Consider the following 230,686-nt stretch of genomic DNA (forward strand, 5'->3'; position numbering starts at 1 on the left):
CGTCCCCACAAAAACAGGCGAGGAAGCGGACTGGGCTCGTACTCGAGTTTACGAGTTGTAATGAGCATTCCGACTGGGCTCGCATCCGAGCCTGTTTTTAACGCGGCATAACCGAGCGCAGTAGTTTTCACACCATCTGACTGTGCGGCCCTTCGCATTCCTACGGCCAACACGAGACCACCATGACCGTCACCGAGCAGTTGAGCACGCTGGATAACATCCTCGCTCACGGCGACATCACCAGCCTTTTCCAGCCTATCGTTTCACTTTCCGAACGGCATATTCTGGGTTACGAAGCGCTGACGCGCGGCCCGTCCAATACCGCTCTGCACTCCCCCATCAATCTGCTCGCGGCCGCACGCCATGCCGGTCGACTCAACGAGCTCGAAATGACATGCCGGGAAAATGCTTGCCGCCGCTATAGCCAGCAGAATCTACGAGGCAAGCTGTTTCTCAACGTATCGCCGGAAACACTGCTGGAGACTGCCCACAAACCGGGCCGAACCTTAGAGCTGCTGCAGAAATATCGCATCCCGGCGGACAGGGTCGTGATCGAGCTTACGGAACAGACCCCCACGGACGACTTCGAACTGCTCGATGCCGCACTGCATCACTACCGTGACATGGGTTTCTCGATCGCGCTCGATGATCTCGGCGCCGGCTATTCCGGGCTGCGCATGTGGTCGGAACTGCGCCCCGATTACGTCAAGATCGACCGTTATTTCATTGATGGCATTCACCGGGACGCCATCAAACGCGAGTTTGTCGAATCCATCATGAAGATCGCCAGAGCCTCACGCGCCCAGGTGATCGCCGAAGGCATCGAGCTAAGCGAGGAGCTCCGGATTCTTTCGGACATGGGGGTCGATCTGGTTCAGGGCTACTTGTTGGGCCGACCGGAAGAGGTACCGGCCACCGATGCAGCGGTGCTGTTGCCAAATATGGGGAATCGTGACGATACGCTGGACGAGAACCAGCCGGACCTGTCTCCACTGGTACTGAAACAAGCCGCGGTTACCATCTCCTGCCCGATAGGGGACGTGCTGGAACTGTTCCGCCTGCAAGCGAATCTGAATTCGGTCGCCGTCCTCGACGCGATGGACACGCCAGCAGGTGTCGTACATCGAAGCCTGCTCTCTGACGCCTTGCTCAAGCCCTTTGCAACCGACCTGCTGGCGCGCAAACCCATCAGTAGATTGATGAGCGATGACTTTCTCGCCGTAGAGCTTGGCCAGTCCCTGCAGCAGGTCAGCCGGCTGTTGACCTGCCGAGCGCGACAGCGCATCGACGAAGATTTCGTCATCACCCTCAACGGTCGCTATCACGGCCTTGGCAGGGTCATCGATGTGCTGAGGCTGATCACCGAGATGAAGGTTCAGCAAGCGCGCCATGCCAACCCGCTGACGCTGCTACCCGGTAATGTACCGATTCAGCAATGCCTGACGCGACTGCTGCGGCAAAATCGAGAGGCGGTGATCTGCTACGTCGATATCGACCATTTCAAACCCTTCAACGACCTGTACGGGTACGCCAAGGGTGACGAGGTCCTGCTATGTCTTGCTCACTGCCTGGATGAACAGATCGATTCGAGTCGTGACTTCGTCGGTCACATCGGTGGGGATGACTTCATGTTGGTGATGAAGTCTGAAGATTGGTCAGCGAGAATCAGCCGACTGTTCGACACATTCGAGCGACGCTGCCGGTCCTTCTACCGCGACGATCATCTGGCCGAGGGTTGCTTCATTGCCGAAGGGCGGCAAGGCGGCCAGCAACGCTACCCCCTACTCTCCCTTTCGATCGGCGCGGTCCTTCTCAAGTCCGGGCCAACCCCCGAAATCGACGCCGCATCTCTCGCCGTCCTGGCCTCCGAAGCCAAGCGTCAGGCCAAGCAGGTGGCGGGTTACAGCCTGTACACGATCGATACGGAACGGCGGTCACTAGGCGTTCAGAGGCCGTGTTTGGCGGCGCTGGCTCTGTAACGTTCAGCCTCTTGCCGATCAGGCGCCAACCCATGTCCGCCCGCCTTGTACAACTGAGCCAGACGGGCCGTGGCCAATGGATGTCCGGCCTCGACGGCGAGCTTCCACCAATGCGCCGCCTGGGCTCCGTCCGGGCCGTGTTCGGCATCCTCACTTAGGGCGATCACGCCCATCTGGTATGCAGCCTTGGCATCGCCTCCTTCGGCGGCCAGGCGCAACAAACGAATGCCTTCCCGTCTTGCACCATAACCCTGCCCTCTGAAAAGCAGGATGTGCCCGTAAAAACTCTGCGCCTTCGGATCACCTATCGCGGCCATACGCGAAAACTGGCCCTCCATCCAGCGCCACAACTTAGGCTGCTCGACAGCCCAACGCATGCTCAACAGCTTGCGTGCGGTCAGATAACCGGCGCGCGCCCGAACCTTGTGCAGCATTTATGGCGCCTCCGGATAATCGAATTCGAACACGCGCGCGACTTCGCCCGCATGCCAGGAAGCAGCAGCTGCGCCATCGGTAGGACCTGCAAACCGCCCAAGACGAGCGGCGCATTCGAAGAAACCCGTTCTGGGTAAACGGCTGGCACCTTGGCTGATCACCAGTGCGCTGCGCAACGGTCGGCCAGCGCGTGCGTCCAGCGTCGCCAAGTACTCCAGTGCAACCGTCAATGTCTGCATCGCCGGCGTGGGTAACTGGAGGCGTTCGACCAGCGCACGATAGGTCACCAGATGACGCTGCCGTCGAGCGGCGGTCAACTCATCCAGCAACGCCTGCCAGTGCGGGCGGCTGATGCGAATCGACGGCGCGGCGTCTTTCAAGCTTCCGGCCCCCATCCTTCGATCTCCATCGCACGGGCCAGAGAGCGGCGTATGGGGTCACCGGGATCACGCTCGCCGCTTTCGATAAGGCCAAGGTAAACGGGGCTGATGCCTACGGAACGCGCCAGCGTCTCCTGACTCATGCCCTTGGCTTCGCGCATCGCCGACAATTCGCTGAATTTCGGTAAAGCAATCGGAGCCTCGGCGACCGCCTGGGCAGTGCGCCCATTACGTTCACTCAGCAGCGCCTGATATTCATCCCAAGGCAGCACGGCGTACTCTGGCACACCGTCACGCATGATGACCTGAACACTCATCCGCTACCCCGCTCGTTTGTCCATGAATGAAGGCGGATCTTAACAGCCTGAGGACGGATTTTTAGCCTACGGGCGCGCACTAAAGAGTGAAAGCGTGGCCGCCCATAGCAGCACGAAAGGATTAATCCCTTGGTATATCGTCTCGGAATCGGGCACTACGCGCATGGCTAACGTCGTCCGCCATCGGCTCATCGACCGAAGGGAGACGATCAATGTCAGCTTGCACATCAACCGGCTGGCTGTCTCTCCAATCGCGGAATGCCTGCAGCTCGCCGGACCATTTGCGCATGACCCATCCCAGCACCGCGAGATCGTCGATGAAGCCAAGCCCGGGGATCCAGTCCGGTATGGCATCCATAGGCGAGAGGAAGTACAACAGCCCAGCCACTGCAGCGATCAGCGCAGGTCTGCTGATAGCCCTGTACTCGCCCCGCCACCAAGCCACACATAACGCCTGCAGCAAACCCAGGTCTTCACGCAGACCTTTCATAAGCCCGCCACGTGCCGAGCGCTTGCGAGCGACGGCAAGCAGCACCATGGGTAACCGTCCACGGGCGAGTACGCGTTGCGCTATGGGCAAATAGCGGAAGAATTTCCAAGGGAGCTTCATCGAATACCTCCTGCAAAACCGCGCCATAGAAGCATTCGGCAATTATCCACAATTCCTGTGGATAACCTTGTGAACAGTTCCTGGATGACTTCCCCAAACGCCCGTCTGACGCGGCCTTCAAACAGATCGATGGGTTTTTGCTCAGCGAACATAAAGCCTTTAAAATCAGCAACTTAAGAATGTCCAGAAATTTCTTGAGCGGTGACGGCGAAGCCGGTGGGTTACGTTTCCCAGAATGTGCATAACCGTAACATGTCAACGCTTTTTTAAGGCAATTTCGGCTTCTTAGGAGTAGACAAACTCGCCCGATCGTTCTAACAGAGACAGCCCAACGATCCTCTATGTTCAAGCCGAGCAGCTGTCTTTCCGGATTGAATCACGCGCGCCACAAACGAAAACCCCGCCGAAGCGGCGGGGTTCTCCATCAGTCAACGAGCCGCAATGCGACCCTTTGCGGGTTACGCCTCGTTCAGAGCCAGGCGCTCACCGTTAATCGGTATGCGCTTGGGCTTGGCCTCTTCCGGAACCACGCGCTCGAGCTGGATGCTCAGCAGGCCGTTGTTGAGTGCTGCGCCTCTGACCTCGATATGATCGGCGAGACGGAACGAGAGCTTGAAGGCACGCTGGGCAATTCCCTGGTGCAGATAGGTGACGTTCTCACCACTGCTCTCTCGTTTCCCGCCGCTAATGGTCAGCACGCCACGCTCGACCTGCAGATCCAGATCGGACTCCTGGAAACCGGCGGCTGCTACGATGATGCGGTACTGGTCATCGCCGTGCTTTTCAACGTTATACGGTGGGAACGAGCTGCCCGCGTCGTTACGCAGGGCCGACTCGAACAGATCATTGAAACGATCGAAGCCAATGGATTGGCGGAACAGCGGAGCCATGGAAAAACTAGTCATTTTGTATCTCCTGATATTCAGCGAGTGGTTACTACAGGACCCGAATTCGGCATCCTGTGTAGCCCTAAATAGGAACTGCCCCGCCCATTTCAAGACCATTCGTCGGAGTTTTCATGTCCAGAGTCATGCTGATTACAGGCAGCAGCCGAGGCATCGGTGCGGCCACCGCCAGGCTCGCCGCAGCCGAAGGCTACGCGCTGTGCCTCAACTTTCATCAGCGTCAAGATATCGCGCAGCAGTTGCTCGAGGAGCTTCGAGGTGCCGGCGCTCACGCCATCGCGGTAAGAGCCGATATCGCAGACGAGGCACAGGTCGCCAGGCTGTTCGCCACGATCGACAAGGAATTCGGCAGGCTCGACGTGCTGGTCAATAACGCCGGCATGCTGGAACGGCAAATGCGTCTGGACGAGATGGATGCGGCGCGGCTGGTGCGGGTTTTCGCGACCAATGTGACCGGCAGTTTCCTTTGCGCGCGCGAGGCGGTGAAACGCATGTCCACCCGCTATGGCGGCAGCGGCGGCGCCATCGTCAATGTCTCCTCGATTGCCGCAAAGCTCGGCGCACCTAACGAATACATCGATTACGCGGCCGCCAAGGGCGCGATCGACAGCATGACGCTTGGCCTGGCGAAAGAAGTTGCCGCAGAAGGCATTCGGGTCAACGCGGTGCGGCCGGGCGTGATTCGTACAGAGATTCATGCCAGCGGTGGTGAGCCGGGCCGCGTTGAGCGCGTCAAGGCCAGCGTGCCCATGGGGCGCGGCGGTGACGCTGAGGAAGTGGCTGAGGCGATTCTATGGCTGGCCAGTGAAAAAGCCAGCTATACCAGTGGCGCCCTACTGGACGTCAGCGGCGGGCGCTAGATAACCGCCTCGAACTCCGATGCCTTGTAGGTGATGCCCAACAAGGCATCGAGTCGCTCGCAATCGTCCATTCGCCGCAGCTGGGCAAACAGCGTAACGGCTTGCGGGTAAGTTCGAGTTAGCATGGAAAGCCATTGTTTGAGACGCCCGGGTGCGTAGCGCGGAGATATCTTGCGGCGCGCCTGCAACCAGAAGTCAGCGAGCAGCGGCTGCAGATCTTCCCAGCTCATCGGCTCAACCTCTGCGTCATGCTTTGCTGCATTGATCTGGCGCGCCAGGTCCGGCCGACAAACCAATCCACGCCCTAGCATGATGTCTTCGACGCCGCTGATTTCGCGGCAACGACGCCAGTCGTCCAGCGACCAGATATCGCCATTAGCGAACACAGGGATATTCACTACATCCTGAACCTTGGCGACCCACTCCCAATGCGCAGGCGGCTTGTAACCCTGCAACTTGGTCCGGGCATGCACGACCAGTTGCTCCGCACCACCATCCACCAGGGCTCTGGCGCAATCTAGCGCCCCGTCCGGACTGTCGAAACCCAGCCGCATCTTGGCCGTGACCGGGACATGTGCAGGCACCGCCTTGCGTACCTCGCGCAGTATCGAATGAAGCAGTTCGGGCTCCTTGAGCAGAACAGCGCCGCCACGAGATTTGTTTACCGTTTTAGCCGGACAGCCGAAGTTAAGATCGATGGCAGGCGCACCGAGGGTGCAGGCAAAGGCCGCATTGTCGGCCAGGCAAGACGGATCCGAACCCAGCAATTGCACACGCAACTGGGTGCCGGCGCGAGTCCGGGCGCCGTTATCGAGCTCGGGTGCAAGCTTGCGGAAGCTGGACGGCGGCAACAGGCGATCCGACACTCGAATGAACTCGGTCACGCACCAATCGATACCGCCGACACCCGTCAGCACATCGCGAAGAATCTCATCGACCAGCCCTTCCATGGGGGCCAAGGCAATTTGCATCAGAAACAGCCCAATCGAAAAAGGAGCGCATTGTACGTAGGCCGACCGCGCTTAGAAACGCCCTGGGCGTGCCGCCTGGCGACTACTGGTCTGTATCTTCGCGGTCTCCAATGGTATCGGTTCCGGTCGTTGCGCCCATGCCACCCGTGGTGCCGGTGGCTCCCGTGCCCATGGTGCCTAACCCAGGCTCATCATCCACCCCTTCGCCATCATCCGTTGTAGCGTCCCGCTCATCCCGCGTTGCGCCCCCAATATCGGATGATGGCTGCTCTATCGCTTGGTTACCGGTAGTAGACGGATTGGACAGTTCAGTGTCAGCCAAAGCAGCGCCGGAGGCGAATATCAGGCCAGCGATCATCAAGACAAGTGTGTTCGACATCGTTGCTCTCCCGTTTCATCGATCAGCCAGTCAGTCGTCATCGCGGTCACGATCGCCCAGGGTTCGGCGCGGGCGATGTTCCATATCGGTGTCGTTATCACCGTGACCCGCTTCGTCGTAGATCTTTTTTCGCCGCTCCTCGCTCTCGACGCGATCCGCCCCGGGCTGCTCGGGTAGCCGCTGGATTCCTTCACCGACGCCCATCGAGCCGTTACCCAAAGAACGGTCGACCGCACCCGTGTTTTGTGCCAACTCGATATCAACGGAATCGGCCGATGCGGCAGCGACGCCGGTCGCGGCAAGCCCAGCCACGAAGCCAAGCGTGATTACCAGACAGGTCTTCATATCTCCTCCTTCAAGAGTCGTGGCAATCGTTAGGCAACCCTCAGTGCGAGCCGTGCGCCGCCGAGCAGCATCACTGACCAGCGGCAGCGGAACCGTCCATCCAAACCCAGGTCCCAGCTACAGAGGCTGATGTCAGGTTAGAAAGGAATCCAACAATGATCACTCCCGCACTGGTAATTCTTTTGATGATCTTCGGCTGGAGCGCTGCCGCACTGGCGATGCTTTGGGGAATGCTGCGAATCACTCGTTACCATCAAAAGCCTAGCCCGAGCGCCACACCGGCCCGGCACTTCCCGGCCGCTACTGCGAAACCAGGTATCAGCGTTTCGCTAAGCGCTTGAAGAAATAGGCGCTCTCCTAAATTAGGCCGTGACATGGCGAGCCAAAGCTGTAGAATGCCGCCCCACAGACGCGGGATGGAGCAGTCTGGTAGCTCGTCGGGCTCATAACCCGAAGGTCGTCGGTTCAAATCCGGCTCCCGCAACCAAATACGAAAAGGCCACTCTCTGAGTGGCCTTTTCGTTTCTATGTCCTGTCACTTGCGCAAAGCAACGTCGCTTGCTGAGCGCGCCGCTAAATAACTGAATAGAAACGCTTTCTTTTCGGCTTTTAGGTTGACAGCCTCATGTCAGCCTGTAGAATGCCGCCCCACAGACGCGGGATGGAGCAGTCTGGTAGCTCGTCGGGCTCATAACCCGAAGGTCGTCGGTTCAAATCCGGCTCCCGCAACCAAATACGAAAAGGCCACTCTCATGAGTGGCCTTTTTCGTTCCGCCTCGCAGAACCACCCTCCTCTCGCACGTTAAACCTCGCGGCCTTCGCTTGCTTAGGTTGATTTCAGCCTCACGCCCCTCCCTTTCCCTTTAAATCTCTTCACGCGAAAGTTTATAGGCCGTTCGGCTTAGTTCTGAAGATGGATGACTTTAAAATAAAGTTATCGACTCGGTAACCCACAGCTCTTTTATCCTTTTGCCTATCAATGGATTACGACAGGCAGGCCGAAAATCCCAAAAAAAAATTTAGTTTCCCATCTTGACTGCCGTCAGGTTCTGAATGATAACTAGGTCACACAAACGAGGCAGGATGTTTCCTCGAGTGGCAAGCCAGACAGAACCCGGTATTGCTATTAAGTCCGCAGGGATAGCATCTCCGTAACAGCTAATTTTTGCTGTTCTGCGTTAACAGTACTCTCTCTTTATTGCTTCTCTCGAAACCCAGCCGAGTGCGGTAGCTTTGCCTGAAAGCCGCGCTATACGGGCCGCCCCAGGAGAAGAGGCCTACGAGAGATGGCAAGCCAAATGGCGGCAAAAGCCTGCAATGGCGGTAGCGTGCCTAATAAGAACAGGCAGCAAAAACCTCATATCTGGCGATTAATGGCGTAATTGAAGATTACGTGTACCGATCAATAATAACTTTAGTCGTCGTACTCATATGTTCATCCAAACCGGAGCTGATCGTGAATACCCTGTTCCGTAGCATCGATATCGAAGCGCATCAATTGATTGCCAAAGAAATGAGCGACAAGGGAAGCTCCTGCATTACCAACTTCCTTACTTCTGAACAATTAACCTCATTACAAGATCACATCCGTAATGATGCCGAAAGACATAAAGGCCAATACTTCGCGCACCATGGTGGCGTTGAAATAGAGAGTTCTCTATTGGGCGTTCTAGGCGCTGCGCCGGAGTTCCGGCAGATGCTTGGAAGCATTTATCAGGCGGGCATCGGGAAAACCGCGTACAGCGATGAGATTCTTAAGGTGTTGCGCTGCGTGCAGGGGAATTCAGGGCGCCGTGAGTCCAATTGCTTTCATTACGATGCCAGCCTTGTAACCGTACTGTTGCCCATCGAAATCCCTCAAAACGGGAACGATCGGGGTGATTTGATCATGTTCCCCAATCTCCGCCGAGTACGCTCGAATGTTCTGTTCAACGTGCTGGAAAAAATGCTGTTGCAGAACGCGCTGACCCGAAAGCTGATGACCGCAGCCATTCGCCGTCATCTTCTGAAGCCCGAAAAGCTGCAGCTGGTTCCGGGCAATCTGTATTTGTTCTGGGGCTACCGGACGCTGCATGCAAACGAGCCCTGCGACCCCGCCAGCCGCCGGGCAACCGCCATATTCCATTATGGCGACCCGCACGCAGGCAGCTTTGCGACCCGGCTGATTCTCAAGCTCAACCAGCGTCGCGCACGACGCGCAACCGCACTCGGCACGCAGCCTACCGCGTGACCGAACCCGGCCTCGGCCAGAGGTTTTCACCTATCGATCTCGACGTGACTACCGATAAGGACATCGCGATGATCAATGTCACCAAATCCTATCTAGGCAACAAAGCCAAGTTTCTGGGCTACGTCGACAGCATCTATGCGTCCGGTTGGCTGACCAATCACGGGCCGCTGGTCACCGAACTGGAAGATCGCCTACGCGATTACCTGGGTGTCCGAAACATCATCCTCACCAATAACGGCACCTTGGCGTTGCAGATCGCCTATCGGGCATTGAACCTGTCCGGCAGCGCCATCACGACCCCGTTCAGTTTCGTTGCGACCACCAGCTCGCTGCAGTGGGAAGGTATCCGGCCGATCTTCGCCGACATCGACAAGGCCAGCTGGAACATGGACCCGCAGGCTATAGAGGCGCGGATCGACAGCGACACCCGCGCAATCGTCGCCACGCATGTCTTCGGTAATGCCTGCGATGTGGAAGGCATCGCGCGCGTCGCCGAGCGGCATCGGCTGAAGGTCGTCTACGACGGTGCCCATGCATTCAGCGTGCGCTACAAGGACCGCTCGGTTTTCCACTGGGGTGATGTCAGCACGCTCAGCTTCCATGCAACCAAGCTGTTCCACACCATCGAAGGAGGGGCCATCGTCACCAATGACGATGCATTGGCGGCAAGGGTTCGTTTGCTGTGCAACTTCGGCATCGTCGACACAGACACCATCGACGGTATCGGCATCAACGCCAAACTCAACGAGTTCGCTGCGGCCATGGGCCTGTGCATCCTGGATGACATGGCATTGATTCTGGAGCAACGGGAGGTGATCGCCAGGCGCTACGAAGACCAGCTGGGTGATTACTTCGACCTGCAGCACCAGCAGCCGTACTCCCAGCGCAACCATAGTTATTTCCCGATTGCCCTGGCAAACGAAGACCAGTTGCTGCGCTGTCGAAGAGCGCTGAACGCCAAGGGCATCAACCCCAGACGCTACTTCTACCCTTCGCTGGACACTCTCGGCTATCTGCAGCCGCAGCCGCCGCAAATACAGTCGAGAACCCTGAGCCGTCGGGTGCTGTGCCTGCCGATCTATCCAGGCCTGCCGCGGCATATCCAAGACACGGTTATTCAGACGCTGGTGCACGAATCTTCGCGACGCAGCCAGCGGCAAACCGAGCGCTTCTGGCCACAGACCAACGCTACCGATTTGATGGAACAGCGTTTCAGCCTGCCCGATTCTGGGTTCAAGAATATCTACTGATTCATTAGCGGCGGCCCGACTACATGTCTGATCGAAAGCTATCGATGTTTCGCAACACCGGCCTGAGTTACGCTGGTCAAGCGTACGCCCTGCTCATCGGCATCCTCGTTCTACCCTTCTATCTCGGGCATCTTGGTGCTGAAGCCTACGGCCTGATCGGTTTTTTCGCGGTGCTGCAGGCCTGGTTACAGCTGCTGGACGCCGGGCTGTCACCGTCGCTGGTCCATCGGATTGCGCACTATCGCGGGCGGCTCGCCAGTGGCGCGCAGTGCTACGAGCCCGGACAGCTGCTGCGCTCGTTTGAAATCATCTTCTTGCCATTGGCATCGCTGACGGTTCTGAGCGTTTATTTCTCCAGTGGCTGGATCGCTCACCAATGGTTGCAAGCGCAGGAGCTGAGCACAGACACCATCATTCAGTGCATCAGCCTGATGGGTCTGATGGTCGGCCTGAAGCTGTACGCCACTCTTTATAAGAGCGGCCTGCAAGGCCTCGAACTGCACGCATGGCTGAACGGCGCCAACATTCTGATAGCGACGCTGCGCTATTTCGGCGGCCTGTTTCTAGTGGCCAATGTCAGTCAGAACCCTCTGGATTTCTTCCTGTTCCAGACGGCGGTCGCTCTGTTCGAGACGCTGGTGTTTGCCGTCAAGGCCTATGCGCTGATGCCTAACCCAACGATCCTGACCGGATTCGACTGGGCCGTGGTCAAGCCGGTATTGCCGTTCGCCGCCGGCATGTCGCTCACCTCGGTGCTGTGGATCATCCTGACGCAGCTGGACAAGGTGTTGCTATCCAACGTGTTGATGCTCAAGGAGTACGGTTATTTCTCGCTGGTGGCGCTGATGTCGACCGGCATCATGACCCTCACCAATCCGCTGGTGCAGACGCTACTTCCACGCATGACCATGCTCGTGGCCGAGAACCGGATCGCCGACATGCAGGCGCTCTACCTGAACGCCACACGATTCGTCTGCAGCCTTTTGTTCCCGCTCTCGGGGGTCATCGCCTTTCACTCCGCCGAGCTGGTCTTCGCCTGGACTGGCGATGCAGAAGCGGCGCAATGGAGCCGGCTAGTGTTGCCTTGGTATGTGGTCGGTAGCGCGATCATGGCCGTCACCGCCTTCCAGTTCTATCTGCAATACGCCTACGGGCAGCTGCGCCTGCACGTGTGGTTCAGCCTGGTCTCAGCAGCACTCAGCATTCCGCTGGTGGTTTATGCGGCACTCGAGCATGGCGTCTATGGCGCAGCGCTGGCCTGGTTCGGGCTGCGCATGCTGACGTTTCTGATCTGGCCGTCGATGGTGCACAAGCGCTTCGCCCCCGGCCTGCATCGGCAATGGCTAGAGGATTTGTTGCGCATTACCGCCATGACAGGCCTGGGTCTGTTGATCGGAGAACCCGTGTTCGTGTCGATCGCGAGCGACAACCGCTTCGACATTCTTCTGGGACTGGCAGTCAGCGGTCTGATCTGCCTGGCACTGGTTACCTTCACATCCAAGCCCGTCGTAATGCGGCTTTACGTACTGATGACCAAATCGAGCGTCTGAATGGACATGGAACTGAAAAACGAGCAGGACTTGATGGCGGCCTGGGGCGACAGCCGGGAACCGCTGTTGAGCATCGTCTGCCTGGCCTACAACCACGCAGCTTTCATCAGGGAAACGCTGGAGGGGTTCCTCCGGCAGGAAACGGACTTCCCTTTCGAGGTGATCGTTCATGACGACGCCTCGACCGACACCACCGCGGCGATCATCCGTGAATACGCCGCGCGCTTCCCGAGCGTGATCAAGCCGATCTATCAGTGCGAAAACCAGTACCGCCAAGGTGTGCCGTTCAGCACGCGATTGTTCGCACAAGCGCGCGGCAAGTACATCGCCTATTGCGAAGGGGACGATTACTGGATCGACCCGCGCAAGCTGCAAATCCAGGTCGACTTTCTCGAACAACACCGCGACTACGTGATGACGTACCACGATGCGTTCATGTTCAACAGCCAAGGCGTGGTGCGCAGCCCGCACTTGCAGGGCAAATATCGAAGGGACGCAACCGCCCGCCAACTGATGCAGGCGCGCCCAGTCTCAACCTTGACGGTGTGCTTTCGTAATCTGGTACAGGAACTGCCGCCTGAGCTGCACGGCGTCGAAGTGTTGGATATCTGCTGGTGGTCGTTGCTCGGAGCCCACGGCAAGGGCAAGTTCATCGAAGAGATAAAACCCGCCGCCTACCGAGTGCATGAGGGCGGGATCTTCTCCATGCGCAGCAGCAAGCAACGCATCCAGATGTCCATGCACGCCTATTACAGCCTCGCCCGCTATTACCAGCGGATCGGCAACCAGTCGCTCTACGAGTACTTCATGATCCAGGTCTTCGCCCAGGCGCTGGCATCGATTTCGCCGCTCAGCAAGCTTCAGGCGCTGAGCCAGGTATTCCAGAACGCCAGCCTCAACCTATTACGCAGGCTGATTCCAGGCGCCTGACAGCGCATGACCGACACCTGCCGCACCGATGGCGAATACTCAAGGAAGGATCCGCAATGACTGCCATGGCCCGCTCTTCGCTGGAATACGACGGAGACAATCGCATCGACCTGGCGCGTATTCTGCGCGTGGCGTTCGATCATAAGGCGCTGATTTTCACCATTACCGCCCTCTTCGCCCTGCTCGGCGTCGCCTATGCCGTCGTGGCTACGCCGGTCTACCGAGCGAGCGCGATGATCCAGATCGAGCCTAAGAAGGCCGGCATAACCGGCGTGCCAGAAGCCATACCTCGGCCGAACTCGGTTTCCCAGGCGGTGACCGAGATCGAACTGATCAAGTCGCGCTCGGTACTAGGGCGCACGGTCGATGCGCTGAAGCTCTACATCACCACTCGCCCCAAATACCTCCCACTTCTCGGCAGCTATATGGCGCGTCAGCATGATCCAGAGACGGACGGCGAACTCGCCGCGCCTCTGCTGGGTATGAGCAGCTATGCCTGGGGCGGCGAAAAACTGGACATATTCCAGTTGGATGTGCCCGAAGCCTATCTGGGTGAAAAGCTGATCCTACGTGCCGGTAGTGCGGGTGCTTTCAGCCTGTATGACGCGGACGAGAAATTGCTACTGAGCGGCAAGACCAACGAAGCCGTGCAGCACGAGGGCTTTCGCGTACAGATCGCCGAACTCAAAGCCCGCCCGGGTACGGAATTCGCCGTCGTGCGCAGCCGTCCGCAAACCACAGCACTGGATTACCAGAAGCGCCTCAAGGTGGGTGAAGCCGGCAAGGACTCGGGAATCATCTACCTCACCCTCGAGGATCCGGACGCAGACAAGGCCAATCACGTGCTCGATCAGATCAGCCGTCTGTATGTGCGCCAGAACATCGAGCGAAGCTCCGCCGAAGCAGCACAGCGCCTGGAGTTTCTACGCTCGCAGGTACCGCTGGTACGCAAGGAGCTGGAGAAGGCAGAAGCGGCGCTCAACGACTACCAGACCAGCGCGCAATCGGTCGACATCAGCATCGAAACCAAAGGTGTGCTGGATCAGGTCGTCGCGCTGGAAGCACAGATTTCCGAGCACGAACTCAAGCGCACCGAATACAACCAGCTGTACACGCCGGAGCACCCTACCTACCAGACGCTGATGAAAAAGATCGGTCAGCTGCAGGCACAAAAAGCTGCGCTGATGGGCAAGATCGACACACTGCCGATGACTCAACAGGAATTGTTGCGCCTCAATCGAGACATGCAGGTCACGACCCGCACCTACACCCTGCTATTGGACAAGGCCCAGGAGCAGGACATCTTGCGCGCAGGCACCATCGGCAACGTGCGCATCATCGACAACGCCTACTCGGTGGTGGAGAAGCCGGCCAAACCGATCAAGCCCCTGGTCGTACTGGTCGCCATATTCGTCGGTCTGCTGGTGTCGGCGATGGTGATCCTGCTACGCCAGGTGTTCTATCGCGGCGTAGAGAGCCCCGAGACCATCGAACATCTGGGTATTCCGGTGTACGCCGCTCTGCCTTTTTCACCAAAACAGGAACACCTTTACCGGCTCAGGAAAATTCGCGACGGAAGAAGCAAGCTGCTGGGCACGGCCGATCCGGCCGATCTGGCCATCGAGTCACTGCGCAGCCTGCGTACCAGCCTCAAATTCGCCATGCTCGAGGCACGTAATCAAGTGCTGGTGGTCACCAGCCCGACCCCCTCGGTGGGCAAGTCCTTCGTTTCCAGCAATCTGGCATCGGTGATCGCCCAGGCGGGTCAGCGCGTGCTGCTCATCGATGCCGACATGCGTCGCGGTTATCTGGCTGGCGTGTTCGGCATGGCGCCGCGCAGCGGTCTGTCCGATGCACTGGTTAGCGGGCTGCGTCTCGCCGCGGTCATCAACAAGACCGACCAGGCCAACCTGCATTTCGTTGCCAGCGGTTGCAGCGCGCCAAATCCGTCCGAGCTGCTGATGCACGACAATTTCGCGAAGTTGCTCAAAGAGGCGGAGCGCGAATACGACTTCGTCATCATCGATACACCACCGGTATTGGCCGTGACGGATGCCGTGCTGGTCGCGCAACAGGCTGGCACCTGCCTACTGGTCGCGCGCTATGGGTTAAGCACCGCCAGCCAGATCGAAGCATCCAAGCGGCGGCTGGCGCAGAACGGCGTATTGCTCAAGGGCGCCATTCTCAACGGCGTCAAGCGTAAGGCCTCGAGCACCGCCTATGAAACCGGCGCTTACGGCTATTACAGCTACTCTCAGAAAGCCTGATACGTGCGAGGGACCTGCCGTGCTCAGAACCGCAGCGATGATGCAACCCTACCTGTTTCCTTACCTGGGCTACTTCCAGCTGATCGCTCACAGCGATGCCTTCGTGCTGGGTGACGACCTTCAGTACGTCAAGGCTTCGTGGATCAATCGCAACAGGGTACTGGTGAACGGGCAGCCTAAATTGATCACCTTTCCCCTGCGCAAGGGTGGCCAATTCGACCCGATCAACCAGCGCTGGCTATGCGAGGACTTCCCGCAGGAAGCCCAGAAGCTGCTGAGGACGCTGGAATTCGCCTACGCCCGCGCCCCTCATCACGATGAAGTGTTCGCGCTGATTCACCGGATCCTGACGCATCCGGAGCGCAATCTGGCCCGGTTCATCGAACATTCCATCCGCTGCATCTGCGCGCACCTGCAGATCACAACACCTATCCATATCGGGTCGGAGATGGGATTGCCGACCCGCATGGACAAGCAGGAGCGCGTCATTGGCCTCACGAAAATGCTAGGTGCAGAGCGCTATATCAACCCCATCGGAGGCATGGCGCTGTACTGCCCCGCGCTTTTCCGAGCTTACGGCCTGTCACTGCGCTTTCTGCGCATGGACGACCTGAGTTACCCCCAGTTCAGCCAACCTTTCGTGCCTGCGCTATCGATCATCGACGTGCTGATGTTCAACAGCCAGAACGATGTGCAGGGCCTGCTCAAGCGTTTCTCTCTCGTTGAAGGGATCGAGCAGCAAGCCGCATTGCAGGCATGAACGACATCGACAAAACGGACTTCAGCAACCTCATCTCTATGGAAGGCAGCTTCACATGTCAGCGCTCGGCAACAATCCACACTGGTACCTGATACAAACCAAACCCCGTCAGGAAATCCGCGCCGAAGAGAATCTTCAACGCCAGCACTTCGAGTGTTACAGGCCACACAAGCCAAGCACTTCCGGTGATGGCAAAGCAGACGAAGCGTTGTTTCCCGGTTATTTGTTCATCCGCCTCGATCGGCACATGGACAACTGGTATCCCATCCGTTCGACCCGAGGCGTCGCCCGAGTGGTGTCTTTTGGCAGCGAACCCACACCGGTTCGGGACGAACTCATCGAGCAGCTGCGCCAGCGACTCGCGGCCCCGGCAAAGAAGCCGAAGTTCCAACCTGGCGAGCGTGTGCATCTGCAGGGTGGCGGCTTCAACGAACTCGAGGCGATCTTCGTCAGCGACGACGGAGACGAACGTTCGGTGATCCTTCTGAAGCTGTTGCAGCGTGAACAAAAAGTCCGCGTGCCAACCCGCTATCTCAGTGGTTGCGTCGCGCAGCCCTGACTCACGCTGTTGCACCGATGAATTCGGGGTTCCGATCATGAAGATTCTGTTTCTGCACAGCCTGTACGCACCCCACGTCGGTGGTGGCGCGGAAATCGTCGTGCGCCAGTTGGCTGAAGGCCTTCAGGGCCGAGGCTGCGACGTAACGGTGCTGGCCACCGGCCCGGAGGCCGGGTTGCGTGAGGAAACGCTAGGAGGCGTGCGAATCTATCGCGCCGGCCTGTACAACCTTTACTGGCACTTCACCCAGAGCCGGCCCAACCTGCTGCTGCGCCTCGGCTGGCATTACCGCGATCGCTACAACCGCCGCATGCGCCTGTACGTTCGCGAGGTGATCGCACGCGAGCAGCCGGACGTGGTGATTTGCCACAACCTGACCGGATGGTCGATCTCCGCGTGGGACGAGATCAGCGCGGCCGGCGTGCCGATCGTTCAGGTGCTGCATGATCTCTATTTGCTGTGCCCCAAGGACACCATGTTCAGCAAAGGCCGCAGTTGCGAGCGCCAGTGCGGTATGTGTTCGGCTTTCCGTCAGCAACACGCGGGAGCCTCGGCACAGGTCGCCGCGGTAATCGGTGTCAGTCGCTTCATTCTGGACCGGGTGTCCGGGCACGGGTATTTCAGCCGGGCCAGCCACCACGTGGTGCATAACAGCACCACGCCGAGCGAAAGCGCACCGCGCACGCCGCGTCATAACCACAGCGGCCTGTTGCGTTTCGGCTATATCGGCACGCTGTCGGAAAACAAGGGCGTGGGGTGGTTGATCGAACAGTTCCAAGAACTGTCAATCAACGCCACCCTGGAAATCGCCGGCCGCGGCAAGCTGGACGATGAAGCACAACTGAAGGCAAAGGCCGACCCGGCCAAAGTCCGCTTCGTCGGCTATCAGAAGGCCGCCTCCTTCATGAGCAACATCGACGTGCTGGTGATGCCTTCGATATGGGCCGAGCCCTTCGGGCTGGTAGCCGTCGAAGCCTGTGCCCAGCACCTGCCCGTCATCGCAACGAACATGGGTGGCCTGCCGGAAATCATCCAGAACAATCTCAACGGGCTGCTCTGCTCACCGGCCGATCCCGACTCGCTTGGCAGAGCGATGCTCAAGCTCTATCTGGACAGCGGCCTGCGCCAGCGGTTATCGCAGCAGGCGCATGGCAGCGTTGCGCCATTTCTAGACATGGAACGCATGCTTGATCAGTACCAATCAATCCTGCATGCCGCGCTACACGGCCGGAGAGCCCACGATGACGCCGTTTTCACTGACTACACCGCATCCCAGATCGAGCCCGCTGGCGATTGACAAGCCGACCCTGCTGACCTTGATCGCGGCCTCACTGCTGATCAGCGAAACCTTTGCCGGGGCGCTGCGCTATTACCTCGATATCGCCGGTATCTCCGCCCTGCTCTACCTACCAAAGCTGGCTTGTTTGGCAGCAGTGGCGCTCGAGTTGCCACGCGCGCGAAGCAGGCCCGGCGTATGGCTGGTGCTATTTGCATTGGTGGTTTCAAGCTCGTTCGCGCTGCTTCACGGGGCTTCGCTGAGAAACGTCGGCTTCAGCCTGTTCATCTATATTCCGCTGCTGTTCGGGCTGTTCTGCGGCACCTATCTGGAACGCAGAACCGTCCTGTTGGGCTGGGTGATCGGGCTATGTCTGATGGCCTCTCTGCTAGGCATTGCACTGGATATGTTCACCCAGGTGCCATGGAAGGGGTACAGCTACATGATGGGCGATGTCGAGGTGACCGCGAACAAATCCTGGGCCTTTGGCAGTACCGACCGTCTCGCCGGCTTCGCCCGCATGTCGACCAATCTGGCGGTGATGATCGCGCTGTACAGCCTGTTTCTGGCAGCGTTCCTGCGCACCCGACTGCTGCGGATGATGCTCTACCCGCTGGCATTCGGCGCGATCTTTCTCACCACCAACAAGTCCACCGCCGCGGCTTATCTGCTGACGCTGATGATGCTGTTCCTCGCCGGATATCGCATGCCCAGCGCCACGGCGTTTTTCATTGCGGTGCTGACGGGAATGGCATTGCCGATCGCTAGCCTGCTGCTGAACATTCCGCAGGCCGAGGCCTACAGCGGCAGCATGCTTGCGTCCTTCAACGACCGTCTGATCCATAGCTGGCCGAATTTCATTGAGGTGATTACCAACGAAGGTTGGGGTTGGTGGGGTGCAGGTTTCGGTGCGGTAGGCAGTAGCGCAGCGGTCTTTCCACTGGCTTGGCTGGAACTGCTGAGCATCGCTGACAACACGGCGCTGTATCTCTGGGGAATGCTCGGTGTGTTCGGCGTGCTGCTGTATCTGCTGTTGTTCCCCTTGCTGCTGCGCCTGCACGACCGTGGCCCGCGCATTCGTGACGCCCTGCTAGGCATCGTCTTCTGCACCTGCCTGATCGGCTGGGCGACCGATGTATTGGAAGTCACCACCTCCACCCTGTTCCTCGGTATGGCCATCGCCCACGTCCTGACGCCTCGGGACGTGCTTCATCGAGGGACGTACAGCCAGATCACCACAGCACAACCGCATGGCGGCCTTGAACCGCATGCCTCTAGACACAGGGACGAGCGACCATGAGTACCCGCCTCAATTTTTGCCGTCTGGCACTTGTCGCGGCCATATCCGGCCTGGCGCTGCAGTCACCGGCGCAGCAGCCGGAAGACCCGTTCATCCTCGGCGTCTGCTCGCATGACCTGCATTTACGTGACAGCCGCAGCCAAGGCAATCAACTGTTGCGCGATGCCGGTATCGAGTCGGTACGAACCGACGCGCACTGGGCGTTTCTCGAACGTAACCGCGATCGGCTCAAGGTGGAGCCGCACTGGTACCGCTATCTCGCCGGCACCGAAGCGCAGGGGCTCGATAGCCTGTTCATTCTTGGTTACGGCAACATCTTTCATGGCGACGGGGAAAAGCCACGCAGCGAACCGGTACGCGCCGCATTCAATCGCTACGTCGCATTCGTCGCACAGCAGTTCCGCGGCCGCGTCAAACACTACGAAGTCTGGAACGAGTGGGACGTCGAGAACCCGACCGATCCGCAATTCACGCAGGACTACGCCCGGTTGATCGCCGACGCAGCGGGCGTCATTCGCCAGCATGATCCGGACGCCAAAGTGTTGGCCGGCGCGGTGACCACCAAAGGCATCGAATCCGGTTTCGCCCTGCGCCTGATCGAAGCCGGCGTGATGCAATCGATCGACGGCCTCTCGCTGCACCCATACGTACATTGCCGTGGCCGGGGGAAGAACACCCCCGAGGCCTGGATCGAATGGCTTGCAGACGTTGACATGGAATTGTCAGCCGCCGCCGGCCAGCCGGTGCCGCTGTATCTGACGGAGATGAGCTGGCCGGCCTATCAGGGTTCCTGTGGCATCGACGAAAGCCTGCAGGCCGCTTATCTGGCGCGCAGCTTTCTGCTCGTCAAGACGCTGCCCAACGTGCGGGGCTACTGGTGGTACGACTTGCGAAACGACGGCACCGACAAGCGTGAGCGGGAGCACAACTTCGGCCTGCTTCGGCAGAACTACACCCTGAAGCCCGCGTATCGGGTGCTCAAGGTGGTCAGCCCGATCATCCAGAACTACCAGTTTCTTGGACATGTCGACGGACCCAGAAAAGACACCGTTCTGATGCGCTTCGGTAACGCTGAAGAACAGCTTCTCGTCGCCTGGAGCACCGACCAGGCACGCTCGGTCAGCATTGAATCCGCGGGCAAGGCAACCGGCGCGCTGGAGCTGATCGATACCGAGCATCCTGAAAACGGCCGAACCCAAAGCGACGCGGCATGGAATTGCCCGGCCGACGCGAACAACTGCACCGCCAATATCGAACTCGATGGATTTCCGAAAATCATCAGCCTCGGCAAGTCCGCTGCGGCTCGCTCCGGCTCCTAGCAGAAGCTCTCGACTCGTGAACAGTTTTTTGAAAAGGGGAATTTCAGATGATTGTGATCAATGCCCGCTTTCTGACCCAGGAAATGCGGGGTGTACAGCGCTTCGCGGAACAGATCAGCCTGCAGCTCGGATGCCTGCGCGATGACCTGGTCTTCGTTGCGCCAAACGACATACGCCTACACGACAGTGCCGAACAGCTGCAGGTACGCCGCATCGGGCGCCACCGAGGCCATCTCTGGGAACAACTGGACCTCCCGCTGTGGCTCGCACGCAATGGCAGCCCACCGCTGGTCTCGCTCTGCAATACCGCCCCGCTCGCCTATGGCAACCAGATCGCGACCCATCATGACATTACCTATGTCAGGCATCCGGAAAGCTATTCGAGAGCGTTCCGGGCCATCTATCGCAATCTGACACCGCTGTTACTCAAACGAATCAAGGCGCTGATTACCGTGAGCGAATTTTCCCGGGAAGAGATAGCTCGCTTCTATGGCTATCCGGCACGCCACATTTGCGTGGTGCCCAACGCCGTGGACGCGCGCTTTCAACCCTTCTGCGCCGAGCAATGTCCGCGTGGCTCGGCGCCTTATCTGCTGGCGGTGTCATCGCCCAGCGCGCACAAGAATTTCGCCAGGATGGTCGCGGCATTTCTGAAACTAGAAGGGTTCGATGAAGTCGAGCTGCGCATCATTGGCGACTCGAACCGAATCTTCTCCGGCAGCGTCCATGACGTGGCCGGCAGCCGACGCATCCGCATGCTTGGCAGGCTCACCGATCAGGAGCTGGTGGAGGCCTACCAGGGCGCAACGGCCTTCGTGTTTCCGTCGATTTACGAAGGCTTTGGCATCCCCCCGCTCGAGGCGCAGGCCTGCGGCTGCCCCGTCATCGCGGCACGTGCCGCCTCCATTCCAGAAGTCCTGGGCGACAGCGCGCTGTACTTCGACCCGTTGAAGGTCCAGGACATCGCAGATTGCATGCAGCGGGTCCTGCGCGACGAGGCCTTACGCCAGGATCTGCGGCGGCGTGGCAAAGCGAACGTAGCGCGGTACTGCTGGAATGCGTCCGCCCGGCAGGTATCCCGGCTGATCGACCAGGCGTTCACCGGGGTGAGTGATGGTAGGAAAGCAGACCTACAGCTCCCGCTCAGCCAGCCCAAGCACTAACCGAGCGAACGCCGACAGAAGCCCGGCCATGCCGAGTGCGTCCACAACCACCTGCCGCATCGCCGCGGCACTCCCAAACTTCAGTCGCCGACCGATCGCCGATTGATCCCGCTGCCACTCTTTATCCATGAAGGCTAACGTATGAAAATCGCCATTGTTCATGACTGGCTGGTGACCTACGCAGGCGCCGAACGGGTGCTTGCCGGGCTGCTTGAGACCTGGCCGGAAGCAGACCTGTTTGCCGTCATCGACTTCCTCTCCGACGAAGATCGGGCCAGTCTCGGCGGCAAACGCGCCACAACCACTTTCATCCAACAACTGCCCAAGGCGAAGACGCACTACCAGAAGTATCTGCCCCTGATGCCCCTGGCTATCGAGCAGCTCGACATGTCGCCCTATGACCTGGTGATATCCAGCAGCCATGCCGTGGCAAAGGGCGTACTCACCGGGCCGAACCAACTGCACATCAGCTACGTGCACTCGCCGATCCGCTACGCCTGGGACCTTCAGCACCAGTATCTCCACGAGGCCAGTCTGGACCACGGTCTCAAGGCCAAACTGGCGCGCATGCTGCTGCACTACATGCGCATGTGGGACCAGCGCACCGCGAGCGGCGTGGACGAGTTCATCGCCAACTCTCACTTCATCGGCCGGCGCATCAACAAGAGCTATCGCCGTGAGTCGACCGTGATATATCCGCCCGTCGACACCCGCCAGTTCACGTTACATGCCGATAAAGAGGATTTTTATCTCACGGCATCTCGGATGGTGCCCTACAAACGCATTCCGATGATCGTCGAAGCCTTTTCGCGCATGCCAGACAAGAAGCTGATCGTGATTGGCGCCGGGCCCGAAATGGAAAAGGCAAAGGAGCTCGCAACACCGAACGTGACGCTGATGGGCTATCAGAATTTCGCCGTGCTGCTGCATCACATGCAACGCGCCCGCGCCTTCGTGTTCGCTGCGGAGGAAGATTTCGGCATCGCGCCCATCGAGGCTCAAGCCTGTGGCACACCCGTCATCGCCTATGGGAAAGGTGGCGTGCTCGAAACCGTGCGGGGGATCGATCACCCCGAGCCGACAGGGATCTTCTACGCCGAGCAGACGCCTGAATCCCTGATTGCAGCGGTCGCGGAGTTCGAATCGGAAGCGCATCACATATTGCCCGACACTTGCCGTGCAAGCGCGGAGCGTTTTTCAACCGAACGATTCAGGCAAGAGATTAAGACCTTCGTCGATACTAGGGTTCGCGAGGTTTCCTTGCTTCAGGGACAGGATGCGCTATTGCCCCGACCGACCGTTGCACCGGTGAGCGTCGCACCGGTTTACCCAACGGCGGTTCCAATGAAGCCCGCCTGATAAGGACCCCATTTCAATTGCGAGGTTTCAAGGATGAACACAGCAACCGCAACTCAACGAGTCCAGACCACCTGCGTATTAGGCCTCGCCCTGCTGATCAGCGGGACGACAGGCGCCGTCCATATCGCCCAGCACACCGACGGTGAACTGTATCGACAAGGGCACGAAAGCTTCGCACGGGACGTGCCCAGCTGTGCCAACAACTCGGTGGGCCGGGCGATTATCTTCGATCATGGGGCTCGCCGGATCGCACCATCGTGCGGTGCCACCAATGGGTCCGTGACGGTCACGCCCCCGCCAGTACGCCTGGCGAGACCGCTCTCCGATAGCCAGTACATCCGCTCTGGCGACAGCATCCGCTACTCGTTTTAACCCTGCGACCTTTTGGAGGTGCCATGGACAGTGCAGACCAAAATAGGCAATCGCTGGTTTACGCCGACGGTTATTCCTATACCGAAATATTCCAGGCGCCCGAGCTGCCAGGAATGCCCAGTGGAAGCCGATTGATCAGCGTCTTCCATGCATTCTTTATCGCAGACCGGGACACCGACATTATCGGTGCCGATCTGGCCACAGTACCGCCCGATACCGAGATGACCGAAACCGCCAGCGACCTCTGAAACTCCGGTCCACAGACTTTCACTGCAGCGCTTCAAGCGCCTCACCGACGGCGTTGCGCCGTTGACGCGACAGTCGTTCCGCGATTCATGCCGAGACACCCCATGACTCTCAAAACCACAGTGGTGACCGTGACCTATGGCGATCGGCTGGCTTACCTGCAACAGCTGATCGAGCGCGCGCTGGCATTCGTCGAAATCAACGAAGTGATCGTCGTGAGCAATGCCGCGCTCGCACCGCTGGAACAACTGCCAGAGCGCTGGCCTGGAAAGGTCCGACTGATCCCGCTGCCGCACAATACGGGCTCGGCGAATGGCTATGCGGTAGCGCTCGAAGCTGCTCTGGCAGGCGGGGCTGATTACATCTGGATGATGGATGATGACAACGCTCCGACCACCGCAGCGGTGACGATCCTGCATCGCGAACTGGCGCGCCTGGGTGGCCTGCTAGGCCCGGAACGAGTCGCGGTGCTGGGCTATCGCGCAACGCAGCAGGCGGACGTTGCCCAAGGCGTACCGCCGCGCTACATCCTTCAGCCGCGCTCCAGCTATTTCGGTTTTCACATCGCGCAGCTTCCCTACAAGCTGTGGCGCCGCCTGCCATGGGCCAAGCGGCCCGGCAAACGGCCAGCGAGCATCAGCCTGCCATTCGCCCCCTACGGCGGTATGCTGGCGCATCGCAGCCTGTACCAACGCATCGGTTTGCCGCTGAAGGAACTGGTGCTTTATGTCGACGACACCGAATACACGCGACGCATCACAGCTGGCGGCGGTCGTCTGTTCCTCTTTACCGATGCCGTGATCGACGAGCTCGAAGAGTCCTGGAACATCAAGGCGCGCACCCGCAACATCTACGAAACCTTCCTGCTCGGCGACTCGGATTTCCGCGCCTACTACGCCGCGCGCAATCAAGCCTGGTTCGACAAGAACGTCTGGGCCGCTTCTCCCCGGCTGCATCGCCTCAATCGTGCGATCTTTCTCACCCTGCTACGTTTGATCGCCCGGCTGCGTAATACCCGTAAGCGCCTGAAGCTTATCGAGCAAGCCATCCATGACGGCGAAAACGGTGCCCTGGGTATGAGCAAGATCTTTCCATTGCGTTGACCAATCGCCGGCGGCTCCCCGCTGCCCAGCTCATCGAGGGATGGTTCATGGACGTCACATCAGTACAACGTGACGCAAACAACTTCGACTTCCTGCGATTCTTCGCCGCTTCGGCAGTTGTCATCGGCCATTGCTATTGGCTGTCGGGAGCCGGCGATATCGAACCGGTACGGCTGTTCACCGGATCGATGGATACCGCCGACATTGCCGTGAACCTGTTCTTCGTAATGAGCGGCTTTTTGATCGCCGCCTCATGGATGAACAGTCGCAGCGTTCTGGACTTCGCCGCCAAACGCACCCTGCGAATTTTTCCGGCGTTGTGCGTATCGGTCTTACTCACTGCGTTCGTCGTCGGGCCACTAGCGACCGGGCTATCGCTGAAGGCATACCTTCTCAATAGCCAGACCCTGGGCTACCTCGGCAACATGGCCCTGATCACGCAATTTCATCTGCCGGCCGTCTTCACCGACAACCCCTTTCCCGGCACCGTCAATGGATCGGTCTGGACGTTGCCCTACGAAGTGCTGATGTACGCCTCATTGCTGGCGATGGGGCTGCTCAAGTTATTCGGGCGAATCGCCGTGCTGACCGTGCCGGCGATGTTGATGTTGATCCATTTCCAGTTGGCACCTGGCCTGGGGCTGGACAGCGACATTCTGCGTAAGTCCACCCGGCTGGGGATGTTCTTCTTCCTCGGTTCGGCGCTGTACCTATATCGCAGAAATCTGCCCTGGAACTGGAAGGTCGCCCTGAGCCTGCTCGCGCTTTCGCTGCTCAGTGCCAAAACTGAGCTATGGCTGTACATCCACGTTCTGACATTGCCTTACTTGACCATCTATCTGGCACACCTGCGGATTCCACGATTGTCCGGATTCGGCAGGTATGGCGATTTCTCCTACGGCATCTACATTTTCAGCTTCCCGATCCAGCAGTTGCTGATGCACTGGTTCAGCCCGCAGTTGCCGCTGGGCGCATTCATGGTGATCAGCCTCTTTGCAAGCATTGCCATCGCAGCGTTGTCCTGGCATTGGATCGAGTCCCCGGCATTACGGCTGAAACGCTATCTGCCTGGGGCTCGCGAGCGTGCCGCCCGTATAGACCTCAGCCCTGCCCCCTGATTTCTACCTACCCGATAGAACCGTCCGTTCGATTTGCCGCAGAAAATTGCGACGGGCCTGGAGGCCCATAGCTAAACCCCCTACCATGCATCGCGATTCCCTTCTGCTTATCGACAATCAGATTTCATGTCTTTTGCCCTACTGTTTCGCGTAGACCTGCGGCGGCTGATTGTGACGCTGGCGATTCTCAGCGGGCTGATTACGCTGAGCATCAGCTTCTATGCGAGTTATCAGGTGCAGCGCGAATCGCTCATCGACAGCACCCTCGAGGCCAATCGGGCCTACGCGGCCAAACTGGCCGTCGGCACCGAAACCTTCTTCGATTCGGTGCAGCAGCAGCTCCGATACAGCGCAGACATCCTGGCAGAGCAGTTCGATGATGAGACGCTGCGCAGGGAGGTCGAACGACTGCAGTTGCAGACGAACAGCTTCAACACCGTCGTCGTCACCGACGTCCGAAGTGTGGTGCGGGCGATTTCGCCCAACAGCGAGCCGCTGATCGGGTACCAACTGGGTTCACCCGGCGCGCAAGAAGCACTTCGAGAGCGACGACCGCTGATCAGCAGCCCCTACATTTCAGCGCTCGGGACGCTCGTGATCTCGATATCCCAACCGATCCTCGATGACGACGGCACGTACCTTGGCTACATCGGCGGTGTCATCAGCCTCAAGGAGCCGAACATTCTCAACAGCATGCTCGGTGAGCATTTTTACCAGGACGGTTCCTACCTGTACGCGATAGACCAGAATCGGCGGTTGCTCTACCACCCGGACCCCAAACGCCTCGGCACTGTCGTCGGGGAAAATGCGGTCATCGACCGGGTTGTCAGCGGCGAGTCGGGTAGCCAGCGGGTCATCAACAGCCAGGGACAAGACATGCTGGCCGGTTTTGCCGCGGTGCCGACCGCGCGCTGGGGCATCATCGCGCAACGCCCGACCGCGGTGACGCTACACCCGCTCGACGATTTGATGCTTGAAGTTTTGCGCCAAACGGCCCCCCTCGCACTGCTGACCTTCGTTGGCGTCTGGTGGTTATCCGGGCTGATTTCGCGTCCGCTCTGGCAACTGGCCAAGAGCGCAGGCGGGATGGATGCTCCCACCAGCGCGGAACGTATCCAGCGCATCCGTTCCTGGTATTTCGAGGCCGCACAACTCAAGCGGGCGATGCAGTTGGGCATCAGCCTAATGCATCAACGCATTGGCAAACTCAACCTCGATGCCCAGACCGATCCCTTGACCGGTCTGCACAACCGCCGCGGACTGACCCTTGCCTTGGAGGCTCTAAGTTCGGAAGGCCATTCATTCGCGGTTGTAGCCCTGGACATCGACCACTTCAAACGCATCAACGACAGTTACGGTCATGACGCTGGCGATCAGGTCATTCGTCAGCTAGCGCAATTGATGACCGCGTGCTCGCGGGAAGCCGATACCCTTTGCCGAAGTGGTGGCGAAGAATTTCTGATGTTGTTGCCGAACACCAATGTCGAATCGGCGTTGCGGGTTGCCGAACGCTTGCGCCGTTGCGTCGAGCAAAAGCAGATCCCACCGCTGGGTCATATCAGCATTTCCCTCGGAATCGCCGTCTGGCCCATACACGCCGATAACATCGAGCGCGTCCTCAAGCTGGCCGACGGCGCGCTGTACCGGGCCAAGCAGCACGGCCGCAATCGCTCGGAAGTCGCCGAACTGGATCGGGATCAAGCTTTGGATTTCAACCGGGACGGTTGAAACGATTCAGGCTCGATCATGCTAATGCCACCTGGCGCCTGAGCCTCAGATGAGCAACGAAAGCCGCAGAAATAGCTGTATACTCGCGCGCTTTTTTACGCTTGGTGTCCTGAGGGTTACTCGATGAGCAAAGCGCCTACCGTTGGATTTGTTTCACTTGGCTGCCCTAAAGCCACTGTGGACTCCGAACGCATCCTGACCCAGCTGCGTATGGAGGGGTACCAGATCGTACCCACCTATCAGGACGCCGACGTGGTGGTGGTCAACACCTGCGGCTTCATCGATAGCGCCAAGGCCGAATCGCTGGATGCAATCGGTGAAGCCATCGCCGAGAACGGCAAGGTGATCGTTACCGGCTGCATGGGCGTGGCTGAAGACAACATCCGCAATGTGCACCCCAGCGTGCTGGCTGTCACCGGTCCGCAGCAATACGAGCAAGTCGTCAATGCCGTGCACGAAGTGGTGCCGCCCAACATTGATCATGACCCCTTCGTCGATCTGGTTCCGCCGCAGGGCATCAAGCTGACGCCGCGTCACTACGCCTATCTGAAGATATCCGAAGGCTGCAACCACACCTGCAGCTTCTGCATCATCCCCTCCATGCGAGGCAAGCTGGTCAGCCGTCAGGTGGGCGATGTGCTCAGCGAAGCCGAGCGCCTGGTCAAGGCTGGCGTCAAGGAGATCCTAGTGATCTCTCAGGACACCAGCGCTTATGGCGTCGACGTAAAGTATAAAACCGATTTCTGGAACGGCCAGCCGGTCAAGACGCGCATGCTGGAGCTCTGCCAGGCGCTGTCGAGCATGGGGGTGTGGGTACGTCTGCATTACGTCTACCCCTACCCGAATGTCGATGACGTGATTCCCCTGATGGCCGAAGGCAAGCTGCTTCCCTACCTGGATATCCCGTTCCAGCACGCCAGCCCAAAGGTGCTCAAGGCCATGAAACGCCCGGCCTTCGAGGACAAGACCCTGGCGCGCATCAAGAAGTGGCGCGAGATCTGCCCGCAACTGACCATTCGCTCGACCTTCATTGTTGGCTTCCCAGGCGAGACCGAGGAGGACTTCCAGTACCTGCTCGACTGGCTGACCGAAGCGCAGCTGGACCGCGTCGGTTGCTTCCAGTATTCCCCGGTCGAGGGCGCACCGGCCGAGGAACTGGACCTCGAGCGGGTACCGGATGAGGTCAAGCAGGATCGCTGGGACCGCTTCATGGCCCATCAGCAAGCCATCAGCGCCGCTCGTCTGGAGCGCAAGATCGGCCAGGAAATCGAAGTACTGATCGACGAGGTCGATGAAGACGGCGCTATCGGTCGCTCCTACGCCGATGCTCCGGAAATCGATGGCATGGTTTACGTCGACAGCGAGCATCCACTGCAGCCTGGCGACAAGGTCTGGGTCCGCGTGACCAATGCCGACGAGTACGATCTATGGGCTGAGACGATCTAAGCGAGTAAACGGCGCCTTAGCAGGCATCTGCCAGAGGTGCCCGCCAACCAGAGCGAACTGCCACGATTGAGCCGAGCCGGCTAAAGGAAAACGCCCCGACTGCTTAACTGCATCGGGGCGTTTGTTTTTATGTCTTGGGAGCTACGTGTAGGCTCCCTCGCCAGATGTACCCATAAACGAAAAGCCCGTATCGAGTGATACGGGCATCGTTCTGCTTGCCTCTAGTCCGCCAGGATTACAACCTGACGGACAGGGCTTCGATACAGCGAAAGCCTTACTGTGCAGCGGCCTCTTCGGCAGCCTCGGGCTCGACTTCGGCGGCAGGGGCCTCTTCAGTTTCGTCGCCTTTGATGCCTAGCAGCTCAAGATCGAAGACCAGCACCGAGTTGGCCGGGATCAGCGGGCTCGGGCTTTGCTCGCCGTACGCCAGCTCGCTCGGGATGTACAGCTTGTACTTCTCGCCTACATGCATCAGTTGCAGCCCTTCGACCCAACCCGGAATCACACCACCAACGGGCAGGTCGATCGGAGAACCACGCTTGATCGAGCTATCGAAAACGGTGCCGTCGGTCAGGCTGCCTTCGTAATGAACGGTGACGACGTCATTCGGACCAGGCTGAGGGCCATCGGCTTCCTTGATCACCTCATATTGCAGGCCGGATTCGGTGGTCTTCACGCCTTCACGCTTGGCGTTCTCTTCAAGGAATTTTTTCCCGGCTGCAACCGCCTCTTCGTTCATTTTGACCATGCGCTCTTCGGCACGTGTCTGCAGATAGGCAAAGGCCTCCATCAGCTCCTCGTCGGTCAGCTTCTGCTCCTGCTTGGTCAGGGCATCGTCGATGCCCTGCGCAACAGCGACCGAGTCGAGATCATCCATCCCTTCCTGCGCCAGGCTCTTGCCCATGTTCAGGCCAATGCCGTAGGACGCCTTCTGCGCCGGAGTTTCCAGCTTGGCGCTGGTTTCCGAATCACAGCCCGTCAGGACCAGGCCAACCAGGGCTATCGCAGACGCCAAACGATGATGTCTCATTCTGTTTCCTTAAATGCGCTTGAAAGGGTGAGGCGAAATCAATTGCCGGAGCTTAACAGTCGCCCCCGACAGTGGCTACCGAGCGTACCGATGTAAAGAGTAAAGACAGCGCAAAGAAAGGAAGTGCCGCACGAAACGCGCGAACAGAGCGTGGAGCTCTCTTTTTACCGCGCTCCGCTGGTGGGCTGAAGCGGAACGCCGCCGGCCCACCCTACAAACGCCTGGGCTTGGCGAATGTCGGTCGACAGGTGGTTTCGCGAATCGAAGGCAAAAAAAAAGCGACCCTAAGGTCGCTTTTTCTCGTGCTATCAAGGCGTTCAGTGGTCCCTGATAACGAATATGGCGCAGCGGACGGGACTCGAACCCGCGACCCCCGGCGTGACAGGCCGGTATTCTAACCGACTGAACTACCGCTGCGCTAAACCTCGAGTGGTGGGTGATGACGGGATCGAACCGCCGACCCTCTGCTTGTAAGGCAGATGCTCTCCCAGCTGAGCTAATCACCCTTTCAGTGCACTCGCTTGTTTGCGTTTGCTCTCGAAGTGGGGCGCATTCTAGAGAGGGTTCCGAACCTTGGCAAGCCCCTTTTGCAAAAAAAATTGATGAACTTACAAAGACTTAGCAAAGCCTCTGTTTATTGCCACTTTTTGTGGTTTCCATCGGCAATGCCGTGCGGCAGGGTTGGCCTGCGTTCCCGGGAGGGGAATAATGCGCGCTTTGCTTTTACCGGAGTTCCAAATCGCCATGTGGTTTCGCAACCTACTCGTCTACCGTCTCACCCAAAACGTCCCTTTCGATGTCGAGACACTTGAAGCTGCATTGGCCGCCAAGCCCGCCCGCCCCTGTGCCAGCCAGGAGCTGAGCACCTATGGTTTCGTCGCGCCCCTCGGTAAGGGCGAAGATGCGCCTCTGGTGCACGCCAGCCAGGGCTTTTTGCTGATCTCCACACGCAAGGAAGAGCGCATCCTGCCTGGCAGCGTGGTCAAGGACGCACTGAAGGAAAAGGTCGACGAGATCGAAAACGAGCAGATGCGCAAGGTCTACAAGAAAGAACGCGATCAGCTCAAAGACGACATCATCCAGTCCTTTCTGCCGCGCGCCTTCATCCGCAAGTCCGGTACCTTCGCCGCCATCGCCCCGCAGCAGGGCCTGATTCTGGTCGATTCATCCAGTCCCAAGCGCGCCGAGGACTTGCTCTCTACCCTACGCGAAGCCATCGGCTCGCTGCCGGTGCGTCCGTTGACCGTCAAGATCGCTCCTTCGGCGACCATGACCGAATGGGTGAAAACCCAGAAAGCTGCCGATGACTTTTTCGTGCTCGACGAATGCGAGCTGCGCGATACGCACGAGGATGGTGGCGTGGTGCGCTGCAAACGCCAGGATCTGACCAGCGACGAAATCCAGCAGCATCTGGAAGTCGGCAAGCAGGTCACTCAGCTTTCGCTGGGCTGGCAGGACAAGCTGTCCTTCGTGCTCGACGACAAGCTGGTGATCAAGCGTCTACGCTTCGAAGAGCTGCTGCAGGATCAGGCCGAACAGGACGGCGGTGACGACGATCTCGGCCAACAGGACGCCAGCTTCCTGCTGATGATGCTGACCTTCGGCGAATTCCTACCCGCGCTGTTCGAGGCCCTGGGTGGTGAGGAGATCCCGCAGGGCATCTAAACTGCCCTAGGGTCTGTTGCCATTTCGCCGCGGCCGCGACGGATCCGGTTTTAGCGCGAGACAAGGCACGAGTCGCGCAGTTTGGTCATTCCAAATAAGCGACGAGAAACGCCGTATCGCGCTAAAACCGGCCCGTCCCTCCGGGTTGCGCGGCAAATGATGCCATGCGGCGTTGCGGGACTTGGCAAGGGAACGACCATTACCTGCGTCCCGCGTCTTGCCTGGCGTCATTTGGCGCAGCAACGCGGCTTGCAGCGAAACGGCAACAGACCCTAGCGCCGTCGGCCTGACTGACGGCGTACTCTCAATAATTACAAGATAAGCCCAATGCGTGCCCTCGCCGCCCTCGCCGCCCTCAGCCGCTTTGTCGGCAATACCTTCGCCCTCTGGGTCCTGCTGTTCGCCGTTCTCGCCTTCTTCCTGCCCAGCTGGTTTCTACCCGCCACCGCTTGGATCGTCCCGTTGCTGGGACTGGTCATGTTCGGCATGGGCCTTACGTTGAAAGCGACCGATTTCGCGGAAGTCGCGCGCCGCCCGCTTTGGGTGGCGTTGGGTGTCGGGGCGCAGTTTCTGATCATGCCGGCCTTGGCCTGGCTGCTCTGCAAGTTGCTGGGGTTGCCGGCCGAGATCGCCGTCGGGGTGATTCTGGTGGGCTGCTGCCCGGGCGGTACCGCGTCCAACGTGATCGCCTGGTTCTCTCGCGGTGATGTGGCGCTATCGGTGGCGATCACCGCTGTCACCACGCTGCTCGCCCCGCTGGTAACGCCCGCGTTGATCTGGCTGCTCGCCTCAGCTTGGCTGCCGGTCAACTTCGGCGCTCTGTTCATGTCCATCGTCCAGATCGTGCTGCTACCAATCGCTCTTGGCCTGATCGCACGCCGCCTGCTGGGTAACCGTGTACACCATGTGATCGAAGTACTGCCGCTGGTTTCGGTGGTCAGCATCGTGATCATCGTCGCCGCCGTGGTTGCGGCGAGCCAGGCCAAGATTGCGGAGTCGGGCTTGCTGATCATGGCGGTGGTGATGCTGCACAACGGTCTGGGGCTTAGCCTCGGCTACTTTGTCGGACGCCTCTTCGGCCTGCCGCTGGCGCAGCGCAAAACACTTTCGATCGAAGTCGGCATGCAGAACTCTGGCCTCGGTGCGGCCTTGGCCAGCGCGCACTTTTCGCCCCTGGCGGCGGTACCCAGCGCGCTGTTCAGCGTCTGGCATAACCTCTCCGGCGCGCTGCTCGCAACTGTCTACCGCCGGATGAAGGATCAGGAGCAGCAAGCCAGCTAATCGCACGCCCCATTGGTCCGGGCCGCTTGCCCGGGCCATTTCCTTGTGCACAATAGCGCCTGCTGAGGACGACCTCAGGCTGCACAGACGCATCGGGGACGGCCCCACCCACATCACCGTCCCGTAGAGGTGCACATGTCCTGGATCATTCTGTTTCTCGCCGGTCTGTTCGAGATTGGCTGGGCCGTTGGCCTGAAGTACACCGATGGGTTTACCCGTCCGCTTCCCACCGTGCTTACGGTCGCCGCGATGCTGATCAGCCTTGGATTGCTGGGTCTGGCGATGAAGGAATTGCCGCTTGGTACGGCCTACGCCATCTGGACCGGCGTAGGCGCGGTTGGCACCGTAATTGCCGGCATCATCCTGTTCGGCGAGTCGATGAGTTTGGTTCGCCTGGGCAGCGTACTGCTGATCTGTACCGGCTTGCTGGGCTTGAAACTCAGCCATTAACAGACCTTTTTTCACGCCCGTTAGACACCGAGGCAGCCGGCCGAACGCCTGCTGCCTCGCTCGTCAGCCGTGCAGCGCTGGCTCGCGGTAGTGCCTCGCGCAGGCCGCACCATCGGCGCGGAATAGGTGACATTTGTTAGCCAATAGCCCAGTGGCATAAGGCTGGCCGACGGCAACGCGACGATTGCCATCGCTGGCTACCGCAACCATGTCATCCACGCCTTCGAAGTTCAGGTGCAGCAGGTTGTGATCGCCGAGTCGCTCGGCCACTGCAATCTCGCCGTTGAAGACAAAATCCGCTTGTTCGGCATCGACGAAATGCTCGGGCCGAACGCCGAGCGTCAACGCATCGCCTGGGTTGATCAGCGTGCCATCCACCGGCACCCGCAAGGCGCTGCCACCCGGCATCGTCACCTCTACCGACTCGGCGTCCGCACGCAATACGCGCACGGGCAGGAAATTCATCTGTGGCGAGCCGATGAAGCCGGCGACGAACTGGTTTTTCGGATAGTGATACAGCTCCAGCGGTGGCCCGACCTGAGCGATACGCCCGGCGTTGAGCACGACGATCTTGTCGGCCAACGTCATGGCTTCGACCTGATCGTGGGTCACGTAGATCATCGTCGCCTTGAGACGCTGATGCAGGCGCGAGATTTCGATGCGCATCTGCACGCGGAGGAAGGCATCGAGATTCGACAGCGGCTCGTCGAACAAAAACACCTTGGGTTCGCGGACCATGGTGCGCCCGATGGCAACCCGTTGGCGCTGCCCACCGGACAGATCTTTTGGCTTGCGGTCGAGCAGTTTGTCGAGTTGCAGAATCTTTGCCACCGAATCCACGCGTTGTTTTATCTCGGCTTTGTCGATCTTCGCCAGTTTCAAGCCGAATGCCATGTTTTCGGCGACATTCATATGCGGATAGAGCGCATAGGACTGAAATACCATCCCCACGGAGCGATCCATCGGCGGCAGTTCGTTGACCCGCTCGCCGTCGATCTGCAGCTCGCCGTCGGTGATGTCCTCGAGGCCGGCGATCAGCCGCAGCAGCGTCGACTTGCCACAGCCGGACGGGCCGACGAACACCACGAATTCGCCATCGGCGATATCCAGATCGATACCGCAGGTGATGGGGACGTCTTCATAGCTCTTGCAGATATTGCGCAGGGTTACGCTGGCCATTCTTGTTGTTCTCCTTCAAACAGCCGCCGCGACGAATCGCGGCGAGCGGCAGGCCGGTCGAAACGAAGCAAGCGCCTCGTCCCTACCGGTCGACTCATCCGAGCCGGCGCGCGAATCCGAATCCATGCGCTGGCAAGTGTACGCAGTGGCTTTCGAAAACGGCCGTCGCCGAGGGCACATCCAGCCCTTCGACCGGTGCCGACAGATCGAAGTGCCGCGCACTGTCGCCCATGTTGAACAGGCAGACCCAGACTTCTTCATCCAGACGGCGCTCGTAGACCAGCAGCGCATCGTCGTGGTGGATGGTGCGCATACTGCCTTCGATCAGCAAGCGCTGATCCTGGCGCCAGGCGAGGAAGCGACGGTAGATGTTGAGCATGGAGTTCGAGTCAGGTTCCTGGGCGGCCACCGACAGCGGCAGGTGTTTGTCGGCCAGCGGCAACCAGGGCTGCTCGCGGCTGAAGCCACCGTGCTGGTCCTGATCGTGCCAGGGCATCGGCGTGCGGCAACCGTCGCGTCCCTTGAATTCGGGCCAGAAGCGGATGCCATAAGGATCGACCAACTGCTCGAATTGCAGCTCGGCTTCGTCCAGGCCCAGCTCCTCGCCCTGATACAGGCACACGCTGCCACGCATCGACAGCAGCATCGCCATGAACATCCGCCCGCGCGCATGATCCGGCTGGCTCGCCAGTGCCCAGCGGCTCATCACCCGCACCACATCGTGGTTGCCGATCGACCAGCACGGCCAGCCGTCGACCAGCTCGCGCTCGACACAATCGATGGTGTGCCGCAGAAAACCCGGACTGCACTGTTCGGTGAGCAGATCGAAAGAATAAGCCATGTGCAGGGCGTCGCCTCCGCCGGTATAGGCCGCCATGGTGCTCAGGGAATGATCGCAACCGATTTCGGCCACGGTGGCGCTGCCTGGATAACGATCGAGCAATTGCCGAATGCGGCGCAGGAAGCCCAGGTTTTCCGGCTGAGTCTTGTCGTACACATGCTTTTGGAACGCGTAGGGATTATCGAGCCGCACGCCGATGCTGCCCTCGCGAATGTCATGGTTCGGCGGGTTGTCGCGCAACTCGCGGTCATGGAAATAGAAATTCGCCGCGTCCAGACGGAAGCCGTCGACGCCTAGCTTCAGCCAGAACTCCATATCATCGAGCAGCTGCTGCTGGACTTCTTCGCAGTGGAAGTTGAGATCCGGCTGGCTGGAGAGGAAGTTGTGCAAGTAGTACTGCTTGCGCCGGCTGTCCCAGGTCCAAGCCGGACCGCCGAACACCGACAGCCAGTTGTTGGGCACCGTGCCGTCGTCCTTCGCGTCGGCCCAGACGTACCAGTCGGCCTTGGGATTGTCGCGGCTGGAGCGGCTTTCCTTGAACCAGGCGTGCTGGTCCGAGGAATGATTGAGCACCTGATCGATCAGGATACGAATGCCGCGCGAATGGGCGACGTCAATGACCTGCTTGAAGTCTTCCAACGTACCGAACAGCGGATCCACGCCGCGGTAGTCGGACACGTCATAGCCAAAATCCTTCATGGGCGAAGTGAAGAATGGAGAGAGCCAGATAGCATCGACGTTGAGGCTGGCGATGTAGTCGATCTTCTCGACCACACCCAGCAGATCGCCGACCCCATCGCCATTGCTGTCGAAAAAGCTGCGCGGGTAAACCTGATAAATGACGCCGCCGCGCCACCAGTCATTGCGATTCATACAACCAACCTTGGATGCTTGGGGAACACGCCGCCACTCTAGGTGCGTCAAACCACCGCAACATCCTCCCGCGCGTCGATTGTCGAGGCGTATGAACCCGGCGTAGAGAGGCTCCGTAAAGGGGGCGTAGTGCCGGTCACGACCATCGAATCAGCGACCCGAATATTTCGTCATAAAACCGTCGACAAACAAGCGAATCGACACTTATCTGTCACGAGCGGCTTATAGGATCAGTGCAGTTCCAGGACTGACCCCGTAGTAGCTGCCGCGCCCAGCACTCCCCTGCGCCGCCGCACCAGCCAGGAGCGACACGCATCCCCAACCCCATGGAGAGACGAAATGTTCAAGTGCAAGCCCCTCGCAGCCGCCATCATCGCAATCCTCGCCACCCAGGCTTATGCCGACGAAAACAGCGCAGAGCAAAACCAGTCGGGTGCCGACAACATCGCGGAAGTGGCCCAGACTGGCGGCCAGGACAACCTGTCCTATCAATCGCAGATCGGCGCGAACAATGACGGAACGGTCACCCAGGACCAGGCGATGATGTCGGATGCCGTCCAGACCCAGACGGGCGATCTGAACTCCGCCGACATCGTGCAGAACTCGACGGAGCAGAGCGAAGCGGTTCAGTTGCAGAACGGCGACAACCACGACGCGAGCATCGTCCAGACCGACACCTTTGGTGCCAGCGCGCGTCAGTACCAGGAAGGCAGCTTTAACACCGCAATCACTGAGCAGACCTCCGCCAACCTGAGCACTGCCGTGACCGAGCAGGACGGTAACGACAACTTCGCCGAAACCATCCAGAGCAACACCGAATCGAGCCTGTCCGAGCAGCTGCAGATCGGTAACGACAACGTTTCGCTGGTATGGCAGGAAGGCGGCGCACGCAACGACGGCTTCGTCGAGCAGCAAGGCGACGGCAACGACGCGACCGTCTATCAGGTGAATGCCTTCGACTCCAGCGCTGAGGTCGTCCAACAAGGCGATCTGCAGACCGCATCGGTGATGCAGGAAGGCTCGGAACATAGCGCCAGCGTTCAATCGCAAGGGCTGATGAACGAGGCTTACATCGACCAGAGCGGCTCGCTGCAAACTGCCTCGATCTACCAGGACGGTACATCGAACAGCGCCGACATTTTCCAGGCAGGCGAAAGCAACAACGCCAGCACCGAGCAGACCGGCGAAAACAACTACGTCACCATCGACCAGCTCGACGGCAACTTCCAGACCGCTTCGCTGCAGCAAACCGGCCAGTACAACGAGGCCTACCTCACTCAGCAAGGCTCGGATCACCTGATCGACTTCGCTCAGGACGGTTCAGACAACCTGCTCACCGCTGAGCAACGCGGCAATGGCAACGAGCTGACCGGTTCGAGCTATGGCGATAACAACCGCGTGGACGTGCTGCAGGACGGCGATCTCAATGTGGCCGATATCCAGCAGATCTACGGCTCCGACAACGAGGTCAGCCTGATGCAGACCGGCGAAGGTCATCTGGCTCAGGTGTTGCAAGGCGGCACCGCCAACCAGGCGATTCTCGATCAGAGCGGCATGGGTAACAGCGCAATGGTGTCGCAAATGGGCTCGGGCAACATGGCCATCGTGACCCAGCAGTAAGCGATATCGGCAGCCGGCCCATGTGGCCGGTTGCCCTCCCCTTAGCGACTGCGTGCTGGGTTACCGACCACCGTCGCTCCTACCGCTACATCTCGAGTCACCACACTTCCTGCGCCGATCAAGGCACCATCGCCGATGGTCACGCCCGGCAGGATGATCGCGCCGCCGCCGATCCACACGTTTTCACCGATGATCACCGGACGCCCATATTCCAAGCCGCTTCGGCGCTCCTCGGCACCGCGCGGATGGTCCGCAGCGTAGATTTGTACGGCCGGCCCGATCTGCGTGCCGGCACCGACTCGCACCTCGACCACATCGAGAATCACGCAGTTGAAATTCAGGAATACGCCTTCGCCCAGGCGGATGTTGTAGCCGTAATCGCAGTGAAACGGCGGCCGTATCACCGTGCCTTCGCCGACGCTGCCAAACAACTCGCCCAGCATGGCCCGACGCACTGCGGCGGTTTCGCCGAGCGCGGCGTTGTAACGCACCATCCAAGCCTTGGCCGCGGCCTGGTCGGCCTGCAGCTCGGCGTCGCCCGGCTGATACAGCTCGCCGGCCAGCATCTTCTGTTTTTCGCTCATGGACATGGTCTGGCTCCAGGGATGGGAAAACCGCACCCGCCCTTGGACCGGACGGATGCGTGATCGCTCGCAACGATGCCGGCGCTACTCGCCCTGGATCTTGCTCAACAGGCTGCGCGCCAGCTGCACGGCCTCGTTGCGATGGTTGATGTTGAGCTTCTGGTAAAGGCTGCGGATATGCGTCTTGATGGTGGTCGGCGCCACGTTGAGATGTTCGGCGATCTGCTCGTTGGACTGGCCGGCGTGGATCAGGCTGAGCACTTGCCATTCGCGGCGGGTCAGCGGCGAATGGCGGATCAGCTCGGGCACGTCCGGGCGGTTGATGATGTCCTGAATCACCGCCTCGTCGAGGGTGATGCGGATCGCCCGGCTGAAATCACGCTGCTGTTGCGCCAGCTGGATCAGCCGGTCGGCGCGCTGGGCTTCCAGTTCGTCCAGCGCGCGCTCATGTTGCAACGCCTTGAGCATGGCGATGATCAGCTTGCCGATGCGCAGGAAGCTACCAATAGCGCCGGTGCTGCTGGCCAGCGTCAACGCCTGCTGCAGATGATCCAGCGCCTGCTGGCGTTCCTCGCGCAGCCAGTGCAGCTGGGCCAGCAGGATGTGATTACGGTTCAGATCCATGATCAGGCCGTGCTGTTCGGCATCGATCTGCAACTGGCGCAGGATCGGCAGCGCCTTGTCCGGCTGTTTCAGCGACAGATGGGCGCGCGCATGGTTACGGCCGTTGTACTGGGCGAAGTGATTGAGCCCACGCTGCAACGCCGGCGCGGTGAGCAGCCATTGCTGGATGGCGGTCTTGTCCTGGGTCGAATCCCAGTAGCTGAGCATCACCGCGTGCGCGTTGGCCAGCCAGTCGACGTGGTAGTTGTCGTTGGCGAGCATGCTCTGGATCTTGCTGATGTAATCGGCGCACGCGCTCTGCTGGCCGCGTGCATGAGCGACGCCGGCCAGCAGCGCATAACACTGCATGAGCCAACGATCGCCGACGTCCTCAAGAATCTGAATACCCTGCAGCGCACACTGCTCCGCCGCGTCCAGGTGATGCCATTCGAGCAGCACCTGACCGCGCACGCGGTAGATGAATTCCATAATCGGCGTGGCTTGCAGCTCGGCCTGCTCGACGTACTGGATCGCCCGCTCCTGCAGCGAATAGGCCTTCTGCAGATAGCCTTGGGCGATGGCGATTTCCGAGAGCTGACCGAGATTCCACACCACCAGATGCGAGGCACGAATCTCCCGCGCGCGGCGCTCGGCCTCTTCGTACTGCTTCTGCGCCTGGGGCAGCAGGCCCTGGACGAAATGTGCCTCGGCCAGGCCCGACAGCGCCGCCACCTTGGACGTGCGCATGATCAACGGCTCGCACGCCAGCGCTTCGCGGGCCAGGGCGATGGCCTGTTGTTCGTCGCCACGGTTCATCGCCACCTGCGCGCGCACGGCATTGAACTCACCAACGATGCGCGCCCAGTCCTCGTCCGAGCAGCTGTGTTGCAACGCCTGCTCGCTGGCCTTGAACCAGCGCTCGACCTGATCGAACTGATAGGAATTCTGCGACACCCAGGCTTGCAGCAACGTGAACAGCGGCGAGCCGGCGATGACCTGCTCCGGCAGGGTTTCCAGGCACTGCTGAAGCAGCTCCAAGCGTCCCAGGCGATAGAACTGTCGGCCATGGCGCTCCAGCACCTCGCCGACCCGCACGGGGCAACCGGCCTGCACCGCATGGCGCGCCGCCTCTTCCGGCAAGCTTTCGGCCATCAAGGCTTCGGCGGCACGCAAATGCAGCTCCGACAGGCGCTGCGGCTGATGGGTGCGCAGCTCGCCCTGGAGGAAGGTCGCGAACAGCGGATGGTAGGCATACCACTGGCGCAGGCCGTCCTGCGGCAACAGGAACAGGCCACCGCGATCCAGCTGTTCGAGCATGTCGCGGGCGTTGCTGTTCTGGGTCAGGTGATTGGCCAGGGAGGCGTTGAAGCGGTCTAGCAGGCAGGTGGCCTGGAGAAAATCCAGCGTCGATGCGCTCAGCCGGTCCATTACCTGCTCGCGCATGTAGTCACGAATGTAGGGATGCCCGAGCTGCAGGTTCTCCAGAAACAGGTCCATGCCGCGCCCGGTCTGCACTTCCTGCAAGGCCAGCTGCAGCGCACAAGGCCAGCCGCCGATACGCCGATTGAGGCGCTCGACCTGCTCGCGATTGACCGTCACCGGCAAGCCCAACCCGAGGAGCGCTTGCACCTCGTCGGTCTCGAACGCGAGATGCTGGGTATCCACCGTGAGCAGCTGATGCTTGACGCGCAAGTCCGCCACCCCCAGTTCGGGCAGGCCGCGACTGCACACCAGCAGCGTTATCCACGCCGGCATGTTGCGTAGGAAAAATCGCAGGGCCGCGATGACTTCAGCGTTGTGCAGCACCTCAAAGTCATCCAGTACCAGCAGCAGCGGTTCATGCTCGCCAGGGAGTTCCGCCAGTAGGTGCGTGAGCAGGGTGTCGAAGACTTCCCTGCCCTGCTCGGCCAACAGCAGGCTGCGCGGGCAGCCGTGTTCCAGCTGCGCATCGAACACGTGCAGCAGATAACGGCCGAGCTGCAGCGGATCGTTGTCGCCGGGGTGCAGCTGCAGCCAGGCGACGCGTCCATCGAAGCTGCCCGCCCACTGACAGGCCAGGGTGGTTTTGCCGAACCCGCTGGGCGCCTGCAACACCGCCAGACGCACCTCGCCCAGGCGCTGCAACCATTCGTCCAATCTTGGCCGCGCCAGCAGCCCGCGCGGCATCGGCGGCATCTTCATTTTCGCAGGTATCAGCGGCAGCGGTGCAGGCGTTGCGGCATTCATATCGTCTCCCTCGATTCCGTTCACTGTTGCGCGCTTAAACGGAACGGATCCTAACCCTTCACTCCGCCTGCCGTCAGCCCACCAACGATCCACTTCTGGCAATAAAGGAATACTGCAGTGATCGGCAGCCCGGACAGCACGGCCGCTGCGGCGAAGTCGCCCCATAGGTAGTTCTGCGGATACAGATACTGCTGCGCACCAACGGCCAGGGTCAGCTTGTCCACATCCATCAGCAGCACCGAGGCGATCGGGTATTCGGTCACGCTGGTGATGAACGAGAGGATGAACACCACCGCGAGAATCGGCACGCTCATAGGCAGAAGGATATGGAAGAACGCCTGCCAGGTCGTCGCGCCATCCACGATGGCCGCCTCTTCCAGCGAGCCATCGATGCTTTCGAAGTAACCCTTGATGGTCCAGATGTGCAGCGCCATGCCGCCCAGCGAAGCGACGATCACCGCGCCGTGGCTATTCACCCCGAGCCAGCTGACGTGCTGGCCGAGCTGATCGAACAACGCATAAATGGCCACCAGCGACAGCACCGGCGGGAACATCTGGAAAATCAGCATACCCTTGAGGATCGGCGCCTTGCCGCCGAAGCGCATGCGCGCAAAGGCGTAGGCGCTGGTGGTCGAGAGCATGAGGATCAGCACCGAGCTGATCAGCGCGATCTTCACCGAATTCCACAGCCACAACAGCACCGGGAACGGCGGGTTGGTCACCGAGCCGTCCGCGTGGGTATAAGGGATGCCGAGAGCCAGCGACCAATGTTCGAGCGTCGGATTGTCCGGGAACAGGCTGCCGGTGGCGAAGTTACCTTCACGGAAGGAGATCGACACCACCATCAGCAGCGGGAACACGATCAGCGCGATGAAGCCGAGCAGCGCGGCGTGCGTCAGCCAGAGGCGGTACTTGACGGATTTCGGTTGAACCATGGCCATGTCCGGTCTCCTTAAAGTTTGCGAAAACTGCGAGCGCCGTCGCGAGGTTGTCTCAACGAGTTCGCGGCAAGGCGCGTTACGCAAAAAACGGGGGAGTTTGGCGATTCCAAATGACGCCGTTTTTTGCGTGGCGCAACGTCAGCAGCGGACACATGGAGGCAGCCGCAGTAGGCGAGAGTGTTTTTACGAACGTTCATACTTTCACTTTCGAGAGTTTCAGGTTCAGCCAGGCCATGGCGCCGACCACGATGAAGATCAGCGTGGCGATGGCGGCGGCCAGGGCGAAGTTCTGTCCGGAATCCTGGAAGGCGATGCGGTAGGTGTAGCTGACCAGCAGATCGGTGGTCCCGGCCGGCGTGGTCGCGCCGAGGATGTCCGGCCCGCCGCGGGTGAGCAGCGTGATCAGCACGAAGTTGTTGAAGTTGAAGGCGAAGCTGGCGATCAGCAGCGGTGCCAGCGGCTTGATCAACAGCGGCAGCGTAATCTTCAGCAAGTTGTCCAGCGGCGTCGCGCCGTCCATCGCCGAGGCTTCGTAAAGGTCGCGCGGGATCGCCTGCAACAGGCCCATGCACAGCAGCAGCATGTAGGGATAACCGAGCCAGGTGTTGACGATCAGAATCATGCTGCGCGCCAGGGTCGGGTCGCTGAACCAGTCCGGACGCATGCCGAACAGGCTGTCGAGCAGCAGGTTGATCTCACCGAAGTTCTGATTGAACAGCCCGCGGAACACCAGGATCGAGATGAATGCCGGCACCGCGTACGGCAGGATCAGCATGACCCGGTAGAACGGCTTGCCACGCACCAGATCCCACTGCAGCAGGTTCGCCAGCACCAGCCCGACAGCCAGCGTGAAGACCACCGTCAGCGCGGCGAAGCACACCGTCCAGACGAAGATCTGCAGGAACGGCTGGCGGATGCTCGGGTCGGTCAGCACTTTGGCGAAGTTGTCGAAGCCGGCAAACACGGTGAAGCCCGGCGCCAGCGCCTTGCCGGCGCTGTCGACGTAAAAGCCGATGTCCAGGTCCGGCGTCAGGCGCTCGCCGCTCTTGTTGTTGATCAGCACGCCGTCTTCGCCCTCGCGGTAGAGCGGCTCCACCGCCGCCACTTCACGTAGGCCATAAAGGCGCAGCAGATGGCCGTCCGGGCCGCGCATCACCCACTGCTGCAACTCGTCACGGCGCTGGATGACGTCACGCAGGGGTAGTGCCTGACCAAGGTCGGCGACATCCTCGGCCCGCCGCATGGCCAGCGGTTCTTCGGCGTTCGGCTCGCCCGTCAGCGGCTCGCTGACGAACACACCCTGCTCACCCTTGTCGACGCGCAGACGCTCACCGTCCGGGCTCGCGTGCAGGCTGAACCGGTAGCGCTCGCCAGCGAGGTAGGTCTGGCTCAGATGGTACTGCTGCACCTGTTTCTGGCTCAGCAGGTTGCTGCCGCTGTAGTTGGTGAAGCCGATGCCCACCGTGTACAGCAACGGAAAGATGACAAACACCAGCATGCCCGCCACCGCCGGGTAGATGTAGCGGTGGGCGTAGGCACGCCGATTGATGAACACATAGCTGGCCAGCCCGGTAACAACCAGGCCGAGCATCGCGAATGCCAATTGCTGCTGGGCATAGAGCGCCACGACCAGATACAGCGCGAAGGCATTGAAGGTGAGCCAGACCAGCCAGCGCACCCCGGCCCGCAGCGTGGGATGAAGCGTCTTGGAACGGATATTCATGGCAGGGCCAGGCAACTCAGCGAGGGCATTCACAGCGGGGAACCTTTCTAACCTGAGAATAGATCACCGGCCGCGACAGGGCGGCCGGTGACGGTTTCATCGGGTGATGCGCTTGGCGGCATCGTCCAGGGCGGCGTCGACAGTCTGCCGGCCCGAAGTGATGTTGGTCAGCGCGGCCGCCATGGACGACCAGAAGATGCCCATTTCCGGAACGTTCGGCATGGGCTCGCCCATTTGCGCATTCTCGAAGGTGGCCTTGATGTGCGGATTGGACGACAGTTCCTGCATGTACGCCTGGTTCGCCACCGCGCCCAGCGGCACGTCGGCGTTGACGGTCTTCAGGCCTTCGACATCGAGCAGGTAGTTCTCTAGGAACTCGACCGCCAGATCCTTGTTCGGGCTGGCCGCATTGAGCGTCGCGGCAGTGACGCCGACGAAGGGCTTGCCGGGCTCGCCATTGATCGCCGGGATCGGCGCCACACCGAAGTCGATGCCGCTCTTCTCGATGTTGCTCCAGGCCCAGGGGCCGCTGATCATCATTGCCGAGTCGCCCTTGTTGAAGGCCGCTTCGGCGACGCTATAGTCAGCGCCCTTGGGCATCACACCCTTCTCGACCAGATCGCTGAGTACCTGGGCGCCCTGCTTGGCGCCGGCACTGTTGACGCCGGTGGATTTGACATTGACGCCGCCGTCGGTCTTCTCGAACACGTAGCCGCCGTTGGCAGCCAGCAGCGGCCAGGTGAAGTAGGTGTTGTTGTAGTCCCAGAGGATGGCGCGCTTGCCGTCGGCAGCGAGCTTTTCGTTGAGCGCGAAGACTTCGTCGAAGCTCTTCGGCGCGGTAGCGACCATCGCCTTGTTGTAGATCAGGCCGATGGTTTCCACCGAGATCGGATAGCCCCACAGCGCGCTGTCGTAGCTCACCGCATTCCAGGCGAAATCGGCGATCTCGCCCTTGGTCTCTTCGCTCGGCGTGATCTTGGTGATCAAGCCGCTCTTGGCCCACTCACCGATGCGGTCGTGCGCCCAGATGAAGATGTCAGGGCCGTTGCCGGTCGCGGCGGCCTGCTGAAACTTGTCGGTGGCGCTGTCCGGATGCGCTACTTCGACCGGAATGCCGGTTTCGGCGGTGAACTTCTCGCCGACTTTCTCCAGCCCTTTGTAGCCTTTGTCACCGTTGATCCAGATGACCAGCTTGCCTTCTTCGATCGCCGCCATGGCCGGCAATGGGAGACTGAAGGTTGCCGCCAGGCCGATTGCGGCCATACCCCACAGCGTCTTGCTCATACTTTGTTCCTCGTGGCTTCTTATTGTTGATCCCACATCTGCAGCCCTTGGGCATTTGCAGTCCCTGAATACTCGACCAGCCTCCTCGGCCGCACATCCTCCCCAGCGTAGTCAGCGAGGGCGTAGAGACGGGGCGTAGATGAGTGGGTGATATGGCAAAAAAATCCGCCTGCAAAAGCTCGCGTTACGCCTGCACTTTGCTGACAGCAGGGTGTTAAATGCTTCGAAAACAACAAAACGGATCGATACCATGCACCGCCGGACGTCTGTTTGTCATCTAGCCTTTGGCCTCGCCCTACCCGTTCAGCTTGTGCTGGCCGAGCCGACCCTCACCGCCCGCATCGACGACGAACCGCTTCACCTGCGTTGGAGCGAAATGCAGCCGGAACGCTACAGCGCCGAGCTGGCATTACCCGCCGGCGAGCTTGAGCTGGGCACACCCGGCGCCGGCAAGACACTGCCATTGGCGCTCTTCCGCAAACAGGCGCTGGGCAAAGACAGCGCGTTTCGCTTCAACGTTCCAGCAGCCGGCCGTTATCGCCTGATCGCCGAGCTTGGCGAAGATGCCAGCCTGCGCCTGCTGCCAATCAAAGAGGCCGAACCGTCGGAGCCTGCCATTACCTGTCCGGTCTGGAGCGGCGGGCCGATAACGGTCAGCGTCGGTGAAGTCTTTGCAGAAGGCGAGCACGTGCGCGACGCCTACAGCGGTCAGACGGCCCAGGTTCGAGACGGGCGCGTTACGCTGACGCCCGCAGCCGGCAGCGACGGCCTGCTCTTGTTGGAAGCCGTCAACGCCCCGGCAAACGCCGCCCATGACTGGCGCAACGCGACCGTCTATTTCGTCGTCACCGACCGCTTCGCCAATGGTGACCCGTCCAACGACAACAGCTACGGGCGCCAGCCCGACGGCAAAGAAGAGATCGGCACCTTCCATGGTGGCGACCTGAAAGGCTTGACCGGCAAGCTGGACTATCTCGCGGAGCTGGGCGTCAGTGCCGTCTGGATCACCGCGCCCTACGAACAGATCCACGGCTGGGTCGGCGGCGGCGACAAGGGCGACTTCCGCCACTACGGCTACCACGGTTACTACGCGCTCGATTTCACCGAACTGGACGCCAACATGGGCAGCGAGGCCGACCTGCGCGAGCTGATGGCCGAGGCCCACGCGCGCGGCATCCGCATCCTGTTCGACGTGGTGATGAACCACCCCGGCTATTCGACTTTGGCGGACATGCAAACCTTCGGCTTCGGCGGGCTGCGTGACGGCATGGCGCAGTACCTGCCCGAACGCTGGACTGACTGGCAGCCCGAGCCTTACGAGAACCTGCACGCCTACCACAACCTGGTCGACTACCAGCACCCGGACTGGGTCCGTTGGTGGGGAAAGGATTGGGTGCGTGCAGGCCTTAGCGATTACGACCAGCCGCCGAGCGCCGTGGTCGATGCGGTCAAGGGCTCGCTGAGCTTTTTGCCCGACTTCAAGACCGAGAGCGATCAGCCCGTCGACTTGCCAGTCTTCATGCAGCACAAGCAGCCGACCGGCGCAGTGGCCCGCGAAGACTACCGAGTGCGCGACTACCTGATCGAATGGCTCACGGACTGGGTGCGTGAATATGGTATCGACGGCTTTCGTGCCGACACGGTGAAGCATGTCGAGCCCGGCGCTTGGGCCGAGCTGCGCAAAGCCGCCGATCGTGCCCGCGCCGACTGGTCAGTCGCGAACCCGGACGACCCCTTCGCCGGCACGCCGTTCTGGATGGTCGGCGAGGTGTTCGGCCACGGGCCGCAGACCAGCCTGTACCGCGACAACGGCTTCGATGCGCTGATCAACTTCGCCTTCCAAACCGAAGCGGCACCGGCGGCCAGCGAATGCCTGGCCAAGGCCGAGCCGACCTACGCCGATTACGCCCGGCTGTTGGCCGAGCATCCCGAGCACAACTTCATGAGCTACGCCTCGTCGCACGACACGGCCCTATTTTTCCAGCAAACCGGTGAGAGCCTGGGCAAGCAGCGCGGTTTGGCCAACGCCTTGTTGCTGGCACCCGGCGCGGTGCAGATCTTCTATGGCGACGAGACGGCCAGGCCGTTTGGCCCGACTGGCTCCGACCCCTTCCAGGGTACGCGCTCGTCGATGAACTGGGTGCAGCAATCGCAGCCGGAGATCAACGAACTGCTTAGCCATTGGCGCGTGCTCGGCCAGTTCCGCGCACGGCATCCGGCTATCGGCGCCGGGCGGCACGAGCGGCTGTCCACCGAGCCTTATGCGTTTTCGCGGACGCTGGGTGAAGACCGCGTAGTCGTGGTGCAGGCCGGGGCCTCGGTCGGCCGCTGACCTGGTTCGCCGTCTCCCTATATCGATACGACGCGTCACACCCGGAAGCGCTCAAATGAATGCAACCTTGAACACCCGGCAGCAGGCGCAGCTGGCCTTCGTCGCGAGCGGTGCCGAGCTGGAAATCGGGAGGCCCGAAGATTGCCCGCTGCCACCGTCGATTCTGGCGGTTACCGACGGCAGAGAAGCCTATGTCAGCCGCGAACTGTCTGGCGGCCTCACCGCGCATGTCTACCGGATCGAGGCGCAGGGCCAGAGCTGGACGCTCAAACGCGCCCGCGAGCGTTGCCTGGTACAGAACGCCGACGGCCAGACCTCCTTTCTCAACGAGGTGCAGCGACGGGCCGACCTTCAGGCGCTGAAGGCACGTCCCGAGCTGGCCGAACGCCTGGGCGGAATCGTCGACACCTGTTATGCGAGCTTCCGCCGTGGCGTGCTGTTATCTCCCTGGATCGAGGGCGAGCAGGTCGCCGAGTGGGACGAAACGCGTCTGGGCGACCTGTTCGATACCGTCATCACCCTCGCCTCGCACGGCCTGTTCGAATGGGATTTGTGTCCAGGCAATGTGCTGGACGATGGCCGGATCCGCCTGTTCGACTTCGGCTATATGTACCGCTTCGATCCGCTGCGCGAATTCAACAGCGACGGCCTCGCCGCGCCGGGGTTCCACCCGGTCGAACGGTTCGAAACACGCCAGTTCTTCGCCTGGCTTCTGGAACAGGAACAGGCCGGCGGCAACCGCGCACTGGCTGCCTTCCGCCTGGAGAAATCGATCGCGCTCGACCGCTATCTACGCTGGCACGCCGAATTGAAGAGGCAAGGCGCGGATACCGTCGTGCTGGATCGGATCGGCGAAATCATCCGCACCTGGCAGACGGCACTCGTCGGCTCGGCCGAGGCGCTTTATCTGCGTGAAGCCTGGCGCTCGCACCGTCTCGATCTCGCCGATGACCTCGACGGCCAGACCTGCACACCGCTCACGCTGCAGCGGCTCGCCTGGCTCAGGGATACCGCCGCCGCCCGTTACTTCGATCTTGTCGCCTGTGGAGCGTTGGCGATCGAGCGGGCCGAAGGACGCAACGAACTGCTGGATCAGCTTGACCGCGCCGAAGCGCAAGCCATCGGCTGGCAGGTACCACGCGCTTAGAGGACGCAGACATCGAAAGCGCGCACGGGCGGGATCAATTCCCGTAAGGGTAAATATATTCGCCCGATGGCGTGGCTGATGGCCGAATAAATTCGGCCCTACGATGTGTTGCATCGCTTGGCAGCCCTTACGCAGCGCTGACCCTGTAGGGGCGAACTTGTTCGCCCGATGGATCGACGTTCGGATGACCCTCACGTGTAATAACGCGCGCAAAGCGCCTGCTGTTCGGCGGACATGCGTGCCTGGCGGTCGCTGCTTTCACTAATCGCTACGACGCTTCCCATATTCTGCTCAGCCGCCGAGTCGATCGCATGCATGCCGCGCGAAACCTCCTCAGCCGCAAGGCGCTGCTGGCCGGTGGCTGAATCGATCTCACGCGACATTACTGCGATGCGCTCGACCTGCCGGCGGATGTCCTGCATCAAATGATCGGCCTCGCCGACCTGGTCAAGATTGCCCTGCATCTGCGCGCGGCTCTTCTCCACCGACTGCACCGCCGATGCGATGCCTTGCGTCAGGCTCTCGATGCGCTGCTGGATTTCACCAGTGGATTGCGCCGTGCGTTGGGCCAGGCCACGCACCTCATCGGCGACCACGGCGAAACCACGCCCCTGCTCACCGGCACGCGCCGCCTCGATGGCCGCGTTGAGCGCCAGCAGATTGGTCTGGTCGGCGATCCCGCGGATGACATCAAGGATTTGCCCGATCTGCTCGCTCAGGGCCTCGACATTGGAGATCTCGGCGACGCTCGCCTCGAGTTGCTGCGCTAATGCCCCGGTGTTCTCGCGGGTTTCGGCCATCAGCTGGCTGCCCTGTCGGGTCAGTCCCTCGACGCTGCCGACCCGTGCCGCCGTCTCACCGGCGTGCTGGGCAACCTCGCCGAAGCTGGTTTCCAGTTCGGTCAGGCTGGCGACCAGCGTTCCGATACTGCTGCGCTGTTGCTCCAGCCCGGCGCGTGCCTGGCCGCACGCTGTGGCATTACGCCGGGCAATCTCGTCCTGCTCGTCGGCGTTGCGCCCGAGCTGCGCCAGCGCGTCGCGCATGTTGCCGGCGACCCGGTTGACGTGTTCGCTGACACGCCCGAATTCATCAGGTCGACGGTAGTCGCACTGGCCGCGCAGGTCTCCGGCAGCCAGATGCTGCAGGGTGCCAGTGACGGCACCGAGCGCAGCGCGCATGGTACGGCTCAGCCACAGTCCCATGAACAGTGCGAGCCCGATTGACAGCCCCGCCATCAGTAACAGGCGGGTGACGCCATGCTGGTAGGTCTCGGCGGCCAGAGCTAACTGCTCGTTGCTGGCCTCTTGAGCACTGGCGATAAGCGTCCCGATGTCGTCCCGCGCCTGGCGCTGCAAGGCGTTGAGCTGGGCCTTCTGCTGCCGGTTGGCCTGCTTGTCGCGGAGCCAGGCGTAATACTGACCTACCGCGCCCGAACCAGCGGTATCCACCTGTCGCTGAATATCCTCGAATGGCGGGCGGAAGCTGTGCGCGTAGTCGGTTCGGCTGTCCTGATGCGGGGCGAGGTCCATCAGCACGTTGTCGAGCTTCTTCTGCAGGTCGGGCAGGCGTTCGGCGATCTTCGCTCGGGCTTCGTCGAGCTTTTGTGTAGAGGCCGCGCCGATCGCGTCGAATAACAGGGCCTCGATCTGCTCAAACGGGATGATGAACTGCTTGATCGAATAGGCCGCCAGGTCGTCGCCAGTGACGAACTGAGCCTGCAACAGATCCTGCTTGAGTCGCGAGAACTGCAATTGCAGATCACGCAGCGCCACGGCATTGCGGTCGACACGCTCGAGCAGGCCGCGATGCGCGTCGATCAGTGCCAGGCTACGGCGATTGAGCTCCGGCAGCATGTCGCTCAATCGCTGTTTGGCGTCGGTATGCCCCGGCGTCAGGCCGTCGAGCTGCTCCAACAGCTCCACTGTCCTTTCGTGTAGCTTCTGGTGCCGCGTGACGAAGGCGTCCAGCTGCTCCGGCCGGTCTTCGGCGAGAGCATCGGAGAGGTTCTGGGTCAGGCTCTGCAGCGTACTGAAGAAGCTCTCACTGACCAGCAAGCGAGAAGCGGTGGTCGAGATCTGTTCGGCATTGCCCTGCAGGCGGGTGACGGCGACCAGACTGGTCCCGGCCACGAGCATCAGCAACGCCACGAGCGCAGCGATCAGCAAATACAGCCGTGGCAGAAAACCGAGCCGAAGGACGGAAAAGCGGGGATGGGCGGACATGTGAGCTCCTGACGCGACAGCGAAACGCGATGGCTTTTTGTTGTCGCGTCAGGATTATCCGGGCTGCCTGTTCGAACATCCTCCCCGAGCGTTATCGACGGGGAGGAGTGGGTGGGCGTAATTACCTCGGTGGGCTGAAGCGGAGCGCCGCCCGGCCCAGCCTACCCGTGCGGTCGAGCCTGAATCGGTGGGCTAAAGCCCACCCTACAGTGCGATCCCATCCCGTAGGGTGGGCTTCAGCCCACCATGATGTCCGACTCAGAACGAGCCGCTAGTGCTCGCCCCGGCGGCAACCTGGACGCTGTTGTTGCCGCCCGATTCCCACTGACGTACCACGGTGCCGTCAGCCTCGTTGCGTACGATGCATTTCCATTCCACCGTCTGCCCGGCCGGCAAGGCGATGGTGCCTTTCCAGGTAGGGTAGGCGCTGGTATCGGTCAGGCGCACCGCGTTGGCCGGGCTCCAGTTGCCGAGCTGGCTGACATTACCCACGGCATAAACGCTGTCGCCCATCTGGGTCACGCCGTTATCGCAGCGGAAGTTAACGCTGACCACGCTGCCATCGTCGCCACCGCCGTTGTCGTCATCCCCGCCCGTACTGCCAGTCGTCCAGATGCGCAGCTGACCGTTGTCCTGATTCAGCGCCTGGTTGAAGCTGCCACTGCTGACCTGAGCGGGATTGTCCAGATTCGATCCGAGGGCGATCACCAACGTCTGAGCGGTACCACTGACGGTCGCCACCAGGCCGGAATAACTACTGTGGAACTGAATCGCGGAATCGGCGCGCACACCCGCAGCGCGGCGAGTCTGGATCAGCTGGCGGATCAAATCGCCGTGGCCCCAATCGTACATATGCGACCAGTACACCACCGGTGTGCCGGGGCTGGAGAGGATATAGGCGTAGGCCTGGCGGACCAGATCGTCACGCAGCGCCCAATGGTGCTGACCGCCGTTCTGCCCCGGCGAGTAACCGGTGTCATGGTTGTCGACGAAGGTCACCGCCACCTCGCGCCAGCGCGCGTCCGGGTTGCCGTTGAGCCCGTTCTTCCAGTCGGCGATCGAGCCGTTCTGCATGCGTTCTTTCAGGGCGAAATCGAACACCGGGCACTTGGCGCGATCGGACCAGTCCTTGATCACCTGCTGCCAGCTGGCGGTATTGCGCCAATCCCAGCTCGGGTATTCGGCCGGCGCCTTCCAGAGTTCACCGACGCAGAAAGCGTTGTCATGCGCCGCGCTCATCCAGCTGTCGACCCGCTCGCCGGCGTAGCCACGGACGAAGTCGAAGCGGAAGCCGCCGGCGCCGTAGTTATTGCGCAGGTTGGCGAACTCGTCGCGGAACATGCCGTAGACCTGCGGGTGCGCCGTACTGAGGTCCGAGTCGCCGGCCATGAAGCGGTCGCCGTCGTCGCAATCGTTGGCGTAGTTGCCCGGATCGCTACAGTCGTGGCGCCAGAAGCCCTGGCCGGCCGGTAAGTTGATTTCCTTGTTCGGGTAGCCGCGATTCATGTGGTTGGGCACCGCGTCGTAAAGCACCTTCACCTGGGCATTGTTCAGCGCGGCGGCGGCCTGCTTGAGCTGGGCGTCGGTGCCGTAACGGCCGTTCTTGTTGAAATCGTGCCAGAAATAGCCTTCGCCGCCGCCGGACTTGGCGCCATCGCTCCAGCTGGAGAAGTCGCGCCAGGGCACCGGCATCCAGATCGCGCTGAATCCGTCAGCGGCAATCGTCGGTGCCATGCTGCGCAGGGTGTTGTACCAGTCATTGGGCGACTCGCGGACGACGTTCCAGTGAAAGCCCTGAAGGATGATTTCGTCGCCGCCATGATAACGGACCCCAGCAGGGCTCTTGCCGGCCAGATCGGCTGCCTGAGCGGTGCCCAGGGTCAGCAGCAGAGAAGAAACCGCCAGGGCCAGGCGGGCAGGATATAAAGAATGTTTCATCGAAGTAGCTCCACTTTTTGTAATTGTCGTGAGCACCCGACTACGGGAACCAGCTCCCCGGATGACAGGGCGCAGACGGCGTTGCCAACACCACCTGCCAGGCCAGACTGCCGCGCCAGACGGCATCGCCATACCTCCCCCCGCGCTTTTTTCCAGGCTTAGTGGCCAGGCGTAATGCGCACCGATGTGCCCACCGCCGCCCCTCATCCCCCGCTACGCCCCGCCGCTCCGCCTCTAAAAAAAACCACCGGGAGGATGTTGCGAACGTCGCCGATCCGCAGGCTTTCGTCACCGCCAGCCCGATCCGGATACGACCGGGGCGATGTTGGCGCCACGGCTGGCAGTACTTGGCCGCCGCACTGCCCAACAACAAGAACAAAGGACTTTCGCGATGAACCCGCAACAATCCAAACGTCTTCTGCAACCCACCCTGCTCTGCGCCGCCATATTGGCGGCCATGCCGAGCCATGCGGTGGATTTTCATGGCTACCTGCGCTCCGGTGTCGGCGCCACCGCAGGCGGTGGCGATCAGGCGTGCTTCCAGGCTGCCGGCGCGCCGGCCAAATATCGCCTCGGCAATGAGTGCGAAACCTATGCCGAAATCGGGCTGGGCCAGGAAGTCTGGAAGGAAGGCGAGCAGAGCTTCTACGTCGACAGCATGATCGCCTACAACTCGCGCCAGGCTAACGACTGGGAAGCGACCCGCACGGACACCAATGGCGGTGCCAACAACCCCTTCGATGAAGGCGGTGATGTCGCCATTCGCCAGTTCAACGTGGTCGGCCACAACCTGATCGCGAGCCTGCCCGGCGCCGATATCTGGGCCGGCAAGCGCTACTACAAGCGCCACGACGTACACATCAACGATTACTACTACTGGGACGTATCCGGTCCCGGCGCCGGTATCGAAGACATCGACCTGGGCTTCGCCAAGGCCAGCATCGCCTGGATCCGCAACACCGACGGCGACTGGACCTACCAGGGTTCGGGCACCGGCACCAACATCGCCAACGACACACTCGACTTCCGTCTGGCCGAGATCGATGTCAACCCCAACGGCAAGCTCGAAATCGGCTATGACTACGGCAAGGCCAACCTCACCGACGAGCAGGAGAGCGACCCGGGCTACACCGACCAGAAAGGTCACTTGGTCACCCTCGAACACACCCAGGCCAGCTGGTTTGGCGGCTACAACAAGTTGGCGGTTCAGTACGGCACCGACGGCATCATCGGCAGCAGCGGTCGAAACAGCACCGGCAACAGTGATGGCGACATGCTGCGCCTGGTCAACCAGGGCGTAGTCGGCATCACCGACAACATCGAAATGATGTACGTGCAGATCTATGAAGACCGCGACTTCGACAACGATTCCGGCCAGAAATGGCTCTCCTTCGGCGTGCGTCCGGTCTACAAGTGGAACGACACCATGAGCACCGCGCTGGAATTCGGCTATGACCGCGTCGACCCGCAGGCCGATGGCGAGCGCAGCCGCGATCTCAAGAAGCTCACCCTCGCCCAGCAGTGGTCAGCAGGCCGCAGCTTCTGGGCACGTCCGCAGATCCGCGTGTTCGCCACCTACGCCCAGTGGGACGGCGGTCGCTATCAGGCCGCCAGCGAATCCATCGACGCGGGCGACGACGATGGCCTGACCTTCGGGGTCCAGGCCGAAGCTTGGTGGTAATTGGTCTGGTGGTAATCGCCTAAGTGTCGGCGGCGTGCGGCGGTCTCTCTCCTCCCGCTGCGCTCGCCGGCTCTGGGCAACGCTTCTCACTTTCCGCTCCCACCGTTTTTCGACGGTGTGTTTACCCCGACCATGGCTGGTCGGGGTCTTTTTTGATTGGCGACTGGAGTATCACCATGAGCAATCTGCGATTTCCCCTGCTTGGCCTTGCCGTCGTTCTGGTCACTGGTTGCGGCAGCGATCCCATGCGCCGCGTGGATGCCCTGGCGCACACGCCCGCCCCGCTGGAGCTATCCATGACCGACGCCCGCCAGGCGCTGGCGAGCGCGCCGATCTGCTGCGACGCGATCGAAGACCTGCCCTTTCAACCGATCCCCGTGAATTTTTCCGGTGACGTGACGCTGGACGCCACGGCCCCGGCCTACCGCTTCGACAGCGGCAAGAGCTTCTTCCGTGCCTTCGCCCTGCCCAAGGACAGCAAGTCCTTCGAGATTCGCCTCTACAGTCAGGCCGGCAAAACCGTACTGGCCCCCAGCGTCATGCTGCTCGATAGCCGCTTGCGCCCCACGCGCCTGCTCGACGCCGACGACTTCACCTACGCTCCCGCATCCGGCCTGAAAGGCGACAGCCTGGATGCCCGCCTGCGCATCGACCGCACGTACCTGAACAACCCCGGCAACGAGTACTACCTGGTGCTCTTCACCGGCGAGCAGCAGACACAAGGCCAAACCACTCTTGAACACCCGGCCAAGGCCTACGCCAAGGCGCTGGGCAACGAGCCGCCCAGCCTTCCCGATCCAGTGGCGCAGCATGCGCCCACCGGGGTGATCAAGATGGTGCTGATCGAAGACAAGGTCGCTGGCCAACAGGCCAACACCTATGTGCCGGCTTACAGCATCGGTCGCGAGATGGGCAACGATTTGCCATCAGTACCCGCGCCCGCGGTACTGCCCGAAACCCAGGCCTATTACCGCCAGGGCATCGATGCGGCATTGGCGGCGAAGGACCTGGAACGCGCGCTGCGCCTGGCCGACGAGGCCGCACGAATCGGCGATCCAGAGGCCAAGGCTTATCTGCTCGAGCGCATCGAGATCAAGTGAATCGGTCGCCAGGCTGTCGCCGGTATCGCGCCGCGTCTGCCTGGGCCTATCCCTCGTCACCCTTTTCGTCGCAACAAGGACGTCGCGGACCGGCCTGCCGTCCGGCATGGACCGGTGCGGATTGGCGATGCGCAACTGCGCACGGCCCGCCGCGTGCCGTCATGCAAGGAGGCATCCATGATCGCTTTGTTCAATGCCACGACGCTTTCGCTTCTTCTGCTCTGCCTGTCTGGGAACGCGCTTGCGTTCGAACGCAACAAGCTGCTGGTCTGGGTAAATCAGGACAAGGGCTTCAACGGCGTCGCCGAGGTCGGCGAGCGTTTCCAGGCCGACACCGGCATCAGGGTCGAAGTCGCCACGCCGGACGACCTGGCCGCTCGCTTCGACCGTCAGGCCAATACGGCTAAAGGACCGGACATCGTCATCTTCGCTCATGACCGCTTCGGCTCCTGGCTCGATGCCGGGCATCTGGCCGCGTTGTCCCCGAGCCCCGCCGCACTGCAGCGCACACCGGCCTTCGCCTGGGAAGCCGTCAGCGTCGCCAAGCGCATCTACGCTTACCCGCTGTCCACCGAGGTGGTCAGCCTGATCTACAACCGTGACCTGGTGCCAACGCCGCCGCGCACCTGGGGCGAGGTGATCGAACTGGACCGACAGTTGCGCGCCCAGGGCAAGCGCGCAATCGAATGGGACTACGCCAACCTCTACTTTTCCTGGCCGATCATCGCCGGCAGCGGCGGCTACAGTTTGCGCAAGCGCAACGGTCTGTATGACTTCGACGATCCGGGCATCGCCACGGCCGGGGCGATTGCGGGCTTCAGGCAGATTCAGCAATTGCTCGAACTCGGCGTGCTGTCACCGGAAGCCAGTTATGGCCGGATGATGGATGCGTTCAAGGCAGGCGAACTGGGGATGATGATCAATGGCCCTTGGGTGTGGAATGAGTTGCGCGCCGCGGGGCTCCGCTTCGGTGCCGCCGACGTGCCGGGCATCGATGCCAACCATCCCGGCAAACCCTTCGTGGGTGTCATCGCCGCCGCGGTCAATGCGCACAGCCCGAACCAGAAGCAGGCACAGCGATTTCTCGACGATTACCTGACCACCGCAGATGGGCTTCGTAGCATCGATGCCGACAAGCCGCTGGGCGCGGTAGCCAATCTGGAGCTGCTGGAAACGCTGCAGCATGATCCCTTGATCGCGCACACCTACCGTTCGGCCGCGGCCGGAGAAATCATGCCCGACGTACCGGAAATGAAGCGCTTCTGGGCATTGTTCGAAAGCCGCCTGAAGCCAATGCTGCTCGGCGAGCGGCCAATCCCGGCAACGCTCGAAGAAATCAGCGGACGCCTGAGCCAACACGCGCAGATGCAGAGCGTGCGCCGTCGCTTCTACCCCATCGCCGAAACGAGCGACTCAGCGCCCTGAGTTCAGGGCGCTGGATTGCGCTCACCCAGCAGCCAGAGCCGAAAGCGCACGGCAAATTCCGGTACCGAGCTGAAGATCCACCCGGCGACCAGCACGTTGAGCAGCGCCACGGCAAGAAACAGCTGCGGTATCGACAGCCCGGCCACGGTCAGAATCAGGATCGAGAAGATCGCTGAAATCACCATGAACAGCGCATTGAGGATGTTGTTTGCCGCCACCACGCGTGAGCGCTCCTCCAGCGCGGTGCGCGACTGGATCAAGGCATACAGCGGCACGATATAGAACCCGCCGAAAGTGCCGAGGCCGAGGATATCGATCAACACCCACCAGGCCCGCGGCTCGGCCAGAAGCGTCGCCCAATCCCTGATTTCACTGGCTGCCGGCACGCCCGTCGCGTGCCACCAGAGCAGCACGCCGAACAGCGTCAGGCCGATCGAACCCAGCGGCACCAGCCCCAGCTCCACTCGATGCCGGGACAGCCGTTCACAGAGCATCGAGCCCAGCGCGATGCCAATTGAGAACACCGCCAGGATCAACGTCACCACGCCCTCGTCGCCCTGCAACAGGTCGCGGGAGAACGCAGGAATCTGCGTCAGGTAGACCGCACCGAGGAACCAGAACCAGGAATTTCCCACCATCGCGCGCGACACCGAACGCTGCTGACCCAGCCCCAGGCGCATGATCCGCAGCGACTGGCGCAAGAGGTTCCAGTCCAGGCGCAGGCTTGGCAGCGCCGCCAGCGAAAACGGAATCTTCCGACTGGCCAGATAACCGATCACGGCAAGCACCACCACGGCAACCGACACCCGCATGGCGTAATCGCCACCGGACATCAGCACGCCAGCGGTGATGGTGCCGCCGAGAATCGCCAGAAAGGTGCCCATTTCAACCAGGGCATTGCCACCGACCAACTCATCGCTATGCAGTTGTTGCGGCAGGATCGAATACTTAACCGGCCCGAACAGCGCCGACTGCGTGCCCATGCAGAACAGCACTACGAGCAATAACGGCAGATTGCCCAGCAACATCCCCACGGCGCCGACCAGCATGATCAGAATTTCGGCGAACTTGATTCGGCGTATCAGCCAGGCCTTCTCATACTTCTCACCGAACTGGCCGCCGAGCGCGGAGAACAGGAAGAACGGCAGGATGAACAGCAGCGCACAAAGATTCACCAACAAGCTGACGTCGGCCGTGGTGCCGAGCTTGTAGAGAATGGCGAGCACCAGCGCCTGCTTGAACAGATTGTCGTTGAACGCGCCAAGCAGCTGCGTCACGAAGAACGGCAGGAAGCGCCGTGTGCCGAGCAGGCGGAACTGGGAATGCTGGCTCATCGGAAACCTCCGCGGTTACGCTCGCCCGGCACGAGATCCACCCCAACGCTCACAGCGGCAGCTGCCCGAACGCCCAACGCAGAAGGAAGAAACTCAACAGCCCGCCGCCGATGGTGGCCAGCAGGTTGCGGCTGATCGCGGCGATGAGAATCGCCAGCAAGCCGGCCAGCAGATAGGCGTTGTCCCACTCCAGCGCCCATTCGCCCTCCGGCATCAGCATCGCCGGCACCACGATGGCGGTCAGCACGGCCACCGGCACGTAATGCAAGCCCTGCTCTACCAGGCGCGGGAAGCGCAGGTCGGGCCAAGCGAAGAAGCTGTATCGAATCACGAAGGTGATCGCCAGCATGCCCAGAATCAGCAACCAGATTTGCATGGGTTCGCCTCCTTTCGTGCATGACGTTCGGCTCGCCGTTCGGCTCGCTGCTCCAGCCAGACGCCAACGACGATGCCGGCCAGCGCCGCGGCGATCAGGCCCAGCTTGTAGGGCAGCTCCCAGGTCAGCAGTGCCACGGCGGCGGCCACCAGCGCCGACGCCACCTGCGGGCGGGTGCGCATCATCGGTACAGCGATGCCGACGAAGGTCGCGATCATGGCGAAATCCAGCCCCCAGCTGGCCACGTTCGGCACTGCCTGGCCAAAGGCGATGCCCGCCAGCGTCGCCAGTTGCCAGCTCAGGTACATGGTCAAGGCCGCGCCGAGGAAGAACCAGTGCTTGTGCGGCGACGCGTCGTCGCTGGCATAGCGGTGCTGAATGACCGCAAAAGCTTCGTCCGTCAGCCAGAAGGCCAGCGGCACTCGCCAGCGGCTCGACAGGTGTCGCACGAACGGCTGCAGTGCCGCGCTGTAAAGGGCATGGCGCAGGTTGACCACGAATGTCGTCAGCAACACCACGGCCGCACCGACGCCGCCAGTGATCAAGGTGATCGCAATGAACTGCGCGGAGCCGGCGAACACCAGCGCTGACATGCCGATGGTCTGCCAGGTCGAAAGTCCGGCACCGATGGAGAGCGTGCCGAAGATGATGCCAAACGGGATCGCACCGACGATCAACGGAAGAATATCGCGGCAACCGTGCCAGAACTCTTGCGAGCGGGACATCGAGGCTCCTTAGGTGTGCACCGCAAACGATAACGAGCTACGCGCCGCCATCGCGGTCGCAGCGTAGTGGATTTTGAAGACGGGCTGATGACCGCGAGACGAACCGCCTGCGGAAACGGCAGACATTACCTTATGTCGGCGCCTGACGGCGACGCGCGTGCTTCTCGCGAGGCTAATGAGCTGGCCGGAGCCGCTTTCCCTCACCCCAGCCCTCTCCCCGGAGGGGAGAGGGAGCTAAAAGCGGGTCCAGGAGTTGCCCTGAGCTACTGGGTTGATCCGTGGCACCGACCTCTTCACGCACCAGCAGAATAAGTTGTGATCTATGGCCCAACCAGCAAACAACGCTTATAGAGCACTGTGGAGCGCATCAGCCGAAGCATGTTTTCGGCTGATCAGCCAGTCGCCCGCGCTTCCAGGGCACTTCTGACTGCCGGCCATTCTCGATCAGTGATGCTGTAGAGCACCGTGTCGTCCAGGCGGCCATCGGCGAGGCGGCGATGGTTGCGCAGCACGCCTTCACGCTGGGCGCCGAGCTTCTCGATGGCGCGTTGGGAGCGCAGGTTGCTGGCGGCGGTCTTCAGCTGCAGACGTACCAGTTGCCACTCTTCGAAGGCGTGCTTGAGCAGCAGGTATTTGATCGAGGTGTTCAGGCCGGTGTCGTGCTCGGCCTTGTCCAGCCAGGTCCAGCCGAGTTCGCCAGCCGGCAGCGACGGATTGAAATCGGCAAAGCGAGTCGTCCCAATGATGCGCTCAGCCATGCGCAGGGTGAACGCCACCGCGCGACCGTCACGCTGTTCGTTGAGCGCGAAGCGATACCAGTCCGGGCGTAGCGGCCCGTTGAGGTAGATCAGCTCGTCGCGGTTACGCTCGGCGAGCTCCACCAGGGCCGGGATGTCGGCCTCTGCGAGCGGGTCCAGGCGCAAGGCGCCTCGCTGCAAAGTGACCGGACGCGGCGTGAACATCGAGATTCTCCTATATGGGCGACGCTTGTTGTGATCACGGCGCAGGCGGTAAGTGCCCAGCGGCCATCCACGTCAGCTGACAACGGGGACAAGCCAGCCCGGACGCGCGTGCCGACACACCGAATCAGCCACCACAGCAGTAAGCCGCAGTCAAGCCAGCATTTGTCTAGTCCGGTACTTTCGCCCGTTGCGCCCGCGACGACCAGCCTCATGCGACGATGGTCGCAGCCGCCACACGCCGATCGCTTTTACTGCGAAACTTTACACATTCATCTATCACCAAGCGGCAGCCTTCGGTTATCCAAGACTTGCCGAGCATGAGCTGTCACCCGAGCGGTAATTCCGGTCCTGAAACAGTCACATCGCACCGGCTGACCTTGGTCAGCCGGTGCGAATGTACTGCTATACCGGCTATCGTCTAAGCGCAGCCCGGCTCGGCATGACGACCGGCCGGGCTGGAGCCTGCTACTTATTTGCTGTCTGGAGTTTGCATGTCATTGTCCGGTGGGTTGATCGCGCTGGTCGCCTTTACCTATATGGCCGTGCTGTTTGCTATCGCGTTCTATGGCGATCGAAACCGCGCGCATATGTCACCGCGTGTACGCGCCTGGGTCTATAGCCTGTCGCTGGCCGTCTACTGCACCAGTTGGACCTTCTTCGGCGCCGTTGGCCAGGCAGCCGAGCAGCTCTGGTCATTCCTGCCGATCTACCTCGGACCCATCTTGCTGATGCTGCTGGCGCCCCAGGTGATCCAGAAGATGATCATGATCAGCAAGCAGGAGAACATCACCTCCATCGCCGACTTCATCGCCGCGCGTTACGGCAAATCGCAGACATTGGCGGTGGTGGTGACGCTGATTTGCCTGGTGGGAGTGCTGCCCTACATCGCCCTGCAGCTCAAAGGCATCGTGCTCGGTGTGAACCTGCTGATCGGCAAGCACAGCGAGGCCGTCGCTGGCTCCGGCACGCAGGACACGGCATTGATCGTATCCGTGGTGCTGGCGCTGTTCACGGTGCTGTTCGGCACGCGCAACCTGGATGTCACCGAGCACCATCGCGGCATGGTACTGGCGATCGCTTTCGAGTCCCTGGTCAAGCTGCTCGCGTTCATGGCCGTAGGCGCCTTCGTCACCTTCGGTCTGTATGACGGTTTCGGCGACCTATTCAATCAGGCTTACGCTTCCAAAGAACTGACCGGCTTCTGGGAAGAAACTGTCAACTGGCCGGCCATGCTGGTACAGACCACCGTGGCGCTGATGGCCATCGTCTGCCTGCCGCGACAATTCCACGTGACGGTGGTGGAGAACATCGAGCCGCGCGACTTCCGCCTGGCGCGCTGGGTCTTTCCGCTGTATCTGGTGCTGGCCGCCCTGTTCGTCATTCCAATCGCACTGGCCGGACAACTTCTTCTGCCGAGCGGAATCAGCCCCGACTCCTTCGTGATCAGCCTGCCGTTGGCCGAAGCTCACCCAGCGCTGGCGATGCTGGCCTTTATCGGTGGCGCCTCGGCCGCGACCGGCATGGTCATCGTCGCCAGCGTGGCGTTGTCGACCATGGTGTCCAACGACATGCTGCTGCCGTGGCTGTTGCGCCGTAAGGAAGCCGAGCAGCCCTTCGAGGTGTTCCGGCACTGGATGCTGTCGGTGCGCCGCATCAGCATCGTTGCCATCCTGCTGCTGGCCTATGTCAGCTACCGCCTGCTCGGCTCCAGCGCCAGTCTGGCGACCATCGGCCAGATCGCCTTTGCCGCGCTGACCCAATTGGCGCCGGCGATGGTCGGTGCGCTGTACTGGAAGCAGGCCAACCGGCGCGGCGTGTTTGCCGGCCTCACTGCAGGCGCGGTGATCTGGGTCTACACGCTGATTCTGCCGCTGCTCGGCTGGCCGCTGGAGATGTTTCCCGGCCTGCAATGGATGTACACCGCCGAGCTGCCGTTCGGCGCCAGCGCGCTGACGCTCGGCGTGACGCTGTCTTTGGTGGGCAATGCGACGCTGTTTTTCTGGGTCTCGATCCTGTCACAAACCCGTGTGGCCGAGCACTGGCAGGCCAGCCGCTTCATCGGCCAGGAGATCCACCCGACCGCCAGCACGCGCCGACTGCTGGCCGTGCAGGTTGAAGACCTGCTCTCGCTGGCTTCGCGCTTCGTCGGTGCCGAACGCGCGGAGCTCAGCTTCCAGCGCTTCGCCCGCCGTCATGGCCATGATTTTTCACCCAGGCAACAGGCCGACGGCCAGTGGATCGCCCACACCGAGCGGCTGCTCGCCGGTGTCCTCGGTGCGTCCTCGACCCGCGCGGTGGTCAAGGCCGCGCTGGAGGGCCGTGACATGCAGGTCGATGACGTGGTGCGCATCGTCGGCGAGGCCTCGGAGGTGCTGCAGTTCAACCGCGCGCTGCTGCAGGGCGCGATCGAAAACATCACCCAAGGGATCAGCGTGGTCGACCAGTCGCTGCGACTGGTGGCCTGGAATCATCGCTACCTGGAGATTTTCGAATACCCGGACGGGCTGGTTTACATTGGCCGACCGATCGCTGACATCATCCGCTACAACGCCGAGCGCGGCCTCTGCGGCCCTGGCGACGCGGACACCCACGTGGCCAAGCGGCTGTACTGGATGCGCCAGGGTCGCGCGCACACCTCCGAACGGATGTTCCCCAACGGCCGAGTGGTCGAGCTGATCGGCAACCCGATGCCCGGCGGCGGCTTCGTCATGAGCTTCAGTGACATCACCGCCTTCCGCGAAGCCGAACGCGGCTTGAAGGACGCCAACGAAGGCCTGGAGCAACGGGTCATCGAGCGAACCCAGGAACTGTCGAAGCTGAACAAGGCGCTGACCGCAGCCAAGAGCACGGCCGAAGCGGCCAATCAGTCGAAGACACGCTTTCTCGCCGCGGTCAGCCATGACCTGATGCAACCGCTGAATGCCGCGCGGCTGTTCTCCGCCGCCTTGTCACACCAGCACGACGCCCTGCCCCGCGAAGCGCAGGATCTGGTGCGCCATCTGGACAGCTCGCTGCGCTCGGCTGAAGACCTGATCTCGGATCTACTGGATATTTCGCGCCTGGAAAACGGACGCATCACGCCCGATCGCCACCCATTCCCGCTGGCCACGCTGTTCGACACGCTGGGTACCGAGTTCACCATGCTGGCCGCCGAACAGGCGGTCGATTTCAAGGTGTATGGCAGCCGGCTACGGGTCGACAGCGACATACGCCTGTTGCGCCGTGTGCTGCAGAACTTCCTAACCAATGCCTTCCGCTACGCCAAGGGTCGCGTAGTGCTGGGCGTGCGGCGGCAGGGCGAGTCCCTGCGCCTGGAAGTCTGGGACCGCGGGCCGGGAATTTCCGAGGACAAACTGCAAGTGATCTTCGAGGAATTCAAACGCCTGGATAGTCATCAGACCCGCGCCGAAAAAGGCCTGGGGCTGGGCCTGGCGATTGCGGACGGTTTCTGCCAGGTCCTGAACCATCCGCTGTCGGTACGCTCCTGGCCAGGCAAGGGCAGCGTGTTCAGCGTGACGGTTCCGATCGCCAATAACGTAGTCCGCCAGACCAAGGTCAACGGCAAGTCCGAAGTACAGCAGACCGCACTGACCGGCATCCAGGTGCTGTGCATCGATAACGAAGACAGCATCCTGGTTGGCATGCAAAGCCTGCTTTCACGCTGGGGGTGCCAGGTATGGACCGCCAGCAACCGAACCGAGTCCGAGGCGTTGCTGAAGGACGATATCCGGCCTCAGCTGGTGCTGGTGGATTATCACCTTGACCACGGCGAAACCGGCCTGGACGTCATGGCCTGGCTGCGTGCCCGCCTCGGCGAGCCAGTGCCCGGTGTGGTGATCAGTGCCGACGGACGCCCAGAGCTGATCGCGGCGGTTCACGCGGCAGGGCTGGACTTCCTTGCCAAGCCGGTCAAGCCGGCCGCACTGCGAGCACTGATGAGCCGACACGTGCCTTTGCATTGAGGCCAGAATAAAGCGTGACGGCTGGACTTGAGCGATTGCGATAACTCATGCAGGAAGTCACCGGGGCCAAGCCTGCTGTGTCCGGCCTGAGGTGGCGAGCTCCGCTATTCCTCAGCTTCCAGTGGTGTTTCGGCCCCGGCACGTTCGAGCCAATCGGCCGGTAGTCGCTTGCTCGCACGCGCACCCAGAAGTTTCAGCTGTTCGGCACGGCCAACCAGATTGCCACGCCCATCGGTGAGCTTGTTGCGCGCGCCGATAAAAGCCTTGTCCAATTGCTGCAGACGCGTGCCGATCTCGTCCAGGTCCTGAATGAAGGCTGCGAACTTGTCGTAAAGCGCACCGGCCCGCTCGGCGATCTCACGGGCGTTCTGGCTTTGCCGCTCCTGCCGCCAGAGGCTGTCGATCACCCGCAATGTGGCAAGCAGAGTAGTCGGGCTGACGATCACGATGTGCTTGCTGTAAGCCTCTTGGAACAGCTCGGGATCGCCCTGCAACGCCGCGGCGAATGCCGCCTCGATCGGAACGAAGAGCAGCACGAAATCCAGACTCTGCAGCCCTTCGAGCCGCTGGTAATCCTTCAACGACAACCCTTTCAGGTGACTGCGCAGCGACAGTACGTGCTGCTTGAGCGCCAGCGCGCGGCTGCCTTCGTCCTCGGCACAGGTCAGCGCCTGATAAGCGGTGAGGCTGACCTTGGCATCCACGACCACCTTCTTGTCGCCCGGCAACTGAATCAGCACGTCGGGCTGGAAGCGCTCGCCGTCGGCGCTCTTCAGGCTGACCTGCGTGTGGTATTCACGCCCCTTCTCCAGCCCGGCGTGTTCCAGCACGCGCTCGAGAATCAGCTCGCCCCAGTTGCCTTGAGTCTTCTGCCCCTGCAGCGCGCGGGTCAGGTTGGTCGCCTCGTCGCCCAGACGTTGATTGAGCTGCTGCAACCGCTCCAGCTCCTTGGCCAGGGAGAAGCGTTCGCGCGCCTCGCTCTGGTAGCTTTCCTCGACACGTTTCTCGAATGATTGAATGCGTTCCTTCAAAGGGTCGAGTAATTGCCCGAGCCGCTCGTGGCTGGCCTCGGCAAAGCGCTGCTCGCGTTCCTCGAAGATTTTCCCGGCCAGCTCGGCGAACTGCGCGCGCAACTCGTCGCGAGCACTCTGCAGATCGATCAGGCGCTGCTCGTGGGTCTTCTGCTGTTCGTTGAGTTCCGCGGTGACGGCGGCATGAGCGGCGCTCAGGGCTCGCAGCTCGGATTGCTGCGCATCGCGCTCGTCTTCCAGATCATTGAGCGCATCGCGGGATTCCAGGCGCTGTGTCTGTAGCCACTCGGTTTCGCGGCGCAGCGCCGCGAGTTCGGCCTGCAGCGCGGCGCGCGACTCGCTGAGGTCGGCATGTGCCAGACGGCTGGTTTCGAGCTGCGCACTCAGACCTTCCTGCGCCATGGTGGCCTGGGCCAGCCGCTCGTCGAACAAGGCGAGTTCGGCCTGACGCTGAGAAAGACGAAGCTGCAACGCGACGGCCACGGATGCCAACAGCACACAAAGAGAACCAAGCCCGACGAACAGATAAGTGGGATCAAGAGGCATGAACGGCTCCGGCTGAATTGCCGGGCAGTATAGCCAGCCGTCGTATGCCGGTCGCCTGTGTCAGCGCTTCGCGGGGAAGCGCTGCAGAGCGCTCGAAGCCTCAGCCGAACCTTGCGCAGCAGCTTGCTCGAGCCAGTGCCGGGCCTTGCTCAGCTCGCGGTACTGCGGCTGGCAATACAGTTGCCCCAGCTCCAGCTGCGCCTGGCAATCACCGGCACGGGCGGCCTGGCGCAGCATTTCGAAACCGATGCGCCGATCGCGCTGGCTGTTGCAGTCGGTGCAGAGCAGCCGCCCGAGCCGACTCTGCGCTTCGACCACGCCCTCACGCGCGGGCTGCTTGAGCATTCGACCGGCGATTCGTTTGACACTCTTGGTTTGTCCTAGATGCTGGTTGTCCAGCAGCCATAGCGCCATGCGCAACGGCAAGCGCGGGGACGTTGATAGGCTATCGACGGACGTCGAAGCGGTGGAGCGCGTTCTCATGGGTACCGAAGGGGTTCGAGGACAGGGCGCGCACTCTACTCCTTTTTTCCTAGAGTTAAAGCCTTGCAAAATTTGCAGAAAGGCGATCCGGATCACATAAAAATTTCATCCACAAAAGCTGTGGATAACTCTGTGAGCAAACGGGTTACAAATTCCGCCAGCGCTTATGTTTAGCGGGCTGCAGTTAAACTGGCGTTTTTTTCACCAGTAGAAAATCTCCTTATTTTTCAGCAAGTTATTAATGATCTATGCGCCCGTACGATTTGCGACAGTTTGTCATAAGCGCTTGACAAGCCCGCTCGCGGAATGTGCACAAGTTTGTGGCAGCAACCGCCGAGAGCCCGTCCCAAGCGGCTTTTGCGCAAGTTCGAGCGGCTAACGGGGAACTTTGTACTGCCTGACCGGTCGTCGGGTGTCGCCAGTTGGAGCACATCGCAATACCCGCAATGACCGGCTTATGCTTGGGCATCGATCACAACGGGATAAGTCATGACGAAGGGGCGCAAGGTCCTGGGCTGGATGGTCGCGGGAGTGGTTCTGCTGGTTCTTGGCATCGCCGTCTACGGAGGCTTTCGCTGGCAAGAACTCAAGCGCGAGTTCGATATCGTCACGCTCGACATCGACGGGTTGCGCCTGTCGACCGATCAGCTACGCGTGCGGCAAATTGTCTTGGTTAGGCAGACCGCATCCGACGAACGGTTCGCGGTAACGGTCGATAACTTGCGCCTCGGCATCGCGAACTGGTGGCGACTACTGCCGCTCCGGTCGCTACGCATCGATCACCTCGACGTACAGTGGCAGCCGGTGCCCAGCGCGAGTGATGAGCGCGAACCCACCGCCCTGCCCAACCGCCAGCAACTGGAACGCTGGGCGGCCTGGTTGCCCCGTAGCGGCCATATCGCTTCGCTCGTCACCACCCTGCCCTGCGCCAGCGGTACCTGTCAGGAGCACGGCGAGCTGAGCTGGCAGCACGCCGGTGACGAGATGCTACCCGCCACACTGAACCTGCAGCTGCATCACGACACGCATCAGCTGGCACTGACGCTGGACATCCACGAACAGGGCACCGACACCCATGCCGATCTGCAATTGCAGCTGGACGGCCAACAGCGTCTGTCCATGCAAAACCGGCTGACGCCAGAGGCCGACTCGACACAATGGCGCGGCACGCTGGCCATGAGCGAGCTGCCGGAAGCGCCTTGGCTGCGGGAGTGGTTGGGCGAATGGCTGGCCCACGCACCGCCAGCTTTGCCCGAATTGCCGGAGCAGATGCGCATTGGCGCGGGCTGGTCGCTGCGGATCGATACCGACGACCTTACGGGCGAATGGCGTGTGCTCGATGGCGAGCTGCGCCTGTCGAGCCATCTGCCCGCACCCTGGCCGGTGCCCGGCATCGGTCAACTGCAGGGACGATTGGATGCAACCGCCGAAGCCAACCGTGGCATCTGGCTACCTACCGAACTGACCGCCGATCTGCAACTGCGCCCGGCGACCACACTGGTCGAAGCCCTTCCGGCACCGCTGCGACCCGACGCGATCAGTCTGCAGATCACGCCAGCGCCGGCCACCGAATCGGCCTCTGCGTTGCCGCTGCGTATGCACCTGAGCGCGAGCGGGGCCATGCCGCTCACATTCGATAGCCTGATCGCGCTCGAAACCGCCGCGCCCTATGCGCTGTCCTTCGAGCAAACCAGACTGACGCTTGAAGGCCGAGCGCTTTCATTGGGGGAAATGACCTTGACCGGCCTTGAAGCCGATCTGCGATTACGTGGCCGCGCCACCCTGGAAGCCGCCAACATCCAGTTCGAAAAAGGGTCGCAGATCTCGCTGGCTCGTCTGAGCAGTGGCACCGATCTGGTAGCGAACAGGGTGCAGTTCGATCCATCCGGTCTCGCTATCGCCGTCAGTTCCAACAACCAACAGTGGAACGAACTGTCGATCAACGGCCAGACCGCCCTGAAGATCGCCGAGCTCCAGCAGCCGGCGCTGCGTCCCATGGGCTGGCAATGGAGCGGCAAACTCGTTGCCGGAAGCGAACAGCTTTCGCTCGAAGGCCCGCTGCAAAACGACGCCGGGCTCACGCTCCCTCTGACGCTCAACCACAACTGGACCAGCGGCGCGACGCGGCTGAATGCGAGCCTTCCCGAGCTGTTCCTGCGCGCGGGCAACCCACTGGCTGCCACGCTCGCCGACTGGCCGCAGGTTCTGGAACTGGGCACTGGAAGGCTGCAGGGGCAGGGTCAACTCGACCTGCCTGCCAAGGGTCTTCCTGAGGCGAGCGCAACGCTCAGCGTCAAAGGGCTAGGCGGCATTTACGACCGCACCGAATTGAGCGGGTTGGACGCGAATCTTTCGCTCGCGTTGCGGCGAAACCAGCTGCGCCTGGATATTCCCGAACTAGTCCTGCGGGAAGTCAATCCCGGCTTCACCTTCGGCCCGCTGCGGTTCGGCGGCGAATATACGGGCGACATCGATCACCTCGATCGGGGCCGCCTTGCCTGGAGCACCGCCGAAGTGCAATTGCTGGGCGGCCGGCTCTGGCTCGACCCCGGCGAGGCGGACCTGAACGCCGGCACGCAACAGCTGAACGCACATCTGCGTGGTCTACAACTGCCGTTATTGCTCGAGGCCTACCCCGCCGAAGGCCTGTCCGGCACCGGCGTAATCGATGGCGAATTGCAACTGCAGCGCAGCGAGGCTGGCGTGAGCATCGAACGCGGCTCGCTACAGGCGCGGGAGCCCGGCGGCGTCCTGCGGTTCCGTTCCGCGAAAATCCAGGCGCTGGGCCAGTCCAACCCAGCGATGCGTCTGGTGACCGAGGCCCTGGATGACTTTCACTACGACCTGCTCGCCAGCGACGTGCACTACGCCGCCGACGGTACGCTCGACCTGGGGCTCAAGCTGCACGGTCGCAATCCGGCGTTGGAAGGCGGTCGCCCCATCAACCTTTCGATCAACCTCGAAGAGAACATTCCAGCCCTGCTGACCAGCCTGCAACTGTCCGATCGCGTCAGCGAGACCATTCAAAAACGGGTGCAGGAGAGCCTCAGAAAAGACCGTTAAGGAAACGCAGGTGGTTTTTTAATGACCTGTTAGGCACTGTATCGGCACCATGTACAGGAGAAGACCGTCATGCGGTTGCGCTATCCGATCAGCATTCTGGCGCTGGCCCTGCTCGCCAGCGCCTGCACCCCGAGAGTTGAATTAGCCGTGCCCAACGAGCCGATCAACATCAACCTCAACGTGAAAATCGAGCACGAGATCTACATCAAGGTCGACAAGCAGCTCGACTCGATCATCAACGAAGACAGCGGCCTGTTCTAAGGAGCCTTATGAAAAGCTATCTGAAACTCGGCACCCTGCTCCTGGCGCTGTGCCTGGCCCTGCCCGCCGCCGCCATGACCCTCAATGAAGCCATGGCCGCTCTCGGCCAGGCCAAGGCCAGCGGCCAGCTCGGTGAGAAGCCCGACGGCTATCTGGGTGTAGTGCAGTCCGGTGGCCAGGCGGAAGATATCGCCAGCCAGATCAACCAGGCACGGCGCGCCGAATATCACCGTCTGGCGCAGAAGAACGGCATTGCCGTCAGCGATGTCGAGGCGATTGCCGGCAAGAAGGCCATCGAGAAAACGCCGTCAGGACAGATCATTCAGCTCAACGGCAGTTGGGTGAAGAAATAACCGGTCTACCCCGTTCGTAGGGCCGAACTTGTTCGGCCATGGCCAGGCAGGGCGCCCGCTGGGCGAATAAATTCGGCCCTACGTTGCAACGTCCGCATTGACCACCGAAACATGACCGTAAGGCCGAACTTGTTCGGCCTTGGCCAGGCAGGCCGCGCATTGGCCGAATGAATTCGGCCGTACAGCAACGCGCTCCGCTTCACTTCAGAACCAGGCAGAAAGCGTCAGTGAACCGAACTGATCGTGCTCGTCCTGGCCATTGAACTCACGGGTCCGCCATACACTGGCGAATGCCAGTTGCCAGCTGTTCCAGGTCAGCGCCACGCCGGCCTTGGCATCACCGACCCACTCGCGGTTGTCGACCGAATGGCTGCTCTTGAAGGTGTTGCCCTCCAGCAGCATGTTGTGGGCCATGTAGCGTCCTTCGAGGTTGGCGAAAAGACTCCAGGCGAACCCGCCGCCCTGATCGAAGAACATGCTGCCACTCTGCGCGGGCGCCACCGCCGGGATACTGAAACTGCGCGCCAGGCCCTGACCGATACGAACGCCCAGGCCGGCGGAACCGTAGGTGTAGAGATTGCCGAGCGCGACGCCGGCGCTCGGCCCGTATTCCATTTCCAGCCCGGCGAAACGCTGCTGCAGCCACCAGCGCTTCTGGTAGCCGAGGTTGACGAAGGGCTCGTTGCGCAACTGATTGTCCCAACCCCTGGGCTCGTCGCTGTCGGTCGCATCATGCACCCAGCGCTGAATCCGCTTGCCGCCCGCAGCCGGCCCGACCACACCGACATCGAGGTGCAAGCCACTGGCTTCACGCCAGCCCTCGTGCTGTGTATCGGCAAAGAGCGACATTCCGGCGAACAACAGGCCGGCATAGGGCCGATCGTCCTCGATCAGCGCGGCTTGCTCGATCTCGTTGGGCGTGTAGATCTGATGCCCAAAGCGATAGGCCACGTTATCGACCTCCTCCGCCGCCCAACCCGGCATGGACCCAGCGAACCCGCGCGTCCAGTGATCGGCCTCGGGCTTGAACGAGCGCATCAGCTCGAAGCCGTTGGTGTAATGACCGTCACTACCGGTGGCGATGATGTCGTTCTCGATCTTCAGCGAATACAGATCCGCCTGGCTGACGAGAGGAACACAAGCGACAAGTACGGCGAGGGAAATACGAGTACGCAAATGCGGGTTTGCCATGGCCCAGCTCCTTGGTTACATGCAACAGGAAATGTATCTGCATGTTTTAGAGCCGGGCGTTTACCGAAACGTTCACCGACGCGTTTAGCGCGCATCTGCAGCGGGTGAGCCGGCTCCGAGGCTAGGGTCTGTTCCCGTTTCGTCGCGGCCGCGACGGAGCCAGTTTTGCGCGAGACAAGGCCGCGCCCGTTCCCGGCAGGATTGCGGCATTCATCCCATCCATGGGGATCGCACGAGTCGCGCAGTTTGGTCGTTCCAAATAAGCGACGAGTAACGCCGTATCGCGCAAAAACCGGCCCGTCCCTTCGGGTGGGGCCGCCTAGGTTGCGCGCCAAATGCCGCCATGCGGCGTTGCGGGACTTGGCTGGGGAGCGACGCGGCCGGCACGGCCTCGACGCCCCGGTACATGCGGCGCGCATATAGCCTGCGGATGAATCTCCACAGACCTAGCCCATGGTTCGAAAGCTTCACTGTCAGGTGCCGATAACGCCTCCGTCATCCTTGGTGATGAGCACCGTCGAGGAGCGCGGGCGAGTCTTGCCGTCGCTGGCCGGAAAGCTCAGCTCCGGGTGCTGCACGTTGATCCACATGGCGCGGTAGTCCGGGCTCCAGGTGATGCCGGTGATCTCGCAGCCGCGCGGGCCGACCAGAAAACGCCGCACCTCACGAGTCCGTGGGTCGGCGCACAGCAGCTGGTTGGTGCCCATCGCCTGCATCGCTGACTCCCCGTCGCCATAGTCCGTCTCGATCCACAACCGGCCGGCATGATCGAACGCCAATCCATCCGGCGAGGAAAAGATGGCGCCGTTGATGGTGCCGGTGAGGTTGGCCGGTACGGGCTGACCGTTCGCGTACTTGGCGCCGGGACGTTCGCCAGCCAGCAGGAAGATCTCCCAGGTGAACGCCGTCGCGGTCGGGTCTCCGCCCTCCTCGTTCCAACGCAGGATCTGCCCGTGCAGGTTGTTCGGGCGCGGGTTGGCCTTGTCGGTCGGTTGCTTCACGCCCCGGCCATCGTTGTTGGTCAGCGTCACGTAGACCTCCCGGCTGTGAGGATGCACCGCCACCCACTCCGGACGGTCCATGGGCGTCGCTCCGACGTGATCGGCAGCGGCGCGTGCGTTGAGTAGCACCTCGGCCTGATCGGCGAAACCATTCTCGACGCTCAAGCCGTTTTGCCCGTGCACCAGCGCCAGCCACTCGCCTCTGCCGTCGTCATTGAAACGCGCCACATAGAGCGTGCCGCTGTCCAGCAGCTCGCGGTTGGCCTGATCGGCACCCGCCACGTAGCGCCCGCTGGGCACGAACTTGTAGACGTACTCGCCCTTGGTGTCGTCGCCCGAATAGAAGGCCATGCGGCCATCCTCCCCCAACGACAACACCGAGCATTCGCGGCAATAACGACCAAACGCGGTGCGCTTGACCGGCGTGCTCTGCGGATCGAACGGATCGACCTCGACCACCCAGCCGAAGCGGTTCGGCTCGTTCACGTGGCCGTTGTGGGGTTGTGAAGGATCTGGCGTGGCGTTGAAGCGCGAGTCGGCGGTCTCCCAACCGTAGAGCTTGCTCAGACCCTCGCCGGCAACGCCGTAGCGCTTGTGCGAGACGCGCGTGGCCAGGTCCGCGGTGTCGTGGTTGACGAAGTAGTTGTGCCAGTTTTCCTCGCACACCAGATAGGTGCCCCACGGCGTGAAGCCGCTGGAGCAGTTGTTCAGCGTGCCGATGATCTCCCGCCCGCTCGGGTCAGAAGCCGTCTTCAGCGCGTCGTTACCCGCCAGCGGTCCGCTGACTGCCATGGGCGTCAGCGCCGAGATACGCCGGTTGTAGCGCGACGGCATGACCCGCTGCCACTGACCCTGCGCATCCTTCTTCACTTCGATGACGCTGACGCCGTGGGCCGCCTGTTCCTTGCGCACTTCCTCCAGCGGACGCTTACCGGCGGTGAGCGTCATGCCGTTGGGGTGCAGCGGCGGGTTGACGTACTCGTGGTTGATCACCAGCAAACCGTGGTTGTTCGGGTTTTCCGGAAAGGGGAAGAAATGCATGCCGTCGTGGTTGTCGCCAGCCTGCTTGAGCTGGGCCTGCCAATCGTCGCTGGCGTCCGGGTTCCACTCGGGTGCGTCGGCCATGACCGCGTCACCCCAGGAGAAGAAGGTCCGCGCGCTGTAGCCGGGGGCCACCTGCACGCTGTCGAATGCCGGGTCGAGTTGCGTGGGAATCCCGCTGAAGCCGATCAGCGAATCAGACTGTCCGGCGCTGCGGCAGGCGCTCAGGCTCCCGCCGAGAAAGCCGAGCGCGGCCAGGCCAAGGCTGCCCTTGAGCATGTTCCGACGGCTGCGATCGACCAGTTGCCCCAGCGAGGTGTTGGCACTGGGATTGATGGCCTGATCGTCGAAGGCGGAAAGGTTGGCGTGAAAACTATGAAAATCCTGTTTCATCAATGACTCGTTCGGCAAATGGATCTGCTGCGCATCATTGGATGCGGTAGTGGAAGGTGTTCTTCACTTCGGGGACGGACACTGAACGCCCGTCGATGACACGGGGCTGATAGCGAAAGCTCTTGGCGGCGGTGAGCGAAGGCCGGATGAACAGCGGATGGCAGTCATCCAGCGCCTTCGGATTCTCGATCCGCCCCTGTGGGTTGACCGAATAACTCACGGTGCAGGTGCCTTCGATACCCTTGTCCAGCGCACGTTGCGGGTAGGCTGGCGCGTCCTTGGCGATCGGCAGGTACTGGCGATTGGCAGCTGCGGCAGCTTCGGCTTGGCGTGCCCGTTCAGCGGCGGCAGCCGCTTCAGCCTGCGCTGCCTGCTCGCGCTGTCGCGCCTCGCGGGCCAACTGTTCACGACGCTGGGCTTCGTGCTGCTGACGCTCGGCCTCGAGCCGCTCTTGCCGCTCGCGCTCCAATTGCTGCTTGCGTTGCCGTTCTTTAACGCGCTGCTCTTCTGCCAGTCGTTCCAGTTCGGCGCGCTTGTAGGCGAGCTCGGCCTGTTCGAGCCGATGCTGTTCGATTCGCGGATCGGCTTGCGGTTCCTCGACCACGTCTCGAACCACGGTCTCGACCGGCTCCGGCTCCGGCAACGGCGTCGGCTCGGGTTCGACAGGCGGCGCGACCACGGGTTGCGGAGCCGGCAAGCTGACCAGCTGGGTCTTGAGTACCTGTGTCGAGCTGGGTGCCGTCAGCTCCGGCGTCCAACCGTGCAACAGCAGGCCGAATACCGCCACGTGCAGCGCGACGGTCACCACCGCTGCGCTGGCATGGCTGAGCCACTGCGGCCGGGGTGCTGGATAGCTGTTGGGCAATGTCATGACCAGGCTGCTCATGGCGCGGGCTGTCCGGGCGGCGCCTCGGTGATCAGGCCGAGACTCACCACGCCGCCGCGCTGCAACTCGGCGATCCCGGCCACCACGCGGCCATAATCGGCAGCGTCATCGGCGCGCACATACACCTGGGTGTCGCCGCGCTCGGCGATGATCGCCGCGACTTTCTCACGCATTTCCTCAAGGTCGATCGCGCTGTCGGTCTGGTCCTCGGCGTTCAGCTCGTTGCCCAGGTTCCAGTAGAAACCACCGTCGGCCTTCACCGAGAGCGTGAGGATCTGGCGCTCGTTCTCCGTGGGCATCGCCTCGGCCGCAACCTTAGGCAGTTCGATCTTCACGCCCTGCACCAGCATCGGCGCGGTGACCATGAAGATCACCAGCAGCACCAGCATCACGTCGATGTAAGGGACCACATTCATTTCGGCCTTGGGGCCGTGTTTACGCTGTGGTTTGACCAGCATGGCGAGGCTCCTTTCAGGCGGCTGCGGCGACGCTGGGCGATGCGGCATGCAGGCGACGATGCAACCGCGCCTGCAATTCGTTGGCGAAGCTGTAATAGCGACTGCTCAGGGTCTGGCCACGCGCGGAGAAGCGGTTGTAAGCCATCACCGCCGGGATCGCCGCAAACAGGCCAATGGCCGTGGCGATCAGTGCTTCAGCAATGCCCGGAGCGACGGTCGAAAGTGTCGCCTGCTGCACCATGGACAGGCCGAGAAATGAATTCATGATGCCCCACACGGTGCCGAACAGGCCGATGTAGGGACTCACCGAGCCGACGGTAGCGAGAAACTGAAGACCGCTTTCGAGCCGCTCCTCCTGTTCCGCGATGGCCACGTAGAGGGTGCGCTCGACGCCTTCGATCACCGCATCCGGTGCGATACCAGGCTGGCGTTGCAGTTGGCTGAACGCCTGATAACCGGCCAGAAAGATGCGTTGCAATGCCGCCTCGTTTGGGAGCGCCTGTTCGCTGCCGTCCCGGTACAGCTGGGCAAGTTCGCCGCCGCTACGAAAGCGTTGCAGGAAGGTATTCAGCAATCGTTCGCTGCGCCGCAACGCGGCTCCTCGTTGGATGATCAGATACCAGCTGGCGACCGAAGCCAGCACCAGCGTGATCATCACCAGCTGCACCATCAGGCTGGCCTCGCTGACCAGCCCCCAGACCGACATGTGTTCGAGTGTGCTTTGCATAGTTTCCTCCAGGCCGTCCGACGCGACGGCCTCGTATTTGATTGCACCGGCATGACCATGCGATGACAGTCACGCCAGATATGCGGAACGACCGCTCAGTCCAGACCCAATGCCTCGGCAACGGCCGCCCAGGGCAGGTACTTGTAGTTCTGTGGCCCCTCGGGCATGCGCTTGCGGCCGTCCTGCACCACCAGCATTCCGCGGCTCCAGACACCTCCGAGATTGGCCGAGGTGACCTCAAGACCGTCGGTTTCCGAAGCGCCATCGATGCCCAGCTGGGCGTTCAAGCCCACACGGAAGGCGCCGCGCACGGCGTAGGGCGCGCGGGCATCGAGCACCACATAGCTGTCGTTGCCCTGGCTGGAAATCACAAGGTAGTCAGCCTTTTCGCCCTGGTAGATCGCCAGACCTTCGATGTCGTCGTGCACCGGGCCGCCCACCCCAATGACCTTCTCCAGTACGGTCGGCGCGTCAGCACGGGCATCGAGCGTCCACACCGCGACATCTTCCTCACCGACATACAAACGCTGGTTACGGTCGTCGGCCACGCAGCCTTCCGGCTGGGTCTCGACTTTGAAGCGACGGACCAGTTCACCGCGCGGCTCACCCGTAACGCCATCCAAGCGGTATTGCAGGAATCGGCCGTCCTTGTCGTTGGCGATGGCGTGGATGGCGCCCTGCTCGTCCTTGAACATGCACAGGCCGTAGATATCACCGAGCGGCGTCTCGATCTGGCCGATGTCGCTCAGCCAGCCGCTGCGTTGGTCGATGGCAAACAGATGCAGACTGTTGTGATCGCGGTTGCTGGCGACGGCCAGATCGACCGGCTTGCCGCCCAGCGAAAAGCCCGAACGCACATCGACGTTGTTTAGCCGTCCCACCGACAGGTACTGCAACTGCTTGCCAGCCATGTCGTAGACACCCAGCCCGCCCTTCTTGTCGGTACCGAGCACTCGGCTGTTGGAGGGGTCGTTCGGATTGACCCAGATCGCCGGATCATCAGCCGCATCGCCCAGACTCGGCACCGGATCGGTCTGGACCTGCGCTGGCAATACCGGGATGACGGGCATCGTGGCGGACTCTTCGGGTTGCCAGTCCAGACGGGCCCTGTGCGCACCGCGCTCGTCGACCAACAACAGCTCGAGGCCGCGCTGGGTCAGCCGAGCGCTTATCTGCTCCGGTTCATCGAGCGCGTCCAACGGCAACACCGATTGGCTGAGCCAAGCGCCGCCGTCTCGCCGATACAGATGCAACGCGCCCGTTTCCGGGTCCAGCACCAGCAGCCCGCCCGGCACCAGAGCGATACCGGCTGCGGCTTGCGCGATGCTCCCGAAGGGCTGGCGGATATCCACCGGCTGGCGGAGCAGAGGCGCCTCCGCATCTGCGGCATAGCTCCAAACGCCAACACCCTCCTCATTCACCAACAGCTCACCAGATTGATCGTCGACCTGGCAGTACCCGCTTTCCGGCGGCAGGCTCAGTCCGCGAACCCGTTGCGGTGCGCTCAGCGGCTGCTCGTCCACGGCAATCAGCCATTGTTCGCCGATGCCTTCTTCACCCAGCAGAAAGACAAATTCGTTGCGCGCCGCGTCCCGATACAGGCAGAGCCCCTCGATAGCGAAATCGGTCTTCGGGATATACAGCGGCTGGCTCCAGCGATGCGCTCGATCCAATCCGAGCAGTACAGCCTGCTGACGCTTCTGATCGATGGTGGCGACCAGCAAGCCGTGCTCGCCTGCGCGGTGATCGAGCCCTTCGAATCGGCCCTTCAACTGGCTTAGCAGCTGGCCTTGGGCATCGAACAACTGCAGCCCGCGGGCGTCGGGGCGAATCATCAGCTGATCGGCGCCCGGCCAGAAACGATCATCGTGCACGAGCTGGGCGTTTTCCGCTTCCACTACGGCTGCCCCATCGGCAAACGCAAGGTTCGGTACCGTCGAAGGCTGCTCGTCGCGCCCGGCCGTCTGGCAGGCTGCCAGCGCAATGCAGAGGCTCAACAGCAGAGGTTTATGCAAGGTTACGTTCATGGTTATTCCATTCAGCAGCCGCTGGCCGACGCCGCCCTGTCAGAAACAGGTCGGTATCGGGGCGGCGAAAGGGATCAGAAGTGGGTAAGGGTCAGGCCGAGCTTGTAGGTCGGGCCGTATTCCTCGTATTGGGCGTTGTAATTGCGGCGCCCGCTGTAGACGAAGTAGGACTCGTCGGTGAGGTTCAGCGCCTCGACCGTCAATTGCAGGTTCGGCGTGATGAAGTAGCCGGCCTTGAAGTCGAGAAACAGCTGCTCGTCGGCGTAGAGGTCGTGCGCCTCGTCATCGACACCTGATACTTCGGCCAGGTATTCGGATTTGTAGTTGGCCGCCAGACGCATATTGAAGACATCGTTTTCCCAGCCGACCATCAGGTTGCCGACCGTATCGGAGTGGTTCGGCAGATCGATGCTGCGCTGCCCGCCCTGCCCTTCGATATCGGCGTCGGACTTGCTGAAGGTGGCGTTGGCACCCAGCAGCACGCCGTTCCACGGCGCTGGCAGCCAGTCGAGCTTCTGCGAATAGGACAGCTCGATACCATAGAGCTTGGCGCTGCTGCCGTTCTCGAAGCTCAGCGCCTCGTCGAAGCCGGCCCACTCGCCCGTACCGGCCAGATCGGTGTTGTAGATGAAGTTGTCGATGTCCTTGTAGAACAGATAAGCCGACACGGCGCCCGCGCGGCCCATGTAGTGCTCGATGCCGAGGTCGTAGTTTATCGACTCCAGTGGCTTGAGGTCGGGGTTGCCGAACGCGGCATCTTCACCATCGATAACGAAGCCTGGCGCCAGTTGTTCGAAGGTCGGGCGCACCACGGTATTGGTCCAGGCTGCGCGCAATTGAGTATCGGGGGTCAGTTGATAGCGGGCATGCAGGCCCGGCAGCCAATGGTCGTAACGGTTATCACTGGAGACGGCCTCGAAGTTGCCGTCGCGCAGGCCCGTTCCCTTGGCGCTGAACTCGGTGCCCTCGTAGCGCAGGCCGGCAATGATGCGCCATTGGTCCAGGTCCAGGGTGTTCATGAAATAGGCAGCGTTGATGTCCTCGCTCATGTCGAAGTCACCGATGCGCGACTCTTCTTCGTCGTAAAACTCACTGGCGTCCAGGCCACCGATCAGGCCTTCCAACGCGCCAGCATCGATACCCGGACCAAAGCGGCCAAGGGCGTAGTCGACGTTGCCGGTTTGGAAGTCAGCCAGGGTCAGGTCAGGGAAATCATCGTAGGCCCAGATATCGATGTCGTTGGTCTTGTCGCGCCGGCTGAGCTTACCGCCGACCTTAAACTGGGAGGCGTAGCCCCGAATGTCGTAATCACGGGCGAGATCCAGGCGAATGTTCTTTTCTCGGTCACGCGCGTCGCTCTTTTCCCACTCCACCTCGTCCAGCTCGAAACTCGCCGGATCGTAGAAGGACGAGTCGATCGTCAGGCCCGGCTTGCGGGTGCTGGAGAAACCCGCATCGCTGAAGTCGCCTACGAAGGTGGCGCCGGCGATGCCGCCCGGATTGCGCTCGCGCGCCTCGCTGTAGCCGAGCTGACCACTGATCGTCCAGAACCCCATCATGCGCTCGCCGCCGAACACGTAGGACTGGATGGTCTGGGTATCCTCGCGCGACTTCACCTCGCGCCAACCCTCGGCGTCGCCGAGCTCTCCTGCCAGTTGCGGTTCGGCAAACTTGACACCTGCGGCGTTGCGCGTCTCGGTGTCCTTGAAGCGGCTATAAAGAGTGCGCAGGTAATAACTACTGAGGTCGTCTGGCTTGTAATCGAAGTTGATGCCCACACCGGCACGTTCGCGGGTGATTTCATAATCGCGCTGCTCCAGCTCGCCAAGTCGCGCGCCATCCTCGAAATCCCAGGCGCCGCCGGTTTCGACGTTATCCGAGCCGAAATCGCGCTCCTGCCAGCTCAGCGCAGCAGCGACGCCGAAATTGTCGACGCCATCACCCAGGCTGAAACGGTTGCTGAAGGCGCCGGAAAACTTAGGGCTGGTCTTGCTGACGTTATCGTCGTAGCTGCCCTCGCCGCTGACGCTATAGAACAGGCCGTCGTGATCGAAGGCGGACAGGCTTTCTACCTCGATGGTGCCGCCCAAGGAGTTGGCATCCATGTCAGGTGTTAGGGTTTTGACCACCGACAGCGACTGCACCAGCTCCGACGGCAACACGTCCAGCGCCACCGCCCGGCGATCACTTTCCGGCGAGGGGACCAGCGTGCCGTTGATGGTCACGCTGTTAAGGTCCGGTGCAATACCGCGCACGCTGACGAAGCGCCCCTCGCCCTGGTCGCGCTCGACCGACAGACCAGGGATACGCTGCAACGCTTCGGCGGCGTTGTCGTCCGGCAGCTGGCCGATGCCGTCGGCGTGCACCACGCTCTTGACGCTGTCGGCGCTGCGCTGCTCCCTGAGCGCCTTGTCGATGCTGACGGCTTGGCCGATCACTTCGACGTGTTCCATGACAAGCGGGTCCTCCGCCCAGGCCGAACCGGCGCTGACGGCCAGGGCCAGCAGGCTGATGCGGAACCCTGCATGACGGATGCCGCTGCGGTATGTGCTCATGAACAATCCCCCGAACGCTGTTTACCGGGTCCATCCCGGAACTGAGGCGGACGGTAGGGTGGGGATATGGCGGTTCTGTTACAGGGGTTGGGAATGGGGCGGCAGACTGGGCTTATCGCGGTGGTTTCGGGTGGTGAATGAGCCGATATGACCTGTTCTGGTGGGTCGCGGGGTAAGGCATGTGGAGTAGCGGTTCGTGCCGCTGCCCGTTACAGCACAATCCGGGACGCCGGTTTCGCCCTGCTGGGCGAGTCACTTTTTCTTGAGTGGCCAAGAAAAAGTAACCAAAAAGAAGGCCACCCCTACATCCGGGTTTTGCTTCGCAAAACTTCCCTCCCTCCGTCACCGCTCCGGGGGCCGTCGCGAAGGGCCATCCCTGGCCCATCGCTCCTCGCTCGGCATCCATGCCTCGCGCGCCCCTGCGCAGCGCCTACGCTCGGCCTCCTGAAGGGGACTCAGGACCGAGTCGTCTGGAAGTTTTTGAACAGTGACAGCAGCAAAGCACCTTATTTGATGACGAAAGAACCATCAGACGCCGCCGAACGCCCCGTTCAGAAGGCCGAATGGAATCCGCGCGGAGGGGAGCGAGCGGCATGGATGCCGCGAGAGGCGTAAAGGGCCATGGATGGCCCTTGTACGCCGGCCCCGGAGCGTGGATGGAATGAGGGAAGTCGAGCGCAGCGAACCGGGGACGCCTAGTCCGGATGCAGGGGCAAGCGTTTTTGCTTACTTTTTTCGTGTTTGAAAAAAGTGAGTCGCCCAGCAGGGCGAAACCAAGCCATCAAGCAACTCTCCAATCCGCCTCACACCCATAAAACGAACAGCAGCTTAAAAAGCTTTGAGCCAATTCAACCCCCTCCCCCTTCATCCAAACGTCACATTCATCTGTTTCCGTGCCCCTCACGCACTGGCGCGCCTTCGCCACGGGGACCCGATGAAATCCTTTTTAAAGCTGCATGCTCTTACGCTGCTCGGCCTAGCATTCGCGGCCAACTTCGGCCTGCAGGTCTACCTCGCCACCGGCCAGCTCAAGCCCTGGGCCGAGATCGACTGGATGGACGTGGCCGGCGAAGGCGGCTCGGCGATCTTGGCGCTGGTTTGGCTGATCATGCTGCTGCACAGTCGTCCCGCCGGCCGGGTTACGCGGCTGCTCGCGCTCGGCCTTGCCTGCGTATTCCTGTCCTGGTGGATGGATGCATTGGATGAGTTCATCCAACTGCCGGAATTGGCGACCTGGGATAACTGGTTGGAAACCGCGCCGATGCCCGTCGGCCTGGTGTTGCTGACATTGGGCATTTATCACCTGAATCAGGAACAGCGCGCCATCAGTCAGCAGATGAGCAAACGCGAAAAGGGATTCCGCGAGCACCGGCTGTTCGACAAACTGACTCCGCTAGGCGCCGCCGAATATTTGCGCCAGCACGTGCAACTGGCACTCGTGCAGGCCCAGGCGGAGCAGCAACCCTTATCGTTGGTGGTCGTGGATCTGGACGATTTCAACGCGCTCAACCTGCGTTACGGTCAGGCCGAGGGCGACGCCGTGCTGCAGGCGATGGCTCACCTGCTGCTGCTCAATCTTCGCCGCCAGGACTTGCTCTGCCGGTTGGCGGGGGATCGCTTCGTCGCCGTGTTGCCGAACACCGGCGAGGCCCAGGCCCGTTCAATTGCCGACGAACTGCGCCAGGCCGTAGCCAGCCTGGCGCACAAGACCGCGCAGCACGGAGAGCGGGTGCAGCTGCGCGCCAGCACCGCGACGGTGATGGCCTTCGATGAGGATGCCGAGCAACTCCTCAAATGCCTCAACCTGAACCTGGCCAAGACCAAACAGCAACTGCCGCGCTGCGCCTGAGAACAGACCATGCCCCTCGGTTACGAATGTGACACGCGCTTCATCGCGGCTCATCACCAACCAGCCGTACTGATCGATCTGGCGTTGTCGCGCGGGATCGGCAGCCATCAGTTGCTGCGCGGCACCGGGCTGTTTTACGAGGACATCACCAGCGGCCTAGCCCGCATCAGTCCGACGCAGTTGCTCACGCTGATCAGCAATGCGCAACGCTTGCTGGACGCCGATGACAGCAGTTTTCTGCTTGGGCAACGACTGCTGCCAGGCCATTACGGCGAAACCAGCCACGCACTGAACCACGCCTGCACGCTGCTCCAGGCACTGGAACACCTGCAGCAATTCCGCGTGTTGCTCAGCCCGCTGCTGACACCGAGGCTGCTGCTCGACGACAAGCAGGCTCATCTGTACTGGGTGGAAAGTTGGGGCACGGAAGACCAGCAGCGTTTTCTGGTTGAGGCCAGCCTGACTGCGGTGGTCGCCATGACCCGGCGCCTATCGGGGGTGCGACTACCGTGGCGCTTTTATTTCAGCTATTCGCAGCCACGCCACGTCGAACAGTACTGGGTCCATCTGAGCGAGAACCTGACGTTCGACAACCAGTGGACGATGATGAGCCTACCCCGAGAGTACCTGCACACACCTTGGCCAAATGCCTCGACCACTGCGGGCCAGGTTGCCCAGCAGGCCAGCCATGCACAACTGGCGAGCCTAGGTTGGCAGTGCAGCTTTATCGATCAGCTGTATGACTACCTCCATACCAATATCCGCGCACCGCTGAACCTCGAACGGGTCGCTCAGGCGTTCGGGATGAGCCCTGCCTCTTTAAAGCGCAAGCTGCAAAAACAGGGTACTCATTTTCAGGAACAGCTCGATTTGGTGCGCAAGCACGTAGCGCTCTATCTGTATCAGATGAAGGGTTATAGCAACGAGGAAGTTGCGAGTTACCTGTGCTTTAACGACACCACCAACTTCCGGCGATCGTTCAAACGCTGGACCGGCCTTGCGCCGAGCAGCCTGAGCCAACTCTTCGATAGGTAGAGCCAAGGCCGACAGTATCGCTTTGGGCTTGGCCTAAATGGCCCACCGAAGGGGCGCAGGTTTGGCGACTATCGTGCAGAACGGGGTTCTACCTGGCTGTCATCCTGCCCGTCGCGATTGGCCGATATCTGTACCGACCCCGCGTCGTTCTGCTGACGATCCAATACTTTGAATGCTCGACGCAGCAAAAACGCCGCAATACCAGCCACAGTCAGAAATGCGATCAACACCGGTACGGCATGCTCGTTCATTGCGCTTTGTCTCATCCGTTTGAAAGCTTCGCGGCCGAGATAGCGAATTGATACTACGGGCTATCCATCTTTATACCAACGGTGCGGCTGTGTTGCTCGCCAATATCAGACGAGTGATGGCAAGGAAAATCTCTAGTTGTGTGCGACGAATCGGTCTGTCGTTGGTCCTAGACCATGGACCCGAACACACCAGAGCTACGGGGGCAAGATGAACCGGGACTACACCAGGCAATATCACCAGTTGCGTACCCACATCGATCACATGCTCGGCAGCGGTGCGGTGATCGCCGAGCGAGCGCCGCTCACGATCAGACGTGGCGATCAGCTTTTCCGGGTCTCGTGCGGGATGCTGATCAGCGAGCTGGCACTCGCTGATCGCTAAGGAGAAGCCGCTCGGGACAGCAGCAGCGAAAGCGGCCATCGGCGACACAATGATCACGCAGCAAGGCTGGCCGAAAACAGACCCGCTTTCTTCACACCAGCTGGTCGGCCGCTATCCGATGCAGGGTTCCGTTACCCCGTTCGAACGCGCTGATATTGGCCAGGGTGGTCTCAGTGATGTTGGTCAGCGCCTCGGTCGTGAAAAAGGCTTGATGGCCGGTGATCAGCACGTTGGGAAACGTCGTGAGGCGCATGAAAGTGTCATCGCTGATGACGCCTTGGGACAGGTCCTGAAAGAACAGCTGCTCTTCCTCTTCGTACACGTCCAGGCCCAACCGGCCGATCTTTCCGCTCTTGAGCGCGTCGATGACGGCCTTGGTATCGACCACGCGCCCACGACCGGTATTGATCAGCACGACACCATCCTTCATTCGCGCAATGGCCTGGGCGTCGATCAGGTGATCGGTTTGCGGCGTCAGCGGGCAATGCAGGGAGATGATATCGGCGCCGGCCAGCAGCGTTTCCAGCGGCACGTATTGCACCAACGCCTCGGCATCGGCTTTCGGGAAGGGATCGCTGGCCAGCACCTTGCAACCGAACCCGCGCATGATCCGGGAAAAAATTAGCCCGATTTCGCCCGTTCCAACCACTCCGACGGTCTTGCCGCAGAGATCGAAGCCCAACAGGCCATCGAGCGAGAAATTGCCTTCGCGCACGCGGTTGTAGGCACGGAAGGTCATGCGGTTGAGGCTCAGCAACAACGCGACCGCGTGTTCCGCCACGGCGTGAGGCGAATACGCCGGCACGCGCACCACCGTCATACCGAGCCGACGCGCCTCGGGCAGGTCGACGTGATTGAAGCCCGCCGAGCGCAGCGCGATCAGCTCGGTGCCGTTCGCCTGCAACAGCTGCAGGACCTCGCGGTCGAGGCGGTCGTTGACGAAGGCGCAAACACACCTGAAGCCTGCGGCCAACGCCGCTGTTTCGGCGGTCAAGCGAGGGTCGAGATAGACCAGCTCATGGCCGTGCGCCTGGTTGGCCTGTTCGAGGAAGCGGCGGTCGTATGGTTTCGTGCTGAATACCGCGATGCGCATGGATGGCTCCTTGATATCTACGACGCCGGTCTGCCGCGTGCTCCTCGCGAGATACGTGAGTCAGCCCGACGAGCGATAGGTCAAGCCAGCCCGTCGAATCGCGCATAGGGATTACTACAAGGTAGACGATAGCCAAGGAAGGCTACCATTGGATTGGCTTCGTGCTGGCGGCGCAGGTAATCGGTCGAGACCATGAAGTCCGTCAGCAGTCTACGTTCGAAGTTGTCCACCCGAAGATCGGTATAGGCGCTGCCGACACCGGTTTGTTGGCGGATCTTGTACAGCCCCATCAGTGCCGTGAGCTTCTCCGAACCATAGTGCCCGGCCATCGCATCGACAAACTTTCGCTGATCCTCGTCCGACATCTGAAAGTCGCCGACAAGCTGGTGCAACAGTTCGGGAATGAATACCTGGCGGTCTTCGTACACCCAGGCTGCCGGGCCGACAGCAGCAACGCCTAGCGCGGCGGCGGATGAGAGCAATAATGTGCGGCGCTTCATGGGCATTCCTTAGCTATAGAGCAGATCGGCGGCACGGATGGACAGAGCGGCGGCGGTCAGGCTCGGATTGGCCGGCGAGCAGCTTGGGTAGGTTGCGGTGCCCACAACGACGAGATTTCTCATGCGGTGGTGCAGCATCTGGCCGTCGACCACCGAGCCGTCGTCGACCTGCCCCATGCGCAGCGTGCCCTGGACGTGGGACTCGGTCAGACGCCATTCACGGAAATTGATCGATTCGACCGGCAACGGCGCTAGCAGCTTTTCCAGACTGTCCAGACCGTACTGGACGCCTTTCATGCCGTAATCGGACTCGCCTCGGTAATCGATGATCGCCTGGCCGTTCTTTGGATCGATGAGGACTCGGTTTTCCACGTTGGGCAGGTCTTCGCTGACCAGCATCAACGGCAGCGTCTGGTTCCAGCGACCGCGCTCCGGACGTAGGCCATACGGCCAACGGTTTTCGAAATAGACCAGACAGGCCGAATGCTCTTTGCGGAATGCTCCGTCGTAGAGCGAATAATTCAGGCCGGTTGTGATGGTACTGCCATCGAAATTGCCTAGGCCGTCGAGATAGACCTCGACGTTCGCACCCACCTGTTCATGCAGGCCCATGCCGGTTTCGCCATGAACGATATCCGAACGCAACAGGATCGCAGGACTCTGAATGGCATTGGCGCCAAGCACGAACAGATCGCCGAAAACCTTGAATTCGCGACCCTCGGAACGGATCGTGGCGCCCTTGACGGTGTTGCCTTCGTATTCGAGCGTGCGCACCTCTGTCTTCAGGCAGACGTCGACTTTGGGATGGTTGAACAGGTCGGCCAGACCGTTCTGCGCTGTGAATTTCGCGTTGACCGGGCATCGATTGCAGGTCGCGTTCGCGCAACAGACACCGCGAGTACCGGTCGCGACCCGAGCCCGACCGGTCGGCATGATGAAGTGATGGTCAGGCATTGCCTGCTTCATGATCATGTCGATCGACGAGCCCTTGTGCGGCGGCTGCGGGAACGGCTGGCTGCGAGGCAGCACCTTGGCCATGTCCTCATCGCCTGCGATCGACATGATCTGTTCGGCCTGGCAGTAATAAGGCTCCAGGTCCTCGTAGCTCAGCGGCCAGTCATTACCGACGCCATAGCGGCTGCGCGTGGCGAAATCGCTGGGGTGCAACCGAGGCGTCTGCGAGAACCAGCAATTCATGCCGCCGCCGAGCGCAATGGTGGTATTCCAAGGCTTCTCGCCGCGATTGTCGTACGTGGATTCAGGCGCGATTGCCGAACTGCTCTGGGTCTGGATCTGCCAGTCCCAGGGATGGAAATCACCCCATTCGATGATCAGCGCACGCCCGGTAAGGTGCTTTAACGCTTCGGTCAGAAAGAAACTGGAGCCGAAACCAGATCCTATGACGACCAACTCATAATGTGCCTTGTCGACATCCCTTGCGCTTACTCGGTTGATATCCACCCAACTACCCTTTCCATATCGCAGCGTCGTTCTCGGACGGCCGCCTCCAACAGTTCGCGCAGCTCCTGCTGCGCGCCGTAAGCGTTCCTTCCGCATCGGCCCCGCCGATCCGCAGTGTTGCCAGGTTAACTCGACCGGCGGTAGAGGCTTAAGTTCCCCCCGAGCCAGAGCGAGCTGGACCATTCACCCGGATCCGACTCGGTCAAACCATGGATTGGCCTCAAGCGTCGCGGCGCGACGCAAGCGGATGGATGGAGCCAACGATCGCCACGGTACCGGGTCGAAGCAGAACCCCCGACTCAACTATCGAGGCCCATCATGATTGTCCCAAACATCGCCACCGCGGCTCTCGCCCTGCTGGTCGCAACCAGCGCAGCAGCCAATCAGGAAACCCTCGATGACCGCCAGAATGCGAATCCGAGCCAGAGCGGTGAAGAGTCGGCACATGGCTACGAAAACCCGACTGGCGTCGATCCGGATCCGCGCATGACCGAGCAAGAAGCGGAAAACGCATACGAGCGAGCCGATGAGCAGGCAGAGCCTGAGGAAGAAAAGACAGGGCAACGCTAGCGCGTCTGGTCGTGGCCCTGTCTCTCATACGGCGCAGGGCTGCTATAGCGCTGCTCGCGCCTAGTTTCGGTCGTGATGAGTCCACCCAGTCGCCGCGTCGAGGCCCCGTCAGCCATCCGGACGGACCACTGCAGCGATATCACTCATGACGTCCGTCCACTCCTCCTCGCCTATTTCCATCAGGCGGAAGAAGCGCAGCGTGAAAATGCCTTCAGCGGCGAAAAAGGCGACACGGGCGCGGCGTCCTTCTTCGGTCGAGGTGTCGAGTCCGGCAAGGCGCTCCCGGTACCACGCCTGGGTCGACTGCAGGTGCTCGGGAGTTTGTAGCAGCGCCGCCAACAGACTCGCCGCCTTGGCGTGAGAACCGGAGTCCGAGCCGCGAGTGGCCTCGACATGCGCGCGCACCGCTGTCAGCGGATCGGGGTTGTCTCCGGCGATGCGCTGGAACTGCTCCGTATAACCCTTGCCCCAACGCTCGAACATCGCGTTGATCAGCTCATCCTTGGTGCCGAAGCTGTACTGCACGCCACCTTTGGTAATGCCCGCAGCTTTGGCGACGGCGTCTATCGTCAGTGCTGCGGCACCTTGTCGATTGACGATTCCTTCGGCCACATCCAGCAGTACCTCGCGATCGATGGTTCTCTTTCTGCCCACATTCATCCCTTTAAATTAAATACGTATGTATTTATATTCTGCCGTAACGTTTTCCCCCAGCCAATTGCTGGGATACAGGAACCGAGGACGACCCGTTGAAATCACCTCTTCGCTGGCTCGTGCTGGGCATATTGTCCAGTGCACTGCTGCTGATCGTCATCGACATGACGGTAATCTACCTGGCGTTGCCCAGCCTGACCTACGAACTGCGCGCCTCGGCCACCGAGAAGCTGTGGATCGTGAACGCCTATGCGCTCACGGTCGCGGGTTTGCTGCCCGGCATGGGCGCGCTGGGAGATCGCTTCGGCCACAAGCGAATGTTCATCGCCGGACTGGTGGTATTCGGCGGGGCCTCGCTGGGCGCTGCCTTTTCGCCTAGTGCCGAGGCGCTGATCGCCGCCAGGGTGGTATTGGCGGTAGGTGCGGCGATGATGATGCCGGCCACGCTGGCGATCATCCGTCACGTCTTCGAGGACGTCCGCGAGCGCGCCTTGGCGTTCGGTATCTGGGCCGCTATCGCTTCGGGCGGTGCCGCGTTCGGCCCGGTCGTCGGCGGTGTGCTGCTGGAACATTTCTGGTGGGGCTCGGTGTTCATCATCAACGTGCCGATCGTAATCTTAGCGTTAGTGCTCGCCGTGATCTGGGTGCCCGCCCGGCCCGGCAACCCTGAACGGCCCTTCGACTTGCTCGCCTCGCTGTGGATCATGGGTGCGCTGGTCGGACTGACGCTGGCCATCAAGGAAGCCGGCAAGCCAGACCCGTCAATGCTGCAAGCCAGCGCGGCGGCAATCACGGCGTTTGTATGCGGCTTGGCTTTCCTGCGGCGCCAGCGCCAGACGACTGTACCGATGATCGAATTCGCGCTGTTTCGCGACCGCAGCTTCTCGGCAGGCGTAGCGACGGCGTTGATCGCCTCGGCAGCATTGATGGGCATGGAGTTGGTGGTCAGCCAGCGACTGCAGTTGGTGGTCGGCTTATCGCCATTGCAGGCCGGTCTGGCCATTCTGCCAATTCCACTCGGCGCCTTCGTCGCCGGTCCGCTTGCCGGACTGGCGTTGCCGCGCTTCGGGGCCGAACGCATCCTGAGCACATCCCTCGCCCTGTCGGCAGCCGGGGCGCTGCTGTATCTGCTGGGTTATGGCGCCGCGCTATGGGTTCAGATTCTGTCGTTCAGCCTGCTCGGTTTCGGCATCGGCGCGGCAATGACTGCCGCCTCCAGCGCCATGCTGTTGCATGCGCCGCCAGACCGCGCCGGAATGGCGGCGTCGATCGAAGAGGTGTCATACGAGCTGGGCGGTGCACTGGGCATTGCCATATTGGGTAGTTTGATGTCCGCGGTGTATTCCGCAGCCTTAGCCGCACCGGCAGGCAGCGCGACGCCAGCGCTGGCCCGAGACAGCCTCGACGGCGCGCTGATCGCCGCCGAATCCCTGCCAGATGCCCTCGCCGCCCCGCTCGTCAGCCTGGCGCAAAGCGCTTTCGACAGCGCCTTCGTGACGGTAATGATCGGGGTCGTCGCCCTGCTCGGCGCGGCATCGGTCGGCATCGCCCTGTCCACCCGCCGCTCTCATTAGTGGAACGCGCAAGCAGCAGGACGAAGCCTCACGCCAACTGGAGATGCCAGCAAACCCGCCTGCATCGAAATGACCGCTCTGGACATCAAGGCAACACCTGGCTCGTTGCGCTGCATCAAAGCGGCATTGATCGATATGGCTCATAGCTGCGTTCGGCCGACAGCCTTTTCCCTTGCGCGAACGAAGCCTTTAATGGGTCGTTTTCGAGGTTATGCGGTCTATCCACTCAGGCGCAGTCGTAGCTGCTTGTTTTTCTCTGGCATGACCAACCTCGATGACATCCCTCTTGCAGCTGAATTCCCCAACCGACGTTATGGTTCTGGTGCTTGCGGCAGGCCGCGGCGAACGCTTTTCCGTATCCGGCGGCGCAGGCCATAAGCTCGACGCGGTGCTCGCCGGCCAGTCGGTGCTTTCGCATGTCCTGAACGCCGTAGAGGCCGCCGGACTGAAGTCTTTTCTGGTTCGCCCCGAAGGCGGTACGGATGGCATGGGCGAGTCGATCGCCATGGGCGTCAGGGCGACCGCCAATGCGCCGGCCTGGATGATCCTTCCCGGCGATTTGCCCCTGATCAAGGCGAGCACCATTCGACAGGTTGCACAGGCCTTGGTCGAAAACCTCATCGTCGTGCCGAACTGGCGCTCGCGGCGCGGGCATCCCGTCGGCTTCCAGCGGCAGTATTTCGCCGAGCTGGCCGCCTTGCAGGGAGATACCGGTGCGTCCGCGATCGTGCGGGCCAACAAGTTGCTAGGGCGGGTCCTGGAGCTTTCGGTGGAGGACCCGGGCGCCATCATCGACGTGGATACCAGTGATGATCTGACATTGGCGCGGCACCTGCTGCAGATCCGGCAGACATCTGATTTCGAGGGGGAACCCAATGGAAAGTATTGACCTCATCGTTCTGCGCACCGCCAGCACCTGGCTCGCGCAGGGCCGCCGCGTGATGCTCGCCACCGTGGTGAGGACCTGGGGATCTTCGCCGCGCCCGACCGGCTCGATGATGGCCTTGCGTGACGATGGCCGGGCGGTGGGAAGCGTTTCCGGCGGTTGCATCGAGGATGATCTGATCCATCGTTACACCACGGCATTCGGCGCTGCGGGACTTCCACAAGGCACGCCCGAGGTGGTGCGCTACGGCGTAAGCGCCGACGAGGCCCATCGTTTCGGCCTGCCCTGCGGCGGAACGCTTGAGCTCGTGCTGGAGTTCGACCCGGCGCTGGAGTCATTGGAGAAACTGCTGTTCGATCTCGACCGTGGCAACCTCGTACGCCGATCCTTAGACATCGCCAGCGGTGAGGTGGCACTGACGAGCACGCCAACCCCCGAGGCGCTGCAGTTCGATGGCACGCGGCTGATCAATACCCTCGGTCCTGGTTATCGCATGCTGCTGATCGGCGCTGGTGCACTCGCGGAGTATGTCGCCACCATGGCGCTGTTCAACGGCTTCAAGGTGACGGTGTGCGACCCGCGCATCGAGTACATGGACACCTGGTCGGTGGCCGAAGTGGAACTGGTCAGCGGCATGCCGGACGACGAGGTCGTCGCCTTCCGACCCGACCCGCGCAGCTGCGTCATCGCCTTGAGCCACGACCCCAAGCTGGATGACCTCGCCCTGCTGGCGGCTCTGCAGAGTCCGGCGTTCTATGTCGGCGCCATCGGCTCGCGGCGCAACAACCAGAGCCGGCGAGAACGGCTGATCGCTCACTTCGGCGAGACTGAGCAATCCCTGCAACGCCTCCGCGGTCCGATCGGCATCTACATTGGCAGCAAGACGCCGGCAGAAATCGCGGTGAGCGTCATGGCCGAGGTCCTGGCGGTGAAGAACGCTGTGCCGCTCGCCCGCGACCAGTTGGTGGCCGAGGCCAAGAAGCAGCAGGAAGCCATGAGCCCAGCATGGGCCTGATCGCTTGTTACACGCGACCGATTAGCTGAGCGCCTTTGAGCGCAGCTCCTTACAGAAGGTCCGCCGGTAATCCGAGGGGGTAGTGCCCAATTGCGCAGCGAATTGCTGACGCAGTGAAAGCGACGTGCCGAAGCCTACCTCCGATGCGATGCAGTCAATCGGCATCTCGGTGGTCTCCAGGAGCTGTTGTGCCCTCGCGACACGTTCGGCGTTAAGCCATTTGATGAAAGTCGTGCCTGTGGTTTCGCGAAAACGGCGGGTGAAGGTGCGACGGCTCATGCTGGCCACATCAGCCAGCGTATCGAGCGACAAGGGTTCGGCCAGATGTTCCCGCGCCCACTCCAGCACGCCGGGCAGCCGGCTTTCGCTCGCCAATTGCGGGACAGGCTGTTCGATGTACTGCGCCTGCCCGCCTTGCCGGTGCGGCGGTGTAACCAGCAGCCTAGCCATCCGATTCGCTACGTCGGCACCATGACGCTGACGCAGCAAGTGCAGGCAACAGTCGATGGCGGCGACCGTACCGGCCGAGGTGACGATGTTGTCGTCAGAAATGTAGAGCACATCCGGGCGGAAGTGGCTGCTGGGGAAGCGCCGAGCGAACAGCTCGCGCGCCACCCAATGCGTAGTGGCTTCGCGGTAATCCAGCAGGCCGGCGTCGCCCAACACGAAAGCGCCCAGGCACAAGCCGACGATCAATGCGCCCTGTGCATGGCACCGGCGCAAGGCGTCGGTCAGCTCGGCCGGCGCGTGCAGGCTGGGATCGCTCCATGCCGGCACGATGACGATATCGGCACGCGCCATCGCCTCCAGCCCATCGGGCACGTCGATCATCACGCCTTGATCGCTACGGACCTGGCCTGGCTTTGCAGCGCAATATCGAACTTCGTAATGCGGCAGGTCCGGTGCATCCTTGGCGGCGCCAAAGACCATTCCGGGCACGGAGAGGTGGAACAGGCTCACGCCATCGAACGCCAGGACGGCAACGCGAAGTATGGACATGACAGGTGATCCGTTTGGGGAAAGATGGCCTGAAAATATTCAAGAGCGTCATTCAGGTCAAACATCGAGTGCTGAGCGGTATCGCTGGCAGGTGCTTCCCCGACCTGTGGATCGTGCACGGATCGGGAAATGCAACGGACGGCTCAGGCCGTCAGATAGGCTTGCGTCGAAATCACATTGGCGTAGCCGAACTTCAGGGCAGCCATCATGGCCGCATGCACTTGAGCGGCCGGAACCTGTACACCCTCGAACTCCAGATCCAGCGTCGCGCAGGCATCGTGCAGCACGGTTACCGAATAGCCCAGATCGGCTGCGGCACGAACGCCGGCATCGACACACATATGACTCATCGCGCCGACGATCACGACCTCTTCTACACCCTGCTCGTCGAGCAAACGCTTGAGCTCCGTTTCACGGAACGAGTTGGGGTAGTTCTTGACGATGACAGGCTCGTCATTCTGCGGGGCGACAGCGGGTTGGATCTCGACGTTTTGCGTCCCCGGAACGAAAGCCGGGACTTCCCCGTGGACGAATTCATGACGGATGTGAATAACCGGGACATCCTTGGCGCGGGAGTCGGCAATCACTTTTACTGCGTTATCGACGGCCGCCTCGATACCGGTCAGCGGTAGATTGCCCGTCGGCAAGTATTCGTTCTGCAGATCGATTACGACCAATGCACGCTTGCTCATTATTGGCTCCTTGACGATGGTGTAAGGGGAAGCGTGACCATCATCAGCCATCGGGGCGCTTGTTGCGAAGTGGCGAGATCGACATCTTCAAGGGCTGGATCGACACATGCCGGATAGAGACGTTATAGAAATCGGGATGCTGCTGTATCCCGGTGCGCAGCTGGCGACGGTTCTGGGCCTGACCGACCTGTTCGCGTTTGCACAACGAATCGCCGACGAGCGAGGGGTGCCGGATACGCCGGTTTTGCGCATCAGCCAGTGGCAAAAACAAAGCCCCAGCGAAGCCCCGGTGCGCGTCCAGGATTCGCTTCCTGGCACGAACACGACGCCCGCCGTGCTGATACTGCCTCCCAGTCTGGAAGAACCGATTGCTGCCCGCGCAGCGGCGCCTTACAGAGAGTGGCTGCAAGCGCAGCACCGGGACGGAGTCACGCTCGCATCCGTGTGTGCCGGCGCCTTCCTGCTCGGCGAAACAGGTTTGCTGTCCGGCCGCACTATCACGACGCATTGGCTCTACGTGGAGAAATTCGCAGAACGCTTCCCCAGCGTGCAGCTCGATATCGACCAGCTCATCATCGACGCCGACGACATCATCACCGCCGGCGGTGTCATGGCCTGGACCGATCTCGGATTGCGATTGGTGGACCGCTACCTCGGCGCTTCGGTGATGATCGACACCGCCCAGATGCTTCTCGTTGATCCGCCCGGCCGCCAGCAACGTTACTACAGCGCCTTCGCCCCGCGGCTGGCTCATGGCGATCAGGCCGTGCTGGCCGTGCAGCACTGGCTCCAAGAAACAGGCGCCCGGCAGATCGTCCTGGCTGATCTGGCGCAACGTGCCGGCATGGAAGTTCGCACCTTTCTGCGCCGCTTTCAAAAAGCGACCGGCATGACCACCACCGAATACTGCCAGCGCCTGCGCGTGGGCCGCGCTAGGGAGATGCTACAGGCAAGCCAGCTGCCCATCGAACGGATCGCCTGGGAGGTCGGCTATGGAGACCCCGGCGCGTTCCGCAAGGTATTTATAGGCATCGTCGGGCTCACGCCTAGCGAGTACCGACGACGTTTCAGCTCGGTTCCCTAGACAGGGTTGGCGCAAATACGCTGCCCCGTCAAAGAATGGCCCGTTTTTATCCATGATTGTCTTTCGGGCCGCTATTGCTTCTTTCCCTCTGCTCCCACAATGCACTCCTTCGAAACGAAACTCAGGAGACACTCCATGCACTTTGCAAAAATCAGCAGTTCACTGGCTTTGGCCGTCAGCCTCGCCTTCACCAGCGCATTCGCCTCGGCACAAACAGCAGACACATCGGCCACACCTGCCGAGCAGGTGCAGCTGCAGCAGATTCGCAGCGCTACGCTGAAAATCACCTACGCCGATACGACCTTTCTGATTGATCCAATGCTCGCGAAGAAGGGCACTTACCCAGGCTTCGAGGGCACTTACCGCAGCGAACTCCGCAACCCGCTGGTCGAGCTGCCGATGCCGGCCGAAGAGGTCCTCGCTGGCGTCGATGCGGTGATCGTCACGCATACGCACCTGGACCATTGGGATGACGTCGCGCAGCAGATGTTGCCCAAGAATCTCCCGCTGTTCGTACAGAACGAATCCGATGCCGAGATCATCCGTGGGCAGGGCTTTCGCGATGTCCGGATCTTGAAGGACCAGGCGGAGTTCGGTGGCGTCACGCTAAGCAGGACCGGCGGCCAGCACGGTACCGACACGATGTTCGCTACACCTGAGCTCGCGGAGTCCCTCGGCGTTGCGATTGGTGTCGTCTTCGAAGCGCCAGAGCACAAAACGCTCTATCTGGCAGGCGATACCATCTGGCGCGACGAGGTCGACCAGGCGCTAACCCAATACGAGCCGGAAGTCATAGTGCTGAACGCGGGTTATGCGCAGGTGACTGGCTATAACGGCGCCATCATCATGGGCAAGGAAGATGTGCTGCGGGCCGCCCAGGCGGTGCCGGACGCAACCGTGGTGGCGACGCACATGGATGCCATCAACCATATGAGGCTGAGCCGTAAAGAGTTGAAAGGCTACGTTCAGGAGAAAGGCATTCAGGAACGCGTCGAGATTCCCGAGGATGGGGCAACACTGAAGTTCTAAGCTGGCTTGGGGCCGCCTTATCAGGGCGGCCCACCTGCCCTAGCCAGGGCTTCTAACGCCGTTGCAGTCGAGCGGGCGGCTGGCGGATGATCCAGTGAAACGGGGCTTTGCACCGACTCCATCATGCTCAAGAATGTAGCTCAGGTCTGAAACGATCAATGATTGTATACAATTTCTGGAGATTTATTTGTCAGCATGTGTACAATTGAGCACATAGCTCCGCACCCAGCCTGCGGCCATCTCGACCGCAGGCATCACCAACAAGAGGGAGTCATATGGCAAACACAAGGTACTACGCCCCCACTGGCGGGCACCCAGCTCAGACTGAGTTGCTGACCGATCGCGCGATGTTCACGGAGGCCTACGCTGTCATTCCGAAGGGCGTGATGCGCGACATCGTCACCAGCCATTTGCCCTTCTGGGACAACATGCGCATGTGGGTGCTCGCCCGCCCGCTGTCCGGCTTCGCCGAGACCTTCTCCCAGTACATCGTTGAACTGGCCGACGGCGGTGGCAGCGAAAAGCCCGAGCAGGATCCGAACGCCGAAGGCGTACTCTTTGTGGTCGATGGCGAGTTCACCCTGACCCTCGAAGGCACCCAGCACGTCATGCGTCCGGGCGGCTACGCCTTTATCCCGCCGGCGGCTAAATGGAGCCTGCGCAACAACAGCGGCGCCCCTGCGCGCTTCCACTGGGTACGCAAGTACTACCAGGCCGTCGAAGGGCTGCCATATCCGGAAGCGTTCGTCACCAACGAGCAGGACGTCGAGCCGATCGCGATGCCGGGCACCGATGGCAAGTGGGTCACTACTCGCTTCGTCGACATGAGCGATATGCGCCATGACATGCACGTGAACATCGTGACCTTCGAGCCGGGCGCGGTGATCCCGTTCGCCGAAACCCACGTGATGGAGCACGGCCTGTACGTACTGGAAGGCAAGGCCGTCTATCGCCTGAACCAGGACTGGGTCGAAGTGGAAGCCGGCGACTACATGTGGCTACGCGCCTTCTGCCCGCAGGCCTGCTACTCCGGCGGCCCCGGCAAGTTCCGCTACCTGCTGTACAAGGATGTGAACCGTCACATGGACCTGGGCAAATACAACCACCGGGCCTGATTCTCACATCGAACGCCCTCCTCGCCTCTCGGCCAGGAGGGCGTTTTCATTTCTGCGGTTCGTTCACTTGGGCATGCGCTACGACTGGACAATGGGCTGCGCTCGCGACTGTCCGATAATCGCCCAACCCAGAGCCAACGGAACGGATGCCGTTCGATAATCGCACACTAAGCGGATTGTCCAATTGAATAGCCGGACGGGAGCTATCAGGATTCAACCGCGACACGATCTACGGACCCGCTGGGCGAAACCGTCCCTGCCGTGAGTCGCGCAGATCGCACATAACAACAATGAATAAAAGGACTACGCGATGCTCAAGCTCCCCAAGGCGCTGCTCTCCTTGTTTGCGCTCGGCTCCCTCGCCTTGCACGCTCCTGCTCAGGCCGACGAGCCGGTGGTCACTCTCAAGCTGGCTCACTTTCTTCCGGCCCACTCGGTAACGCAGGCGGACTTCCTCAAGCCCTGGACCGAGAAGATCACCCAGGAATCCAACGGCCGCATCCAGTTTCAGTTCTATCCTTCGATGCAGCTCGGCGGCACGCCTCCGCAATTGGTCGATCAGGTCCGTGACGGCGTCGCCGATATCGTTTGGACGCTGCCCGGCTACACCAGCGGTCGCTTTCCACTGACCGCGGCTTTCGAATTGCCCTTCATGAGCCGTTCCTCCGAGGCCAGCAGCCAGGCCATGTGGGACTTTCTCGAGAAGCATGGGCAGAAGGAATTCGCCGATATGCATTTGCTGGCGACCCATCTGACCGATGGCGCGCTGGTGCATACCACCGACAAGCCGATCAAGAAAATGGCGGACTTCCGCGGCCTCAAGCTGCGCGCGGCCAACCGTACCGCGACCAAAACCATTTCCCTGCTCGGCGCCACGCCGGTGGCAATGCCGGTGCCGCAGGTGCCCGAAGCTCTCTCCAAAGGCGTGGTCGATGGTGCCGTGCTGCCTTGGGACGTAGTCCCGGCGCTCAAGCTGCATGAGTTGGTGAAGTACCACACCGAAACCGCCCCCGGCATGCCGGCGCTGATGCACACCGCATTGGTGGTGGCGATGAACAAGAACACCTATGAAAACCTGCCGGACGACCTGAAGAAGGTCATCGACGATAACAGCGGCCGCGCGCTTTCTCGCGAGGCGGGCCGCATCTGGGATAACCAGGTCGTCGAGACCGGCCACAATCTCGCCGAGTCCCGCGGCAACGAGATCTACGTACTGACTCCCGAGGAGCAGGCAAAGTGGATGAAGGCCACCAGCCGCGTCAGTGAGGGCTGGATTGAGGAAGTCGAGGACAAAGGTTACGAGAACGGCGAAGCGCTGCTCGAAGACGCCCGCCAATTGATCGAGCACTACAACGCTCAGCTGCCCCGCTGAACGAAGCAGGCGGTACTGCCAGTGACGGTACCGCCCCGGAGAATCAAATGAGTGAACCTGTAGTTCAGGTTGCCGTCGCGCCTGTAGATGCGGTCGGCCGCCTGCTCAATGCCCTTTCGCGTCTGCTCGCCTTCATCGGCGGCCTGCTGCTGGTGGCGATGACGCTGATGGCGACATACAGCATCGCCATGCGCGCCGTGTTCGACGAGCCGCTGCTTGGCGACGTCGAGCTGGTGCAGATGGGCTGCGGCATCGCCATCGTTTTCTTTCTGCCGCTGTGCCAGCTGCATCGGGGCAACGTCATTGTCGACGTCTTCACTCTGCATGCTTCCGAACGGGTACGTCGCACACTGGACACCCTCGGCGGGGTGCTGATGGCAATGGCCGCCGCCCTGCTGGCATGGCGTTCGGTCATCGGCACTGTCGATGCCTACGGCACCGGCGAGGAGTCGATCATCATGGGATTGCCGATCTGGTGGTCGATGACCGCCTTCGCTCCTGGTTTCGCATTGCTGGCGCTGGTGTCGCTGTATACCGCCTGGCAGGATTTTCGTGGTGAGGGTAAACCCGCATGAGCAGTGTTGAAATCGGCGGATTATTCCTCGCCATCCTTCTGGTATTGCTGGTGGTGCGTATCCCGATCGCCATCGCCATGCTGCTGACCGGCATCGGCGGCTACGTGTCCATCAGTGGCTGGTCGCCATTACTGAGCTACATCAAGACCGTCGCCTATGCACGGTTCACTGTCTATGACCTTTCGGTGATTCCCCTCTTTCTACTGATGGGTCAGTTTGCCTCTCGCGGCGGCTTGGCGGCGGGCCTGTTCCGCTCCGCGGCGGCGATGATCGGCCACTGGCGCGGCGGCCTGGCGATGTCAGCGATAGGCTCTTGCGCCGCCTTCGGCGCGGTCTGCGGATCATCCATCGCCACCGCAGCTACCATGGGCCAGGTCGCCCTGCCCGAACTCAAGAAGTACAACTACTCCGGCTCGCTCGCGGTCGGCAGCCTGGCCGCTGGCGGCACCCTGGGCATTCTCATTCCGCCTTCAGTGGTGCTGGTGATCTACGCCATCCTGGCCCAGGAAAACATCTCGTCGTTGTTCATGGCCGCGTTCATTCCCGGCGTGCTGGCGGCAGTCGGCTACATGATCGCGATCGCCATCTACGTACGCATGAACCCCGACGCAGGCCCGGCGCAGCCGCGCATGAGCTGGCGTCAGCGGCTGGCCGCGCAGAAAGGCGTATGGCCGGTGCTGCTTATATTCCTGCTGGTTCTCGGTGGCATCTATAGCGGCTGGTTCACACCAACCGAGGCCGCAGCAATCGGCACCGTGGGCACCGGATTCTTCGCCGTGGTGCTGGGCGGCATGCGTTGGGCAGGGTTCAAGGAAGTGCTCTACGGCACGGCGGTGACGACAGGAATGATCTTCATGATCCTGCTCGGCGCCGACGTCATGAACTCCTTTCTCGCTGTCTCTCAGCTGCCGGTGGCATTGGCCGAGGCCATCACCAACAGCGGTGTCGGCCCCTTCGTGGTGCTCGCCGGGATCCTGATCCTGTACCTGATCCTCGGCTGTGTGATGGACACCATGTCGATGATCCTGCTGACCATTCCGATCTTCTTCCCGCTGATCATGGGCCTGGACTTCTACGGCCTGGACCAGACCGAGAAGGCCATCTGGTTCGGCATTCTCGCGCTGATGGTGGTGGAAATCGGCATGATCACCCCGCCGGTGGGGATGAACGTCTATGTGATCAGCAGCATGGCCCGCGACGTGACCCTGCGCGACGCCTTTCGCGGCGTGGTGCCCTTCCTCATTTCCGACATAGTTCGCGTGGTGATTCTGGTGCTGTTCCCCTCCATCACCCTCTGCCTGGTGCGGTGGCTGACATGACCCCGACCGGCTAATCGAATTGCCGCCGGCGGCGGCTGCTTCACTCCCCCTCGCTTTCGAACATCCGCAACGGCGGAGGGGAGCCCTCAACCTTGAAAAAGGAAAACAACAACAATGAAACACCACACCACCCAAGCAAGCCGCATCCTCGCACCCACCCTGCTCGCCGCGACCATCGCCGCCCTTGCTCCACTGAGCGCCAGCGCCGAAGGATTCGTCGAAGACACCACGATCACGGTGAACGCGCGCAACTTCTACATCGGTCGTGAGTTCCGCGATGACAGCGTCGACCGCACCAAGGCCGAGGAATGGACCCAGAGCTTCATCCTCAACATCCAGTCTGGCTACACGCCTGGCCCGGTCGGTTTTGGCGTCGATGTGCTCGCCGGTCTGGCGGTCAAGCTCGACGGCGGCCGCGGCACCTACGGCACCGCATTGCTGCCGCGCCACAGCGATGGCCGCCCGGCCGACGACTACGGCCGCTTTGGCGTCGCCGCCAAAGCGAAAATCTCCAACACCGAACTGAAGGTCGGCGAGATGATGCCGGTGCTGCCGATCCTGCGATCGGACGATGGCCGCTCGCTGCCCCAGACCTTCGAGGGTGGCATGATCACTGCCAAGGAAATCGACGGCCTGACGCTCTACGGCGGCCAGTTCCGCCAGAACAGCCCGCGTGACGACGCCAGCATGGAAGACATGAGCTTCGCCGGTGGCGTCTCCGATCGTTTCAACTTCATCGGCGGCGAATACACCTTTAACGACAAGCGCACCACCGTCGGCTTGTGGACGGCCGAGTTGAAGGACGTATATGAACAGCAGTACGTGCAACTGCTGCACACCCAGCCACTGGGCGACGACCTAGCTTTGACGGCCAACCTCGGCTATTTCCAGGGCGAGGAAGACGGCAGCGCCCGCGCCGGCGAGCTGGACAACAAGACCTACTCCGGCCTGTTCGGCCTGAAGACTGGCGGCAACACCTTCTACGTCGGTCTGCAGAAGGTCAGCGGCGATACCTGGATGCGCGTCAACGGTACCAGCGGCGGCACACTGGCAAACGACAGCTTCAACAACAGCTATGACAATGCCGACGAACGCTCCTGGCAGCTGCGCCACGACTACAACTTCGCCGCCATGGGCATTCCCGGCCTGACCCTGATGAACCGATACATCAGCGGCGACAACATTGACGTAGCCGGCAGTGACGACGGAAAGGAATGGGGTCGCGAAACCGAGCTGGCCTACACCATCCAGAGCGGTCCGGCGAAAAGTCTCAACATCAAGTGGCGCAACTCGAGCTTCCGCTCCGAGGCCAACACTCGCGACCTCGACGAGAACCGCCTGATCTTCAACTACCCGCTGTCGATCCTGTAATCGCCGTACCCGTTTTGCTCCCGTAGTACGCGCCTCTCCTGCGCGTGATTGCTTCGGCCCGTCATCGACGGGCCTTTTTTCGTCGGGTGTTAGGCACGCCGGTTACGTTGGCTGATGACCACGTGCAAATGGACACACTACCCACAATGCGATCCGGGCCGAGGGCGCGCCGAGTGCAGCCTTGGAGCGTACCGTCAAGGATGGAAGGCGGGCAGCGGAGCGCCACGCAGAACAGCGACGAACGATTAGCCCTCTCACGGAAGGAGAGAACTGAGAAAAAGCGGTCAGAGAGCGCCTTGCGGCTGCTCCAGCGACTCCACCCCCATCTCGTCAAACACCTCTTCGGCGAGGTGAAAGGTGGCATTGGCGGCGGGGATGCCGCAGTAGATTGCGCTCTGCAGCAACACTTCCTTGATCTCGTCGCGCGTCACGCCGTTGTTCTTCGCAGCGCGCAGATGCAGCTTCAGCTCACCCTCGCGGTTCATGCCGATTAGCATCGCGATGGTGATCAGGCTACGCGTATGCCGTGGCAGACCGGGGCGGGTCCAGATGTCACCCCAGGCATGCCGAGTGATCATCTCCTGAAACTCTTCGTTGAACGGTGTTATGTGCTGCAGGCTGCGGTCTACGTGTGCATCGCCCAGTACCGCGCGGCGTACCTGCATGCCCGCTTCGTATCGTTCTTTCTCGTCCACTGCGTTGACCCCGATCGGTAAGGTTCATGTTCGGCCGACTGCACGTTGTCGTGACGCACAGCAGGCCACTGCGTTAAAGGCTTCGATGCTCAGCCACCGCACGCTCGACCCAGCGTCGTGCCTGGCCCAGGTAGAACGACGGATCGAGCAGGCGATCCAGCTCGGCATCGTTCAGCTGTTGGCGCACCTCCGCGGTTTCGCCGAGCACGCCGCGCAGGTGTCGTCCGTCGGCAACGGCCCGTTTGCAGCACCCCTCGACCAAATGATGGGCCGATTCACGCCCGATCCGTTGCGCAAGGGCGATGCTCACCGCCTCCGCCAATACGAGACCGCGCGTCTGTTCGAGATTGCTGGCCATGCGCTCGGCATCGACCTCCAATCCCGCGATAGCGAGCAGCGCCTGCTGTAGCGAACCGGAAACCAGGCAGCAGAGCTCGGGCAGGGTTTCCCATTCCGCGTGCCACAGCCCGAGGCTGCGCTCATGCTCATGCGGCATGGCGCTCAGCAGCGTGGCGACCAGTCCGGGCGCGCGAACGGCCGCGCTGATCATCACGGCGCTGCCGACGGGGTTGCGCTTGTGCGGCATGGTGGATGATCCGCCCTTGCCTGGTGCCGAGGGTTCGAAGACTTCGCCGACATCGGTCTGCATCAGCAGCGACAGGTCGCGCCCGAGCTTGCCCAGGCTGCCAGCGATCATTCCCAGCAGGCCAGCGAACTCCACCAGGCGGTCACGCTGGGTGTGCCAGGGTTGATCGGGCAGGCTTAGCTTCAATTCCTCAGCCAGTGCCTGGCTGACCGGCCAGGCCTGCTCACCGAGCGCCGCTAGGGAACCGGAAGCGCCGCCAAACTGCAGGCAGAGCAGACGCGATTTGATCTCCTGCAGCCGTTGGCGGTGACGATTGATCGCACCGAGCCAGCCGGCGATCTTCATGCCCAGCGTCACTGGCGTCGCATGCTGCAGCCAGGTGCGCCCGGCCATGGGCGTATCGACATGACGCTCGGCCTGCAGGGCTAGGCTGTCACCGAGGCTTGCAAGATCGCCCTCCAGCAAAGCGATGGCCTGGCGCAGCTGCAGCACCAGACCGGTGTCCATGGCGTCCTGGCTGGTCGCGCCCAGATGCACATACTTTTCCGCCTCGGCATCCTGCTCAACGACGCGTTTGCCTAACGCCTTAGCCAGCGGAATGGCGGAGTTGCCCGCCGTGACGATGGCCTGCGCCAGCGCTACCGGGTCATAGAACTCGGCGTTGCATGCGGCTTCGATAGGCGCGACCGCTGACGGCGGAATCACACCACACCGTGCTTCTGCACGGGCCAGCGCCGCTTCGAAATCCAGCATGCCCTGTAGCCGGCCGTCGTCGGAAAACACTTGGCGCATCTTCCCACTCGTGAAGTAGGCGTCGAAGAGTTGGTGGGTGCCCCGGTTCAATACATGTGCTCCTGTGCTAACCAACAAAATGAGGCGTTTCTGCGCTGTGTCCCGCTGTGATAGTGGTACGCCAATTCACCTGATAGAGAGCCCCGCCATCAGCCCACCGCCCAGATAAAGACGCTTACGCTAAGGAACGACAGCACGGTCGCCACCACCAGCGCAGCCGAGCAGCGCCCTTCGAACCCATAACGGGCGCCAAGGATGGGGTAGATACTCATCATCGGCGCTGCGGCCATCAGCACTCCAGCCGATGCCAATACCGGATCGGAAATCGGCAGCAGGGTGAAACACAGCAGCACCATGAGCGGATGCAGGATCAGCTTGCCGATCGCCAACTGGCCCACATCCATCACCAACCCGCCCGCCTTCATCCCGCTTAGGCTGGCACCAATGACGAACAGCGCCACTGGGGCGGAAGCGGTGGCCAGCATGTCGATGACCCGCATGGCCACGGGCGGCGGTTGAATATCCAGAACCGCCATCAGCAATGCCACGGTGATTGCGATCAGCACTGGATGTCGGACGAGATTGCGCACGGTGCCGCGGAGCGCTTTCCAGACCCCGCCTCCGCTCTGCCGTCCAAGTTCGGCAAGGGTCAGCGCCAGTGGAATCATCACTAGATTCTCGATGATCATTCCCAGTGCCAGCGCCACACCAGCCGGGGCGCCAACAGCCATTACGACGATGGGGTAACCGACGAAGCCGCTGTTGGAAACCGACATTCCCATACCCACCAACGCGCTGCCGCTCAGGCTGTCCTTGCGTACCAGACGTGCAAAGCCGTAGCCCAGACCGAACACCAGCAGGGATCCCAGGCCATAGGCAAGCATGTAACTCCAGTCCATCACCTCGGCCAACGGGCTCTCCAGTAACGCACGGATCACCAGCGCTGGAAGCGCAAAGGTAATGACGAAGCGCCCCATGCCAGCGGCCTGATCCCGACTGATCATCCCAGCGCGGCAGGCAACGAAGCCGATGGCGATCAGAATGAAGATGGGGGCGGTGATACCCAGAATCGCCAGCATCTAGCAATGCACCCCGCCTGAGCCTTCTGTTTCGATTACCCGAAGCTGCTGCAGCCGGCTGCGCGTACGGGCGAAGTCGACGTGGGCGCCAGCGCTTAGCAACGCCTGCGGGTTCGCCTCGGCGGCCAGCAACAATTCGACACCGCTGTCATAGAGGATGTCGATCAGGTTGAGAAAGCGCTGCTGGACATCGATGCCCTGCTCATCAAGTAGCGGCACACCGGTGACCGCCAGCCGTTCGAACGTGCGGCTCAGCCAGACAAAATCGGCACTGGAGCGTGGCAGCCGGCACAGCTCGTCAAATGCCAGCCAGGCGGTTGCCTGATGCCGAGCTTGCAGACACAACGGCCGATGATTCAGTTCGCCCCGTACATCACGCTCGGCTGACGCAGGCAGTTGTAATCGACGCTCAACCCAGCCAGCTTGGGCCTCTGCCGCGACCCGGGCAAACTCGCCCCATACGTAGCCGCTCTCGGCGCGTTGCCGGTAATCCTGGCCACCGTCCAGGTTGTAGATCTCGAAGCGGTGCTCGATCAGTTCGATTGCCGGCTTGAAGCGGTCCCGGTAAAGCGGATTCGGACACAGCGCCCGAGGCGGGTAGTTCGACGTGGCAACAATCCCGATCCCTTGCTCGACCAGATGCTGCAGTAGCCGCCCCAGCAGCATCGCGTCGCCGATGTCATGCACGTGAAATTCGTCGAAGCACAGCAGCCGGGTGTCCGCTGCGATTTCCCTGGCAATCAGCGCCAGCGGATCCGGCCGCCCTGTGATCTGCTTTAGGCGCTCCAGGATGTATTGGAGGAAGGCGTGGAAATGCACGCGGCGCTTGGCCTCGACCGGCGCCGCAGCATAGAAGGCATCCATTACGAAACTCTTGCCGCGCCCGACGCCACCCCACAGATAGACGCCGGATTTTGACGCACGCAACCAACCTCGCCGGCCACGCAGCCAACCATCCAGCCACCGGGCAAGAAGCTCGATGGCGGCTTTTTGCGCAGGATCGGCGCGATATCCACGCGAGGCAAGCAGCGCCTCGAAGGCCTGCTCAACCTGTCGCGCGACAGGTTCACCGGGCTGCTTACGCGCCCCCTGAAGCACGTCAGAAGTCAAAGAATACGGTCTCCCCCTCCCCCTGCAGACGGATGTCGAAGCGATACGCCGATTGGCCGTCCACTTCGCAGCGCCGGGCGATCAGGGTTTCGCGACGCTGTGCCCATTCGATGGAGTTCAACACCGGATCGTTGCCGTTGGCTTCGGCTTCGTCGTCGAAATAGATACGCGTGTGCAGATGGATATTGATACCCCGTGCGAACAGCGACACGTTGACGTGCGGCGCCATGAGTTCGCCCGTGCGGTTCTTTACGGCCCCTGGCTTGACGGTTTTCAGCGTCCAGTCACCCGCATCGAAGGTCGTGGCGGTACGGCCAAAACTGTTGAAGGACTGCTCCGGATCGAATCGGCAGTGATACATGCCGGCATGATCGGCCTGCCAGAACTCAAGGAACGAGTCGCGCACCAAGTGGCCCATGCCGTCGAAAACCTGGCCGATCAGCAGGATATGCTCGCCCGGCGCCTCCGGCTTTGCCAGCTCGTTCCAGATTTCCAGCTCGCGAGCCGGGTTGCCAGCCGCGGCAAGCGCCAGCCCGATGTGCACGTAGGGCCCGGCGGTTTGAGAAGGGGTTTCCGGCAGAAGTGTTACAGGCATCGTCGTCTCCTTCTCAGTGGTTCGGGAAATGGGTCTTGCGCTGACCGCGCAGCACGATATCGAAACGGTAGGCCAGACAATCCATGGGATTGGCCATGCCCATGTCCAGCTTGGCGATCAGGCTCTGCACGGCCTCGTTACTGATGGTTTTGGCAATCGGGCACAACGGGATCAACGGATCACCTTCGAAGTACAGCTGCGTAATCAGGCGAGTCGCGATCGACGGGCCGCTGATGGACACGTGGATATGCGCCGGGCGCCACTCATTGGGACCGTTGCGCCATGGATAGGGTCCGGGCTTGATGGTACGGAACACATAGTTGCCTTCGCTATCGGTCAGGGCGCGGCCAACACCACCGAAGTTCGGGTCCAGCGGCGCGATGTAGCGGTCGTTCTTGTGACGGTAGCGCCCACCGGCATTGGCTTGCCAGATTTCCACCAGCGTATGCGGGATCGGCTTGCCGTACTGGTCCATGACCCGGCCGGAGACAACGATGCGCTCGCCGATGGGCAGGCCACCGTTGTTGAAGTTCAGCAGCAGATCGTTGTCATGCGGGCCGAATTTCAGGTGTGAGAAGTCCGGGCCGGTGGTTTCGGAAATGGAAGGCGCAAGGGTGATCAACGCCTGCTGCGGAGACCGAGCAACCGAGGTTTTATAGTCAGGCGTCAGCGCTTTAGGGTGCCGGGTACGGTCGCGCGCGACGAACAGGCTGGTGTCCAGTTCGGACATGGCGAGCTCCTTTATTGGAATTGGAATGGCGCCTGATCAGGCAGCCCGAGTATGCGACAAAGCGCCACAGGGCAGAATTGAAAAGTCCGGCCATATCCATAACCGTACGGTTATGAATCAGCGATACTTCGCTGCCGATTCTCGCAGTGCTTCGCAACACCACTGCATGGCCAGGCTCGCCGGCAAGGTTGGATTGGTGCAGATGCCGACCGAGCCGCCCGGCTCCTTGTTTTCCAAAACCACTTCGCTCAACTCGCCAGTGGCGAGATCCTCACGCACAGCATCCAGCGGCGCGACCCAGACCGCATCACTGACCCGGACATAATGCCGGCTCAGCGCCACCGATAGCGTCTCCAGGCGCCGAGGCGGCGGGCTGATGCCTAGCTGAATGAACAAGCTGTCGGCATGGCGGCGAATGGTCGTACCGCTTTGCGGCAGCACCAGCGGAAACTCCCGCAAGCGATTAGGACCACCCTCCAGCAATGCATGGCCGGGACGAACTACCAGGGTCATGGATTCGCTATACAGGTGTTCGAAACTCAGCCCTTCGATCTGGGGGGCGTCGGTCATGCGCCCCACCACCAGATCCAGCTCGCCACCGCGCAGCTGACCCAGCAGATAGGCACTGGGGCCCGAGACCACGCTAACCACCAGTGCCGCATGCTGGGCATGTAGCCGACGCACCACGTCCGGCAACAGCGAACTTTCCACCGTCGACAGCGCCCCCAGACGCACCACGCCAGCCTCGTGCTCACCGGCACGCAGGCTGCGAACGCCTTCGCGTAGCGCCTGCACGCTCGGGCCTGCGTAGCGCAGAAACGCCTGCCCTGCGGCGGTCAGGGTCACGCCCTGCTTGCCTCGATCGAACAAGCTGGCGTCCAGCAATTCCTCGAGCTCCTTGAGCGTCTTGGAGATCGCCGGCTGGCTGACCGACATCGCCTCAGCCGCACGCACCAGGCTGCCTTGGCGAGCAACTTCGATGAAGCACAGCAGGTGACGGTACTTGATACGACTGTCGAGATTCACGCGAGCGACCCTGGGTTGCGTTGTCGGAGACGAGCCAATGCATTGTCCATGAAGTCGCCGTCAGCACCATAACCAAATCAGGAGAGGATTTCGCGCCAGCAGGAACCTGGCCGATTACCGCACGCAGTTTATAAAAGTCCAAGTTAAATCCGGGTAGCGCCATTAACTTGGCCGCCTGGGGCGACAAGAATGTCGGTCATCTCGAACCAACACGCGCAACACGTCGCGAACAACAAACGAGAGGCCCACAATGAAAACCAGCGTTGCCATCATCGGCGCAGGCCCGTCCGGCCTGCTACTTGGCCAGCTTCTGCACAAGGCCGGGATCCCCAACGTGATCATCGAACGCCAGAGCGCGGCTTATGTGCTGGGCCGCATCCGTGCCGGCGTGCTCGAGCAGGGACTGGTCGATCTGATGCGTGAGGCCGGAGTAGCCGAGCGCATGGACCGCGAGGGCATCGTCCACGACGGCGTCGAGCTGGCCTTCGCCGGACGCCGCGAACGGATCGACCTGAAAGCCCTGACGGGCGGTGACACGGTCATGGTTTATGGCCAGACCGAAGTCACCCGTGATCTGATGCAAGCGCGGCGCGACAGCGGTGCGCCGGCGTTCTACGAATCGAGCGACGTGCAGCTGCATGAGCTGAAGTCCGAGGCGCCCTACGTCACCTTTATTCATGAAGGCGAGCAGTTGCGCCTGGATTGCGACTACATTGCCGGATGCGACGGGTTTCACGGCGTGTCGCGCAAGACCATTCCCGAGCAGTCCCTGGAGATTTTCGAGCGGGTCTACCCCTTCGGCTGGTTGGGGCTGCTGAGCGATACGCCACCGGTCCATGGCGAGCTGATCTATGCGAATCACGAGCGAGGCTTTGCGCTGTGCAGCATGCGCTCCAATACCCGCTCGCGCTATTACGTTCAGGTAGGTCTGGATGAAAAGGTAGAAGACTGGTCGGACGAGCGTTTTTGGGACGAACTCAAACGCCGTCTGCCGGAAGACGTCGCCACGCAGCTGGTGACTGGTCCGTCGCTGGAGAAGAGCATCGCCCCACTGCGAAGTTTCGTGACCGAACCCATGCAATACGGTCGGCTGTTTCTGGTCGGTGACGCCGCCCACATCGTCCCGCCCACTGGCGCCAAAGGGTTGAATCTGGCGGCTAGCGATGTCAGCACGCTGTACCGCATCCTCAGCAAGGTGTTCAAGGAAGACCGGCGCGACCTTGTCGACCGTTACTCACCAATCTGCCTGCGACGCGTGTGGAAAGCCGAGCGTTTTTCCTGGTGGATGACTTCTCTCCTGCATCGTTTCCCCGACACCGACGGCTTCAGCCGACGCGTCCAACAGAGCGAGCTGGACTACTACACCAGCACCATTGCCGGGCGGACCACTATTGCGGAAAACTACGTAGGGTTGCCTTATGAGCCGATTGAGTAGCGCAACCTATTCGGTTGCCGGCTCGCTGGGCAGTGTCCGCACGCGGTGTTAGCGTTACCGCTTTTGCGCAGAGGCCATGCGATGGCAGCCCGCCCCGCGAACGTTCCGGTGTTCAAGCTCTACGGTGATCGACTGGAGTGGACCACGCCGGATCTACTGCATTGCGAATCCATTCCCGAGCGCAGTCGCCTGCATGACTGGGAAATCAAACCCCACCGGCATGGCGACCTGGTGCAACTGTTGTATGTACGTAGCGGCTGGGCGGTGATCGAGATCGAAGGCGTGCAAACACGCCTGGAGCAGGCGGCGATTCAGGTAGTGCCGCCGCTATGCATCCATGGCTTCCACTTTTCGGAACAGGTCACGGGGTACGTCATTACGTTGGCTGCACCGCTGGCCAGCCAGCTAGAAGCGCAGCTCGGTGCACCGCAGCCGATTCTTGGTGCCGCAGGCCTCTACCCCATCGGGAACGATCTGCACTATCTCGATGCGCTCTTCGAAGCGATCAATCACGACTACCTTCATCCAGCACCCGCTCGCGAGCTGCAACTGCACTCGCTGATCGGCCTGATCAGCGCCTGGCTACGACGGCAGGCACATGATCGTCAGCAACAGGAGCGGCCTTTGCCCGGGCAAGACCATTTGCTGGCATTTTCCGCACTGGTCGAATCCCACTTTCGTGAGCAGCTATCCATCGAGCAGTATGCCCACCGTGTCGGTATCACGCCGGCGCACCTCAACAACCTGACACGTCGATTCACCGGCTGCACCGCGCAGGAAGCGGTGCATCAGCGCCTGCTGCTCGAAGCCAAGCGGCAACTGATCTATACCGCCCTCAGCGCCAAACAGATCGCCGAAGGGCTCGGCTTCTCCGAGCCAGCCTATTTTTCTCGATTCTTCAAGCGCCTAACGGGCGTGTCACCTACAGCGTTTCGATCCGACACTGGCAAAGCAAACTCTGATCGATATTGACGGCGGTCGTCGTCGCGCTGCAGCCATTGGCTCTCGCATGATCAAGGCCGCATCTCTTAGCAACCGCTGTTAAAGCCAGCGTCCTACCCACCCACTCCGCTTCAATATCCTTAGCCGATAATCGCCCGGTGTTTTCAATTTTCGAAGAATTCGACCTACGTCGCGGTGGACGAGCGCGCTTTTCTACGTATTAACTAGATAGTACATTTTGAGGGTGACTCCAATGACAACAATCATTCTCGTCCTGAACGGACCCAATCTGAACCTGCTTGGCACACGCGAACCGGCGACCTATGGTCATGAAACGCTCGATGATATCGCTCAGCTCTGCCACGAAACGGCTGCAAGTCATGGCCTGGAAGTTGACTTCTTTCAGACCAACCATGAAGGCGAATTGATCGAGCGCATCCATCAGGCTCGAGAGACGTGCGCTGGCATCCTGATCAACCCAGCCGCCTGGACCCACACCTCGGTGGCGATCCGTGATGCGCTTGCCGCCGTCGAGCTGCCCGTCATCGAAGTGCATCTGTCCAACGTCCACAAGCGTGAAGCCTTTCGCCATCACTCATACGTTTCACCCATCGCGGTCGGCGTCATCTGTGGTCTGGGCAGCAATGGTTATCGACTTGGTCTCGAACACTTCGCTCAGCTGCTAAGGGCGGAACCATGAGCAGTGCCGCTGCAAACAGCATACTGGCCGGGCTGATCGGCTCGGGCATTCAGGCCTCTCGCTCCCCTGCCCTGCACGAGCATGAAGGCGACGCTCAGGGCCTTCGTTACCTGTACCGTCTCATTGACCTCGATGTGCTGGGACTCGATCTCTCCGCGTTGCCAAACCTGCTCGACGCAGCCCAACGCTTGGGTTACACGGGATTGAACATTACTTATCCGTGCAAGCAGGCAATCATCCCGCTGCTCGATGAACTCTCAGAGGAAGCGGCAAGCATTGGCGCGGTGAACACGGTGGTGCTTCATGGCGGCCAGCGGGTCGGCCACAACACCGACGCACTTGGCTTCGGTGAAGGGTTCCGCCGTGGCTTGCCAGACGCCGCTCGCCAACGTGTGGTGCAAATGGGTGCAGGCGGCGCCGGAGCTGCCGTGGCGCATGCCTTGCTAACCCAAGGGGTCGAGCAACTGACACTGTTCGAAGTCGACCCGGCGCGTGCTCAGGCGTTGGTGGATAATCTTTCGCGCCACTTCGGCAGGGGCCGCGCCATTGTCGGCGAGGATCTGCCGTCAGCGATGGCGCATGCGGATGGACTGGTCAATACCACACCCATGGGCATGACCAAGCTGCCCGGCACGCCGGTACCTGCCGAGTTGTTGAGGCCGTCGCTCTGGGTTTCGGAAATCGTTTACTTCCCGCTCGAAACCCAGCTCCTACGCGATGCCCGTGCGCTCGGTTGCAGGACGCTGGATGGCAGCGTCATGGCCGTATTCCAAGCGGTAAAAGCCTTTGAACTCTTCAGCGGTAGACAGGCGAATGCCGACCGCATGCTGGAGCACTTCGCGAGCTTTGTTTGAACCCCCTGAGGGGCAACCAGCCGGCGGCCACGACGCTGCCGGCATTACAAAAACAAGAGGTGCGTACGAGATGAAAATCCTCGTCGAATGGTACTTCCGGCTCCTGAAACTGCTGGTAGTCGGGTGCATGGCAGTGATGGTCGTAATGGTGTTTGGCAACGTCGTGCTGCGCTATGCGTTCAATTCAGGCATCAGCGTCAGCGAAGAGCTGTCGCGCTGGTGCTTCGTCTGGATGGTGTTCCTGGGTGCGTTGATCGCACTGCGCGAGCACGCCCATCTGGGCCTCGACAGTGTCGTAAAGCGACTACCGGTGATTGGCCAGCGGATATGCCTGGTCATCGGTCACCTGCTCATGCTGTTTGTCTGCTGGTTGATTACCAAAGGCAGCTGGGCGCAGGCGGTCATCAATCTCGACGTGACCGCCCCAGCGTCTGGCCTGTCGATGGCCTGGTTCTACTCCGCCGGCGTCGTATTCGGGGTCAGCGCCAGCGTGATTTTGCTGGTCGAGCTGATTCAGGCACTGCGCGGCCGACTCAACGGTGACGGTCACAGCGACGCACCCGACGCGACCGAGCATTTGGTGCCTGCCACCGACGCGAGGACTCAACCATGACCCTGCTTGTTTTCCTCGGATCATTGCTGGGCGGCATGGCATTAGGCATCCCGATTGCCTTCGCGCTGTTGCTGGTTGGCGTCGCGTTGATGTTGTACCTCGGGCTGTTCGATGCACAGATCATCGCCCAGAACCTGCTCAACGGCGCCGACAGCTTCCCACTGATGGCCGTCCCCTTCTTCATGCTTGCTGGCGAAATCATGAACGCCGGCGGCCTCTCGCGCCGCATCGTCAACATTGCCTTGGCGCTGGTCGGGCACAAACGGGGCGGGCTCGGCTATGTCGCGATCATCGCATCCTGCCTGCTGGCGTCGCTCTCCGGTTCGGCAGTAGCAGACGCCGCCGCGCTTGCGGCGCTACTGGTGCCGATGATGGTGTCGGCTGGTCATAGCCGGCACCGTTCGGCTGGATTGATTGCTGCCGGAGGCATCATCGCGCCGGTCATTCCTCCGAGCATTGGCTTCATCGTATTCGGTGTCGCGTCGGGCGTGTCCATCTCCAAGTTGTTCCTTGCCGGTATCGTTCCGGGGCTGATGCTCGGTGCGGCGCTGGCAATCGCCTGGTGGTTCGTCTCCCGCCGCGAAGTTGTCGAGACACCCCCAAAGCGCAGCCGCAAGGAGGTATTGCAAGCCATAGTTGAGGGCAGTTGGGCGATGGGGTTGCCGGTGATCATCATCGTTGGCCTCAAGTTCGGCATCTTCACTCCGACTGAAGCGGCCGTCGTCGCGGCCGTCTATGCCCTGTTCGTTTCGGTCGTGGTTTACCGCGAGCTGAAACTGACCGACCTTTACAAGGTGACGCTGTCTGCGGCTAGAACCACATCGGTGGTGATGTTGCTGGTTGCAGCGGCGATGGTCTCTTCCTGGCTCGTGACCATCGCCGACCTGCCTGGCCAGCTGTCGGATCTGCTGGAGCCACTGATGGACAACCCCACCCTGCTGTTGATCGCTGTGATGCTAGTCATCATCGCGGTGGGTACGGTGATGGACATGACGCCGACCATCCTGATCCTGACGCCCGTACTGATGCCTGCTATCAAGCAAGCCGGTATCGATCCGGTGTATTTCGGTGTGTTGTTCCTGATCAACACCTCTATTGGCCTGATCACGCCACCGGTGGGCACCGTACTGAATGTGGTCTGCGGCGTCTCGAAACTCAAAATCGAAGAAATCGTGCGCGGCGTCTGGCCGTTCCTTCTCGCCCAGCTTTTTGTGCTTCTGCTGCTCGTGCTGTTTCCGATCCTGGTCATCGGTCCGATGAAGTTTCTCGCCGGATAGCCGGCATCCCTGTGCTTCGCCCAACAACAACAATGGAGAGTCACATGAACAACTGGTTGAAAACCCTCACCGCCGCGGTCTGCGCCACTGGCCTTGCTGTAGGTAGCCTGCAGGCCCAGGCGGCAGACTACCGTGACCAAACGCTGCGCTTTGCCTTCCAGAACGTGAAGGACCATCCGCAAGGCCTCGGTGCGCAGAAGTTCGCCGATCTGGTGAGCGAAAAGTCGGGCGGCAAGATGAAGGTCCGCCTCTTCCCAGGCGGCACCCTCGGCGGTGACCTGCAAACCGTCTCCGCGCTGCAAGGCGGTACGCTCGACGTGACCGTGCTCAATTCGGGAATCCTTGCCGCTCAGGTCCCTGATTTCGCGCTGTTCGACTTTCCGTTCCTGTTCGAAAACAGTGAGCAGGCCTACACCGTCATGGACGGCCCGGTTGGTCAGGAGCTGGGCAAGCGCCTGGAAAGCAAAGGCCTGATCGGCCTCGGCTATTGGGATCTTGGCTTCCGTCAGGTGACCAACAACAGCCGTCCGATCACAGGCCCGCAGGATTTGGAAGGGCTGAAAATCCGCGTCATCCAATCGCCGATCTATCTGGAAACCTTCAAGGCGCTGGGTGCCAATCCGGTACCAATGCCCTTCCCCGAGGTCTACACGGGCCTTGAGCAGCGCACCGTCGACGGTCAAGAAAACCCGTTCACGGTGATCGAGGGCAGCAAATTCAATGAGGTGCAGAAGTACCTCTCGGCAACCAACCACATCTACAACCCGCAGTCGCTGATCATCGGCCAGAAGACCTGGGACCGCCTGAACGCCGATGAACAAGCGGTGATTCGAGAAGCCGCTAAAGAAGCGACTCAGTACCAACGCGAGATAACTCAGGAACGCCAAGGTCAGGCGCTGAACACCCTGAAGGAGACGATGGAGTTCAACGAAGTGGACACATCGGCACTGGCTGCTTTCCGCGAGAAGGTCAAACCGGTGATCGAGCAGTTCTCCAAGGACATTGATCCGAACCTATTGAAGTCGCTGAACGAGGCGGTTGGTCAGTAATAGCCAGCTGCACAAAAAAGACGGGCCAATGGCCCGTCTTTTTTTGCCCGCACAATGGTGATTACGCTTACTGCCTGCCCTTTCAACGGCTCATCAAGCCAGCACGTAGCGAATCACTGCATCGCCAATCATCCGCTTGTGGCGCTCAAAAATAGCCGACTCCGACAGGTCGATTTCATAGATCGTCGAGAAGGTATGCCGGTTGGACACACGAAAAAAGCAGAACGAGCTGATCAGCATGTGTAGATCAAGCGGATCGATATCGCGACGGAACAACCCTTTCGCTACTCCTCGGTCAAGGATCGACGAAATCGAGGTCAGCACGGACTTGTTCAGTGCGGCAATCACTTGCGACTTGGCGATATGAGCGCCCTTGTGAATGTTCTCGATGCTCACGACTCGGATGAAATCCACGTTGCGGCTGTGATGCTCGAAGGTGAATTCGACGAGCCGGCGAATCGCTTCGTCAGGCTCCAGCTCGTCGAGCTTCAGGTCTTCTTCGGTAGCGCGAATGTCGCCGTAGAGCTTCTCAAGTACCGCCAGATAGAGCTGCTCTTTACTACCGAAGTAGTAGTAGATCATCCGCTTCGACGTACGGGTGCGCTCGGCAATGGCATCCACGCGCGCGCCGCTCAGGCCCTGCTCGGCGAACTCGGTAACGGCGGCGAGGAGGATTTCCTGCCGCGTCTTTTCAGGATTGTTCTTGCGCGGCTGACGTGTGGTCAGCGTAGTTTCGGTAGACGTGTCCGACATGTAAGGCTCGGTGGTTCGGCGAATGCCGGAATTATTACTGTCGGCCGGTGAAAATGTCACCGGCCGCCCAGATTGTTCAGGGGCGTAAGGCACGCCCAGCGCGGGCTTGAGCCATCGCGGCCAGTCGCACTGCAACGTTGGCGGCGCCGTACCCCACATAGTCCTTGCGCTGCAGAATTTCGAAGAAGAAACGGTCCTCGAATGGCTCGGTATAAACGTGAAAGAACTCGCCGCCTTGCGCGTCGCGATCGTACAGCACGTTGTAATACGCGAGCTGGCTGAGGAAGTCGTCGTCGAAATCGAACCGTGCCGCCAGATCGTCGTAGTAGTTCATGGGAATTTCCAGCAGCGGGACACCAGCATCCTTGACCCGGCTGACCGCAGCGAAGATGTCATCACAAGCAAAAGCGATGTGGTGCACGCCCGAACCGCGGTAGTGCGACAGGGCATGCGAAATTGCGGTGTTACGGTTCTCCGAGATGTTCAGCGGTAGACGCACGGTTCCACAGCGGCTGCGGATGGCGCGGCTTTTAACCAGGCCGTAAGGGTCAGGCAGCACCACTTCATCGTCCGCTTCGAAATCCAGCACGGTTTTGTAGAACAGCACCCAGCTGTCTAGGCTTTCGGCCGGCAATGCCATCGCCAGGTGGTCGATACGCAGCAGCGGGCCATCCTCGGATACGGGGCTCAACTCGAAATCGGTTTCGTAGATGCTGCCTGTCTCTGGCCCATCATCGACCAGATACAGCAGGCTTCCGTCCGGCGCCCGTACTGCCGGAATTTCACGCTCGTTTGGCCCAACCAGGCCCCGGTATGGCTGGCCGCCATACTGACGCGCGCGCTCGAGCGCCTCGCCGCTGTCGCGCACCTTGAACGCGGTCGCGCAGAGCGATGGACCGTGAGCTTCCAGAAAACCATGGGCGAACGAGTACGGCTCGCTGTTGAGCACCAGGTTGATGTCGCCTTGGCGGAACAGGCTGACGGACTTGCTGCGGTGTCGTCCTGCCTGAGAAAACCCTAACTTCCCGAGCAGCAATGACAAGCGCGCGCCTAGCGGCTCGTCGACGGCGAACTCAAGGAACTCGACACCCTGCATCGGCCCAACGGCGGGCGGATGAAATAAAGGCTGCGTGACGTCCTGGTGTTGGTGATGCAGCAAGTCCGCTGTCTTCTCTTCGAGATAGCGCAACGAGCGCAGCCCGTCGACGGCATTCTGGCGAGGGGGCGCCGCCCGGAAGCCATCATTGAAGACCTCCAGCGAAATCGGGCCCTGATACCCCGCGCGCAGGATCGGCGCGAGAAATCCCGGTAGGTCGAACTCGCCCTGACCCGGAAAGCAGCGAAAATGCCGGCTCCACTCGAGCACGTCCATCGCCAGTAGCGGCGCGTCCGCGAGCTGTACGAAGAAGATCTTTTCGCCTGGAATGTCAGCGATGCCGCTCGGATCATCCTTCAGCGAAAGTGTGTGGAAGCTGTCGAGAAGCACACCTAGATTCGGATGATCCGCCTCGCGCACGATATCCCAGACTTGCCGCCAAGTTTTTACATGGCGGCCCCAGGCGAGCGCCTCATAACCGATCCGTAGATTACGTGCCGCCGCGCGCTCAGCAAGCTGGCGCAAGTCATCGACGAGGATGTCCGTATCGCCGATCGAATCGACGGCGACATTGCTGCACACCAGCACCAGGTCGGTACCCAGCTCCTGCATCAGATCGAATTTGCGCTCAGCCCGGTCAAGATTGCGCCCAAGCCGATCGCGACGGCAGCCCTCGAAGTCACGGAACGGCTGAAACAGCGAGACCTCAAGGCCCAGATCGCGCGTCATACGGCCAACCTCGCGCGGGCTCGCACCGTGGTACAACAGGTCGTTTTCGAAGATCTCAACGCTATCGAATCCCGCCGCCGCTATGGCCTCGAGCTTCTCGGGTAACGTGCCGCTGAGCGAGACGGTGGCAATAGAACGCTTCATGAGGACCTCCTGCTGGCCAGGCCGCCACTGCGACCCGATGGGTTCGGACGTTCGCATGATTATTAGAGCCGCTAAGGGCACAGGCAAGAAAATGTACTAACCAGTTACTTTAATCGGGCGATTATCGGTCAGTTCCATTTCGGGCCAGACGGCTGTCTGTTGATACCAGCGCATCGCCGTTGCCGCCGACATCGACCAGCCGCACCGATTATCTCACCACATCGATCAGCGCTCGGCCGATCACGTCAGCCGATGGCGGCTTAGGAGGCTCTAGCCAACTGGTGCCCCTGCCTCCGAGGCTTTCGTCTGTACTATCCCAGATAGGTGTCAGGCCTCGCTGTTTGTTGATGCGCTCAGGTATTGAGGACTGATACTCCGAGGGATTGGGTAAGAGCCTGCGGCGGTTACCTCTCGCCGGCTAGCTACCATCAAGCGACAGCCTCGTGCCAGGGGCCGAAGGGGTCGGGAAGCCGTTCCCAGGCCTGCACGCCCACGGCCATCTCCTGTTCATCGAGCAGGCAGGCATCCAGTTCGACGCTCAGTCGTTCGAAGTCGATGTTCTGCCCGATGAACACCAGTTCCTGCCGGCAATCGCCGGTCTGGACGTCCCAATGCTTGAGAATTTCCTGCAGACCCTCGTCATCGGTTGGCCATTGTGTCTTGGGGACGAAGCGCCACCAACTTCCGGCCAGGCCATGGCGCATCAGACCGCCGGCCTGGGACCAGCTACCGGCCTCGCGATACTTGCTGGCAAGCCAGAAAAAGCCCTTGGAGCGCAGCAGCTTGCCGTTGCTCCAGTCACGGGTCAGAAATTCGTAGAAACGCTGCGGATGGAATGGCCGACGCGCGCGATACGCGGTCGAAGCGATACCGTATTCCTCGCTTTCCGGCACATGCTCGCCGCGCAGCTTCTTGAGCCAGCCCGGCGCCTGAGCGGCACGCTCGAAATCGAAGCGGCCGGTATCCAGGATCCTGCCCAGCGGCACTTGGCCCATGCTCATCGGCAGGATTTCCGCATGGGTGTTGAGGCCGCGCAGGATAGCGGTCAGCTCTTCACGCTCGGCGCTGGAGATCAGGTCGATCTTGCTGATCAGGATGACGTCGGCGAACTCTACTTGTTCGATCAGCAGGTCGGTAATGGAGCGCTCGTCCTCTTCGCCCAGCGTCTCGCCGCGGCTGGCCAGGCTCTCCGCTTCGTGAAAATCCAGGAGAAAATTGACCCCGTCGACCACCGTGACCATGGTATCCAGGCGCGCCAGGTCGGACAGGCTGCGCCCCTGATCGTCGCGGAAGGTAAAGGTCTCGGCCACCGGCAAGGGTTCGGCGATGCCGGTGGATTCGATCAGCAGGTAGTCGAAACGGCCGTCGCGAGCCAGGCGACTGACTTCCTCCAGCAAATCTTCGCGCAAGGTGCAGCAGATGCAGCCATTGCTCATCTCTACCAGCTTCTCTTCGGCACGGTTGAGGCTTACATCGCGTTGCACTTCGCTGCCGTCGATGTTGATTTCGCTCATGTCGTTGACGATCACCGCGACACGACGGTTCTCGCGATTCTTCAGCACATGGTTGAGGAGTGTGCTCTTGCCGGCACCAAGAAAGCCGGACAGTACGGTGACGGGAAGTCGATCAGTCATGGGGGAAGCCTCAGGTCTCACGTAAATGTTTCTCTTTCTTTTCCTGCCGCTCCTTGGCCTCGATGCACAGCGTCGCAGTAGGTCGCAGCAATAGGCGGCGCAGACCGATCGGCTCGCTGGTTTCCTCACACCAGCCGTATTCGCCGTGGGCCAGGCGCTCGAGCGCCCGGTCAATCTTGTCGAGCAGCTTCTTCTCACGTTCGAGCAGGCGCAGCTGCCACTGACGCTGCTCCTCCGCACTACCGATATCCGCGGGATCGCTGCTCGGCTCGTGATCGCGTAGTTCATCGAACTCGCTCGTGATTCGCTCCTGCAGCTCACGACGCTCGGTCAGCAGCAGTTCGCGAAAGAACGCCTGCTGCTGTTCGCTCATGTATGCGCTGGAGGGTTGCTGAAGTAGTTCCTGCTCAGTCATGGGTGGCACCAATGATCGATTGAGACGACAACATCCATAAATCAAACCGCTCTCTGAAGTTCTTCTTGATAAAGGCGTTTGGCATACCTGCTGGGCTACGGTGGGATCCCATCAGGGGTGTCGCTCAGCCAGATATAGTTATGATATAACATTTAAAGTCATATCAATCACACCCTATTCGAAATGAAGGAGCGGCTTATGAAACCAGGCATCCATCCCGACTATCGTCCCGTCCTGTTCCACGACACGGCGGCGGACGTCTACTTCCTGATTGGCTCGACGGTCGAATCCAGCCGTACGCACCAGCACACCGATGGCAATACCTACCCGTACGTGGCGCTCGACGTGTCCAGCGCATCGCATCCGGTCTACACCGGCCAGCAACGCAAAACGACGTCCGAAGGCCGTATCGCGGGCTTCAACAAGCGCTTCGCAGGATTTACCACGAAGAAGTGATCGCACTTTTCACAACGCCGAGACGATCCGCTCGAATACCCGAGCGGATCGCGCCCTCGCCCCTGATCACAATCATCCAAGCCACGGAAGACGCTTCAATGTCCCGCAAGACCCGCCTCTTTACCGTCCGCACACCCTCCCGACTCGTTACTGCCCTCGCCCTGCTACCCCTGACCGCATTGGGTGCTGAAAAGACGTTGGACCTCGAGCCCACGGTCATCACGGCCACCTCCACGGTGCGCCAGCTGAGCGATGCACCCGCAAGCGTTACAGTCATTACCCGCGAGGAACTGAGCATGCGGCCCGTTCAGGATCTCGAAGATGCCCTGCGTGGCACGCCGGGGCTCCAGTTCACCGGCATTGGCATGACGCGCCGTGGCGTCAGTATTCGAGGGATGGGAAGCGAGCACACCTTGGTGCTGGTGAATGGACAGCGCATCAACACCGCCGCTGGCGCCGTGGCGCATGCTGATTTCGACCTGGGCTGGATGCCGGTGGAGGCGATCGAGCGCATCGAGGTGATACGCGGCCCGATGTCCTCGCTCTACGGTTCCGAGGCGCTCGGGGGTGTGATCAATGTCATTACGCGGCGCGCGACGGACGCATGGCAGGGCGCGGCGCAGATCAACGGCGGCGTACGCGAGGACGGGCGCGGCGGCCAGACACATCAACTTGGGGTCTATGCCGGCGGCCCGCTTGTGCCTGGACTGCTCGGCCTATCCTTGAGCGGCGAGACGCGGCGCCGCCAGGAAACGCCCTTTCACGAGGACGCCTCGCTGTCGGAGATCGAAGGCCGTGACGCACACAGCGGCGACATCACCCTGAGCTGGACGCCAGACACCGCGCAACGCATCGACTTCAGCTATGCAAGCGGCCTTGAGGATCGCTGGCGCAACACTCGCAGTGCTGGACGCGCACCGGTGGAGTACGAGTCCAGCGATCGCATCGAACGTGAGCGATTCTCCCTCGCCCATAGCGGCGATTGGGCGTGGGGCAGCAGCTCGCTGCGCGCCTACCGCAACACACTGGAGCGCACCAACCGCTATACCAACGGCGTGGTCCCCTCCTCGCCACGTCAGGAACTCACCGACGACATCGTCGATGGCAGCCTGACCCTGCCATTTGCCGACATGCACCTGATCACGCTCGGCGGCGAGTGGCGCAAGGAGCAGCTGGAGGACGGCGGTTTTACGACAGGCGATGCCCGAATCATTCACCGTGCGCTGTTTCTGCAAGATGAAGTCGAGTTCAACCCGGCCTGGTCGCTGGTCCTGGGCAATCGCTTCGATCAGCACGAGGAATACGGCTGGCACAACAGCCCGCGTGCCTACCTGGTTCACCATGTCAATGATGCCCTGACGATCAAGGGCGGCGGTGGCCGCGGGTTCAAGGCGCCCTCGCTCAAGCAGCTATCGCCGGGCTATTCGGCCATCGGCGGCGGCGGGATGTTCAGGATCTACGGCAATCCGGATCTCGAACCCGAGATCAACACCATGTACGAAATCAGCGCGGACTATCGGGCAGACGGCTGGTCGCTGAACGCGGGTGTCTTTCAGAACAACGTGCGCGGTCTGATCCAGACGGTCTGCGTATCGAGCTGTGGCGTTCGCGGCCAAGAAGTTCGCAACTACGACAATGTCGACGAGGCGCGCATCAGCGGGCTCGAGCTGGGCGGCGGTGTGGATTTGCCTGCCGACCTGCGCTGGGACCTGAATTACACCTACCTCGACGCCATCGACCGCAGCGCCGACCGGCGCCTGGGTGATCGCGCCCGCCATCTGGCCAATACCCGATTGCAATGGACGCCAAACGCCACGTTTACCGGGCAGCTGCGTGGCGAGTACGTCGGCAGCCAGCTGACCTATTCCAGCAACACGGCCTATGCGGTGCCGGCCTACAGCCTGTGGCATCTGGAGCTGACGCAGCGGATTACCGACGCCCTAAGTATTCGCGGCGGCATCGAAAACCTGACCGACGAAGACTTCAGCGATGCGTCTGACAACTTCACCTTCGCCGAACCGGGCCGTACTTATCACGTCGGCTTGAGCCTGAGTTTCTGACATGCCCAGTTGGATCAGAATCGGCGCGGCGCTAATTGCGCTGGCCGGCTGGGGAGCGGCTGCGTTCGCCAACCCGGTACGGCAAGACATCCAGGTACAGGTGCTGACGACCGACTTCGTCCTGCAAGGCAAGTTCGACCGGCTGGCGGACTGGGCGGACCAATACGGTGTCACGCTCGGCACCTTTCGCGTGTCCTCGGTAGCCGCGCCGCAACACGGCACTGACGCGGACCTGCTGATACTGGACACGCCGCGCCCTGGGGATCTTGCAACAGTCCAGCAGCAGTTCGACGCGCTAATCGCGAAGGGCACGCCTTGGATACGCGTCGGCGGTGGTTCGCCTGCCTTTGGCAACCTGCCCACGCCGGTCGCCAGGCGGTTGATCGGTTATTACGCCAACGGCGGCGAGCATAACTTCAGGGATTTGTTCGCCTACCTTCGAGCCTGGCACGACGACCTTCCCACCGACTCGATTCCTGCCCCTACGGAGCTGGGCAAGGTCGGCTTTTATCACCCCGACGCACCCGCGCCCTTTACAGAACTCGACGAATACCTCTCCTGGGGCGCCGATCGCTGGGCGAAAGATGCGCCGCGTGTCGCCTTCGCCATTCACCGCGGTGCCATCGTCGATAGCCAGTTGCGGTTGATCGACGCGTTGATGAAAAGCAGCGAGTCGCGTGGCCAGGCTCCAATCGCATTCTGGATGGACGACAGGGACCCACAAGCGCTGAGCAAGGTGCTGGTACCCGCACGCAGCGATGTGCTGGTCAACCTTCAGCACATGCAGAACGGTCTGGCACGTCAGGCAGAGTTTCTAGCACTTGGCATCCCGGTGCTGTCCACCCTGACCTGGCGTGAAGGTGATCCTGCGCATTGGCAAGCGTCAGACAGCGGTATCACGGCGCGAACCGCCGCGGCCATGCTGACCATTCCGGAAAGCTGGGGCATGACCGATCCGCTGGTGATCGCCGCCGTCGAAAACGGCGAGCCGACCCCGATCCCCGAGCAAGTCGAGGCACTGCTCGGCAAGGTCGACAGCCTGACCCGGCTGCGTCGGCTTGCACCCGAGGAAAAGTATCTGGCGTTGATGTTCTGGAACCACCCCGACGGCGAAAAGAACGTGGCCGCCTCGAACCTCAACGTGCCACGCAGTCTCGCGCACCTCTCCTCGGCGCTGCAGGAGGCCGGTTATGACGTGCCCGCTACGGATGAGGAAAGGTTGATCGAAACGGCGCAGCGCCTGCTTAGCGGCTACTACCGGCCGCAGACGCTCGATGCTTTGCTAGCAGAGGGCCTTGCCGTGACGTTACAGCTATCGGATTACCAGCGTTGGCTCGCGGATCAGCCGGCATTCAGACGCAAGGCATTACTCGAGCGATGGGGCGATCCGGCTGACCATTGGGCGCTACGTGAAGTAGACGGCAAGCCTCATTTCATCATTCCTGCCGCGCGCCTCGGCAAGCTGTTGCTGCTGCCGCAACCGCCGCGCGCCGGCCGCCCCGGCGAGGCCTATCACGACAGCAAGGTCGCGCCGGATCATCTCTACCTGGCCGCCTATCAAGCGCTGCGAGAGGACTTTAAAGCCGATGCGCTGATTCACTTCGGCACGCACGGCACGCAGGAATGGCTACCCGGTAAAGATCGCGGTCTGGCCGCGAGCGACTACCCCTTCCTTGCGCTGGGCGATATGCCGGTGTTCTACCCCTACATTCAGGACAACATCGGCGAAGCCATACAGGCGCGCCGTCGCGGTCGCGCGGTCATCGTCAGTCACCAGACACCGCCCTTCGCGCCCGCCGGGCTCTATGACGAGCTGCGCGACGTGCATGCGCTGATCCACGAATACCAGCAGCTCGACGAAGGCGCGGTGCGTGAAAACACGGCCGAACGTATTCGTCGGTTGGCCTTGCAAAGCAAGCTGCTGGAAGACCTTGGCTGGGACGAAGCGCGCATGCGCGCCAATACCGGAGACTTCCTGCTGGCGTTGCATGATTACCTGCACGAGATGGCCCAGGCGAACCTGCCGCTCGGCCTGCACACCTTCGGCGAGCCTGCATCCGCCGAACACCGTCTGGCCACCGTGCTGCAACAGCTGGGCGAGCCCTACCTGCGTGCGCTGGAGCTGACCGACGACGAGCCGATGGCCGAGGATTTCGCCGGGCTACAGGCCAGCCTTCCCTACCGCACGCTGCAGCGTTATTTGCGCGACGGTGAAAGCCTTGACTCGATTACCGATACCGAACTGCGCGAGCAGATCGAACGCGCACGCGTGTTGGACGCCCGGCTGACCGACACGGGGGAAATGGAAGCGCTGCTGACCGGTCTTGCCGGCGGCTTCGTCGCACCCGGCCCCGGCGGCGACCCGGTGCGCAATCCGGACGTGCCAAGCGGTCGCAACCTCTACGCCTTCGAGGCCGACAAGTTGCCGACCCGAGCGGCCTATGAGGCAGGCGGCAAGGCGCTGGAGCAACTGCTCGCGAGCTACCGTGATGAGCACGAAGGCGCATTGCCGACGAAGCTCGCCTTCAGCCTATGGTCATCCGAAGCCATGCGCCACCTTGGCATCCTCGAAAGCCAGGTCCTGCACGCACTGGGCGTGCGCCCGGTATGGGATGAGGGAGGACGGATTCGTACCCTGGAAATCATCCCGGCAGCAGAACTTGGCAGAGCACGCATCGATGTCGTGGTCCAGGTCACCAGCGTCTACCGCGATCAGTTCGACGGCTTCATGCGGCAATTGGCCGATGTGATGGAGCGGCTCGCCGTGCTGGATGAGCCGGGCAATACGTTGGCCAGCAACAGCCGACGGCTGGCCCAGCGGCTACAGGATCAAGGAGTCGATGCCGATCGCGCCGAGCGCTTGTCGCACTTGCGTCTGTTCGGTAACGAGCCCGGCGATTATGGCACCGGTGTTTCCCAGCTGACGATGGACTCGACACGCTGGGAGAACGATTCGGCCCTCGCCGAGCAGTTCCTCTCGCGGTTGCAATATGGCTACGGCACCGGCAGCTGGGGAGAAAAGATCGAAGGCCAGAACCTGTTCGCCGAGCAGCTCAAGGGCGTTCAGGCTGCGATCATGGCCCGCTCCAGCGAGCTCAACGGCGTGCTGTCGACCGACCATCCATTCGAGTTTCTGGGGGGGCTTTCCCTGGCGGTCCGCCATCTCGACGGTGCCAGTCCATCACTCTACATATCGGACCTACGCAAGGCCGAGCCCCGCACGACGGGCGCGGCGAGCTATCTTGCCAGGGAACTGCGCAGCCGCTACCTGAACCCGCAATGGATCAGCGCGATGCAGCAGGAAGGCTACGCCGGCACGCTAGAGGTGTTGAACGTCGCCAACAACCTCTGGGGCTGGCAAGCCGCCGATCGCAGCATGGTTCGCGCCGACCAATGGCAGGCCCTGCATGACACCTTCGTAATGGATCAGCGCGAGCTCGGCCTCGATCAATGGTTCGAGGCGCACAACCCCACGGCCCAGGCCCAGCTGATCGAACGCCTGGCCGAAGCGATCCGCAAGGGCTACTGGGATGCCTCCGATCAAACCCGCCGCGAACTGGCCGAACGTTGGCAGGCGCTCACTACCGAACATGGCGCCGATGCCGGCGAGCCGATCACCCGAGACTTCATCGAACCGATGGCCGCCGGCTACGGCCTCGCGCCAGAAGCCGCCCCAACTGCCGCAACGCCCGCTTCTTCAAGCAACGCGGGCGCGGGCGAGACGGTGCGCGGCCAGGTGATGCAGGAAGTGGCTGGGCAACCGAACGAAGCGCCGAGCCCATGGCGGCTTCTGCTCGGCATCGCCGCGTTGGCGTCGTGCCTGGTACTTGGCGCCCTACTCCAAGCGCTCGCCAACCATCGCGTCGAGCCGGTTTTAAACCCTCAATGAACCGAAATCCATGAACGCACTTGAAACCAGTCTCTACGAACTGACACGTATTTTTCTCGTACCCGTCCTGCTATTGATCCTGGCCGCGCTGGCCTATGCCTTTCTGGCATTGGGCAGCTTCGCCATGGAGGCCTGGCAACGCCGTAACGGCCGTTACCGCTCCGTCCTCGCGGCGCACCAAGCGGCAAACGGTGGCACTAGCGATGACCTCGAACTCTGGATCATGCAACGCCTGGAATGGCTGCGCGTGACCTCGCGGAGCGCGCCGATGCTTGGGCTGGTCGCGACCATGATCCCTATGGGCCCAGCCCTGCTGGCATTGACCCAGAGCGATGCAAAAGGCATCGGCGAGAACCTGGTGGTCGCCTTCTCCTCGGTGATCCTTGCGCTCATCGCAGCGAGCATCACCTTCTTCGTTCTCACCGTTCGGCGCCGCTGGCTGTTGCAGGAGCTGCGGGTAATCGAACGCGCCGGGGTACAGCACCGATGAGATTTCTCGACCATGACGAGGACGATGACCCGCTGCTCTCGGTCGTCAACCTGATCGACCTGTTCCTGGTGGTGATCGGCATTCTGCTCATCGTCATCGTGCAGAACCCGCTCAATCCATTCAGCCAGGAGAAGATTGTGGTTATCGAAAATCCGGGCGACGCGAACATGCGCATGCTGATCAAGGACGGCCAGGAGCTGAAGCAATATGAGTCGAATGGGGAAATCGGCGAGGGCCAGGGCGCCAAGGCTGGAATCACCTATCGCCTGAACGACGGAAGGATGATTTATGTGCCCGAGGAGAATGCATTGGTTAAGTGATTTCTAACCGTGATTTAGGCAAAAGAAGACAGCCAAATCCTTTTGAGTCACATCGGTATCGTGCCGACAGCCTACCGGGTAGTCGAACCTTACGCGGGGCCAGGTCGAAAATTTGGCGAACAGCCATTCCAAACGACCTTGTTATATTATAACTTTTGCGCCCCGCTTTATATCCAGGACGCGCTTACATGACTAACGCCGCCGCCACGATGCCCGCAGCCGGCACGCTTTCATCCCTTCATGCCAAGACGCAGGTACGCACGCGGATGCTTGCGATCGATGCATTGCGCGGGCTGGTCATGCTGTTCATGCTCGTCGACCACGTGCGGGAGACCTTTTTCCTGCACGTTCAGGTAGGCGACCCCATGGATCCGGTCAACACGCCACCTGAGCTGTTCTTCACGCGTATCAGCAGCATGGTCTGCGCACCGGTCTTTGTATTCCTGACCGGTCTTTCCGCATGGTTGTACGGGCAATCCCACAGCCGCAGCGAAGTGTCGACGTTCCTGCTCAAGCGGGGCGTATTTCTCGTGTTCCTCGAACTGACCCTGGTGAACTTCGCCTGGAACGCGACCTTCGTACCGCCGACCCTGTGGTTGCAGGTCATCTGGGCAATCGGCTTGAGCATGATCGTACTGTCCGCACTTATCCACATGCCGCGTGCGGCGCTGGCGGTGCTGGGCCTGGTGATCGTAGCCGGCCACAACCTGCTCGATGGCATCGTGCTCACAGCGGATTCGCCATTTTTCGAGATCTGGTCGATCCTGCACCAGCGTTCCTTTATCGAAATCACCGAGCACACGCGTGCACGGACCACTTACCCCATCCTGCCCTGGATCGGTCTCATCGCGCTTGGCTACTGCGCCGGTCCCTGGTTTGCCCGCGATGCCGATCCGGCGCAGCGTGCCCGCCGCCTGTTGATGTGGGGTATCGGTTTGCTCGCGGGTTTCGTCCTGATCCGCTACCTGAACGTTTATGGCGACAAGCCCTGGAGCGCCATGGAAAACGGCGTGCGCACCTTCATGAGCTTCATGTCGCTTACCAAATACCCGCCTTCCCTGATGTTCCTGATGCCAACCATCGGCGTCGGCTTTCTGCTGCTCGCCTGGTTTCAGCAACTCGAAGGGCGTCCCGTGCTGAAGGTGCTTTCGCTGTATGGCGGCGCGCCGATGTTCTTCTACGTCCTGCACCTGCTGGTACTCAAGGCGCTTTACCTGATCGCTGTGCAGATCTGGGGCCTGAATCAAGGCAACTACTACGGCTTCGATAGCCTCGCCGGTATCTGGCTATGGGCTGTGATGCTGTCGGCAGCACTTTATTTTCCGACCCGCTGGTTCGCGCAACTCAAGCAGCGCCGTCGCGATATCGCCTGGCTGAAGTACTTCTAAGACCTCGATGATGAACAGACAATTCGGCTGTTGGATGCAAGGACTGTCGGTCGCCTGCCTGCCACTGATGGCGTGTGCAGGAGCACAGGAACAGGCAACGGGCTTCGTTGAGGACAGCTCATGGAACCTGCTAAACCGTACCGTCTACGACCGGCGTGATTACCGCCACGGTGGGCTCAACGGGGCCGCGCGCAATGCAGCTAAACCGCGCGGCGAGCGCAGTGACCTGGCGGAGGAATGGGGCTACGGGCTGATGGGCAGCTACGCCTCTGGGTTCACCCAAGGCACGGTCGGCTTCGGCCTCGATGCCCACGCCTATCTGGGGGTAAAGCTGGACAGCGGTGGGGGTCGCGCTGGAAAAGCTCGCCTGCTTTCGGTGGATGACGAGGGGCATCCCAAGGATGACTATGGGCGCGCTGGTGCAGCGGCGAAGCTGCGTCTGTCATCCACAGTGCTGAAATACGGCGAGCAGCGGGTGAAGACGCCCGTCTTCGGTTCGTCCGACAGCCGCCTATTGCCCGAAACCGCAACAGGCTGGTCGGTGACCAGCCAGGAATGGAGTGACCTGACCTTCAACGGCGGTCATTTCACCGAAAGTGCCGACCGCAATGCCAGCAGCCACGAGCGTGGGTTCGTCGTGAACTACTCCAACGGGAGACAGGGCGACTCGTTCGACTTCCTGGGCGGCAGCTATGACGGCATGGAGCGCCTCGACCTGGTCCTTTACAGCGCACAATACGACGAAACCTGGCGGCAGCATTACCTGGGCGGTGTGTACGCATGGCCGATCGATGACGAACAGGCGTTGTCCTTTAACCTGAATCTCTACCGCACACAGGACACCGGCGAAGCACGCTCGGGCGCTATCGACAACACGACCTGGAGCCTGATGAGTACTTACTTGCACGGTGCCCATCGCTTTTCGTTGGGCTACCAGAAGGTGCATGGAGATACGCCGTTCGATTACGTCACCCGCGGTGCCATCTACCTCACTAACGCGGTGGCGCTGTCTGACTTCAACGGGCCGAATGAAGCCTCATGGCAACTACGCTATGACCTGGCGATGGCCGCATACGGCATCCCCGGCTTGAGTTTCAGCGCAGCATATATTCGCGGCAGTGGCATCGACGGTAGCGATGTGGACCCCAGCGGTGGCTATGCCTATTTGGGCTATGGCCGTAACGGACGGCACTGGGAGCGTGACCTGGAAGCCCGTTACGTCGTACAAAACGGGGCCGCTCAAGGGATGACCTTCAGCGCCCGTTATGCAGTGCATCGGGGCAACACCGATCAGGCGGAATTGGACGCCGACCAGATTCGCTTGGCGGTCGAGTATCCAATCCAAGGAACGTTCTAGTCCGCAGCGCGGTGAGAGGCTACCGGTCTATCCGAATGCAGACCGCACGGCGGCTCGGCACCGTGAAGAAGCACTATGGCCGGATGCCAACCGACACGAAAAGTATGGATGCGATCGTCTCTTAGATGATGGAGTCAGATCGATATAGGCGGCTTCGGCGGTCTGGAATCTGCTTTTTGTCCAAAACCAGACTCAGAAAAAGAAGAAGCCCCGCTACACGCTAAGCGCGGCGGGGCTTTCAGGTCTTTCAATAATGGCGGAGAGATAGGGATTTGAACCCTAGGAACAGTTGCCTGTTCAACGGATTTCGAATCCGTCCCGTTCGGCCACTCCGGCATCTCTCCAGCGGCGCGCATCATAGCAGTTCGCAAGCGATTGTCGAACCCCAGGTAGGTGTTTTTTCGCTCGATATTCAGGGTGTTGCGCTAAACCCCCAACGCTTTTGTCATGGCTGAAGCCGCCATTCCGCGCCAGTCAAAAGCTGTAATCAGGTCGTCAACCGAGTCAGGGCTTCGCGATATTTGTCTGCAGTCTTCTGGGCGACATCAGCCGGCACCGGAGGCGCTGGCGGCTCCTTGTTCCAGCCGGTGGACTCCAGCCAGTCGCGAACGAACTGCTTGTCGAAGCTTGGCGGATTGCTGCCTTCCCGGTAGCTATCGGCAGGCCAGAAGCGGCTGGAGTCGGGCGTCAGCACTTCGTCCATGAGCGTCAGACTGCCGTTTTCATCGAGACCGAACTCGAACTTGGTATCGGCGATGATGATTCCACGGGTTGCGGCGTATTCGACGGCTGCCGAGTACAGCGCAATGGAGATATCCCGCACTTGGGCCGCCAACTCCTTGCCAATGATGGCCTCACACTGCTCGAAGGAAATGTTCTCGTCGTGATCGCCGACGGCGGCTTTGGTCGATGGCGTGAAGATCGGCTGCGGCAGTTTGGCTGCTTCCTTCAAGCCGGCCGGCAACTGGATGCCGCAAACGGTTCCGTTTTTCTGGTATTCCTTCCAGCCGGAACCGACGATATAGCCACGCACAATGGCTTCTACCGCAACCGGCTTCAAGCGCTTGGCGACCACCGCCCGCCCCTCTACCAACGGCAGCTCTTGCGCCAAGACCACGTCCTCGACCTTGTCACCAGTGAAGTGATTGGGTACAAGAGCGGAAAGCTTCTCGAACCAGAAATTCGAAATCGCCGTGAGGATCTTGCCCTTCTCAGGTATTGGCTCGGCGAGAATCACATCGAATGCTGAGAGCCGGTCCGTAGCGACCATGAGCATGCGCTTGTCGTCGATTTCGTACAGATCACGAACCTTCCCGGAATAGATTTTCTTCAGGCTGAGGGCATTGGGAGTAGGCATTTCGATTCTCGCGGTTCCGAACCTTCGTTACGTTGCGCGGGACGGCAGTGTAACGGCAGGCCTGTCATCAAACGAAACAGGCGAAACCGAGAGGGTTTCGCCTGGCTTGGCTGGAGTGGGCTGAGCGATATCTCAGTCCAGGCTGTCCTTGAGCATGTTCAGCACGCGCCGTGCGACGTCGGCTGGCGCGACGGTGTCGAGGTTCTTGTCGAGCGTCACCTGAATGTTGCCGGCCACATCGCTCACACGGACCTGATAACGCTCCGCACGCGCCTCGATCTCTTCACGGTCGGGCGCCCCGCCGAACAAGCGGGAGAAGAAGCCTGGCTCGTCGTCCGGATTTTCCGCGCCTTCCGACAGGTTGATGTAGTAGACACCGAGGCTCCGATCCAAATCCTCGACGAGGATGTCACTTGCGGCCAGTGCTCGGCCCACACTTGACCAGGCACGGTTGAAGTCAGTATCAAGTTGTAGCACCGGAGTGCCGCTGCCCGCTTCGATGAGCGTCACTCGGCTGGGCGCGTCGAATTCGCGCTCTGCAAGCAGAGAGGCTGAACCGCCCTGCGCTGCGCTGCTGTTTAGACCGACCTGCAGTTCGTCGAGCAGTACCCGATCGAGTTCGGCATTGACTGGGGCATCAGGCCAGGCCACGTCAGCATTGCTGTCTGCGGGACGCTGAACGCTGAGCAGCTGGATCTCGCTCGTGTTGCGTTGCACACCCGGTTCGATACGAACCCGGATGCGGGTTTCTCCGTCGCCCAGCCCAAGGTTGCGCACCAGCGCTGGGGCCAGCTGATCACGCGTCTGCCAGGCCGTAATGAGCTCTCCCGTTTGCGGGCGCTCTTCGGCAATCTGAAAGCCATTGTCTGTGAAGAACTGTCGCGTCGCAGTCCAGACTTGCGACGGCTCACGCATCGCGACTAGCCAGCGCGCATCTTCTGACGTCTGCAGGCTGAACTCGCTGGCTTCTTCGGCGACCAGCAACCGTTGCGGGCGCGGCACCTCGTATTCGCCTGTCGCACGGGTATCGGGGACCTGCTGGGGGATTGGTAGCAAGGGCTCGATCGGGCGCAACTCACTATCGGCTGGGACCTGCATCGGCGGAACCTGATGGGCCTGGAGATAGTCGCTACCACGGTCACGGAAATATCCGTCTTCTCCCCACAGCCAGCCACAACCGCTGGTTCCAGAGATGATCAGGGCTAGGGTCGAGAGGCCGGCCAGTCGCTTCATGCATGTTCCTTCATTATTAGATCAGTACACCGGATACCGTTCAGGCCAGTACACCGGACTGACGCATGGCGTCGCGAAGCGGCTCCTGGCAACGCTGGCTGAGCCAGGTCAGCGGCAGGCGAATACCGTCCGACATCAGGCCCATTTCGTGCAGCGCCCATTTCACCGGAATTGGATTGGCCTCGATGAACAGCGTCTGATGCAGGGGCATCAGCAATGCGTTGATGGCACGCGCCTTCTCCGCATCACCGGCAATGGCGGCAGCGCATAGCTCGCTCATGGCGCGGGGCGCGACGTTCGCCGTGACGGAAATATTGCCTTTGCCACCCATCAGCATCAGCTCAACGGCGGTGGCATCGTCTCCGGAGTAGACAAGAAAGTCCTTGCCGACCCGATCGAGCACTTCCTGGCCACGCTTGAGGTCGCCCGTCGCCTCTTTGATGCCGATGATGTTCGGCACCTTGGATAAACGCTCGACGGTTTCCGGCAGCATGTCGCAAGCGGTACGCCCGGGCACGTTGTAGAGAATCTGTGGGATCGCCACGGCTTCGGCGATATGGCGGAAGTGCAAGTACATGCCTTCCTGGGTCGGCTTGTTGTAGTAGGGCGTGACCAGCAGGCAGGCATCCGCTCCGGCTGCCTTGGCATTTTCAGTCAGTTCGACGGCTTCGCGAGTGGAGTTGGCACCGGTGCCAGCAATCACCGGAATGCGACCGTTGACTTGATCCACCACCCGGCGGATTACCTCGATATGCTCGGGCACTTCGAGCGTCGCCGACTCGCCAGTGGTACCCACCGCAACGATCGCATTGGTGCCTTCCTGAAGATGGAAGTCCACCAGTTTGCTCAGGCTGTCCCAATCAAGACCGCCCTGCGCGTCCATGGGAGTGACGAGCGCCACCATACTGCCTGAGATCATGCAACCACTCCTGCCGGAAAAAGAGAGGCGTAATGGTACAAGGCTCCTGAGCGCTTTGCGAGTACGCTGGTTACATCCCACCGTCGGAACGACCGAGCGCCAGCGTTGCGCTTTTCGGACTTACACCGCACACGCATTCCCTCGGGCGGTGCTTTTCGCTAACCTTAGCCATTTTCGGCTTGGCTGGCCGTCCGATTCATCTTCGCCAGGAACCTGCATGTCCACCCCCTCAGTACCTCGAGAACAGTTTCTCGTCATCAGCGCCATGGGCCGCAACCCTATGGCGCTCACCAACGTACTTTGCAGAGCGAGCAACGAGAATCGCTGCGCCGTAGTCAGTACGCGCCTGACCCGACATGGCGAATGCTGTGCGCTGGTCCTAGAGATCACCGGGACCTGGGACGCCCTCGCTCGCATGGAGACGGCGCTACCGAGCCTGGCCAAGAAGCACGACTTCACCACCAACGTGGTGCGCAGCGAACCATCGGAAACCCGCCCGCAGGCACTCCCTTACGTAGCCTATGTCAGTTCGGTGTACCGTCCGGACATACTCAATGAGCTGTGCCAGTTCTTCATCGACCACCGCGTCGAGCTGGAAAACCTCACTTGCGACACCTACCAGGCGCCCCAGACCGGCGGCACCATGCTCAACGCGACGCTGACCGTCACGCTACCGGCAGGTACGCAAATCAGCTGGCTGCGTGATCAATTTCTGGATTTTGCCGACGCACTGAATCTGGACGCGCTGATAGAGCCCTGGCGCCCGCAAAATCCCTGATAAGGAAACAAGTGATGGCCGTAGCAATCGACCAGCCCGTTCCGCCCTTCCAGGCCCAAGCCACTGGCGACACCCAAATCAGCCTCGACACGCTGAAGGGCAAGCAGGTGGTGCTCTACTTTTATCCCAAGGACAACACGCCAGGCTGCACCACTCAGGGCCAGGGCTTCCGCGATTTGCACCCGGAGTTCAACGAAGCCAACACGCTGATCTTCGGCGTTTCGCGAGATAGCCTGCGGACACACGAGAACTTCAAGGCTAAGCAGGCGTTTCCTTTCGAGCTCATTAGCGACAAGACCGAAGAGCTTTGCCAGCTGTTCGATGTGATAAAGCTGAAGAAGCTGTATGGCAAGGAATACATGGGCGTGGACCGCAGCACCTTCCTCATCGACCGCGACGGCGTGCTTCGCCAGGAGTGGCGAGGCGTGAAGGTTCCCGGACATGTCGAAGCCGTTTTGCAGGCCGCTCAAGCACTGCATCGACAATAAGCGAAGGCCGGTAGTACCGGCCTTTCTCGTTCTAGCCGACGTCCACCTCCGGGACCGTGGGTGGCCTGCGCGGCCAAGCGTATAGCACCGCCTTGAACAAGGTAGCCAGGGGGATCGCGAAAAACACCCCCCAGAATCCCCAGAGGCCGCCGAATAACAGCACCGAGCAGATAATGGCCACCGGGTGCAGGTTCACCGCTTCGGAGAACAGCAAAGGCACGAGGACATTGCCATCCAAGGCCTGAATGATCGCGTAGGCCACCATCAAGTAGATGAACTGGTCACCCAGCCCCCACTGGAACAAGCCAATCAGGGCGATGGGAATGGTCACCACGGTCGCACCGATATAAGGCACCACAACCGAGACTCCCACCAGCAGCGCCAGCAGCGCGGCATAGTTGAGTTCCAGCGCAGCGAACACCGCATACGACACTACGCCGCAGATCAGGATCTCGATCGCCTTGCCCCGAATGTAATTGGCGATCTGCACGTTCATTTCCTGAGACACCTGAGTAATCAACGCACGCTCACGCGGCAGGTAGCCGCTCAACCAGTCGCTTATCTGCTGGCGATCCTTGAGAAAGAAGAACACAAGAATCGGTACCAGGATCAGATAGATCATCAGGCTTAACAGCAATGGCAGGCTGGACAACGACGACGTCAGCACCACCTGACCGTAGCGGCCTACCTCGCCGCGCATGAAATCGATGCCACGCAGCACCTGCTCTTCGGTAAGCAGCTGCGGGTAGCGCTCGGGCAGAAGCAGCAACAAGGACTGCCATTCCACAAGCATCCGTGGCAGCTCGTTGAACAGGGTCAGCACCTGCTGCCAGACCAAGGGCGCAAGAAACAGCATGCAAACCGTGAGCGCACCGACGAACAGCAAAAATACCAGCCAGACCGCCACGAGATGGGGAATCCTGATGCGCTCCAGCGCGCCGACCAATCCCTGCATCAGGTAGGCGAGCACTAGGCCGGCAATGACCGGCGCAAGCATGTCGCCCAGCGTCAGAACCGCAGCAAAGGCAACCACCAACAGGACAGCCAGGACCACCGCTTCCTCATCGGAGAAATAGCGATGGGCCCAGCTGCGCAATACCTTGAGCATATGCTTCCTTAGAGGCTTTCAGCCTTACGCAGCCAGTAGCGATAGAGACCTTCATCCGCCTCTTCGCGTAACAGAGCATGGCCGGACAATCTGGCGAAACTACGAAAATCTCGCTGCGAGCCCGGATCGGTCGCGGTAACCTTCAGTACCTGCCCGCTGGCTAGTCGGTTGAGTTCAAGTTTAGCCTTGAGCAGCGGCATCGGGCATTCCAGTCCGACCGCATCCAGCTCGGCATCGCAGGTGACAGGCACGGTCTGTTGGGTCATGTTCATCTCCTCGAAAGGAGCGCAGGATACCGACCCGCGCCCGCCCCTGGCCAGCCACCCTGGCACAAGGCTACAGTAACGCTCCTGCCTTTATGAGCCAGTCTGGATGAAATTGCTGCGCCCCACCCTGCTGACACTGGCGTGCCTGATTGCGCAGCCGGTTATGGCCAATGACCTGCCCTCTCTCGGTGACTCCAGCTCAGGCATCGTCTCGCCAGAGCAGGAGTATCAACTGGGCCGGGCGTGGCTCAGCCTGCTTCGCGGACAGGTTCCGCAGTTGTCCGACCCGCTGCTGAAAGACTACCTGGAACGCAGCGTCTATCGCCTGGCCGAGACCAGTCAGCTGCAAGACCGCCGCCTGGAGTTTGTGTTGCTCGAAAGCCCGCAGTTGAACGCGTTTGCCGCGCCAGGCGGGATCATCGGCGTCAACGGCGGCCTGTTTCTTCACGCACAGACCGAAGCCGAATACGCCTCGGTACTCGCACACGAACTAGCGCACCTGTCCCAACGCCATTTCGCGCGCGGCCTGGAGGCGCAAAAGCGTATGCAGCTACCGCTGATGGCAGCGATGCTCGCGGGCGTCGTAGCGGCCGCAGCCGGCGCGGGCGATGCAGGCATTGCCGCGATCGTTTCGACCCAGGCTGCGGCGATCCAGGCACAACGACGCTTCTCCCGACAGAACGAACAGGAAGCTGATCGCATCGGCATCGTCAATCTCGAGCGAGCAGGCTACGACCCTCGCGCCATGCCGCAGATGTTCGGTCGTCTGATGCGCCAGTATCGCTATGACCAGAAACCGCCCGAATTCCTCCTGACCCACCCGGTTACGGAATCGCGCATCGCCGATACCAAAAACCGCGCCGAACAGTATCCGGCTGGCGGCGTGCAAGACAGCCTGCGGTATCAGCTGATGCGTGCACGAGTCGACCTTAAATTCGAAAGCACGCCCGGTCTCAGCGCCAAGCGCTTCCGAGCCATGCTCAATGAAGACGAAAGCCTGGATGCTGCTCGCTACGGCCTGGCGCTCGCTCAGATCAAAAGTGGCCAACTCTCGGACGCCGCCGCCAGCCTGCAACCGCTACTGGCGGAGTCGCCGGATGAGGTCAGCTACAACCTGGCGCAGATCGAGTTGGATATTACCGCTAACCGACTGGCAGCAGCACGCGAGCGAACCCAGACCCTGCTCAATCTCTACCCCAGCAGTTACCCGGTACGCCAGACGCATATCGATCTGCTGATAAAGGAAGACAAGCTGCAAGAGGCCGAGCAAGAGCTGGACAAGCTGGTCGAAGCACGCCCCAAGGACCCGGACATTTGGTATCAGGTTTCGGAGATCCGGGGACTTACCGGAAACATACTGGGGCTACACCAGGGCCGAGCTGAATTCTTCGCCCTGGTCGGGGATTACGATCAGGCGATCGAGCAACTGGATCTCGCCAAACGCCGATCGAGCAATTTTCAGACAGCCGCACGTATCGACGCCCGGCAGAAACAGCTGATCGAAGAGAAGCGAATGATCGAGGAGATGCTGCGCTGAGCGTGCAGCAGCTCCCTCGACGACAATGATGTCAGGCGTTGCCAGCCTGCTTGATACGCGCAGCCTGAGTGAAATCCAGCATGCGCTTGAGCGGCTTGACCGCCCGCGGAACCAAGGCTGGATCGACGAATATCTCGTTGCTGCCGGTGCGCAGGCAATGCAGCGTACGCTCGAGCGTGTTCATCGCCATCCATGGGCAATGTGCGCAGCTACGGCAGGCGGCTCCGCTACCTGCCGTCGGCGCCTCGATAAACGCCTTATCAGGACAAAGCTGCTGCATCTTGTAAAAGATGCCGCGGTCGGTGGCAACGATGAAAGTTGGATTCGTCAGCGTCTGGGCCGCCTTGATCAGCTGGCTGGTGGACCCAACGGCATCCGCCAGAGCGATCACCGATTCAGGTGACTCAGGATGAACCAGAACGGCAGCATCCGGATATAACGCCTTCATATCTTCGAGCTGCTTCGCCTTGAATTCTTCATGGACGATGCAGGCGCCATCCCAGAGCAGCATGTCGGCTCCGGTTTCACGCTGCACATAGCTGCCGAGATGCTTGTCTGGAGCCCAGATAATCTTCTCGCCGTTGTCCATCAGGCTTTCGACGATTTCCAGCGCACAACTCGAGGTAACTACCCAGTCAGCCCGGGCCTTCACAGCCGCCGAAGTATTGGCATATACCACGACGGTGCGCTCTGGATGCTGATCACAAAAAGCCGAAAACTCTTCCACCGGGCAACCGAGATCCAGCGAGCAAGTGGCCTCCAATGTCGGCATCAGCACCCGCTTTTCAGGATTGAGGATCTTCGCCGTCTCACCCATGAACTTGACGCCCGCGACCACCACAGTCTGCGCCGAGTGTTCGTTGCCGAAGCGGGCCATCTCCAGCGAATCGGAAACACAGCCTCCGGTTTCCTCGGCGAGCGACTGGATCACCGGGTCGGTGTAGTAATGCGCCACGAGCACCGCATTCTGGCGCTTCAACTCGACAGCGATATCGTCGCGCAATTGGGCTTCCTGCTCGGGCGACAGCGGCTGGGGTTGTTTGGCTGCCAGGTGAGCCTGCACAAGAATGCGTTCGGGTATCTGCGTCATATTCGCGGTCCTGCAAAAGCACGTTATTGCATGAAGCGCCGAGTATACCCGGCCAGCCTGTTCAAATCGGACGAGGCGAAAGAGGGAGACAGTGCGAGGTGCAGTCCGCCGCCCCCTGCCCGCTCAAGGGGCAGGAATACTAGCTGAAGCGTCTGCAAAAGTGAAAGCGAGGGGACAAACGAAGGTGTTAAGGCTCACCCAAATGAAAACCGCCGGCATTTGCCGGCGGTTATCGATCACTTGTCTTTGAGCATATGACCGCGTTCTTCCAAATTGATGTGCCAGCTCATGGCTTCGCGCAACATATGTGGAGTCTGGCCGCCCTTGTCGCATGCGCCTTCGAAGTACTGGTTCAGCGCATCACGGTACGAAGGATGAACGCAGTTATCGATGATCACGCGGGCCCGCTCGCGCGGCGCCAGGCCACGCAGATCCGCCAGGCCTTGCTCGGTGACGAGAATTTCCACGTCATGTTCGGTGTGGTCGACATGCGCAACCATCGGTACAACACTGGAAATGTTGCCGCCCTTGGCGATCGACTTGGTCACGAAGATGGCCATGTGCGCGTTACGCGCGAAGTCACCGGAACCACCGATGCCATTCATCATCTTGGTACCGCCGACATGCGTCGAGTTGACGTTGCCGTAGATGTCGAACTCCAGAGCGGTGTTGATCCCAACGATACCCAGACGACGCACCAGTTCTGGATGGTTGGAGATTTCCTGCGGACGCAGCACCAGCTTATCCTTGTACTTCTCCAGGTTGCCGAATACGCGATCGTTGCAGCGCTCGGACAGGGTGATGGAGCAACCGGAAGCGAACTTCATCTTGCCAGCATCGATCAATTCGAAGGTGCAGTCCTGCAGCACTTCGGAGTACATCACCAGATCTTCGAACGGCGAGTCGATCAGACCACATACCACGGCATTGGCGATGTTGCCGATACCCACCTGCATCGGACCAAGGTTCTTCGCCATGCGACCTTCATCGACTTCCTTCTTGAAGAATTCGATCAGGTGATTGGCGATGGCCTGGGTTTCTTCGTCTGCTGGCGTGACGGTGGAATAAGAATCCGGCTGCTCGGTAATGACGATAGCGGCGATCTTGGCCGGGTCGACCGGAATGGCGGCGGTGCCGATACGATCGTCGACCTTGGTCAGCGGGATCGGACCACGGTTCGGACGCTCACCCGGGAAATAGATGTCGTGCAGACCTTCCAGGTTAAGGTTATGCGCAAGGTTCAGCTCGACAATGATCTTGTCGGCGAACACCGCTAGATTGGCGGAGTTACCGACTGAGGTAGTCGGGACGATGTGACCCTGCTCGGTGATGCTCACGGCCTCGATGATGGTCACGTCCGGGCGCTTGATTTGGTTGTTGCGCATCTGCTCGACGGTGTGGGAGAGATGCTGGTCGATGAACATGACCTCGCCCTGGTTGATCGCCTTGCGCAGAACGGCATCCGCCTGGAACGGTCCACGGCGAGCCAACAAACCGGCTGCGGCCATTTTCCCATCCAGGTCGTTACCGAGGCTGGCACCAGTGATGAGACTGATCTTCAGCTTTTCGTCCTTGGCGCGATCGATCAACGCCAAAGGCACTGCTTTAGCCTCACCCGCACGGGTAAAGCCGCTCATGCCGACGGTCATGCCGTCTTGAATAAGAGTAGCGGCCTCTTCGGCGCTCATGACCTTGCTCTGCAGGGAGGACAAGCGGATGCGATCAGAATACATTTGAGCCTCAAACCAACGGACAATCGGGAGGTCGCAGTCTATTACGTTTAATCTCGGCTGAGTCACAGACGAAGGTCGTAGTGAAAACACCTTTTATAACTGACGGAAATAACCCGTTTTTCTTGCCGTGAATTGCGAACATAAAAAAACCGGATGACCTAGCGGCCTCCGGCTTTCTGCTCCCCAAGGGGAATATGGTGGGTCGTGTAGGATTCGAACCTACGACCAATTGGTTAAAAGCCAACTGCTCTACCAACTGAGCTAACGACCCAATGCGGGGCGCATGATACTGATTTGATTGATTAAATCAAAGTTTTTTTGGAAAAAATTAACGGTAGCGAGTCGGATCCGAAAGGCCGGCCTGCTCAAAACCTGCGGCTCGCAAACGGCAGCTGTCGCACTTTCCACAAGCACGCCCATCGTCGTCGGCCTGATAGCATGAGACGGTCATCGCATAATCAACACCCAGACGGGCACCAGCCTGGACGATCTCCGCCTTGCTCAAGTTCTGCAAGGGTGCACGAATGGCAAACCCCTGCCCCTCCACGCCAGCCTTGGTCGCAAGATTGGCCATGCGCTCGAAGGCATCGATAAATTCTGGACGGCAATCGGGGTAACCGGAGTAGTCGACGGCATTGACTCCAATGAAAATATCCTGAGCGCCGAGCACCTCCGCCCAGCCCAACGCCAACGAGAGAAACACGGTGTTGCGTGCCGGCACGTAGGTTACCGGTATGCCTTCCTCCGGCGCCTCCGGCACCTCGATGCTACAGTCGGTGAGCGCCGAGCCCCCTATCCCATCGAGATTCATGCCGATGACCTTGTGTTCCACCACGCCCAATTGGCGAGCAACCCGCTCGGCAGCCTGCAGCTCCGCACGGTGACGCTGACCATAATCGAAGCTCATGGTGTAGCAAGCGTAACCTTGCGCTTTGGCCATCGCGACAACGGTCGCAGAATCGAGTCCGCCCGAAAGGAGGATTACGGCTTTCTTGTCAGTCATTAGGTTTACCTGTGAAAACTTCGGCTCCAGGACTAAAGCCGCTCCGGCGGACATTAATGGCCGGGCGCATCGTTCCAGAGAATTTTGTGCAGTTGAAGCTGCAAACGAACCGGAAGATTGTCGCTGACGATCCAGTCAGCCAACGCTCTGGCATCGACTTGCCGATGGCTAGGCGAAAACAGCACCTCGCCAGCACGAGCATCCAGCCGGTACTCGATAAGCTTGGATACAGCCCAGTCGTAATCTTCGCGTGAACAAATTACGAACTTGACCTGATCGTTCCGTGTTAGCTGACCGATGTTCTCGTAGAGATTGCGACCCATCTCGCCCGAGGCCGGGGTCTTCAGATCGACAACCCGGCTTACTCGAGTGTCGGTATCGGAAATATCCAGCGCACCACTTGTCTCCAGCGAAACTTCATAGCCCGCGTCGCAGAGTTCGCGCAGCAGCGGCAGACAGTTCGGTTGAGCCAGCGGTTCGCCCCCCGTGACGCAGACGTAGCGAGGCTTATAGGACGCGACCCGCTCGAGAATTGCTTCGAGCGGCATGATCTCGCCACCACTGAAAGCGTAGGCGGTATCGCAGTAATGACAGCGCAGGGGGCAGCCGGTCAGGCGGACGAACACAGTAGGCAGGCCACTGGTACGGGTCTCCCCCTGCAGCGAGTAGAAAATCTCGGAAATTCGCAGGGTATTTTGCATATCAGCCACGGGCGTGACGGCTAAACAGGCCATCCGCCTCCGTTGCGGGAAAAGGGCAGCGATTCTAACGAAAAAACCCGCTCAATGGGCGGGTTTTTGTTAACTGGCGCCGACGGATCGGCTTATCGATTCAGTTGGCGCTGAGCCAACTGCGCAGCCGAGCTGTTCGGGTAGTCGGCAATAACCTGACGAAGGATCCCGTCAGCCTTGTCACGATTGCCCAGCCGCACCTCGACATCCGCAAGCTTGTACAGCGAGTCAGGAACCTTGCTGTGCTGAGGATACGTCTGACTGACCTTCGCGAATGCCTGGCCGGCCCCCTGCAAATCTCCCTTGGCGAGATTGACCTCGCCCAGCCAGTACTGTGCATTACCGGCATAGGGGCTTTGGGGATATTTACGCAAGAAGGCGGAAAAAGCCTGGCTGGCTTTGTCGAAATCCTTCGCCTTGATCAGATCGAAAGCGGCGTCGTAGTAAAGCTTTTCCCTTTCGGGATCCACCGACTGACTGTTTGCCTGATCTTGCCCGGACGCATTCGCGGGCGCTTGCACCGAGCCACCGGCGTTACTGCTGCCCGTGGCTGACGAATTCTGGCTGGCCAAACCGCCTGATGCGGCGTTCGCCAAGCGACTATCCAAATCCTGATAACGCTCCAGGCCCTCCTGTTTCAGGCGCTGGATCTCATTCTGTTGCACTTCCAGCATACCGCGCAGTTGCGCGATTTCTTCCTGCATCTGCTGCAACTGAACGAAGAGCATGCTCTGCGCCGAAGACGGAGCCGACGCTCCGCCCCCGACATAGGCACCGCCAGTATCTGCTCCAGAGGAATAGCCCGACTCAGGCACACCGCTTTGGGTTTGCGAGTCATATTCGACCACTGGGACTTGAGCCGCCGCGAAAAGCGGAAGACCAAGCGCGATAAGCGTCAGAACGTAACGGTGCTTGAGCATGACTTATTACTTACGCAGCTCAACGCGGCGGTTCTGAGCCCAGGACTGCTCGTCGTTGCCCATGGCAACCGGACGCTCTTCGCCGTAGGAAACCAGCTCCAGCTGAGCAGGAGAAACGCCCTGCAGAACCAGGTAGCGCTGAACAGCCTTGGAGCGACGCTCGCCCAGAGCCATGTTGTACTCACGAGTACCGCGCTCGTCGGTGTGGCCTTCCAGAACGACACGGTTGCCAGCGGACTTCAGGTCCTTGGCATGAACGTCCAGCGCGCGCATGGCTTCCGGCTTCAAGTCCGAGCTGTCGTATTCGAAGTAGAAAGTAGTGATAGCGCGCAGAGCGGCTTCTTCGCCACCCATGCTGCCGTCGACAGCACCGCTGTCAGCGCCGTAGCCAGCGTTCGGATCAATGGCGGAGGAACCTTCGCCAGAGTCGTCGCCACCCTTGGACGAACAACCAACAGCTACGGCCATAGCCAGAGTCAGCGCAGCGAACTTACCGAATTTCAGCATTTCCATGTGTAACAACCCCAGTTGTGTTTTTGGTTAGTAAAGCGTTGATACCGCATCAGTTCAGGTAAGGGGACCACGATGGCTCACGGACTTCGCCTTGAGCAGTAGGAAGCGGGAGCCTAACTCGACCATTGATTGATACGAGCATCAAGACTCCCCGGCCCTGCTGGCGGGTCGCGTAGATTAGCATGGTGCCATTAGGCGCAACAGTGGGCGACTCATCTAAACTCGTATCTGAGAGTAGCCGTAAATTGCCGCGCTGCAGGTCCTGTGCTGCCACCTTGAAATTGGTATAGCCCTCCTGGCGATGAATCATCACCAGCGTCTTTTCATCTGCCGATAGTTTCGGGTTTGCGTTGTAGTTACCAACGAAAGTGACTCGTTCGGCATTATTGCTACCCAGACGCTGCTTGTAGATCTGTGGCTTGCCCGCACGATCCGAGGTGAAGTAGATAGTCTGACCGTCGGCGCCCCAGAAAGGCTCCGTGTCAATTGCGTAATGATTGGTGAGTCGCTGCAACTGACGCGATCCAAGATCCATCACGTAAATCTCCGGATTGCCATCCTTCGACAGCACGAACGCCAGGCGATTGCCGTCCGGCGAGAACGCCGGCGCACCGTTGAGCCCTTCGAAGTTGGTGATTTGCTCGCGACGCCCCGTGTCAATGTGCTGCATAAAGATGCGTGGACGCTTCTGTTCGAACGAAACATAGGCGATTCGACGGCCATCCGGAGAATAGCGCGGCGACAGAATCGGTTCACGCGATTGCAGCAGAGTCACGGCGCGCGCACCGTCGTAGTCGGAGCGCTGCAGTGTGTAACGCGTATTGGTTCCGCCGAGACGTTCAGCGGTAACGTAGAGCAAGCGCGTGGAGAAAGCCCCCTTGATGCCCGTCAGCTTTTCGAACGCCTGATCAGCCGCGAAATGCGCCATATCCCGCAGCTGATCCTGACCGCCACCCACGGTACCCGTCATGACCTGCTGTTCGGTGGTCACATTGAACACCTCGTAGCGGATCTGCAGCTTGCCGGCCGAAGGCTCGATGTTGCCGACCATGACGTACTGGGCGCCCAATGCCTTCCAGTCACGAAAAATGATTTCGCTGCCACGAGTCGGCAGGCTGATCATGTTCTGCTTGGGAATCGGCTGGAAAATACCGGTATTGCGCATGTCATTGCCGATGATTTCTGCCATGTCTTCCGGCAGCACAGTGCCGCCCTGCCAACCGAACGGCACAACCGCGATCGGAATCGCACGATCGGTACCGCTGGTGACGACAATGTTCTTCTCCTGCGCCACGGCACTGCCCATCACGAACAGGAAAAAGACGAAAAAACCTCGAAGGTAATTGATCACAACGCTAGATCCTCAGGCGTAAATGTCATCGTGAACGAGCGATACGGCTGAAACTCCTGGGCAGAGAGCCCCTGCATTTCGGTCAGCCGACCAATATTTTTTACCGCCGCGACAGCAGAGTTGTCGAAAGGCGCATCACCACTCGAGCGCGAAACGGTTGCAGCAGTGATGGTGCCATCCGGCAGCATGTTGACCCTGAGCGTTACCGACATGTTGTTCCGGGCCGATGGCGGTCGGGTCCAGCCCTCTGCCGCACGCATACGAATCAGGTCATCGAAGTTACCAGCCACCTGATCACCTTGGGTGTCAGCCAGGGCCTGCTGCCGCTCCGTGTCTTCAGACAACAGCTCGGCAAGTGCTTGTGCCTTCTTGTCCTCAGCAGCCTTGCGGGCAGCCTCGGCTGCTTTCTTCTTGGCTTCTTCGGCGGCCTTTTTCTTCGCAGCCTCAGCTGCCGCCTTTTTCTTGTCCTCTGCCGCTTTCTTTTTCGCGGCCTCGGCAGCAGCTTTCTTCTTGGCTTCTTCGGCAGCCTTTTTCTTGGCCGCCTCGTCAGCCGCTTTCTTCTTGGCGATATCCGCCTGTTTTTTCTGTTCGGCTAGTTTCTTGGCTTCTTCGGCTTTTTTCGCCTCCGCGGACTTCTTTGCCGCGTCAGCCTTCGCTGCTTCGGCCTTTCGAGCCTCGTCCGCCTTCTTTTGTTCCGCTGCCTTGGCGGCGGCCTGTTTCTGCTGCTCGGCCTTGCGCTGTTCCAGCTGCTCAGCTTCGTACTGCTTGGCCGCCGTTTTCTGAGCCTCACCCGCAATCTTCTGATTCGTCTGAGTCGTAGCTTGGCTCTGAGATTTGAGCTGGTACAAGGTCGCCTGAACGATGGGCTTGGATGGCGGCAGCTCCGGCGTCATGGCGAAGCTGACGAAGAGCATTCCGAAAATAACGATGTGCAGACCGACCGCCAGAATGGTGGGCCAGTAGTAGCTCTCCGAGCGTGAACGTTCCAGCTGTTGCATCAAGGCGCCTCGGTGATCAAGCCGACGTTACCGACACCCGCTTCCTGCAGCCCGCCCATGGCAGACATCACCGAACCGTAGTCCACCGCCTTGTCGCCGCGCACGAACACCTGAACCTGCTTACCCTGGCTACGGTTCTGGTTCATGATCGCGGTGACCGCCTTGGTCATCTCATCCAGTGTCAGGGCCTGATCCTGAACGGTTTCGGTGTCCACTTCGCTCCCGATGTTCCAGAAGTAAGTCTTGTCCGCCTTGATCGAAATGGTCAGTACTTGAGCATCGTTATCCTGAGGCAGGACTTCGCTGCTGACCTTGGGCAGATCGACCTTTACGCCCTGATTGAGCATCGGCGCGGTCACCATGAAGATGACCAGCAGCACCAGCATCACATCGATGTAGGGCACCACGTTCATCTCGGCGACAGGTTTGCGTCTGTTGCGAATTCTGGCCATGGCCTGGGGGCCTCAATCTTCGGTGGTGTGAACTTTGCGATGGAGAATCGCCTGGAACTCATCGGCGAAGGTGTAGTAACGACCGATGAGCATCTCGCCACGCGCGGAGAAACGGTTGTAGGCGATGACCGCGGGAATTGCGGCGAACAGACCGATCGCAGTGGCGATCAATGCCTCGGCGATGCCGGGCGCGACAGTGGCGAGAGTCGCCTGTTGCACCTGCGCCAGCCCGCGGAACGAATTCATGATGCCCCAGACGGTACCGAACAGACCGATGTAAGGACTGGTAGAGCCGACGGTCGCGAGGAACGGCAAACTCTGATCGAGCTTTTCTTCTTCGCGGGAAATAGCGACACGCATAGCTCGGTTCACTGCATCCATTACGGCATCGGGATCGACGCCCTGCTGTTGGCGCAGACGGGAAAACTCCTTGAAGCCGGCGCGGAAGATCTGCTCGACGCCGGAATCCGGATCGGGATTACTGCCGGCCTGGCGATACAGCTTGGACAGGTCGATGCCCGACCAAAAACGTTCCTCGAAGGTGTCCAGCGAACGCTTGGCGGCACGCAGCATATTGCCGCGCTGGAAGATGATGATCCACGACATCACCGAGGCCGCCACCAGGATCAACATGACCAGCTGAACCACAAAGCTGGCGTTGCTGATCAGGCTCCACATGGACATATGGTCGACGTTGGGTTCCACGCTTAGTCTCCTACAGGGGGTAGACCCGACTCGATGAAGGCTGTGCGCAGCGCTTCGGGAATAGGTCGGGGTTTCAAACTCTCGGTGCGTACACAGGCCACCAGAAACTGCCCTTCACAGAGCAGCAAATTGTCCTTGGCGCGTCGTACCTGCTGCCTGAAATGCAGGCTGGCGCGCTTTATTTTTACAACCTCGGCAGTTACCAGTAACTCGTCGTCCAGCCGCGCCGGCGCGTGGTAACGCGCTTCGCTCGAATGCACGACGAAAAGCAGGTCTTCGCCAACCAGTTGCGACTGGGCGAAACCCAGACTGCGCAACCGCTCGGTGCGGGCCCGCTCCATGAACTTGAGGTAATTGACGTAATAAACGATGCCGCCGGCATCGGTATCTTCGTAGTACACCCGACACCGATGAGTGAAGGGTTGAGCATCCGATTCCGCGCGCATACTAGAGCCAGGCCCCGTAAATTCCAATCGGGTGGGACAAGAATATTTTCTTCACTTTGTGTCGCCGTCGAACAGGTCCGCTACTGGCGAATCGCCCAGGCGTTTCGGCAGGTTCAGGCCGAAATGCAGATAGGCATGCCGGGTAACCACGCGCCCACGCGGCGTACGCATGATGTAGCCCTGCTGGATCAGATAGGGCTCGAGCACATCTTCGATGGTGTGGCGCTCTTCGCTGATGGCGGCGGCCAAATTGTCGATGCCCACTGGCCCGCCATCGAACTTCTCGATCAATGTCAGCAGCAACCGTCGGTCCTGATGATCCAAGCCGCGCTCGTCTACATCGAGCATGTTCAGCGCGAGATCCGCTGTACGGCGAGTAATCTCACCATTTCCACGAACTTCCGCAAAATCCCGCACCCGGCGCAGCAGGCGGTTGGCGATACGGGGCGTGCCGCGAGCACGACGGGCAATTTCGAAAGCGCCTTCGGCCTCGATAGCTAGGCCAAGAATGCCGGCCGAACGGCTGACGATGGTCGCCAGATCGGTCGTGGAATAGAACTCCAACCGTTGCACGATACCGAAGCGATCACGCAGCGGATTAGTGAGCATGCCCGCACGAGTGGTGGCGCCAACCAACGTAAAGGGCGGCAGGTCGAGCTTGATCGAGCGCGCCGCAGGGCCTTCGCCGATCATGATGTCCAACTGAAAATCTTCCATCGCCGGATACAGCACTTCTTCAACGATGGGAGACAACCGATGGATCTCGTCGACGAAGAGCACGTCACCCCGCTCCAGATTGGTCAGCAGCGCGGCCAGATCACCGGGCCGCTCCAGCACGGGGCCGGAAGTACTCTTGATCGAGACACCCATTTCCTGAGCAATGATATTGGCCAGCGTTGTCTTGCCGAGGCCCGGCGGGCCGAAGATCAAGGTGTGATCGAGGGCCTCGCTGCGCCCGCGAGCCGCACGGATGAACAGATCCATCTGCTCGCGTACGACCGGCTGGCCGATGTATTCGGCCAGACTCAGCGGGCGGATGGCACGGTCGAATTGTTCTTCGCGGTCGCGACCAGTGGCGGTAATCAGACGATCGGCTTCGATCATGTGCTTACACCATTCCCTTCAGGGCACGGCGGATCAGATCTTCACTACTCAAATCGTCTCCCTGTACGGCGGATACGGCACGGCTGGCCTCTTGTGGCTTGAACCCAAGGGAAATCAGCGCGCTGACCGCATCATTCTCGGCGCTTGAGACTGCCATATTCGAGCGGGGTTCCACCACCAGAGGTGCGATGGACGGCATGCTCTCCCAGGCTTTGAAGCGATCCTTCAACTCCACCAGCAGCCGCTCGGCCGTCTTCTTGCCGACGCCCGGAATCTTCACCAGCACGGAGGTATCCTGAGCCTGAACGCAGCGCACCAGTTCGTCCACTTCAAGGCCCGACATCAATGCCAGCGCCAGCTTGGGGCCGACGCCATTGAGCCGGATCAGTTCGCGAAACAGCTCTCGGTCGCGCTTCTCGGCAAAGCCATACAACAGCTGCGCATCCTCACGCACCACCATATGGGTGTGCAGCGTCACCGGCTCACCGACAGCAGGCAGGCGGTAGAGCGTGGTCATCGGCACCTCGACTTCATAGCCAACGCCATTCACATCCAGTACCAGATGCGGCGGCTGTTTCTCCGCCAGAGTCCCGCGCAAACGTCCAATCACAGTATCCATTCCTCTCTCGGCTGCATGAGCGCTGTCAGCCATTGTCTTTGTTACCCAGCTAGCTACTACAAACGCAAGCGCCCTGCCCTGCGCTTGGCACCGGCCAGCCCGTGCGGGATAAGGCTCTGCCGATGATGCGCATGGCACAAGGCGATCGCTAGCGCGTCTGAGGCATCGATCTGTGGTTTTTTCACCAATTTCAGCAGGTGCATCACCATCATCTGCACCTGCTCTTTGTCAGCACCACCGGTTCCGGCAATCGCCTGCTTGACCTGGGTGGCGGTGTACTCGGCTATCTCCAAACCCTGCTCGGCAGCAGCCACTATCGCGGCGCCTCGGGCCTGTCCGAGCTTGAGCGCCGAATCGGCGTTGCGCGCCATGAAGACCTGCTCGATACCCATGGTCACGGGGCCATGAAGGCGGATCACCTCGCTGACGCCAGCGAATACTGCCTGCAGCCGGGCGGACAGCTCACCACTGCCGGTGCGGATGCAACCGGATGCCACATACTCGCAACTGCGGCCGGTATCGCGCACCACGCCGTAGCCAGTGATGCGAGAGCCGGGATCGATCCCGAGAATGAGGGTCATGCGGTCGCCATACTGTCTATTTATCCAGCCGCGAGTATAAAGGTACAGTCGCTGCGAGAGCTACCGGAACAATGCCGACGACCGCACGCATCAAGGCGCACAAAAGAGAAGCCGGAAACACCCCAACGGTGCCCGGCTTTCATCTTCGACTTCTAGCTTCTGGCTAGCGCCCGATCACTCTAGCTGTTCCATAATTTCATCGGAGATTTCGGCGTTGTGGTAGACGTTCTGCACGTCGTCCAGATCTTCCAGCGCATCGATCAGGCGCAGCACCTTCTGCGCGGTTTCCAGATCGGCGAGCGGCGCGGCAATCGAGGGGATCATGGCGATTTCCGCCTCCTCGCCCTTGAAACCGGCCGTACTCAGCGCCTCGTTGACGGCATGGAACTCAGCGAAGCTGGTGGATACCACCGCCGAGCCATCCTCGCCCATTTCCACATCATCGGCACCGGCTTCCAGCGCGGCTTCCATCAGCGCATCTTCGTCCACGCCCGCAGCAAAGCTGATCTGCCCTTTGCGATCGAACATGTAGGCGACCGAGCCATCGGTGCCCAGGTTACCGCCGTGCTTGCTGAAGGCATGACGCACTTCGGCCGCGGTGCGATTGCGGTTGTCGGTCATGGCTTCGACGATGATGGCCACGCCACTGGGCGCGTAACCTTCGTAGCTCAGTTCGACGACATTGTCAGCCTCGTTATTACCGGCGCCGCGGGCGATGGCGCGGTCGATCACGTCTCGCGACATGTTGGCGACCAGCGCCTTGTCCACCGCCAGGCGCAGGCGCGGGTTATCCGCCGGAATTGCGCCACTTTTGGCGGCAACTGTCAGCTCACGAATGAGCTTGGTAAAAATCTTGCCGCGCTTGGCGTCCTGGCGGCCCTTGCGATGCTTGATGTTGGCCCATTTGGAATGACCAGCCATAACTGCCTCCCTCTTCGATCAACTTTTCTCTTGCTGTAACGCAGAAGCCCAGGTTTCCCTGGGCTCCGGCTCTGCGGTTATTCGGCTTTAGGCTGCTCGCGCAGGCGAATGTGCAACTCGCGCAGCGCCTTGGCATCCACCGCACCCGGCGCCTGGGTCATGACATCCGCCGCGCTCTGGGTTTTCGGGAAGGCGATCACTTCGCGAATCGATTGCGCGCCGGTCATCAGCATCACTAGACGGTCCAGGCCGAAGGCCAGGCCACCGTGCGGCGGGGCGCCGTACTTCAGTGCATCGAGCAGGAAGCCAAACTTCTCGTTCTGCTCCGCCTCATCGATGCCAAGGATGCGGAATACGGTCTGCTGCATGTCCTTGCGGTGGATACGGATGGAACCGCCACCCAGCTCGGTGCCGTTGAGCACCATGTCATAGGCGCGCGATAGCGCCACGCCCGGATTGGCTTCCAGCTCTTCGGGGCTGCACTTGGGCGCAGTGAAGGGATGGTGCAGTGCCGACAGCGATCCGTCGTCGTTTTCCTCGAACATCGGGAAGTCGACGACCCACATCGGCGCCCATTCGCAGGTCAGCAGGTTCAGGTCGTGACCCAGCTTGATGCGCAGCGCGCCCAGCGCCTCGGAGACGATCTTGGCCTTGTCGGCACCGAAGAAGACGATATCGCCATCGACCGCACCCACGCGATCGAGGATCGCGTTGAGGTTGGCTTCGGGAATGTTCTTGACGATGGGCGACTGCAGGCCTTCGACACCTTTGGCACGCTCGTTGACCTTGATATAAGCCAGGCCCTTGGCGCCGTAGATGCCGACGAACTTGGTGTAGTCGTCGATCTGCTTGCGCGGCATGCTCGCCCCGCCCGGCACGCGCAGCGCGGCAACACGGCACTTGGGATCGTTGGCCGGGCCGGCGAATACCTTGAATTCGACATCCTTGAGCTGATCTTCTACATCGACCAGTTCCAGCGGAATGCGCAGGTCCGGCTTGTCCGAGCCATAGCGACGCATGGCTTCTTCGAACGGCATGTGCGGGAACTCGCCGAACTCGACGCCCAGCACTTCCTTGAACAGCTTGCGCACCATGCCTTCAGTGATGCCGATAATGTCGGATTCATCAAGGAAGCTGGTCTCGATGTCGATCTGGGTGAATTCCGGCTGGCGGTCGGCCCGCAGATCTTCGTCGCGGAAGCACTTGGCGATCTGATAGTAACGGTCGAAGCCGGCCACCATCAGCAGCTGCTTGAACAGCTGGGGCGACTGTGGCAGTGCGAAGAAACTGCCGGGATGGGTACGACTGGGCACCAGATAGTCGCGGGCGCCTTCAGGAGTAGCGCGGGTCAGAATTGGGGTTTCCACATCGAGGAAGCCGTTTTCATCCAAGTAGCGACGAATGCTGGTGGTGATGCTCGAACGCAGCTTGAGCTTCTCGGCCATTTCCGGGCGGCGCAGGTCGATGAAGCGATAACGCAGGCGGGTTTCCTCGCCTACGTCGCTATATTCGTTGAGCGGGAACGGCGGGGTTTCCGCCTCGTTCAGCACTTCCAACTCGTAACCCAGCACTTCGATGGCGCCGGACGCCATGTTCGGATTGCGTGCGCCTTCAGGGCGCAGGCGGACCTTGCCGGTGATCTTCACGACGTACTCGCTGCGCACCCGGTCGGCGGCTGAAAACGTCTCGGCGCGGTCAGGATCGAACACCACCTGGGCCATGCCTTCGCGGTCACGCACGTCGAGGAAGATAACCCCGCCGTGGTCGCGGCGGCGATGGACCCAACCGCAAAGAGTGATTTCCTGGCCGTCCAGGCTTTCGTTCAACTGGCCGCAATAGTGGCTGCGCATCATGGTGGGGTTCGCTTCTCGTATCTTGGAAATTCGTTGGGTCGCTCGATTCGCGACTGGCAGACGGAGCCCATACAGCGCTCCACCTGAAATCGATCGCTCATCGGCGCAGAGCCAGAGCTACCGGCAGGCATCAGTACGCGGCTACCCTTACGGCAGACGGGCCGCCCGACACAAGCGCGGGATTATATCCGCATAATCGCCGCAACGCAGCCGGTGCGACAGCAGCTCTTACCGCAATAGCCAATCTGCATTGAACCCAACACCCACCTGCGCCTTCCAACGAACAGACCGCTACCGGCGACAGTGCGCCACTCACTGTTCACCGTCGTTTTCTGGCATAACTGTCAGTCAATTCATCCAAAGGGAGAGAACCATGGAAATTAATATTGGTATTGCCGAGCAGGACCGCGCCGCCATCGCAGACGGTCTATCCCGCCTGCTGGCCGACACCTATACGCTTTATCTCAAGACACACAATTTCCACTGGAACGTGACAGGTCCGATGTTCAATACCCTGCACACCATGTTCGAGACGCAGTACACCGAACTGGCTACCGCTGTGGATGACATCGCCGAGCGTATCCGTGCCCTGGGTTTCCCGGCGCCAGGCACCTACGCCGCCTACGCGAAGCTGTCCTCGATCAAGGAGCAGGAGGGCATTCCAACCGCAGAGGACATGATCAAGTTGCTGGTTGAAGGACAAGAAGCGGTCGTCCGGACCGCACGTGGCATTTTCCCGCTGCTGGAGAAAGTCAGTGACGAGCCCACCGCCGACCTTCTGACTCAGCGCATGCAGATTCATGAAAAGACTGCCTGGATGCTGCGCAGCCTGCTTGCCGCCTGATACGAGGCGCCAATCTCCGCTACAAGCGGGATGGCCGAAGCACGGCCATTCCTCTTGGCATGACACGAAGCTCGCCGCTAACGGCGTGACACCTGCCCTAACTTCCTTCCCGATGCCTCGATGGGCAAGCCATTTGAGCACCGCCTTCCTTTACTGTTAAATACGCGCGCGTCGCAGCTTGGGCATTCAATTAAGGCGATCGCATCCCACTCAATTTCCTCCGCCCAAGCCTGCCGCTTTCTGTCGTGCTATTTAACTGTGAGTCAAAAGAATGCTTAAGATCATCCATGTATTAACGGGCGTTGTTGCCCTGGCGCTGTCATTCGCACCCAGTCTTACCGGGGCAATGCCCTTGCTGGTACAACCCGAGGCATTGAGCCTGCTGTTTCTAGGTCTGCTGAACGTACAGTTTGCATCCGCTCAGGCGAACAGCCACGGGCGTAGCCGCCCTGTTCTCCTCGGCGCTTCGGTGCTGCTGATTATTGCGGTTGTGATCCAGACTGCGATCCTGTTGCTTCCCGTCGCTGCCATTGCGGGACAACCAGCAACCTTGGCCAGCCTAGTTCTCGCCTTCATCGCCGTACTGCTGCAACTGGCTGCGACGCAAACAGTAAATGCACGTACCACCAACCGCAGCCCATCCTCGCATCGCAGAAGCCAGCATAAGAACGTCACGGCGCCGGCTGTTAGTACCGCCGGGCGTGAAGCAGGCACAGTCAAATGGTTCAACACCTCGAAAGGTTTCGGCTTTATATCCCGCGATAGCGGTGATGATGTGTTCGTCCACTTCAGAGCCATCCGAGGCGAAGGCCACCGGGTACTGGTAGAAGGTCAACGCGTCGAATTCGCCGTCATGATGCGCGACAAAGGTCTCCAGGCCGAAGACGTGGTCGCAATCTAGTCAGACCACCGACTTCGAACGCCAGAACCAAACAGTGCTGGCGTTCGTCATCCTGCGCCGCAGCCTTCAATAGTGCGGCGGAGGCGCTTCATCCTCCTCGCCCCCCATCCTGCTCTGCATGTCTTCCTGCCGCCTGGCCAGCACACCCAGCTGCGCCTGTAGCCGCTCAACGGTACGCTGCTGCGCAAACAGCACATCATTCAAGGTTTGGATCGTATCGTCCTGAAAAGCCAGGCGCGCCTCGAGATCGGTGATGCGTTGTTCTAACTCCATTACGTCACTCCGCAAAACGAAAATTGTCAGTGAGCACCAGCTTCAGCTTCTGCCTTATCGCATCGACCTGCACCTCACTATAGGGAGTGGCCGGCTTATGCCCCCAGACGGGCGCTGGCCAGGCAGCATCACCCCGACGCCGGGCGATCACGTGCATATGGAGCTGATTCACCACGTTGCCCAAGGTGGCGACATTCATCTTGTCTGCGCCGAAGGTATCCTTCAGCGTTTCAGCCAGCGCCGTTGCCTCTCGCCATAGCGCCTGCTGATCCGCCGCGTCCAGTTGAAACAACTCACTGACCTCCTCACGGCGCGGCACAAGAATGAACCAGGGGTAATTGGCATCGTTCATTAGCAGCAAGCGACACAGCGGAAAATCACCCAGACTCAGCGTGTCCTGCTCCAGGCGTGAATCGAGAACGAACATAACGGCACTCCTGTTCATATGGGGAACCGGCAGCAGCGAAGCCGCGCCGGATCGTCAGATAAGAATACTCCAACGCTCCAGTGCCAGCAGCCGACCAAAGCGCACCAATACGGGACTGCCACCGATGACAAAGCCCCGCTATAGAGCGGGCCGAGGCGCGCAGCAGTCCGTTTTCCTGCAGCGGGACAGATTTTCATTCTGTGCACGGTTATTGCTTTGCGGTAAAAAGCCCCACGCGAGGGGGCAGAAAAACGCAAAAAGCTGGAGTAAGCTTGCTGTCGCTAGTTTCCCCAGCTACACAATAGTTCTCGGAAATACATTTCCCAGAGTTGTTGCAGGTTTCGACCAGCTAGGTAAACAAGGACTGCAATTGAGCTTGTATACCGAAAATAAGATGCCTCTTTCCCGCCACAAGCAGGAAAGCAAGCACCAATTTGAACCAAAGGAGCAATCACTCATGCAAGTGATGAAGTGGAGCGTTATCGCCCTGGCCGTAGCCGCGGGCACATCCCAAATGGCATTCGCCAGTCAGCAATCTGAATCTAACGGTTTCGTCGAAGACGCGAAGCTGGATCTTCTGCTGCGTAATACCTATTGGAGCCGGGACTTCCGTGAAGGCGGCATCAATGACGCTAAGCCATGGGGCCAGGCTTTCATTACAACCTTCGAATCTGGTTTCACTCAGGGCACTATTGGCGTCGGTGTAGATGCCTTCGGCTTGCTAGGCGTGCGACTGGACGGCGGCCGCGGACACAATTTCACTCAGATGTTCGAGCTCGAATCTGACGGCCATCCAGACCGTGATGTCGGTCAGGTCGGTGCTGCGATCAAAGCACAGTTCTCCAACACCGTAGTGAAGTATGGCGACCAGATGCCGATGATGCCGGTCCTTGCGAACGACGACTCGCGCCTGTTACCGCAATCCTTTACCGGTACACTCATTACCAGCAATGAAATCAACGGACTAGAGCTCAACGCCGGCCGTTTCACTGCGGAAAGCTCTATGGCATCGTCCAGCCGTGACGACTCCGAACTGAAGAGCATCGATGTATTTGGTGGCAGCTATCAATTCACAGACGAGCTAAGTGCTTCGCTCTATTTCTCCGATGTCGAAGACACATACGACAAGAAATACGCGAACGTTAATTACGTGATGCCGCTGTCTGAAAGCCAAGCTCTGACGTTTGATTTCAACTACTACAAAACTGACGACATCGACCAGCGCTTCCAGGGCGCAGACGGGGCTGCTGTCGACGACAACACTATTTGGAGCCTGTCGGCAAAGTACAGCGTCGGTGCGCATGCTTTCATTCTGGCCCACCAGCGAGTATCCGGCGATACAGGATACCTATATGACTACGGCGACGGCGGTAGCGCCATCTGGGTTGCGAACTCCTATCTGTCCGACTTTAACGGAAAAGATGAACGCTCTTGGCAGGCCAGTTATGAGCTGGACTTCAGCGGCTACGGTGTTCCAGGACTCGCATGGAAAACCGCTTACATCCGCGGCGATAATATTGACGCCGAGTTCTATGGCGGCACTGGCGAAGGCACCGAACGCGAAATCTTCAACCAAGTTTCCTATACCGTCCAAAGCGGCCCAGCCAAGGACCTGAAGTTGCGCGCACGCAACTCTATCCTGCGCACCAGCACTGAAATCAACGGCTATGTGCCGGATATCGATGAGTGGCGCCTGTTCGTCGAGTACCCGCTGAGCATTCTGTAAAACCAGAAATCCAGCTTGTAACTCGATTACAAAAAAAGAAGCCCGGCACCCGCCGGGCTTCTGGTTTTAACACCTGTAGTCGTCCGAACGATTCTGTACGCCACCCCGCAGTCGCCGTACAATGCCGAGCCAAATTTCCCGCTCTGCAAGGACACAACGGCCCTCATGCGCACCAGTCAGTTCCTGCTCTCGACCCTTAAAGAAACGCCTTCCGATGCAGTGGTCATCAGCCATCAACTGATGCTGCGTGCAGGCATGATTCGCAAGCTGGCGTCCGGCCTCTACACCTGGATGCCGATGGGGCTGCGTGCGCTGCGCAAGGCCGAGGCCATCGTTCGCGACGAGATGAACAAGGCCGGCGCACTGGAAGTCCTGATGCCTGCAATCCAGCCCGCCGAGCTTTGGCAGGAATCGGGCCGTTGGGAGCAATATGGCGCCGAGCTGCTGCGCCTGAAGGACCGCCATGACCGTGAGTTCTGTGTCGGCCCGACTCATGAAGAAGTCATCACCGATCTGGCCCGTAACGAGCTGAACAGCTACAAGCAGTTGCCGATCAACTTCTACCAGATCCAGACCAAGTTCCGCGACGAGATCCGTCCACGCTTCGGCCTGATGCGCGGGCGCGAGTTCATCATGAAGGACGCTTATTCCTTCCATGCGGACCAGCAATCGCTGCAAGAAACCTATGACCGCATGCACCAAGCGTACTGCAATATCTTCACTCGCCTGGGGCTGAATTTCCGTCCCGTGCAGGCTGATACCGGATCGATTGGCGGCACCGGCTCGCATGAATTCCACGTACTGGCTGAATCCGGCGAAGACGACATCGCGTTCAGCGACAGTTCCGATTACGCAGCAAACATCGAGAAGGCCGAAGCCATTCCACGCGAAACGGAGCGCCGCGCCGCTACCGAAGAGCTGCGCCTGGTCGATACACCGAACTGCAAAACGATTGCTGCGCTGGTCGAGCAGTTTCAGCTACCCATCGAGAAAACCATCAAAACGCTAGTCGTACAGGGTGTCGAGAAAGGACAGCTGGTTGCACTGGTCGTGCGTGGTGACCATGAACTCAACGAGATCAAGGCGGCGAACCTGGCTCAGGTTGCCAGTCCGCTGGTGTTCGCTTCCGATGCGGAGATCCGTACCGCCATTGGCGCAGGTCCCGGTTCGTTGGGCCCGCTGAATCTACCGATCAGCTGCGTCATCGATCGATCGGTCGCACTGATGAGCGACTTCGCAGCCGGCGCCAACCAGGAAGACAAGCACTATTTCGGCGTGAACTGGGAGCGCGACCTGCCCGTGCCGGAGGTAGCCGACCTGCGCAACGTGGTAGCAGGCGACCCAAGCCCGGATGGCGTTGGCACACTGATCATCAAGCGCGGCATCGAGGTCGGGCATATTTTCCAGCTCGGCACCAAGTACAGCGAAGCGATGAACTGCAGTGTCATGGGTGAGAACGGCAAGCCGGTCACCCTGACCATGGGTTGCTACGGCATCGGCGTATCCCGTGTGGTTGCCGCCGCCATTGAGCAGAACTACGACGATCGCGGCATTCTTTGGCCTGAGGCGCTGGCACCCTTCCAGATCGCCCTGGTGCCGATGAAGTGTGAAAATCAGGCCGTTCGCGAAGCGACTGACAAGCTCTATGCGGAGCTCACCGCCGCTGGCTACGACGTACTGCTCGATGACCGTGACAAAAAGACCAGTCCCGGCGTCAAATTCGCCGATATGGAGTTGGTGGGCATCCCGCATCGCATCGTCATCGGCGATCGCGGATTGGCCGACGGCACACTGGAATACAAGCATCGCCGCGATGCGGAAAGCCAGGCCGTTGCCGCCGCCGACATCCTCGATTTCATCAATTCACGCGCCAGTCGCTGACGGACATCATGCACAACCGAAGTGCTTCACTCTGCGCCACGCTTTGCGTGGCGCTTTTTATGGGTGGCTGCGCCAACCAGCTGCCGCAACGCAGCGAACACGAAGCCCGTACCGAACGCAAACTGCTCGACCACAGCCTTCGCATCGAAGTGGGAGAACCGCTGCTGGAGCTGCCGCAGCGGCGGATCCGCGTGCTCGACCAGAAGACCTTCGAAGTCACCGATTTCGAAGTGACCCGCCGTTATGATCGCTACACGCCTTATCAGGCGTGGCGCGAGCTGTACGAGATTCCGCTGGGGGCTGTCGCTGTAGTCGCCGGGGTCGGCGCCAATGTTCTCAACGTGGCGTTGCTCGGCAACCTGCCGGAAGGCGTCACCCGCGGTTGGATCAGCTACGGCTTTGCCGGTCTCAACCCATTCGTCAACGTCGAGTCCAACGGACGTTCGCAGCAGAACCTCGCCAGCCTCGACGAACAGCGCCGCGATACTCGCCTTGAATACTCCAGCCTGCCTTGGGCCGAGCGCCCCGTGCTGGTCGTTGCCGGCCCCGAAACCCACGAGCTGAGCACTGATCGCAACGGAGTGTTGCGGCTCAACCTGCTCGATGGCTCGTTCGCCGACCAGGACATCAGCCAGATCGGTAAGCTCCACCTGCAGGTCGAGGATCCACAGGACGCGACCCGTGCCGACGCGATGCTGCTGGTCAGCCGCAGTCTGCGCGGCAAGCTGCTCGAAGCCCATGACCTGATTTTCAACGACCTGGAAGGCGATGACGTCAGCCAGTGGGTCCATCGTGTCAAGCGGCTCTCGGAGCTTGGCCTCGAGGAAGAAGCCAGCGAACTCGAACAGAGCCTGATCGAGCTGACCCGCAACGACCCTGATTTGCAGCAGGAATTTCTTCGCAGCCTGGTGCAGGACGCTGGCCGCTACGCCAGCGATCCAGGCGAAGACGGCTGATTCATCGTGACGCCGCTGCGCTACGTATTGCTACTTATGCTGGTCGTCGCCGGGCCAGTGTCCGCCAACGTTCGCCAGGCACCCGAGCCGGAATTGCGCGAACTGATGCAACGCACCGTAGCGGAAGCCGAGAGTTTCCAGGATCGCTTCGAAGCGGAAGTCTGGCTGATGGATATGTCGACCCGCCTCAAGCGCTACGTTCCCGATCCGCAAGAACGGTTGACGCTACTGCGACTGGTGCACCAGGAAGCCAGCAAGGCGGGATTGAAACCTGACCTGGTGCTTGCGCTCATCCACGCCGAAAGTCATTTCGACCGATTCGCCATTTCCAGCGTCGGCGCGCAAGGCATGATGCAGGTGATGCCGTTCTGGAAGGCCGAATTGGGGCGCCCGCAAGACAATCTCACCGACAACGCCACCAACCTGCGCTACGGCTGCACCATCCTCAGCTACTACCTGAAAAAGGAAAAAGGCGACATCAATCGCGCCCTGGCGCGCTACAACGGTAGCCTTGGCAAGAATCACTACCCGGCAAAGGTAATCGGGTTCTGGCAGGACTTCTGGTACGTGAAGCCCTGAGGGCAGCTTCAAGCGGCAAGCTTCAGGCTGCAATCGGCAGATAGCGCCACCGGCACTACGCTGTCTGGCTTAGCTCTAAGCTTGAAGCTTGAAGCCTACCTCCCCAACCGTGCGAGATGTTCCTGCAGCCCTTCTGCGGTTTGTTCGCCGACCAATTGTTCACGCACCTTGCCGGACGCATCAATGATGTAGGTCACCGGTAGCACGGCGCTACGCGGCAGATCCAGGCGTTCGGCCGGGTCGATGCTGAGGACCCGGAATCTAACGTCCAGGTCTTTGGATGCCGCAGCCAGCTCCTCTCCCTGCAAACCGTCGAAATTGATGCCCAGCACGGTGATGTCCTCATACGCTTCATCCAACGCATTCAACTCGGGAATCTCGACCCGGCATGGGCCGCACCACTCAGCCCAGTAGTTGATCAACAGCCATTGACCGTCGAGTTGCTGTGCCGTGACGTCGGTGCCGTGCTGGTCGGGGCCCCAGTCTTCTGCACACCCAGCCAGCGCCAGGCAGGCGAGCAAACCGAATACACCAACGGAGCGCTTGTTCATCTTCGTTTCCTTGCAATACTGAATTGTCTCGTTCAAACCCGTCGCGCCTGCAGCCAGTCGGCGACACTGCCACCGAATAGGTTCGCCTGCTCCTTCTGTAGCAGCTCCAGCGACTGTTTCAGCGTCGGGTACCAGGGTTCGTCCAGCTGCTCCGGCAACGCATGGTTACCCGAGAGCGGCCAGGGATTGGAGCGCAACAGCTGATCGAAGCTGTAATGATTGAGATCGCGACACAGGACCCATCCGGACGACCCGGTCCGACAGACGAGTTGTTCCCGCTCGAAGAACTCGAAAATTTCATCCCACTCATCCTCGGGTAGTTGCCAACCGCTTCGATGCGCATCACGCAAGCGTACCTCGCGCCCAGCCTTTTGGTTTTCGTACAGCACACGCAGCAACCCGAGCATGACCAGAAGACGCGGCACCGAGCGACGCCGCCATTGCTGCGACGAAGACATACCGCAAACCAACTCCGCGCCGAATAGCACGATCATCCAGGACAGATAAACCCACAGCAGAAACAGCGGCACCGCGGCGAAAGCCCCGTAGATCAGCTGGTAGCTGGGAAAATAGCTCACATACAAACCGAATAATTGCTTGGCCGCTTCGAACAGAACCGCCGTGAAAGTGCCACCGACAACCGCATGCCGCAACGGCACCCGGGTGTTCGGCACCGCTGCGTAAATCAGCGTGAAGGCGGCGACGCTGAGCACCAGCGGCATCGCCTTGAGTACGGTACGGGCGCCAATCAATGCATGAGGGCCGGAGATCAGCGACAAGGATGTGATGTAGGTGCTCATGGCGAACCCCGCTCCGAGCAGCAGCGGACCGAGGCTGAGGATGGCCCAGTACAGGAGGAAGCTCGAGATACCACGACGTGGCTGTCGCACCCGCCAGATCACGTTGAACGCCTTTTCGATGGTCAACAGCATCATCAGCGCGGTCGCCATCAGAAACCCCACGCCAAACCAGGTGAGTTGTCTTGCCTGGTTCGTGAAGGCGACCAGATATTCCTGAATGGTTGCGCCCGTGGAGGGGATGAAGTTGCGGAAGATGTACAGCTGAATCTGTTCGCCGACACCCTGAAATGCGGGGATAGCCGAAAGCATGGCGAAGGTGACCGTCATCATCGGCACCACGGCGAACAGCGTGGTGTAGGTCAGCGCGGCGGCACTGTGCGGGCCACGGTCCGCCAGGAAGCGTTGCACCAGGAAACGGCCGAACTCGACGAAATCACTGATCCGTTGCTGCATTCCATCCCCTTGTTGGCCGTCGCCGGTCGTCCAAACCGCCTGTCCGCCTGCGTGAGACAACCAGCAGCCTACCTTTGCTCACCGTTGCTGGCGACCCACGTTTCAGGCCTCGCTGCATTGAAGGTTAGAATGGCCACCTACCCTGGCGTGAAGCAACCACAAATGACCGAACTGACCCTTTATCACAATCCACGCTGCTCGAAATCGCGCGGCGCGCTGGAATTGCTCGAACAACGCGGCCTGAACCCCACGGTCGTCCGCTATCTGGAAACGCCCCCCACCGCCGACGAACTCAAGCTGATACTTGCACGCCTGAGCGTCGGGCCGAGACAACTGCTGCGCAGCGGCGAAGAGGAATACAAGACCCTCGACCTGGCCAACCCTGCTCTCAGCGATGCCGAAATTATCGATGCGATGGTCGCTCATCCAAAACTGATCGAACGACCGATCCTGGTTGTCGGCGATGTGGCGGTGATCGGCCGTCCGCCCGAGAAGGTGCTGGAGATCCTGCCATGAGCGCACCCTACGTTCTGGTGCTGTATTACAGCCGCCACGGTGCCACCGCCGAGATGGCGCGACAGATCGCACGTGGCGTCGAACAGGCCGGGCTCGAAGCCCGGCTACGCACCGTGCCGGCCGTTTCCGCCGAATGCGAGGCGGTAGCGCCAGCGATCCCGGTAGAGGGCGCGGTCTACGCGACGCTCGACGACTTGAAGAACTGTTCCGGCCTGGCGCTCGGCAGTCCGACCCGCTTCGGCAATATGGCCGCCCCGCTGAAGTACTTTCTCGACGGCACCAGCGGGCTCTGGCTGACCGGCGAACTCGTGGGCAAACCCGCCGGCGTCTTCACCTCGACCTCCAGCCTCCATGGCGGTCAGGAATCGACCCTGCTATCCATGCTGTTGCCCTTGTTGCACCACGGAATGCTGGTACTCGGCCTGCCATACAGCGAAAACGCGTTGCTCGAGACGCAGGGCGGCGGCACGCCCTATGGGGCCAGCCATCATGCTGGCGCAGACGGCAAGCGCCTGCTGGACAAGCATGAAATCAGCCTCTGCCGCGCATTGGGCCTACGCCTCGCGCAGACCGCCAAGCGTTTGGAGAATGACCGTGGCTAGAAAGCCCAAACCTCTGCCGTCGCTCGAGTGGCTGACCCCACGGGTGAAACTCAGCCGAGCGCTAAGCCTGGCCAGTTTCATTGGCCTTGCAGCGCTGCTGATCATCTGGAATCTGGCCTTCGCCGACCTCCACGGTGCGCGGACCTGGGTGGTACTCAGCATCCAGCTGATTCCATTACTGCTGGTCGCCCCAGGCATGATTTCCGGCAGCCCACGCGCTCACGCCTGGACGTGCTTCATCGTCAACCTTTACTTCATCCAAGGCGTTCTTGCCGCCATCAACCCCGCGCGGATGGTTTATGGCTGGCTGGAAGCGATCATCAGCCTGACGCTGTTCATCAGCGCCCTGCTCTATACCCGCTGGGCTTATCAGTACGAGCGAAAAGCGTCTGGTGAAAGCTGAGCTGAGGCGGCATGGGAACGCGGAAGGGAATCGCTGCGCAGTATCGGTGGGCTGAAGCCCACCCTACAACTGGTACTTTCATCTCACACACGGGCTTTTGGGTGGCTGACGCGGAACGCCGTCCGGCCCACCCTACAACAGGCCCCTCGTCACTCCTCCGTAGGGTGGGCTTCAGCCCACCAGTAGCACTGGCAACCGAATCACTACCAGCCGAGGGTTTGCTTGAGAAACGGAATGGTCAGCTTGCGCTGCGCCTGCAGCGAGGCCTGGTCGAGTTGATCGAGCAATTCGAACAGCGCACTCATGTTGCGCGCGCCACGGGTGAGGATAAAGCGGCCGACGTCATCCGGCAGGTTCAGGCCGCGGCGCGAGGCACGCAGTTGCAGCGCGCGCAGCTTGTCCTCGTCGGACAGTTCCTGCAGCTGGAATACCAGCGAGAGGCTCAAGCGCGATTTGAGATCCGGCAGCTGCACGGCGATTTCCCGCGGTGAGGCACTGGCCGCAAGCAGCAGCCGCCGACCGCTGTCACGCAGCCGATTAAACAGGTGGAACAGCGCCTCTTCCCATACGGGATCGCCGGCTATGGCATCCACATCATCCAGGCAGACCAGCTCGCTCTGCTCCAGATTGTCCAGCAATGCCGGCCCGTACTCGGCCACGTCGGCGAGCGGCAAGTACACCGCCAGCTCGCCGCGCTGCTCAACACGCAAACAAGCGGCCTGCAGCAGATGGCTACGCCCAACACCTGTATTGCCCCAGAGATAAATCAACTCATCGGACCAGCCGGCCTCGGGCGAACAGACCCGCTCGACATAGCCCAACGCGGCAGCATTGGCGCCCGGATAGAAGTTGGCGAAGGTGGCGTCGTCACGAAGACGAATGCCAAGGGGAAGCTGGATGGGTTTCATGTCTGGCTAGGTGGGTCGACCGATACGACCGGCGGCTCTGCGTAAAGGTCGGAGAGTTTATAGAGATCATGCACGTGGCGCAGCAGAACCATGATCACCGCCGCCACCGGCAAGGCCAGCAACACGCCGGTAAAACCGAACAGCTGACCACCCGCCAGCACCGCGAAAATCACCGCGACCGGATGCAGACCGATGCGATCGCCCACCAGCAACGGCGTCAACAGCATGCCTTCGAGCATCTGTCCGACCGTGAACACCGCAGCGACACCCAGCAATGGGTAAGGCTCCAGGCCGAACTGGAACAGCACAGCGATGACTGCCGCGCCGATCCCGACCACGAAGCCCATATAGGGCACAATGCTGGCGAGACCGGCCAGCACACCAATCAACAGCCCCAGCTCGACGCCGACCAGCATGAGGCCGGCGGAATAGACCACCGCCAGCGCCAGCATTACCAGCAGCTGCCCGCGCAGGAACGCGCCTATCACCTCATGGCACTCACGCAACAACGCCATGACCGTCTCTTCCCGGCGCCGCGGTAACAAGGCCCGCAGCTTGGCCATGATCAGATCCCAATCCCGCAGGAGGTAAAAGCACACCACCGGCACCAGCAACAGATTCGCCAGCCACGCCAGCAGCGCGATGCTGGAAGCCGTCGCCTGACTGAGAATGACCGCCACCACATCTTTGGTACTGCCGAGATTGGCGGTGAATGCGCTCTTGATCTGGTCGAAGCGCCAGAAGTCTTCGTCAAGACCAAACTGCATCTGTACCCAGGGCAGCGCCGTCATCTGCAGCCAATCGAGCCCCACAGGCGCCAATTGATAAAGGTGCATCAGCTGCTTGCCAAGCATCGGAACCAACACCAGTAGCAGCAACATGCACAGCAAGGTGAAAAGCGCGAACACCAGAATCACGCCCCAGGTGCGGGAAAGCTTCCAGCGCTCCAGGCGATCGACCAGCGGATCGCCCAGGTAGGCCAGCAGGATGCCGACCAGAAACGGCGAAAGAATGGGTGATAGCTGATAGACCAGCCAGCCAAGCAGCAACAGTGCCGCCAGCCATAGCCAGCGGTTGGTATGAGTAATCGTCATGGGCTGGACGCCTTGCTCCGTTATTCGAGCCGCAATGCAATTGCTGGCGAAAGGTAAGAATTCATGAACCAGCGAGCGTCACATGCAGCGCCCGCCTTGTCAGCATTGATAAAAGCGGCGCATCACCAGCGGTAGCGCAATACCTCGCCCTGATCCGGCTGCAACGGTTGCTCAGCGGCAGGCTGGTCCGGCTCCTCGAGCGGGGCCTGGGCATCGATCGGTGGTGCTTCGCTCCCCGAAACCGGCGCGGTCGCATCAATTGGCGGTGCGTCGGCATCGTTCGTCGGCAACCCGGTATCGACCGGCTGCGCAACGATCTCGTCAGCCGGCACTTCCTGCAAACGTGCCAGGGCCAACTGTGACCGCAGCTGATCCGGGCTGGCGTTGAGGCGGTACACCAGTCGATCGCTTTCGACCCGTATCAGGCGAGCGCCGAATGGCTCGAGCAGGCGATCCAGTTCGGCGAAGCGCTCGACATCGGCACCCAGCACTTCAAGCGTGATTTCTTCGGTCTCGCCCGGCGCCACGCGGTATTGCGGTGCGAGAAACTTGCTGACCGCCAGCATCACCGCATCGGCCACCGCGGCCCGGCTGTCGCCGCTCGCCTTACCTTGCGTCTGCTTGTCACCAACCCAGAGGCGCCAACTGGCCTCCCAGGTTTCGCCGGACTGTTTCGCAAGTACCGTCAGCAGGCCATCCGCATCGTAACGTTCCGACACGTCGCGAAGCACCTCAGGCTCTTTCGCCGCGACCGTCTCGGCAGTGGCCGCGAGCTGCTCGCTCAGATCGGCCAGAGGCAGGCGCAGCGGCAAGCCGCGATGCTGGGCGGCTGCTTGTAGATCGGACGAGCCTTCCTGAGCGTCACCGACCAGATGCGTGCCGTTGACCGACTCGCCCAGCCACCAGATCAGGATGCTCGGGCGGTCAGCTCCCCACAACGACAGCCCCGCGGACCGCAGCGCGCGCTCGGTTGTGACCGGATCGAAGCTCACCACAACGGCATCGCCCTCATAGGCGTAGCGGCTGACCAGCTGCTGCGGATCACTGCGCAGTTGCGCAACAGCTGCCGTTTCTGGCTCACCCGTAAGACGTAGCACGAGGGTATCGAACGCCTTGCGCAGTGCTTCCTCGCGCTCGTCCGGCTGCTGGCTGGCAACCGGTTCACGCACCTTGTATAGATCGCTGAGAGGTGCCGCCATGCCGTGGGCGGAGACGACCACGCAGCAAAGGGCCAAAAGATGGGGAATGAGGCGCATGGAAATACTCGCTGGCTGGCCAGTCATGGGGAGCCTGCCGGTCATAGGACGACAACCGGGTTCGGCCACGGGGAATCAAGCGCTATACCTTAAACAGGCGTCTGAACCGCGGCAACCGCCGCGCTCCGGAGTTGCGCGTCGGGCATCACTACTCTGCAGCGCATCCTGACCGATCCACCCCACGTAACCGCAGGCGGGATGGCCGCTGTGCGGCAAGCCTGATAAAATCGCGCGCTTTCCGCAGACCGGTCCGGCGCCCTCGCCGCATCGAGACAACAGCCTTGTCCCACCGGTCGCCCCGCACTCTCCTTCACAGGTCCGGATTATGAGCAAGCAACCCTCCATCAGCTACAAGGACGCCGGTGTCGACATCGATGCAGGCGAAGCGCTGGTCGAACGCATCAAGGGCGTGGCCAAGCGTACCGCGCGTCCTGAAGTCATGGGCGGTCTGGGCGGCTTTGGCGCGCTCTGCGAAATCCCAGCCGGTTACAAGCAGCCAGTATTGGTCTCCGGAACCGATGGCGTCGGCACAAAGCTGCGCCTGGCACTGAATCTGAACAAGCACGACAGCATCGGCCAGGATCTGGTGGCCATGTGCGTCAACGATCTGGTGGTCTGCGGAGCCGAGCCGCTGTTCTTCCTCGACTACTACGCTACCGGCAAACTCAACGTCGATATCGCAGCGACCGTGGTTACCGGCATCGGTGCCGGCTGCGAACTGGCCGGCTGCTCGCTGGTTGGCGGCGAGACCGCCGAAATGCCTGGCATGTACGAAGGCGAAGATTACGACCTGGCCGGCTTCTGCGTTGGCGTGGTCGAGAAGAGCGAAATCATCGACGGCTCGAAGGTTACCGCAGGCGATGCGCTGATCGCCCTGCCCTCCTCCGGTCCGCACTCCAATGGCTATTCGCTGATCCGCAAGATCATCGAAGTGGCCGGCGCCGATATCGAGAACATTCAGCTCGAAGGCAAACCGCTCACCGAACTGCTGATGGCGCCGACCCGCATCTACGTCAAGCCGCTGCTCAAGCTGATCAATGACACCGGCGCGGTCAAAGCCATGGCGCACATCACCGGTGGCGGCCTGCTGGACAACATTCCGCGCGTACTGCCTGAAGGCAGTCAGGCCGTCCTCGATATCGCCAGCTGGAATCGTCCGGCGGTGTTCGACTGGCTCCAGGAGAAAGGCAACGTCGACGAGCATGAAATGCACCGCGTGCTCAACTGCGGCGTCGGCATGGTCATTTGCGTGGCGCAGGATCAGGTCGAAACCGTTCTCGGCAACCTGCGTGACTCCGGCGAAAGCCCATGGGTGATCGGCAAGATCGCCTCGGCTGGCGCAGATGCCGAGCGTGTCGTGCTGAACAATCTGAAACAACGCTGATGAGCCTCGGCGCGCCCTGCAACGTCGCGGTGCTGATTTCAGGGTCCGGCAGCAATTTGCAGGCCCTGATCGACAGCCTCGGTGAAGATAATCCGGTGCGTATCCGCGCGGTCGTGTCGAATCGCGCCGACGCATTCGGTCTGCAGCGCGCGCAAGCAGCCGGCATTGCCACTCACGTGGTGCAACACAAGGACTTCGCCGATCGCGAAGCCTTCGACGCCGCGCTGATCGAGATCATCGATACGCACAAGCCGCAGCTGGTCGTACTAGCCGGTTTCATGCGCATCCTTACATCAAGCTTCGTCCGCCATTACCAGGGCCGTCTGCTCAATATCCACCCGTCTCTGCTGCCGAAATACAAGGGCCTGGACACCCACCGCCGCGCCCTTGAAGCTGGAGACCATGAGCACGGCTGCAGCGTGCATTTCGTCACCGAAGAGCTCGATGGTGGCCCCGTGGCAATACAGGCCAGCCTCAATATCGAGCCCGGCGAAAGCATCGGCGAACTGACCGATCGGGTGCACGCAGCCGAGCACATCATCTATCCGCTGGCCGTCCGCTGGTTTGCCGAAGGCCGCTTGCGCCTTGCCGAGCAAGGCGCGATGCTTGACGACATTCAGTTGCCGGTTTCCGGCCATCCGATACGAATCTAGGAGATCTTATGCGTCGCGCTTTGCTGCTCGCTCTTGCCGTACTGGCCTTGCCGGCCCAGGCCCTGGAGCTCAAGCCCTTCTCCGCCAGCTACACCGCGGACTGGAAACAAGTGCCTGTCAGCGGTACCGCCCATCGCAGTCTGGAAAAACTCGAAGGCAACACCTGGCAGCTGGATTTCGAAGCCTCCATGCTGGTGGCCAGCTTCAATGAACGCAGCACCTTTAGCGTCGAGGGCGAAACCCTCATCCCCCAGAAATATCGCCTCAAGCGCAGCGGCCTGGGTAAAGGCAAAACCATCAAGCACGATTTCGATTGGCAGGCCAAGCAGGTCGTTGGCGAAGACCGTGGCGATCCGGTCAAGCTGCCCCTCAACCGCGGCCTGCTGGACAAGTCCACCTATCAAATCGCACTTCAGGAGGCTGTAGCGGCGGGCGAAAAAAGCATGAGCTACCAAGTCGTCGATGGCGATGAAATCGAAACCTACGACTTCCGTGTGCTCGGCGACGAGCAGGTCAGCACCAAGGCAGGCCGGATCGATGCCATCAAGGTCGAGCGCGTGCGTGATCCGACGCAGAGCAAACGCCAGACCATCCTCTGGTTCGCCAAGGACTGGGATTACATGCTGGTCCGCCTGCATCAGGTGGAAAAAGACGGCAAGGAATACCAGATCATGCTCGAAGAAGGCACCGTCGACGGCAAAGCCGTGAAAGGTGACTGACTGCCACCGCGCCGGGCAGCCGGCGCGTTATCACCTGCCGTTTCAGCGAATCTCACCATGACCTTTCCCCGCGTCTTGCTGCTTGCCCTGCTGCCGGTTTTTGCTGGCTGTCAATCGTTACCCTGGAGCGACGGGCCTCGCAAACAGCCGACCGAACGGCTTCAGGGTGAGGTCACACATCGTGATGGGTTGCTGTCGTTGCGCACCTGCCAGGGTGAGCGCCACGTTGCATTGCTCGATGCCGGCGCGACCGGGCTACCCGAAGACGCCCAGGCGCTAATGTCCGACAGCGGACAACCGCTGTTTGCCGATGTACGTGGCATGCTGATTTCGCGAGATGGCGATAGGCAACTGCAATTGACACAGGTCTATCGCCTGCAGGCCGAAGGTCCTGGCTGCAACGCAGACGAATTCAAGCAATTGACGCTGCGCGCCAGTGGCAACGAGCCAGGCTGGAGCGTAAGGATCACCACGCACGGCATGCTGCTCGAACGTCCCGGCGAGACGCCGCTGGCCGTGCCGTATCTGGAAGAACAGCTGCCGGGCGGACAGACCAGTTTCAGCAGCGAGGCCAATGACCAGCGCCTCAATCTCTGGGTAGCGCCACAGCGCTGCGTCGACAGTGCCAGCGGCGCAATCAGCCACCTGACCGCCGAACTGCGTATCGACGACCAAACCCTGCGCGGCTGTGCCTACTACGGCGGCGCGCGCAACGAATGAATCTATCGAAGCGCGTACTGGCGCGCTTCCCGACGTTTCGAAGACCGACAATGAATAACGACCTGTCCCTGCTGCAGCCTTATCCGTTCGAGAAACTCCGCGCCCTGCTCGCCGGCGTGCAACCGCCGAGCGAAAAGCGCGCTATCGCTTTATCGATCGGCGAACCGAAACATCCATCGCCCGATTTCGTTGCCCAGGCGCTGACTACCAGCCTCGATCAGTTGGCCGTATATCCGTCCACCCTCGGCATCCCCGAGCTGCGCGAGTCCATCGCACGCTGGTGCGAACGTCGCTTCGGCGTGGCAGCCGACAGCCTCGATCCGGCGCGCCATGTGCTACCGGTCAATGGCACCCGCGAAGCCTTGTTTGCGTTCACCCAGGCCGTCGTCAACCGCAGCGCGGACGCGCTGGTGCTCAGCCCCAATCCGTTCTATCAGATCTATGAAGGCGCGGCGCTTCTGGCCGGCGCCACACCGCATTACCTGCCCTGTACCGCCGAGAATGGGTTCAATCCGGATTTCGACGCCGTTCCGGCCGATATCTGGCAGCGCACGCAAATCCTGTTTCTCTGCTCGCCGGGCAACCCCACCGGCGCGCTGGTGCCGCTGGACACGCTGAAGAAGCTGATCGCGCTGGCCGACGAGCATGATTTCGTCATCGCCGCCGACGAGTGCTATAGCGAGCTTTACTTCAATGAGGAACATCCGCCTGCCGGATTGCTGACCGCATGCGCCGCGCTGGGCCGTAACGATTTCAAACGCTGCGTGGTGTTCCACAGCCTGTCCAAGCGCTCGAATCTACCGGGGCTGCGCTCCGGATTTGTTGCCGGGGATGCGGACATTCTCAAGGCCTTTCTGCTCTACCGCACCTATCATGGCTGCGCCATGCCGGTGCAGACCCAACTCGCAAGCATCGCCGCCTGGAACGACGAGGCGCATGTCCAGGCCAATCGCCAGATGTACCGCGAGAAGTTCGATGCGGTTCTGGACATCCTCACGCCGGTGATGGATGTACAGCGCCCCGATGGCGGGTTCTACCTGTGGCCGAAAACGCCCATCGACGGCCAGCAATTCACTCGCGAGCTGTTTGCCCACGAACATGTGACGGTGGTGCCAGGGTCCTATCTGTCACGAGAAGTCGACGGCGTCAGCCCTGGCAAGGATCGGGTTCGCATGGCGCTGGTGGCGCCGCTCGCTGATTGCGTCGAAGCAGCCGAGCGCATCCGCGCGTTTATCGCCACGCTTTGAAGGCAGAGCCGGAGCCGGACGCGGCGGCGTCCGGCCTCTTTCAGGCGACACCTGGCGGAATCATGTCCTTGCCGTAGTCGCGCAGTTTCTCAAGATTTTCCGGCTTCATGTGCTCCGGAATGTCCGCCGTGATGGGTTCTTCGCGCTCATCATGCTCCCCCACATCGGGCTTTTCGGGCTCGTTCATGGCGCTCTCCTCAGATTGCGTTCTCTTCCCATATCAGCTCACCGTCGTTGCTGACCTCCCTGACCTTGGTCAGCGCCGCCTCGGCTGCTACTTCAGCCTCGGACGCGAGGTCGTAATGCCGGCCGTTGGCGACTTTGAATATTCGGGCAGTGTCGTCGGTATCACGAAGCTTCACCGCAATCACCGCCTCGAATCCATCATCGGCAGGAACGGCGGACGAAATGGCCTCATGGTTTTCGAAATGCTTGCGTGCCATACATGACCTCATCGTTGCGATTGTGAACAATGGACAACGCACGGCCTGAAAAAGGTCGAATCGCTTTGCGATCTAGCGGCTGAACCGATGACCGCCGCGGCGACTCCCACTCTTAACAGTGACGCTCAGGAGGCCGGCCATGCCCATGAATGAAACCTACACAGCCAGCGCACCTTCGCGAGACGAAGTCGACGATCTAGAAGGTTTCACCCTGCTCGAATTCGGTACCGACTGGTGTGGTCATTGCCGTGCGGCGCAACCGCCGCTGGCTACCGCCATGGCCGGACGTTCACTGCGCCATTTGAAGATCGAGGACGGTCCGGGCCGCCCGCTGGGAAGGTCGTTTCGCGTCAAGCTATGGCCCACGCTGATTCTCATGCGCCAAGGCGAAGAACTCGGCCGCGTGGTGCGGCCAACCAGCACCCAGGCCATCGAGGACCTGCTGTGCCAGGCGGACAACTCCGCAAGCTGAAGCGTCCAGGCGGCTCAAAGCGGCAGGTTCATGTTCATCGTGGCATAATCCGCGGTCCAGTTTGGCCGGAGAATGCGGAGCTGTTATGCCCGATCAACACAAAGGACTCTGTCTGTACGGCATCAAGGCGTGCGACACCATGAAAAAGGCCCGTACCTGGCTCGACCAGCAGGGCTTGAGCTATGAGTTCCATGACTACAAGAGCGCCGGCATCGACCGCGCCCACCTGGAAGCTTGGTGCAATGAACATGGCTGGCAGACCGTACTCAACCGTGCTGGCACCACCTTCCGCAAGCTGGACGATGTGCAGAAAGCTGATCTTGACCAAGCCAAGGCCATTGAGCTGATGCTGGCCCAGCCATCGATGATCAAGCGCCCCGTCTTCGATTTGGGCGACAAGACGCTGATTGGCTTCAAGCCGGATATTTACGCTGCCGAGCTGGCAGCCAAGAACTGAGACCCGCTCGCAGGACGAGCGTGATTGATAAAAGGATTCCCTATGAGCAAAAACCTATTCAGCCTGGCGTTCGGCGTCGGCACACAGAACCGTCAGGGCAGCTGGCTGGAAGTCTTCTACGCGCAGCCGTTGCTGCAACCGGCCGGCGAATTGGTTGCCGCCATCGCCCCGCTGCTCGGCTACGAAGGTGGCAACCAAGCCATCACCATAACCACCAGCCAGGCCGCGCAACTGGCGGATGCGATCAAATCGATCGACAGCACCCAGCACGCACTGCTTACCCGCCTGGCCGAAAGCCAGCGCCCGCTGGTGGTCACACTGCTTGCCGAAGACGCCGCGCTGGCCTCGACCCCTGAGGCCTACCTCAAGCTGCATCTGATCTCCCATCGCCTGGTCAAGCCTCACGACCTGAACCTCGCCGGCATCTTCCCGCTGCTGCCCAACGTCGCCTGGACCAACCAGGGCGCGGTGGATCTGGCCGAACTGGCCGAGCGTCAACTGGAAGCACGCCTGAAGGGCTACCTGCTGGAAGTCGTCTCCGTCGACAAATTCCCGAAGATGACCGATTACGTGGTCCCGGCTGGCGTGCGCATCGCCGACACCGCACGCGTCCGTCTTGGCGCCTACGTGGGCGAAGGCACGACCGTAATGCATGAGGGCTTCATCAACTTCAACGCCGGCACCGAAGGCCCAGGCATGATCGAAGGCCGCGTCTCGGCCGGCGTGTTCGTCGGCAAGGGCTCGGACCTCGGCGGCGGCTGTTCGACCATGGGCACCCTGTCCGGCGGCGGCAACATCGTCATTTCCGTAGGTGAAGGCTGCCTGATCGGTGCTAATGCCGGTATCGGCATCCCGCTGGGCGACCGCAACACCGTGGAAGCCGGCCTGTACATCACCGCTGGCACCAAGGTGAACCTACTCGACGAGCAAGGCGAGCTGGTCAAGGTGGTAAAAGGGCGGGACCTGGCGAACCAGACCGACCTCCTGTTCCGCCGCAACTCGCTGACCGGCGCGGTCGAATGCAAGACTCACAAGTCCGCGATCGAGCTGAACGAAGCGCTGCACGCGCATAACTGACCGCTTAGCTGGAAGCCATAAGCCGGACGCTGGAAGCAACCGCGCATCGCTTGGGCTTCCAGCTTCCAGCTTCAGGCTTAACGCTATGCTTTTGTCTCCCTGGCGTTCCGATTTCCCCGCCCTGGCTGTTCTCGAAGCCCAGGGCCAGACGTACCTCGATAGCGCCGCCACGGCGCAGAAGCCGCAGGCATTGATCGATGCGCTGACCGGTTATTACACCTGCGGCACTGCCAACGTTCACCGCGCTCAGCATCAACCGGCCGAACGTGCCACCCGCGCTTTCGAGGATTCACGGATCAAAGTCGCGCGATGGCTTAACGCAGCCTGCCCTACCGAAATCGTGTTTACCCGTGGTGCTACCGAAGCGCTCAACCTGCTCGCCTATGGCCTCGAACCGTTGATCGAAGCGGATGACGAGATCGTCGTCAGCGCGCTGGAGCATCACGCCAACTTGTTGCCCTGGCAGCAGCTGGCAAAACGGCGCAATGCCAGGCTGGTGGTGCTACCGCTGGATCATCGCGGCGTGATCGACCTGCACGCTGCTGCCAGCCTTATCGGACCAAGAACTCGTCTGCTTGCCGTCAGCCAGCTGTCCAATGTACTTGGGGCCTGGCAACCGCTCGCCGAGTTGTTGCCACTGGCCAAGGCTCACGGCGCGCTAACGATCGTCGACGGCGCCCAAGGCGTGGTCCACGGCCGGCACGACATGCAGACGCTGGCCTGCGACTTCTATGTACTCTCCAGCCACAAGCTCTACGGGCCGGAAGGCGTCGGCGCGCTTTACGGGCGCGGCGAGTCATTGCTCAAGCTCAGGCACTGGCAATACGGCGGCGAGATGGTCCGCGTCGCCGATTTCCAGCACGCCGAATTCCATGCCGCACCACTGGGTTTCGAGGCCGGTACGCCGCCCATCGGGGCGGTCATCGGGCTCGGTGCGACGCTGGATTATCTGTCCAGACTGGACGCAACGGCAGTTGCTGACCATGAACAAGCACTGCATAAACATTTACTGGCGGGTCTCGCGATCCGTGAAGGCGTGCGACTGCTGGGCGAACCGCAGTTGGCGCTGGCCAGCTTCACCGTGGACGACATTCATCACGGTGATCTGGCGCACCTGCTCACCGAACAAGGCATCGCCATACGCAGCGGGACCCATTGCGCACAGCCGCTGTTGAAAGCCCTGGGAATCGATGGCGCCATCCGCGTATCGCTCGGGCTGTACAACGACGGCACCGATCTGGAGCGCTTCTTCGCAGCACTGGATCAGGCGCTGGAAATCCTGCGATGAGCGAACTGCCTCCCTCTGCTAGCGAAGCCCTGCTCGGCTTTCAACAGGCTGCCGGCTGGGAACAGCGCGCGCGGTTGCTGATGCAGTGGGGCGATCGGCTCGAGCCGCTCAGCGAACTCGAACGCAACGAGACCAACCAAGTGGCAGGCTGCGAGAGCAAGTTGTGGTTGATCGGCGAGCGGCAGGGAAATCTCTTATATTTCCGCGGCACCAGCGAGGCGCGCCTGCTACGCGGGCTACTGGCCGTTCTCCTAGTGCGCGTCAACGGACTCGACGCTGCTCAGCTGCGGCAGCTCGACATCGCAGAGTGGTTCGATCAGCTCGGCCTGTCGCGGCAGCTATCGCCTTCGCGCAGCAACGGCATGAACGCAGTATTGGCGCGCATGCGCGAGTTGAGCCGGCAAAGCTAGGTGTATCGTTCTTGCGCTCTTGTAAGAGCGAGCTTGCTCACGATCATGCCGGTTCGACGTAGCAGCGAATCGCCAGCAAGCTGGCTCCTACAGGGCGATCGACGCGCACGATGCTGAGCCCGGACACTGAACTGTAGGAGCGAGCTTGCTCGCGAACATAGTCGCTCGGTGTGGCAACTGCCATGCAGTACGCCGACCTCTACGGAGGGAGCCGCGTCGCGGGAAGACACCGTTCTTTCGAGCCGAAATGCAGTACTTACCCAGACTCCCGTGCCGCTGAGCGCCAGGGAAACCAACGCGGCGTTCGTCGGCAGTAATCGCGATACTGCTCACCGAACACCGATTCCAGGTAGGGCTCTTCATAACGCGCGATATACACCGCGGCGAAGCGGCTCCAGATCGCCAGCCACACCGCCAGCAGCGGCGAACTGTAGATCAACATCAGGCCGATCAGCACGAAAGTGCCTGACCACATCATCGGATGCCTGACCAATCCGTACGGGCCGCCTCGCAACAGGGCCTTCGGTCCGGAGAGCGGGCTGACCGTTCCCTTGCCATGCCGGTACATCATCAGCGCGCAGATAATCGCCAGCAGCCCTCCCAGATTCATCAGCGTGACGCCGGCGTATTTCAGAACTGCCAGGCGCGGCAGCTCGATACCCAGTTGCTGTTCCAGTTGTAGAAAGAAACGCGGGAATACATAGAGCACGCCGAACGGGCCAACGATCAGGTAGATCAGGGTATCGATTTTGCCGAGCAGCTTTTTCACTTGTATGGCGTCCGATCCGTCTCAGTCTAGGGACAACAAGCGCAGCGCTCCGGTTCGCCTTCGACGAGGGCAACAGCTTCAGGACTAGCCTATCGGCGCACGCTCCGCCGGCCGCCGTGCTCCCGCCACCAACTTGTCGACGGCGCGCGCCGCCGCCACCAGACCGAAGCTGGCGGTGACCATCATCGCCGCGCCGAAACCGCCAGCGCAGTCGAGCTTCACCCCCTCGCCCACAAAACTCTTGCTCTGGCAGACCCCGCCATCCGGCTTGGGATAGCGCAGCTGCTCGGTGGAGAACACGCAGGGCACACTGTAGGTGCGGCCCGGCGTGCGGGAAAAATTGTATTCGCGCCGCAGCAGGGAACGCACCTTGGCTGCCAGCGGATCGTTGAAGGTCTTGTTCAGATCGGCAACCTGGATCTGCGTCGGATCCACCTGCCCGCCCGCGCCGCCCGTGGCGATGATCTGAATCTTGCGTCGCTTGCACCAGGCGATCAACGCGGCCTTGGCCGGCACGCTGTCGATGCAGTCGATGACGCAATCCATCTGCTCGGTGATGTATTCGGCCATGGTGTCGCGCGTGACGAAGTCGGCAACGGCATGCACTACGCAGGCCGGGTTAATCGCCCTGATCCGCGCCGCCATCTCATCGACTTTGGGTTTGCCCACGGCACCTTCCAACGCGTGCACCTGCCGGTTGGTGTTGGTAATGCAGACATCATCCAGATCGAACAGACTGATCTCGCCGACCCCGCTACGCGCCAGCGCCTCGGCCGCCCAGGAACCAACCCCGCCGATCCCGACAACAGCGACATGCGCCGCCGCCAAGCGCTCTAGCCCGGCGGCGCCGTAAAGGCGTGCGATGCCGCCAAACCGCTGATCGTCGATAGCCATGTCGATACCCCAGAAGAACATTGCGCGATTATAGGGCTGGTATTCACCTCGATCCCAGCCCGTAACGTCAGCTGTGACAGCCCTACTGAAAGCTTCGCCCGAGGGCGGGCCTTGTATGTCAAATCTAAGCCTGCGCCACTCTTGCAACAACGACGCCCGCCACTAACGCCAAAACCTGCACAAATCCTCTAGGAGGCGCGCGCTCGCGGCGAATGGGCTCAAGATCGTCGCGCGCCTGATTACCATTCGAAAACCGGTGGCGTTCGATAGCTCACCGGCAGAGTAGAAACACCTCGCCCCGTGGGCGGGCCTCCTATGCAAACCGAGGCCTGGATCGCTTCCCGCGATAACCACACCCGTCCGAACCGAGGCCTGCACTACCCCTGCGGTAGACCGCCCCGTTTTAAAAGACATCAACCGATAGCCTGGGCACTCTGCGAAACCATGCTTGGTAATTGTCCCGGTGGCGGCTCTCGGTCATCCTCCCCACATGAATCGACCCGGCACAGGTGTTGTGATGAACGAAAAGAAAGAAAACAGCTTGCCGCTGCAAGGCCTCAAGGTCATCGAGATGGGCCAGCTGATCGCTGGCCCCTTCGCCAGCAAAATGCTCGGCGAGTTCGGTGCCGATGTGATCAAAATCGAGCCGCCAGGTGTCGGTGATCCATTGCGCAAATGGCGCAAGCTCAAGGATGGCACCTCGCTCTGGTGGCATGTGCAGTCACGCAACAAGCGATCGATAACCCTCGATTTGAAAGCCGCCGAAGGTCAGCAGATTGTCCGCCAGCTGGTATCCGAGGCCGACGTGCTAGTGGAAAACTTCCGCCCCGGCACCCTCGAAGGCTGGGGCCTTGGCTGGGACGAACTGGCCAAACTCAACCCGCGTCTCATCATGCTGCGCATCTCCGGCTACGGCCAAACCGGCCCGTACCGCGACCTGCTCGGCTTTGGCGTAATCGGCGAGGCCATGGGCGGCCTACGGCATCTGTCCGGCTATCCGGGCCAACCGCCGGTGCGTGTAGGTGTGAGCATTGGTGATTCGCTGTCCTCGCTCTATGGTGTGATCGGTGTGCTGCTCGCCCTGCAGGAACGCCACCGCAGCGGCAAGGGTCAGGAAATCGATGTTGCGTTGTACGAATCGGTATTCGCCATGATGGAAAGTCTGGTGCCCGAGTACGACGCCTTCGGCTATATCCGCGAGCCAGCCGGCAGCGCCCTGCCCGGTATCACGCCGTCAAACTCCTACCTGTGCAATGACGGCGCCTACGTGCTGATCGCCGGCAATGGCGACAGCATTTACAAGCGGTTGATGACGTTGATGGGGCGCCAGGACCTGGCCGACGACTCGCGTTTCGCCCACAACGACGGTCGCGCCCAGCATGCCGAACTGATCGATGCCGCCATCGGTGAGTGGACCGCGCGGCACAGTCGCGACGAGGTGATCGAAGCGCTCAAAGAGGCACGCGTCCCGGCCGGCTATCCGTATACCGCCGCCGATATCGTCAAGGACCCGCACTACCTGACGCGGCAGATGATCGAGCAAGTACAAACCTTCGCCGGCCCGCTCAAGGTGCCAGGCGTGCTGCCCAAACTCAGCCGCACCCCGGGCCGCATCGGCACCGGAGGCCCTCAGCTGGGTGAACACACCGAAGACGTACTGGCCGGGCTTGGCCTGACAGACGAGCAAGTCCGCGGGCTGCGCGAGCGCGGGATCGTTTGATGCGACTGTTCGCGAGCAAGCTCGCCCCTACGGGATGCGGCCGTCCGCCGCTCTTGTAGGAGCGAGCTTGCTCGCGAACCCTACTACCAGACACATGCAAATTCGGAGGGCCAATGACCAAACGCCTCTACATCTAGGACGTCGCCACTCGCGATGGCTTTCAGATCGAACCGAACTTCATCCCCACCGAAGACAAGATCGCGTTGATCGATCGCCTCTCCGAAACCGGGTTGGCGAAGATCGAGGTCACCTCTTTTACCTCGCCCAAAGCCATCCCCAATTTGCGCGATGCCGAAGAAGTCATGAGCGGTATCCGCCGAACGCCAGCAATCGTAGGGTGGGCTTTAGCCCACCAGCGACTCGCTACCCAACGGGCATCTTATGGCTCCCACGCTCTGCGTAGGAATGCCAATGGGGCGCATCTGCCGTAAAAACTTGAGCAACTGGCCGGAAGCAGCGTTCACCGCGCACTTCCACAACACACGCGGCATGGGCCTGGCCAACGCCCTGGCTGCGATGCGCGCAGGTATTGACCGCTTCGACGCCTCGCTCGGCGGCCTCGGTGGCTGCCCCTACGCACCCGGCGCCAGCGGCAATATCAGCACCGAGGAAATGGTGCACATGTTCCAGCGCATGAGCATGGATACCGGCGTCGATCTGGACAAACTGCTGCCGTGCACCGCTGGCCTGCCGGAACTGGTCGGCCATGACATACCGGGAGCCGCCCTCAAAGCTGGGAAATCGGGACCGTCGTTATCCGAAGCCGAAGTGGATGCAGGAGGAAGCTGTTCAGTAAACCCAATAGCGGACGCAACGGTTGCTTAGAATGCCGCCTCCCACTGCCTACCTCGGGTCCCAGCGCTTTGATGCGAGAGACCCGCTTCAAGGCCAGCTGTCTTCGGCCCTGAAAGCCACAGCCAAGCCCGGCTCCACCCAACAGAGCCATCCCTTACTCAGACGGCTATCTTCGCTGCTCGCTACCTCACGCAGCAGTACCAAACCAGTGATATGCCCCCTTTCGCGGCCTTGAGCCGCTGTGCCAGCACGTCCAGCATCCATCGCCGAATCAAGCCGCGGTGATAGCACAAAGCTATTAATGCCATCATAATGGCGCTGCTTTCATGGCGGCGCATACGCTGATGCATGGAAGCAGAACGAAAAATCAGAAAGGAATTCATCGTGAACGCTGTTGCTTTTCGTAAGACTCTACTGGCGATCGCCGTCGCTGGTGCCGCGCTTCCCATCTACGCGCAAACACTGACTTTGGATAATGCTGGCCTTGTGAAGGAAAACACGACCTTCCAAGACACAGTAGAGGTTCGAGGATCTTTCACCAGCGCCAATAGTGACGTTGACGCTATCGAATTCAACAGCGTCATCTTCAAAAAAGACCTGCTGCTGGAGGCCGCTGTCAACGCCAAGGGCGACAACGCTGACGGTGTCGATCTGAGCATGTCCGGTGACGATGAAGACTGGGCTTCCATGGGACCGGCCACTCAGATCTACGGCGATCTGGTCAACAAGGGCACCATTCAGGTGGCCGGTGCGGGCGCCTCAGGAATCCTCGTCGATCCCGCCATCGTACACGGCAGCCTGATCAACGAAGGAACTGTGCATGTTTCCGGTAACGTGCTGGAAGGCGACGGCGTTCGCGCAATCGAAATTTCAGGTGATTCGGAAATTCACAAAGATGTGGTGAATACAGCGGACGGTAAAATCATCGCTGAGGGCGCCAATGCAACCGCGATTCAACTCATGGGCAGCGAAATCGATGGACGCTTGATCAACAACGGCTTGATTCAAGTGACTGGGATTGGCGCAGACGCCATCGATGTCACCACTAACGAGCAACCAGAGTGGAACTGGAGCAAGCGGGCATCTGTTTCCGCTATCGAGAACCATGGCTCTATCATCGCCAATGGTGTTGATGCCGACGGTATCCAAATCGATGGCGGCGTTATCGACAGCATCGTGAACACCGGCACCATCGAGGCCGATTCCACCGCGATTGTGATTGGTGACTTCGAAGTATCTGACGCTCGCAAACAGGAGCAAGAGTACTACCTCAAGATTTACCATGAAGGCGGCCTGATTAGCGGGCAAGACGCCGCTATCAATGCTGAGGGTAACAAGGTCGATCTGGAATGGAGCGGCGGCAAAATCCAAGGCGATATCCTTGGCCTGGATGGCTATGTCCAGATTACCGACTCCGTAATTTTTGACGGTTCGCGTATTGAAGTTGGCGACGATGAGACCGTACGCGTAGGTGTGAATGCCAATCCCGATGAAGGCCACGAAGCGGCGCTAGGTCACATCGAACTGCTCGGCACCCATACTTCGATCGATGGCGATCTGGTCGTTGCGAAAGATTCGTCTATCGGCCTGAACCTGAGCAATGCGACCGAGGCGACGAAACCGGTGCTCAATGTCACCAAAACCGCCGAGTTTGGACAGGGCTCCAAGCTGATCCTTCAGGCCAACGGTGCAGATTTCGCTGCTAACGGCTCGTCTTACCGCTTAGTAACGGCACAAGAAATTATCGATAAAGGCTTGCAGGTCGTCAGCAGCAACCAGTTGCTTAAAGTCAGCGACCTGAAGATCACATCGACCGAGATAGGTGGGGGATTGATTCCCGCCGATGATGACTCAAGCACCCCTCCGGTCGATGGCGGTGACGATACGCAAAACCCGCCGACCGATGGCGGAGGAGAGCCGACTACGCCCCCTGCCGATGGAGGGGAAACCGGTATGATTGACGTGATCATCAAGACGCCAGAGGAATTCAAGGAAACCATCGCGACCGGCGGCGGTTCGCAGAATGCCCAGGCTGCCGGCGTTGCTTTCAGCAAGATCGCCAGCAAGCTGCCTACCCAAGTGCTGAATGCCTTCGATGGCATTACCGAAACCCAGGCTGCCCGTCTGATTGAACAGACCACCCCGGAAGCCAACGGCGGTGCAACCCAGGCCGCGACGTCCGGCCAGACACTGGTTAGCAACGTCACCGGCAACCGGACGAGCAGCATTCGCGGTATGTCTTCCGGTGATGCTCTCCAGGAAACCGGTGTTTGGGTTCAGGCACTGTACAGCGATGCCAACCAGGATCTGCGTGATGGCGTAGCCGGTTACAACGCCTACAGCCGCGGCATTGCCATCGGCGCCGACGGCAAGCTGAACGATCAGCTGACCCTTGGTGTGGCGTACAGCTTCCTCAGCACCGATGTAAACAGCGAGAACGGCAACGAAACCGAAGTAGACGGCCATGCCTTCACGCTCTATAGCGGTTACGAGCTGGGACGTTACTTCGTAGATTCAAGCCTGACGTACGGCGTCAATAGCAATGAAGGCTCGCGCTATGTCCTAGGCGAAAAGGCAAAGTCCGACTATGACAGTTCGGTGCTCGGGTTGAACATCACTGGTGGCTACAGCTACTCCATCAGCGACAATCTCGTCCTGGAACCGCGCCTGGCTGCCCGCTACAGCCGGATCGATATCGATAGCTACCGCGAGAAAAACGCCACTCTGGCATTGGCGATCGAAGATCAACGCTACGAAGTGATCGAGCTTGGCGCGGGCCTGCGTGTCGCTGCGCAATATCCGCTGGGTCGTGGAACGTTGGAGCCTCAAGCTAAGCTGATGGCCTATCATGACTTCGCAGCCGATCAAGCCAGCAGCACGTCGGCCTTCGTTCTTGGCGGAACCCCATTCGTGACCAGCGGTGCCAAACCAGCCCGCAATAGCTACGAGGCGGGTATCGGAGCCGATTACCGACTGGGCCAGTTCACCATCGGACTGGGCTACGACTATGTCGGTAAGTCAGACTTCAATGCCGATACCTTCACCGCGAAGGTACGTTACGACTTCTGATGAAAACGAAAAACCTCGGCTCGCATTCGCGAGCCGCCGGTTGGAAACAGGGCCTGGCGCTGCTTATCGGCGCCATGCTCGGTGGTTGCCAGTCTTCGCAGGAGGCCCTGCGTAGCCTGGCGGCTCACCATAACCATCGGTTGGAAATCATTTCCACCCGGCCCTTTCCCCTGGCATTGAGCACCCCGCTCAAGCCAATCGCCACATCCCGAATCCGCTTGTACATCGAAGGCGATGGTCACGCTTGGGCGACGCGCTCACAACCGAGCCTGGATCCTACGCCGCGTAACCTGCTGGTTGCAGGTCTTGCTTTCGATGACCCAACCCCGAGTTTTTACCTTGCGCGGCCATGCCAGTTTGTAATGGCAGCCGGCTGCCGTCCGGACCTATGGACCAACCGCCGCTTTTCCGATGAGGTCGTTATCAGCCTTGAGCACGCACTCGACCAAATCAAGTTGCGCTATGGCAATCGTGACTACGAGCTGATTGGCTATTCGGGAGGCGCTGCCCTTGCCATGCTGCTTGCGGCTCGACGCGACGATATCGCACAAATCCAGACCCTCGCAGGTAATCTCAGCCCTAACCGATGGGTGCAACTGCATCAACTCAGCCCTCTGTCGGGCTCCCTTAATCCGGATGATCACCGCGCAGCATTGGCACGAATTCCTCAGAGACATCTGGCAGGTGGCAAGGACAAAGTAGTCCCGCCCTTATTGTTGCGCAGCTATGTCAGAAGCCTGGAACAGCCTGTTTGCATCGAAAGCGAAGTCATCGCTGACGCTTCTCATGCAGACGGCTGGGCTCAAGCCTGGCGTGTGTACAGGAATCGCCCGTTACGCTGCGAAAGACGGCAAGTCGATTAGCCCGCGGCGGGGTTGGCAAAAGCATGCCAGCAAAACCAAAGCTTCGCGCCGAGGGCCGCCCTTCTACAACAAAATCAAAAACCTACGTCCACCGCTTCTGATCTTGTAGGAGGCGCACCCTCGCGGCGAGTGCAGGCGATAGCCTGCCCAAACCACCCTACTCCGTCGGCCCCACTTTCCGCTGCTGATAAATCAAATCAACGATTTCACCTTCGGGCACATAACCGCTCACCACTTCACGCAGCAATACCCGAACCTGCGGATAGTCATCCTGCTCTACAGCTTTAAGCAGTTTCGCCAGCGCACTACGCAGCGCATCCCAGGTGAAGTACTCCTCATCGGCACGCATGATCATCGGGTGCTCGGTAGGGCTCACGTTGTCGCCGATCAGCAGCTCTTCATACAGCTTCTCACCCGGCCGTAACCCGGTGAATTCGATAGCGATATCCCCGTGCGGGCTTTTCTCCGAACGCACACTCAGGCCGGACAAGTGGATCAGTTTCTCGGCCAGTTCGGCAATCCGCACTGGCTGGCCCATGTCCAGCACGAACACATCGCCGCCCTTCCCCATCGCCCCCGCCTGAATGACCAACTGAGCGGCCTCGGGAATGGTCATGAAATAACGGGTAATCTTCGGGTGCGTCACCGTCACCGGCCCGCCACTGCGAATCTGCTGGTAGAAGCGCGGAATAACCGAACCCGACGATCCCAGCACATTGCCGAAACGCACCATGGTAAAGCGCGTTTTGTTGACGTGATGCACCGAGTCGCCAGCACCAAAGAGCACCGGTGCTGTTTCTCGGCTCAACGCCTGCAGAATCATTTCAGCGACACGCTTGGTGCTGCCCATCACATTGGTCGGGCGCACCGCCTTGTCTGTGGAGATCAGCACGAAGTTGGCCACACCCGCCTGCACTGCCGCCTGGGCCGTGTTCATGGTGCCAAGCACATTATTCAGCACGCCTTCAGCGACGTTGTGCTCCACCATGGGTACATGCTTGTACGCCGCTGCGTGGTAGATCGTCTCCACCTGCCAGGTGCGCATAACATCCAGTAGGCGGTCGGGATTACGGATAGAACCCATGATCGGCACCAACCGGACCGGCAGCGAAGCCCGCTCGATCGCCCGCTCCAGTTCGATGTGAATGCTGTAGAGATTGAACTCGCTGTGCTCGAACAGCAGCAGCGTTTGAGGCTTGTTCGACAGGATCTGTCGGCACAGCTCCGAACCAATCGAGCCGCCCGCTCCCGTCACCATCACCACCTTGCCGCGAATGCACTTCTCGAACAGCGCCTGCTGCGGCGGCACGGCGTCGCGCCCAAGCAAGTCAGCGATGTCGACTTCCTGAATATCCTCGACCTTGACCTTTCCGCTGGCCAGATCCATAAAACCAGGAACGCTGCGTACATGCAGGGGGAAATGCTCCAATGTCTCCAGCACCTCACGCCGCCTGCCTCGTGACGCCGACGGAATCGCCAGCAGAATTTCATCCGCTCCCGTCTCGTCGATCATCTGCTGGATATGCTTGGGCGAATAGACCCGGAGCCCTGCAATCGTGCGGTTGAAGAGATTCGGATCATCATCGATAAACGCAACCGGACGCATCGCGCGTCCCAGACGCAGCGCTGCAATCAACTGATTGCCCGCCGCACCGGCGCCATAAACCGCAACCTTCGGCAAACCCGCGTCGCGGCCTTTGAACTTAGTGAGCGAGTCCGGGGAAAACCAATCACCCATGAAGTACTGGCGCATCACTAAGCGCAAGCCGCCAATCAGGAGCAGGCTCAGCCACCAGTAGTTAAACACCATCGAGCGCGGAATGACCTTGGGCACATCCGTACGCCAATATACCGCCAGAGACAAAAGCAACGCCGAGAGCGTAACCGCCTTGACGATGGCCATCAGCGCATCGTTGCCGAAATAGCGCATCACGGCGCGATACATGCCGAAGCGGATGAAGAAAGGGATTGCGATCAGCGGGGCAATACCGAACAACCAAGCATGGCCGCTGAACGGCTCGATATTCTTGGCGTCACCCAACCGGACTACGAACGCCAACCAAAGCGCAGCCCAGACCAACACCATGTCTGTCGTCACCTGGATTAGCCGCTTGTAGCGCCGCGGTAAGCGCACCAAACGGGCACGCAGATTCTCAGCCAAGCTCAACACAACATTATCCTTCCTTTAGACCTGCCAGGCCGCTCAGCCCGTCAACAGACTGAAAGCCAAACAAACATGACTAGGGCTCGTCTACGCCCAGAGAATACAGGCCTCCAGCGAACTAGGCCGTCAGACTTTTCGGACAATCCGATCCCCGGCACCTTTACCCGCCACCGTCATGAAGATGTACTTGAAGTAATTCACTAAGGTGAGGGTCCGGATCATTTTCTGGTCCGTTTCCGCCAGCAATTCCGGCGTGGACATATCAATCTCGTTCACCTGCGCCAGCCCGGTAATTCCCGGACGAACCTCAAACACCCCGCGCTTGGCACGCTCTTCAGTCAGTTCCTGCTGATTGAACAGCCCCGGACGCGGCCCCACCAGGCTCATCTCGCCCTTCAGCACGTTCCACAGCTGAGGCAGCTCATCCAGTTTGGTCTTGCGCAGAAAATGACCAAAACGAGTAATGGACGCATTGCTGGCCAGATGTGTGGCAACCGAGGCCGTATCCACCCTCATGGTGCGGAACTTGACCAGGGTAAAGGGCTTCTGGTGACGCCCGACGCGCACCTGCCGAAAGACTGGAGAGCCGGTATCGAACAGGCCGATGATCGTCAGCATCAATAGTATTGGCAAGCCGACTACCAAGCCCAACAGCGAAAAAACAAAATCGAAAACTCGAATCACGGTTTCATCCGGTAATAGTTCATGCGGAGCGCTCGAAGCAGCGTTTGAGCCCTTCTTCCACCGTGTAGGGTGGCTTCCAATCCAGCAGCTCGCAGGTCTTGCTGATATCCACTTGCAACGAACCGAGCAGCCGTTGTGCCATCGCTTTTTTGCCGAGCAATGTAGCACCAAACTGGAGCATGCAAGCAGGTACTGGAATCAACCGCGCGGGCTTACCCATTGCCGCTCCCAAGCCACGAAGCAACTCGGTAGTAGAAAGGTCCACGCCGTCGCTAGCCAGCAGCACCTGATTGGCGGCAGCTGGATGATCGATACATCGGATAATTAGATCAACCAAATTGTCGATACTAACCAAGGAACGCTTATTGTGTATGGCACCTAATGGGAGCGGAATACCTTGCTTGACCAGATTGATCATACTAGCGAAGTTGCCTTTTACATTTGGCCCGTAAACGAGCGGAGGGCGTATGATCACTACCTCCATTCCCGTAGAAAGAGCGAGAGAGCTCAGAGCTCGCTCCGCTTTGCTCTTAGAAACCCCATATGGATCGGTAGGGGCTGGGCTATCACCCGCAGTATAGCGTTCGCCAGGTTTGGTCCGTTCGCCATTAACCTTAATTGAGCTAAGAAAGATGAACCGTCGAGCTCCTGCCTCGGCAGCCTGTCGAGCCAAATTTAAGGTGCCCTCCAAGTTGACCGTTTCGAAATCGGGTAATGCTCCAGAGCCATGAGCGCCCAGCATAGGCGTTTGTGCGGCACAATGTACTACAACAGATACATTAGCAAGTGATTCATAACGCTGCGAGTACCTCAAATCGCCAATATATATAGGGACAACCCCAGCTGGCAGATTATTGCTGACATCCCGAACGCCAGCTAGAACCTGAACGCCGGACGTTTCTAACAACTTACATAAGATCGCGTATCCTACAAAACCCGTTGCGCCAGTTACCAAAACTTTATATGTCAAGCTCCGCTCCTAGCGTTCGATAAATATTCAAATGTTGCTGGACCACATTTTCGACAGTGAATTCACGCTCAGCAAGCTCGCGCGCGGCTCTTCCCATACGCTGGCGCAACTGAGGATTTTCGACTAACTTCTGAATCGCGTCCGCCAACGCTTCAATATTATATACGGGCACAAGAAGGCCAGTTACACCAGCCTCGATAGCATCACGGCAACCGGGAACATCGGTTGTAACCACAGCGCGACCACAAGCAGCAGCTTCCATTAAGACTTTTGGCAGGCCTTCACGATAAGAAGGCAGTACTACAATGTGCGAATCTGCAAATATCTCTGCAATATCTGTACGGTAACCCAGACACTCGACTATACCTTCCTCCCGCCATTTTTCCAATTCACCGCCTTGAATACTGCTAGGATTACCAAGATCTATACTGCCCAAAAGCCTAAATCTCGCATTTACACCGCGAGCATGTAGCATACGCACAGCCGATACAAATTCGACCACACCTTTATCACGCAACAATCGGCCCGCAAATACGACGGCAGGCTGACCATAACTCTCGGATTTGAAGCTATATTCAGCGAGATTGACACCTGAACCTTTTATTAGTATCGCTTGCTTAAGAAAGACAACCCTAGATTTAACGAACTCAGCTAGATCGTCCGGATTCTGAAAAATAACACGCACATTTGGCTGACTTAAAGCTACTCGATAAAGTAGCTTGACCAATTCTCTTAATATAGAATATTTAGCCTCTCTCGCAGTAAAAACGAAGCCCAGCCCTGAGACTGCGGCAACTACGCCTTTTATCGAACACACTCGAGCTACGATTCCTCCATACAATACGGGCTTTATAGTCACGAGATGCAAAATTGTGGGCTTTAGTTTTAGGCAAAGACGAAGTAAAGCTATCAACGCAACCAGTTCACCAATGGGATGCACGCCACTTCTGGTGAATGGGAGCTTATGATGAGTAAACCCATAACGCTCTATTTTATCGGCAGAAGCTCCAGGCATAGTTGCGACATGTACGCTGTAACCCTCAGCGAGCGCCGCCTTTGCCAATGGCAGCCTGTGCGATAAAAAAAATAAAGGATCGTTAACGACCATCAAAAGGATCTGAGAACCATCTTTTGACACTATAACCTCTCCATATTTACGCGCAGCTGCGTGAATAAAACCGATACGGTACGCTCAAACAAAAAAACAGTAAAAATAGCAAGGCCGCCTATTTTGAACATCTGAGACAACAAGTTTGCCACATCCGCTCGAATCACATATATGGAAACAGAAAAAGCAAACAGGTAAAAAACTAAAAAATATTCAGACCTTAGCCGCAAACGATAACAAATTGAAATCATAAAAGCCGTGAGAGACATAACAGCGATCACGCCGCCAACACCTCCGACTACATATCCTTCCGGGACTAGACCAAAGCCCCATCCGGTACGACCGCTAAACCCGTTCAATAATAAAAATTCTTTATTAAACCAAGTATTAGCACTAGAAAACCAATCCTCCCCAAAAAACATCGATGGAATTACTGCTCTACCAATATCGGAGATTAATAGATACGGATTTCGCTCGGCTTCAAAATACAACACTGAATAAATATTTCTAGATGCAGAAATGAACTCATTCGAAAAAATCTTATTCAAATCAAAATCAATACCGACAAACCCAGAAACCATAACAGCTTTAAAAGATTGAGAAACAGGCACCAAAAGAGCGATGCCAACAGCAAAGACTAATAATTTCAGTTTAGAAAAATTTCTCATTTTAAAATAATAAATTAACATCAGACACAACATCAGCCTGAAAAAAATATCTCTTTCGCCAGTTAATGCCAAATAGAATATGCATACGAATATTACCAACAGGATTAGGGGGTCGCACTTAAGTCGATCCATGCTAAGCCGAACAGCCCTCAATAGAGCCACTATAGTCAACGTAAGCATTGAGAATTCACTTATGAATTTTTCAACGCCAGCACCATCGTTAATTTCTCGCTTCGATGTAAATCCAGAATTGAAAATTACAATACTGCAAATTAGCACTACCACAAGCAGAGCAGCGATCAGCAGCAATTCGCCAGATGAGCCAGGCCTTGTCGCCCTTCTAATCATCAACGAACTTTTCCCACTATTCTTTTGAACAAATAAGCCACAAACAAATATATAGGCAACCAATCCGATAAATGAATAAACCAGACTAGAACTCAAAGCTAGACCGTCAATAGTCTTAAAAACGTTGTCCGCACCAACAAATACAGACAACGGGAACCACGTTTGATACATACAATAAAAAACTGGAAACACCACCCTTGGGTCTAATACATCCTCCCTGTTAAAGAAAAACAAAATGGCTATTACAAAATTGGCCCAAATGCTAACAACATAAAAAACCGCATCAACCAAACAATACATTAACAATAGCTGAACAAGGGAAACTGCTAGATAAAGTATATTTTTTGATGCATCGCTCAGAGCGGGCACGCTTAATCTAATCATAACTATATCTTGCCTTAACTATCTTATTGCATTTACAACACCTAGTGCTATTAGGTAGATTTTCGAAGGTATTAGGCTGCGCATTAAATATAAAAAACTGGACCGTGATAGAGTGGAATAAAATTCCATCAACTTTGAAGCACCAACGTCTACATCGAATTTTTTCGAAAAGCTATCTAACGCAAATTTCTGGAGGCTGTGCAAAGAATCAGAACTTCGGAGATAAGTTAGTAAATAGCTCGGATCCCGGTATGCGTCTAGCTCATGTGGAATAAGAACTCTGCTGGAAAAATTCTCTATCTCGGCATAACTAGACGTAAATTCATTGTAAAGACATGGGAATTTTTCGCCTTTGATAGAAAAAAGTACAATTTTACCTAGAGATAAGGCCTCCATTGCTCCTCTGCCAGAGCCTAAAACAACATCAAAGTAACCCAGGAGACGAGATGCGTTTTTTGTGGCTGCAGCCGTAATATAAAAATCTACATTTGGGGGTGCATTGTTTATAAGATGCTCATATATTTCCGCATCTTCTACGAAACCGATAACCTTTAGCTGGCAATCAAGTCCATTATCATTAAGAAAAGTTGTCAAATTCATCGCTTGAATTATACTTTCCTTATAGGCTTTTCCAATGCGACATATCCTTACAAATGAAAGTTTTTTCTTTTCGCCAAACAACCCATTCGCTCGGGCCTCATCGTAACAAACCCTTGACACACGATTAGCGATCAGTTTTATCTCCGACCTTGGGAATTTCCTATTAAAATATGCATAATCGGCCTCATGAAAAACGACCAAACTCGAGGTTCGAGGATAAAAAAACCTGGGCTTCCCTCCCCCACATTTTGTTAATACAAACGGGCACTTTAAAAAATAAGCGAGAATTTCACCCACATATGCAACATTACTATCATAAGCATGGACGACTGTAACAGCCTCTTCAAAGCTATTAAGCAAAAATAATATTTTCTTAATAGCTGAAAATTGAAATATCAGACCTGTTTCAATATGCACGTGACCAGCCACACCATCTAAGGCAGGAGGGGAATTTTGCCCGAGCGAGAAAATAGCGGATGCCTCGCTTCGATTGATCGCCTGAAACATTTCTCTTAACGAGTAGTAGTGCCCGCCATGACCAGTATTTGAACCTTTAAAGTTACCGATCAAATAAACAATCATTCAGAAAGCCATTTGAAAGCTTCATGAAGGGGCACAAACACCCCAAATTCGGTGCAATACTTGATTTCGGATTCCATTTTGTATTCAACTTCGGCTTCTACTTTATTTTTTATAAAACTTGCAAGCCTAATGACGTCTACAGCAGTAGCTTTATCTTTATTAATGATAAAATTAGCGTGCGTAGACGAAACAGTGGCCCCTCCGCATACAGTATCCTTAAGGCCTAAATTCTCAATAACTCGACCTGGCGCACCATATTTACTGTATTGTGTTTTGTCAGCTTTAAAAACTGATCCGCAATTTGGAAGCTTAATAGGGAATTTTCGTCTTCTTTCGGCCAAAGTTGAAAGCATTCTCGCTCGAATTTTTCTTTTGGTATCAGTATTTATAGGCCTAAAAAAGGCACGGAGGACAATAAACTCTCCAGATTGAAAACAAGAATGCCGGTAATCAAATTCGCAATCGGAAGGTTCAAGCCGATGTAACTTATTATCAGAGCCTAATGCAATTACATGGTCTAGAGTTTCGCTTATAGACTGCTGTTTACTACCTGCATTCATAACTACCCCACCTCCAACTGTACCAGGGATCCCAACAAGGTGTTCAAAGTCCGAACACCCTAAAGACAATCCCATCCTGGCAAGCCTGGGCATCCAACAACCGGCATCACAGCTGATAATTTTTTTTTCACTATCGTAATTTATACTAGATAAATTCTTGCCAAACTTAATTATTGCAGCGTTGATTTCCTTATCGGAAAATAGGATGTTCGACGTTGAGCCAACGATAGCGTACGGAATAGCTTCGGAGCGTAATAAATCAACTACCCTTATTACTTCTTGCAGAGAGCTAGGTTCTATCACCAAGTCCGCTGAACCACCTATTTTCCATCTGGAAATTGTGGAAAGAGGGACATGCTCAGACACCGTTCCTTCAATCAGCTGCCGCAGCCGCATTACAGTAGTCATCACTCATACCTTACGGTGGCGTTAAGCCGAAGTAGCTTTTCCACAAACCTGTCATATCCGCGCTCAATTTGCCAAGCATCGCTGATTTCCGTGACACCACTAGCGGTGAGGCCGCATAAACTTAAGGCTGCTCCTGCTCTTAAATCTGTAGCCTTTACTTTTGCGCCAGAGAGTTGATCACCACTTCCATGAATTTTTAAAGCATTGCCAACAATTTCATATGCGAGACCCATCTTTGCCATTTCGACCACATAACCGTATCTACCCGCAAAACGTAAGTCTACGATCGTAGATTGACCTTTAGCGCAAGCAGCAAAAGCAGCGAAAATTGGCTGGACGTCGGAATTGATGCCTGGATGAGGCCCGGTACTAATTTCTAAGGGATAAGGGCATCCACCCCTCACAATTACGCTATTAGACTCAACGTATAGCTTTACTCCGCTTTCCTTTAAATGAATAAGAGCCACTTCGAGATCCTTTGCTGGAAAATTTCTGATCTCAACATCCCCACGAGTTATGACTGCACCTACCAACCAAGTAATAGCCTCCATATTGTCAGGCATTACAGTATGCGTCACTCCTCGCAGCCTCTCGACTCCTACAACCTCTATACGCTCTTGGCCGTACACCCTTATCAGTGCTCCCATCTTATTGAGCACATTAACCATATCAATAATTTCGGGACGAATGTGTGGGTTCCAGATGGTGGTTTTCCCAGACGCAAGTGTTCCTGCTATGATGGCATTTTCCGTTGCCCCGGTAGACCTTATAACTAAATGTATATCTGCCCCTATCAAACCTTTTTTTGGCGCTTGGGCATATAGGTAGTCATCGTCCTCCCAAACTGTCGCGCCAAGTTCTTGCAGAACATGCACATGGAGGTCGTAAGCTCTGTCACCTAACTTGCAGCCGCCGGGCAATGGAACTTTACCGTAACCGAAGCGCGCAACTAGCGCGCCAAGAATCAGCAGTGTGTTTCTAATAGAGCGGTCCGTCCATATAAGCTCATTCGCTAAAATAGAGTTTTCCTTAATCCGTACAGTATCTTCTACCACCACACATTCTTTGCCTAGGATACGCAGCATTTGTAGATGAATTTCTGCGTCCGACAAAGTTCCTGGAAAATTCTCTAACTCAACCAAATCCTCGGTTAATATTGAACAAGTAAGGAGTTTCAATACACTATTCTTTGCGCCACTAACATTCACCACACCTTCTAACTTCGATGTCTCAATAAATAGTTTTTCCACGACGCCCACCTTTAGCTATAAAGTTTAATTTTTCGTTTCATAAAAACAATTACAAAAACTAGAAACATGCCATAGTGAATGGATATCCCAACGGCATACAAGATTATAGCCCCATACATATCAAGGCCCGCAAGATACGCAGTTAATAAACTTGCACATACCATTAGAAATCTAGTCAAATTGATTTTGAGAAACCTTGATTGCTCTTCATAAACATTATAAATATGGACCAGCGGATTTACCACCAATTGCAAACCCATATAAACAGATAATATTGAGGCTATTCCGCCCGCTTGCTTCCACTGAGAGCCGAAAATCAAGCCAAATATATCCGGACCAAAATTAAATAAAATAATCATCGGAAAAACAGACAGCAAAGAGAGCTTCATAACCATGTCTTTGCTTAAATCATATATTTCTTGACTTCTGCTAGATCCCAATCGAGCTATTTCAGAATAAAAGGCTTGCGATAACGATTGAGAAACCAACGCAATTGGGGTACCTAAAGCTAGCATGGTCAAAGAAAACTGGCCGGCATCAGATATGCCGTATAGTGATCCTATAAAAACAATAGGGGCTTGTGACGATAGTATAAGTAAAACCTGAGCAGGCATTCGATAACATGGATAGCTTGAGTTGCTTTTTGCCGCGCGAATCGCATTCGAAACTCTGACCTTTTCGAAAAACCCTTTCTCTTTCCATTTATAGAATAAATATAATAGAGCACTTAAGTAACCGACCAGCACCCCTACCACGAGCCCAAATACTTTAGCTCCCGCAATCAACGCTATCAATAATTTTGACGTTTCTCCAAATAGCGCACCGATGAAAGATGATACCGACACAGCCCTGAAAGCTCTATTTCTAACGCCCCAAGAACTTAATACTTCTATATAGCTGGCGCCCACTATAAACAAATATACTAACAACAATATCGGTAAAGCATTTAAATCATACTCATCTAACTTACCAGATATTTTTGCTGCGACCAGTAATCCGGCGCTAGCGAATAAACCAAGAAACAATGTCGAGCACACCGAAAACATTAAAAGATTTTTCGCTTCATTGTCGTCTTGTAAAACAGGAAACGCGGCAGGATAGCGCAAGTTACAGAAAGGGGCTGCAATTAACGCTGCCGAAGATATTAATGATAAAAAACCGAAATCTAAGGGATTGTAGATTCTTGTAAGAACCGGAATAAAAAAAAGCATTACAATCTTTGCCGATCCAACACCAGCAGAGAGTAAAAGCATATTCTTTAGCATTCTCTTCTTAGGATTGCTCATTCTCTTATGCCCACTCGACGTAAGGATCATATCAACTAAGAAGGCGTATATACCATTGCATCGCGCTTTCAACACCACTATAGATATCAAATTTTGGCTCATACCCTAATAAACACCGAGCCTTATTGATATCAGCTTGTGAATGACGTACGTCGCCAGCGCGAAACTCACGATAGACTGGTTCCTTGGCGTAACCAACTCCATTCCGAATCAGATTTTTTTTCAGAACGGCAAATAACTGATTAAGATTAGTACGCCCATTAACTGCAACATTATAAACTTGATTGCGGGCGGCTTCGTTCGTCTCGGTTGCGGCCAGTAAATTAGCTTGTACGGTGTTTTCAATGAAGCAAAAGTCGCGACTGGTTTCACCGTCTCCGTTGATAAAGACATCACTGCCCTCTATCATCGCAGCAATCCACTTTGGGATCACTGCTGCGTAGGCCCCATTCGGATCTTGCCGCTTTCCAAAGACATTAAAATAACGCAGCCCAATGGTGTTAAATTCGTAGGTCCTAGCGAATACTTCAGCGTAGAGTTCGTTGACGTATTTGGTCACAGCATAGGGAGACAGTGGCTTCCCGATCACGTCTTCAACTTTGGGCAATCCCGGATGATCACCATAGGTAGAGCTACTCGCGGCGTAGGTGAAGCTTTTCACCTGAGCGTCGCGAGCGGCCACCAACATATTAAGGAAGCCATCAATATTGGTGCTGTTGGTAGTAATTGGGTCATTGATCGATCGCGGTACGGAACCAAGGGCAGCTTGATGCAGAACATAGTCCACGCCTGCGCACCCCCTATGGCAATCGTCTAGGTTCCGGATATCACCCTCATTGAATCTAAATCGCGCCCATTGCTCCGCACTCACCAAACTTTTAACTTCATCCAGATTGCGCTGGTGGCCTGTGGCGAAATTATCCAGCCCAACTACGTGTTGATTTAGCCGGAGCAACGTTTCTAATAAGTTGGAGCCGATAAACCCTGCCACGCCGGTTATTAACCAAGTTTTAGGCTTTAGAGGCAGTTCTTGCAGCAAGAATTCGTAGCGAGTCATGAAGTTTCACTTATTCTAAAGGGAGCAGTGGAGGGAACCGTAAATTGAATTCCCTCCTCTCGAATTTTTTTCCCTGATCGGGCCACCTACACGGGCCATTTATAAGCGCAGGTCGGACTCTTCAGCGCTCAGCAAATACTTTAGATCGTATAGTACGTGTTCAGCCTTGCCGTACCGACGTATATTGTCAGCGCCCAAATCTCGGAATTCATTATGTGCTACAGCGAGCACGACACCGTCGTACGCGTCGATTGCCGGTTCAGCTATTGGCGTGATTCCGTATTCATACTTGGCTTCCGTGCCACTGACCCAAGGGTCATATACGTCAACCGCAATGTTGTATTCACCCAATTCGCTGATGATGTCCACTACCCGCGTGTTACGTAGGTCTGGACAATTTTCTTTGAACGCCAGCCCTAGTACGAGCACTCGTGCGCCGTCGACGTGGATTCGACGTTTCAGCATAGCTTTGACCAGCTGCGACACAACGTACGCGCCCATGCCATCGTTAAGGCGGCGACCAGCAAGAATAATTTCCGGATGGTAACCGATACTTTGGGCTTTATGAGTCAAATAGTAAGGGTCTACCCCGATGCAGTGACCGCCGACCAAGCCTGGGCGAAACGGCAGGAAGTTCCATTTGGTTCCTGCAGCCTGGAGTACTGCCTCGGTATCAATACCCATCCTATTGAAGATAATTGCAAGCTCATTGATCAAGGCGATATTTAGATCGCGCTGGGTATTCTCAATGACCTTAGCGGCCTCAGCGACCTTGATACTAGTAGCCTTGTGGGTCCCGGCCGTGATGATCTGGTTGTACAGATCATCGACCAGATCGGCGACTTCGGGAGTAGAGCCAGAGGTAACCTTCTTGATGGTGGTGACCCGGTGCTCTTTGTCGCCTGGGTTGATGCGCTCTGGACTGTAGCCGGCAAAGAAGTCAACGTTGAACTGCAGGCCAGACACTTTTTCCAAGACTGGTACGCAGTCTTCCTCGGTAGCTCCTGGATATACCGTGGATTCGTAGATGACAATATCGCCCTTCTTCAATACTTTGCCGATACTCTCGGAAGCCTTGATTAACGGGGTGAGATCGGGCTGCTTATGCTCGTCAATAGGCGTCGGAACAGTGACAACAAATACGTTGCAATCTTTTAGATCGTCGAGTTTAGCTGTGTAGGTGAGGCTCTCAGCTTGCCTGAGTTCAACATCGCTGACTTCGAGGGTGGCATCGTGGCCTGCCTGTAAAGCCTCGATACGCGTGTTATTGATATCGAACCCGACTACGGCACGATGCTTTCCAAATTCAACGGCAAGCGGCAATCCGACATAGCCCAAGCCGATAATGGCGAGTTTTACTTCATGCAAGCTAATCATATTACATCCATCTGAACGTTATAATTTTGAATCAGCGACCTCTGCCTATGACTTAGCCCGCTGTTGCTCCGTAAATTAATATGATCAGGCAGTGATGTGCACTGCCTCACCCTTATATGCATATTGAGTGGACAGCTGAGCAGACAGCTCTCGCTTCGCGCCCTCCTCCCCATGCACCATTCTTATCTCTGTCGGCCACTGCTGCATGCCGGTCACAAATTCCACCAACCCTTTCTGATCCGCATGAGCAGAGTAGCCACCGATACTGGTGATACCAGCACGGATATCGATGCGCTCGCCGTCGAGGTCAACGTAGCCGCCCTTCGGACCATAGGTTTGGATCGCGTGCCCTGGTGTGCCCTTGGCCTGATAGCCGACGAACAATGCGTTGTGTCTTTTATCGCCCAGCATGGCCTTGAGGTAATTGACGATACGGCCGCCGCTGCACATGCCGCCACCGGCTATCACGATAGCTGGGCGTGCGGTCTGAGTCAGGTGGTTGACGATGCGTTGGTGGTCGCTGTGGCTGTCTATCGTGATCAATTGTTCGAAGGCCAGCGGGCGGCGGCCGGACTGGATACGGTCGCGGGCTTCCTGATTCCAGAAGGGTTTTAGGCTTCGATAGGTCTCGGTGAAGCGGCTCGCGAGTGGCGAATCGAGGATGACCGGGAGTTCGGGCCAGTTGGGTTCGGTGTTGGGCCTGGCATCGGTGTTGTTCGCCGCCCCCCTCACCCCAGCCCTCTCCCCAGGGGGGAGAGGGGGTTGTGCGGTGTTGGGGCGGGCCGTGTTGATGATCTCTTCAAGCTCATAGAGCAATTCTTGGGTGCGGCCGATGCTGAATGCGGGAATGAGAACGGTGCCTTGGTCTTCGAGGGCTTGCTCGATGACGGCTTCGAGCCGCTTACGGCGGTTGGCTCGGTCTTCGTGGAGGCGGTCGCCGTAGGTGCTTTCCAGCACTAGGATGTCGGCGCGCTCCGGTGATTCGGGTGGCATCAGGAAAGGTGCGTGCGGCGCGCCGAGGTCGCCGGAGAAGACTACGCGCTTGCTCTGCCCGGTTTGCGGGTAAGTCAGGTCGATTTCAACGTAGGCCGATCCGAGGATATGCCCAGCACGCTGCAGCCGTATGCGGGCTTGCAGCTCGTCGGTGTTAGCCAGGGTGAACCACTGCTGGTACGGCAGTGCAATGATCCGCTGCCCGACGAGCCGGATGTATTTTTCGATCTGAGCCTGGTCACGGCTGAAGCCCAGTTTGAAGGCATCTTCCAGGACGATGGGCAGAAGCTTTGCCGACGGCTCGCTGCACAAGATGGGGCCGTCGAAGCCTGCCGCGAGAAGATAGGGGATGCGCCCAACATGGTCGATGTGCACATGAGTGGCGACCAGCGCTTTTATGGTGTCCAGTGGGAATTCGATGGCGAGCCGATCCGCGCCGGGCTCGCTCGGGATCGATGCGTCGTTGCCCTGGAACAGCCCGCAGTCAACCAACAGGCTGCTGGTGGCATTCATATGCAGTTGGTGACAGGAGCCGGTAACGCCGTCCTTGGCGCCGTGATGTTCTATTTTTGGATAGCTCATGGTTATTCCTTTAACGATGTCACCCAAGATGCCCGCGACAAACTAGTCACGGGCCCGCTGAAAAAATAAGCGGGGATTCTACCGAGTTTCAGAACTGCTGAGTTGCCAGCAGCATTCCGACGGACGGATGGTCAGATCGCAACGACCGGACGGCGCAGGTTTCGCACCAATGCGATGAACAACCCGAGCATGCCGCCAAGCACCAAAGCGAGCGCGACGATCAACGCCTTCTTGGGCTTGATCGGGCGGCTTGGCTCAACTGCGCTCTGGTCGACGGAGACCAGCTTGAGCGATTCGGTATCGAATTGCAGGGCACGCAGGCGTGCGGCCTCCTCGCGCCAGGCGGCGAGGTTTTTCAGGAACAGGTCCTCGTTTTCACGGCTGTTGAGCACTTCGATTTGGCGGTTGTGCTCGAGCAGCTTGAGCTCACGGGCAATCTGCGCAATGCGCGGCTCGGTGAAGTCATCCGAGCGACGAGCCAACAGTGCTTTACGCTCAGCCTCCAGCGCATCGCTGCCCATGAAGTAGAGCGGTATTTGCTGGTTGTTAACTTCAGTGCGGATTACGCTGCCCTGCCCCGTGATTTCTGCGGCGCCAAGCGATGAAGGTGTTGTGGGCTTGCTGATACCCAGCGAGGTTGCGATGCGGATCGCTTCGTTAAGTTGGTTGATGCGGTTGTCGCGGCGGGTTTTCAGCTGCTGACGCAACGCAGAAAGTTCGTCGTTCAGTTCTGCACGCTTGAGGGCGTCCGCTTCGCTCAGTTTGGCGATTTTGATTTCTTTAGTGGCCTCGTAGTTCTCACGAGCAGCTGCCATGTTCTTCTCTAGCTGGCTGAGCCGGTTGCTGATAAGCGTGTCTAGATCAGCTGCGATTTGCTGACGTACATTATTCAGTGAGTACTGCACGAGCCCGTTAACGATCTGAACGCCGTTGAGGTCTTGCGGGTAGGTCAGCTCTATGCCGACGAAGGGAGTGGTTCCTTCGGGCTTTTTGGCGTCAGGCTGTAACAGCTTGATCGCGTCGTCATTAAAGGCTTCGAACGTTTGCTCTAGGCTGCGGCCGGGCTGGGCCAGGTCAGCGAAGAGTTGCTGATTGTCACGAAAGAAACCGAGGCGGTTCTCATAGGAATCAAGCGCAGCGCCAACTTGAGCCAATGCCTGCTTCGGTGACAGTTTGTAGATGCCCAGATGGTTGAGTTCATCCAGATCTTTGATCGCCGCCGGGCGCAGTACGCTTTGAACCGTGTAATAGCGCATTGCGAGCATGGCGTAGGCAAGCCCAATGAGGCCAGCCAGGAAGGTCACTGCGATGATCAGCGTTTTTTGCTTCCACAACGCGCTGACGAGCTGGACCAGATCAATCTCATCATGGGTAGCAGAATGAAGGTGTTGCGGAGGGACTGCAGCGTTCACGTCGAATTCCGTCTCGTCGGTAAGGCAGCGCAGCGAAAGGCTGCGCCGGCAAGATCTGAAAAAGATTGAAAAGTTCCATCCAATCTTTAGCGGGTTGGCATTTTGCCACCTAGGTCACAAAAAACAAGCGAGACGTTGGACGAAAAAGGAGGCAAAACGCCGCGGCAGACGGGCGGTAACCGTGTAGGGTTTTGAGGGGAGCGCCGTTGGGTCCAGGCGATGGGTTACTAAGAGCGAAAAGCTTCGCCCCGGGGCGGGCCACGAAAGCTGCTGGGTGTGCACCGAATTTGTACGAGGCGCGCCTCGTGGCGAGTGCAGGTCGTGATGCGCCAAAGAATCAGAGCGTTCGTCTGTTCCCGTTCAGGCTAATAATTGGCCTGAAAAGAAAGTCTTCTTGAAACACCCAAGTCTGTAGGTCTGAGTTTATTCGGTCGCATGTTTGTGAAGACCCAACAAGTTCGACCCTACAGCCCATCGAGCCGGAAGGGAGGTCTGTCGAGAGGGTAGCGAGGCGGAAAAAGATCTCAACAAGAGGCGGAGCAGTACCGGGCGGTACTGCTCGGGCAAGGCATGGGCAATCTAGTAAACGTTGAAGCGCGCAGCCCAGTGGTCAGCGCAGGATGGGATGCTGTTCGTTATTACGCGTCATCAGGCTGCGCACTAACGCAACAAACACGCCCAGCATTCCACCAAGCACAAAGCCTAATGCCAGAATCATTGCTTTTTTGGGTTTAATCGGCTTAAGAGATTGCAGAGCGAGCTGATCCAATCGCACCAGTTTCAGCCTTTCGGTATCCAGTTTGATGCCTTTCAGGCGGGCGGCTTCTTCACGTAGCTCGGCGAGATTAGTCAGATAAAGATCTTCCCCCTCTCGCTCCTTCAGAATCTCGACTTCCCGATTGTGCTCAAGCATCGCCAGCTCCGACTGAATTTCAGCGATACGGGGCTCTATGAAGTCATCTGAAGTTCGGGCGGAAAGCGCATCGCGCTCGGCGGTTAGCGCCTCGGTACCCATGAAGTACAGTGGCGCTTTCTGATTGGTAACCTCGGTGCGAATGACCTGAGTACCACTAGGAGGTGACGCTGTCATGGCTGATGGGCTTGTTGGGGTACGAATCCCAAGTGATTCGGCAATTGTGATCGCCTCGTTAAGCTCTTGAATACGGTTCATTCGACGGGTCTTGAGCTCGACACGTAACGCTGTGAGCTCATCCTGTAATTCGGCGCGCTTCAAGGCATCCTCTTCCAGCAGCGCTGCGATCTTCGCCTCCTTGGTGGCCGAATAGCTTGCGCGCTGAGCCTCCATGTTCATATCCAGACTGGCCAAGCGGTTTTTGATCAGGCTTTCAAGGTCTTCCGCGATTTCGCGACGCTCAAGCTCCAGTACATGCGCGACGAAGCCATTGACCACCGCAGCGCCATCCATTCCTTTAGGGTAGGTCAGCCTAAGCCCGACGAAAGCGCTTCGGTTGTCCGTGTGCTTGGGATCAGGAAAGAGCATTTCGAACGCGTTTTCATTGAAATCGGCAAATGCCTGCTCAAGCGAGTCGCCACGCTTCTCAATCTGCTGGAAAAGCTCTTGGTTATTCAGAAAGAAGTCGAGCCGGTTGTCATAGGATGAAAGCGCACCGGCTATTCTGTTGATGGCCTCTTCCGGGGTGAGCTTGTAGATGCCGGTCTCGTTAAGTTGATCCAGACTGCTCTGTGGGACAGGGCGTAGATAAGTTCTGGTCTGGTAGTAAGGAGTCGCAAGGAAAGCGTAAGCGGCTGCGATAAGCGTAACGACCGCCGCTATACCGAGAATCAGGAGTTTCTGACGCCAAAGCGCCCGAAACAGCTCAACCAGGTCTATCTCTTCGGCTGTGGAGGTCTGGTACTGCACGTTCATCCCAACTCCTTGTTATAAAGGCGCTTCAATGCAAAGCAAGCGAACCGGGTTTAGTGCACGGTTAAGCTGGAAAGTTCGCTCACGCTGATAATTTTGCGACTTCTAAGAGGAAGATTATGGCTGCGATTTCGCTCGCTATTCTTCTTCGTTCACCCGATCACGCAGTTCTTTCCCCGGCTTGAAATGCGGGACGAACTTGCCATCGAGCGGGACGGATTGGCCGGTCTTGGGGTTACGGCCGACGCGCGGGGCGCGGTAATGGAGAGAGAAACTGCCGAAGCCTCGGATTTCGATACGGTCTCCGGTTGCCAGTGCTTGAGCCATCTGCTCGAGCATGGTTTTGATTGCCAGTTCCACATCCTTGGACGAAAGCAGCCCTTGTTGGGTGACGATACGCTCGATCAACTCCGACTTGGTCATGGTTTTCCCTTCGTTTTCAAGCGGCTAGATCATTTGGGTTGCGTTCGTTTGTAGCATGTTGTTCAGAGTTTGAACAGCCTGGACGTTTGGGTCAGGTTTTGGAGGATTGATCGAAGCGGCTGGGGTTTGGCGTGGGGAAACTCCCGATCTTTGGCCGGGGCTTTGGAGTTTGGCAGGCTTGCGGCTTACATCACCGCGGGAGCGCTTTCACGAAATAGGCGATACGGGCCGCTGAAACGAAAAAGGGTGGGCTATTAAGCCCACCCTTTTTGTCATCTAAGGACGATCAATCCTCGCGATAGCGACGCAGCTTGAGCTGCTTGCCGCCGACACGTGTGTCCTTGAGTTTGCCCAGCAGACGCTCCAGACCTTCTTCCGGCAGTTCGACCAGGCTGAAGCTGTCACGAACCTGGATACGACCGATGTCTTCGCGCGCCAGGCCACCTTCGTTGAGGATGGCACCGAGCAGGTTGCGGGCAGCGATGCCGTCACGGGCACCCAGCGGGGTGCGGCAGCGGGCGCGGCCTTCGGCCAGCGGGATCGGTGCACGACGTTCGCGGTCGCCGCTACGCTCCGGGCGATCGGAGCGTTCACGCGGCGAGCCGGTTGGGACCAGCGGCTGCTCTTTTTCCACTTCGGCCAGGGTTAGGGCCTGACCATTGGTCGCCTTGCGCAGCAGCGCAGCGGCCAGGGCGCGCGGGCTGCAGCCGATATCGGCAACCAGCTTGTCGAGCAGTTCGCCATGGCTGGCTTCGGCATCAGCTACCAGCGGCGACAGGCTGTTGGTAAGTTTCTTGATACGCGCGTCCAGCACCTGCTGCGCATTGGGCAGACGGGCTTCGGCAACCTTCTGGTTGGTGACGCGCTCGATGACCTGCAGCATGCGGCGTTCACGCGGGGTGACCAGCAGCAGTGCGCGCCCTTCCCGGCCGGCACGGCCAGTACGGCCGATACGGTGCACGTAGGATTCCGGATCGTAGGGCATGTCCACGTTGAATACGTGGGTGATGCGCGCTACGTCCAGGCCGCGAGCAGCGACGTCGGTGGCGACCACGATGTCCAGGCGACCATCCTTGAGCGATTCGATAACGCGCTCGCGCTGGTTCTGAGCGATGTCGCCGTTCAACGCGGCAGCCTTGTAGCCCTTGGCTTCCAGCGCAGCGGCCAAGTCAAGAGTGGCTTGCTTGGTGCGTACGAAGGCGATCAGCGCGTCGAAATCCTCGACTTCCAGCAGACGCAGCACGGCCGGGATTTTCTGGTCGGCATGCACCATCAGGTGCGCCTGCTCGATACGAGCGACGGTCTGGGTCTTGGCGGCGATCTTGATGTGCTGCGGCTCGCGCAGGTGCTTCTCGGCGATGGCGCGGATGGAGTGCGGCAAGGTCGCGGAGAACAATACGCTCTGACGGCTTTCCGGCATGGCTTCAAAGATGACTTCCAGGTCGTCCATGAAGCCCAGCTTCAACATTTCGTCGGCTTCGTCGAGCACCAGATACTGGATGGTCGAAAGCAGTGTGCCATTGCGGCTCAGGTGGTCGACCAAACGGCCTGGGGTGGCAACGATGATCTGCGCACCTTGGCGGATGGCCTTGAGCTGCGGGCCCATAGGGGCGCCGCCGTAGACGGCGACAACGCCAACGCCGGGCATCTGCTTGGAATAGGTTTCGAACGCAGTGGCGACCTGCAGGGCCAGCTCGCGGGTTGGCGCGAGGATCAGCGCCTGCGGCTCACGCTTGGCCGGATCGATTTTGGACAGAATGGGCAGCGCGAAGGCTGCGGTCTTGCCGGTACCGGTCTGGGCCTGGCCGATCATGTCGTGGCCGCCGAGAATTACCGGGATAGCCTGGCTCTGGATCGCCGAAGGCTCTTCGTAGCCCACCGCGATGACAGCAGCGAGTACAGAGGGATGAATACCGAGTGCGGCAAAGCCGCCGATTTCCTGGGTCATGGGTCTTTTCCTGATGCTCCGCAAAGACCCATGTTCCGAAGCTGCGCATGCCATGCAAAACCCGAAGGTCACCCTGGCAGCCTGGTCGGCGGGGTTTGCGAAAACGTATTGAATGATGAATCGTCTAGGACAGCCGCGAGAAGCGGACAGCAGCCGAAGCAGCGCTTCGTGTGTTGCAGTACCTGAACGCAGGCTGGGTTTCAGCCGGCGCGTACTATACCGGAATTCTGTGAAGCTGTGCGCGCATTTTGTCTTGTGGGTTAAGTTCGTGGCGACTCGGCGAGGGACTGCGTTTCGCTTTGGCTATGTCTGCGTCAAGTGTTGGGGTTGGTGCAAAGGCCGTAGAGTGGGGCTGCGACACCCCTGCCGTTAACTGGCTGGTCGTAGCGCATCGATCAGTGAGTCCAGTGAATAACCAAGACGCGGTGCCAGGGTCGCGGCGCGCTCGCGCAAGGCGGCTATATCGAGCATCTGTTCCAGATCGGCCGGAACGAACAGGACGACATTGCCCTCCTTCACCGGGCACTCCCAATAATGGCGGTGGAACAGACCACGCAGCAAGGCAGCACCAAGCGGTTTATCTTCGTCAGTGCCCCACTGATTGATGATCAGCCAACCGTCTGGGTTCAGCTTCTGCTGACAGCGTTCGAGAAAGCGCCATGCCAGATGCGCCGCAGCCGGGCCCACATCGGTGTAGAGATCGACGAATATCAGATCGGCGGTTTCGGCCGAGTCGAGCAGCCCCACCGCGTCGCCGATGCGTATGTAGAGCCGCGAGTCGTTCTGCAGGCCCAGATAGCGCATCGCCAACTCCGGCACATCCGGGCGCAGCTCAATGGCCTCGACGTCTTCGAGCGGCAGGAATTCGAGGCACGCTTGAGTCAGCGTCCCCGCGCCCAGACCGAGGAACAGGGCGGTCTCAGGCTGCGCATGCATCAGGCCGCCCACCAGCATGGCGCGGGTATAGTCGTACTCCAGCCAGCTTGGGTCTCGCGTGAATACACAGCTTTGCTCGACCGCCGCGCCGAACTCGAGAAACCGGTAATCCCCTACTTCCAGCACGCGGATCAAGCCAAAAGCGTCATGTACTTCGGCCAGCAATACTTCCTGCTTGTCCATTGCGCTCACTCCAAACCGGTCGGCGCATCTTAGCAGCCCGATTGGCAAGGGCTATCAGCGACGGCGCAGCGCATCAGGTAAAATCCGCGCACTTTTGCGCAGGAATCAATCCGATGAGCCACACCTGGAGCCCCACCAGCTGGAGACATAAACCCATCCAGCAGCAGCCCGACTATCCTGACGCCGAGCATCTCCAGCGCGTAGAAGCGACGCTGGCGAGCCTGCCGCCGCTGGTATTCGCCGGCGAGGCACGGGAGCTGCGTCGGCAGTTCGCCGAGGTGACCCAAGGCCGCGCATTTCTTCTGCAGGGTGGGGATTGCGCGGAAAGCTTTGCCGAGTTTTCCGCACCGAAAATCCGCGACACCTTCAAGGTGCTGCTACAGATGGCAGTCGTCATGACCTTCGCCGCGGGCTGTCCGGTGATAAAGGTCGGGCGCATGGCTGGGCAATTCGCCAAGCCGCGTTCCTCTGGCAACGAGACCATCGATGGCATCACCCTGCCCGCCTACCGCGGCGATATCGTCAACGGTATCGATTTCGACGAGAAAAGCCGCGTGCCGGATCCGGATCGCCTGCTGCAGGCCTATCATCAGTCCACGTCCAGCCTGAACCTATTGCGCGCCTTCGCCCAGGGCGGTTTCGCCGATCTGCATCAGGTGCATCAGTGGAATCTCGACTTCATCGCTAACTCGCAGATGGCCGAGAAATATCACCGGCTGGGCGCGCGGATCGATCAGGCGTTGAGGTTCATGCGCGCTTGCGGCATGGACAACGCACCGCAGCTACGCGAAACCAGTTTCTTTACCGCTCACGAAGCGCTGCTGCTGAATTATGAGCAGGCGTTCGTTCGGCAGGACAGCCTGACCGGCGGCTGGTACGACTGCTCGGCGCATATGCTCTGGATCGGCGACCGCACGCGACAACTGGACGGTGCCCATGTGGAGTTTCTACGCGGCGTAGGCAACCCGATCGGGGTGAAAGTCGGGCCAAGTATGGACGGCGAGGAGCTGATCCGCCTGATCGACATCCTCAACCCGGACAACGATCCGGGCCGCCTGAACCTGATCGTACGAATGGGCGCCGACAAGGTCGAAGACGGCCTGCCACGCCTGATTCAGACCGTGCAGGCCGAAGGCCGCCAGGTGCTGTGGAGTTCGGATCCGATGCACGGCAACACTATGAAGGCATCCAGCGGTTACAAGACGCGGGATTTCGCACGGGTTCTCGCCGAGGTGCGGCAGTTCTTCGACGTGCACCGCGCCGAGGGCAGCTACCCGGGCGGCATCCATATCGAGATGACCGGGCAGAACGTTACCGAGTGCATCGGTGGTTCGCGGCCGATTACCGAGGATGGCCTCTCCGATCGTTACCACACCCATTGCGATCCGCGGCTCAACGCCGATCAATCGCTGGAAATGGCGTTCATGATTGCCGAGACGCTGAAGCAGGTGCGGCCAAGTTGATAACTCCTACAATGACGTTTGGCGTAGGTCGGGCGGCGCTCCGCTTGTAGGGTGGGCCGGGCGGCGTTCCGCTTCAGCCCACCAATCAAACCTGAAAACCCGGTGGGCTGAAGCCCACCCTACGCGCTGCCCCCGCTGCGGCAGTCTGAAGCCGCTCAAGGGCTGTCGTCTGCGGCCTGCCTGCACGGATCGACGAGAGGCCAGCATCGCAACGTGCAGCTCTGTCTAAATATCCTGATGCGGTACGCCATCGAATTGGGCGGCTTGTAGGGTGGCCGGGCGGCGTTCCGCTTCAGCCCACCAATCAAACCTGACAACCCCGGTGGGCTGAAGCCCACCCTACGCGTTGCCCCCGATGCGGCAGTCTGAAGCCGCTCCAGGCTTATCCTGTAGTACTGCGGCCTGCCTGCACGGATCGACAAAAGGCCAGCACCACACCGCGCAGTGCTGTCTAAATTCATTGATGCGGTACGTCATTGTGATCGGCCAGCAAGTGGAATTCGTATCAATTAGCAAACTAATCATTGTTCTAACCACTAATTCGTTTGCTAATTAATGGCTGTAGAATCCGCGCTGCATTTGACCCGGATTTCCTACGCCCTCTCGCAGCCGGGTCATCGAAAGAGGAAACCTTCATGACCGATTCACCAGAGAATAAAGGAGCGGCCGTCGCGGCCTCTATCGGCCTTTTTCTCGGACCGCTGCTCTTGTTGCTTTGCATCCTGACCGATCCGCCTGGCGGGCTATCGGATGTCGCCTGGTTAACCGTCGGTATGGCTGCGCTGATGGCCGTCTGGTGGGCCACCGAGGCCATCCCGATCCCGGCCACCTCGCTGCTGCCCATCCTGCTGATTCCCTTGCTGGGCATCGATACGCTGGGGAAAGCGACCGCGCCCTATGCCAACCCGACGATTTTTCTGTTCTTCGGCGGTTTCCTGCTGGGCCTGGCCATGCAGCGCTGGAATCTGCATAAGCGCATCGCATTGGCGACGCTGCTGGCCGTCGGCAACGCGCCCAGCCGGCAGATTGCGGGATTCATGATCGCCACGGCCTTTATCAGTATGTGGGTGAGCAACACCGCCACCAGCATCATGATGCTGCCCATCGGCATTTCCGTGATTGCCCTGCTCGTCGAAGGCAGCGAAGAAAAAGAAGGCACGCGCTTCGCCACCGCCTTGTTGCTGGGTATCGCCTACGCCGCAAGCGTCGGCGGCATCGCGACTCTGATCGGCACGCCACCGAACGCCCTCCTCGCCGCGTTTCTACGCGACAGCTACGACGTGCATATCGGCTTTGGTCAGTGGATGCTGCTGGGGGTGCCGGTCAGCGTCGGCATGCTGCTGTTCATCTGGTGGTGGCTGATCCGTGGCGGTTTCAAACTGGCCGGCGGAGATAGCCGCGCCATGCTGGAACAGGAAATGGCTACGCTCGGCCCCATGTCAAAGCCAGAGAAAATGGTTGCCGTGGTATTCGGCCTGGCGGCGGCGGCGTGGATTTTCCAGCCGTTTCTGGTCCAATACATCGATGGCGTCAACGACACCAGCATCGCCATCGCCGCGGCGCTAATCCTGTTCCTCATCCCGGTCGACATGAAGAACCGGGTATTCCTGATGGACTGGGATACCGCCAACAAAGTCCCGTGGGGCGTTCTGTTGCTGTTCGGCGGCGGCTTGTCGCTGGCCAGTGTGATCGGCGCTTCCGGGCTCGCCGAGTGGATTGCCGAAAGCCTGCAGGGCTTCGGTATGCTGCCACTGATTCTGATGATCGGCCTGGTTGCGCTGGTGATTACCTTCCTCACCGAGATCACCTCCAATACCGCTACCGCAGCCGCCTTCCTGCCGCTGCTCGGCGCACTGGCCGTCGCCCAGGGCCTACCGCCGGAAATGCTGGCGATTCCCGCCGCCATCGCCGCCAGCTGCGCCTTCATGATGCCAGTGGCGACTCCGCCGAATGCAATCGTGTTCGGCACCGGTCAAGTCAGCATTCAGTCGATGATCAAGGCCGGCTTTGCCCTGAACATCTTTGGTGTGTTCCTGGTGACTGGCCTTTGCTATCTGATGGTCGGCTGGCTCTGGGCCAATTGATGCACTTGGGCTGCCGCACCCGTGCGGCTTGTCCTTCAAGGCGGCGGCTCCTTTCGCTTCCATATTGCGCAACGCACAAAAAAGCCCGGCGTCTGCCGGGCTTTTTGCATCCTGCGAAGGTCAGGCCTTGACGCGGGACTTGTACTCGCCGGTGCGGGTATCGATCTCGATCGAGTCGCCGATTTCGCAGAAGGCGGAAACCTGCAGCTCGGCACCGTTCTTCAGGCGAGCAGTCTTCATGACCTTGCCGGAGGTGTCGCCACGTACGGACGGCTCGGTGTAGACGATTTCACGAACGATGGTAGTCGGCAGTTCAACCGAGATCACCTTGTCATTGTAGAAGACGGCTTCGCAGACGTCGGTCATGCCGTCTTCGATGAAGGTCATCACGCCTTCCAGGTCGTCTTTTTCGATTTCGTACTGGTTGAACTCTTCGTCCATGAAGACGTAGAGCGGGTCAGCGAAGTAGGAGTAGGTCACTTCCTTGCGCTCGAGAATCACCGGCTCAAGCTTGTCGTCGGCCTTGTATACGGTCTCGGTAGCGGAACCATTGAGCAGGTTCTTCAGCTTCATCTTGACCACGGCACTGTTACGGCCGGACTTGTTGAACTCGGCTTTCTGGATGACCCAGGGTGCGCCGTTGATGATGGCCACCTGGCCGGCACGGAACTCTTGTGCGGTTTTCATACGAATATCCGATGGGATTAGAGACAAAACAGGCCGCGTATCATAGCCAATCTGTGTAAAAAAACACCAGCTTTCCAGCTAGATCGCCGTTGGCAACCTGCTTGTGTGTCCAGCGTTCTGCATGGGCGGTCAGCTCGGCCTCATGACGGAGCAAGCCGGCCCAGGCCGCCCCGCTCCCCTCGCCCGAGTTCCAGGCATGCCAGAAATTCTTGAGCGCGGCGGCGGCCGCTGGCGCCAGGTCGCACAGATAGAGTTCGAGGAAGGCGTTGAGCTTGACCCAGTGCGCATCTTCTTCCTGTGGGTAGATGTGCCAGACCAATGGCCGCCCGGCCCACTGTGCGCGGATGAACGATTCCTCGCCGCGCACGGCATTGAAGTCGCAGCACCACAACAACATGTCGTATTCGTTCTGAGTCATGAACGGCAGCACAGCGATATGCAGCGCACCGCGGGCATAGCGATCGCCGGCTCGCAGCTGTTCGACACCTAACCAGCGTGCAACATCGCCGAGAACCCGGCCCTCAGGAACCAATAGTTGCGTTGGTCGAGTATCGGCTGCCAGCGCATCGAGCCATCCCGTAACGGCCTGGTTTTCGTAAGCGAACAGCGAGACCAATCGCGCGCCGGGCTCCACCGTAAAATCCAGGCTCTGCAGAAAAGCGTCGCGCAACGTCGGATCACGCTGGAATGCTTCCCTTCGTGCCATCAGGTCACCTTCGCGAATCAGGCCACCAGTACCCTGCTCGAATCCCGGGAAGAAGAAGTACTTCTGCAAGCCATCGGGCTGCATCGAAGGCAGCGCATGACAGCCGATCACCCAGTCCTCGGCGCTCAGGTATTCCAGGTTGAGCCAGAGAATGCGGCGATCGCTGTTGGCCATCGCCTCGATATAGGCGGCGGGCAGCTGGCAGGCGAAGGCTTCGATCACAACGTCCGCCGGCTCGGCGCCGGGCCATTCGGGCAGCCAGTGCCGCACGTCGACACCGTCATGCCATTGTTGGCTGGCGGTGGCGCTGCTGCCCGGACAGAGTCGGACAAAGGTATCGAGATCGTCGACCCACAAACGCACCCGCTGGCCATGCTCGGCAACCAGCTGCCGCGCCAAACGCCAGGTCACGCCGATGTCGCCGTAGTTATCGACGACCACACAGAAAACGTCCCAGCTTGCTTTGACCGACAAACCAATACTCCTCACGAGAGATGCCAATTCGCACTTACTAAATGACTCGCAAAGAATACCGATTACGGCAGGCTGTGGCCTTCGTTCGCCGCGAGGGCGCGCCTCCTACAATGGCCGGGCGCGCTGGCTGCCTTTGTAGCAGGCCCGACCTCGGGGCGAAGCTTTTACGCTTTTGACTGCTGCCTGCATCGAGCATGCGCCACAAGCGGGCACGCAGACTCGCCGAATCTCACAAAGAGGTCGGTGCAATCGAACGATAGAAATAAGGGGAAGGAAATAGTCGTTATGGAGGTGAACCCTACCAGCCACACCCCGGCACACAATGTCACCGCTGCGGCTGCTCCCTTCCGGGCCTGACCGGGTTCACGGCTGATCGTTGCGAGGGGACCGGCAGGGCCCACCATAACGAAACCCGCCTGGCGGCGAGCGGCGCCATTGTACCGGCTTATTCCCAACTTACAACCAATCCCTTTACGCGCTAACGCATTGACTCGTCGGGCTTTAACGAGCCTACAAATGGCGACGTCGCGTCACGTCGATGACGCTGCAGGCTCGGCTTATCGACGAACGAAGCGCTGATGGCCAGCGAGACCGACGACAAGCTGCCTCACGAGCGGGCCCAGTCTAAAGCACAACCGCGGCTTACTCGCTGCCCCACCGCTCGTCAGTCCGCAAGGAAATATGCACGTAGCACGCCCGTCAACGATCCGAACCCCTAGGCAAAACCTACGGTCTGTTTGAGGATAGGGAAGGCACCAGCATGCCGTTTTGCTCTTCAAACGGCACCAGGACCGAACGAACCAGCGCAGTTGTCGCGCAGCGGAGACTGGCGGCGCTATCGAAAGAGGTAAGCATGAGCAAAGCTCCTATCGCCATCGTCGGTACCGGCATCGCAGGGCTCTCCGCAGCGCAGGCATTGCGTGCAGCCGGGCAGTCTATCCAGCTGTTCGACAAAGGCCGCGGACTCGGCGGACGCATGACCAGCAAACGCAGCGACGCCGGCCATCTCGATCTTGGCACCCAATATTTCACCGCCCGCGATCGTCGCTTCACCGAGACCGTCCATCAATGGCAAGCCGAGGGCTGGGCTGCTGAGTGGTCACCCAACCTTTACCAGTCGCGTAACGGCCAACTGTCTCCATCCGCCGACGAGCAGCTGCGCTGGGTCGGCATTCCGCGTATGGATGCAATTGCCGCCGGGTTGCTTGGCGAGCTGCCGGTCAAGCTTTCCTGTCGCGTGACGGAAGTCTTCCGAGGCGAGGAATACTGGACGCTGGTGGATGCCGAGGGAAACAACCATGGCCCATTCAGTCAGGTGGTCATCGCCATTCCCGCCCCTCAAGCCAGCACATTGCTGGCTGCGGCACCGAAGCTGGCCGCCGTCGCCGCCAGCGTTGCCATGGAACCGACCTGGTCCGTTGCCCTGGGCTTCGCCAAGCCGCTCGAAACCAGCGTCGACGCCTGTTTCGTTCAGGACGATGCCCTTGACTGGCTGGCCCGCCATCACAGCAGACCGGGACGCGACGATCATCTCGATACCTGGGTGTTACACGCGAGTAGCGCCTGGAGCCGGCAACATGTCGACATGTCCAAGGAGTTAGTGATCGAGCACTTGCACGGCGCATTTGCCGAACTGATCGACTGCGTCGTGCCCGCACCGGAATTCACGTTTGCTCATCGCTGGCTCTACGCACGTCCCAACCAGTCGCATGAATGGGGCGCCCTGGCCGATACCCACTTGGGCCTGTATGCCTGTGGCGACTGGTGTCTGTCGGGCCGAGTCGAAGGCGCCTGGCTCAGCGGCCAGGAAGCCTCGCGGCGGCTGCTCGAGCAACTTTGATCAGACTTGCGCCCACCAGAGGCGGCGCAGCGATATCGGTAACCGGCAGGTCGATGTTTCTTTTTAGCCCAGCGCGGTATCCAGAAACATCATCACCGCGAAACCGCCCATCAGGCCGACCGTCGCCGGCGTCTGATGACCATTGCGGTGAGTTTCGGGAATCACCTCGTGCGACACCACGAAGATCATCGCGCCAGCGGCCAATCCGAGGCTGACCGGATAAGCGACAGCCAGACCGCTGGAAATCCCCAAGCCCACCACCGCGCCGAGTGGCTCCATCAGGCCTGACGCAGCGGCGACCAGTATCGCTCGCCAGGCGGACAGGCCGGTTGTGCGCAAGGCCAACGCAACGGCCAAACCTTCGGGAATGTCTTGGATGGCGATCGCGGTGGTGAGCGGTAAACCAACCTCCAGATCGCCCTTGGCGAAACTCACGCCTATCGCCATGCCTTCCGGGATGTTGTGCAGGATGATCGCAAACACGAACAGCCAGACCCGGCTCATGCGCTGGTGATGAGGCCCGAAGGCACCGGCGGTTTCATGCTCGTGCGGCGTGAAATAATCCAGCCCGAGCATCAACAGCACGCCAAAGCCGAGGCCCACCACTACGGTCAATGCGGCCGCAGGGCCACTATCGAACAGATCCCGTGCTGCCGCGAGGCCCGGAAGGATCAAGGAAAACGAACTGGCCGCGAGCATCATGCCGGCGGCGAAGCCAAGCATGCTGTCCTGGGTGCGCGTGGAAATATTGCCCAGCGCAATCGCCATCAGCGCACCCAGCGCCGTCGCCGCGAAGCCTGCCGTGCCGCCGAGCAGCGCATAGCGGATATTGCTTTCATCGCCGTTCTGAAAGGCGCTGTAAGCACTGGCGCACAGCAATATCAACACGACCAGAACCGTACCGATGAGCCCCAGCGCGACGATGGGGTTTGCCTGTGCATGAGCAATCCATGCCGAGCGCAGCGTTGCTGCGGCGCTTTGAGTGCTTGCCATGATAAAGGCCCCCGATATCAAATCTTTTCGTCGCTCGTAACTGACGAAGGGGCGACCGAGCGGTCGTTCTACCAAGCGGCCCCCGCTGCGTACGAAGCACGACGAGCGTCTATGGGATAGGACCGTAACGGGCTCGGTGAGTTTGGCCAGGACTTCGAACGATGCTGGGCTTGGACCGAGCTTGAGCGGCTGCGCGGCAGACGAGCCCGGCATTCGACGTGACAAGGACCGGAATTGCAGACACAAAAAAAGCGACTCTAGGTCGCTTTCTTTGTGCTTGCGATTGGCCTGGACCTTTCGCAGCTTATTTGGAGCGGGAAACGAGACTCGAACTCGCGACCCCGACCTTGGCAAGGTCGTGCTCTACCAACTGAGCTATTCCCGCGTTACATCTACAACAAAAATGGCGTCCCCTAGGGGACTCGAACCCCTGTTACCGCCGTGAAAGGGCGGTGTCCTAGGCCACTAGACGAAGGGGACGCAGCCCGGAAGCTTATCGCTTTCATTCCGGCTTTCAGCGTTTGCGATGTGCTTCACGCTGCAAGTGGCGCGCATTCTATGGAGCTCGACTAGGGTCGTCAAGCGCCTTGCTGAAATTTTTTTGGGCCGAATCGTAGAGCAGCGTTTGAGCTATCAGCTTGCCATCTAACGTTCTACACTCGACAAAAATCGCCTGGTTAGAGAGGTGCGTCCTGTGTCCCCGGTTCTGATTGCAGGATTGGTCGTAGCTGGCCTGTTCATATTGATAGGCATTGGCGTGATCAACCAGATCGTTGAAAAGAACAATCTGGAAAAAGCGCGCCTCCGAGCCGATCTCACTGATCGCATGCGGCGCTGCGCCAATCTGTCCGATGGTCTACCCGCCCAAATGATGACGCCAGCGCTCAAGTTGTTGCTGGCGCGACTGGAGCTGCATCTGGGTGAACGACTGCTACAGCTGGACAAGAAGAACAGCACTGTCAGTGCCCGAGTTGACATTCTGCGCAGCGCTGTCGCCAAGGGCGACGAGATCGAGGTGCAGAACACACCAGTCCAAGTGGCCACAGAAGCGCAGGCGAAGGAAATTCGTCTGCGGCTGGAAGACCTCTACGCGCAGATCGTCTGGGCCAATAAGCAGAACCAGCTCGATACGGCTGCAGCCAAACGCTGGATCCGGCATATCCAGCACATGACGGTGATGTTGCATATTGAATACTTCACCAATGTCGGCCAGCAGGCGCTGAAGCAAGGCAGTGCACACAAGGCACGTCTCGCATTCGAACGCGGCATTCAGCACGTCCGCAAGCAACCCAACCCTGCCGAATTCCAATCCCAACTGGCGCAGCTCGAAGCGAGCTACACCCATGCCAACAAGCTCGAGCAGACTCAGCAACAACCGAAGCTTGACGAACCCAGCGAGCTGACCGAAGGTTTGAAGAACTTCGAAAGCGAAGATGACTGGAAAAAGAACAACATCTACTAGGCGTAGGCCCGGACGAGTGCACGAAATGGCTTGAGCGGCGAACGCATCGTGCTCCGGTGCTTCGCACCTCAATACTCATTCGCTCACCGGTTCCGCCGCGCCTGTCCTGCCGCGGAGAAAATCGATGTCCCTGACCTTGTTCGGTGCCCCACTGTCGCCATTCGTTCGCAAGGCACGCCTGTGTCTGCTGGAAAAGGGTCTGGATTACCAGCTAGAAGTCGTCATGCCATTTACGCCGCCTGAGTGGTATCTGCAGCTCAACCCGCTTGGCCGTATCCCAGCCTTCAAAGATGGCGAACTCTGCCTCGCCGACTCCAGCGTGATCTGCCAGTACCTCGAAGACGCGTATGAACAGATGACTCGGCTGTACGGTAACAATGCGGTGGAACGTGCGCAGATCCGCTGGCTGGAGAAGTACGCCGACTACGAACTAGCGCCCCTGACGACCTTTGGGGTTTTCCGCAATCGTGTGCTGAAGCCCAGTTCCGGTCACGCCTGTAACGAAGGCAACGTGCAGGCCGCTCTGAACGAAAAGCTACCGCCGCACTTCGACTATCTCGAGCGCCAACTCGGCGACAAAATGTACTTTGTCGGCGACCAGCTTTCGATGGCGGACCTCGCCTTCGCCTGCCAGCTGATCAACATGGAACATGGCGGCGAACTGATCGACGCCAATCGCTGGCCGGCGCTGGCCGCTCACTTCACACGAATGAAAGGACTTGCTTCGGTTGAAAGCGTGCTACCCGGCGAGCAGCGCATGACGGCAAAGCTTATCGAGATGGGTAGGAAGGCGAAGCAGCCGGATTGATTCATCCTGCCCCGCAAGCCAAAAGCATTCGCGCCGGGGCGGCCTTTCTACAAGAGCAGCGGGCGCGGCAACTTTTTGGTGGCCGCCCGCGGCGAATCGATTATTCCCGGCGCAGCACAAAGCCAAACACACCAGCTTGCAGCTATATCCGGCGTCTGACCCCAAGTTTCAGAGCAGACGAATCCCCACCCACTGCCGCGCGAACTGATAGGCGCAGCGGCCGTTGCGGTTACCGCGTGCAGTGGCCCAGCGAATCGCGTCCTTCTCCAGCGCCTCATCCCAGCTCCAGGTGAGCCCGGCCTGCTCGGCCAGCGAGCCGATCCAGTGCCGCACCACGTTCAGATAATGTTCCTGACTGAAGGGATAGAACGAAAGCCAAAGCCCGAAGCGATCCGACAGAGCGATCTTGTCTTCCACTGCCTCGTTGGGATGCAGTTCGCCATCGATCATCTGCCAGTTCTCGTTATCGCTCTGACGCTCAGGGACCAGATGCCGGCGATTCGACGTGGCATACAGCAACACATTTTCCGGCGCTCGCTCCAAGGAGCCGTCCAGTACGCTTTTCAACACGCGGTAATCGCCCTCACCCGCCTCGAATGAAAGATCGTCGCAGAACACCACGAAATACTGCGGCTGGCCGACGAGCTGATCGACCACTTTTGGCAGGTCAGCTAGATGATCGCGTTCGATTTCAATGAGGCGCAGACCCGCCGACGCATGCTCGGCCAGTAGCGCCCGGATCAACGAGGACTTACCGGTCCCGCGCGCGCCCCAAAGCAGCACATGGTTCGCTGGCAGTCCCGACACGAACTGCCGGGTGTTATTCGCCAGCAGCTCGCGCTGCCTGTCGATACCGATCAGATCAGCCAGACTCAGATCCAGCGACACCTTCAGCGGCTGCAAATAGCCGCCCTGCCCTTCGCGATGCCAGCGTGCCGCCAGGCTGCCGTTCCAATCAACGGGCGCACGCGGCGCCGGCAACAAGGGTTCCAGGCGTGTCATCAGCGCATCAGCGCGCTGCAGAAAGACTTTCAGCTCGGCATCCATTCAACGACTCCAGAATATTCATACGGCAGGCATTGCCAGGAAACACTACAGGTGGGCTTCGATGCGCGCTGCGAGCGCGTCCGGAGCCGTGCGCGACGAGAACCGCTCCACCGATCGCCCTTCATCCGTGATAAGGAATTTAGTGAAATTCCACTTGATCGCCTTGCTGCCGAGCAAGCCGGGAGCGCGCTTTTTCAATTGCACGAACAGCGGATGGGCCTCACCGCCATTGACCTGCACCTTGGCAAACAGCGGAAAGCTGACGCCGAAGTTCCGCTCGCAGAAAGTGGCGATCTGCGCCTCGTCACCCGGTTCCTGATGACCGAACTGGTCACAGGGAAACCCGAGCACCACCAATCCCTGCTGGCGATATTGTTTCCAGAGCGCCTCTAACCCCTTGTACTGAGGGGTAAAGCCGCACTGGCTGGCCGTGTTGACCACCAGCAGAACGGTGCCACCGAAATCGGCCAGCGTGGTCTCGTTCCCGTCAATGGTGATGCAGGGAATCTCGAACAGCGGATCGCGCATGATGGTGTCCCGGTGAGGCATTGCGATAGGCCGTCAGGCGTCGCGCGGCTTGTGATCGAGAGAGGCGGAATTGATGCAATAGCGCATGCCGGTCGGTGCCGGGCCATCCGGAAATACATGCCCCAGATGTGCATCGCAGCGGGCGCATTTGACCTCGATACGATGCATACCGTGGCTGAAATCGTCGAGGCTGGTGATGGCCGTATCGCTGACCGGCTGGAAATAGCTCGGCCAGCCGCAGCCGGACGCGAACTTGGCGTCCGAGTCGAACAGCGGCGCATCGCAGCAGGCGCAATGATAGATGCCAGGGGTTTTGGTGTCGTTGTACTTACCGGTGAATGGGCGCTCGGTCGCACCTAATCGGCAGACCTGAAATTGCTCGTCGGAGAGCTCTTCACGCCAGGTTTCAAGCGGTTTTTCAAGCTTGTCCATCGGTACACCTCCTAAGGGTCTGTTTCCGTTTCGGTCGCAAGCCGCGTTGCTGCGTCAAATCTCGCCAGGCAAGGCGCGGGATGCAGGTAATGGTTGTTCCCTTGCCAAGTCCCGCAACGCCGCATGGTGAGATTTGCCGCGCAACCCGAAGGGCCGGGCCTTTTTTTGCGCGATGCGGCGTTATTCGTCGTTCATTTGGAACAACCAAACTTCTCTCCTCATGCCTTGCCTCGCGCAAAAATAGGCGCCGGCGCGGCCGCGAACGAAGCGGGAACAGACCCTCTCTAAAAAAGGCGGATCTGTACCTTTTCCGGTGATCGGGCCGCACGTATGATGCGTTGCTCTTAGACGCCTAGTCTGGCAGCGGGGTTTCAGGCTGCCAAGGCGCCCGGGTTCATGCCAAACGTCGCCAGCCATCGAGAGCCGGGCACGTCTTCACTTCGGGACACTCAGGATCATGCAGGTCAGCAAATCGAACAAGCTCGCCAATGTCTGCTATGACATCCGCGGGCCGGTGCTCAAGCACGCCAAACGACTGGAAGAGGAAGGTCATCGAATCCTCAAGCTGAACATCGGCAATCCGGCGCCGTTCGGTTTCGAAGCCCCCGAAGAAATCCTTCAGGACGTGATCCGCAACCTGCCCACCGCGCAAGGTTACAGTGACTCCAAAGGTCTGTTCAGCGCGCGCAAGGCCATCATGCAGTACTACCAGCAGAAGCAGGTAGAAGGCGTGACCATCGAAGACATCTACCTCGGCAACGGCGTGTCCGAGCTGATCGTGATGTCCATGCAGGCGCTGCTCAACAACGGTGACGAGGTACTGATTCCGGCTCCAGACTATCCTTTGTGGACGGCTGCCGTGAGCCTGGCGGGCGGCAAACCGGTGCACTACCTGTGCGACGAGCAGGCCAACTGGTGGCCGGATCTGGCAGATATCAAGGCCAAGATCACGCCAAACACCAAGGCGCTGGTACTGATCAACCCGAACAACCCGACCGGCGCGGTCTACCCTCGCGAAGTGCTCGAGGGGATGGTCGAGTTGGCGCGTCAGCACAAGCTGGTGCTGTTCTCCGATGAAATCTACGACAAGATTCTGTATGACGATGCCGTGCATATCTGCACCGCCTCGCTTGCACCGGACGTGCTCTGCCTGACCTTCAACGGCCTGTCCAAGTCCTACCGGATCGCCGGTTTCCGCTCCGGCTGGGTGGTCATTTCAGGTCCTAAGCACAAGGCGCAAAGCTATATTGAAGGCCTCGACATTCTGGCCAACATGCGCCTGTGCGCAAACGTGCCGTCGCAGCACGCGATCCAGACCGCATTAGGCGGATATCAGAGCATCAACGACCTGGTGCTGCCGCCGGGCCGGCTGCTCGAACAGCGCAACCGCACCTGGGAACTGCTCAACGACATCCCCGGTGTCAGCTGCGTAAAACCGATGGGGGCGCTCTATGCCTTCCCTCGCATCGACCCGAAGATCTGCCCGATCCACAATGATGAGAAGTTCGTACTCGACCTGCTGCTGTCCGAGAAGCTGCTGATCGTTCAGGGCACCGCCTTCAACTGGCCTTGGCCAGATCATTTCCGCGTGGTCACGCTACCGCGGGTCGATGACCTGGAACAGGCGATCGGTCGCATCGGTAGTTTCCTCAAGACCTACAGCCAGTAGCTGCATGGATCTGCAGATCGACGACTTCCAGCGAGATGCCGCGGCCGGGCTATTGATGCTTTACCAAGCCTTTCCGCGGAAGATCACGCTGTACGTGGAAGACCTGATCGGCCATGAAGAGCCCGACGAATTCGGCCTGCCCAGCAAGCGGCACCAAAGCTGCCTCGCAGCGCTGCTGTGGTTGGCCGAGGAAGGCTATCTACGCTTCGAAAGCACCATTCAGTTCCTGGCCATCGACCAAGCGGTGCTTACCGAAAAGGCCTTCCTGCGCTTGACCAGCTCCGTCCCCGACGTCGCGCAGACTGACGAAACACTACCTCCCAGCGTGCATCGGGTACGTTCGAGCCTGGCCCAGCAAATGCGCCAGGCGCTACGCGACGGCCATGGCGAACGACTGGCGCACCTGACCCGTCAGCTGTTCACTAGCTCGCTCTCCAGCTGACCCTGAGCGCACCCGCACCATAGGCGACATAGCTTGAAATAGTCGCTCGGTTGAATAGCGCCGACCGGCACCTTATATAGCCTATCGTTCCTTATTGTTCCCCTTGGAGTCTGCCGCAACATGATGCGCATTTTCTTGTTTCTGGCCACCAACCTGGCTGTACTGGTCGTTGCCAGCGTCACCCTGAAGCTACTCGGGGTGGATCGCTATACGGGTCAGAACTACGGCAGCCTGCTGGCTTTCTGTGCGGTATTCGGCTTCGCTGGAGCACTTATTTCGCTGTTCATTTCCAAGTGGATGGCGAAGATGAGTACCCGCACGGAAATCATCAGCCAGCCGCGCACCCGACACGAACAGTGGTTGCTGCAAACCGTCGAACAGCTTTCCCGCGACGCTGGAATCAAGATGCCGGAAGTGGGCATTTTCCCCGCCTATGAAGCCAACGCCTTCGCCACTGGCTGGAACAAGAACGACGCGCTGGTCGCCGTCAGTCAGGGCCTGCTGGAGCGCTTCTCACCAGACGAGGTAAAGGCGGTACTGGCACATGAGATCGGACACGTGGCCAACGGCGACATGGTCACTCTGGCTTTGATTCAGGGCGTGGTGAACACCTTCGTCATGTTCTTTGCGCGGATCTTCGGCAACTTCGTCGACAAGGCGATTCTCAAGAACGAAGACGGCCACGGTATCGGCTACTTCGTCGCCACCATTTTCGCCGAGCTGGTACTAGGCATCCTCGCCAGCATCATCGTCATGTGGTTCTCGCGCAAACGTGAGTTCCGCGCCGACGAGGCAGGCGCACAGCTGGCCGGCACCTCCGCCATGATCGGCGCCCTCCAGCGCCTGCGTGCGGAACAGGGCGTGCCGGTAGACATGCCAGACAGCCTCAAGGCGTTCAGCATCAACGGCGCACTGCGCAACGGCCTGGCCGGACTGCTGATGACGCACCCATCGCTGGAAGACCGTATCGAAGCCCTGCGTCAGCGCGGCTAACCGAGCGCGGCGGGACAAGGGCGGCTTAGCAGACCGTGTGAAAACGTAGTGAGCGAAGGTTAGGCAAAGCAAAAACAGGCGAGGAAGCGGAGTTTACGAGTTGTAAATGAGCATTCCGAGCCTGTTTTTAACGCGGCATAACCGAGCGCAGTAGTTTTCAAACAGTCTGTTAAGCCGCCCTTTTTTCGCCCAGACTTTGCACATAGAGGCTGTATGCCTGTCGAACCAAGCGCATTCATCGAACAAGGAACATCACCATGCGCCGCTTCGTCCTACTCGGTTTCGCCCTGCTTGCCCTGGTCGGCTGCCAGAGCGCCTACTACTCCGCAATGGAAAAGGTCGGCCTGCACAAGCGCGACATTCTGGTGGACCGTGTTGAAGATGCCCGCGATTCCCAACAACAAGCCAAGGAACAATTCAAGGACGCCCTGGAGCGCTATCGCAGCGTGGTGCAGGTACAAGGTGGTGAGCTGGAAGAGCGCTACGAGGCGCTCAATAGCGAATTCGAAGCCAGCGAGAGCAGCGCGCGCGATGTGCGAAACAGGATCGAGGCGGTCGAGGACGTCGCCAATGCACTGTTCAAGGAGTGGAAACAAGAACTCGGTGAGTACAACAATGCGAGCCTGAAGGCAGCCAGCGCCAAGGACCTGGAGCGCACCCAGAAAGACTATCGAGTGCTGCTGCAACGCATGAAGGCGGCAGAAAAGCGCATCGACCCCGTGCTCGACGTGCTGCGCGATCAGGTGCTGTTTCTCAAACACAACCTCAACGCCCGTGCCATCGGTGCACTGCAGGGGGAATACCGCACGCTGGAGGGGAACGTCGATCAGTTACTGGCCGACATGCAGCGGGCGATAGATGAGGCCGACGTGTTCATTCGCCAGCTGCAAAGCAATCAATGATGCGAAGGAAATCATGAGGTGATCGCGAGCCTGCAACGACATCGCCGCTTTGCAGGCCTTGCAAACACCCTACCGCCGCACACCGAGTCGATAACAGTTCTCCTCCAGACGCGACAGACCGCGCTGCAGAAACTTCCAATTGCCATCCAGCACGTTTGCCCGTTCCAGCAGGTCGATGTCCCAATGCGAGCCCAGGGATTGGCGAACCTCAGCGTCACTCACAGCGAATGGCGGACCAGACATCTGCTCCTGCTCGTAATCCAGCGTGATCAGCAAACCCTGGCAGCTCGGCGCAAGAATGCTCGTCAGGTGTTCGACATAGCGCTGACGCATGTCCGCCGGCAGCGCGATCAGCGCAGCGCGGTCGTAAAGCCCTTCACAGCCCGCCACATCGCCGCGGGTCAGGGCGAAGAAATCACCACAGAGAATTTCCAGCGCTCCGGCACAATACAGCTTGAAGTCGCCACGGGTGCTTAGCTCGGCGGTCAGGCCTTGTTCGGCAAAAAAGTCTTCAATTGCACGTTCGCTCAGCTCGACACCGAGCACTGCGAAGCCCTGCGCGGCCAGCCAGGGCATGTCGAGACTCTTGCCGCACAGCGGCACCAGCACTCGCGCCCCTTCGGCCAATTGCAGCCCCGGCCAGTGACGGCGTAGATAAGGGTTGACCTCGTTCAGATGGAAGCCGATCTCGTTACGCGCCCAGCGCCGTTGCCAGAACCCTTCATCCATATCCAAACCCTCATGAGCATTGACGGTCGAGCTTATCAGAGCCAACCGTACCGAACGCCCAAGGGTTTTCAGCTGGCATACAAGGCGGCATCCAGGTCCATCCCGGCGTCACGCATCTGGGCAAGTTTGTAGCGCAGTGTTCGCGCGCTGATGCCCAGGCGGTCAGCCGTCTCCTTGCGGCGGCCACGTTCGGCACGCAAGGTATCGATGATCAGTTCGAACTCACGACGACGCAGATCTTCTCCCAGGGCGCCAGCCGCCTCGGTCGGCACTGGCGGCGCTACGGCTGCCGACATCGACGGCACGGCATCAACCGCCGCGATCGGCGCTCGCGAGGCAAACCCGGCCAGATTAGTCAGGCACAGATCATCCGGCCGAATCAGACCGCCCTGCTGCAAAATCAAGGCGCGTTGAATGGCGTTGTCCAGCTCGCGGACATTGCCGGGCCATGGATGGCTGAGCAGGCATTGACGCGCCTCGGCCGTCAGCCGGACGTTCGGCTGACGCATCTTCACGGCGTGTTGGGCCAGCAGTCGCTCGGCAAGCGGCACGATGTCCGCAGGTCGATCACGCAACGCGGGCCAGGCGAGCGGAAACACGGAAAGGCGATAGAACAGATCTTCACGGAAACGCCCACCGCGAACCTCGTCAGCCAGATCGCGGTTGGTGGTAGCGACGATACGAATATCCAACGGGATTGGTTTACGGCCACCGACACGCTCGACCTCGCGCTCCTGCAATACGCGCAGCAACTTGGCCTGAAGCGCCAGTGGCATTTCGGATATCTCATCGAGCAGCAGCGTACCGCCGTCGGCCTGCTCGAACTTGCCCGGCTGAGTCGCGATGGCACCGGTGAACGCACCCTTCTCGTGGCCGAACAGCGTCGCCTCGAGCATGTTGTCCGGTATCGCCGCGCAGTTGATCGCGATGAAGTGGTTGTTCGCACGTGCCGATTGCTGATGGATGTAGCAGGCCAACACCTCTTTGCCAGTTCCGGATTCACCGGAAATCAGCACCGTCGAGTCGCTCTGAGCGACACGGGCGGCCAGTGCCAGCAGCTGCCGGCTCGCCGGTTCGACGGCGACGGGCCCCTGTTGGTCGAGCGTGCCCAGCTGGCCGCAGGCGTGCCGAGCAACCAGCCCAAGCAACATCTTCGGCTCGAACGGTTTGACCAGATAGTCAACAGCCCCCTGACGCATAGCCTCGACTGCGCGCTCGACGGCTCCGTATGCAGTCATCAGCAAGACCGGCACCTGGGGGTATCGCTGACGAATCAGAGCCTGCAACGCGTGACCGTCCATACCGGGCATGTTCACATCGCTGACGACCAAGCCAAAACTTTCTTGCTCTAGTACCTGCAACGCGGCTTCGGCGCTCTCGACCGCGCGGTAGGCATAGCCGCCGAGTTCGAGGGTATCGCCCAGCGCCTCACGCAATGCGCGGTCGTCTTCGACCAATAGAATCTTCGCAGCCATGGGCCTCACTCCGAAATTGCCGGTGATAGCACTGCAAGCAGCGGCAGTTGCAAGGTGGCGCAGGTACCTCGACCCGGCCGCGAGCGCAGCTCGAGCGAACCGGAATGCGCCCGCGCTACTGATTTGACCACCGCCAGTCCCAACCCGGTCCCGGTCGCCTTCGTGGTGAAGAAGGGCTCGCCGAGGCGTGCCAGAGTCGTGGCGTCGAGGCCCGAACCGTTGTCGCTGATACTGATGCGCAGCGCTGAAGCCCGAGCGTAGAGATGCACCTTTAGCCGGCGGTCGTTGCCGGTAGCCTGAAGCGCATTCTCGATCAGATTGAGCAATGCACCGACCAGCGTGTCGCGGTTGCACAGCAGCGCACCTGAGTGCGCATCGCATTGCCAACGTATGGCGATATCGCCCACTCGCGCCTCGGCCGCCGCACGCAGCGATGCGAGCAACTCGGCTGGGGTCAGGCGGTCCTCCAGCGGCAGATCGCCCCGAGCGAAAACCAGCATGTCGCGAACTTGATGCTCCAGCTCGTGCAGCCGGTCCTTCAGACGTCCGGCAAAGCGCTGCTGATGCTCGACAGTCAGCCCACCCTGCTCCAGATGGCTTGCATAAAGCAGCGCCGTGGAAAGCGGTGTGCGAATCTGATGAGCAAGCGATGCCACCATCCGCCCCAGCGCAGACAAACGCTCATGGCGCGCCAATTGCTCCTGCAACCGCCGCGTCTCGGTCAGATCGGTCAGCAATACCAGCTGGCCTGGCTCGCCGTTCAACGAGCGCGTGGCGATGGACACGCGACGCCCATCCTTCAATGAAATTTCATGACCATCGTCCCTGCGTGGGGCGAAGCTGCGGGCGATCACTTCGCGCCAGAGCGCACCTTCCAGCGGCTCGCCGAGAAGCTCCTGGGCAACTGGATTGGCTTCTCGAACCACGCCCTGCGCATCGATCACGATGACGCCGCCGGGCAATAGATCCAGCAGACTCTGCAGCCGGTTGGCCAAACGCTCCTTCTCGTCGAATTCACGTCGGCGCTGCGCGCTGGTTTCAGCCAGCTGATCCTTCAACTCGGCTACGCGCATCTGCAGCAGCTGCTGGGATTCGCCCAACCGGCCGGACATGCGGGTAAACAACTCGAGCGATTGCTCAAGCTCTTCGCTCGCGGTCGTTTCGGCCGGTCGTCGGGGAGCCGATGAAGAGAATGCTGAGGTCACTGGCACGCGTATCCGTCAAAAAGATGGTCGGTGAAATGACTAGCAGCAAGGATCATGCCCAGAAGGCGGAGAAAGGCAGGCGTTACGCCGCCAGAACGGCGGCGGTGCAAACAGGTTTACTCGTCGAGATCGTCTTCGCGTCGATTCATACCGTACTTGCGCATCTTCTCGACCAGCGTCGTCCGTCTGATACGCAAGCGCTCAGCGGCACGTGCCACGACGCCGCCAGCGTCCTCAAGGGCCTGCTGGATGAGGCCCTGCTCGAGATTGCCCAGGTACTCCTTTAGATCGAGACCCTCGATGGGCAACATGGCCTGCGTCCCGGCTGCGACAAGGGGGGTGTTGATAGTCGCGCGTGCCTCTATTTCGTCTTGCAAGTCGACCACGTATTGCTCGTCGTCATCATCCACATGGCGGAACTTCTTCGGCAACTCCATAACGCCGATCACGCCGTACGGATGCATGATTGCCATACGCTCGACCAGGTTCGCCAGCTCTCGCACGTTGCCAGGCCAGTCATGACGACAAAGCGACATGATGGCCGCCGAATTGAAACGGATGGAGCCGCGCTTCTCGTGCTCCATACGCGAGATGAGCTCGTTCATCAGCAACGGAATGTCCTCGATACGCTCGCGCAGAGGTGCCATTTCGATGGGGAACACATTGAGACGGTAATACAGATCCTCACGGAAACTGCCGTCCACGATCATCTTCTCCAGATCCTTGTGGGTCGCTGCGATGATGCGTACGTCGGCATTCTGGGTGCGATTGCTGCCCACACGCTCGAAGGTGCGCTCCTGCAGAACCCGCAACAGCTTGACCTGCATTGGCAACGGCATGTCACCAATCTCGTCGAGGAACAGAGTTCCGCCTTCAGCGAGTTCAAAACGACCGGCACGGGAGGTGATTGCCCCCGTAAACGCGCCTTTTTCATGACCGAACAGCTCGCTTTCCAGCAGTTCAGCCGGAATCGCTCCACAGTTGACGGGCACGAAAGGCCCGCCGCGGCGCTTGGAATGGTAATGCAGGTTGCGTGCAACGACCTCTTTGCCAGTTCCCGACTCACCGAGGATCAATACGCTCGCTTCGGTATCGGCGACCTGCTGCATCATCTGCCGGACATGCTGCACCGCGCGGCTGGTGCCCACCAGGCTGCGAAACAGGTTGGGCTCGCGCTGTCGTCCGCGCGCCTTCGCCTGGTCATACATTTCCCGATAGACCTGAGCCCTATGAAGCGAATCGAGCAATTTGTTGTAGCTCGGCGGCATTTCAAGGCTGGTCAGCACCCGACGACGGATCTCATCAGGCCAATCCGCCGGGGCGGGCTCGCCAATCAGCATGAGCGGAAGGTTCTCGTCCCACTTGCTGATCTGTTTGAGCAGTTCGACCGCGCCGCCCTTGGCCGACACCGCACCCAGCAGGACGCCCAGCACGGCGCGGCTCGATTCCAGCGCATCGACGGCGGCTTTCCATTCGCTGCTGGCGCAAGCGATATGGTCTTCACTCAAAAAGCTGAGAATGACCGCCAAATCCCGGCGACGATCCTTGTCGTCGTCTATCAACAAAATCTTGGTTTCACGCCACATCTTGTTTATAGCTCTAGAGGCTGATAGGAGGCCTGCGCTCGTCTCCGGCAGAAACGACTACGTCTCGGCAGATGAGACGTAGTTAATTAAAAAAAACGCGTCGAGTCAAATTTATGACGTGGTTCAACGACAAAGAGTAGAAAAAGCGTCGAATTTCGCTAGTAAACGCAGAAGGATAAACAGGCAGGCTTAGGTAAAACAATCGAACTGACGTAAGCGTGGTCGCTGACGAAGGGGTTTCCCCGCATCGGCGGTCGCAAGACATAGACGGCCGCGAATGGGTCGGCGATGCCAAGGCGAGCGTGTATTGGGCCAAGAGGCGCTTGCTTAGCCAAGGCCGAACAAGTTCGACCCTACGGTCATGTTTCGGTAGTCATCTGCGGGCTAGCATCAAACGTAGGGCCGAATTTATTCGGCCAACGCGCGCCTTGTAATCGGCAGAGGGGCTTGCGATCGACGAAGCAACAGGCCAGAGCTTGGCGATAACGGAAGGGAGTCAGGCTTGCGGATGGTAAGCCGAGCGAGTGAGTCAACCAAACAACTTATAAACATTAGCGCCGTGCTTGGATTGGTTGAGCTGAATGAGCTCATCAGCGACACGACGCTGCTCGGCCTGACAAGTCGTGACCAGCTCGCGATAGAGGCTCACCAACTCCTCCAGGCGTTGACGAATCGCCGGCTCGTCCTCGCGGGCTTCATTCATCGCAGCTTCGACAACCTGCCGGCATTGCAGATCCAAGACACTGATGGCGGTCCAGTCCTGTTGCACCATCGCATCGCGCAAGGCGTTGCCGGTTTCCTCAAGACGTTTGACTGCTGCACTCATGGATCCGCTCCGGATGAACTGGTTACGAAGGGCGAGCCTACAAGGCTGCTCGGGAGTCTACTGCGACTGAAGCCTGTATCGGCCATTTTCGATTGGCCTTTAGCACGACCGGTTAAAAAGCATCAATGCAGACCGCGCAATCCTGTTGGGACACTGGGAGGCGCAACCGGCTCCCAGGGCCCGTCGGGACGACCGGCACAATACCAGTCGCCATCCCAGCGGTAGTAAAGCCGCTCGCGATAGAACATGTTCCGCCCCTCCACAACATAGACGCCCAATCGATTGTCCCAATGCGCAGGAGCATGCGGTGGCGGTGCGTAGCGCGGATGGCTTTTTTGCGTGGCGGGCGGGCGCGGTGCCGGCGGCGTGCGCACGGGGGGCGGGCTTATGACCGGCTCGCGAGGTTCGGACACTGGCGGAGTCGGCGTAGGTGCCGGTTCCGAAGCCTGATACGGATTGCCGGCACAAGCGCCCAGCAGCAGCGCCAGCATCGTTACAGCGCCCATTCGAGGCAGGAAAGAGACACCTGCCGAAACCGAACCTCTCACCATTAGCCCTGCCCTCTTGAGCGCCTCTACATCAGGGCGCTTCCGGTTGATCGATTGTCAGTTCAATCGCATCTTCATTGTTCAACGTCAATGGCTCACTGCTGCCTTGCCATTCGCCCCGGGTCGCGTCTCCATCCCGGGAAACGCGAGCGAACAACCTGACCTGCTCGAAGTTGGACAAGCGAAGCTGCGGAGTCATTGCATCGGCGTCGGACAAACTGACGGTAGCCGGCAGATCGGCCACTGTCAGGCGCTTCACCGCCAGCGGCATCGGCGGGCCGGAAACCGCACGAGCAAAGACGAATACCGTATCAGTAGGCTGAACTTTGTCTGCAAGTGCGGCGCCCAGCTGCACATCGACCGTCAGGGCAGCACCGCTAGCTGCAACCGGCTCGCCAGCGGGTTTCGACACGCTGTCAGAAGCCGTTTCGCCCAGCTGCTCCCGCGCTCGGGCGATGCCGCCCTGGATGGCCTCACGCGAAGGGTCTTCGGCAGGCAAGGTCGCCACCAGTCGTTCCCAGAAGCCTATTGCTTCATCGAACCGCTCGTTTTCATAAGCGGCGATGCCGAGCAGGCCAAGGCTGGTGACCTCATGGGGGTCTGCCTGCAGGGCTTCATCGGTGAGTTGCTGCATGCGCGGCGTCCAGCTCCGACCTTCGGCAAAATAGAGCGCCTGCGCCCACTGTCCCAGCAGTTCAGGCTGGCGCCCGGCCAGATTGACGACCTGCTCATAAGCTGCCGCTGCATCGGCCGGACGCTCCTGGCTCATGTAGGTTCTGGCCAGGAAATACCATGCCTCGGAAGACTCGGGCTGTGCCTTGACCGCGCGCTCAAGCCTCGCCGTCATCTCTTCGATGCTTCCAGGCTGCACCGCGAACTCCCGCGTCAGTTGCAGCTTGTCGCTCGCACCCCATTGCATATACAGACCATAGCCAAATAAGGGCACCAGGATGGCCACAATCAGCGGAACGGCCCGGCCCAGGTTGCTGCTGCGATGTGCGTCACTACCCTCGGTGTCGTCGAGTAGCTCCCGTGCCGCATCGGCGCGGCCCATCTCGTACTGCTCCAACGTAAGGGTTCCGGCCGATTGCTGTGCGGTCAGCTCACCGAGCCGCTCCTGGTAAAGCGCGACGTTTAGCGCCGTCCGGTCCTCTTCGGCCTGTAAGCGACGCCCCCGCAACACCGGAAGCAGCAGGAACGCCAGGGCGGCCAGCAACAGCAGGCCCGCACCTATCCAGAAATCGATCATGGTTCTTTTTTATCCAGCAACGTGGCGAGGCGCGTGCGTTCGGCCTCGGAAAGTGTGTTCGACGCCTGGCTAGCTGCGCCTCGGCGGCGGCGTATCAGGATGATTGCCAGCACGACGAACCCCAGCGCCAGCAAGGCAATCGGGCCGTACCAGAGCACGAGTGTCTTGGCATTGACAGGCGGCTTGTAGCGCACGAAGTCGCCATAACGAGCGACGAGGTAGTCGACGATCTGCTCGTTGCTCTGCCCTTCATCCAGCATGCGATAGATTTCGCGGCGCAGATCCATGGCAATGGGCGCGTTGGAGTCGGCGATGTTCTGGTTCTGGCACTTGGGGCAGCGCAGCTCCTCGATCAGCGTACGGTATCGCTCCCGGTCGGCCTCGCTCTTGAATTCATAGGTATCGATTGCGCCATGGGCAGCGAGGCTGAGCAGAAGGCCCAGCAAAGCGGTAGCGAGGAAGCGGATCATTGCTCGTTCACCAGTGCCTGATAGAGCGGCCCGAGCCTTTCGGTCCAGACGCGCTCATCGATGGCTCCGACGAATTTGTCGCGAATGATGCCCTGCTTGTCGACGACGAAGGTCTCCGGCGCGCCATAGACACCTAGGTCAAGACCTAGACTGCCGTCGGGATCCTCGACATTGAAGCCGTACGGATTGCCGAACATCTGCAACCAGTCGCGAGCCGCATCGCCGTTGTCCTTGTAGTTGATGCCGTACACCAGGACTCCCTGGGCGGCCAGCTTGTTTAGCATCTCATGCTCGGCCTTGCAGGTCGGGCACCAGGTTGCCCAAACGTTCACCAGTGCCGGTTTGCCCTTGATGTCTTCAGCGCTGACCAGCCGCTGCGGATCCTCGAGCGAGGGCAGAGAAAACGACGGCATCGGTTTTCCGATCATCGTCGAGCCGATGTCCGTGGGGTCGAGGTACAGCCCCTTGTAGAGGAAACCCGCCACCAGGAGGAAAATCGCCAACGGCAGCAACATCAATAATCTTTTCATCTCAGGCTCCTTGCTGGGCCAAACCGAGCGTCTCGCGGACACGCGTTCTGACTTTCACTCGGTAACGCTTGTCAGTGACCGAGAGCACACCACCCAGGGACATCATCAAAGCGCCCAGCCAGATCCAGCGAACGAACGGCTTGATGTGCACCCGCAC

Annotated in this window: 209 protein-coding genes, 8 tRNA genes, 1 other RNA gene and 1 pseudogene (1 of these 219 cut by a window edge); 98 read left to right on the plus strand and 121 right to left on the minus strand. The window is 59.8% G+C overall.

Annotated elements, in window-relative coordinates; translation table 11 throughout:
* Window positions 1-182 precede the first annotated feature (182 nt).
* The gene (locus tag NA645_RS00005; protein WP_256046901.1) at window positions 183-1,979 is read left to right on the plus strand and encodes a bifunctional diguanylate cyclase/phosphodiesterase; all 1,797 of its coding nucleotides are present in this window, start codon (window positions 183-185) and stop codon (window positions 1,977-1,979) included.
* On the opposite strand, the gene NA645_RS00010 is transcribed toward NA645_RS00005, so the two are convergent.
* The 5 genes from NA645_RS00010 to NA645_RS00030 all read right to left on the minus strand — a co-directional run bounded on the left by NA645_RS00010 (window position 1,946) and on the right by NA645_RS00030 (window position 4,626).
* Complete coding sequence (locus tag NA645_RS00010) at window positions 1,946-2,413, minus strand: tetratricopeptide repeat protein (protein ID WP_256046902.1); 468 nt, start codon at window positions 2,411-2,413, stop codon at window positions 1,946-1,948. The genes NA645_RS00005 and NA645_RS00010 overlap by 34 nt on opposite strands.
* On the minus strand, window positions 2,414-2,809 hold the full coding sequence (locus NA645_RS00015) for a hypothetical protein (RefSeq protein WP_256046903.1): 396 nt from the start codon (window positions 2,807-2,809) through the stop codon (window positions 2,414-2,416).
* A complete protein-coding gene (locus NA645_RS00020; protein ID WP_256046904.1) occupies window positions 2,791-3,111 on the minus strand; it encodes a helix-turn-helix domain-containing protein in 321 nt (106 codons plus the stop codon). The genes NA645_RS00015 and NA645_RS00020 overlap by 19 nt, the downstream gene beginning before the upstream one ends.
* A 121-nt stretch (window positions 3,112-3,232) precedes the next feature.
* Window positions 3,233-3,721 carry a YkvA family protein gene (locus tag NA645_RS00025; protein WP_256046905.1) on the minus strand — a complete coding sequence of 163 codons (489 nt, stop codon included), beginning with the start codon at window positions 3,719-3,721 and terminating at the stop codon, window positions 3,233-3,235.
* Window positions 3,722-4,179: 458 nt separating this feature from the next.
* Window positions 4,180-4,626: an Hsp20 family protein gene (locus NA645_RS00030; RefSeq protein WP_256046907.1), complete on the minus strand. Its 447-nt coding sequence runs from the start codon at window positions 4,624-4,626 to the stop codon at window positions 4,180-4,182.
* Window positions 4,627-4,739: 113 nt separating this feature from the next.
* On the opposite strand from NA645_RS00030, the gene NA645_RS00035 reads away from it, so the two are divergent.
* Window positions 4,740-5,486 (plus strand): SDR family oxidoreductase, encoded by a 747-nt coding sequence (locus NA645_RS00035; RefSeq protein WP_256046908.1) that lies wholly within the window; start codon window positions 4,740-4,742, stop codon window positions 5,484-5,486.
* Here NA645_RS00035 and NA645_RS00040 read toward each other — a convergent pair.
* From NA645_RS00040 to NA645_RS00050, 3 genes are all read right to left on the minus strand, one after another.
* Window positions 5,483-6,457, minus strand: coding sequence for a tRNA dihydrouridine synthase (locus NA645_RS00040; protein ID WP_256046909.1), 975 nt, complete (start codon window positions 6,455-6,457; stop codon window positions 5,483-5,485). The genes NA645_RS00035 and NA645_RS00040 overlap by 4 nt on opposite strands.
* Before the next feature lie 82 nt (window positions 6,458-6,539).
* Entirely contained in the window at window positions 6,540-6,836 is a 297-nt protein-coding gene (locus NA645_RS00045; protein ID WP_256046910.1) for a hypothetical protein, read from the minus strand.
* Between the two features lie 30 nt (window positions 6,837-6,866).
* Window positions 6,867-7,181, minus strand: a complete 315-nt coding sequence (locus tag NA645_RS00050; protein WP_256046911.1) for a hypothetical protein — start codon at window positions 7,179-7,181, stop codon at window positions 6,867-6,869.
* A gap of 410 nt (window positions 7,182-7,591) precedes the next feature.
* Here NA645_RS00050 and NA645_RS00055 point away from each other — a divergent pair.
* The 20 genes from NA645_RS00055 (at window position 7,592) to rimO (ending at window position 29,157) form a co-directional block, all read left to right on the plus strand.
* Window positions 7,592-7,668 (plus strand) — tRNA-Met (locus NA645_RS00055).
* Between the two features lie 168 nt (window positions 7,669-7,836).
* Window positions 7,837-7,913: transfer RNA gene (locus NA645_RS00060), tRNA-Met, on the plus strand.
* Window positions 7,914-8,637: 724 nt separating this feature from the next.
* Entirely contained in the window at window positions 8,638-9,411 is a 774-nt protein-coding gene (locus tag NA645_RS00065) for a hypothetical protein (protein ID WP_256046912.1), read from the plus strand.
* A 68-nt stretch (window positions 9,412-9,479) separates the two neighbouring features.
* Window positions 9,480-10,661: a DegT/DnrJ/EryC1/StrS family aminotransferase gene (locus NA645_RS00070; RefSeq protein ID WP_256047266.1), complete on the plus strand. Its 1,182-nt coding sequence runs from the start codon at window positions 9,480-9,482 to the stop codon at window positions 10,659-10,661.
* Between the two features lie 23 nt (window positions 10,662-10,684).
* Window positions 10,685-12,211, plus strand: a complete 1,527-nt coding sequence (locus NA645_RS00075; RefSeq protein WP_256046913.1) for a lipopolysaccharide biosynthesis protein — start codon at window positions 10,685-10,687, stop codon at window positions 12,209-12,211.
* Between the two features lie 6 nt (window positions 12,212-12,217).
* A complete protein-coding gene (locus NA645_RS00080; protein ID WP_256047267.1) occupies window positions 12,218-13,141 on the plus strand; it encodes a glycosyltransferase family 2 protein in 924 nt (307 codons plus the stop codon).
* A 56-nt stretch (window positions 13,142-13,197) separates the two neighbouring features.
* Window positions 13,198-15,408, plus strand: a complete 2,211-nt coding sequence (locus NA645_RS00085; RefSeq protein ID WP_256046914.1) for a polysaccharide biosynthesis tyrosine autokinase — start codon at window positions 13,198-13,200, stop codon at window positions 15,406-15,408.
* A gap of 19 nt (window positions 15,409-15,427) precedes the next feature.
* Entirely contained in the window at window positions 15,428-16,168 is a 741-nt protein-coding gene (locus NA645_RS00090) for a WbqC family protein (protein WP_256046915.1), read from the plus strand.
* Between the two features lie 55 nt (window positions 16,169-16,223).
* On the plus strand, window positions 16,224-16,727 hold the full coding sequence (gene rfaH, locus NA645_RS00095; protein ID WP_256046916.1) for a transcription/translation regulatory transformer protein RfaH: 504 nt from the start codon (window positions 16,224-16,226) through the stop codon (window positions 16,725-16,727).
* 37 nt (window positions 16,728-16,764) lie between these two features.
* The gene (locus NA645_RS00100; RefSeq protein WP_256046917.1) at window positions 16,765-18,024 is read left to right on the plus strand and encodes a glycosyltransferase family 4 protein; all 1,260 of its coding nucleotides are present in this window, start codon (window positions 16,765-16,767) and stop codon (window positions 18,022-18,024) included.
* On the plus strand, window positions 17,969-19,303 hold the full coding sequence (locus NA645_RS00105; protein ID WP_256046918.1) for a hypothetical protein: 1,335 nt from the start codon (window positions 17,969-17,971) through the stop codon (window positions 19,301-19,303). The genes NA645_RS00100 and NA645_RS00105 overlap by 56 nt, the downstream gene beginning before the upstream one ends.
* Window positions 19,300-20,622 carry a hypothetical protein gene (locus tag NA645_RS00110; RefSeq protein WP_256046920.1) on the plus strand — a complete coding sequence of 441 codons (1,323 nt, stop codon included), beginning with the start codon at window positions 19,300-19,302 and terminating at the stop codon, window positions 20,620-20,622. Before NA645_RS00105 ends, NA645_RS00110 begins: the two co-directional genes overlap by 4 nt.
* Window positions 20,623-20,669: 47 nt before the next feature.
* Window positions 20,670-21,785: a glycosyltransferase family 4 protein gene (locus tag NA645_RS00115; protein WP_256046921.1), complete on the plus strand. Its 1,116-nt coding sequence runs from the start codon at window positions 20,670-20,672 to the stop codon at window positions 21,783-21,785.
* A 141-nt stretch (window positions 21,786-21,926) separates the two neighbouring features.
* Entirely contained in the window at window positions 21,927-23,144 is a 1,218-nt protein-coding gene (locus NA645_RS00120) for a glycosyltransferase family 4 protein (protein ID WP_256046922.1), read from the plus strand.
* Between the two features lie 33 nt (window positions 23,145-23,177).
* A complete protein-coding gene (locus NA645_RS00125; RefSeq protein WP_256046923.1) occupies window positions 23,178-23,516 on the plus strand; it encodes a hypothetical protein in 339 nt (112 codons plus the stop codon).
* Between the two features lie 23 nt (window positions 23,517-23,539).
* The gene (locus NA645_RS00130) at window positions 23,540-23,764 is read left to right on the plus strand and encodes a hypothetical protein (RefSeq protein WP_256046924.1); all 225 of its coding nucleotides are present in this window, start codon (window positions 23,540-23,542) and stop codon (window positions 23,762-23,764) included.
* A 102-nt stretch (window positions 23,765-23,866) separates the two neighbouring features.
* The gene (locus tag NA645_RS00135) at window positions 23,867-24,865 is read left to right on the plus strand and encodes a glycosyltransferase (protein ID WP_256046925.1); all 999 of its coding nucleotides are present in this window, start codon (window positions 23,867-23,869) and stop codon (window positions 24,863-24,865) included.
* Window positions 24,866-24,912: 47 nt separating this feature from the next.
* Window positions 24,913-25,983 (plus strand): acyltransferase family protein, encoded by a 1,071-nt coding sequence (locus NA645_RS00140; protein ID WP_256046926.1) that lies wholly within the window; start codon window positions 24,913-24,915, stop codon window positions 25,981-25,983.
* A gap of 126 nt (window positions 25,984-26,109) precedes the next feature.
* Window positions 26,110-27,711: a sensor domain-containing diguanylate cyclase gene (locus NA645_RS00145; protein WP_256046927.1), complete on the plus strand. Its 1,602-nt coding sequence runs from the start codon at window positions 26,110-26,112 to the stop codon at window positions 27,709-27,711.
* A gap of 123 nt (window positions 27,712-27,834) precedes the next feature.
* Window positions 27,835-29,157, plus strand: a complete 1,323-nt coding sequence (gene rimO, locus NA645_RS00150) for a 30S ribosomal protein S12 methylthiotransferase RimO (protein ID WP_256046928.1) — start codon at window positions 27,835-27,837, stop codon at window positions 29,155-29,157.
* 274 nt (window positions 29,158-29,431) lie between these two features.
* Here rimO and NA645_RS00155 read toward each other — a convergent pair whose 3' ends face one another.
* The 3 genes from NA645_RS00155 to NA645_RS00165 form a co-directional block, all read right to left on the minus strand.
* Window positions 29,432-30,187, minus strand: coding sequence for an FKBP-type peptidyl-prolyl cis-trans isomerase (locus NA645_RS00155; protein WP_256046929.1), 756 nt, complete (start codon window positions 30,185-30,187; stop codon window positions 29,432-29,434).
* Window positions 30,188-30,527: 340 nt separating this feature from the next.
* Window positions 30,528-30,604: transfer RNA gene (locus tag NA645_RS00160), tRNA-Asp, on the minus strand.
* Between the two features lie 13 nt (window positions 30,605-30,617).
* Window positions 30,618-30,693: transfer RNA gene (locus tag NA645_RS00165), tRNA-Val, on the minus strand.
* Window positions 30,694-30,931: 238 nt separating this feature from the next.
* On the opposite strand from NA645_RS00165, the gene rdgC reads away from it, so the two are divergent.
* The 3 genes from rdgC (at window position 30,932) to sugE (ending at window position 33,583) form a co-directional block, all read left to right on the plus strand.
* Entirely contained in the window at window positions 30,932-31,852 is a 921-nt protein-coding gene (gene rdgC, locus NA645_RS00170) for a recombination-associated protein RdgC (protein WP_197445696.1), read from the plus strand.
* A 327-nt stretch (window positions 31,853-32,179) separates the two neighbouring features.
* Window positions 32,180-33,133 carry a bile acid:sodium symporter family protein gene (locus NA645_RS00175; protein WP_256046930.1) on the plus strand — a complete coding sequence of 318 codons (954 nt, stop codon included), beginning with the start codon at window positions 32,180-32,182 and terminating at the stop codon, window positions 33,131-33,133.
* Between the two features lie 135 nt (window positions 33,134-33,268).
* Window positions 33,269-33,583, plus strand: coding sequence for a quaternary ammonium compound efflux SMR transporter SugE (sugE, locus tag NA645_RS00180; RefSeq protein ID WP_131650348.1), 315 nt, complete (start codon window positions 33,269-33,271; stop codon window positions 33,581-33,583).
* A gap of 63 nt (window positions 33,584-33,646) precedes the next feature.
* Here the strand turns inward: sugE and malK are convergent, their stop codons facing one another.
* On the minus strand, window positions 33,647-34,762 hold the full coding sequence (gene malK / locus NA645_RS00185) for a maltose/maltodextrin ABC transporter ATP-binding protein MalK (RefSeq protein ID WP_256046931.1): 1,116 nt from the start codon (window positions 34,760-34,762) through the stop codon (window positions 33,647-33,649).
* Window positions 34,763-34,856: 94 nt separating this feature from the next.
* Entirely contained in the window at window positions 34,857-36,476 is a 1,620-nt protein-coding gene (locus NA645_RS00190; RefSeq protein WP_256046932.1) for an alpha-glucosidase, read from the minus strand.
* 339 nt (window positions 36,477-36,815) lie between these two features.
* On the opposite strand from NA645_RS00190, the gene NA645_RS00195 reads away from it, so the two are divergent.
* Window positions 36,816-38,096 (plus strand): hypothetical protein, encoded by a 1,281-nt coding sequence (locus NA645_RS00195; protein ID WP_256046933.1) that lies wholly within the window; start codon window positions 36,816-36,818, stop codon window positions 38,094-38,096.
* Between the two features lie 41 nt (window positions 38,097-38,137).
* Here the strand turns inward: NA645_RS00195 and NA645_RS00200 are convergent, their stop codons facing one another.
* From NA645_RS00200 to malE (NA645_RS00220), 5 genes are all read right to left on the minus strand, one after another.
* Complete coding sequence (locus NA645_RS00200) at window positions 38,138-38,686, minus strand: sugar O-acetyltransferase (protein ID WP_256046934.1); 549 nt, start codon at window positions 38,684-38,686, stop codon at window positions 38,138-38,140.
* A 78-nt stretch (window positions 38,687-38,764) separates the two neighbouring features.
* Entirely contained in the window at window positions 38,765-41,509 is a 2,745-nt protein-coding gene (malT, locus tag NA645_RS00205) for an HTH-type transcriptional regulator MalT (RefSeq protein WP_256046936.1), read from the minus strand.
* A gap of 50 nt (window positions 41,510-41,559) precedes the next feature.
* Complete coding sequence (malG, locus tag NA645_RS00210; protein ID WP_256046937.1) at window positions 41,560-42,450, minus strand: maltose ABC transporter permease MalG; 891 nt, start codon at window positions 42,448-42,450, stop codon at window positions 41,560-41,562.
* A 193-nt stretch (window positions 42,451-42,643) separates the two neighbouring features.
* Entirely contained in the window at window positions 42,644-44,206 is a 1,563-nt protein-coding gene (gene malF, locus NA645_RS00215; RefSeq protein ID WP_256046938.1) for a maltose ABC transporter permease MalF, read from the minus strand.
* Window positions 44,207-44,269: 63 nt separating this feature from the next.
* Window positions 44,270-45,457, minus strand: a complete 1,188-nt coding sequence (gene malE, locus NA645_RS00220; RefSeq protein WP_256046939.1) for a maltose/maltodextrin ABC transporter substrate-binding protein MalE — start codon at window positions 45,455-45,457, stop codon at window positions 44,270-44,272.
* 250 nt (window positions 45,458-45,707) lie between these two features.
* On the opposite strand from malE (NA645_RS00220), the gene NA645_RS00225 reads away from it, so the two are divergent.
* Window positions 45,708-47,789, plus strand: a complete 2,082-nt coding sequence (locus NA645_RS00225; protein WP_256046940.1) for an alpha-amylase — start codon at window positions 45,708-45,710, stop codon at window positions 47,787-47,789.
* 55 nt (window positions 47,790-47,844) lie between these two features.
* Window positions 47,845-48,936, plus strand: a complete 1,092-nt coding sequence (locus NA645_RS00230) for a hypothetical protein (protein ID WP_256046941.1) — start codon at window positions 47,845-47,847, stop codon at window positions 48,934-48,936.
* A gap of 191 nt (window positions 48,937-49,127) precedes the next feature.
* Here the strand turns inward: NA645_RS00230 and NA645_RS00235 are convergent, their stop codons facing one another.
* A complete protein-coding gene (locus NA645_RS00235; protein ID WP_256046942.1) occupies window positions 49,128-51,158 on the minus strand; it encodes a methyl-accepting chemotaxis protein in 2,031 nt (676 codons plus the stop codon).
* A gap of 258 nt (window positions 51,159-51,416) precedes the next feature.
* Window positions 51,417-53,096 (minus strand): glucan 1,4-alpha-maltotetraohydrolase domain-containing protein, encoded by a 1,680-nt coding sequence (locus NA645_RS00240; RefSeq protein ID WP_256046944.1) that lies wholly within the window; start codon window positions 53,094-53,096, stop codon window positions 51,417-51,419.
* 391 nt (window positions 53,097-53,487) lie between these two features.
* Between NA645_RS00240 and NA645_RS00245 the strand changes: the two genes are divergently transcribed.
* From NA645_RS00245 to malE (NA645_RS00255), 3 genes are all read left to right on the plus strand, one after another.
* Window positions 53,488-54,777, plus strand: coding sequence for a maltoporin (locus tag NA645_RS00245; RefSeq protein ID WP_256046945.1), 1,290 nt, complete (start codon window positions 53,488-53,490; stop codon window positions 54,775-54,777).
* A gap of 176 nt (window positions 54,778-54,953) precedes the next feature.
* Window positions 54,954-55,877, plus strand: coding sequence for a MalM family protein (locus NA645_RS00250; protein ID WP_256046946.1), 924 nt, complete (start codon window positions 54,954-54,956; stop codon window positions 55,875-55,877).
* A 177-nt stretch (window positions 55,878-56,054) separates the two neighbouring features.
* The gene (gene malE, locus NA645_RS00255; protein ID WP_256046948.1) at window positions 56,055-57,302 is read left to right on the plus strand and encodes a maltose/maltodextrin ABC transporter substrate-binding protein MalE; all 1,248 of its coding nucleotides are present in this window, start codon (window positions 56,055-56,057) and stop codon (window positions 57,300-57,302) included.
* Window positions 57,303-57,304: 2 nt separating this feature from the next.
* Here the strand turns inward: malE (NA645_RS00255) and NA645_RS00260 are convergent, their stop codons facing one another.
* The 4 genes from NA645_RS00260 to NA645_RS00275 form a co-directional block, all read right to left on the minus strand.
* Window positions 57,305-58,636, minus strand: a complete 1,332-nt coding sequence (locus NA645_RS00260) for an MFS transporter (protein WP_256046950.1) — start codon at window positions 58,634-58,636, stop codon at window positions 57,305-57,307.
* Between the two features lie 49 nt (window positions 58,637-58,685).
* The gene (locus NA645_RS00265) at window positions 58,686-59,012 is read right to left on the minus strand and encodes an AzlD domain-containing protein (protein WP_256046951.1); all 327 of its coding nucleotides are present in this window, start codon (window positions 59,010-59,012) and stop codon (window positions 58,686-58,688) included.
* Window positions 58,994-59,737, minus strand: coding sequence for an AzlC family ABC transporter permease (locus NA645_RS00270; RefSeq protein ID WP_256046952.1), 744 nt, complete (start codon window positions 59,735-59,737; stop codon window positions 58,994-58,996). Before NA645_RS00270 ends, NA645_RS00265 begins: the two co-directional genes overlap by 19 nt.
* Before the next feature lie 392 nt (window positions 59,738-60,129).
* On the minus strand, window positions 60,130-60,699 hold the full coding sequence (locus NA645_RS00275) for a GNAT family N-acetyltransferase (RefSeq protein WP_256046954.1): 570 nt from the start codon (window positions 60,697-60,699) through the stop codon (window positions 60,130-60,132).
* Between the two features lie 491 nt (window positions 60,700-61,190).
* On the opposite strand from NA645_RS00275, the gene NA645_RS00280 reads away from it, so the two are divergent.
* Entirely contained in the window at window positions 61,191-64,661 is a 3,471-nt protein-coding gene (locus tag NA645_RS00280; RefSeq protein WP_256046955.1) for a hybrid sensor histidine kinase/response regulator, read from the plus strand.
* Window positions 64,662-64,765: 104 nt separating this feature from the next.
* Here the strand turns inward: NA645_RS00280 and rmuC are convergent, their stop codons facing one another.
* Window positions 64,766-66,238, minus strand: coding sequence for a DNA recombination protein RmuC (gene rmuC / locus NA645_RS00285; protein WP_256046957.1), 1,473 nt, complete (start codon window positions 66,236-66,238; stop codon window positions 64,766-64,768).
* A 60-nt stretch (window positions 66,239-66,298) separates the two neighbouring features.
* Window positions 66,299-66,652: a tetratricopeptide repeat protein gene (locus tag NA645_RS00290; protein ID WP_256047268.1), complete on the minus strand. Its 354-nt coding sequence runs from the start codon at window positions 66,650-66,652 to the stop codon at window positions 66,299-66,301.
* Between the two features lie 558 nt (window positions 66,653-67,210).
* On the opposite strand from NA645_RS00290, the gene NA645_RS00295 reads away from it, so the two are divergent.
* The 3 genes from NA645_RS00295 to NA645_RS00305 all read left to right on the plus strand — a co-directional run bounded on the left by NA645_RS00295 (window position 67,211) and on the right by NA645_RS00305 (window position 70,398).
* Window positions 67,211-69,784, plus strand: coding sequence for a YdbH domain-containing protein (locus NA645_RS00295; RefSeq protein WP_256046959.1), 2,574 nt, complete (start codon window positions 67,211-67,213; stop codon window positions 69,782-69,784).
* 69 nt (window positions 69,785-69,853) lie between these two features.
* On the plus strand, window positions 69,854-70,045 hold the full coding sequence (locus NA645_RS00300) for a YnbE family lipoprotein (RefSeq protein ID WP_131650324.1): 192 nt from the start codon (window positions 69,854-69,856) through the stop codon (window positions 70,043-70,045).
* Window positions 70,046-70,053: 8 nt separating this feature from the next.
* Complete coding sequence (locus tag NA645_RS00305) at window positions 70,054-70,398, plus strand: YdbL family protein (RefSeq protein ID WP_131650323.1); 345 nt, start codon at window positions 70,054-70,056, stop codon at window positions 70,396-70,398.
* A 204-nt stretch (window positions 70,399-70,602) separates the two neighbouring features.
* On the opposite strand, the gene NA645_RS00310 is transcribed toward NA645_RS00305, so the two are convergent.
* From NA645_RS00310 to NA645_RS00340, 7 genes are all read right to left on the minus strand, one after another.
* Window positions 70,603-71,589: a lipid A deacylase LpxR family protein gene (locus NA645_RS00310; RefSeq protein WP_256046961.1), complete on the minus strand. Its 987-nt coding sequence runs from the start codon at window positions 71,587-71,589 to the stop codon at window positions 70,603-70,605.
* A 473-nt stretch (window positions 71,590-72,062) separates the two neighbouring features.
* Window positions 72,063-74,024, minus strand: coding sequence for a PhoX family protein (locus NA645_RS00315; RefSeq protein WP_256046962.1), 1,962 nt, complete (start codon window positions 74,022-74,024; stop codon window positions 72,063-72,065).
* A gap of 34 nt (window positions 74,025-74,058) precedes the next feature.
* On the minus strand, window positions 74,059-74,910 hold the full coding sequence (locus NA645_RS00320) for a TonB family protein (RefSeq protein ID WP_256046963.1): 852 nt from the start codon (window positions 74,908-74,910) through the stop codon (window positions 74,059-74,061).
* The gene (tolR, locus tag NA645_RS00325) at window positions 74,907-75,368 is read right to left on the minus strand and encodes a protein TolR (RefSeq protein ID WP_256046964.1); all 462 of its coding nucleotides are present in this window, start codon (window positions 75,366-75,368) and stop codon (window positions 74,907-74,909) included. The genes NA645_RS00320 and tolR (NA645_RS00325) overlap by 4 nt, the downstream gene beginning before the upstream one ends.
* A 13-nt stretch (window positions 75,369-75,381) precedes the next feature.
* A complete protein-coding gene (gene tolQ / locus NA645_RS00330) occupies window positions 75,382-76,095 on the minus strand; it encodes a protein TolQ (RefSeq protein WP_256046965.1) in 714 nt (237 codons plus the stop codon).
* Between the two features lie 95 nt (window positions 76,096-76,190).
* The gene (locus tag NA645_RS00335; protein WP_256046966.1) at window positions 76,191-78,122 is read right to left on the minus strand and encodes a phytase; all 1,932 of its coding nucleotides are present in this window, start codon (window positions 78,120-78,122) and stop codon (window positions 76,191-76,193) included.
* Between the two features lie 74 nt (window positions 78,123-78,196).
* The gene (locus NA645_RS00340; protein ID WP_256046967.1) at window positions 78,197-80,677 is read right to left on the minus strand and encodes a TonB-dependent receptor; all 2,481 of its coding nucleotides are present in this window, start codon (window positions 80,675-80,677) and stop codon (window positions 78,197-78,199) included.
* Window positions 80,678-81,611: 934 nt separating this feature from the next.
* Between NA645_RS00340 and NA645_RS00345 the strand changes: the two genes are divergently transcribed.
* Together NA645_RS00345 and NA645_RS00350 are read left to right on the plus strand one after the other, a co-directional pair.
* Entirely contained in the window at window positions 81,612-82,526 is a 915-nt protein-coding gene (locus tag NA645_RS00345; protein WP_256046968.1) for a GGDEF domain-containing protein, read from the plus strand.
* Window positions 82,527-82,535: 9 nt separating this feature from the next.
* On the plus strand, window positions 82,536-83,561 hold the full coding sequence (locus tag NA645_RS00350) for an AraC family transcriptional regulator (RefSeq protein WP_256046969.1): 1,026 nt from the start codon (window positions 82,536-82,538) through the stop codon (window positions 83,559-83,561).
* Between the two features lie 68 nt (window positions 83,562-83,629).
* Here the strand turns inward: NA645_RS00350 and NA645_RS00355 are convergent, their stop codons facing one another.
* The gene (locus tag NA645_RS00355) at window positions 83,630-83,812 is read right to left on the minus strand and encodes a hypothetical protein (RefSeq protein WP_256046970.1); all 183 of its coding nucleotides are present in this window, start codon (window positions 83,810-83,812) and stop codon (window positions 83,630-83,632) included.
* A 208-nt stretch (window positions 83,813-84,020) separates the two neighbouring features.
* Between NA645_RS00355 and NA645_RS00360 the strand changes: the two genes are divergently transcribed.
* Complete coding sequence (locus NA645_RS00360; protein WP_256046971.1) at window positions 84,021-84,194, plus strand: hypothetical protein; 174 nt, start codon at window positions 84,021-84,023, stop codon at window positions 84,192-84,194.
* 91 nt (window positions 84,195-84,285) lie between these two features.
* On the opposite strand, the gene NA645_RS00365 is transcribed toward NA645_RS00360, so the two are convergent.
* From NA645_RS00365 to NA645_RS00375, 3 genes are all read right to left on the minus strand, one after another.
* On the minus strand, window positions 84,286-85,287 hold the full coding sequence (locus NA645_RS00365; protein ID WP_256046972.1) for a 2-hydroxyacid dehydrogenase: 1,002 nt from the start codon (window positions 85,285-85,287) through the stop codon (window positions 84,286-84,288).
* Between the two features lie 80 nt (window positions 85,288-85,367).
* On the minus strand, window positions 85,368-85,787 hold the full coding sequence (locus NA645_RS00370) for a hypothetical protein (protein ID WP_256046973.1): 420 nt from the start codon (window positions 85,785-85,787) through the stop codon (window positions 85,368-85,370).
* 9 nt (window positions 85,788-85,796) lie between these two features.
* Complete coding sequence (locus tag NA645_RS00375; RefSeq protein WP_256046974.1) at window positions 85,797-87,248, minus strand: GMC oxidoreductase; 1,452 nt, start codon at window positions 87,246-87,248, stop codon at window positions 85,797-85,799.
* A 318-nt stretch (window positions 87,249-87,566) separates the two neighbouring features.
* Between NA645_RS00375 and NA645_RS00380 the strand changes: the two genes are divergently transcribed.
* Window positions 87,567-87,818 carry a hypothetical protein gene (locus NA645_RS00380; RefSeq protein WP_256046976.1) on the plus strand — a complete coding sequence of 84 codons (252 nt, stop codon included), beginning with the start codon at window positions 87,567-87,569 and terminating at the stop codon, window positions 87,816-87,818.
* A 108-nt stretch (window positions 87,819-87,926) separates the two neighbouring features.
* On the opposite strand, the gene NA645_RS00385 is transcribed toward NA645_RS00380, so the two are convergent.
* Complete coding sequence (locus tag NA645_RS00385; RefSeq protein ID WP_256046978.1) at window positions 87,927-88,472, minus strand: TetR/AcrR family transcriptional regulator; 546 nt, start codon at window positions 88,470-88,472, stop codon at window positions 87,927-87,929.
* A 95-nt stretch (window positions 88,473-88,567) separates the two neighbouring features.
* Here NA645_RS00385 and NA645_RS00390 point away from each other — a divergent pair, with 95 nt between their 5' ends.
* The 3 genes from NA645_RS00390 to NA645_RS00400 all read left to right on the plus strand — a co-directional run bounded on the left by NA645_RS00390 (window position 88,568) and on the right by NA645_RS00400 (window position 91,947).
* Complete coding sequence (locus NA645_RS00390; protein WP_256046979.1) at window positions 88,568-90,046, plus strand: MFS transporter; 1,479 nt, start codon at window positions 88,568-88,570, stop codon at window positions 90,044-90,046.
* A 313-nt stretch (window positions 90,047-90,359) separates the two neighbouring features.
* Window positions 90,360-90,935, plus strand: coding sequence for a nucleotidyltransferase family protein (locus tag NA645_RS00395; RefSeq protein ID WP_256046980.1), 576 nt, complete (start codon window positions 90,360-90,362; stop codon window positions 90,933-90,935).
* Window positions 90,922-91,947, plus strand: coding sequence for an XdhC family protein (locus NA645_RS00400; protein ID WP_256046981.1), 1,026 nt, complete (start codon window positions 90,922-90,924; stop codon window positions 91,945-91,947). Before NA645_RS00395 ends, NA645_RS00400 begins: the two co-directional genes overlap by 14 nt.
* A gap of 21 nt (window positions 91,948-91,968) precedes the next feature.
* Here NA645_RS00400 and NA645_RS00405 read toward each other — a convergent pair whose 3' ends face one another.
* Entirely contained in the window at window positions 91,969-92,946 is a 978-nt protein-coding gene (locus tag NA645_RS00405) for a GlxA family transcriptional regulator (protein WP_256046982.1), read from the minus strand.
* A 143-nt stretch (window positions 92,947-93,089) separates the two neighbouring features.
* Window positions 93,090-93,638, minus strand: coding sequence for a cysteine hydrolase family protein (locus tag NA645_RS00410; protein WP_256046983.1), 549 nt, complete (start codon window positions 93,636-93,638; stop codon window positions 93,090-93,092).
* Between the two features lie 106 nt (window positions 93,639-93,744).
* On the opposite strand from NA645_RS00410, the gene NA645_RS00415 reads away from it, so the two are divergent.
* The 7 genes from NA645_RS00415 (at window position 93,745) to NA645_RS00445 (ending at window position 101,503) form a co-directional block, all read left to right on the plus strand.
* Window positions 93,745-94,722: a GlxA family transcriptional regulator gene (locus tag NA645_RS00415; RefSeq protein ID WP_256046984.1), complete on the plus strand. Its 978-nt coding sequence runs from the start codon at window positions 93,745-93,747 to the stop codon at window positions 94,720-94,722.
* Between the two features lie 135 nt (window positions 94,723-94,857).
* Window positions 94,858-95,751, plus strand: a complete 894-nt coding sequence (locus NA645_RS00420; RefSeq protein WP_256046985.1) for an MBL fold metallo-hydrolase — start codon at window positions 94,858-94,860, stop codon at window positions 95,749-95,751.
* Between the two features lie 275 nt (window positions 95,752-96,026).
* The gene (locus NA645_RS00425; RefSeq protein WP_131650231.1) at window positions 96,027-96,866 is read left to right on the plus strand and encodes a bifunctional allantoicase/(S)-ureidoglycine aminohydrolase; all 840 of its coding nucleotides are present in this window, start codon (window positions 96,027-96,029) and stop codon (window positions 96,864-96,866) included.
* A 310-nt stretch (window positions 96,867-97,176) separates the two neighbouring features.
* Complete coding sequence (locus NA645_RS00430; protein WP_256046986.1) at window positions 97,177-98,238, plus strand: TRAP transporter substrate-binding protein; 1,062 nt, start codon at window positions 97,177-97,179, stop codon at window positions 98,236-98,238.
* Between the two features lie 47 nt (window positions 98,239-98,285).
* On the plus strand, window positions 98,286-98,813 hold the full coding sequence (locus NA645_RS00435; RefSeq protein WP_256046988.1) for a TRAP transporter small permease: 528 nt from the start codon (window positions 98,286-98,288) through the stop codon (window positions 98,811-98,813).
* Window positions 98,810-100,132: a TRAP transporter large permease gene (locus NA645_RS00440; protein WP_256046989.1), complete on the plus strand. Its 1,323-nt coding sequence runs from the start codon at window positions 98,810-98,812 to the stop codon at window positions 100,130-100,132. Before NA645_RS00435 ends, NA645_RS00440 begins: the two co-directional genes overlap by 4 nt.
* Before the next feature lie 114 nt (window positions 100,133-100,246).
* Window positions 100,247-101,503: an OprD family porin gene (locus NA645_RS00445; protein ID WP_256046990.1), complete on the plus strand. Its 1,257-nt coding sequence runs from the start codon at window positions 100,247-100,249 to the stop codon at window positions 101,501-101,503.
* Between the two features lie 284 nt (window positions 101,504-101,787).
* On the opposite strand, the gene pcaC is transcribed toward NA645_RS00445, so the two are convergent.
* The 7 genes from pcaC to pcaQ form a co-directional block, all read right to left on the minus strand.
* The gene (pcaC, locus tag NA645_RS00450) at window positions 101,788-102,198 is read right to left on the minus strand and encodes a 4-carboxymuconolactone decarboxylase (RefSeq protein WP_256046991.1); all 411 of its coding nucleotides are present in this window, start codon (window positions 102,196-102,198) and stop codon (window positions 101,788-101,790) included.
* Window positions 102,199-102,271: 73 nt separating this feature from the next.
* The gene (locus tag NA645_RS00455; RefSeq protein WP_256046993.1) at window positions 102,272-103,627 is read right to left on the minus strand and encodes a 3-carboxy-cis,cis-muconate cycloisomerase; all 1,356 of its coding nucleotides are present in this window, start codon (window positions 103,625-103,627) and stop codon (window positions 102,272-102,274) included.
* Window positions 103,628-103,725: 98 nt separating this feature from the next.
* The gene (locus tag NA645_RS00460; RefSeq protein ID WP_256046995.1) at window positions 103,726-104,655 is read right to left on the minus strand and encodes an AEC family transporter; all 930 of its coding nucleotides are present in this window, start codon (window positions 104,653-104,655) and stop codon (window positions 103,726-103,728) included.
* Window positions 104,656-105,765 carry a cell division protein ZapE gene (gene zapE / locus NA645_RS00465; RefSeq protein ID WP_256046997.1) on the minus strand — a complete coding sequence of 370 codons (1,110 nt, stop codon included), beginning with the start codon at window positions 105,763-105,765 and terminating at the stop codon, window positions 104,656-104,658.
* Window positions 105,755-106,360 (minus strand): protocatechuate 3,4-dioxygenase subunit alpha, encoded by a 606-nt coding sequence (pcaG, locus tag NA645_RS00470; protein WP_256046999.1) that lies wholly within the window; start codon window positions 106,358-106,360, stop codon window positions 105,755-105,757. The genes zapE and pcaG overlap by 11 nt, the downstream gene beginning before the upstream one ends.
* A gap of 13 nt (window positions 106,361-106,373) precedes the next feature.
* Window positions 106,374-107,090 (minus strand): protocatechuate 3,4-dioxygenase subunit beta, encoded by a 717-nt coding sequence (gene pcaH, locus NA645_RS00475; protein ID WP_256047000.1) that lies wholly within the window; start codon window positions 107,088-107,090, stop codon window positions 106,374-106,376.
* 117 nt (window positions 107,091-107,207) lie between these two features.
* On the minus strand, window positions 107,208-108,116 hold the full coding sequence (gene pcaQ / locus NA645_RS00480; protein WP_256047002.1) for a pca operon transcription factor PcaQ: 909 nt from the start codon (window positions 108,114-108,116) through the stop codon (window positions 107,208-107,210).
* 250 nt (window positions 108,117-108,366) lie between these two features.
* Here pcaQ and pobA point away from each other — a divergent pair, with 250 nt between their 5' ends.
* From pobA to NA645_RS00515, 7 genes are all read left to right on the plus strand, one after another.
* The gene (gene pobA / locus NA645_RS00485) at window positions 108,367-109,551 is read left to right on the plus strand and encodes a 4-hydroxybenzoate 3-monooxygenase (RefSeq protein ID WP_256047003.1); all 1,185 of its coding nucleotides are present in this window, start codon (window positions 108,367-108,369) and stop codon (window positions 109,549-109,551) included.
* 81 nt (window positions 109,552-109,632) lie between these two features.
* A complete protein-coding gene (locus NA645_RS00490) occupies window positions 109,633-110,523 on the plus strand; it encodes a helix-turn-helix domain-containing protein (RefSeq protein WP_256047004.1) in 891 nt (296 codons plus the stop codon).
* Window positions 110,524-110,746: 223 nt separating this feature from the next.
* Window positions 110,747-111,193, plus strand: a complete 447-nt coding sequence (gene aroQ, locus NA645_RS00495; protein WP_256047005.1) for a type II 3-dehydroquinate dehydratase — start codon at window positions 110,747-110,749, stop codon at window positions 111,191-111,193.
* The gene (locus tag NA645_RS00500) at window positions 111,190-112,047 is read left to right on the plus strand and encodes a shikimate dehydrogenase (protein ID WP_256047007.1); all 858 of its coding nucleotides are present in this window, start codon (window positions 111,190-111,192) and stop codon (window positions 112,045-112,047) included. Before aroQ ends, NA645_RS00500 begins: the two co-directional genes overlap by 4 nt.
* Window positions 112,048-112,117: 70 nt before the next feature.
* Complete coding sequence (locus NA645_RS00505; RefSeq protein WP_256047008.1) at window positions 112,118-112,660, plus strand: TRAP transporter small permease; 543 nt, start codon at window positions 112,118-112,120, stop codon at window positions 112,658-112,660.
* The gene (locus NA645_RS00510; protein ID WP_256047009.1) at window positions 112,657-113,937 is read left to right on the plus strand and encodes a TRAP transporter large permease subunit; all 1,281 of its coding nucleotides are present in this window, start codon (window positions 112,657-112,659) and stop codon (window positions 113,935-113,937) included. The genes NA645_RS00505 and NA645_RS00510 overlap by 4 nt, the downstream gene beginning before the upstream one ends.
* A gap of 44 nt (window positions 113,938-113,981) precedes the next feature.
* Window positions 113,982-114,986, plus strand: coding sequence for a TRAP transporter substrate-binding protein (locus NA645_RS00515; RefSeq protein ID WP_256047010.1), 1,005 nt, complete (start codon window positions 113,982-113,984; stop codon window positions 114,984-114,986).
* 93 nt (window positions 114,987-115,079) lie between these two features.
* Here NA645_RS00515 and NA645_RS00520 read toward each other — a convergent pair whose 3' ends face one another.
* From NA645_RS00520 to dksA, 4 genes are all read right to left on the minus strand, one after another.
* Window positions 115,080-115,739, minus strand: coding sequence for a TetR/AcrR family transcriptional regulator (locus NA645_RS00520; protein WP_256047011.1), 660 nt, complete (start codon window positions 115,737-115,739; stop codon window positions 115,080-115,082).
* Between the two features lie 76 nt (window positions 115,740-115,815).
* Window positions 115,816-117,708 (minus strand): 3-dehydroshikimate dehydratase QuiC, encoded by a 1,893-nt coding sequence (gene quiC / locus NA645_RS00525; RefSeq protein WP_256047012.1) that lies wholly within the window; start codon window positions 117,706-117,708, stop codon window positions 115,816-115,818.
* Window positions 117,709-118,136: 428 nt separating this feature from the next.
* On the minus strand, window positions 118,137-119,342 hold the full coding sequence (zigA, locus tag NA645_RS00530) for a zinc metallochaperone GTPase ZigA (protein ID WP_256047013.1): 1,206 nt from the start codon (window positions 119,340-119,342) through the stop codon (window positions 118,137-118,139).
* Window positions 119,343-119,352: 10 nt separating this feature from the next.
* Window positions 119,353-119,757, minus strand: coding sequence for an RNA polymerase-binding protein DksA (gene dksA, locus NA645_RS00535; RefSeq protein ID WP_256047014.1), 405 nt, complete (start codon window positions 119,755-119,757; stop codon window positions 119,353-119,355).
* 198 nt (window positions 119,758-119,955) lie between these two features.
* Between dksA and NA645_RS00540 the strand changes: the two genes are divergently transcribed.
* The 7 genes from NA645_RS00540 to NA645_RS00570 all read left to right on the plus strand — a co-directional run bounded on the left by NA645_RS00540 (window position 119,956) and on the right by NA645_RS00570 (window position 129,717).
* On the plus strand, window positions 119,956-120,213 hold the full coding sequence (locus tag NA645_RS00540) for a type B 50S ribosomal protein L31 (RefSeq protein ID WP_256047015.1): 258 nt from the start codon (window positions 119,956-119,958) through the stop codon (window positions 120,211-120,213).
* Between the two features lie 98 nt (window positions 120,214-120,311).
* Entirely contained in the window at window positions 120,312-122,273 is a 1,962-nt protein-coding gene (locus NA645_RS00545; RefSeq protein ID WP_256047016.1) for a TonB-dependent receptor domain-containing protein, read from the plus strand.
* A 1-nt stretch (window position 122,274) separates the two neighbouring features.
* Window positions 122,275-126,162 (plus strand): cobaltochelatase subunit CobN, encoded by a 3,888-nt coding sequence (gene cobN / locus NA645_RS00550; protein WP_256047017.1) that lies wholly within the window; start codon window positions 122,275-122,277, stop codon window positions 126,160-126,162.
* A gap of 10 nt (window positions 126,163-126,172) precedes the next feature.
* The gene (locus NA645_RS00555; RefSeq protein WP_256047018.1) at window positions 126,173-126,652 is read left to right on the plus strand and encodes a MotA/TolQ/ExbB proton channel family protein; all 480 of its coding nucleotides are present in this window, start codon (window positions 126,173-126,175) and stop codon (window positions 126,650-126,652) included.
* Window positions 126,649-126,972: a DUF2149 domain-containing protein gene (locus tag NA645_RS00560; protein WP_256047019.1), complete on the plus strand. Its 324-nt coding sequence runs from the start codon at window positions 126,649-126,651 to the stop codon at window positions 126,970-126,972. Before NA645_RS00555 ends, NA645_RS00560 begins: the two co-directional genes overlap by 4 nt.
* 209 nt (window positions 126,973-127,181) lie before the next feature.
* Entirely contained in the window at window positions 127,182-128,360 is a 1,179-nt protein-coding gene (locus NA645_RS00565; protein WP_423836551.1) for a DUF1624 domain-containing protein, read from the plus strand.
* Window positions 128,361-128,370: 10 nt separating this feature from the next.
* On the plus strand, window positions 128,371-129,717 hold the full coding sequence (locus NA645_RS00570; protein ID WP_423836546.1) for an OprD family porin: 1,347 nt from the start codon (window positions 128,371-128,373) through the stop codon (window positions 129,715-129,717).
* Window positions 129,718-129,971: 254 nt separating this feature from the next.
* Here NA645_RS00570 and NA645_RS00575 read toward each other — a convergent pair.
* The 4 genes from NA645_RS00575 to dapA all read right to left on the minus strand — a co-directional run bounded on the left by NA645_RS00575 (window position 129,972) and on the right by dapA (window position 133,226).
* Window positions 129,972-130,061, minus strand: a tRNA-Ser gene (locus NA645_RS00575).
* Between the two features lie 143 nt (window positions 130,062-130,204).
* The gene (locus NA645_RS00580; RefSeq protein ID WP_256047020.1) at window positions 130,205-131,074 is read right to left on the minus strand and encodes a phosphoribosylaminoimidazolesuccinocarboxamide synthase; all 870 of its coding nucleotides are present in this window, start codon (window positions 131,072-131,074) and stop codon (window positions 130,205-130,207) included.
* 132 nt (window positions 131,075-131,206) lie between these two features.
* Window positions 131,207-132,307 carry an outer membrane protein assembly factor BamC gene (bamC, locus tag NA645_RS00585; protein WP_256047021.1) on the minus strand — a complete coding sequence of 367 codons (1,101 nt, stop codon included), beginning with the start codon at window positions 132,305-132,307 and terminating at the stop codon, window positions 131,207-131,209.
* A gap of 40 nt (window positions 132,308-132,347) precedes the next feature.
* Window positions 132,348-133,226 carry a 4-hydroxy-tetrahydrodipicolinate synthase gene (dapA, locus tag NA645_RS00590; RefSeq protein WP_256047022.1) on the minus strand — a complete coding sequence of 293 codons (879 nt, stop codon included), beginning with the start codon at window positions 133,224-133,226 and terminating at the stop codon, window positions 132,348-132,350.
* A gap of 217 nt (window positions 133,227-133,443) precedes the next feature.
* Between dapA and NA645_RS00595 the strand changes: the two genes are divergently transcribed.
* Complete coding sequence (locus tag NA645_RS00595) at window positions 133,444-134,004, plus strand: glycine cleavage system protein R (RefSeq protein WP_131650219.1); 561 nt, start codon at window positions 133,444-133,446, stop codon at window positions 134,002-134,004.
* A 14-nt stretch (window positions 134,005-134,018) separates the two neighbouring features.
* A complete protein-coding gene (locus NA645_RS00600; RefSeq protein ID WP_256047024.1) occupies window positions 134,019-134,492 on the plus strand; it encodes a peroxiredoxin in 474 nt (157 codons plus the stop codon).
* Between the two features lie 31 nt (window positions 134,493-134,523).
* Here NA645_RS00600 and NA645_RS00605 read toward each other — a convergent pair whose 3' ends face one another.
* Together NA645_RS00605 and NA645_RS00610 are read right to left on the minus strand one after the other, a co-directional pair.
* Window positions 134,524-135,600, minus strand: coding sequence for an AI-2E family transporter (locus tag NA645_RS00605; protein ID WP_256047025.1), 1,077 nt, complete (start codon window positions 135,598-135,600; stop codon window positions 134,524-134,526).
* An 8-nt stretch (window positions 135,601-135,608) separates the two neighbouring features.
* On the minus strand, window positions 135,609-135,866 hold the full coding sequence (locus NA645_RS00610; protein WP_256047027.1) for a sulfurtransferase TusA family protein: 258 nt from the start codon (window positions 135,864-135,866) through the stop codon (window positions 135,609-135,611).
* Between the two features lie 106 nt (window positions 135,867-135,972).
* On the opposite strand from NA645_RS00610, the gene NA645_RS00615 reads away from it, so the two are divergent.
* The gene (locus tag NA645_RS00615) at window positions 135,973-137,403 is read left to right on the plus strand and encodes a M48 family metalloprotease (RefSeq protein ID WP_256047028.1); all 1,431 of its coding nucleotides are present in this window, start codon (window positions 135,973-135,975) and stop codon (window positions 137,401-137,403) included.
* A 31-nt stretch (window positions 137,404-137,434) separates the two neighbouring features.
* On the opposite strand, the gene nadA is transcribed toward NA645_RS00615, so the two are convergent.
* The 17 genes from nadA to aspS form a co-directional block, all read right to left on the minus strand.
* Complete coding sequence (gene nadA / locus NA645_RS00620; protein ID WP_256047029.1) at window positions 137,435-138,493, minus strand: quinolinate synthase NadA; 1,059 nt, start codon at window positions 138,491-138,493, stop codon at window positions 137,435-137,437.
* A gap of 236 nt (window positions 138,494-138,729) precedes the next feature.
* Window positions 138,730-140,226, minus strand: coding sequence for an acetyl-CoA hydrolase/transferase family protein (locus tag NA645_RS00625; RefSeq protein WP_256047031.1), 1,497 nt, complete (start codon window positions 140,224-140,226; stop codon window positions 138,730-138,732).
* Window positions 140,227-140,421: 195 nt separating this feature from the next.
* Window positions 140,422-140,497 (minus strand) — tRNA-Lys (locus tag NA645_RS00630).
* Between the two features lie 57 nt (window positions 140,498-140,554).
* The gene (gene queC, locus NA645_RS00635; RefSeq protein WP_256047033.1) at window positions 140,555-141,229 is read right to left on the minus strand and encodes a 7-cyano-7-deazaguanine synthase QueC; all 675 of its coding nucleotides are present in this window, start codon (window positions 141,227-141,229) and stop codon (window positions 140,555-140,557) included.
* A 53-nt stretch (window positions 141,230-141,282) separates the two neighbouring features.
* A complete protein-coding gene (queE, locus tag NA645_RS00640; protein ID WP_256047034.1) occupies window positions 141,283-141,930 on the minus strand; it encodes a 7-carboxy-7-deazaguanine synthase QueE in 648 nt (215 codons plus the stop codon).
* A gap of 122 nt (window positions 141,931-142,052) precedes the next feature.
* Entirely contained in the window at window positions 142,053-142,880 is an 828-nt protein-coding gene (ybgF, locus tag NA645_RS00645) for a tol-pal system protein YbgF (protein WP_256047035.1), read from the minus strand.
* Window positions 142,881-142,886: 6 nt separating this feature from the next.
* Window positions 142,887-143,393 (minus strand): peptidoglycan-associated lipoprotein Pal, encoded by a 507-nt coding sequence (pal, locus tag NA645_RS00650; RefSeq protein WP_131650209.1) that lies wholly within the window; start codon window positions 143,391-143,393, stop codon window positions 142,887-142,889.
* 49 nt (window positions 143,394-143,442) lie between these two features.
* The gene (tolB, locus tag NA645_RS00655) at window positions 143,443-144,744 is read right to left on the minus strand and encodes a Tol-Pal system beta propeller repeat protein TolB (RefSeq protein ID WP_423836547.1); all 1,302 of its coding nucleotides are present in this window, start codon (window positions 144,742-144,744) and stop codon (window positions 143,443-143,445) included.
* Entirely contained in the window at window positions 144,741-145,742 is a 1,002-nt protein-coding gene (gene tolA, locus NA645_RS00660) for a cell envelope integrity protein TolA (RefSeq protein WP_256047036.1), read from the minus strand. Before tolA ends, tolB begins: the two co-directional genes overlap by 4 nt.
* Entirely contained in the window at window positions 145,742-146,194 is a 453-nt protein-coding gene (gene tolR, locus NA645_RS00665) for a protein TolR (RefSeq protein WP_131650206.1), read from the minus strand. Before tolR (NA645_RS00665) ends, tolA begins: the two co-directional genes overlap by 1 nt.
* A gap of 12 nt (window positions 146,195-146,206) precedes the next feature.
* Window positions 146,207-146,899 carry a protein TolQ gene (tolQ, locus tag NA645_RS00670; protein WP_131650205.1) on the minus strand — a complete coding sequence of 231 codons (693 nt, stop codon included), beginning with the start codon at window positions 146,897-146,899 and terminating at the stop codon, window positions 146,207-146,209.
* Between the two features lie 2 nt (window positions 146,900-146,901).
* Window positions 146,902-147,345, minus strand: coding sequence for a tol-pal system-associated acyl-CoA thioesterase (gene ybgC, locus NA645_RS00675; RefSeq protein WP_256047038.1), 444 nt, complete (start codon window positions 147,343-147,345; stop codon window positions 146,902-146,904).
* Window positions 147,346-147,396: 51 nt separating this feature from the next.
* Window positions 147,397-148,449: a Holliday junction branch migration DNA helicase RuvB gene (ruvB, locus tag NA645_RS00680; protein ID WP_256047039.1), complete on the minus strand. Its 1,053-nt coding sequence runs from the start codon at window positions 148,447-148,449 to the stop codon at window positions 147,397-147,399.
* 4 nt (window positions 148,450-148,453) lie between these two features.
* A complete protein-coding gene (ruvA, locus tag NA645_RS00685) occupies window positions 148,454-149,059 on the minus strand; it encodes a Holliday junction branch migration protein RuvA (protein ID WP_256047271.1) in 606 nt (201 codons plus the stop codon).
* A 65-nt stretch (window positions 149,060-149,124) separates the two neighbouring features.
* A complete protein-coding gene (gene ruvC / locus NA645_RS00690) occupies window positions 149,125-149,649 on the minus strand; it encodes a crossover junction endodeoxyribonuclease RuvC (RefSeq protein WP_197445994.1) in 525 nt (174 codons plus the stop codon).
* A 174-nt stretch (window positions 149,650-149,823) separates the two neighbouring features.
* Window positions 149,824-150,570, minus strand: coding sequence for a YebC/PmpR family DNA-binding transcriptional regulator (locus NA645_RS00695; protein ID WP_256047040.1), 747 nt, complete (start codon window positions 150,568-150,570; stop codon window positions 149,824-149,826).
* 77 nt (window positions 150,571-150,647) lie between these two features.
* Entirely contained in the window at window positions 150,648-152,423 is a 1,776-nt protein-coding gene (aspS, locus tag NA645_RS00700) for an aspartate--tRNA ligase (protein WP_256047041.1), read from the minus strand.
* 373 nt (window positions 152,424-152,796) lie between these two features.
* Here aspS and NA645_RS00705 point away from each other — a divergent pair, with 373 nt between their 5' ends.
* Window positions 152,797-153,267, plus strand: a complete 471-nt coding sequence (locus NA645_RS00705; protein WP_256047042.1) for a Dps family protein — start codon at window positions 152,797-152,799, stop codon at window positions 153,265-153,267.
* A 271-nt stretch (window positions 153,268-153,538) separates the two neighbouring features.
* The gene (locus tag NA645_RS20100; protein ID WP_272891919.1) at window positions 153,539-154,168 is read left to right on the plus strand and encodes a cold-shock protein; all 630 of its coding nucleotides are present in this window, start codon (window positions 153,539-153,541) and stop codon (window positions 154,166-154,168) included.
* 66 nt (window positions 154,169-154,234) lie between these two features.
* On the opposite strand, the gene NA645_RS00715 is transcribed toward NA645_RS20100, so the two are convergent.
* Window positions 154,235-154,441, minus strand: coding sequence for a SlyX family protein (locus NA645_RS00715; RefSeq protein ID WP_256047043.1), 207 nt, complete (start codon window positions 154,439-154,441; stop codon window positions 154,235-154,237).
* A 4-nt stretch (window positions 154,442-154,445) separates the two neighbouring features.
* Window positions 154,446-154,868, minus strand: a complete 423-nt coding sequence (locus NA645_RS00720) for an HIT family protein (RefSeq protein WP_256047044.1) — start codon at window positions 154,866-154,868, stop codon at window positions 154,446-154,448.
* 457 nt (window positions 154,869-155,325) lie between these two features.
* Between NA645_RS00720 and NA645_RS00725 the strand changes: the two genes are divergently transcribed.
* From NA645_RS00725 to NA645_RS00740, 4 genes are all read left to right on the plus strand, one after another.
* A complete protein-coding gene (locus tag NA645_RS00725; protein WP_256047045.1) occupies window positions 155,326-156,594 on the plus strand; it encodes an OprD family porin in 1,269 nt (422 codons plus the stop codon).
* A gap of 165 nt (window positions 156,595-156,759) precedes the next feature.
* Window positions 156,760-158,475, plus strand: a complete 1,716-nt coding sequence (locus tag NA645_RS00730) for a proline--tRNA ligase (protein ID WP_256047046.1) — start codon at window positions 156,760-156,762, stop codon at window positions 158,473-158,475.
* A gap of 8 nt (window positions 158,476-158,483) precedes the next feature.
* The gene (locus NA645_RS00735) at window positions 158,484-159,431 is read left to right on the plus strand and encodes a hypothetical protein (protein ID WP_256047047.1); all 948 of its coding nucleotides are present in this window, start codon (window positions 158,484-158,486) and stop codon (window positions 159,429-159,431) included.
* 36 nt (window positions 159,432-159,467) lie between these two features.
* Complete coding sequence (locus tag NA645_RS00740; protein ID WP_256047272.1) at window positions 159,468-160,010, plus strand: transglycosylase SLT domain-containing protein; 543 nt, start codon at window positions 159,468-159,470, stop codon at window positions 160,008-160,010.
* Window positions 160,011-160,105: 95 nt separating this feature from the next.
* Here NA645_RS00740 and NA645_RS00745 read toward each other — a convergent pair whose 3' ends face one another.
* Both NA645_RS00745 and NA645_RS00750 read right to left on the minus strand, forming a co-directional pair.
* Window positions 160,106-160,561 (minus strand): TlpA disulfide reductase family protein, encoded by a 456-nt coding sequence (locus NA645_RS00745; RefSeq protein WP_256047048.1) that lies wholly within the window; start codon window positions 160,559-160,561, stop codon window positions 160,106-160,108.
* A 32-nt stretch (window positions 160,562-160,593) separates the two neighbouring features.
* Complete coding sequence (locus NA645_RS00750) at window positions 160,594-161,814, minus strand: YihY family inner membrane protein (RefSeq protein ID WP_256047049.1); 1,221 nt, start codon at window positions 161,812-161,814, stop codon at window positions 160,594-160,596.
* Window positions 161,815-161,976: 162 nt separating this feature from the next.
* Between NA645_RS00750 and arsC the strand changes: the two genes are divergently transcribed.
* From arsC to NA645_RS00765, 3 genes are read left to right on the plus strand one after another with little or no spacing between them, the layout of a single operon-like run.
* The gene (arsC, locus tag NA645_RS00755; protein WP_256047050.1) at window positions 161,977-162,330 is read left to right on the plus strand and encodes an arsenate reductase (glutaredoxin); all 354 of its coding nucleotides are present in this window, start codon (window positions 161,977-161,979) and stop codon (window positions 162,328-162,330) included.
* Window positions 162,327-162,932, plus strand: a complete 606-nt coding sequence (wrbA, locus tag NA645_RS00760) for an NAD(P)H:quinone oxidoreductase (RefSeq protein ID WP_256047051.1) — start codon at window positions 162,327-162,329, stop codon at window positions 162,930-162,932. Before arsC ends, wrbA begins: the two co-directional genes overlap by 4 nt.
* Window positions 162,925-163,335 (plus strand): DUF2069 domain-containing protein, encoded by a 411-nt coding sequence (locus NA645_RS00765; RefSeq protein WP_256047053.1) that lies wholly within the window; start codon window positions 162,925-162,927, stop codon window positions 163,333-163,335. Before wrbA ends, NA645_RS00765 begins: the two co-directional genes overlap by 8 nt.
* A gap of 203 nt (window positions 163,336-163,538) precedes the next feature.
* Here NA645_RS00765 and hda read toward each other — a convergent pair whose 3' ends face one another.
* The 3 genes from hda to NA645_RS00780 form a co-directional block, all read right to left on the minus strand.
* Window positions 163,539-164,243 carry a DnaA regulatory inactivator Hda gene (gene hda / locus NA645_RS00770; protein ID WP_256047054.1) on the minus strand — a complete coding sequence of 235 codons (705 nt, stop codon included), beginning with the start codon at window positions 164,241-164,243 and terminating at the stop codon, window positions 163,539-163,541.
* Window positions 164,240-165,337: an AI-2E family transporter gene (locus NA645_RS00775; protein ID WP_256047055.1), complete on the minus strand. Its 1,098-nt coding sequence runs from the start codon at window positions 165,335-165,337 to the stop codon at window positions 164,240-164,242. Before NA645_RS00775 ends, hda begins: the two co-directional genes overlap by 4 nt.
* A 122-nt stretch (window positions 165,338-165,459) precedes the next feature.
* Window positions 165,460-166,593, minus strand: coding sequence for a DUF2066 domain-containing protein (locus tag NA645_RS00780; protein WP_256047057.1), 1,134 nt, complete (start codon window positions 166,591-166,593; stop codon window positions 165,460-165,462).
* Window positions 166,594-166,915: 322 nt separating this feature from the next.
* On the opposite strand from NA645_RS00780, the gene purM reads away from it, so the two are divergent.
* The 5 genes from purM to dapC are packed head-to-tail and all read left to right on the plus strand — an operon-like array spanning window position 166,916 to window position 171,316.
* Window positions 166,916-167,977 (plus strand): phosphoribosylformylglycinamidine cyclo-ligase, encoded by a 1,062-nt coding sequence (gene purM / locus NA645_RS00785; protein ID WP_256047273.1) that lies wholly within the window; start codon window positions 166,916-166,918, stop codon window positions 167,975-167,977.
* On the plus strand, window positions 167,977-168,630 hold the full coding sequence (gene purN / locus NA645_RS00790) for a phosphoribosylglycinamide formyltransferase (RefSeq protein ID WP_256047058.1): 654 nt from the start codon (window positions 167,977-167,979) through the stop codon (window positions 168,628-168,630). The genes purM and purN overlap by 1 nt, the downstream gene beginning before the upstream one ends.
* Before the next feature lie 8 nt (window positions 168,631-168,638).
* Entirely contained in the window at window positions 168,639-169,349 is a 711-nt protein-coding gene (locus NA645_RS00795; protein WP_256047059.1) for a DUF3108 domain-containing protein, read from the plus strand.
* A gap of 57 nt (window positions 169,350-169,406) precedes the next feature.
* Complete coding sequence (locus tag NA645_RS00800; protein WP_256047060.1) at window positions 169,407-170,069, plus strand: COG3650 family protein; 663 nt, start codon at window positions 169,407-169,409, stop codon at window positions 170,067-170,069.
* 50 nt (window positions 170,070-170,119) lie between these two features.
* Window positions 170,120-171,316: a succinyldiaminopimelate transaminase gene (dapC, locus tag NA645_RS00805; RefSeq protein ID WP_256047061.1), complete on the plus strand. Its 1,197-nt coding sequence runs from the start codon at window positions 170,120-170,122 to the stop codon at window positions 171,314-171,316.
* 40 nt (window positions 171,317-171,356) lie between these two features.
* Here dapC and NA645_RS00810 read toward each other — a convergent pair whose 3' ends face one another.
* Window positions 171,357-171,503: a hypothetical protein gene (locus NA645_RS00810; RefSeq protein ID WP_256047062.1), complete on the minus strand. Its 147-nt coding sequence runs from the start codon at window positions 171,501-171,503 to the stop codon at window positions 171,357-171,359.
* Between the two features lie 10 nt (window positions 171,504-171,513).
* On the minus strand, window positions 171,514-171,759 hold the full coding sequence (locus tag NA645_RS00815; RefSeq protein ID WP_256047063.1) for a hypothetical protein: 246 nt from the start codon (window positions 171,757-171,759) through the stop codon (window positions 171,514-171,516).
* Between the two features lie 139 nt (window positions 171,760-171,898).
* On the opposite strand from NA645_RS00815, the gene NA645_RS00820 reads away from it, so the two are divergent.
* The 5 genes from NA645_RS00820 (at window position 171,899) to NA645_RS00840 (ending at window position 175,463) form a co-directional block, all read left to right on the plus strand.
* Window positions 171,899-172,231: a thioredoxin family protein gene (locus NA645_RS00820; protein ID WP_256047064.1), complete on the plus strand. Its 333-nt coding sequence runs from the start codon at window positions 171,899-171,901 to the stop codon at window positions 172,229-172,231.
* Between the two features lie 85 nt (window positions 172,232-172,316).
* Window positions 172,317-172,688 (plus strand): ArsC family reductase, encoded by a 372-nt coding sequence (locus tag NA645_RS00825; RefSeq protein WP_256047065.1) that lies wholly within the window; start codon window positions 172,317-172,319, stop codon window positions 172,686-172,688.
* 42 nt (window positions 172,689-172,730) lie between these two features.
* Window positions 172,731-173,765, plus strand: coding sequence for a 2,3,4,5-tetrahydropyridine-2,6-dicarboxylate N-succinyltransferase (dapD, locus tag NA645_RS00830; RefSeq protein ID WP_256047066.1), 1,035 nt, complete (start codon window positions 172,731-172,733; stop codon window positions 173,763-173,765).
* An 85-nt stretch (window positions 173,766-173,850) separates the two neighbouring features.
* Window positions 173,851-175,053 (plus strand): aminotransferase class V-fold PLP-dependent enzyme, encoded by a 1,203-nt coding sequence (locus NA645_RS00835; RefSeq protein ID WP_256047067.1) that lies wholly within the window; start codon window positions 173,851-173,853, stop codon window positions 175,051-175,053.
* Entirely contained in the window at window positions 175,050-175,463 is a 414-nt protein-coding gene (locus tag NA645_RS00840) for a SufE family protein (RefSeq protein ID WP_256047068.1), read from the plus strand. Before NA645_RS00835 ends, NA645_RS00840 begins: the two co-directional genes overlap by 4 nt.
* 256 nt (window positions 175,464-175,719) lie before the next feature.
* Here NA645_RS00840 and NA645_RS00845 read toward each other — a convergent pair whose 3' ends face one another.
* Window positions 175,720-176,232, minus strand: coding sequence for a methyltransferase family protein (locus tag NA645_RS00845; protein ID WP_256047069.1), 513 nt, complete (start codon window positions 176,230-176,232; stop codon window positions 175,720-175,722).
* Between the two features lie 84 nt (window positions 176,233-176,316).
* On the minus strand, window positions 176,317-177,126 hold the full coding sequence (gene tcdA / locus NA645_RS00850; protein ID WP_256047071.1) for a tRNA cyclic N6-threonylcarbamoyladenosine(37) synthase TcdA: 810 nt from the start codon (window positions 177,124-177,126) through the stop codon (window positions 176,317-176,319).
* Window positions 177,127-177,643: 517 nt separating this feature from the next.
* Between tcdA and NA645_RS00855 the strand changes: the two genes are divergently transcribed.
* The 4 genes and pseudogenes from NA645_RS00855 to NA645_RS00870 all read left to right on the plus strand — a co-directional run bounded on the left by NA645_RS00855 (window position 177,644) and on the right by NA645_RS00870 (window position 183,573).
* Window positions 177,644-178,846 carry a CaiB/BaiF CoA transferase family protein gene (locus NA645_RS00855; RefSeq protein ID WP_256047072.1) on the plus strand — a complete coding sequence of 401 codons (1,203 nt, stop codon included), beginning with the start codon at window positions 177,644-177,646 and terminating at the stop codon, window positions 178,844-178,846.
* Window positions 178,847-179,010: 164 nt separating this feature from the next.
* Window positions 179,011-179,642: pseudogene (locus NA645_RS00860) on the plus strand (hypothetical protein).
* Between the two features lie 383 nt (window positions 179,643-180,025).
* On the plus strand, window positions 180,026-182,710 hold the full coding sequence (locus NA645_RS00865; RefSeq protein WP_256047073.1) for an autotransporter domain-containing protein: 2,685 nt from the start codon (window positions 180,026-180,028) through the stop codon (window positions 182,708-182,710).
* Between the two features lie 218 nt (window positions 182,711-182,928).
* The gene (locus tag NA645_RS00870; RefSeq protein WP_336605220.1) at window positions 182,929-183,573 is read left to right on the plus strand and encodes an alpha/beta hydrolase; all 645 of its coding nucleotides are present in this window, start codon (window positions 182,929-182,931) and stop codon (window positions 183,571-183,573) included.
* Window positions 183,574-183,730: 157 nt separating this feature from the next.
* Here the strand turns inward: NA645_RS00870 and NA645_RS00875 are convergent, their stop codons facing one another.
* The 17 genes from NA645_RS00875 to NA645_RS00955 all read right to left on the minus strand — a co-directional run bounded on the left by NA645_RS00875 (window position 183,731) and on the right by NA645_RS00955 (window position 205,381).
* Window positions 183,731-185,734, minus strand: coding sequence for a polysaccharide biosynthesis protein (locus NA645_RS00875; RefSeq protein ID WP_256047274.1), 2,004 nt, complete (start codon window positions 185,732-185,734; stop codon window positions 183,731-183,733).
* Between the two features lie 129 nt (window positions 185,735-185,863).
* Window positions 185,864-186,421, minus strand: a complete 558-nt coding sequence (locus NA645_RS00880) for a sugar transferase (RefSeq protein WP_256047075.1) — start codon at window positions 186,419-186,421, stop codon at window positions 185,864-185,866.
* 19 nt (window positions 186,422-186,440) lie between these two features.
* The gene (locus NA645_RS00885; protein ID WP_256047076.1) at window positions 186,441-187,391 is read right to left on the minus strand and encodes a UDP-glucose 4-epimerase family protein; all 951 of its coding nucleotides are present in this window, start codon (window positions 187,389-187,391) and stop codon (window positions 186,441-186,443) included.
* The gene (locus NA645_RS00890; RefSeq protein WP_256047077.1) at window positions 187,381-188,529 is read right to left on the minus strand and encodes a glycosyltransferase family 4 protein; all 1,149 of its coding nucleotides are present in this window, start codon (window positions 188,527-188,529) and stop codon (window positions 187,381-187,383) included. The genes NA645_RS00885 and NA645_RS00890 overlap by 11 nt, the downstream gene beginning before the upstream one ends.
* Entirely contained in the window at window positions 188,529-189,899 is a 1,371-nt protein-coding gene (locus NA645_RS00895; protein ID WP_256047078.1) for an oligosaccharide repeat unit polymerase, read from the minus strand. Before NA645_RS00895 ends, NA645_RS00890 begins: the two co-directional genes overlap by 1 nt.
* Window positions 189,900-189,917: 18 nt before the next feature.
* Window positions 189,918-191,081: a hypothetical protein gene (locus NA645_RS00900; RefSeq protein WP_256047079.1), complete on the minus strand. Its 1,164-nt coding sequence runs from the start codon at window positions 191,079-191,081 to the stop codon at window positions 189,918-189,920.
* Entirely contained in the window at window positions 191,078-192,049 is a 972-nt protein-coding gene (gene murB, locus NA645_RS00905) for a UDP-N-acetylmuramate dehydrogenase (RefSeq protein WP_256047080.1), read from the minus strand. The genes NA645_RS00900 and murB overlap by 4 nt, the downstream gene beginning before the upstream one ends.
* On the minus strand, window positions 192,049-193,299 hold the full coding sequence (locus tag NA645_RS00910) for a UDP-N-acetylglucosamine 1-carboxyvinyltransferase (protein ID WP_256047081.1): 1,251 nt from the start codon (window positions 193,297-193,299) through the stop codon (window positions 192,049-192,051). The genes murB and NA645_RS00910 overlap by 1 nt, the downstream gene beginning before the upstream one ends.
* A gap of 11 nt (window positions 193,300-193,310) precedes the next feature.
* Entirely contained in the window at window positions 193,311-194,585 is a 1,275-nt protein-coding gene (locus NA645_RS00915) for a lipopolysaccharide biosynthesis protein (RefSeq protein ID WP_256047082.1), read from the minus strand.
* A 31-nt stretch (window positions 194,586-194,616) separates the two neighbouring features.
* Window positions 194,617-195,642, minus strand: a complete 1,026-nt coding sequence (locus NA645_RS00920; protein WP_256047083.1) for an NAD-dependent epimerase/dehydratase family protein — start codon at window positions 195,640-195,642, stop codon at window positions 194,617-194,619.
* Between the two features lie 99 nt (window positions 195,643-195,741).
* Window positions 195,742-197,019, minus strand: coding sequence for a Vi polysaccharide biosynthesis UDP-N-acetylglucosamine C-6 dehydrogenase TviB (tviB, locus tag NA645_RS00925; RefSeq protein ID WP_256047084.1), 1,278 nt, complete (start codon window positions 197,017-197,019; stop codon window positions 195,742-195,744).
* A gap of 84 nt (window positions 197,020-197,103) precedes the next feature.
* A complete protein-coding gene (locus tag NA645_RS00930; protein WP_256047085.1) occupies window positions 197,104-198,594 on the minus strand; it encodes an MBL fold metallo-hydrolase RNA specificity domain-containing protein in 1,491 nt (496 codons plus the stop codon).
* Window positions 198,595-198,725: 131 nt separating this feature from the next.
* The gene (locus NA645_RS00935) at window positions 198,726-200,006 is read right to left on the minus strand and encodes a Wzz/FepE/Etk N-terminal domain-containing protein (RefSeq protein WP_256047086.1); all 1,281 of its coding nucleotides are present in this window, start codon (window positions 200,004-200,006) and stop codon (window positions 198,726-198,728) included.
* Between the two features lie 610 nt (window positions 200,007-200,616).
* Window positions 200,617-201,894, minus strand: coding sequence for an LPS O-antigen chain length determinant protein WzzB (locus tag NA645_RS00940; protein WP_256047087.1), 1,278 nt, complete (start codon window positions 201,892-201,894; stop codon window positions 200,617-200,619).
* 135 nt (window positions 201,895-202,029) lie between these two features.
* Window positions 202,030-202,314 carry an integration host factor subunit beta gene (ihfB, locus tag NA645_RS00945; RefSeq protein ID WP_045164450.1) on the minus strand — a complete coding sequence of 95 codons (285 nt, stop codon included), beginning with the start codon at window positions 202,312-202,314 and terminating at the stop codon, window positions 202,030-202,032.
* A 286-nt stretch (window positions 202,315-202,600) separates the two neighbouring features.
* Complete coding sequence (locus NA645_RS00950; protein WP_272891922.1) at window positions 202,601-204,262, minus strand: DEAD/DEAH box helicase; 1,662 nt, start codon at window positions 204,260-204,262, stop codon at window positions 202,601-202,603.
* 369 nt (window positions 204,263-204,631) lie between these two features.
* Window positions 204,632-205,381: a spermidine synthase gene (locus NA645_RS00955; RefSeq protein WP_256047088.1), complete on the minus strand. Its 750-nt coding sequence runs from the start codon at window positions 205,379-205,381 to the stop codon at window positions 204,632-204,634.
* 113 nt (window positions 205,382-205,494) lie between these two features.
* On the opposite strand from NA645_RS00955, the gene NA645_RS00960 reads away from it, so the two are divergent.
* Entirely contained in the window at window positions 205,495-206,844 is a 1,350-nt protein-coding gene (locus tag NA645_RS00960) for a class II 3-deoxy-7-phosphoheptulonate synthase (RefSeq protein WP_256047089.1), read from the plus strand.
* A gap of 635 nt (window positions 206,845-207,479) precedes the next feature.
* Window positions 207,480-208,928: an SLC13 family permease gene (locus NA645_RS00965; protein ID WP_256047091.1), complete on the plus strand. Its 1,449-nt coding sequence runs from the start codon at window positions 207,480-207,482 to the stop codon at window positions 208,926-208,928.
* Between the two features lie 120 nt (window positions 208,929-209,048).
* Here NA645_RS00965 and efp read toward each other — a convergent pair whose 3' ends face one another.
* The 3 genes from efp to ffs all read right to left on the minus strand — a co-directional run bounded on the left by efp (window position 209,049) and on the right by ffs (window position 211,188).
* A complete protein-coding gene (gene efp, locus NA645_RS00970) occupies window positions 209,049-209,615 on the minus strand; it encodes an elongation factor P (protein WP_003296422.1) in 567 nt (188 codons plus the stop codon).
* A 40-nt stretch (window positions 209,616-209,655) separates the two neighbouring features.
* A complete protein-coding gene (earP, locus tag NA645_RS00975) occupies window positions 209,656-210,795 on the minus strand; it encodes an elongation factor P maturation arginine rhamnosyltransferase EarP (protein ID WP_256047092.1) in 1,140 nt (379 codons plus the stop codon).
* 296 nt (window positions 210,796-211,091) lie between these two features.
* Window positions 211,092-211,188: signal recognition particle sRNA small type (gene ffs, locus NA645_RS00980), an RNA gene on the minus strand.
* Window positions 211,189-211,648: 460 nt separating this feature from the next.
* Here ffs and NA645_RS00985 point away from each other — a divergent pair.
* Window positions 211,649-212,635, plus strand: a complete 987-nt coding sequence (locus NA645_RS00985; RefSeq protein WP_256047093.1) for an NAD(P)/FAD-dependent oxidoreductase — start codon at window positions 211,649-211,651, stop codon at window positions 212,633-212,635.
* Window positions 212,636-212,698: 63 nt separating this feature from the next.
* Here the strand turns inward: NA645_RS00985 and NA645_RS00990 are convergent, their stop codons facing one another.
* The 3 genes from NA645_RS00990 to NA645_RS01000 all read right to left on the minus strand — a co-directional run bounded on the left by NA645_RS00990 (window position 212,699) and on the right by NA645_RS01000 (window position 214,108).
* A complete protein-coding gene (locus NA645_RS00990; RefSeq protein ID WP_256047094.1) occupies window positions 212,699-213,628 on the minus strand; it encodes a ZIP family metal transporter in 930 nt (309 codons plus the stop codon).
* Between the two features lie 309 nt (window positions 213,629-213,937).
* A tRNA-Gly gene (locus NA645_RS00995) sits at window positions 213,938-214,013 on the minus strand.
* Window positions 214,014-214,032: 19 nt separating this feature from the next.
* Window positions 214,033-214,108 (minus strand) — tRNA-Glu (locus NA645_RS01000).
* Window positions 214,109-214,322: 214 nt separating this feature from the next.
* Between NA645_RS01000 and NA645_RS01005 the strand changes: the two genes are divergently transcribed.
* Window positions 214,323-215,090 carry a hypothetical protein gene (locus tag NA645_RS01005; RefSeq protein ID WP_256047095.1) on the plus strand — a complete coding sequence of 256 codons (768 nt, stop codon included), beginning with the start codon at window positions 214,323-214,325 and terminating at the stop codon, window positions 215,088-215,090.
* 124 nt (window positions 215,091-215,214) lie between these two features.
* Complete coding sequence (locus NA645_RS01010) at window positions 215,215-215,898, plus strand: glutathione S-transferase family protein (RefSeq protein WP_256047096.1); 684 nt, start codon at window positions 215,215-215,217, stop codon at window positions 215,896-215,898.
* 168 nt (window positions 215,899-216,066) lie between these two features.
* Here NA645_RS01010 and NA645_RS01015 read toward each other — a convergent pair whose 3' ends face one another.
* The 3 genes from NA645_RS01015 to msrB are packed head-to-tail and all read right to left on the minus strand — an operon-like array spanning window position 216,067 to window position 217,905.
* Window positions 216,067-216,945 (minus strand): ATP-binding protein, encoded by an 879-nt coding sequence (locus tag NA645_RS01015; protein ID WP_256047097.1) that lies wholly within the window; start codon window positions 216,943-216,945, stop codon window positions 216,067-216,069.
* Window positions 216,946-216,990: 45 nt separating this feature from the next.
* Window positions 216,991-217,473 (minus strand): glutathione peroxidase, encoded by a 483-nt coding sequence (locus NA645_RS01020; RefSeq protein WP_256047098.1) that lies wholly within the window; start codon window positions 217,471-217,473, stop codon window positions 216,991-216,993.
* A 33-nt stretch (window positions 217,474-217,506) separates the two neighbouring features.
* Window positions 217,507-217,905 (minus strand): peptide-methionine (R)-S-oxide reductase MsrB, encoded by a 399-nt coding sequence (gene msrB / locus NA645_RS01025; protein WP_256047099.1) that lies wholly within the window; start codon window positions 217,903-217,905, stop codon window positions 217,507-217,509.
* A 457-nt stretch (window positions 217,906-218,362) separates the two neighbouring features.
* Between msrB and NA645_RS01030 the strand changes: the two genes are divergently transcribed.
* The 4 genes from NA645_RS01030 (at window position 218,363) to NA645_RS01045 (ending at window position 221,911) form a co-directional block, all read left to right on the plus strand.
* Complete coding sequence (locus tag NA645_RS01030) at window positions 218,363-219,574, plus strand: pyridoxal phosphate-dependent aminotransferase (RefSeq protein WP_131650139.1); 1,212 nt, start codon at window positions 218,363-218,365, stop codon at window positions 219,572-219,574.
* Window positions 219,575-219,578: 4 nt separating this feature from the next.
* Entirely contained in the window at window positions 219,579-220,016 is a 438-nt protein-coding gene (locus NA645_RS01035; RefSeq protein WP_256047100.1) for a hypothetical protein, read from the plus strand.
* Between the two features lie 120 nt (window positions 220,017-220,136).
* A complete protein-coding gene (gene htpX, locus NA645_RS01040) occupies window positions 220,137-221,009 on the plus strand; it encodes a protease HtpX (RefSeq protein ID WP_131650137.1) in 873 nt (290 codons plus the stop codon).
* Between the two features lie 257 nt (window positions 221,010-221,266).
* Entirely contained in the window at window positions 221,267-221,911 is a 645-nt protein-coding gene (locus tag NA645_RS01045; protein ID WP_256047101.1) for a DUF2959 domain-containing protein, read from the plus strand.
* A gap of 69 nt (window positions 221,912-221,980) precedes the next feature.
* On the opposite strand, the gene NA645_RS01050 is transcribed toward NA645_RS01045, so the two are convergent.
* From NA645_RS01050 to NA645_RS01095, 10 genes are all read right to left on the minus strand, one after another.
* Window positions 221,981-222,640: a thiopurine S-methyltransferase gene (locus tag NA645_RS01050; RefSeq protein ID WP_256047102.1), complete on the minus strand. Its 660-nt coding sequence runs from the start codon at window positions 222,638-222,640 to the stop codon at window positions 221,981-221,983.
* A 68-nt stretch (window positions 222,641-222,708) separates the two neighbouring features.
* Window positions 222,709-224,115 (minus strand): sigma-54-dependent transcriptional regulator, encoded by a 1,407-nt coding sequence (locus tag NA645_RS01055; RefSeq protein WP_256047103.1) that lies wholly within the window; start codon window positions 224,113-224,115, stop codon window positions 222,709-222,711.
* Window positions 224,116-224,120: 5 nt separating this feature from the next.
* Window positions 224,121-225,320 (minus strand): sensor histidine kinase, encoded by a 1,200-nt coding sequence (locus NA645_RS01060; RefSeq protein WP_423836548.1) that lies wholly within the window; start codon window positions 225,318-225,320, stop codon window positions 224,121-224,123.
* 116 nt (window positions 225,321-225,436) lie between these two features.
* Window positions 225,437-226,906, minus strand: a complete 1,470-nt coding sequence (locus tag NA645_RS01065; RefSeq protein ID WP_256047106.1) for a sigma-54 dependent transcriptional regulator — start codon at window positions 226,904-226,906, stop codon at window positions 225,437-225,439.
* Window positions 226,907-227,435: 529 nt separating this feature from the next.
* The gene (gene fliT / locus NA645_RS01070) at window positions 227,436-227,732 is read right to left on the minus strand and encodes a flagellar protein FliT (RefSeq protein ID WP_256047107.1); all 297 of its coding nucleotides are present in this window, start codon (window positions 227,730-227,732) and stop codon (window positions 227,436-227,438) included.
* 122 nt (window positions 227,733-227,854) lie between these two features.
* Entirely contained in the window at window positions 227,855-228,238 is a 384-nt protein-coding gene (locus tag NA645_RS01075) for a hypothetical protein (protein WP_256047108.1), read from the minus strand.
* A 73-nt stretch (window positions 228,239-228,311) separates the two neighbouring features.
* A complete protein-coding gene (ccmI, locus tag NA645_RS01080; RefSeq protein WP_256047109.1) occupies window positions 228,312-229,529 on the minus strand; it encodes a c-type cytochrome biogenesis protein CcmI in 1,218 nt (405 codons plus the stop codon).
* Entirely contained in the window at window positions 229,526-229,999 is a 474-nt protein-coding gene (locus tag NA645_RS01085; RefSeq protein ID WP_256047110.1) for a cytochrome c-type biogenesis protein, read from the minus strand. The genes ccmI and NA645_RS01085 overlap by 4 nt, the downstream gene beginning before the upstream one ends.
* Window positions 229,996-230,529 (minus strand): DsbE family thiol:disulfide interchange protein, encoded by a 534-nt coding sequence (locus tag NA645_RS01090; protein WP_256047112.1) that lies wholly within the window; start codon window positions 230,527-230,529, stop codon window positions 229,996-229,998. Before NA645_RS01090 ends, NA645_RS01085 begins: the two co-directional genes overlap by 4 nt.
* 1 nt (window position 230,530) lies before the next feature.
* Window positions 230,531-230,686, minus strand: partial view of a heme lyase CcmF/NrfE family subunit gene (locus NA645_RS01095; protein WP_256047113.1) — the final stretch only. The gene runs 1,818 nt beyond the window's last position; 156 of the gene's 1,974 nt are visible here — the last part of the coding sequence; its start codon lies beyond the right edge, outside the window; its stop codon occupies window positions 230,531-230,533.

Source organism: Stutzerimonas stutzeri (assembly GCF_024448955.1).
GTDB classification, from domain to species: Bacteria; Pseudomonadota; Gammaproteobacteria; order Pseudomonadales; family Pseudomonadaceae; genus Stutzerimonas; species Stutzerimonas stutzeri_AQ.

Bases quoted from the DNA above. Each gene is read 5' to 3' on its own strand.
- NA645_RS00005 (WP_256046901.1), top strand. From the start codon at position 183: ATGACCGTCACCGAGCAGTTGAGCACGCTGGATAACATCCTCGCTCAC.
- NA645_RS00010 (WP_256046902.1), bottom strand. From the start codon at position 2,413: ATGCTGCACAAGGTTCGGGCGCGCGCCGGTTATCTGACCGCACGCAAG.
- NA645_RS00015 (WP_256046903.1), bottom strand. From the start codon at position 2,809: ATGGGGGCCGGAAGCTTGAAAGACGCCGCGCCGTCGATTCGCATCAGC.
- NA645_RS00020 (WP_256046904.1), bottom strand. From the start codon at position 3,111: ATGAGTGTTCAGGTCATCATGCGTGACGGTGTGCCAGAGTACGCCGTG.
- NA645_RS00025 (WP_256046905.1), bottom strand. From the start codon at position 3,721: ATGAAGCTCCCTTGGAAATTCTTCCGCTATTTGCCCATAGCGCAACGC.
- NA645_RS00030 (WP_256046907.1), bottom strand. From the start codon at position 4,626: ATGACTAGTTTTTCCATGGCTCCGCTGTTCCGCCAATCCATTGGCTTC.
- NA645_RS00035 (WP_256046908.1), top strand. From the start codon at position 4,740: ATGTCCAGAGTCATGCTGATTACAGGCAGCAGCCGAGGCATCGGTGCG.
- NA645_RS00040 (WP_256046909.1), bottom strand. From the start codon at position 6,457: ATGCAAATTGCCTTGGCCCCCATGGAAGGGCTGGTCGATGAGATTCTT.
- NA645_RS00045 (WP_256046910.1), bottom strand. From the start codon at position 6,836: ATGTCGAACACACTTGTCTTGATGATCGCTGGCCTGATATTCGCCTCC.
- NA645_RS00050 (WP_256046911.1), bottom strand. From the start codon at position 7,181: ATGAAGACCTGTCTGGTAATCACGCTTGGCTTCGTGGCTGGGCTTGCC.
- NA645_RS00070 (WP_256047266.1), top strand. From the start codon at position 9,480: ATGATCAATGTCACCAAATCCTATCTAGGCAACAAAGCCAAGTTTCTG.
- NA645_RS00075 (WP_256046913.1), top strand. From the start codon at position 10,685: ATGTCTGATCGAAAGCTATCGATGTTTCGCAACACCGGCCTGAGTTAC.
- NA645_RS00080 (WP_256047267.1), top strand. From the start codon at position 12,218: ATGGAACTGAAAAACGAGCAGGACTTGATGGCGGCCTGGGGCGACAGC.
- NA645_RS00085 (WP_256046914.1), top strand. From the start codon at position 13,198: ATGACTGCCATGGCCCGCTCTTCGCTGGAATACGACGGAGACAATCGC.
- rfaH (WP_256046916.1), top strand. From the start codon at position 16,224: ATGTCAGCGCTCGGCAACAATCCACACTGGTACCTGATACAAACCAAA.
- NA645_RS00100 (WP_256046917.1), top strand. From the start codon at position 16,765: ATGAAGATTCTGTTTCTGCACAGCCTGTACGCACCCCACGTCGGTGGT.
- NA645_RS00105 (WP_256046918.1), top strand. From the start codon at position 17,969: ATGACGCCGTTTTCACTGACTACACCGCATCCCAGATCGAGCCCGCTG.
- NA645_RS00110 (WP_256046920.1), top strand. From the start codon at position 19,300: ATGAGTACCCGCCTCAATTTTTGCCGTCTGGCACTTGTCGCGGCCATA.
- NA645_RS00115 (WP_256046921.1), top strand. From the start codon at position 20,670: ATGATTGTGATCAATGCCCGCTTTCTGACCCAGGAAATGCGGGGTGTA.
- NA645_RS00120 (WP_256046922.1), top strand. From the start codon at position 21,927: ATGAAAATCGCCATTGTTCATGACTGGCTGGTGACCTACGCAGGCGCC.
- NA645_RS00125 (WP_256046923.1), top strand. From the start codon at position 23,178: ATGAACACAGCAACCGCAACTCAACGAGTCCAGACCACCTGCGTATTA.
- NA645_RS00130 (WP_256046924.1), top strand. From the start codon at position 23,540: ATGGACAGTGCAGACCAAAATAGGCAATCGCTGGTTTACGCCGACGGT.
- NA645_RS00135 (WP_256046925.1), top strand. From the start codon at position 23,867: ATGACTCTCAAAACCACAGTGGTGACCGTGACCTATGGCGATCGGCTG.
- NA645_RS00140 (WP_256046926.1), top strand. From the start codon at position 24,913: ATGGACGTCACATCAGTACAACGTGACGCAAACAACTTCGACTTCCTG.
- NA645_RS00145 (WP_256046927.1), top strand. From the start codon at position 26,110: ATGTCTTTTGCCCTACTGTTTCGCGTAGACCTGCGGCGGCTGATTGTG.
- rimO (WP_256046928.1), top strand. From the start codon at position 27,835: ATGAGCAAAGCGCCTACCGTTGGATTTGTTTCACTTGGCTGCCCTAAA.
- NA645_RS00155 (WP_256046929.1), bottom strand. From the start codon at position 30,187: ATGAGACATCATCGTTTGGCGTCTGCGATAGCCCTGGTTGGCCTGGTC.
- rdgC (WP_197445696.1), top strand. From the start codon at position 30,932: ATGTGGTTTCGCAACCTACTCGTCTACCGTCTCACCCAAAACGTCCCT.
- NA645_RS00175 (WP_256046930.1), top strand. From the start codon at position 32,180: ATGCGTGCCCTCGCCGCCCTCGCCGCCCTCAGCCGCTTTGTCGGCAAT.
- sugE (WP_131650348.1), top strand. From the start codon at position 33,269: ATGTCCTGGATCATTCTGTTTCTCGCCGGTCTGTTCGAGATTGGCTGG.
- malK (WP_256046931.1), bottom strand. From the start codon at position 34,762: ATGGCCAGCGTAACCCTGCGCAATATCTGCAAGAGCTATGAAGACGTC.
- NA645_RS00190 (WP_256046932.1), bottom strand. From the start codon at position 36,476: ATGAATCGCAATGACTGGTGGCGCGGCGGCGTCATTTATCAGGTTTAC.
- NA645_RS00195 (WP_256046933.1), top strand. From the start codon at position 36,816: ATGTTCAAGTGCAAGCCCCTCGCAGCCGCCATCATCGCAATCCTCGCC.
- NA645_RS00200 (WP_256046934.1), bottom strand. From the start codon at position 38,686: ATGTCCATGAGCGAAAAACAGAAGATGCTGGCCGGCGAGCTGTATCAG.
- malT (WP_256046936.1), bottom strand. From the start codon at position 41,509: ATGAATGCCGCAACGCCTGCACCGCTGCCGCTGATACCTGCGAAAATG.
- malG (WP_256046937.1), bottom strand. From the start codon at position 42,450: ATGGCCATGGTTCAACCGAAATCCGTCAAGTACCGCCTCTGGCTGACG.
- malE (WP_256046939.1), bottom strand. From the start codon at position 45,457: ATGAGCAAGACGCTGTGGGGTATGGCCGCAATCGGCCTGGCGGCAACC.
- NA645_RS00225 (WP_256046940.1), top strand. From the start codon at position 45,708: ATGCACCGCCGGACGTCTGTTTGTCATCTAGCCTTTGGCCTCGCCCTA.
- NA645_RS00230 (WP_256046941.1), top strand. From the start codon at position 47,845: ATGAATGCAACCTTGAACACCCGGCAGCAGGCGCAGCTGGCCTTCGTC.
- NA645_RS00235 (WP_256046942.1), bottom strand. From the start codon at position 51,158: ATGTCCGCCCATCCCCGCTTTTCCGTCCTTCGGCTCGGTTTTCTGCCA.
- NA645_RS00240 (WP_256046944.1), bottom strand. From the start codon at position 53,096: ATGAAACATTCTTTATATCCTGCCCGCCTGGCCCTGGCGGTTTCTTCT.
- NA645_RS00245 (WP_256046945.1), top strand. From the start codon at position 53,488: ATGAACCCGCAACAATCCAAACGTCTTCTGCAACCCACCCTGCTCTGC.
- NA645_RS00250 (WP_256046946.1), top strand. From the start codon at position 54,954: ATGAGCAATCTGCGATTTCCCCTGCTTGGCCTTGCCGTCGTTCTGGTC.
- malE (WP_256046948.1), top strand. From the start codon at position 56,055: ATGATCGCTTTGTTCAATGCCACGACGCTTTCGCTTCTTCTGCTCTGC.
- NA645_RS00260 (WP_256046950.1), bottom strand. From the start codon at position 58,636: ATGAGCCAGCATTCCCAGTTCCGCCTGCTCGGCACACGGCGCTTCCTG.
- NA645_RS00265 (WP_256046951.1), bottom strand. From the start codon at position 59,012: ATGCAAATCTGGTTGCTGATTCTGGGCATGCTGGCGATCACCTTCGTG.
- NA645_RS00270 (WP_256046952.1), bottom strand. From the start codon at position 59,737: ATGTCCCGCTCGCAAGAGTTCTGGCACGGTTGCCGCGATATTCTTCCG.
- NA645_RS00275 (WP_256046954.1), bottom strand. From the start codon at position 60,699: ATGTTCACGCCGCGTCCGGTCACTTTGCAGCGAGGCGCCTTGCGCCTG.
- NA645_RS00280 (WP_256046955.1), top strand. From the start codon at position 61,191: ATGTCATTGTCCGGTGGGTTGATCGCGCTGGTCGCCTTTACCTATATG.
- rmuC (WP_256046957.1), bottom strand. From the start codon at position 66,238: ATGCCTCTTGATCCCACTTATCTGTTCGTCGGGCTTGGTTCTCTTTGT.
- NA645_RS00290 (WP_256047268.1), bottom strand. From the start codon at position 66,652: ATGGCGCTATGGCTGCTGGACAACCAGCATCTAGGACAAACCAAGAGT.
- NA645_RS00295 (WP_256046959.1), top strand. From the start codon at position 67,211: ATGACGAAGGGGCGCAAGGTCCTGGGCTGGATGGTCGCGGGAGTGGTT.
- NA645_RS00300 (WP_131650324.1), top strand. From the start codon at position 69,854: ATGCGGTTGCGCTATCCGATCAGCATTCTGGCGCTGGCCCTGCTCGCC.
- NA645_RS00305 (WP_131650323.1), top strand. From the start codon at position 70,054: ATGAAAAGCTATCTGAAACTCGGCACCCTGCTCCTGGCGCTGTGCCTG.
- NA645_RS00310 (WP_256046961.1), bottom strand. From the start codon at position 71,589: ATGGCAAACCCGCATTTGCGTACTCGTATTTCCCTCGCCGTACTTGTC.
- NA645_RS00315 (WP_256046962.1), bottom strand. From the start codon at position 74,024: ATGAAACAGGATTTTCATAGTTTTCACGCCAACCTTTCCGCCTTCGAC.
- NA645_RS00320 (WP_256046963.1), bottom strand. From the start codon at position 74,910: ATGAGCAGCCTGGTCATGACATTGCCCAACAGCTATCCAGCACCCCGG.
- tolR (WP_256046964.1), bottom strand. From the start codon at position 75,368: ATGCTGGTCAAACCACAGCGTAAACACGGCCCCAAGGCCGAAATGAAT.
- tolQ (WP_256046965.1), bottom strand. From the start codon at position 76,095: ATGCAAAGCACACTCGAACACATGTCGGTCTGGGGGCTGGTCAGCGAG.
- NA645_RS00335 (WP_256046966.1), bottom strand. From the start codon at position 78,122: ATGAACGTAACCTTGCATAAACCTCTGCTGTTGAGCCTCTGCATTGCG.
- NA645_RS00340 (WP_256046967.1), bottom strand. From the start codon at position 80,677: ATGAGCACATACCGCAGCGGCATCCGTCATGCAGGGTTCCGCATCAGC.
- NA645_RS00345 (WP_256046968.1), top strand. From the start codon at position 81,612: ATGAAATCCTTTTTAAAGCTGCATGCTCTTACGCTGCTCGGCCTAGCA.
- NA645_RS00350 (WP_256046969.1), top strand. From the start codon at position 82,536: ATGCCCCTCGGTTACGAATGTGACACGCGCTTCATCGCGGCTCATCAC.
- NA645_RS00355 (WP_256046970.1), bottom strand. From the start codon at position 83,812: ATGAACGAGCATGCCGTACCGGTGTTGATCGCATTTCTGACTGTGGCT.
- NA645_RS00360 (WP_256046971.1), top strand. From the start codon at position 84,021: ATGAACCGGGACTACACCAGGCAATATCACCAGTTGCGTACCCACATC.
- NA645_RS00365 (WP_256046972.1), bottom strand. From the start codon at position 85,287: ATGCGCATCGCGGTATTCAGCACGAAACCATACGACCGCCGCTTCCTC.
- NA645_RS00370 (WP_256046973.1), bottom strand. From the start codon at position 85,787: ATGAAGCGCCGCACATTATTGCTCTCATCCGCCGCCGCGCTAGGCGTT.
- NA645_RS00380 (WP_256046976.1), top strand. From the start codon at position 87,567: ATGATTGTCCCAAACATCGCCACCGCGGCTCTCGCCCTGCTGGTCGCA.
- NA645_RS00395 (WP_256046980.1), top strand. From the start codon at position 90,360: ATGGTTCTGGTGCTTGCGGCAGGCCGCGGCGAACGCTTTTCCGTATCC.
- NA645_RS00400 (WP_256046981.1), top strand. From the start codon at position 90,922: ATGGAAAGTATTGACCTCATCGTTCTGCGCACCGCCAGCACCTGGCTC.
- NA645_RS00405 (WP_256046982.1), bottom strand. From the start codon at position 92,946: ATGTCCATACTTCGCGTTGCCGTCCTGGCGTTCGATGGCGTGAGCCTG.
- NA645_RS00410 (WP_256046983.1), bottom strand. From the start codon at position 93,638: ATGAGCAAGCGTGCATTGGTCGTAATCGATCTGCAGAACGAATACTTG.
- NA645_RS00415 (WP_256046984.1), top strand. From the start codon at position 93,745: ATGCCGGATAGAGACGTTATAGAAATCGGGATGCTGCTGTATCCCGGT.
- NA645_RS00420 (WP_256046985.1), top strand. From the start codon at position 94,858: ATGCACTTTGCAAAAATCAGCAGTTCACTGGCTTTGGCCGTCAGCCTC.
- NA645_RS00425 (WP_131650231.1), top strand. From the start codon at position 96,027: ATGGCAAACACAAGGTACTACGCCCCCACTGGCGGGCACCCAGCTCAG.
- NA645_RS00430 (WP_256046986.1), top strand. From the start codon at position 97,177: ATGCTCAAGCTCCCCAAGGCGCTGCTCTCCTTGTTTGCGCTCGGCTCC.
- NA645_RS00435 (WP_256046988.1), top strand. From the start codon at position 98,286: ATGAGTGAACCTGTAGTTCAGGTTGCCGTCGCGCCTGTAGATGCGGTC.
- NA645_RS00440 (WP_256046989.1), top strand. From the start codon at position 98,810: ATGAGCAGTGTTGAAATCGGCGGATTATTCCTCGCCATCCTTCTGGTA.
- NA645_RS00445 (WP_256046990.1), top strand. From the start codon at position 100,247: ATGAAACACCACACCACCCAAGCAAGCCGCATCCTCGCACCCACCCTG.
- NA645_RS00460 (WP_256046995.1), bottom strand. From the start codon at position 104,655: ATGCTGGCGATTCTGGGTATCACCGCCCCCATCTTCATTCTGATCGCC.
- pcaG (WP_256046999.1), bottom strand. From the start codon at position 106,360: ATGCCTGTAACACTTCTGCCGGAAACCCCTTCTCAAACCGCCGGGCCC.
- pcaH (WP_256047000.1), bottom strand. From the start codon at position 107,090: ATGTCCGAACTGGACACCAGCCTGTTCGTCGCGCGCGACCGTACCCGG.
- pobA (WP_256047003.1), top strand. From the start codon at position 108,367: ATGAAAACCAGCGTTGCCATCATCGGCGCAGGCCCGTCCGGCCTGCTA.
- NA645_RS00490 (WP_256047004.1), top strand. From the start codon at position 109,633: ATGGCAGCCCGCCCCGCGAACGTTCCGGTGTTCAAGCTCTACGGTGAT.
- aroQ (WP_256047005.1), top strand. From the start codon at position 110,747: ATGACAACAATCATTCTCGTCCTGAACGGACCCAATCTGAACCTGCTT.
- NA645_RS00500 (WP_256047007.1), top strand. From the start codon at position 111,190: ATGAGCAGTGCCGCTGCAAACAGCATACTGGCCGGGCTGATCGGCTCG.
- NA645_RS00505 (WP_256047008.1), top strand. From the start codon at position 112,118: ATGAAAATCCTCGTCGAATGGTACTTCCGGCTCCTGAAACTGCTGGTA.
- NA645_RS00510 (WP_256047009.1), top strand. From the start codon at position 112,657: ATGACCCTGCTTGTTTTCCTCGGATCATTGCTGGGCGGCATGGCATTA.
- NA645_RS00515 (WP_256047010.1), top strand. From the start codon at position 113,982: ATGAACAACTGGTTGAAAACCCTCACCGCCGCGGTCTGCGCCACTGGC.
- NA645_RS00520 (WP_256047011.1), bottom strand. From the start codon at position 115,739: ATGTCGGACACGTCTACCGAAACTACGCTGACCACACGTCAGCCGCGC.
- quiC (WP_256047012.1), bottom strand. From the start codon at position 117,708: ATGAAGCGTTCTATTGCCACCGTCTCGCTCAGCGGCACGTTACCCGAG.
- zigA (WP_256047013.1), bottom strand. From the start codon at position 119,342: ATGACTGATCGACTTCCCGTCACCGTACTGTCCGGCTTTCTTGGTGCC.
- dksA (WP_256047014.1), bottom strand. From the start codon at position 119,757: ATGACTGAGCAGGAACTACTTCAGCAACCCTCCAGCGCATACATGAGC.
- NA645_RS00540 (WP_256047015.1), top strand. From the start codon at position 119,956: ATGAAACCAGGCATCCATCCCGACTATCGTCCCGTCCTGTTCCACGAC.
- NA645_RS00545 (WP_256047016.1), top strand. From the start codon at position 120,312: ATGTCCCGCAAGACCCGCCTCTTTACCGTCCGCACACCCTCCCGACTC.
- cobN (WP_256047017.1), top strand. From the start codon at position 122,275: ATGCCCAGTTGGATCAGAATCGGCGCGGCGCTAATTGCGCTGGCCGGC.
- NA645_RS00555 (WP_256047018.1), top strand. From the start codon at position 126,173: ATGAACGCACTTGAAACCAGTCTCTACGAACTGACACGTATTTTTCTC.
- NA645_RS00560 (WP_256047019.1), top strand. From the start codon at position 126,649: ATGAGATTTCTCGACCATGACGAGGACGATGACCCGCTGCTCTCGGTC.
- NA645_RS00565 (WP_423836551.1), top strand. From the start codon at position 127,182: ATGCCCGCAGCCGGCACGCTTTCATCCCTTCATGCCAAGACGCAGGTA.
- NA645_RS00570 (WP_423836546.1), top strand. From the start codon at position 128,371: ATGAACAGACAATTCGGCTGTTGGATGCAAGGACTGTCGGTCGCCTGC.
- NA645_RS00580 (WP_256047020.1), bottom strand. From the start codon at position 131,074: ATGCCTACTCCCAATGCCCTCAGCCTGAAGAAAATCTATTCCGGGAAG.
- bamC (WP_256047021.1), bottom strand. From the start codon at position 132,307: ATGAAGCGACTGGCCGGCCTCTCGACCCTAGCCCTGATCATCTCTGGA.
- dapA (WP_256047022.1), bottom strand. From the start codon at position 133,226: ATGATCTCAGGCAGTATGGTGGCGCTCGTCACTCCCATGGACGCGCAG.
- NA645_RS00595 (WP_131650219.1), top strand. From the start codon at position 133,444: ATGTCCACCCCCTCAGTACCTCGAGAACAGTTTCTCGTCATCAGCGCC.
- NA645_RS00600 (WP_256047024.1), top strand. From the start codon at position 134,019: ATGGCCGTAGCAATCGACCAGCCCGTTCCGCCCTTCCAGGCCCAAGCC.
- NA645_RS00605 (WP_256047025.1), bottom strand. From the start codon at position 135,600: ATGCTCAAGGTATTGCGCAGCTGGGCCCATCGCTATTTCTCCGATGAG.
- NA645_RS00610 (WP_256047027.1), bottom strand. From the start codon at position 135,866: ATGACCCAACAGACCGTGCCTGTCACCTGCGATGCCGAGCTGGATGCG.
- NA645_RS00615 (WP_256047028.1), top strand. From the start codon at position 135,973: ATGAAATTGCTGCGCCCCACCCTGCTGACACTGGCGTGCCTGATTGCG.
- nadA (WP_256047029.1), bottom strand. From the start codon at position 138,493: ATGACGCAGATACCCGAACGCATTCTTGTGCAGGCTCACCTGGCAGCC.
- NA645_RS00625 (WP_256047031.1), bottom strand. From the start codon at position 140,226: ATGTATTCTGATCGCATCCGCTTGTCCTCCCTGCAGAGCAAGGTCATG.
- queC (WP_256047033.1), bottom strand. From the start codon at position 141,229: ATGACTGACAAGAAAGCCGTAATCCTCCTTTCGGGCGGACTCGATTCT.
- queE (WP_256047034.1), bottom strand. From the start codon at position 141,930: ATGCAAAATACCCTGCGAATTTCCGAGATTTTCTACTCGCTGCAGGGG.
- ybgF (WP_256047035.1), bottom strand. From the start codon at position 142,880: ATGCTCAAGCACCGTTACGTTCTGACGCTTATCGCGCTTGGTCTTCCG.
- pal (WP_131650209.1), bottom strand. From the start codon at position 143,393: ATGGAAATGCTGAAATTCGGTAAGTTCGCTGCGCTGACTCTGGCTATG.
- tolA (WP_256047036.1), bottom strand. From the start codon at position 145,742: ATGCAACAGCTGGAACGTTCACGCTCGGAGAGCTACTACTGGCCCACC.
- tolR (WP_131650206.1), bottom strand. From the start codon at position 146,194: ATGGCCAGAATTCGCAACAGACGCAAACCTGTCGCCGAGATGAACGTG.
- ybgC (WP_256047038.1), bottom strand. From the start codon at position 147,345: ATGCGCGCGGAATCGGATGCTCAACCCTTCACTCATCGGTGTCGGGTG.
- ruvB (WP_256047039.1), bottom strand. From the start codon at position 148,449: ATGATCGAAGCCGATCGTCTGATTACCGCCACTGGTCGCGACCGCGAA.
- ruvC (WP_197445994.1), bottom strand. From the start codon at position 149,649: ATGACCCTCATTCTCGGGATCGATCCCGGCTCTCGCATCACTGGCTAC.
- NA645_RS00695 (WP_256047040.1), bottom strand. From the start codon at position 150,570: ATGGCTGGTCATTCCAAATGGGCCAACATCAAGCATCGCAAGGGCCGC.
- aspS (WP_256047041.1), bottom strand. From the start codon at position 152,423: ATGATGCGCAGCCACTATTGCGGCCAGTTGAACGAAAGCCTGGACGGC.
- NA645_RS00705 (WP_256047042.1), top strand. From the start codon at position 152,797: ATGGAAATTAATATTGGTATTGCCGAGCAGGACCGCGCCGCCATCGCA.
- NA645_RS20100 (WP_272891919.1), top strand. From the start codon at position 153,539: ATGCTTAAGATCATCCATGTATTAACGGGCGTTGTTGCCCTGGCGCTG.
- NA645_RS00715 (WP_256047043.1), bottom strand. From the start codon at position 154,441: ATGGAGTTAGAACAACGCATCACCGATCTCGAGGCGCGCCTGGCTTTT.
- NA645_RS00720 (WP_256047044.1), bottom strand. From the start codon at position 154,868: ATGTTCGTTCTCGATTCACGCCTGGAGCAGGACACGCTGAGTCTGGGT.
- NA645_RS00725 (WP_256047045.1), top strand. From the start codon at position 155,326: ATGCAAGTGATGAAGTGGAGCGTTATCGCCCTGGCCGTAGCCGCGGGC.
- NA645_RS00730 (WP_256047046.1), top strand. From the start codon at position 156,760: ATGCGCACCAGTCAGTTCCTGCTCTCGACCCTTAAAGAAACGCCTTCC.
- NA645_RS00735 (WP_256047047.1), top strand. From the start codon at position 158,484: ATGCACAACCGAAGTGCTTCACTCTGCGCCACGCTTTGCGTGGCGCTT.
- NA645_RS00740 (WP_256047272.1), top strand. From the start codon at position 159,468: ATGCTGGTCGTCGCCGGGCCAGTGTCCGCCAACGTTCGCCAGGCACCC.
- NA645_RS00745 (WP_256047048.1), bottom strand. From the start codon at position 160,561: ATGAACAAGCGCTCCGTTGGTGTATTCGGTTTGCTCGCCTGCCTGGCG.
- NA645_RS00750 (WP_256047049.1), bottom strand. From the start codon at position 161,814: ATGCAGCAACGGATCAGTGATTTCGTCGAGTTCGGCCGTTTCCTGGTG.
- arsC (WP_256047050.1), top strand. From the start codon at position 161,977: ATGACCGAACTGACCCTTTATCACAATCCACGCTGCTCGAAATCGCGC.
- wrbA (WP_256047051.1), top strand. From the start codon at position 162,327: ATGAGCGCACCCTACGTTCTGGTGCTGTATTACAGCCGCCACGGTGCC.
- hda (WP_256047054.1), bottom strand. From the start codon at position 164,243: ATGAAACCCATCCAGCTTCCCCTTGGCATTCGTCTTCGTGACGACGCC.
- NA645_RS00775 (WP_256047055.1), bottom strand. From the start codon at position 165,337: ATGACGATTACTCATACCAACCGCTGGCTATGGCTGGCGGCACTGTTG.
- NA645_RS00780 (WP_256047057.1), bottom strand. From the start codon at position 166,593: ATGCGCCTCATTCCCCATCTTTTGGCCCTTTGCTGCGTGGTCGTCTCC.
- purN (WP_256047058.1), top strand. From the start codon at position 167,977: ATGAGCCTCGGCGCGCCCTGCAACGTCGCGGTGCTGATTTCAGGGTCC.
- NA645_RS00795 (WP_256047059.1), top strand. From the start codon at position 168,639: ATGCGTCGCGCTTTGCTGCTCGCTCTTGCCGTACTGGCCTTGCCGGCC.
- NA645_RS00800 (WP_256047060.1), top strand. From the start codon at position 169,407: ATGACCTTTCCCCGCGTCTTGCTGCTTGCCCTGCTGCCGGTTTTTGCT.
- dapC (WP_256047061.1), top strand. From the start codon at position 170,120: ATGAATAACGACCTGTCCCTGCTGCAGCCTTATCCGTTCGAGAAACTC.
- NA645_RS00810 (WP_256047062.1), bottom strand. From the start codon at position 171,503: ATGAACGAGCCCGAAAAGCCCGATGTGGGGGAGCATGATGAGCGCGAA.
- NA645_RS00815 (WP_256047063.1), bottom strand. From the start codon at position 171,759: ATGGCACGCAAGCATTTCGAAAACCATGAGGCCATTTCGTCCGCCGTT.
- NA645_RS00820 (WP_256047064.1), top strand. From the start codon at position 171,899: ATGCCCATGAATGAAACCTACACAGCCAGCGCACCTTCGCGAGACGAA.
- NA645_RS00825 (WP_256047065.1), top strand. From the start codon at position 172,317: ATGCCCGATCAACACAAAGGACTCTGTCTGTACGGCATCAAGGCGTGC.
- dapD (WP_256047066.1), top strand. From the start codon at position 172,731: ATGAGCAAAAACCTATTCAGCCTGGCGTTCGGCGTCGGCACACAGAAC.
- NA645_RS00835 (WP_256047067.1), top strand. From the start codon at position 173,851: ATGCTTTTGTCTCCCTGGCGTTCCGATTTCCCCGCCCTGGCTGTTCTC.
- NA645_RS00840 (WP_256047068.1), top strand. From the start codon at position 175,050: ATGAGCGAACTGCCTCCCTCTGCTAGCGAAGCCCTGCTCGGCTTTCAA.
- tcdA (WP_256047071.1), bottom strand. From the start codon at position 177,126: ATGGCTATCGACGATCAGCGGTTTGGCGGCATCGCACGCCTTTACGGC.
- NA645_RS00855 (WP_256047072.1), top strand. From the start codon at position 177,644: ATGAACGAAAAGAAAGAAAACAGCTTGCCGCTGCAAGGCCTCAAGGTC.
- NA645_RS00895 (WP_256047078.1), bottom strand. From the start codon at position 189,899: ATGATTAGATTAAGCGTGCCCGCTCTGAGCGATGCATCAAAAAATATA.
- NA645_RS00900 (WP_256047079.1), bottom strand. From the start codon at position 191,081: ATGATTGTTTATTTGATCGGTAACTTTAAAGGTTCAAATACTGGTCAT.
- murB (WP_256047080.1), bottom strand. From the start codon at position 192,049: ATGACTACTGTAATGCGGCTGCGGCAGCTGATTGAAGGAACGGTGTCT.
- NA645_RS00915 (WP_256047082.1), bottom strand. From the start codon at position 194,585: ATGAGCAATCCTAAGAAGAGAATGCTAAAGAATATGCTTTTACTCTCT.
- NA645_RS00920 (WP_256047083.1), bottom strand. From the start codon at position 195,642: ATGACTCGCTACGAATTCTTGCTGCAAGAACTGCCTCTAAAGCCTAAA.
- tviB (WP_256047084.1), bottom strand. From the start codon at position 197,019: ATGATTAGCTTGCATGAAGTAAAACTCGCCATTATCGGCTTGGGCTAT.
- NA645_RS00930 (WP_256047085.1), bottom strand. From the start codon at position 198,594: ATGAGCTATCCAAAAATAGAACATCACGGCGCCAAGGACGGCGTTACC.
- NA645_RS00940 (WP_256047087.1), bottom strand. From the start codon at position 201,894: ATGAACGTGCAGTACCAGACCTCCACAGCCGAAGAGATAGACCTGGTT.
- ihfB (WP_045164450.1), bottom strand. From the start codon at position 202,314: ATGACCAAGTCGGAGTTGATCGAGCGTATCGTCACCCAACAAGGGCTG.
- NA645_RS00950 (WP_272891922.1), bottom strand. From the start codon at position 204,262: ATGACCCAGGAAATCGGCGGCTTTGCCGCACTCGGTATTCATCCCTCT.
- NA645_RS00955 (WP_256047088.1), bottom strand. From the start codon at position 205,381: ATGGACAAGCAGGAAGTATTGCTGGCCGAAGTACATGACGCTTTTGGC.
- NA645_RS00960 (WP_256047089.1), top strand. From the start codon at position 205,495: ATGAGCCACACCTGGAGCCCCACCAGCTGGAGACATAAACCCATCCAG.
- NA645_RS00965 (WP_256047091.1), top strand. From the start codon at position 207,480: ATGACCGATTCACCAGAGAATAAAGGAGCGGCCGTCGCGGCCTCTATC.
- efp (WP_003296422.1), bottom strand. From the start codon at position 209,615: ATGAAAACCGCACAAGAGTTCCGTGCCGGCCAGGTGGCCATCATCAAC.
- NA645_RS00985 (WP_256047093.1), top strand. From the start codon at position 211,649: ATGAGCAAAGCTCCTATCGCCATCGTCGGTACCGGCATCGCAGGGCTC.
- NA645_RS00990 (WP_256047094.1), bottom strand. From the start codon at position 213,628: ATGGCAAGCACTCAAAGCGCCGCAGCAACGCTGCGCTCGGCATGGATT.
- NA645_RS01010 (WP_256047096.1), top strand. From the start codon at position 215,215: ATGTCCCTGACCTTGTTCGGTGCCCCACTGTCGCCATTCGTTCGCAAG.
- NA645_RS01015 (WP_256047097.1), bottom strand. From the start codon at position 216,945: ATGGATGCCGAGCTGAAAGTCTTTCTGCAGCGCGCTGATGCGCTGATG.
- NA645_RS01020 (WP_256047098.1), bottom strand. From the start codon at position 217,473: ATGCGCGATCCGCTGTTCGAGATTCCCTGCATCACCATTGACGGGAAC.
- msrB (WP_256047099.1), bottom strand. From the start codon at position 217,905: ATGGACAAGCTTGAAAAACCGCTTGAAACCTGGCGTGAAGAGCTCTCC.
- NA645_RS01030 (WP_131650139.1), top strand. From the start codon at position 218,363: ATGCAGGTCAGCAAATCGAACAAGCTCGCCAATGTCTGCTATGACATC.
- NA645_RS01035 (WP_256047100.1), top strand. From the start codon at position 219,579: ATGGATCTGCAGATCGACGACTTCCAGCGAGATGCCGCGGCCGGGCTA.
- htpX (WP_131650137.1), top strand. From the start codon at position 220,137: ATGATGCGCATTTTCTTGTTTCTGGCCACCAACCTGGCTGTACTGGTC.
- NA645_RS01045 (WP_256047101.1), top strand. From the start codon at position 221,267: ATGCGCCGCTTCGTCCTACTCGGTTTCGCCCTGCTTGCCCTGGTCGGC.
- NA645_RS01050 (WP_256047102.1), bottom strand. From the start codon at position 222,640: ATGGATGAAGGGTTCTGGCAACGGCGCTGGGCGCGTAACGAGATCGGC.
- NA645_RS01055 (WP_256047103.1), bottom strand. From the start codon at position 224,115: ATGGCTGCGAAGATTCTATTGGTCGAAGACGACCGCGCATTGCGTGAG.
- NA645_RS01065 (WP_256047106.1), bottom strand. From the start codon at position 226,906: ATGTGGCGTGAAACCAAGATTTTGTTGATAGACGACGACAAGGATCGT.
- fliT (WP_256047107.1), bottom strand. From the start codon at position 227,732: ATGAGTGCAGCAGTCAAACGTCTTGAGGAAACCGGCAACGCCTTGCGC.
- NA645_RS01075 (WP_256047108.1), bottom strand. From the start codon at position 228,238: ATGGGCGCTGTAACGATGCTGGCGCTGCTGCTGGGCGCTTGTGCCGGC.
- ccmI (WP_256047109.1), bottom strand. From the start codon at position 229,529: ATGATCGATTTCTGGATAGGTGCGGGCCTGCTGTTGCTGGCCGCCCTG.
- NA645_RS01085 (WP_256047110.1), bottom strand. From the start codon at position 229,999: ATGATCCGCTTCCTCGCTACCGCTTTGCTGGGCCTTCTGCTCAGCCTC.
- NA645_RS01090 (WP_256047112.1), bottom strand. From the start codon at position 230,529: ATGAAAAGATTATTGATGTTGCTGCCGTTGGCGATTTTCCTCCTGGTG.